The organism is Leptospira sp. WS58.C1 (assembly GCF_040833995.1).
Taxonomy (GTDB): domain Bacteria; phylum Spirochaetota; class Leptospiria; order Leptospirales; family Leptospiraceae; genus Leptospira_B; species Leptospira_B cinconiae.
In genome coordinates this window covers 173,015-372,960 of sequence record NZ_CP162138.1, presented here as the reverse complement: position 1 = coordinate 372,960, position 199,946 = coordinate 173,015, and the positions used below count along the sequence as shown (strand labels likewise).

The 199,946-nt window shown below is 39.6% G+C and carries 231 protein-coding genes and 3 pseudogenes (1 of these 234 cut by a window edge); 180 read left to right on the top strand and 54 right to left on the bottom strand.

What is annotated here, in order from left to right; translation table 11 throughout:
* Positions 1 to 218 precede the first annotated feature (218 nt).
* From AB3N61_RS19005 to AB3N61_RS18980, 6 genes are all read left to right on the top strand, one after another.
* Positions 219 to 1,628, top strand: coding sequence for a helix-turn-helix domain-containing protein (locus tag AB3N61_RS19005; RefSeq protein WP_367899255.1), 1,410 nt, complete (start codon positions 219 to 221; stop codon positions 1,626 to 1,628).
* A 4-nt stretch (positions 1,629 to 1,632) separates the two neighbouring features.
* The gene (locus tag AB3N61_RS19000) at positions 1,633 to 2,667 is read left to right on the top strand and encodes a hypothetical protein (protein WP_020770130.1); all 1,035 of its coding nucleotides are present in this window, start codon (positions 1,633 to 1,635) and stop codon (positions 2,665 to 2,667) included.
* Between the two features lie 95 nt (positions 2,668 to 2,762).
* On the top strand, positions 2,763 to 3,740 hold the full coding sequence (locus tag AB3N61_RS18995; protein WP_367899254.1) for a hypothetical protein: 978 nt from the start codon (positions 2,763 to 2,765) through the stop codon (positions 3,738 to 3,740).
* 5 nt (positions 3,741 to 3,745) lie between these two features.
* A complete protein-coding gene (locus AB3N61_RS18990) occupies positions 3,746 to 4,120 on the top strand; it encodes a phosphatidylinositol phospholipase (protein ID WP_036089777.1) in 375 nt (124 codons plus the stop codon).
* Between the two features lie 796 nt (positions 4,121 to 4,916).
* Positions 4,917 to 5,132 carry a hypothetical protein gene (locus tag AB3N61_RS18985; RefSeq protein ID WP_081603590.1) on the top strand — a complete coding sequence of 72 codons (216 nt, stop codon included), beginning with the start codon at positions 4,917 to 4,919 and terminating at the stop codon, positions 5,130 to 5,132.
* Between the two features lie 100 nt (positions 5,133 to 5,232).
* Positions 5,233 to 6,678 carry an MBOAT family O-acyltransferase gene (locus AB3N61_RS18980; RefSeq protein WP_367899253.1) on the top strand — a complete coding sequence of 482 codons (1,446 nt, stop codon included), beginning with the start codon at positions 5,233 to 5,235 and terminating at the stop codon, positions 6,676 to 6,678.
* Here the strand turns inward: AB3N61_RS18980 and AB3N61_RS18975 are convergent.
* Positions 6,663 to 8,060, bottom strand: a complete 1,398-nt coding sequence (locus tag AB3N61_RS18975) for a hypothetical protein (protein WP_020770099.1) — start codon at positions 8,058 to 8,060, stop codon at positions 6,663 to 6,665. The genes AB3N61_RS18980 and AB3N61_RS18975 overlap by 16 nt on opposite strands.
* 178 nt (positions 8,061 to 8,238) lie before the next feature.
* On the opposite strand from AB3N61_RS18975, the gene AB3N61_RS18970 reads away from it, so the two are divergent.
* From AB3N61_RS18970 to pyk, 4 genes are all read left to right on the top strand, one after another.
* Positions 8,239 to 9,783, top strand: a complete 1,545-nt coding sequence (locus tag AB3N61_RS18970; protein ID WP_367899252.1) for a hypothetical protein — start codon at positions 8,239 to 8,241, stop codon at positions 9,781 to 9,783.
* Between the two features lie 76 nt (positions 9,784 to 9,859).
* Positions 9,860 to 10,906, top strand: a complete 1,047-nt coding sequence (asd, locus tag AB3N61_RS18965; protein WP_367899251.1) for an aspartate-semialdehyde dehydrogenase — start codon at positions 9,860 to 9,862, stop codon at positions 10,904 to 10,906.
* A gap of 16 nt (positions 10,907 to 10,922) precedes the next feature.
* Positions 10,923 to 12,896, top strand: a complete 1,974-nt coding sequence (locus AB3N61_RS18960) for a hypothetical protein (protein WP_020770009.1) — start codon at positions 10,923 to 10,925, stop codon at positions 12,894 to 12,896.
* Between the two features lie 40 nt (positions 12,897 to 12,936).
* Positions 12,937 to 14,367: a pyruvate kinase gene (pyk, locus tag AB3N61_RS18955; protein ID WP_020769945.1), complete on the top strand. Its 1,431-nt coding sequence runs from the start codon at positions 12,937 to 12,939 to the stop codon at positions 14,365 to 14,367.
* A 19-nt stretch (positions 14,368 to 14,386) separates the two neighbouring features.
* Here the strand turns inward: pyk and AB3N61_RS18950 are convergent, their stop codons facing one another.
* From AB3N61_RS18950 to AB3N61_RS18940, 3 genes are read right to left on the bottom strand one after another with little or no spacing between them, the layout of a single operon-like run.
* Positions 14,387 to 14,659 (bottom strand): hypothetical protein, encoded by a 273-nt coding sequence (locus AB3N61_RS18950; protein ID WP_367899250.1) that lies wholly within the window; start codon positions 14,657 to 14,659, stop codon positions 14,387 to 14,389.
* Between the two features lie 22 nt (positions 14,660 to 14,681).
* The gene (locus AB3N61_RS18945) at positions 14,682 to 15,065 is read right to left on the bottom strand and encodes an LBF_4227 family protein (RefSeq protein WP_367899249.1); all 384 of its coding nucleotides are present in this window, start codon (positions 15,063 to 15,065) and stop codon (positions 14,682 to 14,684) included.
* Between the two features lie 15 nt (positions 15,066 to 15,080).
* Positions 15,081 to 15,359 (bottom strand): DUF883 family protein, encoded by a 279-nt coding sequence (locus tag AB3N61_RS18940; RefSeq protein ID WP_100769225.1) that lies wholly within the window; start codon positions 15,357 to 15,359, stop codon positions 15,081 to 15,083.
* A gap of 205 nt (positions 15,360 to 15,564) precedes the next feature.
* On the opposite strand from AB3N61_RS18940, the gene AB3N61_RS18935 reads away from it, so the two are divergent.
* Positions 15,565 to 15,978: a hypothetical protein gene (locus AB3N61_RS18935; protein WP_020769974.1), complete on the top strand. Its 414-nt coding sequence runs from the start codon at positions 15,565 to 15,567 to the stop codon at positions 15,976 to 15,978.
* A 13-nt stretch (positions 15,979 to 15,991) separates the two neighbouring features.
* Entirely contained in the window at positions 15,992 to 16,297 is a 306-nt protein-coding gene (locus tag AB3N61_RS18930) for a 4a-hydroxytetrahydrobiopterin dehydratase (protein ID WP_367899248.1), read from the top strand.
* Between the two features lie 34 nt (positions 16,298 to 16,331).
* Here the strand turns inward: AB3N61_RS18930 and AB3N61_RS18925 are convergent, their stop codons facing one another.
* Together AB3N61_RS18925 and AB3N61_RS18920 are read right to left on the bottom strand one after the other, a co-directional pair.
* Positions 16,332 to 16,880 (bottom strand): DUF1564 family protein, encoded by a 549-nt coding sequence (locus AB3N61_RS18925; RefSeq protein ID WP_367899247.1) that lies wholly within the window; start codon positions 16,878 to 16,880, stop codon positions 16,332 to 16,334.
* A gap of 157 nt (positions 16,881 to 17,037) precedes the next feature.
* Positions 17,038 to 17,763, bottom strand: coding sequence for a response regulator transcription factor (locus AB3N61_RS18920; protein WP_008588853.1), 726 nt, complete (start codon positions 17,761 to 17,763; stop codon positions 17,038 to 17,040).
* Between the two features lie 226 nt (positions 17,764 to 17,989).
* Between AB3N61_RS18920 and AB3N61_RS18915 the strand changes: the two genes are divergently transcribed.
* The 4 genes from AB3N61_RS18915 (at position 17,990) to AB3N61_RS18900 (ending at position 23,375) form a co-directional block, all read left to right on the top strand.
* Positions 17,990 to 18,430: a DUF4279 domain-containing protein gene (locus tag AB3N61_RS18915; RefSeq protein WP_020770002.1), complete on the top strand. Its 441-nt coding sequence runs from the start codon at positions 17,990 to 17,992 to the stop codon at positions 18,428 to 18,430.
* A 364-nt stretch (positions 18,431 to 18,794) separates the two neighbouring features.
* On the top strand, positions 18,795 to 19,739 hold the full coding sequence (epmA, locus tag AB3N61_RS18910) for an EF-P lysine aminoacylase EpmA (protein ID WP_367899246.1): 945 nt from the start codon (positions 18,795 to 18,797) through the stop codon (positions 19,737 to 19,739).
* A 193-nt stretch (positions 19,740 to 19,932) separates the two neighbouring features.
* Complete coding sequence (locus tag AB3N61_RS18905) at positions 19,933 to 20,925, top strand: OmpA family protein (protein ID WP_367899245.1); 993 nt, start codon at positions 19,933 to 19,935, stop codon at positions 20,923 to 20,925.
* A gap of 188 nt (positions 20,926 to 21,113) precedes the next feature.
* Entirely contained in the window at positions 21,114 to 23,375 is a 2,262-nt protein-coding gene (locus AB3N61_RS18900; protein ID WP_020770014.1) for an aconitate hydratase, read from the top strand.
* A 47-nt stretch (positions 23,376 to 23,422) separates the two neighbouring features.
* Here AB3N61_RS18900 and AB3N61_RS18895 read toward each other — a convergent pair whose 3' ends face one another.
* The gene (locus AB3N61_RS18895) at positions 23,423 to 24,109 is read right to left on the bottom strand and encodes a TetR/AcrR family transcriptional regulator (RefSeq protein WP_367899244.1); all 687 of its coding nucleotides are present in this window, start codon (positions 24,107 to 24,109) and stop codon (positions 23,423 to 23,425) included.
* Between the two features lie 250 nt (positions 24,110 to 24,359).
* Between AB3N61_RS18895 and AB3N61_RS18890 the strand changes: the two genes are divergently transcribed.
* Positions 24,360 to 26,000 (top strand): ArnT family glycosyltransferase, encoded by a 1,641-nt coding sequence (locus AB3N61_RS18890; protein ID WP_367899243.1) that lies wholly within the window; start codon positions 24,360 to 24,362, stop codon positions 25,998 to 26,000.
* A complete protein-coding gene (locus tag AB3N61_RS18885; RefSeq protein WP_367899242.1) occupies positions 25,997 to 26,347 on the top strand; it encodes a Cys-rich protein in 351 nt (116 codons plus the stop codon). Before AB3N61_RS18890 ends, AB3N61_RS18885 begins: the two co-directional genes overlap by 4 nt.
* Before the next feature lie 7 nt (positions 26,348 to 26,354).
* On the opposite strand, the gene AB3N61_RS18880 is transcribed toward AB3N61_RS18885, so the two are convergent.
* Complete coding sequence (locus tag AB3N61_RS18880) at positions 26,355 to 26,930, bottom strand: lytic transglycosylase domain-containing protein (protein ID WP_020769931.1); 576 nt, start codon at positions 26,928 to 26,930, stop codon at positions 26,355 to 26,357.
* A 163-nt stretch (positions 26,931 to 27,093) separates the two neighbouring features.
* On the opposite strand from AB3N61_RS18880, the gene AB3N61_RS18875 reads away from it, so the two are divergent.
* Complete coding sequence (locus AB3N61_RS18875) at positions 27,094 to 29,394, top strand: sensor histidine kinase (RefSeq protein ID WP_020769963.1); 2,301 nt, start codon at positions 27,094 to 27,096, stop codon at positions 29,392 to 29,394.
* The gene (locus AB3N61_RS18870; protein WP_367899241.1) at positions 29,391 to 30,065 is read left to right on the top strand and encodes an LIC_20245 family lipoprotein; all 675 of its coding nucleotides are present in this window, start codon (positions 29,391 to 29,393) and stop codon (positions 30,063 to 30,065) included. Before AB3N61_RS18875 ends, AB3N61_RS18870 begins: the two co-directional genes overlap by 4 nt.
* Positions 30,066 to 30,070: 5 nt before the next feature.
* Here the strand turns inward: AB3N61_RS18870 and AB3N61_RS18865 are convergent, their stop codons facing one another.
* Genes AB3N61_RS18865 through alr form a run of 4 tightly spaced genes read right to left on the bottom strand, consistent with a single transcriptional unit; the run spans position 30,071 to position 34,033 of the window.
* Complete coding sequence (locus tag AB3N61_RS18865) at positions 30,071 to 30,835, bottom strand: hypothetical protein (protein WP_020769955.1); 765 nt, start codon at positions 30,833 to 30,835, stop codon at positions 30,071 to 30,073.
* The gene (locus tag AB3N61_RS18860) at positions 30,832 to 31,731 is read right to left on the bottom strand and encodes a hypothetical protein (protein ID WP_367899240.1); all 900 of its coding nucleotides are present in this window, start codon (positions 31,729 to 31,731) and stop codon (positions 30,832 to 30,834) included. The genes AB3N61_RS18865 and AB3N61_RS18860 overlap by 4 nt, the downstream gene beginning before the upstream one ends.
* Positions 31,732 to 31,741: 10 nt before the next feature.
* Complete coding sequence (locus AB3N61_RS18855) at positions 31,742 to 32,881, bottom strand: 1-acyl-sn-glycerol-3-phosphate acyltransferase (RefSeq protein ID WP_020770012.1); 1,140 nt, start codon at positions 32,879 to 32,881, stop codon at positions 31,742 to 31,744.
* Positions 32,882 to 32,899: 18 nt separating this feature from the next.
* Positions 32,900 to 34,033, bottom strand: coding sequence for an alanine racemase (gene alr / locus AB3N61_RS18850; protein WP_367899239.1), 1,134 nt, complete (start codon positions 34,031 to 34,033; stop codon positions 32,900 to 32,902).
* A gap of 161 nt (positions 34,034 to 34,194) precedes the next feature.
* Here alr and AB3N61_RS18845 point away from each other — a divergent pair, with 161 nt between their 5' ends.
* Positions 34,195 to 34,683 carry a DUF2505 family protein gene (locus tag AB3N61_RS18845; RefSeq protein ID WP_020770141.1) on the top strand — a complete coding sequence of 163 codons (489 nt, stop codon included), beginning with the start codon at positions 34,195 to 34,197 and terminating at the stop codon, positions 34,681 to 34,683.
* Positions 34,684 to 34,810: 127 nt separating this feature from the next.
* Here the strand turns inward: AB3N61_RS18845 and AB3N61_RS18840 are convergent, their stop codons facing one another.
* Positions 34,811 to 35,227 carry a hypothetical protein gene (locus AB3N61_RS18840; RefSeq protein WP_367899238.1) on the bottom strand — a complete coding sequence of 139 codons (417 nt, stop codon included), beginning with the start codon at positions 35,225 to 35,227 and terminating at the stop codon, positions 34,811 to 34,813.
* Between the two features lie 231 nt (positions 35,228 to 35,458).
* Here AB3N61_RS18840 and speD point away from each other — a divergent pair, with 231 nt between their 5' ends.
* The 4 genes from speD to pyrF all read left to right on the top strand — a co-directional run bounded on the left by speD (position 35,459) and on the right by pyrF (position 38,490).
* Complete coding sequence (speD, locus tag AB3N61_RS18835) at positions 35,459 to 35,845, top strand: adenosylmethionine decarboxylase (protein ID WP_008596834.1); 387 nt, start codon at positions 35,459 to 35,461, stop codon at positions 35,843 to 35,845.
* 117 nt (positions 35,846 to 35,962) lie between these two features.
* Complete coding sequence (locus AB3N61_RS18830) at positions 35,963 to 36,829, top strand: S-adenosylmethionine decarboxylase (protein WP_367899237.1); 867 nt, start codon at positions 35,963 to 35,965, stop codon at positions 36,827 to 36,829.
* A gap of 9 nt (positions 36,830 to 36,838) precedes the next feature.
* Positions 36,839 to 37,681: a polyamine aminopropyltransferase gene (gene speE, locus AB3N61_RS18825; protein ID WP_020769997.1), complete on the top strand. Its 843-nt coding sequence runs from the start codon at positions 36,839 to 36,841 to the stop codon at positions 37,679 to 37,681.
* Entirely contained in the window at positions 37,681 to 38,490 is an 810-nt protein-coding gene (gene pyrF / locus AB3N61_RS18820; RefSeq protein ID WP_020769929.1) for an orotidine-5'-phosphate decarboxylase, read from the top strand. The genes speE and pyrF overlap by 1 nt, the downstream gene beginning before the upstream one ends.
* A 19-nt stretch (positions 38,491 to 38,509) precedes the next feature.
* On the opposite strand, the gene AB3N61_RS18815 is transcribed toward pyrF, so the two are convergent.
* Positions 38,510 to 39,766 (bottom strand): HAMP domain-containing protein, encoded by a 1,257-nt coding sequence (locus AB3N61_RS18815; RefSeq protein WP_367899236.1) that lies wholly within the window; start codon positions 39,764 to 39,766, stop codon positions 38,510 to 38,512.
* Positions 39,767 to 39,904: 138 nt separating this feature from the next.
* The gene (locus tag AB3N61_RS18810) at positions 39,905 to 40,711 is read right to left on the bottom strand and encodes a hypothetical protein (RefSeq protein WP_020770106.1); all 807 of its coding nucleotides are present in this window, start codon (positions 40,709 to 40,711) and stop codon (positions 39,905 to 39,907) included.
* 184 nt (positions 40,712 to 40,895) lie between these two features.
* Between AB3N61_RS18810 and AB3N61_RS18805 the strand changes: the two genes are divergently transcribed.
* The 7 genes from AB3N61_RS18805 (at position 40,896) to AB3N61_RS18775 (ending at position 47,311) form a co-directional block, all read left to right on the top strand.
* Positions 40,896 to 41,345: a YqaA family protein gene (locus tag AB3N61_RS18805; protein WP_367899235.1), complete on the top strand. Its 450-nt coding sequence runs from the start codon at positions 40,896 to 40,898 to the stop codon at positions 41,343 to 41,345.
* A 229-nt stretch (positions 41,346 to 41,574) separates the two neighbouring features.
* Positions 41,575 to 42,894, top strand: coding sequence for an NAD(P)/FAD-dependent oxidoreductase (locus AB3N61_RS18800; RefSeq protein ID WP_367899234.1), 1,320 nt, complete (start codon positions 41,575 to 41,577; stop codon positions 42,892 to 42,894).
* Complete coding sequence (locus tag AB3N61_RS18795) at positions 42,885 to 43,667, top strand: DUF1365 domain-containing protein (RefSeq protein ID WP_020770047.1); 783 nt, start codon at positions 42,885 to 42,887, stop codon at positions 43,665 to 43,667. Before AB3N61_RS18800 ends, AB3N61_RS18795 begins: the two co-directional genes overlap by 10 nt.
* Positions 43,654 to 44,952, top strand: coding sequence for a class I SAM-dependent methyltransferase (locus tag AB3N61_RS18790; protein WP_367899233.1), 1,299 nt, complete (start codon positions 43,654 to 43,656; stop codon positions 44,950 to 44,952). Before AB3N61_RS18795 ends, AB3N61_RS18790 begins: the two co-directional genes overlap by 14 nt.
* Positions 44,949 to 45,431, top strand: a complete 483-nt coding sequence (locus AB3N61_RS18785; protein WP_367899232.1) for a DUF2062 domain-containing protein — start codon at positions 44,949 to 44,951, stop codon at positions 45,429 to 45,431. Before AB3N61_RS18790 ends, AB3N61_RS18785 begins: the two co-directional genes overlap by 4 nt.
* A gap of 25 nt (positions 45,432 to 45,456) precedes the next feature.
* A complete protein-coding gene (locus AB3N61_RS18780) occupies positions 45,457 to 46,248 on the top strand; it encodes a DUF1295 domain-containing protein (RefSeq protein WP_020770087.1) in 792 nt (263 codons plus the stop codon).
* A 31-nt stretch (positions 46,249 to 46,279) separates the two neighbouring features.
* Positions 46,280 to 47,311, top strand: a complete 1,032-nt coding sequence (locus tag AB3N61_RS18775) for an SAM-dependent methyltransferase (protein WP_367899231.1) — start codon at positions 46,280 to 46,282, stop codon at positions 47,309 to 47,311.
* Between the two features lie 76 nt (positions 47,312 to 47,387).
* Here AB3N61_RS18775 and AB3N61_RS18770 read toward each other — a convergent pair whose 3' ends face one another.
* Positions 47,388 to 48,008: a TetR/AcrR family transcriptional regulator gene (locus AB3N61_RS18770; RefSeq protein WP_367899230.1), complete on the bottom strand. Its 621-nt coding sequence runs from the start codon at positions 48,006 to 48,008 to the stop codon at positions 47,388 to 47,390.
* Positions 48,009 to 48,092: 84 nt separating this feature from the next.
* Here AB3N61_RS18770 and AB3N61_RS18765 point away from each other — a divergent pair, with 84 nt between their 5' ends.
* Complete coding sequence (locus AB3N61_RS18765; protein WP_020770084.1) at positions 48,093 to 49,676, top strand: phytoene desaturase family protein; 1,584 nt, start codon at positions 48,093 to 48,095, stop codon at positions 49,674 to 49,676.
* A gap of 333 nt (positions 49,677 to 50,009) precedes the next feature.
* Here the strand turns inward: AB3N61_RS18765 and AB3N61_RS18760 are convergent, their stop codons facing one another.
* The 6 genes from AB3N61_RS18760 to AB3N61_RS18735 all read right to left on the bottom strand — a co-directional run bounded on the left by AB3N61_RS18760 (position 50,010) and on the right by AB3N61_RS18735 (position 54,306).
* Entirely contained in the window at positions 50,010 to 50,765 is a 756-nt protein-coding gene (locus tag AB3N61_RS18760) for a hypothetical protein (RefSeq protein WP_020770113.1), read from the bottom strand.
* A gap of 48 nt (positions 50,766 to 50,813) precedes the next feature.
* Positions 50,814 to 51,020, bottom strand: a complete 207-nt coding sequence (locus AB3N61_RS18755) for a hypothetical protein (protein ID WP_008589214.1) — start codon at positions 51,018 to 51,020, stop codon at positions 50,814 to 50,816.
* Positions 51,021 to 51,098: 78 nt separating this feature from the next.
* Positions 51,099 to 51,647 carry a hypothetical protein gene (locus AB3N61_RS18750; protein ID WP_020769953.1) on the bottom strand — a complete coding sequence of 183 codons (549 nt, stop codon included), beginning with the start codon at positions 51,645 to 51,647 and terminating at the stop codon, positions 51,099 to 51,101.
* Positions 51,631 to 52,740 (bottom strand): KamA family radical SAM protein, encoded by a 1,110-nt coding sequence (locus AB3N61_RS18745; RefSeq protein WP_020769981.1) that lies wholly within the window; start codon positions 52,738 to 52,740, stop codon positions 51,631 to 51,633. Before AB3N61_RS18745 ends, AB3N61_RS18750 begins: the two co-directional genes overlap by 17 nt.
* A 271-nt stretch (positions 52,741 to 53,011) precedes the next feature.
* Positions 53,012 to 53,332 (bottom strand): hypothetical protein, encoded by a 321-nt coding sequence (locus tag AB3N61_RS18740; protein WP_036089748.1) that lies wholly within the window; start codon positions 53,330 to 53,332, stop codon positions 53,012 to 53,014.
* 65 nt (positions 53,333 to 53,397) lie between these two features.
* The gene (locus tag AB3N61_RS18735) at positions 53,398 to 54,306 is read right to left on the bottom strand and encodes a phosphate ABC transporter substrate-binding protein (RefSeq protein WP_020770079.1); all 909 of its coding nucleotides are present in this window, start codon (positions 54,304 to 54,306) and stop codon (positions 53,398 to 53,400) included.
* 181 nt (positions 54,307 to 54,487) lie between these two features.
* On the opposite strand from AB3N61_RS18735, the gene efp reads away from it, so the two are divergent.
* The 4 genes from efp (at position 54,488) to AB3N61_RS18715 (ending at position 57,008) form a co-directional block, all read left to right on the top strand.
* Complete coding sequence (gene efp, locus AB3N61_RS18730; protein WP_008589168.1) at positions 54,488 to 55,054, top strand: elongation factor P; 567 nt, start codon at positions 54,488 to 54,490, stop codon at positions 55,052 to 55,054.
* A 93-nt stretch (positions 55,055 to 55,147) separates the two neighbouring features.
* Positions 55,148 to 55,681 carry a 1,2-dihydroxy-3-keto-5-methylthiopentene dioxygenase gene (locus AB3N61_RS18725; RefSeq protein WP_367899229.1) on the top strand — a complete coding sequence of 178 codons (534 nt, stop codon included), beginning with the start codon at positions 55,148 to 55,150 and terminating at the stop codon, positions 55,679 to 55,681.
* 3 nt (positions 55,682 to 55,684) lie between these two features.
* Positions 55,685 to 56,320, top strand: coding sequence for a methylthioribulose 1-phosphate dehydratase (mtnB, locus tag AB3N61_RS18720; protein WP_367899228.1), 636 nt, complete (start codon positions 55,685 to 55,687; stop codon positions 56,318 to 56,320).
* A 4-nt stretch (positions 56,321 to 56,324) separates the two neighbouring features.
* Entirely contained in the window at positions 56,325 to 57,008 is a 684-nt protein-coding gene (locus tag AB3N61_RS18715) for an SDR family NAD(P)-dependent oxidoreductase (protein ID WP_020770168.1), read from the top strand.
* Positions 57,009 to 57,090: 82 nt separating this feature from the next.
* On the opposite strand, the gene AB3N61_RS18710 is transcribed toward AB3N61_RS18715, so the two are convergent.
* The 4 genes from AB3N61_RS18710 to AB3N61_RS18695 all read right to left on the bottom strand — a co-directional run bounded on the left by AB3N61_RS18710 (position 57,091) and on the right by AB3N61_RS18695 (position 66,202).
* A complete protein-coding gene (locus tag AB3N61_RS18710; RefSeq protein ID WP_020770004.1) occupies positions 57,091 to 58,086 on the bottom strand; it encodes an HD domain-containing phosphohydrolase in 996 nt (331 codons plus the stop codon).
* A gap of 1 nt (position 58,087) precedes the next feature.
* Positions 58,088 to 61,075 carry an MHYT domain-containing protein gene (locus AB3N61_RS18705; RefSeq protein WP_367899227.1) on the bottom strand — a complete coding sequence of 996 codons (2,988 nt, stop codon included), beginning with the start codon at positions 61,073 to 61,075 and terminating at the stop codon, positions 58,088 to 58,090.
* Positions 61,076 to 61,081: 6 nt separating this feature from the next.
* Positions 61,082 to 63,601, bottom strand: coding sequence for a histidine kinase N-terminal 7TM domain-containing protein (locus AB3N61_RS18700; protein ID WP_367899226.1), 2,520 nt, complete (start codon positions 63,599 to 63,601; stop codon positions 61,082 to 61,084).
* A gap of 144 nt (positions 63,602 to 63,745) precedes the next feature.
* On the bottom strand, positions 63,746 to 66,202 hold the full coding sequence (locus AB3N61_RS18695; RefSeq protein WP_367899225.1) for an ATP-binding protein: 2,457 nt from the start codon (positions 66,200 to 66,202) through the stop codon (positions 63,746 to 63,748).
* 525 nt (positions 66,203 to 66,727) lie between these two features.
* Here AB3N61_RS18695 and AB3N61_RS18690 point away from each other — a divergent pair.
* The 7 genes from AB3N61_RS18690 (at position 66,728) to AB3N61_RS18660 (ending at position 73,909) form a co-directional block, all read left to right on the top strand.
* The gene (locus tag AB3N61_RS18690; protein ID WP_367899224.1) at positions 66,728 to 67,765 is read left to right on the top strand and encodes a tyrosine-type recombinase/integrase; all 1,038 of its coding nucleotides are present in this window, start codon (positions 66,728 to 66,730) and stop codon (positions 67,763 to 67,765) included.
* A 151-nt stretch (positions 67,766 to 67,916) separates the two neighbouring features.
* Positions 67,917 to 68,462 (top strand): hypothetical protein, encoded by a 546-nt coding sequence (locus tag AB3N61_RS18685; RefSeq protein ID WP_367899223.1) that lies wholly within the window; start codon positions 67,917 to 67,919, stop codon positions 68,460 to 68,462.
* Positions 68,463 to 69,382: 920 nt separating this feature from the next.
* A complete protein-coding gene (locus AB3N61_RS18680; protein WP_367899222.1) occupies positions 69,383 to 70,537 on the top strand; it encodes a hypothetical protein in 1,155 nt (384 codons plus the stop codon).
* A 460-nt stretch (positions 70,538 to 70,997) separates the two neighbouring features.
* Positions 70,998 to 71,315, top strand: a complete 318-nt coding sequence (locus AB3N61_RS18675; RefSeq protein ID WP_157186930.1) for a hypothetical protein — start codon at positions 70,998 to 71,000, stop codon at positions 71,313 to 71,315.
* Between the two features lie 785 nt (positions 71,316 to 72,100).
* Positions 72,101 to 73,087, top strand: a complete 987-nt coding sequence (locus tag AB3N61_RS18670) for a leucine-rich repeat domain-containing protein (protein ID WP_367899221.1) — start codon at positions 72,101 to 72,103, stop codon at positions 73,085 to 73,087.
* A gap of 314 nt (positions 73,088 to 73,401) precedes the next feature.
* Entirely contained in the window at positions 73,402 to 73,644 is a 243-nt protein-coding gene (locus AB3N61_RS18665; protein WP_036090277.1) for a CopG family transcriptional regulator, read from the top strand.
* Positions 73,634 to 73,909 (top strand): type II toxin-antitoxin system RelE family toxin, encoded by a 276-nt coding sequence (locus tag AB3N61_RS18660; protein ID WP_367899220.1) that lies wholly within the window; start codon positions 73,634 to 73,636, stop codon positions 73,907 to 73,909. Before AB3N61_RS18665 ends, AB3N61_RS18660 begins: the two co-directional genes overlap by 11 nt.
* Here AB3N61_RS18660 and AB3N61_RS18655 read toward each other — a convergent pair.
* Positions 73,900 to 74,031, bottom strand: a complete 132-nt coding sequence (locus tag AB3N61_RS18655) for a TraY domain-containing protein (RefSeq protein WP_367899219.1) — start codon at positions 74,029 to 74,031, stop codon at positions 73,900 to 73,902. The genes AB3N61_RS18660 and AB3N61_RS18655 overlap by 10 nt on opposite strands.
* A gap of 286 nt (positions 74,032 to 74,317) precedes the next feature.
* On the opposite strand from AB3N61_RS18655, the gene AB3N61_RS18650 reads away from it, so the two are divergent.
* From AB3N61_RS18650 to AB3N61_RS18620, 7 genes are all read left to right on the top strand, one after another.
* Complete coding sequence (locus tag AB3N61_RS18650; protein WP_020769423.1) at positions 74,318 to 75,382, top strand: hypothetical protein; 1,065 nt, start codon at positions 74,318 to 74,320, stop codon at positions 75,380 to 75,382.
* A gap of 263 nt (positions 75,383 to 75,645) precedes the next feature.
* On the top strand, positions 75,646 to 76,149 hold the full coding sequence (locus tag AB3N61_RS18645) for a hypothetical protein (protein WP_367899218.1): 504 nt from the start codon (positions 75,646 to 75,648) through the stop codon (positions 76,147 to 76,149).
* Positions 76,146 to 77,036, top strand: a complete 891-nt coding sequence (locus tag AB3N61_RS18640) for a Kiwa anti-phage protein KwaB-like domain-containing protein (protein ID WP_367899217.1) — start codon at positions 76,146 to 76,148, stop codon at positions 77,034 to 77,036. Before AB3N61_RS18645 ends, AB3N61_RS18640 begins: the two co-directional genes overlap by 4 nt.
* 148 nt (positions 77,037 to 77,184) lie before the next feature.
* Positions 77,185 to 77,595 (top strand): very short patch repair endonuclease, encoded by a 411-nt coding sequence (locus AB3N61_RS18635; RefSeq protein ID WP_367899216.1) that lies wholly within the window; start codon positions 77,185 to 77,187, stop codon positions 77,593 to 77,595.
* A 10-nt stretch (positions 77,596 to 77,605) separates the two neighbouring features.
* On the top strand, positions 77,606 to 78,649 hold the full coding sequence (locus tag AB3N61_RS18630) for a DNA cytosine methyltransferase (protein WP_367899215.1): 1,044 nt from the start codon (positions 77,606 to 77,608) through the stop codon (positions 78,647 to 78,649).
* The gene (locus tag AB3N61_RS18625; protein WP_367899214.1) at positions 78,639 to 80,432 is read left to right on the top strand and encodes a DNA double-strand break repair nuclease NurA; all 1,794 of its coding nucleotides are present in this window, start codon (positions 78,639 to 78,641) and stop codon (positions 80,430 to 80,432) included. Before AB3N61_RS18630 ends, AB3N61_RS18625 begins: the two co-directional genes overlap by 11 nt.
* Before the next feature lie 16 nt (positions 80,433 to 80,448).
* Complete coding sequence (locus tag AB3N61_RS18620; protein WP_367899213.1) at positions 80,449 to 82,155, top strand: helicase HerA domain-containing protein; 1,707 nt, start codon at positions 80,449 to 80,451, stop codon at positions 82,153 to 82,155.
* Positions 82,156 to 82,256: 101 nt separating this feature from the next.
* Here the strand turns inward: AB3N61_RS18620 and AB3N61_RS18615 are convergent, their stop codons facing one another.
* Entirely contained in the window at positions 82,257 to 82,646 is a 390-nt protein-coding gene (locus AB3N61_RS18615; protein WP_367899212.1) for a helix-turn-helix domain-containing protein, read from the bottom strand.
* A gap of 93 nt (positions 82,647 to 82,739) precedes the next feature.
* Here AB3N61_RS18615 and AB3N61_RS18610 point away from each other — a divergent pair, with 93 nt between their 5' ends.
* The 17 genes from AB3N61_RS18610 (at position 82,740) to AB3N61_RS18530 (ending at position 95,682) form a co-directional block, all read left to right on the top strand.
* Positions 82,740 to 83,153: an XRE family transcriptional regulator gene (locus AB3N61_RS18610; protein ID WP_367899211.1), complete on the top strand. Its 414-nt coding sequence runs from the start codon at positions 82,740 to 82,742 to the stop codon at positions 83,151 to 83,153.
* A 51-nt stretch (positions 83,154 to 83,204) separates the two neighbouring features.
* Entirely contained in the window at positions 83,205 to 83,489 is a 285-nt protein-coding gene (locus AB3N61_RS18605) for a hypothetical protein (protein WP_367899210.1), read from the top strand.
* Entirely contained in the window at positions 83,489 to 83,818 is a 330-nt protein-coding gene (locus AB3N61_RS18600) for a hypothetical protein (protein WP_367899209.1), read from the top strand. Before AB3N61_RS18605 ends, AB3N61_RS18600 begins: the two co-directional genes overlap by 1 nt.
* A 661-nt stretch (positions 83,819 to 84,479) precedes the next feature.
* Positions 84,480 to 85,565, top strand: coding sequence for a caspase family protein (locus AB3N61_RS18595; RefSeq protein WP_367899208.1), 1,086 nt, complete (start codon positions 84,480 to 84,482; stop codon positions 85,563 to 85,565).
* Between the two features lie 556 nt (positions 85,566 to 86,121).
* Positions 86,122 to 86,340: a hypothetical protein gene (locus tag AB3N61_RS18590; RefSeq protein ID WP_367899207.1), complete on the top strand. Its 219-nt coding sequence runs from the start codon at positions 86,122 to 86,124 to the stop codon at positions 86,338 to 86,340.
* 208 nt (positions 86,341 to 86,548) lie between these two features.
* Positions 86,549 to 87,280: a hypothetical protein gene (locus AB3N61_RS18585; protein ID WP_367899206.1), complete on the top strand. Its 732-nt coding sequence runs from the start codon at positions 86,549 to 86,551 to the stop codon at positions 87,278 to 87,280.
* A gap of 270 nt (positions 87,281 to 87,550) precedes the next feature.
* Positions 87,551 to 87,757 (top strand): AbrB/MazE/SpoVT family DNA-binding domain-containing protein, encoded by a 207-nt coding sequence (locus tag AB3N61_RS18580; protein WP_367899205.1) that lies wholly within the window; start codon positions 87,551 to 87,553, stop codon positions 87,755 to 87,757.
* Positions 87,754 to 88,128 (top strand): type II toxin-antitoxin system VapC family toxin, encoded by a 375-nt coding sequence (locus AB3N61_RS18575; protein ID WP_367899204.1) that lies wholly within the window; start codon positions 87,754 to 87,756, stop codon positions 88,126 to 88,128. Before AB3N61_RS18580 ends, AB3N61_RS18575 begins: the two co-directional genes overlap by 4 nt.
* 1,496 nt (positions 88,129 to 89,624) lie before the next feature.
* Entirely contained in the window at positions 89,625 to 90,365 is a 741-nt protein-coding gene (locus AB3N61_RS18570; RefSeq protein ID WP_336656452.1) for a hypothetical protein, read from the top strand.
* Between the two features lie 210 nt (positions 90,366 to 90,575).
* Positions 90,576 to 91,232 carry a hypothetical protein gene (locus AB3N61_RS18565; protein WP_367899203.1) on the top strand — a complete coding sequence of 219 codons (657 nt, stop codon included), beginning with the start codon at positions 90,576 to 90,578 and terminating at the stop codon, positions 91,230 to 91,232.
* Between the two features lie 236 nt (positions 91,233 to 91,468).
* Entirely contained in the window at positions 91,469 to 92,389 is a 921-nt protein-coding gene (locus tag AB3N61_RS18560; RefSeq protein WP_367899202.1) for a hypothetical protein, read from the top strand.
* Between the two features lie 248 nt (positions 92,390 to 92,637).
* Positions 92,638 to 92,868 (top strand): type II toxin-antitoxin system antitoxin VapB, encoded by a 231-nt coding sequence (gene vapB, locus AB3N61_RS18555; RefSeq protein ID WP_100758705.1) that lies wholly within the window; start codon positions 92,638 to 92,640, stop codon positions 92,866 to 92,868.
* Positions 92,868 to 93,266 carry a type II toxin-antitoxin system tRNA(fMet)-specific endonuclease VapC gene (vapC, locus tag AB3N61_RS18550; protein WP_367899201.1) on the top strand — a complete coding sequence of 133 codons (399 nt, stop codon included), beginning with the start codon at positions 92,868 to 92,870 and terminating at the stop codon, positions 93,264 to 93,266. The genes vapB (AB3N61_RS18555) and vapC (AB3N61_RS18550) overlap by 1 nt, the downstream gene beginning before the upstream one ends.
* Before the next feature lie 852 nt (positions 93,267 to 94,118).
* Positions 94,119 to 94,400 carry a type II toxin-antitoxin system RelE/ParE family toxin gene (locus tag AB3N61_RS18545; protein WP_367899200.1) on the top strand — a complete coding sequence of 94 codons (282 nt, stop codon included), beginning with the start codon at positions 94,119 to 94,121 and terminating at the stop codon, positions 94,398 to 94,400.
* Between the two features lie 10 nt (positions 94,401 to 94,410).
* Positions 94,411 to 94,752 carry a HigA family addiction module antitoxin gene (locus tag AB3N61_RS18540; RefSeq protein ID WP_367899199.1) on the top strand — a complete coding sequence of 114 codons (342 nt, stop codon included), beginning with the start codon at positions 94,411 to 94,413 and terminating at the stop codon, positions 94,750 to 94,752.
* Positions 94,753 to 95,050: 298 nt separating this feature from the next.
* On the top strand, positions 95,051 to 95,290 hold the full coding sequence (locus tag AB3N61_RS18535; RefSeq protein ID WP_020770165.1) for an AbrB/MazE/SpoVT family DNA-binding domain-containing protein: 240 nt from the start codon (positions 95,051 to 95,053) through the stop codon (positions 95,288 to 95,290).
* Positions 95,287 to 95,682, top strand: a complete 396-nt coding sequence (locus AB3N61_RS18530) for a type II toxin-antitoxin system death-on-curing family toxin (RefSeq protein WP_367899198.1) — start codon at positions 95,287 to 95,289, stop codon at positions 95,680 to 95,682. Before AB3N61_RS18535 ends, AB3N61_RS18530 begins: the two co-directional genes overlap by 4 nt.
* Before the next feature lie 191 nt (positions 95,683 to 95,873).
* Here the strand turns inward: AB3N61_RS18530 and AB3N61_RS18525 are convergent, their stop codons facing one another.
* The gene (locus tag AB3N61_RS18525) at positions 95,874 to 96,761 is read right to left on the bottom strand and encodes a tyrosine-type recombinase/integrase (RefSeq protein WP_367899197.1); all 888 of its coding nucleotides are present in this window, start codon (positions 96,759 to 96,761) and stop codon (positions 95,874 to 95,876) included.
* A 303-nt stretch (positions 96,762 to 97,064) separates the two neighbouring features.
* Here AB3N61_RS18525 and AB3N61_RS18520 point away from each other — a divergent pair, with 303 nt between their 5' ends.
* The 4 genes from AB3N61_RS18520 to AB3N61_RS18505 all read left to right on the top strand — a co-directional run bounded on the left by AB3N61_RS18520 (position 97,065) and on the right by AB3N61_RS18505 (position 98,550).
* A complete protein-coding gene (locus tag AB3N61_RS18520) occupies positions 97,065 to 97,313 on the top strand; it encodes a ChpI protein (RefSeq protein WP_257588341.1) in 249 nt (82 codons plus the stop codon).
* Positions 97,300 to 97,641: a type II toxin-antitoxin system PemK/MazF family toxin gene (locus AB3N61_RS18515; protein WP_100711840.1), complete on the top strand. Its 342-nt coding sequence runs from the start codon at positions 97,300 to 97,302 to the stop codon at positions 97,639 to 97,641. The genes AB3N61_RS18520 and AB3N61_RS18515 overlap by 14 nt, the downstream gene beginning before the upstream one ends.
* Positions 97,642 to 98,016: 375 nt before the next feature.
* Positions 98,017 to 98,193: a type II toxin-antitoxin system RelE/ParE family toxin gene (locus AB3N61_RS19030; protein ID WP_412758420.1), complete on the top strand. Its 177-nt coding sequence runs from the start codon at positions 98,017 to 98,019 to the stop codon at positions 98,191 to 98,193.
* A gap of 21 nt (positions 98,194 to 98,214) precedes the next feature.
* Positions 98,215 to 98,550, top strand: a complete 336-nt coding sequence (locus tag AB3N61_RS18505) for a HigA family addiction module antitoxin (protein WP_367899195.1) — start codon at positions 98,215 to 98,217, stop codon at positions 98,548 to 98,550.
* Between the two features lie 7 nt (positions 98,551 to 98,557).
* On the opposite strand, the gene AB3N61_RS18500 is transcribed toward AB3N61_RS18505, so the two are convergent.
* Positions 98,558 to 98,674, bottom strand: a complete 117-nt coding sequence (locus AB3N61_RS18500) for a TraY domain-containing protein (protein WP_367899194.1) — start codon at positions 98,672 to 98,674, stop codon at positions 98,558 to 98,560.
* 130 nt (positions 98,675 to 98,804) lie between these two features.
* Here AB3N61_RS18500 and AB3N61_RS18495 point away from each other — a divergent pair, with 130 nt between their 5' ends.
* The 28 genes and pseudogenes from AB3N61_RS18495 (at position 98,805) to AB3N61_RS18360 (ending at position 114,651) form a co-directional block, all read left to right on the top strand.
* Entirely contained in the window at positions 98,805 to 99,245 is a 441-nt protein-coding gene (locus AB3N61_RS18495; RefSeq protein WP_367899193.1) for a putative toxin-antitoxin system toxin component, PIN family, read from the top strand.
* Positions 99,235 to 99,498: a toxin-antitoxin system HicB family antitoxin gene (locus tag AB3N61_RS18490; protein ID WP_020770897.1), complete on the top strand. Its 264-nt coding sequence runs from the start codon at positions 99,235 to 99,237 to the stop codon at positions 99,496 to 99,498. Before AB3N61_RS18495 ends, AB3N61_RS18490 begins: the two co-directional genes overlap by 11 nt.
* 272 nt (positions 99,499 to 99,770) lie before the next feature.
* Positions 99,771 to 100,133 (top strand): hypothetical protein, encoded by a 363-nt coding sequence (locus tag AB3N61_RS18485; RefSeq protein ID WP_367899192.1) that lies wholly within the window; start codon positions 99,771 to 99,773, stop codon positions 100,131 to 100,133.
* 876 nt (positions 100,134 to 101,009) lie between these two features.
* The gene (locus tag AB3N61_RS18480; RefSeq protein ID WP_367899191.1) at positions 101,010 to 101,756 is read left to right on the top strand and encodes a hypothetical protein; all 747 of its coding nucleotides are present in this window, start codon (positions 101,010 to 101,012) and stop codon (positions 101,754 to 101,756) included.
* Positions 101,757 to 102,043: 287 nt separating this feature from the next.
* Positions 102,044 to 102,280, top strand: coding sequence for a DUF433 domain-containing protein (locus tag AB3N61_RS18475; RefSeq protein ID WP_336657201.1), 237 nt, complete (start codon positions 102,044 to 102,046; stop codon positions 102,278 to 102,280).
* A complete protein-coding gene (locus tag AB3N61_RS18470; RefSeq protein ID WP_336657202.1) occupies positions 102,277 to 102,633 on the top strand; it encodes a DUF5615 family PIN-like protein in 357 nt (118 codons plus the stop codon). The genes AB3N61_RS18475 and AB3N61_RS18470 overlap by 4 nt, the downstream gene beginning before the upstream one ends.
* A 269-nt stretch (positions 102,634 to 102,902) precedes the next feature.
* Complete coding sequence (locus AB3N61_RS18465) at positions 102,903 to 103,163, top strand: ribbon-helix-helix protein, CopG family (protein WP_367899190.1); 261 nt, start codon at positions 102,903 to 102,905, stop codon at positions 103,161 to 103,163.
* Entirely contained in the window at positions 103,141 to 103,557 is a 417-nt protein-coding gene (locus tag AB3N61_RS18460) for a type II toxin-antitoxin system VapC family toxin (RefSeq protein WP_367899189.1), read from the top strand. Before AB3N61_RS18465 ends, AB3N61_RS18460 begins: the two co-directional genes overlap by 23 nt.
* Positions 103,558 to 103,775: 218 nt before the next feature.
* Positions 103,776 to 104,117 (top strand): type II toxin-antitoxin system RelE/ParE family toxin, encoded by a 342-nt coding sequence (locus tag AB3N61_RS18455; protein ID WP_367899188.1) that lies wholly within the window; start codon positions 103,776 to 103,778, stop codon positions 104,115 to 104,117.
* Complete coding sequence (locus AB3N61_RS18450) at positions 104,107 to 104,406, top strand: helix-turn-helix domain-containing protein (protein WP_367899187.1); 300 nt, start codon at positions 104,107 to 104,109, stop codon at positions 104,404 to 104,406. The genes AB3N61_RS18455 and AB3N61_RS18450 overlap by 11 nt, the downstream gene beginning before the upstream one ends.
* 195 nt (positions 104,407 to 104,601) lie before the next feature.
* The gene (locus tag AB3N61_RS18445; protein WP_367899186.1) at positions 104,602 to 105,228 is read left to right on the top strand and encodes a hypothetical protein; all 627 of its coding nucleotides are present in this window, start codon (positions 104,602 to 104,604) and stop codon (positions 105,226 to 105,228) included.
* 501 nt (positions 105,229 to 105,729) lie between these two features.
* Positions 105,730 to 106,332: a DUF2716 domain-containing protein gene (locus AB3N61_RS18440; protein WP_367899185.1), complete on the top strand. Its 603-nt coding sequence runs from the start codon at positions 105,730 to 105,732 to the stop codon at positions 106,330 to 106,332.
* 288 nt (positions 106,333 to 106,620) lie between these two features.
* Positions 106,621 to 106,968, top strand: coding sequence for a hypothetical protein (locus AB3N61_RS18435; RefSeq protein WP_036090695.1), 348 nt, complete (start codon positions 106,621 to 106,623; stop codon positions 106,966 to 106,968).
* Positions 106,955 to 107,503 carry a hypothetical protein gene (locus tag AB3N61_RS18430; RefSeq protein WP_367899184.1) on the top strand — a complete coding sequence of 183 codons (549 nt, stop codon included), beginning with the start codon at positions 106,955 to 106,957 and terminating at the stop codon, positions 107,501 to 107,503. The genes AB3N61_RS18435 and AB3N61_RS18430 overlap by 14 nt, the downstream gene beginning before the upstream one ends.
* Before the next feature lie 345 nt (positions 107,504 to 107,848).
* Complete coding sequence (locus tag AB3N61_RS18425) at positions 107,849 to 108,013, top strand: type II toxin-antitoxin system HicA family toxin (protein WP_367899183.1); 165 nt, start codon at positions 107,849 to 107,851, stop codon at positions 108,011 to 108,013.
* A gap of 5 nt (positions 108,014 to 108,018) precedes the next feature.
* A complete protein-coding gene (locus tag AB3N61_RS18420; RefSeq protein WP_257588365.1) occupies positions 108,019 to 108,444 on the top strand; it encodes a type II toxin-antitoxin system HicB family antitoxin in 426 nt (141 codons plus the stop codon).
* 235 nt (positions 108,445 to 108,679) lie between these two features.
* Entirely contained in the window at positions 108,680 to 109,438 is a 759-nt protein-coding gene (locus tag AB3N61_RS18415) for a hypothetical protein (protein ID WP_367899182.1), read from the top strand.
* Positions 109,439 to 109,717: 279 nt separating this feature from the next.
* Positions 109,718 to 109,957 carry a DUF4160 domain-containing protein gene (locus AB3N61_RS18410; RefSeq protein ID WP_257588418.1) on the top strand — a complete coding sequence of 80 codons (240 nt, stop codon included), beginning with the start codon at positions 109,718 to 109,720 and terminating at the stop codon, positions 109,955 to 109,957.
* Between the two features lie 46 nt (positions 109,958 to 110,003).
* Positions 110,004 to 110,201 carry a DUF2442 domain-containing protein gene (locus AB3N61_RS18405; protein ID WP_367899181.1) on the top strand — a complete coding sequence of 66 codons (198 nt, stop codon included), beginning with the start codon at positions 110,004 to 110,006 and terminating at the stop codon, positions 110,199 to 110,201.
* Positions 110,202 to 110,478: 277 nt separating this feature from the next.
* The gene (gene vapB / locus AB3N61_RS18400; protein ID WP_367899180.1) at positions 110,479 to 110,709 is read left to right on the top strand and encodes a type II toxin-antitoxin system antitoxin VapB; all 231 of its coding nucleotides are present in this window, start codon (positions 110,479 to 110,481) and stop codon (positions 110,707 to 110,709) included.
* A complete protein-coding gene (gene vapC, locus AB3N61_RS18395; RefSeq protein WP_367899179.1) occupies positions 110,709 to 111,107 on the top strand; it encodes a type II toxin-antitoxin system tRNA(fMet)-specific endonuclease VapC in 399 nt (132 codons plus the stop codon). Before vapB (AB3N61_RS18400) ends, vapC (AB3N61_RS18395) begins: the two co-directional genes overlap by 1 nt.
* A 225-nt stretch (positions 111,108 to 111,332) precedes the next feature.
* Positions 111,333 to 111,497 (top strand): annotated as a pseudogene (locus AB3N61_RS18390) (SH3 domain-containing protein); the annotation flags it as partial.
* A 90-nt stretch (positions 111,498 to 111,587) separates the two neighbouring features.
* Positions 111,588 to 112,091: a hypothetical protein gene (locus AB3N61_RS18385; protein ID WP_367899178.1), complete on the top strand. Its 504-nt coding sequence runs from the start codon at positions 111,588 to 111,590 to the stop codon at positions 112,089 to 112,091.
* 316 nt (positions 112,092 to 112,407) lie between these two features.
* Positions 112,408 to 112,689, top strand: a complete 282-nt coding sequence (locus AB3N61_RS18380; RefSeq protein ID WP_257588474.1) for a BrnT family toxin — start codon at positions 112,408 to 112,410, stop codon at positions 112,687 to 112,689.
* The gene (locus AB3N61_RS18375) at positions 112,610 to 112,918 is read left to right on the top strand and encodes a CopG family transcriptional regulator (protein WP_367899177.1); all 309 of its coding nucleotides are present in this window, start codon (positions 112,610 to 112,612) and stop codon (positions 112,916 to 112,918) included. The genes AB3N61_RS18380 and AB3N61_RS18375 overlap by 80 nt, the downstream gene beginning before the upstream one ends.
* Before the next feature lie 243 nt (positions 112,919 to 113,161).
* Entirely contained in the window at positions 113,162 to 113,809 is a 648-nt protein-coding gene (locus AB3N61_RS18370; protein WP_367899176.1) for an alpha/beta hydrolase, read from the top strand.
* A gap of 264 nt (positions 113,810 to 114,073) precedes the next feature.
* Complete coding sequence (locus tag AB3N61_RS18365) at positions 114,074 to 114,280, top strand: AbrB/MazE/SpoVT family DNA-binding domain-containing protein (protein WP_257588311.1); 207 nt, start codon at positions 114,074 to 114,076, stop codon at positions 114,278 to 114,280.
* Positions 114,277 to 114,651, top strand: coding sequence for a type II toxin-antitoxin system VapC family toxin (locus AB3N61_RS18360; protein WP_257588312.1), 375 nt, complete (start codon positions 114,277 to 114,279; stop codon positions 114,649 to 114,651). The genes AB3N61_RS18365 and AB3N61_RS18360 overlap by 4 nt, the downstream gene beginning before the upstream one ends.
* Before the next feature lie 1,008 nt (positions 114,652 to 115,659).
* On the opposite strand, the gene AB3N61_RS18355 is transcribed toward AB3N61_RS18360, so the two are convergent.
* Together AB3N61_RS18355 and AB3N61_RS18350 are read right to left on the bottom strand one after the other, a co-directional pair.
* Positions 115,660 to 115,869, bottom strand: a complete 210-nt coding sequence (locus AB3N61_RS18355) for a CopG family antitoxin (RefSeq protein ID WP_135667829.1) — start codon at positions 115,867 to 115,869, stop codon at positions 115,660 to 115,662.
* Positions 115,866 to 116,156: a BrnT family toxin gene (locus AB3N61_RS18350; RefSeq protein WP_367899175.1), complete on the bottom strand. Its 291-nt coding sequence runs from the start codon at positions 116,154 to 116,156 to the stop codon at positions 115,866 to 115,868. Before AB3N61_RS18350 ends, AB3N61_RS18355 begins: the two co-directional genes overlap by 4 nt.
* A gap of 329 nt (positions 116,157 to 116,485) precedes the next feature.
* Here AB3N61_RS18350 and AB3N61_RS18345 point away from each other — a divergent pair, with 329 nt between their 5' ends.
* The 6 genes from AB3N61_RS18345 to AB3N61_RS18320 all read left to right on the top strand — a co-directional run bounded on the left by AB3N61_RS18345 (position 116,486) and on the right by AB3N61_RS18320 (position 121,287).
* Entirely contained in the window at positions 116,486 to 116,770 is a 285-nt protein-coding gene (locus AB3N61_RS18345; RefSeq protein WP_367899174.1) for a DUF3144 domain-containing protein, read from the top strand.
* Between the two features lie 31 nt (positions 116,771 to 116,801).
* A complete protein-coding gene (locus tag AB3N61_RS18340) occupies positions 116,802 to 117,077 on the top strand; it encodes a hypothetical protein (protein WP_367899173.1) in 276 nt (91 codons plus the stop codon).
* Positions 117,078 to 117,321: 244 nt separating this feature from the next.
* Positions 117,322 to 117,600 carry a type II toxin-antitoxin system RelE/ParE family toxin gene (locus AB3N61_RS18335; RefSeq protein WP_036090713.1) on the top strand — a complete coding sequence of 93 codons (279 nt, stop codon included), beginning with the start codon at positions 117,322 to 117,324 and terminating at the stop codon, positions 117,598 to 117,600.
* A 12-nt stretch (positions 117,601 to 117,612) separates the two neighbouring features.
* Entirely contained in the window at positions 117,613 to 117,900 is a 288-nt protein-coding gene (locus AB3N61_RS18330; protein ID WP_036090716.1) for a HigA family addiction module antitoxin, read from the top strand.
* A gap of 187 nt (positions 117,901 to 118,087) precedes the next feature.
* A complete protein-coding gene (locus AB3N61_RS18325; RefSeq protein WP_367899172.1) occupies positions 118,088 to 119,014 on the top strand; it encodes a hypothetical protein in 927 nt (308 codons plus the stop codon).
* A 179-nt stretch (positions 119,015 to 119,193) separates the two neighbouring features.
* Complete coding sequence (locus AB3N61_RS18320; RefSeq protein WP_367899171.1) at positions 119,194 to 121,287, top strand: reverse transcriptase domain-containing protein; 2,094 nt, start codon at positions 119,194 to 119,196, stop codon at positions 121,285 to 121,287.
* A gap of 158 nt (positions 121,288 to 121,445) precedes the next feature.
* On the opposite strand, the gene AB3N61_RS18315 is transcribed toward AB3N61_RS18320, so the two are convergent.
* Positions 121,446 to 122,300: a tyrosine-type recombinase/integrase gene (locus AB3N61_RS18315; protein ID WP_367899355.1), complete on the bottom strand. Its 855-nt coding sequence runs from the start codon at positions 122,298 to 122,300 to the stop codon at positions 121,446 to 121,448.
* Between the two features lie 341 nt (positions 122,301 to 122,641).
* On the opposite strand from AB3N61_RS18315, the gene AB3N61_RS18310 reads away from it, so the two are divergent.
* From AB3N61_RS18310 to AB3N61_RS18240, 15 genes are all read left to right on the top strand, one after another.
* The gene (locus AB3N61_RS18310; protein ID WP_081603616.1) at positions 122,642 to 122,923 is read left to right on the top strand and encodes a type II toxin-antitoxin system RelE/ParE family toxin; all 282 of its coding nucleotides are present in this window, start codon (positions 122,642 to 122,644) and stop codon (positions 122,921 to 122,923) included.
* Between the two features lie 12 nt (positions 122,924 to 122,935).
* Complete coding sequence (locus AB3N61_RS18305; RefSeq protein ID WP_016549172.1) at positions 122,936 to 123,241, top strand: HigA family addiction module antitoxin; 306 nt, start codon at positions 122,936 to 122,938, stop codon at positions 123,239 to 123,241.
* Between the two features lie 292 nt (positions 123,242 to 123,533).
* A complete protein-coding gene (locus AB3N61_RS18300; protein WP_036090695.1) occupies positions 123,534 to 123,881 on the top strand; it encodes a hypothetical protein in 348 nt (115 codons plus the stop codon).
* Entirely contained in the window at positions 123,868 to 124,299 is a 432-nt protein-coding gene (locus tag AB3N61_RS18295) for a hypothetical protein (protein WP_367899170.1), read from the top strand. Before AB3N61_RS18300 ends, AB3N61_RS18295 begins: the two co-directional genes overlap by 14 nt.
* A 343-nt stretch (positions 124,300 to 124,642) precedes the next feature.
* Positions 124,643 to 125,008, top strand: coding sequence for a type II toxin-antitoxin system RelE/ParE family toxin (locus AB3N61_RS18290; RefSeq protein ID WP_020769424.1), 366 nt, complete (start codon positions 124,643 to 124,645; stop codon positions 125,006 to 125,008).
* Positions 124,992 to 125,324, top strand: coding sequence for a helix-turn-helix domain-containing protein (locus tag AB3N61_RS18285; RefSeq protein ID WP_036089387.1), 333 nt, complete (start codon positions 124,992 to 124,994; stop codon positions 125,322 to 125,324). Before AB3N61_RS18290 ends, AB3N61_RS18285 begins: the two co-directional genes overlap by 17 nt.
* A 205-nt stretch (positions 125,325 to 125,529) precedes the next feature.
* On the top strand, positions 125,530 to 126,243 hold the full coding sequence (locus AB3N61_RS18280; protein WP_367899169.1) for a hypothetical protein: 714 nt from the start codon (positions 125,530 to 125,532) through the stop codon (positions 126,241 to 126,243).
* Between the two features lie 208 nt (positions 126,244 to 126,451).
* Positions 126,452 to 127,426, top strand: coding sequence for a hypothetical protein (locus AB3N61_RS18275; RefSeq protein WP_367899168.1), 975 nt, complete (start codon positions 126,452 to 126,454; stop codon positions 127,424 to 127,426).
* A gap of 354 nt (positions 127,427 to 127,780) precedes the next feature.
* Positions 127,781 to 128,092 carry a type II toxin-antitoxin system RelE/ParE family toxin gene (locus tag AB3N61_RS18270; protein ID WP_367899354.1) on the top strand — a complete coding sequence of 104 codons (312 nt, stop codon included), beginning with the start codon at positions 127,781 to 127,783 and terminating at the stop codon, positions 128,090 to 128,092.
* The gene (locus AB3N61_RS18265; protein WP_367899353.1) at positions 128,079 to 128,369 is read left to right on the top strand and encodes a helix-turn-helix transcriptional regulator; all 291 of its coding nucleotides are present in this window, start codon (positions 128,079 to 128,081) and stop codon (positions 128,367 to 128,369) included. Before AB3N61_RS18270 ends, AB3N61_RS18265 begins: the two co-directional genes overlap by 14 nt.
* A 229-nt stretch (positions 128,370 to 128,598) precedes the next feature.
* Positions 128,599 to 129,531 carry a DUF4238 domain-containing protein gene (locus AB3N61_RS18260; protein WP_367899167.1) on the top strand — a complete coding sequence of 311 codons (933 nt, stop codon included), beginning with the start codon at positions 128,599 to 128,601 and terminating at the stop codon, positions 129,529 to 129,531.
* Positions 129,532 to 130,103: 572 nt separating this feature from the next.
* On the top strand, positions 130,104 to 131,018 hold the full coding sequence (locus AB3N61_RS18255) for a hypothetical protein (RefSeq protein ID WP_020770543.1): 915 nt from the start codon (positions 130,104 to 130,106) through the stop codon (positions 131,016 to 131,018).
* Between the two features lie 172 nt (positions 131,019 to 131,190).
* Positions 131,191 to 132,306, top strand: coding sequence for a DUF4238 domain-containing protein (locus AB3N61_RS18250; RefSeq protein ID WP_367899166.1), 1,116 nt, complete (start codon positions 131,191 to 131,193; stop codon positions 132,304 to 132,306).
* Positions 132,307 to 132,613: 307 nt separating this feature from the next.
* A complete protein-coding gene (locus AB3N61_RS18245; protein WP_367899165.1) occupies positions 132,614 to 132,829 on the top strand; it encodes a DUF2191 domain-containing protein in 216 nt (71 codons plus the stop codon).
* A complete protein-coding gene (locus tag AB3N61_RS18240; protein ID WP_367899164.1) occupies positions 132,826 to 133,221 on the top strand; it encodes a PIN domain-containing protein in 396 nt (131 codons plus the stop codon). The genes AB3N61_RS18245 and AB3N61_RS18240 overlap by 4 nt, the downstream gene beginning before the upstream one ends.
* A gap of 171 nt (positions 133,222 to 133,392) precedes the next feature.
* Here AB3N61_RS18240 and AB3N61_RS18235 read toward each other — a convergent pair whose 3' ends face one another.
* Positions 133,393 to 134,259 carry a tyrosine-type recombinase/integrase gene (locus AB3N61_RS18235; protein ID WP_367899352.1) on the bottom strand — a complete coding sequence of 289 codons (867 nt, stop codon included), beginning with the start codon at positions 134,257 to 134,259 and terminating at the stop codon, positions 133,393 to 133,395.
* Between the two features lie 408 nt (positions 134,260 to 134,667).
* Between AB3N61_RS18235 and AB3N61_RS18230 the strand changes: the two genes are divergently transcribed.
* The 26 genes from AB3N61_RS18230 to AB3N61_RS18105 all read left to right on the top strand — a co-directional run bounded on the left by AB3N61_RS18230 (position 134,668) and on the right by AB3N61_RS18105 (position 148,175).
* Entirely contained in the window at positions 134,668 to 135,165 is a 498-nt protein-coding gene (locus tag AB3N61_RS18230; RefSeq protein ID WP_367899163.1) for a hypothetical protein, read from the top strand.
* Positions 135,166 to 136,199: 1,034 nt separating this feature from the next.
* Complete coding sequence (locus tag AB3N61_RS18225; RefSeq protein ID WP_367899162.1) at positions 136,200 to 136,364, top strand: hypothetical protein; 165 nt, start codon at positions 136,200 to 136,202, stop codon at positions 136,362 to 136,364.
* 17 nt (positions 136,365 to 136,381) lie between these two features.
* A complete protein-coding gene (locus AB3N61_RS18220; RefSeq protein WP_367899161.1) occupies positions 136,382 to 136,918 on the top strand; it encodes a GNAT family N-acetyltransferase in 537 nt (178 codons plus the stop codon).
* Between the two features lie 304 nt (positions 136,919 to 137,222).
* The gene (locus AB3N61_RS18215) at positions 137,223 to 137,504 is read left to right on the top strand and encodes a type II toxin-antitoxin system RelE/ParE family toxin (RefSeq protein ID WP_367899160.1); all 282 of its coding nucleotides are present in this window, start codon (positions 137,223 to 137,225) and stop codon (positions 137,502 to 137,504) included.
* A 13-nt stretch (positions 137,505 to 137,517) separates the two neighbouring features.
* Positions 137,518 to 137,820: a HigA family addiction module antitoxin gene (locus tag AB3N61_RS18210; RefSeq protein ID WP_100725302.1), complete on the top strand. Its 303-nt coding sequence runs from the start codon at positions 137,518 to 137,520 to the stop codon at positions 137,818 to 137,820.
* 263 nt (positions 137,821 to 138,083) lie between these two features.
* Positions 138,084 to 138,524 carry a putative toxin-antitoxin system toxin component, PIN family gene (locus AB3N61_RS18205; protein ID WP_367899159.1) on the top strand — a complete coding sequence of 147 codons (441 nt, stop codon included), beginning with the start codon at positions 138,084 to 138,086 and terminating at the stop codon, positions 138,522 to 138,524.
* Positions 138,514 to 138,777 carry a toxin-antitoxin system HicB family antitoxin gene (locus tag AB3N61_RS18200; RefSeq protein ID WP_020770897.1) on the top strand — a complete coding sequence of 88 codons (264 nt, stop codon included), beginning with the start codon at positions 138,514 to 138,516 and terminating at the stop codon, positions 138,775 to 138,777. Before AB3N61_RS18205 ends, AB3N61_RS18200 begins: the two co-directional genes overlap by 11 nt.
* Positions 138,778 to 139,115: 338 nt before the next feature.
* Positions 139,116 to 139,415, top strand: coding sequence for a BrnT family toxin (locus AB3N61_RS18195; RefSeq protein ID WP_367899158.1), 300 nt, complete (start codon positions 139,116 to 139,118; stop codon positions 139,413 to 139,415).
* A complete protein-coding gene (locus AB3N61_RS18190; protein WP_367899157.1) occupies positions 139,402 to 139,680 on the top strand; it encodes a BrnA antitoxin family protein in 279 nt (92 codons plus the stop codon). Before AB3N61_RS18195 ends, AB3N61_RS18190 begins: the two co-directional genes overlap by 14 nt.
* A gap of 289 nt (positions 139,681 to 139,969) precedes the next feature.
* Positions 139,970 to 140,212, top strand: a complete 243-nt coding sequence (locus AB3N61_RS18185; protein ID WP_036090277.1) for a CopG family transcriptional regulator — start codon at positions 139,970 to 139,972, stop codon at positions 140,210 to 140,212.
* Positions 140,202 to 140,477 (top strand): type II toxin-antitoxin system RelE family toxin, encoded by a 276-nt coding sequence (locus AB3N61_RS18180; RefSeq protein ID WP_257588477.1) that lies wholly within the window; start codon positions 140,202 to 140,204, stop codon positions 140,475 to 140,477. Before AB3N61_RS18185 ends, AB3N61_RS18180 begins: the two co-directional genes overlap by 11 nt.
* A gap of 179 nt (positions 140,478 to 140,656) precedes the next feature.
* Complete coding sequence (locus AB3N61_RS18175; RefSeq protein ID WP_367899156.1) at positions 140,657 to 141,193, top strand: hypothetical protein; 537 nt, start codon at positions 140,657 to 140,659, stop codon at positions 141,191 to 141,193.
* Between the two features lie 307 nt (positions 141,194 to 141,500).
* On the top strand, positions 141,501 to 141,689 hold the full coding sequence (locus AB3N61_RS18170; protein ID WP_367899155.1) for a hypothetical protein: 189 nt from the start codon (positions 141,501 to 141,503) through the stop codon (positions 141,687 to 141,689).
* Positions 141,674 to 141,961, top strand: coding sequence for a type II toxin-antitoxin system RelE/ParE family toxin (locus tag AB3N61_RS18165; RefSeq protein WP_036090677.1), 288 nt, complete (start codon positions 141,674 to 141,676; stop codon positions 141,959 to 141,961). Before AB3N61_RS18170 ends, AB3N61_RS18165 begins: the two co-directional genes overlap by 16 nt.
* A gap of 684 nt (positions 141,962 to 142,645) precedes the next feature.
* Complete coding sequence (locus AB3N61_RS18160) at positions 142,646 to 142,891, top strand: CopG family ribbon-helix-helix protein (protein ID WP_367899154.1); 246 nt, start codon at positions 142,646 to 142,648, stop codon at positions 142,889 to 142,891.
* Positions 142,891 to 143,316: a putative toxin-antitoxin system toxin component, PIN family gene (locus tag AB3N61_RS18155; protein WP_367899153.1), complete on the top strand. Its 426-nt coding sequence runs from the start codon at positions 142,891 to 142,893 to the stop codon at positions 143,314 to 143,316. Before AB3N61_RS18160 ends, AB3N61_RS18155 begins: the two co-directional genes overlap by 1 nt.
* Positions 143,317 to 143,537: 221 nt before the next feature.
* Positions 143,538 to 143,816: a type II toxin-antitoxin system RelE/ParE family toxin gene (locus tag AB3N61_RS18150; RefSeq protein ID WP_367899152.1), complete on the top strand. Its 279-nt coding sequence runs from the start codon at positions 143,538 to 143,540 to the stop codon at positions 143,814 to 143,816.
* Between the two features lie 12 nt (positions 143,817 to 143,828).
* The gene (locus AB3N61_RS18145; protein ID WP_036090716.1) at positions 143,829 to 144,116 is read left to right on the top strand and encodes a HigA family addiction module antitoxin; all 288 of its coding nucleotides are present in this window, start codon (positions 143,829 to 143,831) and stop codon (positions 144,114 to 144,116) included.
* 307 nt (positions 144,117 to 144,423) lie between these two features.
* Positions 144,424 to 144,615, top strand: coding sequence for a type II toxin-antitoxin system VapB family antitoxin (locus tag AB3N61_RS18140; RefSeq protein ID WP_036089903.1), 192 nt, complete (start codon positions 144,424 to 144,426; stop codon positions 144,613 to 144,615).
* Positions 144,612 to 144,998, top strand: a complete 387-nt coding sequence (locus tag AB3N61_RS18135) for a PIN domain-containing protein (protein ID WP_367899151.1) — start codon at positions 144,612 to 144,614, stop codon at positions 144,996 to 144,998. Before AB3N61_RS18140 ends, AB3N61_RS18135 begins: the two co-directional genes overlap by 4 nt.
* 678 nt (positions 144,999 to 145,676) lie before the next feature.
* The gene (locus AB3N61_RS18130) at positions 145,677 to 145,925 is read left to right on the top strand and encodes an AbrB/MazE/SpoVT family DNA-binding domain-containing protein (RefSeq protein ID WP_367899150.1); all 249 of its coding nucleotides are present in this window, start codon (positions 145,677 to 145,679) and stop codon (positions 145,923 to 145,925) included.
* Complete coding sequence (locus AB3N61_RS18125; RefSeq protein WP_367899149.1) at positions 145,919 to 146,242, top strand: type II toxin-antitoxin system PemK/MazF family toxin; 324 nt, start codon at positions 145,919 to 145,921, stop codon at positions 146,240 to 146,242. Before AB3N61_RS18130 ends, AB3N61_RS18125 begins: the two co-directional genes overlap by 7 nt.
* 280 nt (positions 146,243 to 146,522) lie before the next feature.
* The gene (locus tag AB3N61_RS18120; RefSeq protein WP_367899148.1) at positions 146,523 to 146,819 is read left to right on the top strand and encodes a BrnT family toxin; all 297 of its coding nucleotides are present in this window, start codon (positions 146,523 to 146,525) and stop codon (positions 146,817 to 146,819) included.
* 3 nt (positions 146,820 to 146,822) lie between these two features.
* The gene (locus AB3N61_RS18115) at positions 146,823 to 147,029 is read left to right on the top strand and encodes a toxin-antitoxin system, antitoxin component (protein ID WP_367899147.1); all 207 of its coding nucleotides are present in this window, start codon (positions 146,823 to 146,825) and stop codon (positions 147,027 to 147,029) included.
* Positions 147,030 to 147,204: 175 nt separating this feature from the next.
* Positions 147,205 to 147,735: a Crp/Fnr family transcriptional regulator gene (locus AB3N61_RS18110; RefSeq protein WP_367899146.1), complete on the top strand. Its 531-nt coding sequence runs from the start codon at positions 147,205 to 147,207 to the stop codon at positions 147,733 to 147,735.
* Between the two features lie 77 nt (positions 147,736 to 147,812).
* Positions 147,813 to 148,175 carry a DUF6713 family protein gene (locus tag AB3N61_RS18105; protein WP_367899145.1) on the top strand — a complete coding sequence of 121 codons (363 nt, stop codon included), beginning with the start codon at positions 147,813 to 147,815 and terminating at the stop codon, positions 148,173 to 148,175.
* Positions 148,176 to 148,438: 263 nt separating this feature from the next.
* Here AB3N61_RS18105 and AB3N61_RS18100 read toward each other — a convergent pair whose 3' ends face one another.
* Together AB3N61_RS18100 and AB3N61_RS18095 are read right to left on the bottom strand one after the other, a co-directional pair.
* Positions 148,439 to 148,642 (bottom strand): CopG family antitoxin, encoded by a 204-nt coding sequence (locus AB3N61_RS18100; protein ID WP_367899144.1) that lies wholly within the window; start codon positions 148,640 to 148,642, stop codon positions 148,439 to 148,441.
* A pseudogene (locus AB3N61_RS18095) lies at positions 148,639 to 148,929 on the bottom strand (BrnT family toxin). Before AB3N61_RS18095 ends, AB3N61_RS18100 begins: the two are co-directional and overlap by 4 nt.
* Before the next feature lie 243 nt (positions 148,930 to 149,172).
* Here AB3N61_RS18095 and AB3N61_RS18090 point away from each other — a divergent pair.
* Complete coding sequence (locus tag AB3N61_RS18090; RefSeq protein ID WP_157186871.1) at positions 149,173 to 150,009, top strand: hypothetical protein; 837 nt, start codon at positions 149,173 to 149,175, stop codon at positions 150,007 to 150,009.
* A 213-nt stretch (positions 150,010 to 150,222) separates the two neighbouring features.
* Here AB3N61_RS18090 and AB3N61_RS18085 read toward each other — a convergent pair whose 3' ends face one another.
* Positions 150,223 to 150,633 carry a type II toxin-antitoxin system VapC family toxin gene (locus tag AB3N61_RS18085; RefSeq protein ID WP_367899143.1) on the bottom strand — a complete coding sequence of 137 codons (411 nt, stop codon included), beginning with the start codon at positions 150,631 to 150,633 and terminating at the stop codon, positions 150,223 to 150,225.
* A complete protein-coding gene (locus tag AB3N61_RS18080; protein WP_336657181.1) occupies positions 150,630 to 150,872 on the bottom strand; it encodes an AbrB/MazE/SpoVT family DNA-binding domain-containing protein in 243 nt (80 codons plus the stop codon). The genes AB3N61_RS18085 and AB3N61_RS18080 overlap by 4 nt, the downstream gene beginning before the upstream one ends.
* A gap of 448 nt (positions 150,873 to 151,320) precedes the next feature.
* Between AB3N61_RS18080 and AB3N61_RS18070 the strand changes: the two genes are divergently transcribed.
* From AB3N61_RS18070 to AB3N61_RS18020, 11 genes are all read left to right on the top strand, one after another.
* Positions 151,321 to 151,431, top strand: a complete 111-nt coding sequence (locus AB3N61_RS18070; RefSeq protein ID WP_367899142.1) for a hypothetical protein — start codon at positions 151,321 to 151,323, stop codon at positions 151,429 to 151,431.
* Positions 151,412 to 151,678, top strand: coding sequence for a DUF2442 domain-containing protein (locus AB3N61_RS18065; protein WP_367899141.1), 267 nt, complete (start codon positions 151,412 to 151,414; stop codon positions 151,676 to 151,678). The genes AB3N61_RS18070 and AB3N61_RS18065 overlap by 20 nt, the downstream gene beginning before the upstream one ends.
* Positions 151,679 to 151,972: 294 nt before the next feature.
* Positions 151,973 to 152,212: an AbrB/MazE/SpoVT family DNA-binding domain-containing protein gene (locus AB3N61_RS18060; RefSeq protein WP_367899140.1), complete on the top strand. Its 240-nt coding sequence runs from the start codon at positions 151,973 to 151,975 to the stop codon at positions 152,210 to 152,212.
* The gene (locus AB3N61_RS18055) at positions 152,209 to 152,604 is read left to right on the top strand and encodes a type II toxin-antitoxin system death-on-curing family toxin (protein ID WP_367899139.1); all 396 of its coding nucleotides are present in this window, start codon (positions 152,209 to 152,211) and stop codon (positions 152,602 to 152,604) included. The genes AB3N61_RS18060 and AB3N61_RS18055 overlap by 4 nt, the downstream gene beginning before the upstream one ends.
* Before the next feature lie 189 nt (positions 152,605 to 152,793).
* On the top strand, positions 152,794 to 153,609 hold the full coding sequence (locus AB3N61_RS18050) for a helix-turn-helix domain-containing protein (protein ID WP_020770008.1): 816 nt from the start codon (positions 152,794 to 152,796) through the stop codon (positions 153,607 to 153,609).
* 61 nt (positions 153,610 to 153,670) lie between these two features.
* Positions 153,671 to 154,117, top strand: a complete 447-nt coding sequence (locus AB3N61_RS18045) for a VOC family protein (protein WP_020770081.1) — start codon at positions 153,671 to 153,673, stop codon at positions 154,115 to 154,117.
* Between the two features lie 199 nt (positions 154,118 to 154,316).
* Complete coding sequence (locus AB3N61_RS18040) at positions 154,317 to 154,670, top strand: hypothetical protein (protein WP_052005225.1); 354 nt, start codon at positions 154,317 to 154,319, stop codon at positions 154,668 to 154,670.
* 94 nt (positions 154,671 to 154,764) lie between these two features.
* Positions 154,765 to 155,145, top strand: coding sequence for a hypothetical protein (locus AB3N61_RS18035; RefSeq protein WP_367899138.1), 381 nt, complete (start codon positions 154,765 to 154,767; stop codon positions 155,143 to 155,145).
* 79 nt (positions 155,146 to 155,224) lie between these two features.
* Positions 155,225 to 155,821 carry a YiiX family permuted papain-like enzyme gene (locus AB3N61_RS18030; protein WP_412758422.1) on the top strand — a complete coding sequence of 199 codons (597 nt, stop codon included), beginning with the start codon at positions 155,225 to 155,227 and terminating at the stop codon, positions 155,819 to 155,821.
* Between the two features lie 417 nt (positions 155,822 to 156,238).
* Positions 156,239 to 156,541: an RNA recognition motif domain-containing protein gene (locus AB3N61_RS18025; protein WP_036089840.1), complete on the top strand. Its 303-nt coding sequence runs from the start codon at positions 156,239 to 156,241 to the stop codon at positions 156,539 to 156,541.
* A gap of 157 nt (positions 156,542 to 156,698) precedes the next feature.
* The gene (locus AB3N61_RS18020; RefSeq protein ID WP_020770005.1) at positions 156,699 to 156,860 is read left to right on the top strand and encodes a hypothetical protein; all 162 of its coding nucleotides are present in this window, start codon (positions 156,699 to 156,701) and stop codon (positions 156,858 to 156,860) included.
* A gap of 92 nt (positions 156,861 to 156,952) precedes the next feature.
* Here the strand turns inward: AB3N61_RS18020 and AB3N61_RS18015 are convergent.
* A pseudogene (locus tag AB3N61_RS18015) lies at positions 156,953 to 157,193 on the bottom strand (SRPBCC domain-containing protein); the annotation flags it as partial.
* Between the two features lie 114 nt (positions 157,194 to 157,307).
* Between AB3N61_RS18015 and AB3N61_RS18010 the strand changes: the two are divergent.
* From AB3N61_RS18010 to AB3N61_RS17985, 6 genes are all read left to right on the top strand, one after another.
* Positions 157,308 to 157,676, top strand: a complete 369-nt coding sequence (locus AB3N61_RS18010) for an MmcQ/YjbR family DNA-binding protein (protein ID WP_020770121.1) — start codon at positions 157,308 to 157,310, stop codon at positions 157,674 to 157,676.
* 68 nt (positions 157,677 to 157,744) lie between these two features.
* A complete protein-coding gene (locus tag AB3N61_RS18005) occupies positions 157,745 to 158,134 on the top strand; it encodes a DUF1801 domain-containing protein (RefSeq protein ID WP_020769921.1) in 390 nt (129 codons plus the stop codon).
* 69 nt (positions 158,135 to 158,203) lie between these two features.
* Entirely contained in the window at positions 158,204 to 158,620 is a 417-nt protein-coding gene (locus AB3N61_RS18000; protein WP_036089837.1) for a hypothetical protein, read from the top strand.
* Positions 158,621 to 158,671: 51 nt separating this feature from the next.
* Positions 158,672 to 159,058, top strand: coding sequence for an iron chaperone (locus AB3N61_RS17995; protein WP_367899137.1), 387 nt, complete (start codon positions 158,672 to 158,674; stop codon positions 159,056 to 159,058).
* A gap of 142 nt (positions 159,059 to 159,200) precedes the next feature.
* On the top strand, positions 159,201 to 159,605 hold the full coding sequence (locus tag AB3N61_RS17990) for a DoxX family protein (RefSeq protein ID WP_367899136.1): 405 nt from the start codon (positions 159,201 to 159,203) through the stop codon (positions 159,603 to 159,605).
* A gap of 250 nt (positions 159,606 to 159,855) precedes the next feature.
* Positions 159,856 to 160,359, top strand: a complete 504-nt coding sequence (locus AB3N61_RS17985; protein ID WP_367899135.1) for a hypothetical protein — start codon at positions 159,856 to 159,858, stop codon at positions 160,357 to 160,359.
* A gap of 3 nt (positions 160,360 to 160,362) precedes the next feature.
* Here the strand turns inward: AB3N61_RS17985 and AB3N61_RS17980 are convergent, their stop codons facing one another.
* A complete protein-coding gene (locus AB3N61_RS17980) occupies positions 160,363 to 160,593 on the bottom strand; it encodes a helix-turn-helix domain-containing protein (RefSeq protein ID WP_367899134.1) in 231 nt (76 codons plus the stop codon).
* Between the two features lie 196 nt (positions 160,594 to 160,789).
* Here AB3N61_RS17980 and AB3N61_RS17975 point away from each other — a divergent pair, with 196 nt between their 5' ends.
* Complete coding sequence (locus tag AB3N61_RS17975) at positions 160,790 to 162,343, top strand: NAD(P)/FAD-dependent oxidoreductase (protein ID WP_367899133.1); 1,554 nt, start codon at positions 160,790 to 160,792, stop codon at positions 162,341 to 162,343.
* A 99-nt stretch (positions 162,344 to 162,442) separates the two neighbouring features.
* Here the strand turns inward: AB3N61_RS17975 and AB3N61_RS17970 are convergent, their stop codons facing one another.
* The 8 genes from AB3N61_RS17970 to AB3N61_RS17935 form a co-directional block, all read right to left on the bottom strand.
* On the bottom strand, positions 162,443 to 163,162 hold the full coding sequence (locus AB3N61_RS17970; protein ID WP_367899132.1) for a hypothetical protein: 720 nt from the start codon (positions 163,160 to 163,162) through the stop codon (positions 162,443 to 162,445).
* Between the two features lie 53 nt (positions 163,163 to 163,215).
* The gene (locus tag AB3N61_RS17965) at positions 163,216 to 164,784 is read right to left on the bottom strand and encodes an FMN-binding glutamate synthase family protein (RefSeq protein ID WP_367899131.1); all 1,569 of its coding nucleotides are present in this window, start codon (positions 164,782 to 164,784) and stop codon (positions 163,216 to 163,218) included.
* A gap of 94 nt (positions 164,785 to 164,878) precedes the next feature.
* Entirely contained in the window at positions 164,879 to 165,676 is a 798-nt protein-coding gene (locus tag AB3N61_RS17960) for a UDP-2,3-diacylglucosamine diphosphatase (RefSeq protein WP_020769965.1), read from the bottom strand.
* Positions 165,677 to 165,790: 114 nt separating this feature from the next.
* The gene (locus AB3N61_RS17955) at positions 165,791 to 166,183 is read right to left on the bottom strand and encodes a DoxX family protein (RefSeq protein ID WP_367899130.1); all 393 of its coding nucleotides are present in this window, start codon (positions 166,181 to 166,183) and stop codon (positions 165,791 to 165,793) included.
* Positions 166,184 to 166,241: 58 nt separating this feature from the next.
* The gene (locus tag AB3N61_RS17950; protein ID WP_367899129.1) at positions 166,242 to 168,176 is read right to left on the bottom strand and encodes an AMP-dependent synthetase/ligase; all 1,935 of its coding nucleotides are present in this window, start codon (positions 168,174 to 168,176) and stop codon (positions 166,242 to 166,244) included.
* Positions 168,177 to 168,277: 101 nt separating this feature from the next.
* Positions 168,278 to 170,074 (bottom strand): diguanylate cyclase, encoded by a 1,797-nt coding sequence (locus AB3N61_RS17945; protein WP_367899128.1) that lies wholly within the window; start codon positions 170,072 to 170,074, stop codon positions 168,278 to 168,280.
* A 131-nt stretch (positions 170,075 to 170,205) separates the two neighbouring features.
* Positions 170,206 to 171,627 (bottom strand): polysaccharide deacetylase family protein, encoded by a 1,422-nt coding sequence (locus tag AB3N61_RS17940; protein ID WP_367899127.1) that lies wholly within the window; start codon positions 171,625 to 171,627, stop codon positions 170,206 to 170,208.
* Positions 171,628 to 171,810: 183 nt separating this feature from the next.
* Positions 171,811 to 172,323, bottom strand: a complete 513-nt coding sequence (locus AB3N61_RS17935) for an LB099 family protein (RefSeq protein ID WP_257587962.1) — start codon at positions 172,321 to 172,323, stop codon at positions 171,811 to 171,813.
* A 563-nt stretch (positions 172,324 to 172,886) separates the two neighbouring features.
* On the opposite strand from AB3N61_RS17935, the gene AB3N61_RS17930 reads away from it, so the two are divergent.
* The 4 genes from AB3N61_RS17930 (at position 172,887) to recD (ending at position 182,456) form a co-directional block, all read left to right on the top strand.
* Positions 172,887 to 173,213 carry a hypothetical protein gene (locus AB3N61_RS17930; protein ID WP_367899126.1) on the top strand — a complete coding sequence of 109 codons (327 nt, stop codon included), beginning with the start codon at positions 172,887 to 172,889 and terminating at the stop codon, positions 173,211 to 173,213.
* 339 nt (positions 173,214 to 173,552) lie between these two features.
* Positions 173,553 to 176,954, top strand: coding sequence for an exodeoxyribonuclease V subunit gamma (locus AB3N61_RS17925; RefSeq protein ID WP_367899125.1), 3,402 nt, complete (start codon positions 173,553 to 173,555; stop codon positions 176,952 to 176,954).
* Positions 176,941 to 180,600, top strand: a complete 3,660-nt coding sequence (locus AB3N61_RS17920; RefSeq protein WP_367899124.1) for a UvrD-helicase domain-containing protein — start codon at positions 176,941 to 176,943, stop codon at positions 180,598 to 180,600. Before AB3N61_RS17925 ends, AB3N61_RS17920 begins: the two co-directional genes overlap by 14 nt.
* Entirely contained in the window at positions 180,597 to 182,456 is a 1,860-nt protein-coding gene (gene recD, locus AB3N61_RS17915) for an exodeoxyribonuclease V subunit alpha (RefSeq protein WP_367899123.1), read from the top strand. The genes AB3N61_RS17920 and recD overlap by 4 nt, the downstream gene beginning before the upstream one ends.
* Positions 182,457 to 182,458: 2 nt before the next feature.
* Here the strand turns inward: recD and AB3N61_RS17910 are convergent, their stop codons facing one another.
* On the bottom strand, positions 182,459 to 185,299 hold the full coding sequence (locus AB3N61_RS17910; protein WP_020769990.1) for an adenylate/guanylate cyclase domain-containing protein: 2,841 nt from the start codon (positions 185,297 to 185,299) through the stop codon (positions 182,459 to 182,461).
* A 322-nt stretch (positions 185,300 to 185,621) separates the two neighbouring features.
* On the opposite strand from AB3N61_RS17910, the gene AB3N61_RS17905 reads away from it, so the two are divergent.
* On the top strand, positions 185,622 to 186,140 hold the full coding sequence (locus tag AB3N61_RS17905) for a hypothetical protein (protein ID WP_367899122.1): 519 nt from the start codon (positions 185,622 to 185,624) through the stop codon (positions 186,138 to 186,140).
* Between the two features lie 38 nt (positions 186,141 to 186,178).
* On the opposite strand, the gene AB3N61_RS17900 is transcribed toward AB3N61_RS17905, so the two are convergent.
* Positions 186,179 to 186,655 (bottom strand): STAS domain-containing protein, encoded by a 477-nt coding sequence (locus tag AB3N61_RS17900; RefSeq protein WP_020770167.1) that lies wholly within the window; start codon positions 186,653 to 186,655, stop codon positions 186,179 to 186,181.
* 106 nt (positions 186,656 to 186,761) lie between these two features.
* Here AB3N61_RS17900 and AB3N61_RS17895 point away from each other — a divergent pair, with 106 nt between their 5' ends.
* The 9 genes from AB3N61_RS17895 (at position 186,762) to AB3N61_RS17855 (ending at position 196,496) form a co-directional block, all read left to right on the top strand.
* Positions 186,762 to 188,648 (top strand): polysaccharide biosynthesis protein, encoded by a 1,887-nt coding sequence (locus AB3N61_RS17895; RefSeq protein ID WP_367899344.1) that lies wholly within the window; start codon positions 186,762 to 186,764, stop codon positions 188,646 to 188,648.
* Positions 188,641 to 189,120, top strand: a complete 480-nt coding sequence (locus AB3N61_RS17890; protein WP_367899343.1) for a ClpXP protease specificity-enhancing factor SspB — start codon at positions 188,641 to 188,643, stop codon at positions 189,118 to 189,120. The genes AB3N61_RS17895 and AB3N61_RS17890 overlap by 8 nt, the downstream gene beginning before the upstream one ends.
* A complete protein-coding gene (locus tag AB3N61_RS17885) occupies positions 189,117 to 190,724 on the top strand; it encodes an NCS2 family permease (protein ID WP_367899342.1) in 1,608 nt (535 codons plus the stop codon). Before AB3N61_RS17890 ends, AB3N61_RS17885 begins: the two co-directional genes overlap by 4 nt.
* 80 nt (positions 190,725 to 190,804) lie before the next feature.
* The gene (gene htpX / locus AB3N61_RS17880) at positions 190,805 to 191,716 is read left to right on the top strand and encodes a protease HtpX (RefSeq protein WP_020770124.1); all 912 of its coding nucleotides are present in this window, start codon (positions 190,805 to 190,807) and stop codon (positions 191,714 to 191,716) included.
* Between the two features lie 96 nt (positions 191,717 to 191,812).
* Positions 191,813 to 192,346: an adenine phosphoribosyltransferase gene (locus AB3N61_RS17875; protein WP_367899350.1), complete on the top strand. Its 534-nt coding sequence runs from the start codon at positions 191,813 to 191,815 to the stop codon at positions 192,344 to 192,346.
* A 7-nt stretch (positions 192,347 to 192,353) separates the two neighbouring features.
* A complete protein-coding gene (locus AB3N61_RS17870; RefSeq protein ID WP_367899341.1) occupies positions 192,354 to 193,814 on the top strand; it encodes a S1C family serine protease in 1,461 nt (486 codons plus the stop codon).
* 3 nt (positions 193,815 to 193,817) lie between these two features.
* On the top strand, positions 193,818 to 195,347 hold the full coding sequence (locus AB3N61_RS17865) for a S1C family serine protease (protein ID WP_020770056.1): 1,530 nt from the start codon (positions 193,818 to 193,820) through the stop codon (positions 195,345 to 195,347).
* A 294-nt stretch (positions 195,348 to 195,641) separates the two neighbouring features.
* A complete protein-coding gene (locus AB3N61_RS17860; protein WP_036089886.1) occupies positions 195,642 to 195,995 on the top strand; it encodes an LB_289 family protein in 354 nt (117 codons plus the stop codon).
* Positions 195,996 to 196,013: 18 nt separating this feature from the next.
* Positions 196,014 to 196,496, top strand: coding sequence for a DUF4269 domain-containing protein (locus AB3N61_RS17855; protein WP_367899340.1), 483 nt, complete (start codon positions 196,014 to 196,016; stop codon positions 196,494 to 196,496).
* A gap of 46 nt (positions 196,497 to 196,542) precedes the next feature.
* Here the strand turns inward: AB3N61_RS17855 and AB3N61_RS17850 are convergent, their stop codons facing one another.
* The 4 genes from AB3N61_RS17850 to AB3N61_RS17835 all read right to left on the bottom strand — a co-directional run.
* Positions 196,543 to 196,800 carry an RNA recognition motif domain-containing protein gene (locus AB3N61_RS17850; RefSeq protein WP_008589002.1) on the bottom strand — a complete coding sequence of 86 codons (258 nt, stop codon included), beginning with the start codon at positions 196,798 to 196,800 and terminating at the stop codon, positions 196,543 to 196,545.
* 309 nt (positions 196,801 to 197,109) lie between these two features.
* Complete coding sequence (locus tag AB3N61_RS17845) at positions 197,110 to 198,348, bottom strand: AZOBR_p60025 family cell surface glycopolymer formation protein (RefSeq protein ID WP_367899339.1); 1,239 nt, start codon at positions 198,346 to 198,348, stop codon at positions 197,110 to 197,112.
* A 1-nt stretch (position 198,349) separates the two neighbouring features.
* A complete protein-coding gene (locus AB3N61_RS17840) occupies positions 198,350 to 199,936 on the bottom strand; it encodes a hypothetical protein (RefSeq protein WP_367899338.1) in 1,587 nt (528 codons plus the stop codon).
* Positions 199,933 to 199,946: the 3' portion of a Fur family transcriptional regulator gene (locus AB3N61_RS17835; RefSeq protein ID WP_020770070.1), read on the bottom strand. 385 nt of this gene lie beyond the right edge of the window; only the last 14 of its 399 coding nucleotides appear in the window; its start codon lies beyond the right edge, outside the window; its stop codon occupies positions 199,933 to 199,935. The genes AB3N61_RS17840 and AB3N61_RS17835 overlap by 4 nt, the downstream gene beginning before the upstream one ends.

Genomic DNA, 199,946 nt, shown 5'->3' with positions numbered 1-199,946 from the left:
TCTGTTCCCTTGTATCTCAATTGTCGGATGTCCGACATCCCGTCCTTTACTTCTTCCTTTGGAAATCGAAAGAATATGGAGGGAATTTAAACAAAAATAAAAATTAAAAAGTCAACTTCGGGCCCGAAGCCAACGCTATATTTCCATATAAGAAGAAGGGGAGAAGCATTCAAACTAATTCTTAAATTTTCAAAAAAATGCAGAAAAATCGGATGCGAATGTCGGACGTCCGACATTCGAAAGAAAGTCCAGGTACATGGTTGACACCATGCTTAATTTTAAACATTTTCCCTTCTATGCTATCCGCTCCGGAAGAATTTATTTGGGGGAGTCCAGATCCTAAAGAACTTAGGATATTATTACCACTTGCCTTTCCGGAATGTTTAAGATTAATTGAAGGCAAGGCTGGGCTTGTCGCTCTGGTCTCAGAATCGGACCCTTCCTCCTTGGAGGAGGCAGCTTCCTGGGGGTACGGAGAAGAAGGATTTTTCTATCCCTTCCTAACAAAGGGATCCCAAATCCGCAGCCGTTTAGAGGACAGCAAAACTCCATTCTTTTTGCCTAGAACGAAAGAATTGGAATTATTCCGGGATGACTCTCTGGGATGCCTGCTGTCCCCAGTTTTACTGAATGGCAGAATGTTTGGATTCTTCCTAATGGAACTTCCAAACGAAGCAGAAGAAAAACAAATTTTACTCGTACATTTACTTTGCCAGAAGGTGGCTGGACTCTTCAAAAAAGACTCCGGACCTTCTTCTTTTTATAAAACTTTCGAGGACCTGGGCCCGGATCCTCTGGGGGAGTTACTTTTCCGATTGGGAAATGGAAAAGGATCCCAACTCGAAAAATTCAAAGAATCTCGGACTATCTGTATTTCCGGCCCTGCTTCTTCTGGAAAAAAAACCTTAGCAAAATGGATCCAAAAAAGGGAATTTCCCGGTCGGCCAATTTTGACGGTTTCGATCCTCCCGGAACAAGCATCGAAGTTGGAAAAGGCTCTGATCGATTGGGAAAAAATGGCCGAGTCTGGGACCCTAATTTTAGAAAATTCGGAGAATTATTCTTTGGCCCAGCAAAGAATCCTGTTCGAATATTCTCAGAGAAAGTCCGGAAAATCCCGTCTTATATTTTTAGAAAACTCAAACAAAAAATCAATAGAAGAGTTTTTATATTTTCGTTCTCTTTTGGCCGAAAATAGGTTAGAATTGCCCGCTTGGAAAGATTGGGCAAAATCGGATAAAATAGCTGCGGTTGGTCCAATTTTCCATGAGGTCTGTGAGCTGCATGGTCGCCCTGATTTGGCGCTCTCCGAAGAGGCAATCGTTTCTTTAGTGGAAGGAGTTTCCTGTCAAAGTTTAGAGGATCTCCGAAATGCGATCGAAGAAGCTGTTTTAAATTCCGGCTCGGGAGAGATCCGAAATTCCGATCTGAAAAAAGAAGGTTCGAAAGGGATTTCTCTTCCGGATCCGGAGGACTTGGATTTGCGAAAAGCTGTGGAAGCCGTGGAACGCCAAAAAATTCTTTTGGCGGATAAATTATTCGGCGGAAATCAAATACGAATGGCAAAGGCGCTTGGGATTTCCAGGGGATCTTTGCAATATAAATTAAAAAACCTGGGTTTGGGTTAAAATTTTGGAATTAGATTCCTTATACGAAGAAAGAAAAACTCCTGCCGGATTTTTAGTAAAAGTCCGCTTGGGAAAAATGACGTACGTAGTTTTTACCTCCCGGGGCCCTGAGGTCCCAAAAGGAGCCAAAAACCAGTCCATCGTAGTTCCGGTGCCGAGGATCGTATTTTTAGGGGAGGATTTTGACCTTTCCCATTTTAGGTTAGGGGAACTAAGTTTCGTAAACGTAAAGCAGGGAAAGCTTGTGATCCCATACCAACATTCCAGTTCCGGAAACGAGGTCCGAACTATCTTCCTGAATAGCGGAAGTGAATGTGATATTTTACCGGTAATCATCTACCATTACGAGAGGGTGGATAGTCTGCTCAAAGCTAGGGAAGAGGGTGTGGAAATGCACCACCTTGTTTTGGATGAGGAGTTCCCTCGCCAGGAATTGGTAGCGCTGAAAATCAGGTTTCCTTCCTTGAACATGCTCATCATCAAAAGAAAGGTGGCCCAAAAGATTGGGGCAGTAGGAGAGAAGCCGTCTCCCGGAAAAGAGGAACTGGAAAAAAGTCTGAGGGAAGAATCCAGCATAGTAGATTTCAACAAGGTCCGAGCTACGGATTTATTGGAGAAAGGAAACCTGAACATGCACTCCAAAAATCCGGTTTTTTTGGCCAGGATCCATCTCCGTAAAATGGAGTTGGAAAAAGTAAAACAATTACTTTTGGAATTTACACTAAAGGCGGAAGAAGTTGCATTCATTCGAACCTTCTTGGACGTGATGATCCGAAACGAAGATAATAAGGAAGAGCTAAAAGGCTGGGCACCTAAATTAAAAAATTTAGATGAAGGTTTTCGACTCGCCGGCTTAATTTTAGAAACTAGAGAAAAAGAATTCGAGGCAGAACTAGAAAAGGGTTTTTCCAAAGATATCGCGAGTATGGTTTATGCACTTTTGGAAAAAGAGCAGGACCGGGCTGAGAACAAAGAGCAAGAAATCGTACTTTGGGAATGGAAGCTCCGGGCCAAGAGACTGTTCCGAAAGACCGCTTAAATTCCTAGAAAAACGGTAAAAAAAGCTTCCATTTCCCTTAAAAATGGTTAAAAATGGGCTATACTGTCATGTTTTTTCGAATGAGACATAATTTTTTGGCACAGTTCTTGCTTATTGCTGCCCTGACTCTGGGCTCTAACTCTGCCTTTGCGGAAGAGGGTTCCGACTCAGAACTTTCTTCTCAAATTATTGTCGAGGCGGAAGAGTCCATTTCGGAAGAACTAAAATCCATCTACCAAGAAGAAGTGGATCAAGTGCTTGCCGAGGGAATTTCTTATTCGGAAGAAGAAAGATTATCCGACTTTCCGGATTTGGATTCTCTCCTTGCGGATGAAGTTGTTCCTACCAGAGTCGCAAAAATTTCCAAAGATCAAAAAGTGGAAAAGAGGAACCGTTCTGATTCCAAGTTTGGAATCCAGAATCGGAAATTTGCTTCTGAAATTTTTTCAAGGTCTTCGGTTTTTTCTCAAAACTGTTTACTTGGTCTAAATGCTGTATTGCTGAATTTGAAAATCGGGCAGGGGGCCCAACTGGAGTTCCTACCAGGCTCCGGACCCAAAGGGAAGTCTGGCACTCATGAGACCTCTTCCGATGCTGGGGTTACTTATGGGGAAGCCCTATCCGGATGCTCGGATGTAATTTCTGTTTATCTAAGCGGGAAAGACTCTCACCGCGGATCATTCTGCTTCGTTGAAAAGCAAAGAAATCTGTCTTTAGGGTCGGGAGTTCCTACCACTGGGGCTGACGATTTAGGCAAAGACGTAGAAAGTGCACTTGGGACCGGATGGAAGCAAGGATCCGGCAGAATAGGGGGCATGGTTTGGGCATCCGAGAAATTCGTCAAAAACCGGGTCTTCTCCTGGGTCGACCTCGGCAAAGAGCCGGAATTAGGGAAGGCTGTATCAGACGACTCTGGACTCCGGGTGGCAACTGGAAAGTCATCCGTTAATAAAGTAGGAACTCCCGTTACAGGCCAAGAGCTGCAGCCATCACTCGAAAAGGTATCAGTTAAGGCCGGACAAGGCTCACATAAATTTTCTTCTGGTCGTCCGACCCCAGAAATTCTAACTTAACAAATATGGCCGTGAAGATCAAACGAACCTCTTTTCAGAGGCTTTTGAATGCGATGAAGAAAGTTACTAGCGAGGTGAACGATCACGAAATTCTTCGCAGATTAGAAACTCTTATGGTCACTAGCAAAGAAGATCTCAATCAGGCCGTGGTCCGCTCTCTTTTAGAAAATCCTTTAGACTTCGATCCTAAATCTGTGCCTGAGCCTTATGCTCAGTATGTGAGACATTTCGTATATATGGTGAAACGAAATAAAAAAATGGGATTGGATGTGAACTTCGATGCAAGCGCAATCGATTCAAAAAAGGACAAGAAGAAGTTAACTGCTCCCAAAAAATCAGCCCCTGCCAAAAAACAGACGCCCGCTCGCAAAAGAGCCTAAATTTCAAAAAATTCCCTGTGTGTAGCACAGGAACAAAATGCAGTTTTCGCAAATGGGCAGAATCTGCTATTAAATGCCCATAAATGGGCAACTATATGCATAAATAGTCATTTATCGCCGAAAAGTCGACTTCAAGCGCCCGGATTAGGGCTTTTGTGCAAGTGCCTAATTATAAGCAAGAGGATTGGATAATTGTCCAGACCAACTCGATGCATTGTACCCGGGGCGCTCGGCGGGATTGTAGAAAAAGGGGCTCCCTTTCGAAGGTATGTGGCCTCCAAGCTAATGCTCTCTATTTCGTCATTAAAACCAAAAGATCCTTTCAGGCTGGCAGTAGTATAAGGCGTCAATTCGGCCATCCGGCTCAATCTTTGGATGTCCAAATATTGGCATTTAATTGTCTCAATTAGGTGCGATTCTGCCCGGAGAGTGGGGCAAAGAATCAATACGGAATAGTCGAGATGACTCCTTTTTGCTTTTCGAAAGAAGACTTCTGGCGGCTGCCTTGGTGTTTCGGAAAAATACTGCAATTTCATTGATTCTTTCCAAGGGGGCCCTAAGGAATCTTTCGGGCCAACTGTCCCTTTCTGGGCATCTAATCCAAAATCCTTATCATTCGTTGTTTCGTGTTCGTGTCTCTATAAAACAGCCCAGCATGGGGATCTCTCGCCCATCTTTAATGCCAATATATATGTCATTTAGTCATGTGTATCCGATTTACACCCCCATGAGGTTTTGACAGGCTCGAGAATTACTTTCTTCTTGCGAAAGGAGAAGGTTCGTAGATCCTCTTCCAATGGCCGAAGTAATCAAGTTGAGAGTAAAATGCCATGCCTGCTCAAATTTAATCGAAGGTTCCGCCAAATATGGTGGCGGTCACTATGTTCCAGAAGGAGTAGACTTCGAATTCGTGGCAATTGGAAAGGTAGAAACGCCTAAGGGCCGCCGAGTAAAGGCTGAGATCACTGCAAATTGTCCGAATTGTGGGGTTCGGTGCAAGTGGACAATTTAGAAAGCAGAATATTAAGCAGAAAACGGATTAAAATAAAACATAATAAAGATTATAAACAAGCAAAACTATAAAATCTTAAATATTGCTTAAAATTAGGTAAATGAATTTCGCCACCCCACTCTTTTTATTTTTCTTTCTGCTTATATTTGGGCTAAGATGGGTTTTGCCTAAGCTAAACGCTCTTCCGGAATGGATCCTGAAGTCTTTTTTGATAGCTGGGAGCTATTTTTTCTATATGTCTTGGAATCCCAAGTTTGGGCTCCTTCTTTTCGGGACAACGATCTTGGATTATTGGATCGGAAAAACAATGGATCAAAAAGAAGGTAGAGCGCGGGCGACCTTACTTACTTTTTCATTGGTTTTGAATCTAGGTGTTTTAGCTTTTTTTAAATATTTTATTTTCCTTATGGAGTCCGGAAATGCCGTATTATCGGCATTTGGGCTAAATTTAAGTCTTCCTGTATGGCGCATTGTGCTTCCCGTAGGGATCTCTTTTTACACGTTTCAGTCCTTGAGTTACACGATCGACGTGTTTAGAAGGGAAATTTTACCTGAAAAGAATTTTTGGAATTACGCACTCTTTCTCTCCTTCTTTCCCCAGTTAGTTGCGGGACCTATTGTCCCAGCCAAGACCTTTTTGCCTCAACTCAAGTCTTGGGTAGTATGGAAGGAACTCCCGCTGAGAGAAGGTCTCGTTTTGCTGTTGATGGGAGTATGGAAGAAGGTGGTGATCGCGGATCAACTTTCGATCTTACCGGATTCTTTTTATAGGACTCCTTCTGAATTTTCGAGTGCCTATGCATGGGCAGCAGTTTTCGCTTATTCTCTTCAGATTTATTGTGATTTTAGCGGATATACCGATATCGCTTTGGGGTGCGCTCTTCTTTTGGGCTTTAGGCTGACTGAAAATTTTAGGATGCCTTATCTTGCCTCCGGGTTTTCCGATTTTTGGAGAAGATGGCATATCTCTCTTTCTTCTTGGCTGCGAAATTATTTATACATTCCTTTGGGGGGAAATCGTAAAACCGAGCTAAGGACTTACGTGAATTTGTTTTTAACCATGCTTTTGGGTGGGCTCTGGCATGGAGCCAGCTGGAATTTTGTGGTTTGGGGCGGGGTTCACGGTTTATTCTTAGCCATGGAAAGAATGGGAAAAAAATTTTGGCCCGATTTTTTTTCCGCTACGAATGGACTTGGGATTTTAGGCAGATTTTCCTATAGGATCTTTGTGATCTTTTGTGTAGTTCTTTGTTGGGTATTTTTTAGATCTCCGAATTGGAAAACCACAGGGATCGTTTTCGAAAAACTTTTGGGGTTTTCAACCGGTGCGGATCCCTCGCTTTCTTCTTTGCGTATTTTAATTATCGCATTTTTTCTATTTTTCGCGGCCACCTGGGTCGGCAATCGAGACGAGAAAGACGGTAGTTTTCGTAACTTTTACGAAAATTTGCATCCGCTATTTTTCGGAGCCTTGGTAGGAGTTGGGCTTTTGTTTGCGGTCGTATTCTCTTCCGAGTCACAACCCTTTATTTACTTTGTTTTTTGAACCGGTCTTTGTAGAAAATCTCTGATCTTAGCGTTATCTTCGTAGACCCATATTTTTCCGCTCCCGGATTCACAATGTAAAACTCGCGTCGGTTCTCCGTAAAAGGACTTGATCCTGGATTCTCCTAGGCCATCCGGTAATATCGCAATCGGTCCTTCCGGCGGGAATAGGAACCATTCTTTGTTGGAGACCGAATAAGAGCCCTCAAGTGTGCTGAAATCTATCGGATAAGCGAGGACCCTTTTTTCGGAATATGCGAGGATCCTTCTTGCTTTGCGCGGTTCTGAAAGTACGAAAACAAATGAATCTTTTTCTTTCCATTCGTCTACGCAGACTGTTTCAGGTGGCCGGATAGATTCGCTCGGATCTCTGAACTGTGCTTCTCCTTCTCCAAATATTGCAAATACCCCGAGGCCGAATAAGAGTCCTAAAAAAGCGAAATTTCTAGAATGACTGAGATAGTTTTGGTTTTGAACGGAAGGTAAAATCCCAAATAGAACCGGGACCATCACAATTGCCGGGATGCTGTATTTAAGCGAATTTTCGCCGGAATAGAGCCCGAGTAAGGGGGGCAGAAGGCATAGGCTAAGTTGGAAATATCCTAAAAATCCGTAACTATGCCCTGATTCTTTTCCTTTTCTTAAACATAGGACCCCGCCCAGGATCGCAAATAAAAGAAAGACACCTGATAATTTTAAGCTCAGGATCGAGGCAAAAAAATCACTCCACCAGTGGGAGATCGACTCGAGTGTGGAAAGTTTTTTAGGTGAGTTGATGGCTAAAAATATTTTTATCAGAGAATGAAGTCCGAGTCCGATGAGCCCGGTTGCAAAAAATCGGATGGAGATGAGTGGGAAAGAAGTTCCCCAACGACCGTACCTTCTCGCCCATGAAAGTGCCGCCGGTAGATACAATTCCAAGATTAAGATCCTATCCGAAAGTGTAAGTATGGAAAGCAGTGGGAAAATGGAATATTTCGGTATCTTAACCTTCTCTCTTCTTAGATAAGGCCAGATCCAGAGCGTTGTGAGAAAGGCGCTTATATGTACGGATGGAAAATATAAAAAATACAATAATGGAAATTTTTCAGCGATCAATAATATGGAAGAAAGTGAGAGTAAGCTGAATACATAACTTTGGGGTCTGGGCATTTTCGGTTCCATTGCCCGGACGAATTTTCCTAATAGATATGCGAGTAGAGATGTTTGGAAGATCGCGTAAAATGTTAAGGTCCTGAAAACATTCTCCGTTATATAGCCGAATATAAAAACGATCGGTAGGTCCGGAAAAAAATAAGGTGTGGGGGCAAATGACCAGGTCCTTAAGGAGCCTCCGTCCCGAAGAACATCGATTAAAACGGAAGGAAGATACAGAGCTTCCATGTTCCAGAAAATTTCTTTAGGTGCGGTAAATAGGGAAAATATAAGTGAGACTAGGAAAATAATTATCGAAGTCCAGAGCCAAACCACTTGGGAATCCTGGCCAATGCCTCATCCTAGGTAAAGTAGAAAATGCAACAATTTCTGGACAAACAGGCAATTACTTTCAGTTTATGGAGCTGTGTTCCGTTCCAAGTTAACGATCTTATTTTCCGTTGCGATCTCCGTATTTTTTTTGGACTTCTTCTTGTTTCGATACACGTTTTGGCTCTTGCCTAACGAATCTTCTTGGGGCGCGGATTATTTTTATAATTTTTTACACGAGTTTAAAACTTTCGAAAAGATTTCGAAGCAGAAATTCCGCGTATTAGTAATAGGTTCCAGCGTTACGGGTTATTCCATTAATCCCAAGGATCTAGAGAAAGAGCTTCGTAAGATCACTGGGAAGGATTTGGACGTCGTCTTTTTATCTTACGCGGGTATGCCCCCTTTGGATGTGTACTTGATGAAGAACCAATTCCTAAGTTTATCTCCGGATCTTGTGGTGTATCCGGTAAACTTTGTGGATTGGAGATTGTATAGGACCTATGTTCTGGATCCGAAGAATGGTAAAAACGAAACTGCGGAAGAATCCAAGCTCATTCTGGATGCCTTGGATTTTAGGGATGCTCCTCAATCTAAGATCATTTTTCCTTGGGAAACGCTCGTGGAGTTTTGGGATTTGATCGGATTGGAGAAAAGTTCGGAATATCTAGCGGCTTCACTCTTCGGTTCGTATCGTTATAAGGAAATTTATTGGAAAATTTCTTCTTCTCTTTATGAGCATCGTTTTGGTAGGAACACCAGCTTTAGGGAATACAATGGTGTGGATATTCCGGAAAAAGTGACGTTCCGAGGATGGACCGGGAAAGTTTTTTCTTTCCAGCCGAAACCTTATATGGCTCGCAAAGGTTTTTATATCCAGGTAGTGGAAGAAGTCCTGAAGGACGGAAAGCTCATCCTGGACTTGGAAAATTCTTCTCATACCGTAAAACAAACCTTGGAGTTTACGAGTCCAGGTTGGAAAAAAATTCTTCTGGATCCTAGATTTTTGAATCAAGGGGAGAAGGAAAACTGGATCCGGGCGGAACTTTCCAATACTTGGATCCCATATTTTGCGGGAGCGGAGCATAAAGATTGGGCTCGGGATGTTCTCGGAATAAGGCTCCAACAGATTTTCGGGAAAGAAGATGATCTTTCGATTTTGGATAGAAAGCCGGTTCGAGAAGAAAGGTTGGAAGACCTACGCTTTCTAGGGATGTCCGATAAGCAATATGAGGAATATTTTTATTTTCGTCTTCTGACAGACCTAAAAAAAAGACCAGGATTACAGTACATTCAGGTGCTCGCGGACTCTAAGAAGAAGATCGCAAAGGAGAAGTTCCGTCCTATTCTTCATTTTCGTTATATGAAGAAGCTCATTTCTTTTTTCAAAGAGAAGGATTTGCCGTTTCTCTTAATAAACAATCCTGAAAACCCGGTAAGCCTTTCCTGGTATGGGAATTCGGAATGGTATAAAGAGCATTTGTCTTATCTGAAAGAAATCAGCGGAGGCGGGGACAATTTTGTGGATCTAAGCCGGACTCTGCCTTCGACTGATTTTTGGGACTTTCATCATCTTACGTATGCCGGAACTCAAAAGATGAATTCTAAGTATGCAGCGCTCATCGCTAAATTTGTCGAATGACAGTCCGGGGTCTCGGGAAAAAATAGAAAAAAACAATAATAGCGGGCTTTGAGTTCGCGAGCGGTCAATAAGTTCTATGAGCAAAATTAACGTAGCTGTTTTGGGAGCCACCGGCTCCGTCGGGCAAAGGTTTATCCAACTTTTGGAAAACCATCCTTATTTTCAGGTAACCCATCTATGCGCATCCGAGAATAGCGCAGGCAAAACATATGCGGAAGTCATGAAGAAGCGTTGGAAGATCTCGGGAGAGATCCCTAAATATGCTCGTGACATAATTATCACTTTGCCGGACCCAAAGATTACCCAAGGTGCTAAATTGGCTTTTTCCGGTTTGGACGCTTCTATCGCAGGAGAGGTGGAAACTTCTTTTGCCGAAGCCGGTATCCATATTATTTCCAATTCTAAAAATCATAGAATGGTCGAAAACGTTCCTCTTCTTTCTGCGGAAGTGAACGCGAACCATTTGGATGTACTCTCCAGCCAAAAAACTCCGGGAAAGATCGTGACTAACTCCAATTGTACGATCATGGGAGTCACCATCTCTCTTAAACCTCTCTACGAAAAATTCGGTATTGAGTCCGTTATGTTATTCTCCATGCAGGCTATCTCCGGAGCCGGTTATCCAGGAGTTCCTACCATGGATATTTTAGGAAACGTAGTCCCTTTTATCGGTGGAGAAGAAGATAAGGCGGAGATCGAACCTTTGAAATGTCTGGGAAAGACAGAAGGTGGAAAGATCGTACTCGCTGATTTTAAAATTTCCGCTCATTGCAATCGAGTCCCTGTTTTTGACGGGCATACGGTTTGTGTTTCCGTAAAATTCAAGAAGAAGCCGACAGAGTCCGAAATTTTAGAAGCCTGGTCTTCTTTTAAGGGTGAGCCTCAAGAATTAAAGTTGCCTCTCGCTCCGGATTTTCCGATTCTTTATCGTCAAGAAGAAGACAGACCCCAGCCTCGTTTGGACCTGGAAACAGGGAGAGGGATGACTACCGTAGTGGGAAGACTTAGACCTGATCCGATTTTAGATTGGAAATATGTTGTCCTAAGTCATAATACGGTCCGTGGGGCTGCCGGTGCCGCGATTTTAAACGCGGAATTGATGTATCGGAAAAACCTACTCTAGTCGAAGAGGATGACTCATGCTGGATCCCCAATCTCCGGAACTCAAGGTAGCGGATTATAACTCGGCTTTACAGTTAACCCAAGCGTTAGAGGCCAGAGGGGATTTCCAGTACAAGGGAATTCATAAATTAGTACTGATCATTGGCGATTGGACGGAAAAGTTTGTAGCGAATAAAATTCTTCCCAGTGCGGAACAGCTCGCAAGAGAACTGACCTTGGATAAGGAAAGGGTAAACGCTTATCTTAGAGAGATGAGTGCACGCCAAAATCCCCCTATCGTAAAAAAGATCTGCATGGTGGATTATAATCCTACCGGAGATTCATCCGACGGAAGGATCGCTTCTTTTCTAAGATTGATCACCGTTTTTGCTAGGCCTTCTCAAACGGATGCGGGTTCTAGCCATAGATACGTGGACGGAGTGAACCAAACTTCTTTCAGTTCCATCCAAAGGTGGGTAAAGGAGAAGAGGCAATTCCCAGGGAAGGAGAGCTTCCAGAAATGGATCTTTGATTGTATTGATAATAATAAATTAAGCGAGACCTATGCTTCTTCCGAGATAGGGAATCTGTTTCAGGATAATTTTGACGTTACTCCTGTTTTGAAACAAACCACGATCAATATTCATTTAAAGCCGGTACTCAAAAAGCTGGTGGATTCCCGAATTCTTTATTTTTTTAGAAACGAAAATGCTCTGAGTCCCGGGAACCGTTCCGTTTTTTATTATAATGTTCAGGACGAGATCATTGCGAGATTGGATGCTTATAAAAAATATCTGAACGAAAGGATCATTCCGGAATTACAAAGGATTGGTGTACTAGGCAATTTTTCCGAACATGATCTTCAGAATACTCGTTCTATTGCAGGACAAGTCCTTCCTTTTTTAAGCCCTGCTTACGGTGACCAAAAAACAGCAGTCGAAGAACTTCTTTCTCTCATCCATTTTGAAGAAGAGGAAAAGGAGAAAAAGGAGAAGGAAGAGAAAAAGGCCAAACTTTCCGAGTTACTCGACTATATTAAATCTGCAAATCGATTAGTGGATCTGAATTATCTTCGCTTCCGGGGGGAACCGATCGAAGAAGAAGTCAAAAATCTGATCATCAACCATGATATGATCTTGAACGCTGATTTTGCGGATAAGAAGGGGCTATATATATTTGTTCTTCATAAGGAATGTATCAGCGGGGCGGTCGAGACTGCTAAAAGGGTTTTTACTGCTACCGGGAACGATAGTGAGATCCGTGTTTTGGCAAAAATGAATATCCGGGACATGATGGAGTCCAAAGAGGCAAGTTCTCAATTTGAGAAGTTGGAATATTCTTCTCTTTTTAAATATCTTCCTTTTATCACCAGATTTTTCAGATCCCTTTTCGGGAATAATAATGTAGTTCATAGATTTGAAGCGGAAGAGATCAGAGCAAGGCTCGCTGCAGAGCAGAATAAAAAGATCCTGGAAGCGAGGACCAAGGTTGCCCAGGAAGAAAAGGTCAAGCTTGCCGAAAAAAGGGTAAAAGACAGAGAAGCTGCCGAGGCGACTGCAAAGGCGAGAGCTGTAGCCGTCGTTGCGAATTCCGAGTCGGGCGCTCCTGCAAGAAGTTCCGGATTGAGCTCGGAGCAAGAGGCAGAGATCAAACGAAACCTTTCCGCAGTTTTGGATGTTTTGGACCATGCTTGGAGTCAGGACGAACTTCCGGACAGGGAATATCTCTTACAAGCTTTAGGCGGAGATATGGACGAAAATACTCTGATCAACTTCCTGAAAAAGAATGCAAAAAAGGAAATCCATTCCTTTATGGTTAGAAATCAGGAAGAGCAGTATTCTTTTCCGATCCTTATTTCGAGAAGGTTCCTGAAAAAGAACGGAAAGGCCTTGCTGGATAAAGCGAAGAGGATCGTGGACGAGCAGAAAAATGCGGGCATGCCGGAACAGGAAAAGTTCGACTTTTATATTTCTTTAGAAGATTTTCTGAACAGAACCCTTCCTAAAATTTGAGCTCGGATCATTGGAGCAATTTTAATAAAACCGAATATACATGAAAAATGAATTAGTTAATTTCAGAAAAACTAAAATTATATGCACGATCGGCCCTGCAACGGCCGATAAAAAAATGATCCAATCCCTTGCGGAAGCGGGGATGAATATCGCCAGATTGAACATGTCCCACGGAAATCACGACTTTCATAGATCGGTTATCCGTGCCATTAAATCTTTGAATAAAGATGTATTAAAACATCCGATCGCTATTCTATTGGATACCCAAGGTCCTGAAATCCGTACGGGGGATTTGCAAGTAGATCATTTGGATCTGAAAGTGGGAGAATCTTTTACCTTCCATATTATCCCGGGAGAAGAGTCCGAAGAACAATCCGTTTTCGTAAATTATCGCGATATCGTAAAAGATCTGAAGATCGGAGACAGGGTCACCGTAGATAACGGTTTGATCAATCTTGTGGTGGAAGAGATCCAAGAAACAGCTCTCAAATGTAAAGTCGTAGATGGCGGTAAACTAGGCTCTCGTAAGCATATCAATCTTCCGGGGATCCGTGTAAATCTACCGTCGATCACTCAAAAGGACCAAAAGGACATTCTTTTCGGTCTGGAAGAAGATGTGGATTTTATTGCACTTTCATTCGTCCGTTCCGCGGAAGATATCCATCAACTCCGCAAGATTATCGAAGATAATAACGGTCATACGGACATTATCGCCAAGATAGAAGACCAAGAAGCAGTGAAAAACATGGTGGAAATCGTGGAAGCCGCAGATGGTGTGATGGTAGCAAGGGGGGATCTTGGAGTGGAACTTCCCATCGAGGAACTTCCCTTGATCCAACGTTCCATTATTCGAGAATGTGCGATCAAAGGTAAACGAGTGATCGTTGCAACTCACCTTCTCGAGTCCATGATCAATAATCCTTCTCCTACTCGAGCAGAAGTCACGGATGTTGCCAACGCAGTTTTTGAAGAAGCTGATGCAATTATGTTGTCTGGTGAAACCGCGGCAGGAAAATTTCCGGTCCGTTGTGTGGATATGCTGCATAAGATTTCGGAAAGAGTGGAGAAGGCGCCAGGGCTTGGGTACGTTTTGGAAAGAGTTCCTTCCAACAAGAAGGAAGAAATGGCCAAATCTGCGGCTATGCTTTCCGATTCCATCAAATCTCCTGCTATTATAGTGATTACCCGGAGAGGAACTACCGCTTTGAATGTGGCTTCCTTCCATCCTAGGTTCCCACTCATCTATGCTTTCACTAATATGACTACGGTTCGACGTAAACTTTGGTTAACTCGAAGTGTAATCCCTTACCGAATCGATTTTTCCAGTGACCCTGAAAAAACGATTAAACTGGCAATTGAGACCTTAAAGTCGAGCGGTCGAGTGAAGGATGGGGACCAAGTGGTGATCTTGTCGGATATTATTGCAGGTGCGGATAGGGTGGAGACGATCCAGATTAGAGAGGTGAAATAGAGTGGTAGGAACTCCAGACTTACTCTGAAGTATCCTCGACTTGTTGGTTTAGCAATTTTAGGACCCAATCTTGAAGCCCGAGACTTTGGAAGGCCTCGATTATCATTCCAGTATAACTAATGGAAGATTGTAATTTTTCGAAACTTAGTTGTACCTGTAATTTTTTGATCTGTAGATAGAGTCTGAGTTCTTCCTTGTTCATTTTGGAAGGGTCTTTCCAGGGAGTGTAATCTTCTCCGGAAAGGGGATTTAGGGAGAAGATTAGATTTTCTTTGGATTTTCGCTTACGCATACGGCGGGAGTTCCTTCACTCTTTACGCTCTAACTTTCCGGATAAGAGCGAAAATGCCTATTAGAGAGATGAAAAGACAAAGACCTCCAGTCCCTAAAGCTGCAGGTAACGGATCTCCTGCAAATTGTCTCTGCAAAAAGAGGAAAAAAGCAGCCAAAAAGAATAAAGCACTTAAACTTATAAAGAAAAGAGCGACCCTGAAGAATATATAGGCTTGGATGCCTAATACAATCTTTTCCGTTGCAATTTTTTTTGCGAGAAGAAGAAGAGTTTCGAAATATTCGGAGATCGAATTGATAAAAGCGAGAAGGTGTTCCTTCAATTCGAAACTTGAAAATGAAGTTCCTTCCTGCTTTTCACTTTTTTCGTAAGGAATTTCTTCCGAATCCTTTTTTTTAGCGGCCAATGGATAATGTCCGTACTATTTTCGTCGACCGATAAGCATACCAATGATCACGCCTATCCCGACTCCGACTCCTAGTCCGATCAAAGTTGCTTTCTGTGGGTTTTCTTTGATATAAGTTCCCGTTTGATCGATAATTTGTTTGGCCTTTTCGCTGGTTTCACCAGTAACTTGCTTTAACTTTTCCTTAAGATCAGATACATGTTCCAAGTATTCCTCCCGGGCCTTACCTGTGATTTGTTTGGCCTTATCTTTCAAAATTTGGAGTTCTTCGCTTAGATTATCACCTTTAGACATAAGAACGCCCTCCAGATACTTTTATGTTAGTATAGCTTATCAATTTCAAGAATTTTACATCTTGAATTCATACAATTGCAAAAATTAAGGACTTTAAATTTGACCGTAGGGATAAATAAGTCGATATATTAGGTCTAACCACCAAACGGATAGAAATTGAAGCGAAAACCATTCCGGTATATGCAAGGTAAAAGGTGGATGGCACATGAATTTTTTATCTAAAATAGCTAAGATAAGAAGAACACAAAGACAAAGAATATACAACAGAGCGTATCGTCAGGCACTGAAACACCTAAAACGAGAATTCAAGGCAGAGGCTGATCGTCACGCACAAGCTGAGAAAGAGTTAGAGAAATATTATCGTAAAGATGTGGACAGTGAGGCTAAAAAAACCCGCAAAAAAATTCAGGAGTTAGAGAATTACAAACTACTTCTGGAAAGGAAGGAAATGGAAATCGAGTCTAAACTCGCCTTTTTGAATGATCAACTGCATAAAATAGAAGAGTTAAAAGCCAGAATGGACGGAGCTGTCAATTTAATGGCACGTGCAGGATCTCTTTCAAATGGTGCAATCGATGATGCGGAGAAGATCAAGCAAGCCTTGAAAAAAGTCCTTTGATTCCGAGGTTTTTATGGGTAATTCTCCAATTTCGCTTTCGATAGAGCAAATTAGGAAGGAACTCCCCGCAACTTGGGAGATAGCAACCGGAGATATAGTTCCGAGAATTGTTAGAGTATATGATTTATCTCAATATCTTGACGGAATCAAAATCATAAAAGCGTTAGCAAATCTAGCTAACGAAATGGATCACCATCCGGAAATTTTCTTTTCCTATCGTTCCGTTAGAGTGGAACTATACACCCACACCTTGAAGGGATTGTCCAGCTTTGATTTGCAATTTGCGATCTCTGCTGAAAATCTTTTAAATAATTTTTAATTTAGAATAGAATTGTTAAATAATAACTTATGTTTTATGCAATTTTTGGCCCATGAGGATCTTTTCTCTTTACTCTAAAATCTGAATTTGCTGATTGATATTCTAAAATCCATAATTCTCGAAAGAAGATCTTTGAATTAAAATTTGCATGTATCGCGGCTTTTACTTGCCAAATGATTTTTTTTGGATTTGAAAAACCTTTCGATTTATATTCTTCCAGTAGTAACACAAATAAATAGCACATTGAAACTCCGTGACTAATGGCGAGACTTCGAAGTTGAGTCCAATCTTCCGGCCTTGGCCTGAAGTTGAACTTTACATATCCATTCTCTTTCGATCTTCCCCGAACGTTCTGATATTTGGTATATATGGATTCGGAATTAATACGTTTATTCGAATGAAAACATTTTTGCTGTCTTGCAAGTGTCTTTCTTAGCAAATTGCTAATCCCATGTTTACGAACATATTTCGATAAATATGGAGGAATTAGAAGCGTAGAGACTTTACGCTTTTTTTGAACTATATTTCCTAAAGAAATGTTCTGGGAAAAGGAACGGTGAAAAACAGGTTTTAATTTTTCCATAAAAAAGACTGGTCTCGAAATGGAAAGGATGAGCGAATTTTTTTGAAGGATTTATAATTTCTGAGAATGATGGAGATTGTTTTAGGAAGGAACTCCCTTTAATGAATCCGCTCTTAAAAGTTTTAGAGCGGATTCTCTACGATACGTGGGAAAAAATCTAATCGATTATTACAATCCCCTCATAGTTATCGGTAAATCTATAACCTATCCCCCATATTGTTTCTATCCATTCCGGTTGGGCAGAATTTTTCTCTAACTTAGAACGAATCCTTTTGATATGGGAATCGATCATTCTTTCAAATCCATCCCATTCCATTCCCCAAACAGCTTCTAAGATCATTTCTCGTGAGAAAACTTTGCCTGGAGAAGTTGCCATCAGCTGTAAAATATCAAATTCCTTTCGCGAAATATTGATCACTTGGTCTTTCAAGGTGACCCTTCGGCGCACTGGATCGATTTTCAGAGAACCTCTGATGATTTCTCCGCCGCTTCCGATATTTGGTTTAATTCCCGCTTTTTTATCCCACCTGCGGAAGAATACATCTACTCTGGTTTTTAATTCCCTTACCGAGAAAGGCTTGGTGATATAGTCATCAGCTCCCAACTCGAGCCCCATTATTCTATCGATTTCTTCATTTCGAGCGGTAACGATAAAAATTGGAGTATTTTCATCAGATCTTCGGACGGTTCGACATACATCCATCCCGTCGATGTCAGGCAAAGAAAGATCTAAAATCAAGAGGTCAGGGTGGTTTGCTTTATAGTATTTTAGCCCCTCTTCGCCAGAAGTTTGAATTGTTGTTCGGTAATGAGCAGAATCCAATGACTTTCGTATCAAATTCCCGATGTCCGGATCATCTTCAATTACCAGAATATTCTTCATAAGCGCCTCAGATGTATTGGATGTTAAATTTAACCTCATTACAACATATTATTCCCACCAAAATTGTAACATAGCAAAAAATGGGATTTTAAATGTATTGATTGGAAAACAAAAATTCGGAAAATGCTATATGTTTGGCGTTTTTGGACGTCCTGAGATTTGGCTTTAATGGCAATTCCAAAGAATTTCGATTTAACGATGTGAAAAGTCCGGTTTTGGGCAGTTTATGAAAATTAGTAATCCTTCTTTTCCACGAAGCTGGGCTCTTATTGCGGTTTCGGAGCCTGGATTGGATGTTCACGAAGTAACCAGAACTTTGGGAATCCGACCGGACTTGTCAGTGAATAGAGGAGTTCCTGCCATTTCCGGAAAATCGATCACCTCCTCACTATGGCAAATTCATTCGAAAAGAGATGCAAGTTCCCCATTGGAAGACCATATCCGAGAATTATTGGAAAGAATAGCTCCTCGTCGCAAGGAATTTCAAAGTTTTTGCGAAAAACATGCAGTCGTACTTTATTGTTCCGTTGAATTTAATAATGGTAGTTTGGAAGAAACGGCATTAAGTGCACGGACACTGTTACTTCTTGGAAATCTCGGATTGAAATTGACCTTTCACGCTTGGAATGTTCCTGAAAGAAGGAGAAGGTCAGAGGATCAGAATTAATTCTTCTAAAGAAAAAGTTTTAATGTATTTCCGAATCGGAGGTTTCGGTTTGGAAAGAATTAATACTCGGTTTTTTTCTCTCAGATCTAGAGCATATTTAATCAATTTTTCTATTACTGTAAATGGCAAGGTGTCGAATTTTGAAATTTCCAATTTTACATGTCGATTTGTTTCATAAAAAGCCATGGCTAAGACAGAATTCAACTCGTTCAATACTTGGTCGTTAACTTCAGCAACGAGTGGCTCAATCTCCACGGCTTTGGACTTTTTCCTTATTTCAAAGTAGCTGTATTTTCGGATATACTCCACAATCGGTTCCCTTTCTAAAGGATTAGTTTACTATTTTGAACAATCGTATTCAAAGATGAATCTGAACAGTTTAGAAATATTGTCATTTCGATCCAAATTTTTACATGCTACGAGAACTTTTTTTCATGAAAAAGGATTCCTTGAGATTGATACACCATCTTTAAAAAAAATCCCTGGAATGGAGCCTTATTTGGATCCATTTATGGTAGGATCTCCTTCTGGAGAGGAGAAAGGGTACTTAATTACCTCCCCGGAATATTCGCTCAAACAAGCTTTATCTTTAGGCGCGGAAAAGGTTTACGAAATCGCACATACGTTTCGGTCAGGGGAGAAGGGGAGTTCCTTCCATACCGCGGAGTTCCTGATGCTGGAATTCTACCAGACAAATATAGATTTACACCAAGCAATGGACCTTTTGGAAGAATTGATTCGGTGGGTAGCTTGCAAGTTGACCCTTCCCCTTCCGGAAAAACAATTCCAAAGAGAATCAGTGAAGGAACTCCTCTCCCAGAGGGCAGGAATACCTTGGGATAGAAACTCATTGGAGCGAAAAATAACCGAATTATCCCTTACGAATCTTTCTTTCGACGGCATGGAATATGAAGACTGTTTTTTTCTAATATTCTTAAACTTATTAGAGCCGAACTTCACTTCGGAATTTCAATTCATTTATGACTATCCTCCTGAAATGGCCGCTCTTTCCAGAATTGAAGATGGAGTAGCAAAAAGATTTGAATTGTATTTCGGAAAAATAGAATTAGCTAATGCGTTTTATGAACTTTTAGACCCGGTGGAACAGAGAACGCGTTTTGAAAAAGAGCAAGAACTGAGAAGAAAGTTGGGTAAGGAAGTTTTTCCTGTTCATGAGGGGTTCCTTCATGCATTGGAAAGAGGTATTCCGGAATGTTCCGGAATTTCGATCGGATTGGATCGTCTTTTAATGGTACTTTTGGGAAGGAACTCCCTCTCGGAAGTTAGCCCATATTGGCGAGAAATTTAAAAACACAGGATTTTATTCTTCTCCGACTTCATTTCGAATCAAGAAAGAGTCATAGACGGTTCGATAATGAATATAGGCCTCGCAAAACTTTTGTTGCACGGATTGTCTATCAAATTAACTTAAGATTCGATTTACCCGAAAAAGGGTTCGTCGACTGAAAAGATCCCAGGCCTATATAGTGTGGACGGAGAATATGACTAAGAAGCAGAATTATTACGTCACTATAAAAGGCAAAAAATATGATCGAGGCCTCATCGAATTAGCGGAGAAGGCTACCTCAGGTAAAAAAGACGGCCGGATCTCAATCGCGGATGCAAAGAAACTGCTTAATGCTGTAAAGGATAATAATACCTACACGGATATCGAAAAGAAAACGATGGAATATGTCCGTGAGAATTTTCAATTTACTACAAAAGCGGATGAATGGTTTCGCACAGAGATCCGCAAGTGGGCCGCAGAAAAATCTTCTCATACTAAATCCTCCCCTCAAGAAGAAGAATACACTTCTCATGATGAAGCGATTAGTCTCATGAGTTCTCAACACGCAGAAGCATCATACAGAGGATATATTCCGACTCCTTCGGCAGGCCAGGCAAAAAAGCAGAATCAAATTCCTGTTCTCGTCCTCTCTCTTCTTATTCTAGCAGGGTTTGGAATAGGAATCTATTTTGCATTCCGAAACAATGGAAAGAGATCTATTAGTCATACCGAAGAAATTAAAGAAAGTAAATCTAAGCAACCGGCTGAGAAGAAAGAGAGTCCTTCTTCGGAAAAGGGAAATATTTTTGGCTTCTTCTCTCAGAAACATGAACCTGTGGATCTTCCTGGGAAGGACGGGGAGCTTGTTTCTAAAATCCAATCTTCCCCGATCCTTTTCGATAAAAATGATATAAAGGTGCCTCAGTCACAGAGAAGGATCCTGGATTCCCTTACTCTTCTTCTTAAAAGAAATTCGGGAGTGAAGGTCGTGCTGATTGGACACGCTTCTTCCGAAGGAACCGAAGAGGTGAATTTGAAAGTTTCCCAGCTCAGAGCGGAAATGGTTAGGGATTATTTATTGGGCAATGGTTTGGAAACTTCTCGTTTCATTTTGGAAGCAAAAGGTTCTCAGATAGTTTCTTCTTCCGAAAGGAAGGGACAAAGTCCTGAAAAAAATAGACGAGTGGATATCCAAATCGTCAAGTGAAAGGGGAGTGATCTCCTTTTTCTGTTTTCTCTCAATCTTTGGTAGGAACTCCAGACACTTCTCCACATTCTCCGTCTAATCAAATAGTAAACGGATATTCCGTATTTTTAAAATTGTCCTTTTGGCGGAAAAATCCTATACAAGCACCCCGACCCTAAGAGACGATGAAACCATCATCGGAGATGACAATGGCATTTGATATAGATATGATTCGTGCCCGGTATGAAAAACTCGGGACCCTGGTTAAAAAAGCCAGAGAAGTGGTCGGCAGACCTCTCACTCTGACCGAAAAAATTCTTTACTCCCACCTCTGGGAAGGAACTCCCTCCTCCAATTTCGAGAGAGGAAAGTCTTACGTTGATTTTGCCCCGGACCGAGTCGCAATGCAGGACGCAACTGCGCAGATGGCCTTATTACAATTTATGTCAGCAGGTAGAAGTAAGGTAGCAGTTCCTTCCACTGTGCACTGTGACCACTTGATCACTGCGAAAATCGGTTCCTCCGAGGACTTAGCGACTGCCTCCACCGAAAACAAGGAAGTTTACGACTTTCTTTCTTCCGTTTCCAACAAGTATGGGATCGGATTCTGGAAACCGGGAGCTGGTATTATCCACCAAGTAGTATTAGAAAATTATGCATTCCCTGGGGGAATGATGATCGGCACCGACTCACATACGGTGAATGCCGGTGGATTGGGAATGGTTGCGATTGGGGTCGGGGGAGCGGACGCTTGTGACGTGATGGCTGGTCTTCCTTGGGAGCTCAAATGGCCTAAATTGATCGGAGTGAAACTGACCGGAAAACTCAACGGCTGGACTTCTGCAAAAGACGTTATCTTAAAGGTAGCGGGGATTCTCACCGTAAAAGGTGGAACAGGGGCAATTGTAGAATATTTCGGTGAAGGAGCTTCATCTCTTTCCTGTACCGGAAAAGGTACTATCTGTAATATGGGGGCGGAAATCGGAGCAACTACCTCCACTTTCGCTTATGACGAGTCCATGGAAAGATACCTTCGCTCTACCGCAAGAGCGGATATCGCGGATCTGGCGAACGGGGTGAAGGAACACCTCACCGCAGACCCGGAAGTATACACAAACCCTGACAAATTCTTCGACCAAGTGATCGAGATCAACCTTTCCGAGTTGGAGCCTCACTTGAACGGACCTTTCACTCCTGACTTGGCGACTCCGATTTCTAAAATGAAAGAAGAAGCTAAGAAAAACGGATGGCCTACTAAAGTAGAAGTTGGTCTGATCGGTTCCTGCACTAACTCTTCTTACGAGGACATCGCTCGCGCTGCTTCTCTTGCGAACCAGGCTGCGGAAAAATCCTTAAAGCCAAAGGCTGAGTTTACGATCACTCCCGGTTCCGAGCTCGTTCGTTTTACGATAGAAAGAGACGGGTATATTAAAATTTTCGAAAAGATCGGGGCAAAAGTTTTTGCAAACGCTTGTGGTCCTTGTATCGGAATGTGGTCCAGGGTAGGAGCGGAGAAGAAGGAGAAAAACACAATTGTTCACTCTTTTAACCGCAACTTCCAATCTAGGAACGATGGGAACCCGAACACTTTTGCATTCGTAGCTTCTCCAGAGCTTGTGACTGCACTTGCGATTGCTGGAGATCTTACTTTCGATCCGAACAACGACACTCTTACCAATGAAAAAGGGGAGAAGGTTAAATTAGATCCTCCGAACGGAGACGAACTTCCTAAAAAAGGATTCGATGTGAAAGATCCCGGTTACCAAGCACCTGCGGCCGACGGTTCTAACGTACAAGTGGTTGTGGATCCGAAATCAAATCGTCTACAATTACTTGCTCCTTTCATTAAATGGGAAGGTACGGATCTAAAAGGTTTGAACCTTCTCATCAAAGTAAAAGGAAAATGTACGACCGATCATATCTCTATGGCAGGTCCTTGGTTGAAATTCAGAGGACATTTGGATAATATTTCCAATAACCTTTTGATAGGAGCTACGAACATCTTCAACGAGAAGATCAATAGCGTGAAAAATCAACTGGACGGATCTTACGATGAAGTTCCCAAAGTACAACGCCAGTACAAAGCTAAAGGCATCGGCTCCATAGTGGTTGGAGACGAGAATTATGGAGAAGGTTCTTCCAGAGAACACGCTGCTATGGAGCCAAGATTCTTGGGAGTAAGAGCAGTGCTTGTAAAATCATTCGCTCGTATTCATGAGACAAACTTGAAAAAACAAGGAATGCTTGCTCTGACTTTTGCGGATAAGGCGGATTACGATAAGATCCAGGAAGACGATAAGATCGATATTATCGGACTTACCGATTTTAAAGAAGGAACTCCTCTGACTTTAGTTTTACATCATAAAGACGGAAGTAAGGATGAATTTAAAGTGAACCACACTTATAATGCACAGCAGATTGAATGGTTTAAGGCAGGAAGTGCTTTGAATTTGATCGGCGGCAAAAAGTAAAACTTTTCCGAAGAAAGCCGAGGCCTTTAATATTGGTCTCGGCTTTTTTATTTGGAGTCCGGTTTTAGGCCTTTCTGTAGGATCCTCACCATCTCTTTAATAGTGGCCTTGATTTCCGATTCCGGAATTTTATAAACTACCTGGGCCATAAATCCTAACGCAAAGGTCAAAGAAGAAATCCCGAATGCAACCGATTTCAGGTCCGCTTTAGGGTCGATCTCTCCCCCCTTCTTAAATTTTTCCAGCTCATGGATCATTTCAGGGAGAGCCTTGGTATAAATTTTAGTCTGGATAATCCTACTAACGTCCGGATCTAGGATGATCCTACTGACTGCAACTTTCATGAAGTCGGAATAATGTTTGAAATCGGAACATCTTTCCATGATGGACTCGACCAAGGCCTCATCCAAATGAAGTTCCGGCTTGGTTTCTACTTCTTTCTTTCCTGCGGTAGAATCGCCCAGGTCATCGGTTCGCGTTAGGATAGCTTCTAAAAGGCCTTTTTTTCCGCCGAAGTAACGCATGATAAGCGCCTCGTTTGCTCCCGCTGTCTTGGCGATATCCTTAGTGGTAGCTGCATCATAACCTTTTTTGGCAAAAACTTGTATCCCAGCTCTCATCAAAGCAGTCTCGGTTGCTTTTCGGTCCCTTTTTTTAGGGCCCTTATGAGAACCGTGTGCACCTGCCTTGGATGCTTTCGTTTTTTTGACCTTCTTTTTAGGGGTTCGAACCATCTAACTGCCTATATAGGATGTATCCCGACCTTTGACTAATCAGCCAAGCGCATTTTTACTTTTTAGATCAACTTTACTCTTGCTTGTTCCGTTTATTTTCGCAGTATGGCGATAAGTAAGTAAACGATTACATGTGGACTTATCGATCTGTTTCGATCTGAAACTTCGAAAAAAGGGAACTTTCTTCAAATTTATGGTTTGGAATTCGTTTTTTAAAAAAAGCTTAAATGAGGATAAATTATTTATTTTTTTGCTCATTTTGTTAAACGTATTCCTCCTCCTTCCCGGATCCGGTGGAAATACGATCTTGACCCAAGGTGACGAAGCGATGCATATCGCCACAATCCGAGAAAGTTTAACTTCTTCTTCCTATCTTTTCCCTAAATTTGAAGGTGTTTTAAATCTCTACAAACCGCCCGCGTTATTTTGGCTCGGAATTTTTTCGGACAGACTTTTGGGGGTCAGTTTTTTTGCGGAAAGATTTCCTTCTTTTCTACTTTTTTTCGGATCTTCCGTCCTAATTTACTTAGGAATTAGAAGGGCAGGTGGGAGTTCTAAACAAGCGTTCACAATTTCTGCAGCTTACACTCTAACCTTGGGAGTGTTCAAATTTTCCAGATTGGTGATGATGGAGTCCTTATTGACATTTTTCATCATTTTGGTCTCGATCACGATCTTAGAATTCAGACTTACTAAAAAACGAATCTGGTTATTTATGGGAGGCCTCTTCTCCGGAATTGCAATTTTGGTCAAAGGTCCCGTGTTCCAAGTTTATTCCGGAATTATTTTAGGTTCCTATTCCGTAATCGGAATTTTTCTGCTTCACCCAAATGGGGAATGGGCAGGTAAGAAAAGAATAGGGAAGGAACTCCTTTCTCATCTCATCTTCCATTTTTCTTCCTTGATCATTCCTGCAATTTGGATACTTGTCCTTCTTTCTTATTCGGAATTGGGGAAAGAATTCCTAACGATCTTTTTCTTCACGGAGAATCTCGGAAAATTTTCAGCTTCCACAGCTAACCAATCTGAGTGGATTATCCCGCTCGGATTCTTACTTTATAGTTTTCCTTTTAGTTTGGCCGTTTTTTCCGGATTCTCTTCTAAATTATTCCAAAAGCCGAAATCTGTAAGAGAAACGATCGGGAGTTCCTACCTCTGGGCAATTCTTACCGTCTGCTTGGTTCACCTGGCACCAAACCGTAAGGATTTTTATTACCTTCTTCCTTTGATCCCTTTGGCTTTTTTGGGAATCGGATTATTCTTCATTAGAAAAAAGGAATATCAATTCTCGAAAATATTGTTTCTGAATTTCTTTTTCTCGTGCGGGATCGGGGTTTTGATCCTGGTTGGCATGTGGGGTTTCGGGGTTCTATTGGGCCAAAGTATCTTGGCGGAATTTGTATTCACTGCATTTTTACTTTTGATTTTTGTATGGGGAAGAAGGGTTCGATCGCAAAGATTAGGAGTTCCTTCCATTGTTGTCCTGAATCTGGTGCTCGCAGCGGGCTTACTCTCTTATATCCAATTTTCTATTCTTCCCAGAGTGAACCTAAGCGAGGTGCCGGAAAAGGGACCTTTCACAAGCGCAAAACAGATCTGCATCGTTTCGGAAAATCCTTGGACAGCGCTTACTTTTAGGAACTCACTTCCAGGAGCCGATATCATCCATTCCGTTCCAGGTGCGGATCGAAATTGTGTGGATGGGAGGAGATTCCTAGTCTTTTTTCAGGAGCCGATCCGGATCCCTTCCGGATACCGACTTATTCAGACCCAAACTGTTTGGAAAAGAGATGTCACCCTGCAGGAACTCCTGGGCCCAAACCAAGGAAAAGAATTGATCTATTTTTATGAGCCTTCTTGGAATAAGAATTCCGAATCGGAGAGTCGATGAGCCCAATCTCTTTCAGAAAAATTTTCCCGTATCTTCCCATTTTTGTTTTGGGTCTGGCCGTGGGCACGTTTATCGCCTTTAAATATTCCAGAGGAACTGTGGTCCAGTCGGGAATGGAATGGGAAGGAAAGGAAATCTGCCTGGATTATTGCGATAATCTTGCGAAATGTACGAAAAAGGAATATCCCCAAACTTCGGAAGATCAATTGTATAAGGTGGAAAATGCCTGTTTAAGAGGTTGCAGAAAACATTTCGATAAAATGCAGGTATGTCTCCAGCCGGACAAAATGGTAAGTTGTTCCGAATTAACCTCCTGTCTGTTCGGAGAATTAAAAAAGTATTATTAAACCTTTTTTAATATTTCCCTTTCCAGAAACGATTCACTTTTTTTACGTAATCTTTCGTTTCCTTGTATGGAGGGATCCCTTCGTATTTTTGGACGGCACCTGGTCCGGCGTTATAAGCCGCAAGCGCCATATCCGTATTTCCGAACTTCTTCATCATATCCGCGAGAAACTTGGTCCCACCGGCAATATTTTCTTCCGGATCAAAAGGATTCTCCACTCCTAAAATGTCCGCCGTGCCAGGCATAAGTTGCATAAGACCGATCGCGCCTTTCGAAGAAACGGCATTCGGTCTAAAATTGGACTCCGCCTTGATCACAGACTTGACGAGATTCGGGTCCAGATGATTTTTATAGGATTCCCTTTCTATAATACTAGTTAGGTCCCTAGGAATTGGATCGTTCTCTTGGGAGAAAATTCCCTTCATTTTGGCGTCCAGTTCTTGGGAGAATTCTGACTCGATCTTCTTAGGTGTAGGATCTCCTTCCTGAGCAGGAGATCTTGGCTGAAATCTCTCGGTAATTCCCTGGATTTCTTCCATTCTGGAGACAATTCTACGATAAGATTCTAAATCATCTAACTTCATACAATCCTCAGGAGTTCCTACCTATGCCGAAATGGCTAATCTTCACGTCCTTATTATGTCTCTCGGAAGAAAACCAGGATCCGTTTAGTCTTTTTTGCAGCTTTTAGAAAGGAAATCCAAGGGTTTCTTGAAAAAACCCGCGGCCTAAGAACGATAGACGGGCGTGATAGAAATAGAGATAGTCACAACACCAAGGCTCACAGCATTTCCGGTATTTCTAGCTTTTAGTCGGGGATACTTTGAGGAAGAAGACGTACTCGTCAGAGTCCGTGCACTCAAAAGTTACGAAGCAGTTCTTGCTCACTTGAGAGAAGGCCGGGCAGAAGCCGGAGAAATTCCTTTCACGGCATGGATGGACCAACAACTACGAAAAACCTCTCCTCATTGGACTTTTTATCGAGGAGTCATTCTGTCTTGTTTGGTGCATGGATTTTATTCGGCATCTTACATGGAAGCGGAGTCCATCCGGGATTCCTATCATAGTTTTTTACCCATCTTACACCCTTATTCCTTGGATAGATTCGTAGCGGAGGAATTTTTTCGCTCCGAAAATTATCATCGCAGAAAACCGGTGCCTTATCTTACTACAAGGCCTACGTTACTCGCTCATGAGTTCATCCGTGCAGAGTGTTTGGGAGCTGCCGCTTCTCTCCAGGAGTATCCATTTTTTGGGGAGAAGGGTTACTGCCTCACAGTGGAGAACGAGATCCCTCCATATTATCTTCCTACGAATATGCTCGTATTTACCGGAAGATTTGCTTCTAAGTTTCCGGAGGAAGCAAATAGGGTTTCCAGGGCGATCAAAAAGGCAATGGAGGATCTTGCCAATCACGTAGCATACGAAGGGGATTCGTTTGTAGCGGATTGGGTAGGCCCTTGTCCTTGGAGACCAGGAGAGCTGGACGGGTTTTATAGAAGGCCCGTTCCGGAGCTTGGAAAAATTTTATCGGGAATGCCTTCCTTCGAAGATGTCCGGTTCGTGACGGAAATGTACGGAAAAACGTTTCCGGGTTTGGATGGAGGAAAGAAGGTCTTGGAAAATCTGGCCCATTCGGTTGCCGACAATCCTTTCCCTAAATTTCCATCTTCGATTACACAAACAAATTCGAAACTCTATCATAGTTATTATTCCAACGGGAAAACCAAATTAGGGAATTTTGTAAAAGATATTTCTCCTCTCAGAAGTCTGGTCTCCGAAATGAAAGAATTGGCTCTTTCTCTTTTTTTAGGAAGAAGAGAAGTTTCTTTGGACACACAACTGCCCAAAAGCCCGTACCTTTTTATACGTTCCACGGTGAACGCAATATTAGATTATTTGAATCAAGAGATCCGTGACATAGAGGAAAAGAACAAAAGGCTTTCCGAAGATAATTATCTTTTGGAAACTAGGCTGGATATAAGCGATCTAAAACGCCAAACCACCGAAGAAAGATACCGTTATATGTTCGAGTTTGCAACCGACGCGATGATCATCGTGAACGCGGACACTAGAATGATCGTGGATGCCAACAGAAGGTTCAGGGAAGTTTCCGGGTACCAAACCTCCGAGATTAAAAATATAAGGTTAGCAAGGGTCCTCCCGGATATTTTAGAACAAACGGAACTGAAATCTCCGGGAGGGAAGGACCAAAACATGACTTTCATTCCGGAAGCGGGTTTGATCCTAAAAGACGGGACAAAATTTTCGGTGGGACTTAGTGTGACCGGCTTCAGTGCGGAGACAAAAAGATTCTATCAGATCCAAGTAAACGATAACGCGTTAATTTTGGAATCCGAGAAGATCAAACACGAGTTCATATCCAATATATCTCATGAACTTAGATCTCCAATGACGAATATCCAAGGATATTTTGACCTTCTGTTCGCTGATGAACAACTTTCCTTGAACAAGGATCAGAAGGAAATGACGGATGTAATCCGTAAGAACGTAAGAAGGTTGAATTTCCTGATAGATAACCTTCTACAATTGGAAAAGAAGGACTCTCAAACTTCGGAAGAGATGTATGAGATATTTGATCCGTTGACTGTGATCGAAGAAGTATTATATATCAATTCTCCTTCCGCGTCCGAAAGCGGACTAACGGTTACTACTAATCTTTCGGAAGGTCTAAAACTAAAAGGAGTAAGATTCGAGTTTTCACAGATCATAACGAATTTTTTCGTGAATGCCATAAAATATACGGAAAAAGGCGGAATCGACGTCTCACTTAGAAAAATTTCGGATAAAAAAGTAGAGGTCCGATTTACTGACACCGGGATCGGTATAGATCCTAAATACAAGGAACTGATCTTTGAAAGATTTTTTCGAGTCCCGGACCAAAGAAACAGAACAGTGGGAGGCACCGGACTCGGGCTTTCCATCAGTCGTACATTGATCAATAAAATGGGGGGAGAAGTCATCTTAGAGCCGAACCAAAAAGGTGGCAGTATTTTTAAGGTGATTTTACCTTTGTATTCTGAATGAACCAAAAAAGAACGTATTTAATCCTATTTTTACTTACTGTTTCCTTGATCGGAATTTTTTATCTTCTATTTCCGGGAACTTCCACAAACGAAAATACAAATTACCAAGGTGGTCTCTCGGAGGAGACCTTGACTCAAAAAGAAAACTCCTTATTCGAAGGGGGGTCTTTCTTGGATTTTTCGGGACATGTAGAAGAGACTGTATCTGGACCTGTTGCGATCGTCGGGGAATCGGGCTCTAAACCTAGTAAAACAAAATCTTATCTGGAAAGTTTAAGTCCGGAAGAAAAGGCCAAATTATACGATCAACTTTACGAGAAGTTCAAACCTCTTACCGAAAAATTTCCGAACAATTCTCTCATTCCTAAAAAACTATCGGAAGAAGAATCCGCTAAAAAGAAAGAGAATGAAGACCGTTATTACAGGATCCAAAGGGAAATTTTAGAAAGAAAGGATGTCTCCAAGGAAGAAATGTCCTTCTACCTGAATACAAAACTAAAAAGATCCGACGATATGTTGGAGATCCTAAAATATGGAATGGAAAATTATCAAAAGTTAGTCGGCGAAAACCCTAAAAATGCCAATCTAGAATATGAGAAACTTCTAAAGGAAAGATTGGATGGACTTTCTAAAAGTAGGGAAGAAGTAATTTCCGCTCAAAAAGGGAACTAGAAGTCCTAAAGACCTTTACGTTTTCTTTTTGAAATTCTTTTCGTTTGAACGATTTTTGATTTTTTAGCGGCAGGTTTTTTGACCGAAGGTAGTTTCATTTTGTTCAAAGTATGGATTAAATGAACGAGTTCTTCCTGGTTCAAAACGGAAAGGATGGAAATTACCTTTTGAAAGCCCACCTGTTGTAAAAGACCGACTGCATTTTTAGTTCCTAATGCTTTCAACAAAGCGGGGATCTCCGAGATGGATCTTTTACGGATCCATTCGGCACATTCTTCCGGGGTTAAAGCCTTGGTTAAAGGAACAAAATCTTTTACCGGCAGAGCCTTGGTCAGTTCCAGGAAAGAATCTATACCGATAGAATTCAAATAATCGATCGCAGAATCCGGACCTATATGAGTTAAGATCTCTACGATCGTTTTAGAGCCTATCGTGTTATTGATCTTAGAAACATCTAAAGGAGAAATGGATTCCGCTAAAAATTGCAGGTCTTTCAGGCCGAGGTGTTTTACATAGTATACCAGATCGGAAGGTACCGTGTTTTGGATCAAATCCACTAAAATGGATTCCTGAATAGACTGTAAAAGGGTTACGATCTCTTTTTCACTCAGATGTTGGCTTAGGTATAAAAGCCTCTTATGATCCACCTTTTCCGAAATGGAAAATAACGCCTCATAACCTAGATTACGGAATAACTGAAAGGATTTCTGAGGCCCCAGTTTATCCAGGTATTCTAATGCGTTTTGGATGGTGGATATTACCTTCTTCATCCCAAAATATCCGAGAGCAGATCTAGAACTAAAGGAGAGAGTGATCTTTTCCTGTGGACCTTTCTGATATTAGATGCCGTATCTTCCGCGATCTTACTGATCCATAGATCCAATTCAGGTTCGGAAAGTCCTATAAACTCTTTCAAAGTTTCTTTTCTATAATGATTCAGTAATGTATCTCTACTTACCGAGTATAAATTTTCCAAGGCTCCGCGGACTTTTTCATCGCTTGCGATCGCTCGTCGGATCCGATCCGTTCCTGCACCGAATCTGGAAGTTTCCAATCGTCCTAGATCGTTAAAGCCCGTTTGGAAAAGGATTTTCAATGTGTTTCGGATCACTGCTTGGATCTCTTGGGTTCCGGAACCGATGGAAACAAAGTCCGCAATTCTTTCCGTAAACGTAGGTAATAGCGAAGATAAAAATTGAGAGATCTGTTTTTCCAGACCGGCGGCTTGGAATACACCATGTAAAGGATTTATCTTTTTATGAAATTCATTCAGGACTTTCTCCAATCCTTGGGAGAAGATCGCTTGGACTTCCGGCTGATTTAAGATTCCTAGGATCAGATTTTTAGAAGGCGCCGCTTGAGTTCCCGCGATAAATTCCACGATAGAATCCATGGATTCTTCCGATAGGAACTCATCCGCAGAAGTGTAGGGGAACGCTTTTTCTATTGGAAATTCTTCGGCTAAAACTTTTAACTTTTCTTCCGGCAGACGGACTAGCCCCAAAACGGAAGGAGAGATGGCAAGATCTTCCGGGAAAATTTCCTCTAAGCTGGATCTAAATAAAAAATGTAAACTTTTACGTATGCTAGTTTCCAAGGCTCCGGGTTTAGTGATCCAGTTCTCTACCCTAGTTTTACGGGAAACGAATATTTTCCAAAATGCCAAAAGTATCTCCTCAGGCGCCGATCGTGGACCAAACCGTATCTAGTTTAGGAATATGATACGTGAGTTGGTTTCTGTGATATAAGACCGGATTTTTTTTCTTTAAATTATGAAGATCTTTGGGGATCTGAAATAATTTTTCCAAGAAAACGATATCGTTTCCCTCTAGTCGGACGAAACCTCCTTTTTTAGCTTTCTCTAAAAAAGAATCGAATGCATGTTTCAACGCATCCGTTTTAAATTTTTCCGAGATATAAATTTCAGGATGAGCATTCCTGATCTTCTCCGCTAAGGATATAAGGAGAGAAAATAATTTTTCCTTACTTTCTTTCGCTTTGCCTTCGAATTTTAGGACCATATACGAAGCTAAATTTCCTGCAGTAATCGTATATCCGCTTCCTAATTTTTCTTTTACGATCCCGGAAACCTGGTCCGCATCCGCATTTTCCGGAATAGGAAATTGTTCTCCGTAGCCAATATGAAGTTCCGACTTTTTGGAGGAGAAATAATCGTAGGTCAAAGTGAAGGATGTAAAATTCAAATTTTTGAATTTAGATCTAAGAAAATATACTCCCTTTTTTATCTGGGCCATATACCCGTCTTGGTTAAAAACCCCTTCCGGAAATAGAAAAAGGTTTCTTCCTTCGGAGATCCGATCGGAAAGATAACTCCATTCCTGGTCTACCATATCTCTGAGCATTCCTTTTTTCAGGAGTTCCCTTGCATTATCTCTAAACGGTCTTTTGATCGGGACACAGCCGATATAATCCATATATTTAGGAATAAGCCCTGATTTATCTATTAGAAAAAAGAAAAGTTTAAGAAGTCCCTTCGGTTTGAACTCCTTCATTAAAAAATTTTTTCCCAAAATATCTTCTCTGGCTGGGATCGCAAATTTGATAGATGGATGAACATGAGGATAGACTGCCGCCAGAGCCGGGACATCCCCTTCCCAAACATGATTTGCCATAAGAATGGAAGGATAGGGAGCTTCTAAAATTTTATTAGGATTACTTGCAGGAAAATGTTCTTCAAAAGCATCAAAAAGGATCCCTCTTGCTTTGAATACGATCTTGATCATAAAACTGTAAGTTTTTGTAGTATATACGGGTTGAACTTGTTTTGCGGTTTCCTTTTCCATAATCGGATCCATACAGTTCCTCTTCTCTTTTTACTCTGTTATTTTTTTAGGGACCGACTCGCTGATCCGAGTGGTAACTTCGTAATTGATCGTATAAGTCCAGTTTGCATAATCGTCGGCGGAGATTTCTTCTTCCCCTTCTTTGCCTAAAATCGTAACCACGTCCCCAATCCGGGCCAGGGGGATATGTGTGATGTCCAACATGGTCATGTTCATACAGATCCTTCCAAGGATCTTCGCTCGTTTCCCTTTTACGAGCATGGCTCCATTATTGGAAAGTTTTCGATCCAATCCTTCGTAATAACCGACCGGCACGACTGCAATCCTCGTAGGGGCGCTTGTTTGGTATGTGGATCCGTAACCCACATAACTATCTTCCGGAACGGTTTTGATATGAACGATCCTGGTTTTCCAAGAAAGAACGGGAGTAAGATTAAAATTATTTTTGCCGCTTAGATGCAAAGAAAGTCTAGTCTGTAAACTAGGCCAGAGTCCGTAGAGGGAGATCCCTACACGTACCAGATCGTAATGTGCTTCCGGAAACAACATTGTAGACGCGGAAGCGCATGCATGTTTGACTAAATTTTTGAATCCGAATTTTTCCGCGAGAAGGATCGCTTCCGAAAAAGATTTCATCTGCTCTTTGGAGTATTTCTGCTCTAATACATCTTCCGTGCTTGCGAAATGGGTCGCGATCCCATCTACCTTCAGCCCTTCCGATTTGATCTCTGAAAGTGTTCTCTCCAAATCCGTACCTGAATAACCCAAGCGAGCCATTCCGGTATCCACCTTGAGATGGATCTGAGGAGAAGGTTTACAATTTGTTAAAATTCTTACTTCTTCGGTTCGAGATACGATGATCCAAAAATTCGGGTCCGAAACTTCGGAACTTCTTTCTGCAAGTCCCGGGATTTCTCCCATGATCAGGATCTTAAACTCGGGATATTTTGCGCGTAGAAGTTTTGCTTCTTCCAAAGAGTTTACACCGAAAAGATCCGCTCCGGCTTGGTAGGCAAGCTCTGCAGTTTCTAAAAGTCCGTGACCGTACGCATTTGATTTGATGACTGCAGTTAGTAAGGTTTTGGGGGAGAGAAGGGCGCGAAAATTTTTCAGGTTCGCTGAGATCGCCGCTCTGGAAAGTTCTATCCAAGTTCTGTCTTTCATTCTTTGAAATTAGCGCAAGATCTTCAGTCATGAGCCCCTTTTACGGCCAGCCTGTCATTCGGATTTTTCCTTTCAACCGGGAGGAAAAAAGGGTTTCCCGAGCGGGGAAATATGAACAAACTGCCCGGGAAACGGCTTAAACAAATCCTCAGGCACCACGGATGAAACAATATAAAGTAGTACAAACTTTCCCAGTTCCCCTCCAAGATCTACTCAGAGCGAGAGAAGATAGATACAAATATTTAGATAGATTCCCCGAATTAAAGAACGTGGAATTATTAGAGGAAAGAAAAGAGGGAAACAAAGTTTACCAAAAAAGAAAGGTAAAGTTAGCCGAATCCCTGCCAAAGGTGCTTGCTACACTTCTTTCCGATCCTTCTCTTTTGGAAGATTCCGTATTCGATCTTTCCACCAACACCCATGAATTTACGATCGCACCCCCAGGAAACGATTCCATCGTCACCATCAAGGGATTCTCCGTATACAAGGAGATTGGTCCGGGCGAATCCGAGAGAAGTTACGACGTAAAAGTAAACTCCGGAGTATTCTTAATGGGCTCCGTGATCGAAACTGTGATTGAAGAGATCCATAGACATTCGTTAGAGAAGGACAAGAACTCCATCTCCGAATTCCTGAAAAAGGGAGATTAAACGTTTAGAGAAAGACGTTTCGCGCAGAGAACACGGGAGCACACAGAGTGATTCATGTAGGACCAACCCCCTCAGTGAATTTTGTGGCCTCCGTGCGAACCGAAAAGAGTTTTGCCTCTTCTTAATATTACGGAATCGTTTCTAGATCCGATTTGCTGGGCAATCCAGGTTTGGTCAGCAAAAGCCCTTCTCCCAAATTGAAAACTCCCCAAGCTGGTTTAGATTCTTGGATTGCAGGCAGTATTTCCGAAAATCTATCGTCCAAGAGGATGGTTTCATAGTCGGGATCTTCTTCTTCCAATCGTAAGATAGTCCAACCTAAAGTATTTAATTCCTCTAGGAATGTGGTACTTACGCCACACTCGCCGCAAGAGTTAGGAGTTAAGATTAGTATAATCCCTTTTTTTCCATTCTTCTCCGCGTTAGAGATCGCTTCTTGTTTGGAATGAAAAACAAAAGAAGAAGTCTTTAAGAAACCGAACTTCTCCCTATTTGTATAAAGTAGCGTACCTAAAATAACCCAAAAAACCCCGAAAAAGCTCAAAAGGACCCATTTTTGAATTCGTGTATTTTTGATGATAATGCTCCTTGTGTGAATCTCCGACTAAGACTCGTCAGAAAATTCTAATGTAAAATCTTTCTAGGATCTTCCGATCTTAGAAAAAGCTGAACAGAAAAAATAAATATAAATTTACGTAGAGAGTTGACAAAAAAACATAGTCATACGCATGCTCGGTTACTAAACCAAAACCGGTTCGGAGGTGTCAGGCAGTAGATGAACGCATTGGGAAAGCACGTAATTGCAGAATTTTATGAGTGTGATTACGAGACCATCAACAATCACGAATTGGTAGAAGATATCATGTTGAAGGCAGTCGACCTCTCCGGCGCCACCACAGTTAAATCTGTTTTTCATAGATTTAGTCCGTTTGGTGTGAGCGGTGTGGTTGTCGTGAGCGAGTCCCATTTTGCCATACATACCTGGCCAGAATACGGTTATTGCGCTATCGACGTCTTCACTTGCGGAGACTTGATCGATAATCAGGCAGCTTTGGAATATCTCAAGGAACGCTTCGGCTCAAAGAGCATCTCCGTAGTGGAAATGAAGCGCGGTTTGTTGAAACTTGGCGTAGACCTACCTCACAAGCCAGTTGGGAAATAAGTATCTTCTCTCCGGCAGAGCCGGAAACACCCTAATTGATAAAGACGAGTTCCCCTCTCCGGGAGGAAGGGTCGACTTCACTTATTTTCAAACTTTTATGAGGAGAGGTATCAGAGAATGAGCCTAAAGATCCAAGACCAACTTAAAATTGTTAATCGTTTTTCTTATTTAAGAAACAGTATCGAAATCGCTACTACCGACAAGGGCGAAGCTTTCCTTTATACGAAGGAAACTATCTCTGCGGGAGAGGTTGTGGCAGTTTGGGGAGGAAAAGCAGTTCATAAGAATGAACTTGCAGGACTTTCCGGACTTTCTTCTCCGCATAGGGTTCATAAGGATTTCTATCTGGTTTCTCCATTGCATGATGACGGAATTGATTCCGTACATTATATTCGCCAGTCTGCGGATGCAAATTGCGGTTTTCAGGGAGATATCACCCTGGTTGCTCTTCGTGACATCGAAGCCGGCCAAGAGATTACGTATCATCCTGCGATGAAAAACCCTGAACTCGCATGGGCTCGCAACGAAGAGGCAGAAATTGTCCGTAAACGTTTCAACGGAAGTTTCCCTACTTATATCCAGTCCAAGATCGAATCGGATCCTGAATTGAAAGTGTATGAACCTTTCAAAGACGGAGCTTGGGGACTTCTAACTTCCATCGATCTGGAAAACTGTGATGCGGCTCTGATCCGTGACGCGGATGCAATCAAACAATATGTGATCGAACTCTGCGATCTGATCGAAATGAAACGTTTCGGCGAGACCCAAGTAGTTTACTTCGGAGAAGACGATCGTGTTGCCGGTTACTCTATGGTGCAGTTGATCGAGACTTCTTGTATCTCCGCTCACTTCGCAAACGATACCAATACTTCTTATATCGATATCTTCTCTTGTAAAGGATACGATCCTAAAGTTGCGGCTGAGTTTACTCGCAAATTTTTTAAAGGCGCCGCAATGCGTCTTACGGTAACAAACCGCTTCTAAGAGGTACTATTGGAACTTTGGCTGGACGAGACCCTCGAGTTACCCAACGGAAGGGCTCTCAAGATTAGAGTGAAGGAGTTCTTACATTCCCGTAAGACTCCTTTTCAAAAAATAGACGTATTCGAATCCCAAAGTTTCGGTCGTATGTTCACCTTGGACGGGGTGGTCATGATGACCGAAGCGGATGAGTTCGCGTATCATGAAATGATCGCTCACGTTCCTATGATGAGCCATCCGAATCCTGAAAAAGTTTTAGTGATCGGTGGTGGGGACGGAGGAACCGTTCGTGAGATCCTAAAACACCCTTCCGTAAAAGAAGTACATCTTTGCGAGATTGACAAGGGGGTCGTAGACGTTTGTTACGAGTATTTCCCTGAGATCGCAAATGCGATGAAAGACCCTCGAGTCAAACACGCATACGAAGACGGAGCAAAATACGTACAGGACTATAAGGAATATTTCGACGTGATCTGCGTGGATTCTTCCGATCCTGTCGGCCCTGCGGAAGTTCTATTTAAAAGACCTTTCTATGAGACGATGGCCGCTTCCTTGAAACAAGGAGGGATCTGTACCACTCAGGCGGAAAGTTTTTACTATCACGGAAAAGTAATTAAGGAATTATTTCAGTTCATTCCTCAGGTATTTGATCACTGTGGATATTACTTTACGGTGGTTCCTACGTATCCTTCCGGGATTATAGGTTTCACGTATTGCTCCAAAGGACCGGACCCTTATAAGGTAGAGCCGGATCCTAAAAGAGTTCCGAAAGGTTTAAAATATTACTCTGCCGAGATCCATAAGGCTGCGTTTACTCTTCCTCCATTCGCGCAAGAGTACATCGTAAGGAAATAATGGATTTTTATTCCAAATTCGTAAAAAGAAGGGAGAAGTTAAACTCCCTTCTTTGCGTTGGAATCGATCCTGACATCGCTAAACTTCCGCCATCCTTAGAAAAATTTCCGGACAAACTTTTCGTATTCTCCAGAGAGATTGTAGACGCTACCGCAGAATACGCAGTCGCATATAAACCGAATATCGCTTTCTTCGAAGCGTTCGGTTCCAAAGGGATCGAACAATTCGAAAAACTGATCTCTCATATCAAAACGAATTATCCCGAGATCCCGATCGTTGCGGATGCAAAACGGGGAGACTTGGATAATACCGCAAGACAGTATGCGAAGTTCTTTTTTAAAGAGCTGGGAGTGGACTCACTGACTCTTTCTCCTTATATGGGATCGGATACGATCAAACCGTTTATCGAGGACGAGTCCAAGATGGTGTTCTTACTTTGTTTAACTTCCAACCCGGATTCTGCGGAACTCCAACAAAAAACATTCTCCGAAACAGGTAGGACGCTTTACAGAGAAGTGGCTGCATTGAGCGAAAAATTTCCTGTTAAGAATGTGGGGTTGGTAGTGGGAGCGACTCATCCCAAGGAATTATTAGAAATTCGTAAAGCCCATCCGGATCGTATCTTTTTGATCCCAGGTTACGGTGCACAGGGAGCTTCTTTAGAGGAAGTGATCTCCGTTTGCGGAAAAAATTCTTTGGTCAATTCTTCCAGAAGTATCATATTTTCTTCTTCCGGCCCTGATTTTGCGGAAGGGGCCCGAAAAGCGGCAGCTTCCGTCACGGAGCAGATGCGAAAGCTCCTGGTTTAATATAAAGAAGATCGGAAGTTCAAGATATCTTTCGATCTGTTTGCAGATCTCTAAGTCCTTTACGGATCAAATAAGGAAGTGCGAGGACCAAAAAGAGGGAAGAAAAAATTAAGATCAAGGCAATGATCGAAACGATGGAATGGACCATTTTGCTATAGGATTCGTACGGATAGCCTATTTCGTAGATCCTTCCTTCCGAGTAAAATGTATACCAGATAATGTATACGGGTTTACTTTCCGGAAGTGATAATGATCTGTACATTCTTTTGGAGATATATTCCCCCTCGTTGTTTCGGGAAAGGTCCGATCGAGATGTGTTATTAGGATTCGAACTGGAAATTAAATATAACACATCCTTAGGCAGAATATTGCCTCTTCCTAATTTTATATTTTCTCTTAGGTTCTCTATTTCCGTTTTTCTCGCCTCGTCATAATGACTTTCGATCAGAACAAAACTGATCCGAGAAACCACACAAAATAAGATCAATACCGTAGCCAGAGAGACGCCCAGTATCTTGATCATAAAAGAAGAAGGTTCCGGAAAGTAATTCAAATACAGAACCGTATACAAGAAGAGTTGTAAACTTGTGGCAGAAGTCAATATCAGTTGGAAATTGGAAAAAGAAAGATAGCCCAATCCGTAAAAAGTATAAGTAAGGGAGAACAACGCGTGAACCGAGATCGCCAACCCGAAATTGCGGGACATTTGGACGGTTCTTTCCTTATTTAATTTCGAATCGGCATCGGGCCCAAGGGTAAGTTCATTTTTTACCTTTATGTTCTGCTTAAGGATCACTACTAAGATCCAAATAAATGTCAAAAAATGGATGGACCCCATCGGAGCTGTAGACTCCGGTTTTTGAAATTCGAACATTTGAATGCTGAAATTATAAGAAACTTCCGAATTGATGTTCTTCGATACATAGAACGAAAACCCGAACATCCCGGCTGCAAATATCGTTAATAATGCGAGCCTAGATTCTTTTGTACGATCTATTCCGAAAAAGGAATATATAAAATACAAAAGTACTAAGTTTGAGAAGGATGTATATAGAGCGATCAGGAAGCATGCCGGTTTAGATAAGGAAGGCAGAAAAAAAGAAGTTCGGACTAAAAATCCGAAATTTAAAAATAGTACGAAAAATAGATAAACTACCAAAACCCAGGCTTGTATAGTTTTACCTGTTAATTTCAGTAAAGAAACGATTAGAAAAACGGTAAAGATGGTCCCGGAAATATAGCCGATAGAATGATAGGAAAACTGGAAGATGTCCATACGAAGCAGGCTCTTATCGCTTGCTTCGTATTGTTTTTAGGTCGTTTGCCGAGGTAAAACGAAAAATTGCGTTATTTCCCCTTAAAAGATAAGAAGAATTTACTCCAGGCTTATTCTAAAGTATTTTTGAGATAGGTTCTAACGACTCTCTTCCGTGGATCTATCTTCTTCCGTCGTAGATGTCGTAGAAGGGGTTACCTCTTCTTTTTTAATCTCCTCCTGCTTAGGTGCTGGTTCTTCTTCTTTCTCTTTTTTGGGAGGAGTTTCCTTGTTGTCGGATGCGGAGCCCGATCCGAAATAATAACCGAATCCGAAAATTCCAGAACCTTCGCCGTAGATGTACTTTTCTCCTTGGAAATGACGGTTGATAGAAGCGCCCTCGATTTCTAAAAACACAAAGCTGCGTTCGAAGTTCATACGAACTCCTAGTTTACCGTAAGCTCTTAATGTGGATTGTTTTGCGCCCATATCTGCGATCCCTAGTCCCGCTCCGATATATGGATCGAATTTGGATCCAGGACGGAAATGGAATGTGGGTCCTAGATCTAAAAATGTTTTGGAGAAGGTAACCTTATCGATCATTGCCGCCGCAGCAAAATAATATCCGAAGTTTTCGAAGGACGGAGCGGAAAGAATCATCGCGGAAGCCATCTCCGTGGAACGGTCTTGGGGAACGAAATAACTAGCACGGTTGACTCCGAGTTCGAAACCCAAATTTCTGGGATTATATTCGATGCCCGCTCTGAAAGTTTCGGATCTGCCCGCAAGACCGTATTGATATTCTGCTTGTCCAGCTCCGACTCCTATCTTTGCAGTGAAAGGGGAGGTTTGAGTTCCCTCTCCAATTAGGGTAAAAGGTTCCGCAAATAAAGAGAATGGAAAAAGAGTAAAAAGGGAAACTAGAAGGTAGAATATTATCTTTTTATCGAGTTTTGTGGATCTCACGTATCGGGCTCCGGTCAAAAATGTAATGGATGAAGAACGTTATAGTATAAAAATCTATTTATTGTTTACTAGGTTAGGCGCTCTTATACCAAAATTGTCTTACTTTACATATCCGCTCCAAGGCTCGAAGGGGTCATTTGAAATTGGATTTGTACTGAAAAAAATATAGGCCCAGGAGTCTCCGTTGGAATTATCAAAATTTTTGTCGGAACTCCTACAGGCATACGCAGGCCCTGGGCTAAGCCTTGTTTCTTTCGGCGCCGCTACCTTGTTACCATTCAGTTCCGAGGCAGCGCTTATGGGGGCGATCTGGTCCGGATTTTCTCCATCCGAAGCGGTATTTTGGGCCTCGATCGGGAACTGTGCCGCCTGCGCATTCAACTATTCTCTGGGCTATTGGTTCGGAAAAAAAATAGAAGATAGGATTTCCAGATCGAAAACGTATGCCGGCTGGGCCGAAAGAATGTCCAGATGGGGATACTGGGCCTTGGGCTTTTCTTTTCTTCCATTTATAGGAGACCCGATCACTGTACTTTCCGGATTCTTTCGCCAGAAGTTTTGGATCTTTGCATTGGTAGTGTTTTCGCTTCGTATCTTAAGATATATTACTCTTGCTTATGGGTTCGGCTTGTAAGTTTAAGAAATACAAGAGCTTATAATATTCTTACTAGGTTTAAACAAACCGAATCTAAACGGATACGAATTTGTTTTTACTAAAATCAGGAATTTCCTTTTAATGGCGGAGTTTTGGAAAAAATTTTCCAAACCGTATTTGTAAAAACCGAGTCTATACAGAAACCTTCGGAATCTTTTCTCGAAAGGTTTTCTAATGAGATACGGAACAGTAAGGAAGAAGGAAGTTTTTGAAAAAGAATCCTCCCCTCAAAAAGAAATCTAAACAAATCCCCAAGAAGAAAAAGGAAAAGCTTGCCATTGTAGGTTCGGGTATTGCCGGAATGGGCTGTTCTTATTTTTTACGGGACCATTACGAAATTACGGTATTTGAAAAAGCCGACTATGTAGGAGGGCATACAAACACCGTATTCGTTCCGGAAGAACAAAAGAAGATCCCTATAGATACCGGATTTATAGTATTCAATCACGTTACCTATCCGAACTTAAAACGATTTTTCGAAGAGTTAAACGTTCCTACAAAAAAGACGAGTATGTCTTTCAGCGTCCAACATGTTCCTGATGATTTGGAATTTTGCGGTTCCGGATTAGGTGGCTTGTTCGCCCAAAGAAAGAATATATTCAATTTTCGATTTTTACGTTTGCTCTTAAATATCAATCGATTCAACCAGGAATCCCCTAGAATATTACAAGATCCTAAATATAAAGAGTATTCCTTACATAGATATATCCGAGAAGAAGGGTATCATCCTGATCTTTTGACATATTATCTTGTACCGATGAGTTCGGCGGTTTGGTCCACTCCGGAAGATTTGATGTTGGAATTTCCCGCCTATTCTTTAGTTCGCTTCTTCTTAAACCATGGATTTTTAGGGTTAAACACTCAACACCAATGGTACACTGTGGATGGAGGCTCGATTGAGTATGTAAAGAGGTTGATCACGCCAAATCGGGATCGATTTCATACTAACTCACCGGTCTTAGGCGTAGAAGTTACTCCGGCCGGAAAGGCCAAACTTACTTTCAAAGGAAAGAAGTCCGAAGTATTCGACAAGGTGATACTTGCCTGCCATGCAGACAGTTCCTTAAATATTTTAAAAAAGCCGTCAACTTTGCAGAAAGAATTATTATCTCAATTCGAATACCAGGAGAATATTGCAACCTTACATACGGATGATGCTGTGATGCCGAATACAAGGTCAGCCTGGTCTTCTTGGAATTATAGAATGGACCTGATCCAAGGACAGATACGTCCGCATACGATCTACTGGATGAACAGCTTACAAGGAGTTTCCAAAAAGAAGGATTACTTTCTTTCCATAGGAGACCCTGGGCTTCTGGATCCTAAAAAGGTCTTGAAAAGGATAAAATACGAACATCCTCTTTTTCACGTCGGATCCCTGAAAGCCCAAGAAAGATTATCCGAATTGAATCGTAAGGGACCGATCTATTTCTGCGGAAGTTATTTTAGATACGGATTCCATGAAGATGCCTTTTGGTCCGCGAAAGAATTATCGGAGACCCTGCTGGGAAGGAAGGTATGGAACTAAATTCCAAGATAGTCGAAGCCAGGGTTATGCACGATCGTAAGACCCCTAAACCGAATCGGTTTAATTATGGGATCTTTACGTTCCAATTGGACCTGGACGAACTTGATCGAGTAAACGATCGTTTATGGATGCTTGGAAATAATAAGTTTCGAGTATTTTCTTTTAAGGATAAGGACCATTTAAACTTCGGAAAAGAAGGGTTAAAAGAAAATTTTTTAGAGTACTTAAGACAAGAGGGAGTCAAAGAAAAGGTAGAAAAGGTAACGCTAATCACCAACCTAAGAGTATTCGGCTACGTCTTCAATCCGGTATCGTTTTATTTTGCCGAGGATAAGGACGGAAATCCACTCTGCGCCGTTGCTGAGGTTGGAAATACATTCGGAGAAATGAAGTTATACTTCCTTGGAAAAGGATCCTTTGATCAAAAAGGATTTAAAAAAAAAGAGGGGAAGTTCTTTTATGTGTCTCCGTTCGTCAGTTTGGACTCGGAGTTCGAATTTTATTTAAATCCGCCCCAAGGTGGAAAGATAAACTTAAGGATAGACGCTTTCGAAAAAGGAGAAAGGGTCATGGTGACAACTTATACCGGAAAGGTTTTGGATCTAACGGATCTAAATCTGATCCGAATGTTCCTAAAATATCCTTTCGTAACTATTAGGGTAATCGGACTCATTCACTGGCAGGCCTTACTTCTTTACCTAAAAAAACTACCTTTCATACGAAAGAACGAAGGGTTGGACAAACAAAGAGGTTTGCATCTTGGAAGGCGATAATATTGTAAAAGTAGAACCGTTACAGGAAACTTCAGGTTCCGAAACCGGAACTTTAAGTTTTTATGAAAAACTCTTTTTCTCCGCTTTGTCGGGAATGCAAAGAGGGTCTTTACGCATTCTTTTTCCGGACGGTGGACAAAGATATTTAGGAAATCCGAATTCTTCTGATCCTCCTGAGTTTCATCATGCGATCTTACAAGTGAAAGACAGAAAGTTTTTCAAAAAATTGGTATTGTACGGAGATATTGGTCTCGCAGAATCTTATATGGACGGTGATTGGGATACGGATGATATTCGTGCAATCATCTGTTGGTTTCTTTTAAATTTGGAAAGTACACCTTCTGTCAGCGGCTCTAATAAGAACTTTCTTCATCTTACCTTAATGAATTTGGGGAATCGACTCCTACATTTATTCCGAAAAAATTCCGTTCGAGGAAGTAAAAAGAATATTACGGAACATTACGATTTAGGGAACGATTTTTATAAGAAGTTCTTGGATCCTACAATGACTTATTCCTGCGCATATTTTTCCGATCCGGCAAGATCATTGCAGGAAGCACAGATTGCAAAGATAGAAAATTTATGTAAAAAACTAAAAATTAAACCCTCTGATCACCTTTTGGAGATTGGAACAGGTTGGGGGGCTTTCTCTACGTATGCCGCTAAAAACTACGGGTGCAAAGTAACTTCTTATACGATCTCGGAAGAACAATATAAATTTGCAAAAACAAAAATTTCCGAAATGGGTCTCGAAGATAAAATAGAAATCAGGCTCGAAGACTACAGGAAAGTGCAAGGATCTTATGACAAGATCGTAACTGTGGAAATGTTGGAAGCAGTGGGGCACGAATATTTCGAAGATTTCTTTGCCATGTGTAATCGGGTCCTGAAAAAAGACGGACTTATGGCTCACCAGATCATCACTTGCCCGGATTCAAGATATGAGTCTTTTAGAAAGGGCGTGGATTTTATCCAAAAACATATTTTCCCCGGTTCGCTCATACCTTCCATTGCAAGGATCAATCAGGCGATCAATAAAACTGGAGATATGTTCCTCCACGAAGTGGAAGATATAGGAAGATATTATGATCGTACTCTAATGTCATGGCAGAAGGGATTCGAAGAGAATCTTTCTGCGATCGCTAACATGGGTTATAACGAATCCTTTTTACGTAAATGGAGATATTATTTTTCGTATTGCGCCGCGGCATTCTATATGAGAAACATCAGCGTGGTGCAGGTAGTGTATACCAGGCCGAATAATCTCGGATTGAATACCCAGTGACAAAATTAGAAAACCAAGAATTGAAACCTTCTTTTTTGGCTAAGACAAAAACAAGGATCTTAGAAGAATTAAAAACCGGAACCAGCCCGGAAAAGATCGCGTTGTCTCTTGCTATAGGAGGAGCAATAGGTATTTTTCCTTTGATCGGGACTACTATGGCGTTATGTGCGTTCTTAGGTTTCATTCTAAGATTAAACCCGGTCTCGATCCAGATTGCGAATTATGCGATGTATCCATTTCAAGTTATTCTAATTGTCCCTTTTTTAAAAATAGGGGCTTATTTATCGGGTAAGGAATTGGATCTGGCTTGGGCTTATAAACTTGTAGAAGGGGACAGTTCCCAGGTTTTGGAAGGTCTTTCTCATTCCGCAGGATATGCGGTTTTGGGTTGGAGTTGTATGGTACCTATACCTGCAGGTATCTCGTATTTTCTATTATTGATCCTGGTCAGAAAAGCAAGCCGGATCGTTCGTAAGTAAGATCCATATATATCGGAGTATCCTAATGTACGAAAAAGCCGTATCCTTGATGTTCATTGCCTGGGTGGTCGTATTTTTTTTGATGAGCTTCCTTTGGTTGATCGGGAAGTTGATCAAAAACTACGCGATAGTAGACGTGGGATGGGGGCTTTGTATCTCCACGATTGCAATCATATATTTTCTATTAGGCGACGCTTATTCGGTTAGAAAGGCGATTTTTGCTTTTATGGCAACAGTTTGGGGTTGGAGACTTTCTTATTTTATATTTACCACAAGAGTTCTGACAGGCCATGAAGATGCAAGATATACCGAATTCAGAAAAGAATACGGAGACCAGGTGGATCGAAAGTTTTTTACGAACGTATTCCAATTCCAGGGAATCCTAGGGACGATCTTAAGCCTTCCTTTTTTATTTCCCGCGCTAAATCCTTCCATACAAACACATCCATTGGAATTGATCGGTCTATGTGTTTTTATAATAGGGCTTTGGGGGGAATCGGTAGCCGATTTTCAATTGGCGGAATTCAAATTGGATCCAGCGAATAAAGGAAAGGTTTGCGATGTTGGTCTTTGGAGATACAGTAGACATCCGAATTATTTTTTTGAATGGGTGATCTGGGTCTCTTTCGGTCTTGTTTCTCTCGCTTCGCCTTGGGGATGGATCGGTCTTATCTCCCCGTTAATCATGTTGATCCTTTTAACGAAGATCACAGGGATCCCTTTAAACGAGATCGGGCAAATAAGATCCAAAGGTAATCTTTACCTGGAATACAAATCCAAGACCAGCTCTTTCTTCCCTTGGTTCCGCAAAAAGTAGATTCACAATTTAGAATATAGGAAAATTGAATATGAGTCTGATCTATACTTTAATGGAAAGAGACGTTTTCCCGGACTGGTTGATCCGATTCAGGATACGTCAACTTTTGCGTCTAAGACTTCGTACGGAAGACAAGGGAAGTCTGGAGAAAAATCAAGAACATCTCATTCAATATGTGAATGCGCTAAAACAATCTCCTATCGCCGTAGATACGCAGGCTGCGAATGAGCAACATTATGAAGTGCCTGCCGCTTTTTTTAAGTTGGTGATGGGGAAATACATGAAGTACAGCTCCGGTTACTGGACTTCTCCCGATGTTGGAATAGATGAATCCGAAAGAACCATGTTGGATCTGACCTGCGAAAGAGCGGAAATCGAAAATGGGATGAACGTTTTGGACTTGGGTTGCGGTTGGGGATCTATTTCTCTTTATATAGCGGAGAAGTATCCGAAATCCAAAGTAACGGGAGTTTCCAATTCTAAAAGCCAGAAAAAGTACATAGATGCGGAAGCCAAAAAAAGAGGATTAAAGAATCTGAATATAATTACCGCTGACATGAACGTATTTAAAACAAGTCAGAAATTCGATAGGATCGTCTCCGTAGAAATGTTGGAGCATATGAAAAACTACGAAGCCCTATTTGAAAGGTTGGCAAATTTTCTAAAACCGAAAGGAAAATTTTTTGTACACATATTCACTCACAAAAAGTTCGCTTATTCTTTCGAAGTAGTGGATGATACGGATTGGATGGCTAAATATTTTTTTACGGGAGGGCAAATGCCTTCTCATGATCTCTTTTTATATTTCCAGAAAAATTTTCAGATCCGTAACCAATGGGTGGTAAACGGTAAAAATTATGCTCTTACTTCGGAAGCATGGCTCTCCAATATGTATAAGAATAAAGAAGAAGTCCTGAAAATTTTAGGGGAAACTTACGGTAAAGAACAGGCGGTGAAATGGTTTGTCTATTGGAAAACATTCTTTATGGCCTGTGCAGAACTTTGGAAATACAAAAACGGAGAAGAATGGATTGTTTCTCATTATCTTTTTGATAAGAGGTAGAATATCTTCCGTAATATAAAACTTTCGCTTTTGTACAAAAACAGTGTAATTCGTAGTCTTGCCGTTAAATTACGGATTACACTTTCAGTCCGGTATATAAGAATTGGATTAGATCCTTAGTGATCTTTCTTGCTTGTTTTATATCGATATTCCTGAACATCATCTGCTGTCCGGATAAAAGTACTGCGACTCCGTGAGCCATAGTCCAGGCGGAGGTGGCCGCTTTTTCCGTATTTCCTTCCGGGATCAAACCCGCCTTTTGACAATCCTTAATGATCTCTACAATAATCTGAAAGGTTTCGTCTTCTGTTTTGATCAAAGAATCGTATTTTAGGTGGCTTTCTATTTGATTTCCGTACATGATACGAAATAGATCAGGATTTTCTAATGCGAATTCCACATAAGAAACTCCCGATTCTCTGAATAGAAGTAAAGGTCTCTTTTTATATTTCCCTCTTAACCTCTTTTGTCGTTCGGCCAGTATTTTAAATCCTTCTTCCGCAATATCGGCATATAAGGATTCCAAGTCCGGATAATGTCTATAGGGAGCGGATTGGCTGACTCCGGCCAAGGTGGCAGCCTTTCTGAGGCTTAACGCCTTATAACCTTCTTCCTTTAAGATCTTTATAGAGGCGTCCAATAAGGCTCTTTTTAGGTCCCCATGGTGGTAGGAATTTTTTTCTTGGAGATTTTTCATGTTGACACGTATTACATTAAAGGGTCTAATTATACTTACTAATGTGTTCAGTGTTCACATTGAATGCGAATAAGAGGTTTGTCAATGAATATTGATCAAGTAGGCAGCGAATTCGATATTATATTTATAGGCTCCGGCATGGGAAGTTTATGTACCGCCAGTCTTTTGGCCCAATCGGCAGGGAAGAAGGTTCTGGTCCTGGAAAAACATTTTCAACCGGGAGGTTTTACTCATGAATTCCAGAGAAAACAAGGAAAGTACCATTGGGATGTGGGTATTCACTATGTAGGCGACATGCATGAAGGTGGGCTTTGCAGGAAGATCTCCGATAAGATCACTCGAGGGCAACTTGTTTGGAAAAGAATGCCGGAACCTTTTGAACGTTTGGTCTTTCCGTCTAGAAAATTCGATATTTATGGAGATCCGGAAAAGTTCAAATCGGATTTGATCAGTCAATTCCCTGAAGAATTAGAGGCCATCGAGAGATATTTCAAGGATATCAAAAGGACTTCGGGCCTTTTTGGAAAAGCGATCATGATGAGGCTTTCTCCTCCTCCACTAGATTCTCTTACAGGCTTGCTTGGAGAGGGGAATATAGTAACTCTCAAGGATTATTTCGATAAAAATTTCAAGAGTGAGGATTTGAAGGGAATTTTAGCAGCCCAATGGGGAGATTACGGTCTTCCTCCTTCTAAAGTTGCTTTTGCGATGCATGCAACGTTAGTGCAACATTATCTAAACGGAGGTTATTATCCTGTGGGAGGCGCCGGTAAAATTTTCGATTCTATAGAACCGATCCTTGAGGAAAAAGGAGGCGCAGTACTATCTTCCGTAGAAGCAAAGGAGATCTTGATCAAGGATGGAAAGGTAGTAGGTGTTAAGGCAAAAGCGTTGAGGGGAGAAGGCCATGAGCGGGACTTTTTTGCTCCGTTGGTGATCTCATGTGCAGGAGCCTATCCTACATATACAAAATTGATCCCGGATTCCGTTCCGATACCTTTCAGAAAGGAGCTAAAAGATTTTTATAATCGAGAAAGAATGACCACAAGTATTTGTCTCTATCTTGGTCTTTCCGAGAGTCCTGCAAAATTCGGATTTAAAGGTGAGAATTATTGGATTTTCTCTTCTCCGGACCATGATAAGAATTTTTCGGAAAGAAATGATTGGCTTTCGGAAAGTGGAGAGATACCGAACTTATATCTTTCTTTTCCGAGTTTAAAAAATCCGGAAGCGAAGTCTCATACGATGGATGTGATCACATTCACGGATTATTCCAATTTTGCGGATTGGAAAGACGAACCTTGGAAGAAGAGGGGAGAAGATTATAAAAACTTAAAAGAGAAAATTATAAATCGTATACTTTCCACCTTGGAGGTAAGATTCCCGGGCCTCACTAAATTGGTGGAATTTGCGGAACTTTCCACTCCGATCACGAACGAACACTTTACTTCTCATCCGGACGGAGCTATCTACGGTTTGGCCTGTGTGCCGGAAAGATACAAGAAGGAAAAATGTCCTTGGTTCGATGTGCGGACCCCGATCGAGGGTTTGTATTTGACCGGCGCGGACGCGGCTTCTCCCGGCATTGCAGGGGCAATGATGGGGGGCTTGGCCGCCGCGTTAGCGGTAACTGGAAATGCGGATATTCTGAGAGAATTAAGAAATTAGAAAATCCTAATGAAAAAAGTTCCTTGCTATACTACGAGCCTTCTTCTGTCTCTCATACTTTTATGTAGGTGTTAAAGGCTCGTAAAACGATTTCACGTTTACCGGAACTTTTTCCGGATGCGATCGTTATTGCGTTGGATGCAAACGATGTGGTGAAATTGCCGTTTCAATCTTTGCAAAAGAGGTAAACGATTTTTCAAAGAAAAATTTGTAGGAGGTCCTACACGCGCCCCTCAAAAATATGCATTGTGAAAATGCTTTTTTTGTGATATAGAAATTTTCGAAATTCCCACGAGCCTCTCCCCCCTCCCAAAGCAGGGTGGGGGCCGCCTTTCAATAATTCAGTTTTAAAATGCGGATCTCTTTTTCTTCGAAGCGGAGAGTTTCTTTGAGTTGGTTGAATCTTTCCACTGAGAAAGGAGACTCGGGAGAACGGAGTTCCTTTTTCAATTTTAGAACTTCTTCATATAGTTCAAGTAGCTCCAAAGTATTTCCCTTGGCTTCCTTAGAGTAAAGGGCGCGGAACATCGGCCCGATCCTAGAAGGAATATCCGAGTTTACGATCTCAGCAATTCCCAGATCTTCAATATACCGGAACATCCAGTTTTGGAGATAGACTGTTAGAAGTCTTTCCATCCGAACCACGTCTTCCTTCGTGTTGCGAGGTACGATCCCTTTATAGAATCTATAACGTTTTCTTAAATATTTGCCAGCGGTGTTTCCGTCGATAGGCTCGGATTTGAATTTGTCCCATTCTTCTTTAATTACCGGGAAGTATTCCGATCCAAAGTAAGGCTCACCCAATTCGCAGATATGGATGGCTCCCGGGTCGTAACTTTTCATTCTGGTGCGGAATCCGTCCCAGTCTGCTGCGAGTAAATTTACCTGTCCCTGGCTTTGGAGAGGTTCCATAGCTCTATTAATCTCTCGGATAAAATTTCCTTTGAGCTGATCGGAAGGATCTGCGAGCACAAGAAAATTGAAGTCGGATAATTCGTCTCCTTCTCCTCTTTGTCTGGACCCGAAAAATATAAGTTCGAATGGTTTTAGGGAGGAGACACTGGATAGATTTTCTTTAATACGTTCCATGACTTAAGATCGCTTTGGTCTCTACTCTAGGAATATAAGAAGATATTTCTATTCGAAAAACAAACGCATTCTGGAAAGATTTTCCAAAATGGCTTTGTAGGCCCGATCTCTATCTTCCGGATCTCCGAAGGGTAATGATTTTACATGGTTGAAGTCATGGTAGGTGATTTCTATGGAGTTTGCCGCCATGTTCTTTTTGATCGAGGAGATATAGTCTAGATTAATGACCTCGGTATCCCCCAATTTTAACCACATTTTATCTTATCCCCGGGATCTCTTCTCCCCGCCGGATAAAATACTTTCCGGATCGAAATCGGTCAAGAAAATACGCTCTTAAAACGCTTTTATTCCCCGACTTACGAATTCGTGGAATTCTTTTCCTAATTCCGCAGTGCCCAATCCCTTTTTGTTTTCCAACTGGGTTTCGAACACAAAAATGAAGGTCTCTTTCTGCCATTCCCATCGGACGTAACATTTTTCTGCCCCGGATCCTTTGGCACAACCTGAGAATACTGTGGCTCTGGAATTTTCTCCCATAGGGAAATATTGGAATTGTCTAGAATTGAATTTGGACTGGTCCGTTTCGGATACCAATTGTCTGAAATCGTTGGAATTATCTTCCGTGTAAGAGGAGGCCCGGAAACTTTCAAAACTGGAATTGCTGTCCGATATTTTACATTCGTAAAATAGACCCCGGGCGAATAATCTTCCGGAGTTGAGTAAAACGGAATGTCCTCCGGTATAATATACTACATCGTAATTGAGTCGAAGTGCCGACGGATTTTCAGGTGTGACTGAGCTTGGATTCTCTTGGTGGCTTTTACATACCTCTAGGGCCAGGGCGGATATGAGTAGAATTACAATTCTAGAAACCGATCTCATACAGATCTCCTTTATAATTTCGGAATACATAGGAAGAATTTTTGGTTTCTTCCAGATAGTTCGCAGGCAGAGGCACTTTTCCTCCTCCTCCCGTCAGATCCACCACATATAACGGAACGCTTAGTCCGCTGATACTTCCTCGGATCTGCTTCATGAGTTCCACACCTTCTTCTATTGGGACCCTAAAATGAGAAGACCCGAATACCTCGTCGCAATGATGCAGATAATAGGGTTTGATCCCTATTTTGGTCAGTCCGTAGAATAAATCCGTCAAAGCTCCTACGGAATTATTGATCCCCTTCAAAAGTACAGCCTGATTTAGGACTGTAACGGCACCTTCTTTCGCTAACATCCCGATCCGTTCCTTCACAAGTTCCGTAAGTTCCTTGGAATGGTTGAAATGAGTGACCAGATAGATCGGAAAATGTTTTTTTAAGACCTGGCAAAGCTCATGAGTAATCCTCATGGGAAGTGTAACAGGATACCTAGTATGGATCCGCACCTGGTTGATATGCGGGATGGATTTTAATTCGGAAAGTAGATAGTCCAGCTTGGAATCGGAAAGATTTAAAGGATCTCCCCCGGAAAGGATCACTTCTTTGATCTCAGTGTGTTCTCTAAAATAATGGATTGCGTCTTTCCAATCTTCTGTTCCCGGAGTTTCCGCAGACTGGGACACCTTTCTTTTTCTCGTACAGAACCTACAATAAACCGCGCATACATGAGAAAGATACCAAAGTGCACGATCCGGATAACGATGGGTCACTCCTTTGACCGGCATGTAGGATTCTTCCGCCAACGGATCTTTTCTATCCCAGGCTCTCGTATCTAACTCTTCCTTTCTTGGTATGACTTGTAATCGAATAGGGCAGTTCGGATCTTCCGGATCCGCGAGGCCAAGATAATAAGGAGTAGCGGAGAAGCTGAACACTTCGCCACAGGTTAGCAATGCTTCTTTTTCTTCCGAACTGATCCGGATATAGTTTTCTAACTCGGATGAATCTTTGATCCGATTTTGGATCTGCCATTTCCAATCCAACCATTCCGGACCGGAACCGGTCTTTTGTTTTTGATATGAGGAAACGAGTTCCAAGAAGCCCTCTTACTGATGGATTCTCATGCCGGCAATTATAGTCAACCGAGTATCCGTATAAAAAAGAAGGAAACCAAACATAGGTTTCCATTCGAGTTGTTTCTTTATATAACCTCAAGGAGAATGCCCATCGATTAAAGTTGGAGACTTAGGAGAAGGATGAGCCGGATTTCCCGTTTTCTATTTTTGCCGAAGCGGAATTTTGCCCGAAACCGCTATCTAGCTTTTTACGGGGAAAAGTCCTCCCGAGGACTTACAGAATGAAAACCGGTCAGACCGGAGGGGGAAGGAAAAGATAACGATAGGCTAGGGTGTGAAAGTAAAAATTGCGACCTGGATCGTTTGGCAGAAGACTGCTCTTTAATCCGCAGGCAGTTTGAGAGAATTTAGCGATAAGTCCGAAGACCGCATCGTCTGCGCCCGCGGAGAACAAGGAAGGAAGTCCTTGATCGTCGCCATCTCGGAAGGATTGGGTCCTTGATTTCTTTTGGAAGGAATAACTTTTGACCGTACTATAATCTCTGGACGCGACCTCACTAAAGAGGGCTACTACCATGAATAAGATTATAGGCAAAAGCCAAAGCCGCTTCATAACTACCTAAACTTAGACGGAACAAAACGGCTTTCGCAACCTTTTTTCGAGGGGAAAATCGGAATTTATTGTTTGGTAGCTTCCACTTCCACAGTACTTAAAGTACTTCGTAAATAGCCGCTTTTTAATACCAGAGCTTGCCCTTCTTCGGAAGTGATATAGGTAATGAACTCATCGATTTTTTTACCTCTATCGGATAGATAGAATAGATACAACCCTCTAGAGAGTTTATATTTTCTTTCGGAAACATTTTGGATCGTCGGCTCCACATAAGGATCCTTTCCTGTTTTCGAATAAAAAACCGCTTTCACTTTTCCTTTATTTTGGATCTGTGCGCTTCCCATCCCCATAAATCCGACTGCGGCTGCATCTTTTTCGATCAGATCCGCCATCTCATCGTTATCCGCCACCACCTTGGAATCGGTAGTGAACTCTTTCTTTTTGGAAGCTTGGTATTCTTTTTCTCCCAGGTCTTTTTGTCTTAAGATATGAGTTTCGAAATAAGCGGCAGTTCCGCTTTTATCATTTCGAAGGACCACATGGATCGGTCCGGGCTTTCCGCCTACTTGCGACCAATCTTTTATTTCTCCGGAGAATATTTTGGAGATCTGCTCTAAGGTAAATTTGGAAACGGGGTTTGCAGGGTTCACTACAACTGCGATCCCATCATAGCCGATCAATACATTCTCGAATCTTCCTTTTCTTTCGAATTGGGTCTGTTCTTCCGGAGTTAATGTTCTAGAAGAGGCAGCTATATCCGTTTTGGATTCGAATAATTTTTCTATCCCCTCGAAGGAACCTCCACCTTGGACGGTAACTTCTATCTTCGGATTCTTTTTAGCGTATCCGGCCGCTACCACGTTTAGCAAGGTATGCATGGTTTCGGAGCCGGTGATCAGTAAGGGTTCTTTTTTGCAATTGGTAACCGTTAACACGGTAAACAGAAGGAGTAAGAGCGTTAATTTTTGTTTCATCGAATCTTTGGTTCTCCGGAAATCTTTTCCAAAAGGGGATTCTCCTCTTGTAAGGGGAAAAGTCGAACCGAATTTTAGTCCTGAAATATTACAATTAACGAAGGTAGCCGGAGTACATCGCTTGACACCCGGCTTTCCTACAAGGATATAGAAAGAGCGTAATCTTTATTTTAGGTCGTTTATGAACTTAGGCATCACTGAAGTTAGAAAAGGAATGGTCCTCAAGGTAGAAGGAGAACTTTATTCCGTTGTAAAAAGCGAATTCGTGAATCCGGGAAAGGGATCCGCCTTTATCCGTACAAAATTAAAGAACCTGGTCCGTAACAGTTCCATTGAAAGGACCTTCAAGGCTGCGGAAAAATTAGAATCCGTAGAATTGGAAAAAAGACAGATGACTATCTGTTACTCCGAAGGTGATGATATCATCTTCATGGACACAAACGACTTCGAACAGATTCCTGTTTCTAAAGAATACTTGGAAGATATTCTTCCGTTCTTAAAGGAAGAGACGGCTATGGAAGTTTCCTTCTACGAAGGTAAACCGATCGGAGTGACTCCTCCGAACTTTGCGATCCTGGAAGTAACGTATGCGGAAGAAGGTCTAAAAGGTGATACCTCCGGAACCGCTCTGAAAAGAGTTACCGTAGAGACCGGGGGAGAGATCAACGTACCTATTTTTATCAAACAAGGAGATTCTATCCGGATCGACTTGAGAGATCTTACCTACGTGGAAAGGGTCAATAAATAAGGAACTTGAAAGCGGCCTTACATACAAACTAGGCCGTCACTGCCGCTTGAGGGTGCGGAGCAAAAAAAGGGAAACCACCTAAAGGAGGAACAAATGGCGACAATTATCCAAAAACCGGGACTTCCGGAAATCAAAGACAATTCCGAAGTAAAATCTTTTCTGAATAAGAGAGGGATCGAGTACGATCATTGGCCGGTTCCTACTAGTTCTTATTCTCTTACGGATAAATTGACTCTCGTGGACGATGAGAAGGAAACTCTTCTCAAAAATTTGGACAGTCGTTTCGAAACCTTAAAGGAAAAAGAAGGTTATCAATCCAGGGATCTGATCGTTCTTCATCCGCAAGTCCCAGGCCTGAACGAGATGTTGGCCAAATTCGATAAAGTGCATTATCATACCGACGACGAAGTTCGTTATATTGTGGACGGTTCCGGGATTTTCGGATTCTCACTTGCGGGTGAAAAGTTTTTAGTAAAGGTGGAGAAGGACGACTTCATCTCCGTTCCAAAGAATACGAACCATTGGTTCACTTTGGACGAGAACAAAAGAATTAAGGCGGTCCGTTATTTCCAAGACATGAGCGGCTGGGTCCCGAATTACGTAGAAGAAACTACGGCCCTAGTCTGAAAAATGTCCCAAAAAAAAATCCTGACCCGCCTCGCGGAGTCGGGGGTCCTGTATCATTCCAAAGGATGGATGCCCGGAACTGCGGGCAATCTTTCCATCAAGGACGAAAAAGATCCTAACGTATTCTGGGTAAGCGGAAGCGGTTTGGATAAGAACAAACTGACCCGAAAAGATTTTCTTCCGGTAGAGATCCAATCCGGAAAAGTACTAGAAGGTTGGAAAGGTCGAGAAGGTCTGAAACCTTCCGCGGAAACTTCCATACACAGAGCAGTTTATAAAGCATTTCCGGAAATGGGATGTTCTCTTCATGTCCATACACCGGAATCTAATCTGATCGAAATAGGAGTTTCCAAAGAGAATCCGATCGAGGAACTTCCGCTTCTTCCCTTAGAGATCATTAAGGCGTTCGGTATCTGGGATGAGGATCCGAACGTATCCGTCCCTGTCCTATACAATTATCCGAATGTGCAGGATATTTCCGATCATTTGGAGAAACATCTCATCGAGGCAAAACCTAGGGTCCCCTTCTGTATTATAGAAAAACACGGGATTACCGTTTGGGGAAAGGATCTGGTCCAGGCGAATCGGCATTTAGAAGCCGCCGATTTTTTATTAAAAGTGCGGGCGATGTCCAAGTAATAGTATGGGTTCCAAGAATATCCTGGTAGTCGGGGCCGGTTCCGGGATCGGCAGATCTTTATTAGAAAAATTGAATGCAAATCCCGAATATTTTCCGATCGGGATCTCCAGGAGAGGCAGGCCCTTGGAGGAAAGTTTCGAAAGAGGAAAGAATTATAACTGCAATCTTGCTGAGCCTGATCAAATACGAAAAATTTCCTCTTTTATTTCGGAGCGTTGGGAAGAGATCCATGCGATCTATTTCGCTTCCGGAGACGGTCTATTCTTAAAAATAGAAGATCTGGAATGGGAAGATCTTCAAAAACATCTGATCCTGAATTTAAGCGCACCTATTTTACTGACTTCTAAACTTCTACCTTTATTAAAGAAGGGATCTCTACTTTGTTATCTTTCTTCCACCGCTGGGAGGCAAGGATTCTCGGGGTCTTCTCCTTATTGTGCTTCTAAACACGGTATTGCCGGCTTTGCAAAAGCGATCCGGGAAGAAGTAAAAGATCGTGGGATAAGAGTGACTACCGTGTTTGCGGGAGCGATAGACACTCCGATCTGGGACGGCAGAGAAGGATTTAAAAGAGAAGATATGATCCCTGCTTCGGATGCTGCGATCTTTTTGGAAAGTTTGTATTCTCTTCCTGCAAGTTTTAATCAGGACGAGATCCTTTTTCTTCCGCCTAAGGGTGTGTTATAAGGGCCTGTCCCAAAAGGTCCAGTCTCATGAAGCCCGTGACTTGGTTGACCGATAGCTTATACTTTGGGACGGACTATAAATTTTAAGTTTCTGCCCAACGTTCTCTGATCTCCAAAAGTTCAGGCATCAGATTCAGAAATACCGGTACAAGACCCGGATCAAAATGGGACCCGGCTCCCTTTCGTATATGATTGACTGCGTCTTCTATACTCCAGGCTTTTTTATAAGGTCTTTCTGTTGTTAGTGCGTCGAATACGTCCGCAATCGTGACTATTCTCGCTTCCACCGGAATTGTATCTCCTTTGATCCCGTTCGGATAACCGCTCCCGTCCCATTTTTCGTGATGGTTCAAAGCGATACTTTTCGCCATTTGCAAAAGTATCGAATCATGGTCTCCGATGATCTCGGCTCCGATCGTGGGGTGGGTTTTCATGATTTCCCATTCTTCCGGATCAAGTTTACCAGGTTTTTGTAATATACTATCCGGAATACCTATCTTACCGATATCATGCATAGGAGAAGCATGTAATATTTTTTCGGCGGTATCTTCCGAATAACCCAAGGCCCTTGCTAAAGTTTGGGAATAATGGCTCATTCGGATCACATGAAGTCCGGTCTCATTGTCCTTGTATTCCGCGGCGAGGCCCAATCTTTGAATGATCTGAAGTCTTGTCTCTTTTAGTTCATCGTTCCGAACCAGGGAAAGATGAGTTTTTACTCTAGCTTTTACGATGGCGGGGCTTACGGGTTTCGTAATATAATCGACGGCCCCCGCTTCGAAACCGTCCGCCTCGTCTTCTTCTTCCGCCATTGCCGTTACGAATATCACCGGTATCCTGGAGGTAGAGAACTCATTCCTGAGTTTTTTACAGGTTTCATGTCCTGTCATTCCGGGCATCATCACGTCCAAAAGGATGAGATTCGGTCTTTCGGAGATCGCAAGCTCTAAAGCCTTGATCCCGTCTTTTGCGAAAAATAGTCTATAATCTTCTTGTAATATTTGTTTGAGTACTTGTAGGTTTGCCGCTTCGTCGTCTACGACTAAAATTTTCGGTCTGTCATCGAGTAGATGGCTCATTCTATTTTCCGAGATCCGTGTCCAATCCGAGTTGGGTGCTGAATTTTTTGAGAAGAGTATAAGCCTCTTCGAATTCGAATTGTTCTATTTTAGAACTAAAAAGTTTAAAATCGGAATTTTCCACTTTTGTTCGGATCAGGTCCGAAAATTCTTCCACATATTCTTCTTCGATCGAACCTCTTTGAAAGGAGTCGGATAATTCTTTGGCGAGAATCGAAGCTCTTTCCGGATCCCATTCCACTTCTCTTTCGTTAAGATAGATTTCCGGATCGGCAATTCTTTCCGAATAACCTAATACTCTTGCGATCTCGGCAATCATTTGGTCCATTTCCACCGGCTTAGAGACGAATCCGTCCATTCCGGCGGAACTTGCCGCACTTTTATCCTCCTCAAAAACACTTGCAGTCAATGCTAAAATAGGGGTTCTAGGAACATTCCCCTGGATCTCATGCATTCGGATAACCCTAGTTGCCTGATGACCGTCCAGTCCCGGCATCTGTACGTCCATTAAGACCAGATCAAAAGAACCGGTCGTGACTTTTTTTACCGCGTCTTCTCCGTTATACGACGATTCTACCTGATGTCCTAGGTTTTGCAGAAGAAGGCTTACGAGTTCCGTATTCTTTTCCACATCGTCGACGACTAGGATCTTTAAAGGAGGAAGTCTGATCCCTATTTGGATCTTGTTTTCCTGTTTATGTTTTCCTTCTTTTAAAGGGAGAAGAACATGGAAAGTACTACCTTTCCCTAAATTGCTCTCGACCCAAATTTTCCCACCCATCAATTCCGTTAGCTGCTTACAAATTGTGGTGCCGAGTCCCGTTCCGCCAAAACGTCTAGTGGTGGAAATATCCGCCTGCGTGAAGGGTTCGAAAATTTTATCCAATCGATCCGCTTGGATCCCGATCCCGGTATCTTGGACTGCAAAATGGAGTTTCCCTGCTTCTTTAGTCACTTTTAGACTGACTTTTCCTTTGTCCGTAAATTTGACGGCGTTACCGATCAGGTTCATCAGGATCTGTCTGATCCGCAAAGAATCTCCCTTATAAAATTCAGGTAGTTCCGGATCTTGGATAACTTCGAATTCCAGATTTTTCTTTCTGGCACTGATACCCAAAGTGGATTTTAATTCCGCGACTAATTTCACAAGGGAGAAGTCAATTTCTTCCAATTCCACCGCTCCTTTTTCCAACTTCGCGGTGTTTAAGATATCATTCAAAAGTCTTAATAAAGATTTCGCGGAACTTTTGACGGTTTCCAAATGGCTCCTATGATTTTTTTCCAATTCTTCCGAAAGAAGTACTTCCGTAAATCCGAGGATCGCGTTCATGGGAGTACGGATCTCATGGCTCATATTTGCCAAAAAAGAAGTTTTAGTGATCGCCGCAAGTTCGGCTTTTTCTTTTTCTTTACGTAACGCTTCTTCGATTCTTCTTCTTTCGGTAATATCTAGAATAACTCCGTCTATAAAGATCGCTTCTCCATTTCCACCGTAAGCTCCGCAACCGTTTTCCCAAAGCCATCGGATCTCACCGCTTTGGTGGAGGATCCTGTATTCTAAAGTGAAGGCCCTTTTGCCTGAAACTGCCGCATCGACTTCGAACTCCACTCTTTTTAGATCGTCCGGATGGATAATATCTTTGAAAGATCTTATCGAGTTTGCACTTACGAAATCCTGGACCGGATATCCCGTGATTGATTCGGAAGCGTCGCTCATAAATAACATCTTCCAATCGTTATTAGGAAGACATCTGTAAGTAATGCCGGGTATATTTTCGATCAAGGAACGCACCTGTTGTTCGCTTTGTTTTAATGCGTTTTCGATCATTTTTCTTTCGCTGATATCCGTTACAAAACCTACGAATAGATCTTCCCCTGCGAATTTGCCGTGTCCTATCGCTAAACGTACTGGAAAATCGGAGCCGTCTTTTCTGATCCCGATAACTTCTCTACTACTTCCTATAATTTTAGCGAAACCGGCACTCAACATTGTTTGGGAATTTTTGTCTCTGCCGTTATAGTACGGATCCGGCATTAACTCTCTAATGTTCTTCCCGATCACTTCTTTGTTTTTATAACCGAATATCAACTCGGCGGAACGGTTGAATTCCCGAATCTTACCTTGAGAGTCCATAGTGATCACACCATCCACCGCCGTAGTGATGATGGTCCTAAGTCTGGATTCGCTTACCCGGAGATTATTCACAAGATCCCTATATCTTAAGAACCAGTTGACTGCGAATGCAAAAAGAGTGAAAGCGATCGTGATCAAAGAAATTGCAAGAGCAAGGAAAGTGGAATCGGAAGCTTGTGAAGCCAGGTTAGTATCCGCTTCTCCTATGAATCTTGCAGCGGCCATACCCGTATAGTGCATTCCGGAAATAGCAGATCCCATGGTGCAGGCCGAAATAAAAGAAGGCCAGAAAGTCCGTAATTGTAAACTCTCCAAACCGAATCGTACCCAAAGAGAGAGTATCGCAAGAACTACGGCAACCACTATGGATAACGCGAAGAACCATGGGTCATAACGTAAGAACACGCTTGTCTGCATGGCAGCCATTCCGGTATAATGCATGGCCCCTATTCCGGAACCCACAAGTAAACCGCCTAATATTAATTCTGCGCCTGAAATTTTGGGTCTATTCACGAATGACAATGCGATTGCGGAAGCAAGAATACTTGGAGCGACGGACAAAATAGTCAGGCTTTTATCATATTGAACGGTCGTACATAATTCGAAGGAAAGCATTCCGATAAAATGCATGGACCAAACACCACAACCTAATGCCAGGCTAGCAGCGGACGAAATTAAATATTTGGTAATAGGCGGAGCGGATTCCGGGACTTTCTGTCCTACGATCTGAAGAGCGATATAAGAAGCCAATATCGCCATCAAAACGGAAAGGACAACTAACCAAGGATTGTACGTAGCCGTAAGAAGTTTAGCAGAAGTATTATAGATGAAAAAATTATCTAAAAATGCGATCACAAAAACTCAAACCTCGAAGGGAAGCCCCACATAAAATATAGTATTCCCGGGAGAAGAATCGAACCAGATCCTTCCCTTATGTTTTTCCACAATACGTTTTGCAATGTCCAAACCTAAACCGGAACCTTCACCCAAAGGTTTAGTTGTAAAGAATGCATCGAATACTTGGTCTTGCACTTCCGCCGGAATCCCGGGCCCCTTGTCTTGGATGGAAACGATTACCTCATTTTCTTGTAAATAGGCGCTGATCCCGATCGAACCTTTATACGACATTGCCTGGACGGAATTCATAATCAAGTTTGTCCATAGGTGCATTAGATCATCCGGAAAACCCAAAAATTCTGGGATCCCTTCCAGATTAGTCGAAACTTCGACACCGTGTTTAAACAAATTTTGGTATAATGTCAGTACGGTATCTATATTTTCTTTAAGTGAGAATTTTCTCTTCTTATGAGACGACTCGAAATGTGCGAAACTTCTAAGTGCATATACAATTTTTGCGGAACGATCCACTGCGGTCTTGATCGTATCCACACATTGTTCCGGTCCCAAAAGATTCAAAAAGAAGGGGAGAAGTTCCCTTGCATTCGGATTTTTTAATATACTCTCGAAATTTCTCCAAGAAGAAGCTACCCCGAAATCCACAAAAAATTCCGCAGTTTCTTCCGGAAAAAGGATGTCTGCGGATTTCATCTCCGTTTTGATCTCCGCAAGAACTCTTCTTCTTTCCAGGCCGATCAGTATTTCTTTGGAAGAAACACCGACTGAGATCAGTTCTTTATAGGAATTCCAATCATCATCGGATAAAGAGGAGAGAAGAGGAAGGATAGATCTTAATTCCGTTCTGATCTTTTCCAGATAGGAAAGTATATTAAAACCTGCCGCTTGGATGGCACCGATCGGATTATTGATCTCGTGCGCTATACCTGCGGCTAGCTGACCGAGATCCGCTAACTTAGACGCCTGGATCAATTTTGCCTGGGTTTTTTTCAGATTTTGTAGAACTTCTTCCAGATCGGATTTTTGGGATTCAATGATCGCTTTTTGAGCCAAGATCTCTTTATTCGCTCTTTGTAATGTATCGATCCTGAATTCCGCTTCCTCCAGGCCAGTAGCATCGGTTCCTGTGGAAATTACGTATTGCAAAAGACCGTACCGATCCCTGACTTCCTTATGCTCCCAAAGTGTCCTCCTGGATTTTCCGTCTTTGGTCCTTAGAAGTACGCTTGTATGTTTTGGGAATCTTTTCTTTGCAAAACGTTTCTCGAAAACCTTCGCGATCGAATTTCTTTCGTCCGCAAATAGTTCCGTTTCCCAAAAAACTTTTCCTTCCAACTCCATTAGGTCGAATCCTGTGATCTGCAAACAGGCTTTATTCAATAAAATTAATTTTCCGTCGCCGTCCAAGACCAAGAAAAGAATACTAGTTGAGTCCAAAATACTCTGTAGAATGTCCCTTCTTTCGGAAAGTTTTCTTTCCGAAATTGCCCTTTGTGTCACATCCCTAAGTACGACAATTTTAAATTGAGAACCTTCCGCTTTCTGAGAACGAACGGAAACATCGTAGTATTTTCCGTGGTTTGTTCTCCATTCCGTATTGGTTTTTCTGGAAATATGGCATTCTTCCACAAGAGTGTCCAAATCCGGAAGGAATTCGGAAAGTTTCTGATCTTGTCTTAATCTGGCCGTTCCGAGAAGGTTTAAAGCGGAAACATTACAATCCAGAAGGACCCCGGAGGAATTCATTACAAAAACCGCATCTTGTATATATTCAAAAACCTGATTTCTTGCCAAAGGGATCAGATTTAATATCCTAAAATAAAAAAGACCGTACATCCAGACAAGTAATGCGAAACCGGCCGCCAAAGGAAAAATATCCAACTTCGGATGGATAAACGGTACAAAACCACCGGCGGTCATTATTTGACTTCCGAATGGAAGGGAAATGCCGATCAGGAATACCAAACATCTTATTCTATGAAATGCTCTTTGTGACCAGACACCATATAATAAAATTATAATGCAAAGTAGGAATACGGAAAGGAAATTGACTACGTATATCTGCATCCAAGGACCGTATTCATAGATCAAGGCCAGCCATGGAGCAGAGTTATCGAATCTGAGAGAAGGGCGGATCCATTCTTCTTGTCCGAACCAGACTACAAGTTCAGTGCAGATTGGAATGATTGAAAAAAGAACGATACTGATCGGATGAATAAACCTACTTAAATTGGCAATTCTCAAACATAGGAACGGAAGAGAAACGATCAGAATGTCGGGGCCTATAAATTGAAAATTGTCCCAGAAAATGATACTTGCCGGTTTGGTGCTGACAATTTCCCAAAAATATCCGAAGCTATAAAGTGTGATTCCGAGACATACGAGAATGAATTCGGGCGCTCCGGAAGTTTGTCTATTTTTGAAACCTAAACGAAAAGTGAGAATGGAAAGAAAAAGACTAAATAGAGGAAGGATCGCGTAAGGAGTCCATTTGAACCAGGATAAAGTTTGGACTTCCGTTCCCATGAAAACTAATTTCGAACGCCGCTCCTTCGGCTCAAGGAGAAAGTTTCTAGGTTTAAAATATAAGACGTTTTCGCCGGATAGATTCCTATCTTTGAAAATGAAATTTATCTCTTAAGTAAAGAAATTATAGAGTGACGGGTTTTTTCAATTATGAAAACCGACCGCGGTCCCTGCTTTTTCTCCCAAGGTAAAGAAGAAGGAGGCGCCTTCTCCCGGTTTACCTTCTGCCCAGACCGAACCCTTGTATCTGGTGACTATCCTTTGTACGATGGCAAGTCCCACACCTGTACCTTCAAATTCATCCTGTCTATGTAACCTTTGAAAAACACCGAAAAGTCTGTTATAATATTTCATATCGAAACCGGCGCCGTTGTCTTTTACGAAAAATGTTTTCCCTTTTTCCGTATCTGTGACCCCGATCTCCACCTTAGGTTTTTCTTTTTTAGCCGAATATTTTACGGCGTTCGAGATCAGATTCTGGAACACGTAAGACATCATATCCCTATCGGTAGTCACTTTAGCAAGGGGATGGACAATAATTTCCGCGTTATGATCCGTTTGGTCCTTGATCTGGCTTGCAACGGTTTGAGCGACTTCCGTGAGATCGAAGGTGGAGTCTTTTAGTTCCTTTTTCCCTACTTTAGAGAATTCTAATAAGTTATCGATCAGATTTTCCATTCTTTTTGCGGATTCGATTAACACATTCAGGAATCGGATCCCTTCAACGTCCAAAACAGAACTATGATCTTCTAAGATCATTTGAGTATAACCTTGGATGGCCCTCAAAGGCGCTCTCAAATCGTGGGAAACAGAGTAGGAGAACGCTTCTAATTCCGCATTTGCAAATTCTAATTCGAAATTTTTCTGCTCCAAAGCCTCTAAATTTTTCTTTCTATCCTCTGCGATGGTCAGAAGTGACTTCATTCTTACCATCAATTCTTCCGGATGGAAAGGTTTACACAAGTATTCGTCCGCTTTGGCTTCCCAACCTTTTAACATGGCTTCTCTGTGAGTTAATGCGGTAAGTAATACTACGGTAGTTTTGGAAATTTTAGGATCTGCTTTGATCTCTTTGCAAAGTTGTAATCCGTCCATCTCAGGCATCATCACGTCGGAAAGGACCAGATCCGGTTCCCAGAAGTATACCAACTTAAGCCCTTCTTTTCCATTCTTAGCGGATTTCACCCGGTATAACGGAGAGAGAAGGGAATAAATATAATTGGAAAGATCCTCATTGTCCTCGCAGATTAAAACTTTCGGCTTATCGGAAAAGTTGTAATCTGCTGCATTAGAGATCTCTAAACTAGAATATTGAGGAGAATGGGAGAAAATTTTGGAAGAAGTTCCCTTCTCATCCGGTTCTACTTTTTGGGCAGGAATGGTTACCTTAAATTTGCTCCCTAATCCGAGTTTGCTGGAAACCTCCACAGAACCGCCCAAAAGTTCCGAAAAATCTTTTACCATTGCGAGACCGAGTCCTGTTCCGCCAAACCTTCTGGTGGTAGAACCTTCGGCTTGTTGGAATTTTTTAAAGATGATCCTCTGGTCCGCTTCCGAGATCCCAATTCCGGAATCCTGAACGGAGAGAAAAAGTTGATCTTCCGAATACGTTACGATAACGGAGATATTCCCGTCCTTTGGCGTGAATTTTAACGCGTTTGAAAGAAGGTTAAAGACGATCCTTTCGAAAAGATAACGATCGATCAAAACATTAAGATCTGAAGAAGGTATTTCATGGTGGATCCGAATATTCTTCTCCAAAGCGCTCGGCTCGAAATCTTTCAGAATGGCTTGGATCAGGTCGCCGATATTCGTGGATTCCAATTCCACCTTCATCTTCCCCGCCTCAAATTTAGAAAAATCTAATAAACTATTCACCATTTGAAGAAGTCGTACGGAATTGTTGTGAACCGTTTCTAACATTTGGATGTTATTGGGAGAAAGACCGGATCTTTTATCTAGAAGGATGGATTCCACGGGAGCTAGGATCAAACTGAGAGGGGTCCTAAGCTCGTGGGAAACGTTCGCAAAAAATTCGTTTTTGATCCTTTCGGTTTCTCTTAGGCTTTTGTTCGCGGATTGTAATTCCTGGGAACGTCGGATGATCTCCGTTTCCATCTCTTCTGTGCGGGAACGAAGAGCCTCGGTCATCTCCGATTGTTTTTCTCCTCTTTCTTTTAGGAGAACAAACTCGGTTACATCTTCCACCTTATGGATGATGCAATGTACCTTTCCTTTTTTGTCTAAGACCGGAATATTTAAAGGACTCCAATATTTAACGGTAAAACCCCCACCTTCTTCTTCCGGAAGTTGGATATCGTATTTTTGGACTGCCATGGTGTCCGGAGCTTTCGTTTCCAAAACGCGGAGGAGGGAGCTTCGAAGATTACTTACACCGGTTGCATCCGGATCGTCCGGATTATCCGGAAAAACTTCAAAGATTCCCCTGCCTAGAATTTTATCCCTTTCAGTCAGAGTTGCTTTGAGATAGGCGTTGCTTACTGCTATAATTTTGGACTCGGGAGAAAGTACCAAATACAAGCCTGGCACAGATTCGAAAAGAAGGCGAAAATCAGGGCTTAATGAGTCAGAACGATCCATCTGGTTTGCCTAATACAGGGATACAAATTGATCTAAGAATAAACGAACTCATTTCAAAATTAAAGAATACGAAGAAAATATAATATCTATTATCCGCAAAAGATCCATTAGAATCACTCCGTTTTTAAAGAACCGAATAACTTTTGTCAGTAAAGAATTATCCTTTGAGTAATGAGGTATTAGAGAAAAATTCCGAAATTCTCCATCAAAACAGTATAAGCGAATACAAAAATGAGGTAAGTAGCCTTGTAAAATTTTTTCTAATGTTAGCTTCAATTAATTTGTCCTAAAAAAGCGTATAACGGATATTTTTCAGGTAATATTCTGGAAAATTCGGAATTTGCTGGCAATAAGTCGAAATACGAATAAAAAAGGCAAAATTTCACCAGAAACGTCAAATGAGGGCTGACGATCTCCTTTCGAATGAATTTTTTTTGTTTCAGTGTGACTGAAGGGGCGGAGCTATATCTTATAATTAAAATAATTTACTATACAAATATTTAGTATATTTCTATCCTTTCCCCTATGCCCAAACGAATCAAAATTTGGAAACACTGGGAGAATGGAAAATGTTTCTCGGTAATTTCGTTTTCGTATGACACGGAGTTATATCAAAGAATAAGAAAGGTCCTGAATTCTCGTTGGGATAATGTTCAAAGAGTCTGGAAAATTCCATTTTCCGAATCGTTTCTCTCCGAATTTATTTCGGATTATGGGGAGAGAATTGATGCTGATCCTGAAATTATATTAATCCCCCTTAAAACGGAACTACTAAGAAGAAACTACAGTAGGAAAACTTTAAGATCCTATTTTTTTTACAACAGGGCTTTATTAAAGTCCTTAGGCAAAAACCCATATATAGTAACCGAATCTGATTTAAAATCTTATCTGGACAGGATTTTATATGAGAAGAACTTAGCTTCCAATTCAATTAAATCCATTCTACAATCTTTAAAGTTTTATTATAATATCGTAATTGGTAAGAAATATTTAAAAACTTATCCATATCCAAAACGGGAGAAGCGAATTCCAGAATCTTTATCGAGATCCGAAGTTGCTAGAATGATTGAATCTGCGTCGAACCTTAAACATCGCCTTCTTCTTCGGCTTTGCTATGGGGCAGGCCTTCGTGTGAGTGAACTTGTGAAATTAAGAGGAGATGACTTAGATTGGGAGCGAAAGTCAATTCGTATCCGTCAAGGGAAAGGGCAAAAGGACCGATTCACTCTTCTTCCCACTAGTTGCAAAAATGAATTGTTGAATATACTACATAAGCAAGGAATGAGGTCTTGGATTTTTAAAGGCCAAATCCCTAACCAAAATCTAAGTGTCCGAAGCGCGGAAAAAATTTTCACTATGGCGAAGGTAAAAGCAGGAATCACTAAAGATGTCTCGATCCATGATCTTCGACATGCATTTGCGATCCACCTTCTGGAATCCGGAACTTCCATCAAGCTAATCCAAAGATTACTTGGCCACGTTTCCGTCAAAACCACTGAAATTTATGCTCGCATTGTCGACCCTATGGTTTCTAAGATAAAAAGTCCGCTGGATGAATTATGATTTACGCACCTTCGCCAATGCTCCGTTTTTGTGCCAGATGGGCGAACTAGCAGAAAGTCAGAGTTAGGCGTAATTGATGCTAAAATGGTTTCTAAAAATAGGGAATTGTATATTAGCTGCCTTTATTATAATTGTTAGCAGAGAAACTTTAATGGATTACTATCAAATTAAAATCAATGGAAGAGATTTTAAAAAGTCATATTTAATCTATATAGTAAAGTTAAAACATAAAAAATCAGATTACTATTATGTTGGTCAGACTGGTGATAGAAACCATAAAACAGCAAGGCCTGCATTTCGTAGGCTTGCTGCGCATCTTAGCGATGTGGGTAAATCGACAGAAAATCAGATATACAGGCGTATTGCTCGGCAAATCTTAAAACTTGAATTCAATGATAATGAGAAATTTAGTAACGAGTTGAAAGAAAAAGTTTCACAATTTTTAACAGACTCAGAAATAAGCATGTTTGCTTTTCCGATAAAAGAATTTAATTCTCATGTCGAGGACTCAGTTCATGTTAATAATCGAAAATATGTTGAAGATATTGAGAAAGCGTTGATTAGAAAAGTAGTGGATGAATTTACTACTGCAAATGTATTAAATATCAAGCAAGAGAAAGCTATCGGGATTTCTGATTCGCTTGATATTGCAGATAAGATATATACTACCTTTATTGCAAAGAAAGAAGGGGTTTAACCCTGTCAAAAGCATCAACTACGCCTAACTTTCGGTGCTTCCGCAGCGCTGCGGGCTTGCTACGCAACCCTTGCTTGGCCTACGGCACATTTTGCTTTGTCACTTCGTTTGCATGCGCAAACTCGCGCCAAGTGCTTCGCACTCGCAAAACGTCGGAACACCTCGGTCGTTAGGCGAAAATCGATGCAAACCTAATTTAGAATGAAAAACAAAATTATAGGACGAAAATACAAAGAATTCATAACCCCCGAATATTATAGACTCGAAATAATAGATAAGGCGTACTATGTGTTTGTAATTGCCTTAATATACTCGGCCTTGGCCTTTTGCGCACTATATTCGCTGAGCGAACGGGGATATCTTGAAAGAGAGACTAGTCTCATATTATCATTAATTTGTTGGTTCTTAATATGTGTAGGATACTGGCCTATATTTAGAGAAAGATATATTCAAATGGATAAAAATTGCATTGTGATTTCGTCGGGCATCTCATACTCTCCTGATTTACGGACTATTGACTGGGAGGACGTTGTTGAATTGTATAAGATAAGAAGTTACCATCGCGGAAAAAATTCGTCTATTATGACTTTGGAAATGTATAAATTTATTTTTCGAGACAATTCATTTGCTGAAATTCCCTATTTTGATTCAGCAAATTTAGAGTCACAATTGGTTAAGTTTTCTACTATGAATAAGATTAAGATGCAAAAAAAGACGATAAAGCCATCGATCTTCGCCTAACTGTCGGTGCTTCCGCTTCGCTTCGAGATCGCTAACGCGACTCTCGCTCGGGCTACGCCACATTTTGCTTTGTCACTCGTCTTGCAGAGCAAGTCTCGCGCCAAGTCCTTACGGACTCGCAAAACGTCGGAACACCTTGGTCGTTAGACGACAATCCTAAAAATTACTCTAAACTTAAAATGATGGAAATACTAATTGCAATTTTCGCTAGTATTGTGGCGGCATATATTTATGATTTGATTAAACCTTTGCTTTTCCAAAAAAGCATAGAATCCTTGCAAGTTAAACCAGAACTCTCTGCTGAAGGTAGAGATCTAAAAAGTCGAATCAATCCATCAACAGAACAAGGAGTAATGAAATTTACAGTCGAAAATTATGATCGACTATTGAATTTCATTGATGAAGGCAAATTTAGCGAAGAATTGAATATAACTGCTGAGGAAGTTGTATTCTTTGAAGAAAAACAGAAAAAGGTATTAGAAAATCTCAATATAACCTTTAGAAAAAATTCTCCCCCTGCGAAAATATTTATCTTACGATTGGATGGTAAAAAAGCATTTGCTAATCCTATAAAATTCGAATTCGATGATGAAACTAATGAAAAGCTGAATAGGTTATCGATATCAAATATAAAACAGCATCATCCGTTTGTATTTAGAATAATTTCGAGTGGTAAAACTGTTAACTTAAATATAGTTCCAAAATACGATAGGCAATATTCAATTTATGATCTTAAGGAATGGTATTCATTTATTCTATGTCTGGGTTCTTCAAAAGAACTCAGACTCGACGAAAAGAGCAATTCAAAAAGTTTCATTCCCATTGATTTGAAATCTGGCTCATTCGCTGAATCAGATATGACTATGGGATGCGAGGCTAATCTAAAAGCCATAAAATATATAGAATTTCTCAAAACTAAAGGCATATTCAATAATATTCATAAATTACCGATTTTCATGAAATATAAAGATCTAGTAAAGATTTTCGAGCTAAATGAATTCTTTACTAACGGCTTTGTCGAAAAGAAACATGCTACACTAACGGCCGGACTTTTTAGAAAGCAAATATTCTTTTTGCTTAAGGAAAAGAAATGCTTACAGTCCATGATGTTTGCAGACGGAGATTATTTAGCTAAAGATACTATATTTGAATCGGCTAACCTCGAAATAAGAGGATTCCAAATTGAGTTGAAGAGATTTCAAATTAGAAATAGAATTTTATTATTATTTAAATCTCTTTTCTATTTTTATAGAAAGAGTTTTCAAGTTGAGTTTATTCCATTTGATGAAACCGCTAGTATGAGAATACGCTTTACACAAGTTAAGCAAGTCTGACATAGGATCGTCGTCTAACTTACGGTGCTTCCGCAGCGCTTCGGGCTTGCTGCGCAACCCTCGCTTGGCCTTCGGCACATTTTGCTTTGTCACTCGCCTTGCAAAGCAAGTCTCGCGCCAAGTGCTTGCGCACTCGCAAAACGTCGGAACACCTTGGTCGTTATGCGCAATGGCTCCGCAAAAATATAATACCACGATTCCTTTGCAGACGGTGCGTTCTTTTTCGGGTTTGCTATCGCCTGCGGACGGGCCATTCTGCTCGTCACTAGGATCAATCCGTTGTCTCCCGACCAGCTTTCAATGGCCCGAATATTCCTCGGAGCCGTGCTTACCCATCTGTCAGATAAACTTCAAGGAACTCTCAGCAATTCCTGTTTGCCTCGCGGATATCCAGTATCTCTGGCTTTTTGCGCCAACTCGAAATGGAGAGATCCTCACTCCGTTCGAAGCTCAGTGGCCTGTGATCGCAATTTCCCATTCCAATGTGAATCCTGTATCTCCAATTCGGACTCTTGCGGAAGCAAAAAAATTGCATTGGTATCCTCTAAGTCATGAGACCCGCTCCTCCGCATTCACCGAACCCACTTCCGGCTTAAAGTTGGGTGGTCACCCGACTTTTACTCAGTCCGATGATCCATGGACCGAAAATAATTCAGATCAAGTTCTTGAACTCGATTCCGCTTACTTCTCGCCACTCGAAGTCCTCGGAGACGCGGCGGTGCTGTATCTTTTCCGCGATCCCGAAGGGGAATTCTGGACACATACTGAGAGTTGCTAGGCTTGCGGAGCCACTGCGCATAACTATCGGTGCTTCCGCTACGCTTCGAGATTGCTTACGCAACTCTCGCTCGGGCTACGCCACATTTCGCTTTGTCACTCGTCTTGCAGAGCAAGTCTCGTGCCAAGTCCTTCGGACTCGCGAAACGTCGGAACACCTTGGTCGTTAGGCGCCATAAATCAAAATATGACCTTATAGAAAAGAGTTGGTGTTAAATTGAAGGAAGGTTATTCTAAATAGAGTCGTTTAGTTTTGGTTCTCTATTCCGCTGGGTTGGAATAAACTGAACTAATTGAATTCGTATGTAAATAAGAGAGTATTCGAATTAACTTATACTATGCAGTTACATTTTTATCTAGCCCGTCACATTTTGTCCCCTTTCATCTCAACGGTTCTTACGTTAGCTTTATATTCGATAATCATATTGCTAAGTTTCGGATTTACAATATATCTAATTATTTCCATATTTTCTAGAAAAAAATATTTTACCACTTGTCCAAGATGCAGTTTTACTTACTCACCTCGAGCTTATTCAGTAAGATTTTGCCCAAAATGTGGGATGGATCTGCGAATTAAGTAATGAACCATTAGTAAACATAATTTACGGCGCCTAACTTCCGGTGCCTCCGCGCCGCTCGGGGCTTGCTTCGCAACCCGCTCGCTTGGGCTTCGCCACATTTGCTTCCGTCACTTCGTTTGCAGAGCAAACTCGTGCCGTTGCAAACGTCGGAGCACCTCGGTCGTTATATGCAATTGCCCAAATTAAACTTAATTGAGATAATTAAATGAAACATCATTTTATAGATTTTCTAGATCGAAAGGGTGGATATTGGAAAATGGTTCCCAATAGGGATCGCTATCAATATGATATTACAAATATTCAAGAAGGAGATAGAAAGGTTTCAATAATCAAATATGGGAAAGAGAATAAAGATTGGAGAAAAGTCTTTTCATTTCCTAATATCGAAGAAGTAACGCTTCATGAGCCAGATAGCGAACAGTTGGAGTCACTTTGTAAGTTACAATCTTTAAAACGGTTACGAATTTCCTTTGTAAAGCTAAAAGATCTCAACTTCCTTTCCTCGGTTAAAAAATTAGAGGAGTTAGTTCTCGAATACACTTCTGGCTTTTCGGACTTATCGCCGCTTAGTGAACTTCAGAAATTAAGATCTTTGCACTTAGAAAATCTTCGACGAGTTTCGGATTTTTCCGGGCTCAATGGGTTGAAAAAGCTAAAATATTTATATATTGATGGAACATTGGATTGGTCACAACCAATAGATGATTTTGAATTTTTAGCAGAACTTCAGGATTTGGAAGTGTTGGCATTTGGACGTATACTAAATAAATTACCTTTCCCTTCGTTACTTCCGATTGTAAAATTAAGAAAATTAAAAAGGATTAAGATCCCGAGCAATATCTTAGATGTTAGAGAATTTGCATTTATCGAAGTATGCTTTCCGAAAGTAGAGGGTGCAATAAGATCACCTTTCTCTAAGATCGCTTATTCTGATATATTTCTTCCGAAGACTGATTTTAGAGCATCACTTTCCGACGATGATATTCGTAAATATCATCCGGAGGTTCAAATTGATTATAAAGGGAAAAGAAAAATCGCTGATCCCAACTCCGAATGGTTTGAATTTTTAGGTAAAAGCGCTGGGAGAGTTAAGTGTAATAATCCGTCGTCGGTTGAAAAATGTAATGAGTATGCTGCAAAATATGAATCTTTAAAAAAGGAAGCATTAGCCATTATCCAGAAAGCTCGATAGTGCTTCTCCACTTTCTTATATTCGGGCAACTGCATATAACTGTCGGTGCTTCCGCAGCGCTTCGAGCTTGCTTCGCAACTCTCGCTTGGCCTTCGGCACATTTTGCTTTGTCACTCGTCTTGCAGAGCAAGTCTCGTGCCAAGTGCTTCGCACTCGCAAAACGTCGGAACACCTTGGTCGTTAGGCGAAACGACCGCAAAATTCTTTTTTGAAAGCAGGATTATTTAGGGACTTCGCTTCAAAAATTTTGAAAAAGCAATTTGACATTCGAATTATAATGCTATATTTTGAATAAAAATGCAGGTCTAATGAGTATGTCTAAGACAATTACATTGCGTATTGAAGATCCGATCTACGATATATTTAAGAAAGCCGCCGAAGGCGAAAGGCGTACTATTTCGAACTTTGTTGAAAATGCTGCCATTCAGTATCTTACAAATGAGTTTTATGCCTCAGATGAAGAGATGGATGAAATTCTTTCAGATAAACAGCTTATTTCATCCTTGAAAAAGGGACTGAAAGAAGTAGCTCAAGGAAAATATAAAGTTGTCCGCTGAATATAAAATAGCGGAGACCGAACAATTTCAAAGTAAACTCAAAGATCGTCAGTTTTCTCATCTTCAGAAGAAATTAACAGATTACGTCTATCCAATTCTAAAAAAGAATCCATTCTTTGGACCGAATATCAAAAAGCTGAAAGGGGAGTTTGACGGTCTTTATAGATATCGTATTGGTAAGTATCGCTTGTTTTATTTGATTAAAGACAACGAGCTATTAGTAATCTTTGTAGATATAGATCAGAGAAAAGATAGCTACAAGTAGGGGCGGTCGCATCGCCTAACTTTCGGTGCTTCCGCGGCGCTTCGAGCTTGCTTCGCAACTCTCGCTTGGGCTTCGCCACATTTGCTTCTGTCACTTCGTTTGCATTGGCAAACTCGTGCCATTGCAAACGTCGGAACACCTTGGTCGTTAGACGACAATGCTATAAATAGGAGTGTAAGATGAAAAATAAATTAAGCGCTTTTTTGGATGATGAAACAGAGCTTATAATGTCTCGGTTAGGAATTCTTGGAAAATTTAGAAACAGAGAATTGAAATGTAAGTTTTGCAAGTCGGTCATTACTGAACAGAATTTACATTCAATTTTTCCCGAGTCAGGAGAGATTAAGTTAGTTTGCGATTCGTTAGAATGCATTGACCAGTTTCATAGACAATTGGAGAAAAAGAAGTATGGTTGACCTGATAATTCTATATTTAATTTTCAGTTCTTTCTCAACATTAAGTTTATTTATTATAATATATCAAATTGTTAAAAATCCAGATATAGTCGAAAAATGGGCTTCTCTAATATATAAGCTCTTCACACAAATTGGAATATTTGCTGGTTGGGCTAGGAAACGTTATATTCAACGCGATATTCAATCGAGAATTAATATTTTTGTTAGAAGAATTGTTGCTTCGATCCCGCAGATGGAATTTAAAAAATGTAGAATCGATTGGGTTGATTTGGATAAAATTGATAAGAAAACATTTTTAGAAAACGATCAAGTAATCATTAGATTAAGTAACAAAGCGGAAGACAATGAAAATTTTGTTCATGCCACGTATCACTTTGTGTCCACTTCATTGCTAATGAAAGCGAAAAGATACATTTCGCCATCGCAACGTGAGTCGCTAGACTTGTTTGTTACAGGTAAAATTATAGAGGAAGAGAAAATAGCCGTAAGAGATTACTACTTAGAAAATTATGCATTTCCAAACTTTTTAAAAGCTTCCGGTAAAATTAAAGAATATTATGAAAAATACCAAATTATTGAAGAGTTGGGGCATTTTTATACGATACTGCTGAATGAGTTGGACTTGATCGGCGGAAAAGTCTATGGGAAAGTTAAAGACGCTTCGCTAATAGTTGAAGTTGATCAATTAATTGAATTTCTCTTGGAGCTTGCTGACAAGAAAGTGGGTGAAGATAAAAATTTAAATTTTCAAAGACCTAATTCAAATTTAGCAGTCGTGATTGTTGGGAAAAATATAAAAGTCCATGAAACGCCAGAAGTTTACGAAAGGTACATTAACGGTAAAATTCTTCCGAACAACTTCAATAGCATTTATTTAGTAGGCTCATTTATTAATAAAAATCTAATTGAGCAATTGTCAGCTCGATGTTTGGGTTCTTACGAAATATTATTGAGAAAGAAGCATCCAGTAAAGCTAAAGTATAGAGATGGTAGTGATGAATATCATGATACCTATACGATGGTGCTAAGAAAACGAGGAAATGGTATCCATGGCTAATTGATAGCATCGTCGTCTAACTTTCGGTGCTTCCGCAGCGCTGCGGGCTTGCTTCGCAACCCTTGCTTGGGCTTCGCCACATTCGCGTCCGTCACTTCGTTTGCATGGGCAAACTCGTGCCGTTGCGAACGTCGGAACACCTTGGTCGTTATCTGCCATGCCGCGCCCCTCATTATAGCGCCTGCCGTCCGTGGCAGGCTTAATATAGCGTTTATTCTATATTTAAGAGTTGCCTTTTTACTATTAACTTGAATGCTAATTATATGTTAAGTTTATTTGCAAAAATAATTTTCGTTTTAACATCTTTAGCACCCGTATTAGTTTCTTTTGGAGTATCCCAGAAGATGTCTCCTTTTGAGAAGTTAACTTTGATTTCGTCCGCGGTCTTATTATTTTTCATAGCTTGGATTACGTTAGTTTACATTCAGGCAAACGGCGAAATTGAACCTATTAATATCGAGTCGTTAAAGAACGCAGATCAAGAGGTGCTTGCCTTTTTGGTTACATATTTGGTTCCTTTCCTTGCAAGCGTTGAATTTTCAAATGCGCTCATCATTTATTTAATAATTTTTGTCGCTATTTTTAATAGCAATTCATACCATTTCAACCCGCTTCTAGGAATAATTGGATATCACTTTTATCAAATTGAAACAAATACAAAAGTCTCTTATATATTGATTACCAAAAGAAAAATTAGAAATATGAAATCTATCAATAAAGTTGTCCATATTACGGATTACTTGGTTATGGATAAGGAAGAAAAATGACAAAGGCCATAACACAGTTTTATTGTTCTATTATTTTAGATGGACAATTGACTTATCGTCATGTGAGTTTAGATCAAAATTTACAAAGTGAACTTGGGCTTATCTTCGAAAAACAGATAAACGAATTCATGAATTATGACGAGGAATTTTTATACGATGGTCGTTACAAAGTAGATGCTAACGAAGTATTATATATAGATGATTTTACTTTGCCTCAGGAAATATCCGATGTAATGGGAGGCCAGATTAAAATTGACGATCTTACTGCTAATGATTTGGAATTGGGAAAAGTGAAATCCCTATTCGGTATTAAATTGATTAGTTCGAAAGAATCTGTGATTGGGTTTCAAGGGTTAACAGGAAATAATGTGATAAGCCGTGATCGGTTAAATATTCTTCTTTCCGGGCGGACTTTTCAGAAAATAAATACTCCGGGAATAACATTAAACGATTTTGTGTCTGCTGTTTATAAAAAAGGGAGATTCTATTTTAAATCTTTTGTCGTTGCTAAGAGATTTATAGATTTAGATAGTTATTTGAAGGAAGCTTCCGATGAAGAAATCAAAGATTTTTTGAAAACTAGCCCTATTAATCTAGAGGACCCTACTCACTTTGAAGAAATCAAAGACGAATGGATAAGAAAGAAAATCTATTTAATCCATACGAGTAATATATTTGATGCTGTTCCGATAAAAGACATGAAGAAAAGAGCAAAACAAATCAATCTCGTTTTAAAGACCAACCTTGTCGGTGGTAAAGAAAAAATTGAATTTCCATCTGATAAAAAATCGCTAAAAGATTTATTAAGATTTTTAGACGATGATATTCTTGATTCACTTTTGACTGGCAAAATATACGTGGCTAATTCAAAGCGTGTCTTTAAATGAAGAAAAATTGCAGGTATTTCTTTCTGAATGTAATAAGCTTCAATGTACATATACTAATTCTATTGCTCTTATCGAAACAGGTTTATCTTCCAGGTAGTGTTAATTTAAGTTTTGTTAGAAAGCAAATATGATAGCATAATGCATTGTAATGGCTGACATTTTTGACAATGAAACTCGATCTAGAGTTATGTCGAAGATCAGGGGAAAAGGAAATAAGACAACTGAGTTAGGCTTAATTGTACTTCTAAAGAAGAATCGGTTAAAAGGTTGGAGGCGTAATTCAAAACTTCCAGGTAGGCCAGATATTATTTTCCCTAAACAAAAAGTTGCGATTTTTGCTGACGGATGTTTTTGGCATGGTCACAATTGTAGGAACGTTATTCCAAAATCGAATATTATATTCTGGACACGAAAACTTTCGCAGAATAAAGCTAGAGATTTAAGGCAATCGAGAAAGCTTAGAATGAGAGGTTGGTCTGTTTTTCGAATTTGGGAATGTAAAATAAAGAAGGGCCAACTCCCTTCTAAATTAATACTTAAATTAAAAATCTTAAAGTAAAGTAAGAAGAATGAAGCGTATAGCTATTGATGTGTTTGGGGGATGCGGCGGCTTAAGCCAGGGGATTAAGAATGCTGGTTTTGAGGTTATTGCATCGATTGAAAAACTAGAATCTGCTAGAAAAGTTTACAAAATAAATCACCCTGAAGTGCTACTTTTTGAAGATATTCGAAAGATAAAGGGTGTTGATATATTAAGATCACTTAAAATTAAGAAAGGCGATTTAGACCTTCTTGCTGGCTGTCCTCCATGCCAAGGTTTTTCTTCAATGAGAACGAAGAATAGGAAAAACCCAGTAGAAGATGAAAGGAATGACTTAATTTTAGATTTCTTACGTTTGGCTAAGGATTTTGAACCAAAAACAATTTTAATTGAAAATGTTCCAGGCTTGTTGCTTGACCCACGTCTTGAAAAGGTTAAAAAAGAATTAAAAAGATTAGGCTATTATATATGCGACGGAGTCTTGAATGCCTCGCATTTTGGAGTACCTCAACGTCGTCGCCGAATGATTTTAATGGCCTCTAAGTTTGCTCCAATTGCACTTCCAGAACCCAAGCAAATAAACATAGTTACTGTTCGTAAAGCAATTGGTAAATTAAAGCCTCCAAAGTTATCAAAAAATCCGCTTCATAACTTATACGCGCAAATTTCACCAGAAGTAATGAAGAAAATCAAAAAAATTCCAAAGGACGGAGGTAGCCGAAGCCACTTAGCCTTAACTGACCAATTACCTTGTCATGCAAAATTGATTAAAAAAAATGTAACAGGCTTTAATGATGTGTATGGGAGATTGTCTTGGGACAAAGAAAGTTCAACCATAACTAGGTTTAGCACAAATCCTTCAAAGGGTAGATTTCTGCATCCGGTGCAAGATCGAGGATTAACTATTTATGAAGCTGCAATTTTACAAAGTTTCCCAAAGAGTTATAAATTTCCAATCGAACTTGGAATCATGAAACTTGCCTCAATGATCGGCGAGGCTTTACCTCCTCTCTTTGCAAAAGCTCAAGCTAGGCATTTACACCAGCATCTGATTAAACACAATGGAAAATAAAAACATTATTTGTTTAGATTGGAATAAGATCCTAAGTAATGCTAATTATCGTAAGATAATAGATAAAGGGGGCCTACCCTTAGGAAAGAAACTTGGATTTATCTCAACTGACTGCGAGTTTACTCTTTTTATCAAAGATAGCAAAGGTAAAATCGTCGAAACTGAAACCGAATCTATTCAACAAGCATCCGGAATATTTTTTATAAAAGGAAAAGAAATACTATCATCTCTCCTGGAATTACATACTATCGGATTTTTATATTTATTTATTGTCGGTTCAACGAATAAAGTCAGAGTAAATATCCATTGGGATCATCCCGGGCAAAGTAAATTTTCTAAAATAGAGGCTGAGGTCCCAACTTTTAGAGCTATCTCGTTCGGCCTCCCTCCAATTGAAACCGAATTAATCGATTCTCAAGAAATTATTGGTTTGTTGTCGGAGATATTTAAAGAAGAATCTCCAGACTTATATAAGCCATTTTCTGATACTTTCTTAAAGTCTCCGCATGTGCTAACTAATTTGTTTGGTCAAGTTTTATCTATTAGTAGTCGGGACCAAATTGACTTCATTTCAAACTTACGCTATATAGCTGATGAGCTAAGAAATTTACTTATTGAGGCTAATTTACTAAAAAAATCCAAAAAAGACCATAGGTCGACTTGGGATCAATTTTTTCAAAATGAAATTGCCTACTTAGATGGCGGGATGTCTCGGGTAAGCGGTCTTCCCTCAGTAGAACCAAATGCAGTAAGAGTTGGAGTATATTCCGTAAAACCAGGAGTTCGCGAACTTTCGGATCGAGAATCGTGGTACAACCAATCTTTTGTGGTTAGTGATGTCATGACGGAAAGATATAGGGACAATGACCCTTATAGTAAAGAGCCCGATGATAGAAGAGTCCGTGAAGCTGCTCGATACATATTAGAGTTGCTTATGGCTTTCTATTATCCAAAAATCCGTATCAATACAAAGTATTTATTCATTCATGGCCCCTTAGTTAATAGTTTTCAAATGTACGATGAAGGGGAACCACATTTTATTCCGGGTGTAAGTCCGGATATTTTAAGTAAATTCGGCATTAATAAATCGAATATACAAAATAGAGTCGATGATATTCCTAAAGAACAACTTTGGAACCAAGCAATTGCGGTCTATACATTTCTATGTTTGTCAATATTCGAATGTGATTCGAAAATTATAGGTGTAGTGGAAAGAACAGGGTCTTCCAGATTTACTCAAACCATATTAGCTAAATTAAGAAAAGAAGAATATTTAACTGATCGAACATATCGGAAATTTATTTCCAAAATTGAACGTTTCAGAATGCAAGATGAATATCTGTTCGGATGTATTTTAGATGAAGGAGAGTGGATCGAACCGACGGAATTTAGTAAGAATAAAGATAGTAGAGCAAGAAGTCATTGGAATTCAGTAGTCGATCAAATCCCGTCTCCATGGACGACAATGATCAAGACTTCCAGATTTAAGTTTCCTTTTCGTGTTGAAATGAACGTGGCTGCAAAACGTGACATCGAGGATATTGCAAAGCTACTTTATCATACCTCGCTGTTGCTTCCGAATTATGCGTTTCCAGTCGGGTTAGATATAGTTGATAAATATGTGAAAATACCAGATTGGCTTTCTAAAGGAATATCCACTTCGTTAAGTTCTCAGTTGTTGATGAAAGCAATGCGTACGGGAAATCCAAGATTAATTGAACAAACCAGACAGCGACTTTCACGGAATCCGCGGGATTTTTTCTTTAGACCAACTTCTCAATAATATAGGAATCATATTAATGAATAAACGAAAAAAGCAAAGTCATGGACCTCAAATTGGAACAGTTATTGGAAATACTTCTCCGCAAGAATATTCATTTTTGTTAAAAAGTTTCTCAGCAAAGTTAGGGGATATTGTAGTCCTAGAGATGGAAATACCGTCGGAGAAACAAACAACGGAAGCTTATCCAAGGGAATCAATATTAGTATGGGGGCGCATTGTTGAACTAGAGAGATTTAATCCGTTTCTTCCGACAGAATCCGCAAAAGAACTGTCGGAGGAAGGGATCGATTTACTGGATACTGTTCTTTCCTATTCACAGGACCAAATACAAGGTCAAGTATTGGTTCTTGGCTCGACGCCAGTTGATAATTTGACGGATCTTGTTCCTTTAAATTATCCAATTGAGCCAGGCAGTATTGTCGAACTCCCTCCTGCATCTAAAATTAAGCAAATACTTAATGGTAAGGAAGCATCTGCTAGAATGAAAATTGGCTCTTTGATAGGGAGAAGAGATGTAAATGTCGAGTTGCTTACAAATGTTCTTGTTAGTAGGCATATGGCGATTTTGGCTATGACCGGGGGCGGAAAAACTGTCGCCTCAAGACAGGTTATAAGCGAACTACTGAAAATAAATTACCCTTTATTAATATTAGACCCGCATGGAGATTATCTCGGTTTTTGGGACAAAAGAGATAAATTTCCTGATGCAGAAATTAAGTTGTATTTCCCTGACATTAAAGTAAATGAACAAAATAGAGATATAGTTAGTTATTTGATAAGTAGGATGACTCGCGGTTATTCTGAAGCACAGCTAGAAAAATATGAAGATGTTTTAGAAAGTGTAAAAATAAACGAAAAGGACAATGAGAAAGGCATTCCAATCGCTGATTTTATTAATAGAGTAATTAGAGTAGTTGAATCTCGCATGAACGAAAATGGAGATAATAACAAGATGCAGAACCGTACTCTATCAGTTGTTAAAAGAAATTTAAAGAACGTACTTCATCATATGGAGGCCATGAATACGTCTAACATGCAGTTGCGAAAAAGACTTAGTGAATACCCGTTTGAGGCAATGCCGGATCCTCAGAGTGAGCCAGAACAATTCATAAGACCAGGTCGAGCAAGCATTCTATATCTTGGTGGATATGATCACCTTACACAATCGACAATTGTTTCAATTATTCTCAAGTCTCTTTTCGATGTTAGAGCTTCAATGAGCAATAAGATTCCTCCTTTCTTCTGTATTGTTGAAGAAGCCCATAATTTTATTCCATCAAAAGGAGAAGGGCAGGCTGAGACGCCATCAGTCGAAATAATTCGAAAAATCATCACAGAGGGACGAAAATTTGGATGCGGTTTACTACTTGTTAGTCAGCGCCCAAGTAGGTTAGATGAGACAACATTATCACAATGTAATACATTTTTAATATTTAGGTTAGTGAATCCTAAGGATCAAACCTTTATAAAAAGCGTGATGGAAAATCTAACTTCTTCAGATGCTAAGTTGATCCCAGGATTTGGCCCGGGGCAAGGAATTATTAGCGGGCAGTCTGTTAGATTCCCTCTCGTAATTAAAGTAGATTTCGATGAAGACCTTAAACCTAAAACGATAGGTGATGAAGATTTTGTTGAATTGGTCAAGAAATGGGACAGTTCCCCTGGAGCAGAAAAGATCAGACGGAGTGAAATTATTGAAAAAGGATTGGACGATCTTCCTTAAATTGTTGAATGCTTGTCCTGGTTCTTCGAACCGGTCCACCCGAACGCTTCGCGATCGGGCCGCAGAAACCCCCCGTTCTTAGCCAGTCCTAATCGCCCTCGTTAAAACTGCTTCGCAGATTTTACTCGGGCCTTCTCACTTTGCTCTACAAGATCACTTCTTATAAAAGACGCATAAAAATAAATAGTAGGTTTATCATAGAGCCGATATAAGACTAAGAACTCATCTATAAACAAACGCCTGAATCCTAATTCTATTTTTGAAACATGACTTGGACTTCTTTTTAATTTTTCTGCTACTTCGGCTTGAGTAAGTCCCGCTTCCTTTCTGGCATTCCTTAATGCTTCGCAGAAGTATTTCTTTTCCTTTTCCGAGACTTTCCATTCTGGAAGAACACATGCAAGTAGGAGGACATCTGCATTTGCCTCTTCTGGCGCAATGGAACGCCTTTGAATAGATCTTTTTCTGCTTTTCGGATAAGGAGATGCCATGAAAACTAATTCTGTGCCCGGGTATCGGTAAATACATTAATACACTATGAGTGAATTAATGTCAATATAAAATAAATTATTAGTGTATTTTTAATGACTTCAAAGAAAACTGAAAAACTAATCGGAAAGAAGGTGCAAACAGTTTTAGAAGATCATGGCGAAAGTCAAAAAGAGGCTGCTCCCGGGCTAAATATCTCTCCCGCTGGGTTGAACAATATTATCCAAGGTAGGGTGGAATCGCTTTCTCAAGCGTTTCTCACTACTTTTAAGGAAAGATACAAGGTAAACCTCGATTGGCTTTTAGATGATTCCAAACCTATCAAACCTGTTCAGTATTCTTCCGCCGATGAAGGACAGGTTTTTCAGATGGATGAGGATAAAACTCTATTTAGTAAGATCAAAAGTACGAAAGGCTTAAAGGAAATCGTAAAAACGCTTTTGCAAATTTCTCCTGACCAGCGGAAGATCATCGCTGATGTAGCCTCTGAATTTGCCAAAAAGAAGTAATCATTCAATTCTTAAATCAAATCTCTATAAAAAGAGTACGAGGTAAGTTCTATGATCAAGTTTAATGGAGAACCTATACTTGGAAAAAATTTTGAGTTTACGATTCAAAGACATAGGGACGGAAATAGATTTTCTAAACATACTATTATCGCAAAACTGAATAATCGAATAGTATATAAGAAAACCTTTGAATGCCCTGACCCACCTTGCTATGACGTGATTCCACTTGATAGAAAATTTGGGCCGGGAAGATTAGAAATATCATACTCGAATACCGGTGCAGATATTTCAGAATCATTTACCTTTCTGGTAAGAAGTGATTTTTTGTATTCATAATGGAAAAGGAAGTCATTGCTGCAATAATTACAGCCACGGGTACTTTATCTTCTGCATTAGTTGTTGGGATAGCAGGGGCATTAATAAGTAAAAAGTACTCTAAAGAAAGAGATAAGCAAGATAAAGAAAGCCAATGGCGTTCTCACGCTCTTGAATTAACTAAACTTGACTTACAAAGAAAATTATCAGGAAAAGATAAAAAGGAAAGTCTGCGTCCGAGCATTTTGGATTTTCTAGCAAATTATAGAAACCTTATGGAACTGGATCACTTAACGCCGCCCGAACTTTATCAAAAAATAAAAGATAAAAGGATAAATAAAAAGAAGTAAGTTCTGTTGGCATTTCCTAACCGGCTTCGCCTTCCATGGCTACGCCGATTAGACATTTGGGGCGCGGCACAGCAGATAACTAAAAATTGTCGCGGCGCTTCGGGATCGCTTCGCGACCCTTGCTTGGGCTACGCCAAATTCCGCTTTGTCACTCGTCTTGCAAAGCAAGCCTCGCGCCAAGTCCTTCGGACGCGCGGAACTTCGACAATTACTGGTCGTTATCCGAACATTTCAGCCAAAAATTATTTTTTGTTTGTTTTTCAATTAAAGGTTTTTGTAATATAGGTTCGAGTGCTTGGATGCTTGCTAATTAATTAGCTGCTATTTCTTAATAGCCGTCGTACTCTTTGAGGTGCATCTTGCGATTCTGGCTTTGTTGGTTTTTGAGGATAGCGTTGAGGGCGGACAGAGTTTTTTAACTGAATTCTTCTGCTTCGAAGCGTGCGAAATTTTTAGGAATAGTGGCTGAAACGTCGGATAACTTTCGGTGCTTCCGCAGCGCTTCGAGCTTGCTTCGCAACTCTCGCTTGGGCTTCGCCACATTTGCGTCTGTCACTCGTCTTGCAGAGCAAGCCTCGCGCCATTGCAAACGTCGGAACACCTTGGTCGTTATGCGCCATACTTAGAATTTTCTTTATTAAGCCGTAACTATTCAAATTTTATGAAAGATAGAGTTACTATATTTTTAATTGGAGTCGAGGAGTATATCAATTTGCCATCGCTTCAAGGACCCAAGAAAGATGTTGATAAGCTTTACAAACTTTTGGTTGAAAATGAAGAAACGAAACTATATCCGGATAGTAAAGTAAAAAGAATAATTAATCCAAATTCAAGTGAATTAAGGAGTCATTTATCACAATATGCATTTGGCCGCACTGCTGATAATGACATACTTGTGTTGTATTTCTCAGGTCATGGGGTTCCTCTCGGCAATAATGATTATGGTCTTTGTTTAAAGGAGACAAACATTATCGAGGAAAAGTCGACAGCGATTCCTTTAGATTTACTGAGATTCAGCGATATAGTGGAAACATTGTCGCTCGTTGCTGTGGATCCAGTCTTTATTTTAGATTCGTGTTATAGTGGTCAAGCTGGGGATCAAATTAATAGGTCTTTAACTGAGCTAAAAAAGAATATCCAGAGAGAAGTCGCTAGTTCCTATGCATTATTGTGTTCGTCGAGAAAGTATGAGACAACGCCTGATGGCAAACATGGTGGACCTTTTTGTGAACTTTTGGTTTCTGTTGCAAGTGCAGTCGGGAATAATGCGAAACTTAAGAGGAAAGAAGAATTATCATTGAAGGATCTTTTTGCAGAAATCCGCAAAGAGGCTGAAAGATGGACAGATATTAAACCATTACTATTTATAGGTGATACGTTGCCGGATTTTAGTATTGTTCGTAATGCTTTCTTTCAACCGCGAGAAGAAACGATGCAAAAAAGTCACCGGGATGTTTTGCTTTCTCTATGGAATGAAGGAAATCCAACTTCGAAATCTGTTGATGAACTGTTTTTACTTGGACGTTCTGTTTATACAACTTATTCAAAATTAAGTTATAAGCCGGCTTGGGCTTTAATAGAAAAACCTGGTAAAGGTTTACCAATTAAACTTACAGAAAGGGGAATTTCATTTATGAAAGGAGATATAAAGATTCCATTAGCTATTCGAAGAAAGCCAGAAAGTGAAATTTGGGAACCTATTGATAATATAGAAGAAATAAATTTAACGGCATTACTGCAATTATAATAAGCACGGCGCATAACTTTCGCCTCAGCCGCAGCGCTGCGGGATCGCTAAAAGCGACCCTTGCTTGGCCTACGGCACATTTGCTTCTGTCACTTCGTTTGCAAAGCAAACTCGTGCCATTGCAAACGTCGGCTAGGCTTGGTCGTTATGCGTCATATTGAAAAAATATTTATAATAAGCAAACTAGTGAGAATATTAATCCTAAGTGCTTTTTTCTTCGCTTCTTGTTTCCCGATGTCTAAAACCATTGGTTATATAGAATTATCTGAAACAAAACCTTTTAACCAGCAAGCAGATGTCAAAGAATTTAAGTATTGTGGTCGGTATCCGACCATTATTGGTGATTCTTTGGAAGAATTGAAAAAATCTACAGGTAAAACAAGGATCGAAAATCTAGAAATTATGTATAGCAATAAGTTTCTGCCGCCGTGTGTATTAATATACTATGTCGAAAAGGAAAAAAGATTAATTGATTAGGCTATCTATTATAATTCTCGTTTCCTTAATTTCAAATTGTGGAACTACTAGTAGCTGGGGCTACTATAAGGTTATAGATATGAACCCGAGTAGTGTAAGTGATAAAGATATATTCGTCTTTGGTAGGCATTGTCCATTTTTCAATTCCGAACAGCATCCTTTGATGAATCTCGCGATCGCAGAAGCTTTGAGGCATGCGCCCGGAAAAAAAGGACTTAAGAATGCGAAATTTACTGACGAATTTTACTTTTTTATGAGATGTATTTCAGTCACTGGTTATGCTACTGCAGGTGACTAAAAGTATCAATACGACGCATAACTATCGGTGCTTCCGCGGCGCTTCGAGCTTGCTTCGCAACTCTCGCTTGGCCTTCGGCACATTTTGCTTTGTCACTCGTCTTGCAGTGGCAAGTCTCGTGCCAAGTCCTTCGGACTCGCAAAACGTCGGAACACCTTGGTCGTTAGGCGCAATCATTGGCAAATTATTTCGTTCATTACAATTTTAGATGAAAAAGATAGAGCTAAATCTGAATAAAATAGATTTTGTTATCTATGAGTTTGAGGAAGGAAGAAGCATAGAAGAATTTTTGAGGGAGCGTAAACCAGAATTTTTCGATGAAAGAATAAGTATTCCGGGTTTCGTTGATGATGAGTCTGAATATACGAAATTTTATCAAAGAGATTCTAAAGTTTCACCAAAAGTAAAAGAAGATGCAGCTGTATGGGCTTTGGGTAAAGTCCTCGCAACGGAAGTTATAGGAGATACTAACCCAAAAATAGGTGAAGCTATACAAATAAATCCTTTTGGACAGGATCCAACAAATGGTAAAGGTGATTGGGCTTTTAGGTCGCATTCATCTATTCCAGATCGTGAAAAGGAGACTGTAGATATCGATCGTCTTTTGTTTGTCAAAAAAGATAAACAGGTCGTTAGTTTGCACCTTTGCCAAGTCTATTCTCCGCAATCTGCAAATGCCGATTTGAAAGGAAAACTAAAGGATAAGAATAGGCAATTGCCTTTAATCAATCATATGATGGGCAAGACGGCAAATATAGAAATATTGTATCTTTTGGATGATTCACTTTATAGCGATGTTCCAAAAGTGATAGAAGCATCTTCCGAATTTATAAAGAAATACAGTAAAGAAATACGACCAAACTCATATATTAATATTATTGTTTGGTCAGAAAATTCAGTAAAAGTATATAGAGCCAAGTTAATCCCGAAAGGGTATTAACATTTTCTTATCGGCCAATGACTCCGCCTAACTGTCGGTGCTTCCGCAGCGCTGCGGGATCGCTACGCGACCCTTGCTTGGCCTACGGCACATTTCGCTTTGTCACTCGTCTTGCGGGGCAAGCCTCGCGCCAAGTGCTTGCGCACTCGCGAAACGTCGGAACACCTTGGTCGTTAGGCGCAATATGGGCTAAAATTTTGCGTTGGTAAAAATACTAAAGCGTAAAGAAATATCGATAGACAATATGTCTTACGATGTTAGTATCGATATATGAGCAAAGTTGTTATTTCGCCTAAATTTCAAGTAGTTATTCCTAAGGAGATACGTGAAAAAACAGGAATCAAAGTGGGTAGTCACTTAGAGGTAATCTCTTATGGAAATAGAATAGAATTAATTCCAATTGAACCGATTAAGAAGCTAAAAGGCTTCCTTAATGGAATGGACACTAAAATTGAAAGAGATAAGGACCGTCTTTGAATATAGTAGATTCTTCAGGTTGGCTTGAGTATTTTGCTGGTACAAAACGTTCTGATTTATTTTCAGAAGCAATTGAAAAGACAGATAAACTCCTTGTTCCTACTATATCGTTGTATGAAGTGTTTAAGAAAATCTATATAGAAAGAGATGAAGACAGTGCTTTGAGAGTTATTGCTCATATGCAACAAGGAGCTGTAATAGATTTAGATGCTTCCATTTCAATATTCGCCGCAAAATTAAGTAAGGATCATAAAATACCGATGGCTGATAGTATTATTTTAGCAACAGCTCGTAAGTATAATGCAATATTATGGACTCAAGACGAAGATTTTATTGGTTTAGATGGTGTTAAATATTTCCCGAAAAAGTAGTTCAGGATTACTTCCGATTAAGTAGCCCATACTGCGCCTAACTTTCGGTGCTTCCGCAGCGCTGCGGGCTTGCTGCGCAACCCTTGCTTGGGCTTCGCCACATTCGCTTCCGTCACTTCGTTTGCAAAGCAAACTCGTGCCGTTGCGAACGTCGGAACACCTTGGTCGTTAGGCGGACATCCGATAACTTCTTTCTTTTTATTTAGGGTTAAATATCTTTTAGATAGAGCCGTAGTAAATTTTTCTCAGGTTTATCCGCTCCTTTGATGCTCTGTTGCCGAGATTTGAGTTTCATCCAGTTAATGTGATTGCAGTAAAAGTTTTTAACTGTTGCCGTATTCGGAGCGGGGATTTGCCATCTGAAAACAGAATTCTACAGTAACGGCAATTTGCCGAATTTGCAAAATGCAATTATTGGATGCACCGTGTTTGGATCGGACGTCGCCTAACTTCCGGTGCCTCCGTTGCGCTTCGGGCTCACTTCGTGACCCTCGCTCCAGGCTTCGCCACATTTGCTTCTGTCACTTCGTTTGCAGAGCAAACTCGTGCCATCGCAAACGTCGGAGCACCTTGGTCGTTATGCGCAATAATGTAGCTTTGCAAATGCAAATTATACTTAAAATCAGATTCTTAGTTTAAATAGAACCAATATAGAGAGAAGAGATAAGGTTATGTTAATAATTATAAAAAGAATACTAAAGAATAAATATTTTTACCAAGGTATTATTTTATTTGCAGTTACAGAAGTGGCTTTTTTATTTCCTCTTTTTGTTCCCCATGTCCTTTCCATACTTTTTATTGCTATAAGTATAATATTATCTATTCACATTTGTACAAAATTAGTGTATACGCTCACTTTGCCAAATTTTCCTGAAAAAACTGTTAGCTATAAGTACTTTTCTTTTGTATTTATAGCTGGCTGGCTTACATATTTATGTTTGGAAGTTCTAATTCTGTTAATTAACGGATCTTACAATTTAGGGAAGTATACGCTATTTGTGTTAAGCTTTGTTGTGATGTTACTTTTTTTGTGTATTCTGATACCTTTTATTGCTGCTAGGAGTTTTAACAATCTAGCTAAATATGCAAAAGCACTATTGTTAGACCCTGAGATTAATAAGTATTTTTTGACTTCCGTCTTATTCCTGGAGGGTCATCATCTATTTACATTAGGTAGTGGAGACGTTATGTTCTTCGTTTTTAAATTAATATATTTTCTCATAAATTTACTTTCAGCGGTGATGCTTCTCGTTGTTGTAGAGAGGCTTCAGAAAACCATTTCTAATATGGGCCATTCAATGTAGAACGACATTACTGCGCATAACTGTCGCCTCAGCCGCAGCGCTTCGGGCTCGCTACGCGACCCTTGCTTGGCCTACGGCACATTTCGCTTTGTCACTCGTCTTGCTAAGCAAGCCTCGCGCCAAGTCCTTCGGACTCGCGAAACGTCGGCTAGGCTTGGTCGTTATGCGAAATGCGATTAAAATTTTCACTATATGAAGAATACAAGAATCGTAACTATCTGCTTAATTTTTTTAGCAGGGTTCCTTTTATTTTGTAAAGTAGGCAAAAGTAAAAATAGCGTTGGAAAACCACTTCCGGTCTTAGTATTGATTGAAGAACAGGGGTTTAGTTCGGATATTATGCCAACTAACCCAAAATTTATTTTGTATGATGATGGAAGCATAATATATACAAAAAGAAATAATGAGTATCAATTTTCCAAGATTAACGAAAATATATATAAAGATCTTCTTCCTAGGGATTCTTTTAAATCATTAAAAGAATATTATGATGCTTCATATACAACCGATTTGGGATTAACTTCAATAAAGTATTTAGAAGATGGAAATACTCATTTTGTTGACGTTTATGCTAATTTGCAATTTGAGGAAGATAGGAAGCGAGTTCCAAAGGACTTTCTGCTTACTTACGATAAGATACTTAAACAATCCGAAAACGATGGGAATCCATGGATACCGACTTCAATAGAAATTAGATTCCTTGATACTAGCAGAATTCCTAAGAATCTAATAAAATGGCCGACAAAGATCCCTTTCGTTGTAAAAGATAAAATAGATGGTACGCAGGTTATATACGTGGAAGGAAAGAACTGTTCAGAGTTTATAGAATTTGTCCGGAAGTTTGATAAAGGACAAGTAATTTCATTTTACGGTAATACTTTAAGTTTGCATTATCGGTATATTTTTCCGTATGAAGAAATGTGGATGAAATAATCGCACATCGCATAACTTTCGGTGCTTCCGCAGCGCTGCGGGCTTGCTGCGCAACCCTTGCTTGGGCTTCGCCACATTCGCTTCCGTCACTTCGTTTGCAAAGCAAACTCGTGCCGTTGCGAACGTCGGAACACCTTGGTCGTTATACGCCATGATTTAAAACATATACAAAATATAAATATTCCCAAGCCACTTAGAAAGTATATGATAATGCCTGCGGACAAAGAGTATAGAGATACTAAGCTTATAATAAAAGGAAAGACTGTTTTAAAAAGTCCTTTTTTAGAATTTGCAAACTGGCTAAGTATTGAGTACGGGGTTAATGTTTTGAATATTGTATATGATAAAGTTATTCCTGATAATCGACCTCGGTTGCAAATTATTCTGAAAAAAAGAAACGAATTGTTGTCATTTCAAGAAAAAGATTCAATTAATTTCGATAGAATGAAGCAGAAAAAGATAACAGAGAAATTTGTAGAGTTAGTTAAATCTAAAAATATTAATCAATTTGATACAAACTCAATATTTTCAGTATTTTCAGCTTTCGATTCTATAGCATTAATTGAAGCGAATGAAAATATCTCAAATTGGCAAATTGAGGAATTAATTTCAAATTATTCGAAATTAGAGATATGGAAAATTGAGCGTTCATTTGGAGCAGCAGTTTGCTTTTTTTATAAAAATCAACAATTAGAGAATGCTATAAACAAAGGCAAAACAGATTTGATTTCATCGTCGTATTTTAACTTATTGAAACGGTTTGATGAATTTTCATTGATCGAAAGGGATTTGTTTACCCTTTCCTTCGATTCAAAGGAAAACTTCGACAGAAATTATAATGGGAATTGGTTTAATTACTGGAGATGATTTATCAATAGTAAATCACGGCGTATAACTTTCGCCTCAGCCGCAGCGCTGCGGGATCGCTAAAGCGACCCTTGCTTGGCCTACGGCACATTTCGCTTTGTCACTCGTCTTGCATGGCAAGCCTCGTGCCAAGTGCTTACGCACTCGCGAAACGTCGGCTAGGCTTGGTCGTTATGCGTCATTTTTAAAAAATCATGAACAATAAAATTTCTTTTAAATTCAACTTAGGATCTGAGATGATCTACAAAAAAAACAATGGATTATTCATGAATCCTGACAAAATTTATGAAACTCCAGATTATGTAGTTCAACTGTTTCAGAATATGACTTTTGTAAATGCAAAATTTCTTAAAAAAGTATACGATTTATATAGTAAAGAAAACCCAGAAATAGAATCTCCAGGTTCAATGTCTGTTTTTTCATCCATACGAATTGAACACAAGTTAGAAGATACAAGCGAATTCGAAACAAATAAACTAGACGAAGGAAATGTTACTATAATAAGAAAAAACAATCCTTGGGAAACTTATCTCAAAAAATCAGTAAACATATATAACGATTTTTGCAAAAACATGGTCTCAAAGAGTTACCTGGCTTTTTCCTATAAACATATAACTCTTGATTATTCGCTAAATAATAATCTAGTCAATTATTTCGACTATTTGATGCTTGAGGGAAAAACATATGATAACTTAGAGTTTGAAATAATTGAAGATGGCCCAAATCCGAAAATATATTCATCCATAATCGAGTTCGAAGAATTAGCAGAGGCATTTAATAAAGAAAACAAAGTTAGCCCTCATTATGAATATATATTACTTTCATATAAATTCTATATAAATAATCAAATAAGAAATGCTATCATCGAACTAGACTTAGCTATAGACATCTTTATAAAAAAAGCATTACTTAAAAAACTCAAAACGAACCTTCCGAATTCGACAAACTCCTATATTGAGAATATGCTAGATAAAATGAGTGTAGGTGACTCAATTAAATTTTTTAATCTAACTGAAGGTAACAGCGAATATGATGCTTTTAATCATATTCATAACTTGAGGAATACGATAATTCATAGAAAACAAAAAAAAGTTTCGGAAAATGATATTAACGAATATAGAAAATCTATCAAACTACTCTTATCCCTTAAAAATTAAAAACGACGCATAACTATCGGCTCAGCCGCAGCGCTGCGGGATCGCTAAAGCGACCCTTGCTTGGCCTACGGCACATTTCGCTTTGTCACTCGTCTTGCAGGGCAAGCCTCGCGCCAAGTCCTTACGGACTCGCGAAACGTCGGCTAGCCTTGGCCGTTAGACGTAATGGCTAAAATCTGATTTCGTAAGAAAATTTAGTATTGACTTGTGATATATCATGGTATATATCTGAATTTAGGTCAAATACGATGCAAACTGCAAAACTATTTATAAATGGAAGAAGTCAGGCAGTAAGATTGCCAAAGGAATTTCAATTCAAAGGTGACGATGTTTTCATTCAAAAGGTTGGTGAAGCGGTCATTTTGGTACCGAAGAATAAAGCATGGAATGTATTTCTCGATGGTTTGAATAGCTTCAGCGATGATTTCTTGAAAGAAGGAAGGGAAACGCTCTCCGAATCTGAAAGAGAAAGTCTTTAATGTATCTTCTTGATACGAATATTTGTATTTTTCTCATTAAAAAGAAAAACCAAATGGTGTTAGATAAATTAAAGAAAAATCTGAATAAAGGTTTGTTCATTTCTTCGCTAACACTTGCTGAATTAGAATTTGGAATAGAAAATAGTGAACACAAAGAGAAAAATAGAGTTTCTCTAATCGAATTTATATCTATATTTGATATTCTTCCTTTCGAGCAATCTGATGCACAAGCATTTGGACTCATTAAAGCAGATCTAAAAAAATCAGGAAATTTAATTGGTTCAATTGATACACTATTAGCAGCGCAAGCTTTATCACGTGATTTTATTTTTGTAACAAACAACACTAAAGAATTTAATAGAGTAAAGAATCTAAAAATCGAAGATTGGTCTCTATAAGACGCCACTACGTCTAACTGTCGGCTCTGACGCGGCGCTGCGGGATTGCTACGCAACCCTTGCTTGGCCTTCGGCACATTTCGCTTTGTCACTCGTCTTGCAGGGCAAGTCTCGCGCCAAGTCCTGTCGGACTCGCGAAACGTCGTCAAGCCTTGGTCGTTATGCGAAAGTGACCAAGCAAACTTTTTTTATGAAAATATCAAAAAGCACAAAATTCTATATTGCTTCTATTTTTATCGGATTATTCTATATTCCTGTTTCTTGGCTAAGTTTTGAGTTAGTAGATTCAGGGTTTGGGAAAAAACCTATAGATAGTTTCTTTACATTGTTTAAAAGTGTTTTTGGTTTTCTTTGTTTGTATTTGGCGATATATTTTTTATTTAAGATTGATTTAGAAAATAAAAACGCAATCAAAATAAACTATGTGAAAATGCCTCAGTTTATTCGTTCAGTCGCATCTTTGATGCTGATCTTTCTTTCATTATATCCTTTTTATTTTTGGTTCTCAATGCTAATTCATTGAACCTCAAAATTTCTGTTTTAAAATTTGCAATGGACCATCTTTAATAAATTGGTCACCATCGCATAACTTGCGGTGCCTCCGCTCCGCTCAAGGCTGCTTCGCACCTTTCGCTCGGGCTTCGCCACATTCGCTTCCGTCACTTCGTTTGCATGCGCAAACTCGTGCCGTTGCGAACGTCGGAGCACCTTGGTCGTTAGGCGCCATAAACTTGGCGACATTTCTTAGTTTTACATCCGGACATCCGTGTCCGGGATTAATGAGCCTATCTTTTATCGATTTTCAACAAAAAAGCATTTGACAATACTACTCAATATGGTAAGTATTGATTAGTGATAAGGTCTTTTAAAGACAAAGAGACGCAGGAAATTTGGGAAGGTCATTTTTCAAAGAAATATCCACCGGATATTCAGAAGAAAGCACAAATGAAGCTTGGCATGATCAACAACGTTGTAGATGTGATGGAACTCCGAGTTCCACCTGGAAATCGGCTTCATAAATTGTCTGGAGATAGGGAAGGGCAGTATTCTATTTCAATTAATTCACAATGGCGAATTTGTTTTAATTTTGAAAGTAATCATGCCTTCGATGTTGAAATAGCAGATTATCATTAGGAGAAGTAAAATGGTAAGTAAAAAACTATTGAATGTTCACCCTGGTGAGATTTTGCAGGAAGAATTCTTAGAACCAATGGGAATTTCCGGTTATAGATTATCTAAAGAAACTGGCATTCCTGAGTCGAAGATTTCAGATATTATTCATGGAAAGAGAAATATAACCGCTAGTATTTCAATAAAACTCGGTAAGTTCTTTGATTTAAATCCACACTTTTGGATTGGCCTTCAGAACGATTATGATATTCGGGAAGAGCAGCATAAATTAGCAAAAGTCCTTAAAAGTATGAAATCATATAAGGATTTTTATAAAGACCAAGATAGTAAGAAAGTGACGCCGTCCTTGGCTTAATCTTTTAGTTGCAGCGGCCAGTTTACGGCTGCCTAACTATCGGCTTGGCGTTCCGCTTCGGGCTCACTTCGTGCCCCTCGCTCCAGGCTTCGCCACATTTCGCTTTGTCACTCGCCTTGCTAAGCAAGTCTCGCGCCAAGTGCTTGCGCACTCGCGAAACGTCGCCAACCCTTGGTCGTTAGCCGAACATCGAGCACAACATTTGTTCTTTTTCAAAAAGCTTCTATTTCAGTTACTTTTTAGGTCTTTTAAAAAATAAAATACTTGCAATTAATACAGTTATTACTATTGTTATAACGTGGATGCTTCATCAGTAAAAAAGACAACAATTCGGGCAATAGGGAATTCCGCTGGGGCTACAATTCCTAAAGTACTTCTGGAAAAGTATAATTTCCATGAAGGGGATACTGTCTTTCTTTTGGAAACTGAAGCAGGCATTCTTTTGTCTCCATACGATCCTGATTTTGAAGAGGCCATGGACATTTACCAGGAAGGGTCTAAAAAATACCGTAATGCTTTAAGAGAACTGGCTAAATGAAGAAAGAGCCTAGATGGTTAAATAAGAAAATCGTCGAAGCAATTCATTTGGATCAAGTTAAACAGCATGGTGGATCTCAGGGGATCCGAGACCAAGGGCTTCTGGAATCAGCTCTTGATCGCCCAAAGAATAAATGGGCATATGACTCCTTCTCAAGTATTTTTGATTTAGCTGCTTCATTATGCATAGCGATAGCCAAGAATCATCCATTCATTGATGGGAATAAACGTGTCGCTTACATGACAACGTACGTATTTCTCGGATTGAATGGGTATAGCATAGAAGTGCCAGAAGAAGAAGTTGTATCGATTATGCTTCGAGTTGCAGATGGAAGCATAGATGAAATCAATTTATCAACTTGGTTAAAAGATAGTTCAAATCCTCGTAAGTAGGTGCTCGACGTCGGCTAACTTTCGGTGCCTCCGCGCCGCTCGGGGCTTGCTTCGCAACCCGCTCGCTTGGGCTTCGCCACATTTCGCTTTGTCACTCGCCTTGCAGGGCAAGCCTCGTGCCAAGTGCTTGCGCACTCGCGAAACGTCGGAGCACCTTGGTCGTTAGTCGCCATAGCTGCTTGGATTTTATTTTACACGGCAAAATCGAAGGATCTTTGGTTTTGATTTCCAAAGGATCCGAAATGTTTCAGATTTATTGACTCCAGTGGGCTAGCTGTTTTTAGGTATGTACTTGAATCTGCATGTAAATAGATTAAAGTGCTAGAGAAAAAGCTGTGCCCAAGAAGCTTTTGAATATAGACTAAATTGCTTCCCATTTCCATGAGATGAGTAGCGAATGAATGCCTAAATGTATGAACTTGAACTTTCTTTTTTATCCCGGCTCTTTTGGCAATTCTTTGAAATGTCGCTTGTAAACATCTCATACTAATGTGTGAATTCTTATTTTTAAATCCATAGAAAAGGATTTCTTTAGGTTGATAGGTCATCATATAATTTTTCACTAAAGTGGCGGCTTGATCGGATAAAATTGTATATCTTTGTTTTCTTGTTTTTGATTTTGAGATAAAGATTGTTTTTCTTTCAAAATCTATATCTGCTATTCTTAGATTTGTTAATTCACTTCCTCTAATTCCGGAAGAATACAGTAGGGAAAATATAGTTCGCTCTTGTAGTGACCTACATTCAGAAAGAAATAATTCTACTTCAGATTTATTCATGACAATAGGTGCCTTTCTTACTTCCCTAGGTAAGGAAATTGCCTTAGTCATATATGTTTTATTCTCAATTTTATAAAAGAGTTTGATTGCGCTGTAGAGAATACGTAAATACGCTGTTGAAGCTTTATTTTCTTTCATCTTGATAAAGAAATCATAGACCTGTTTAGGCTTTAACTTTAAAGGTGATATCATATATTCTTTTGCTAGACGAGTCATGCAATCAGTATATAATTCGATTGTGTTTTCACTATATCCTCTTAGTCTCATGTCTAAAATCATTTTGTCTTTTAATGCACCCATAGTGCCAAGAATTAGAAAGGTCTTAAAATTACTAGAAGAAAGCAGCTACAGCGACTAACTGCCGGCTTGGCGTTGCGCTTCGGGACGCTTTCGCGCCCTTGCTCCAGGCTTCGCCACATTTCGCTTTGTCACTCGTCTTGCGTAGCAAGCCTCGCGCCAAGTCCTTCGGACTCGCGAAACGTCGCCAACCCTTGGTCGTTATACGCAATGCCCTATAATCTTTCTTTTTAAAAGAGACTAATTTCTTTAAAAATAGGTAGAATTTTTAATTGACTTAGGTATAACCTGGGTTATACCATTTGTATGAAGACTGCTGTTTCAATTCCTGATGATTTATTCAAAACTGCAGAGAAGACCGCGAAAAGATTAGGGATTCCTAGAAGTCAGCTTTTTGCCAAGGCATTAGAAGAATTTATTCAATTACATAGTAAAGAATCCGTCACGGAGAGATTAAATAAAATCTATCTCAATGAGAAGGGCAGTTTGGAAGAAAATATTTCTAATTTATCTGTCGAATCTCTTCGTAAGAGTTTAAAGAATGATTCGTGGTGAGATTTGGTGGGTGGATTTAGGAATTCCATTTGGTAGTGAGCCAGGCTTTAAACGTCCAGTTTTAATTGTACAAGATGATTCTTTTAATGAGAGTAATATTAATACAGTAATTGTTGTATCAATTACATCGAATTTAAATTTAGCTGAAGCTCCGGGTAATGTACTATTATCAAAGAAAGATTCCAATCTTTCAAAAGAGTCAGTTGTAAATGTATCTCAGATAGTAACTTTAGATAGGGAAAGATTTCTTGATAAAGTTGGTAAATTGAAATCAAGCAAGATGGCTGATGTTGAAGAAGGATTAAAGTTAGTTATAGGCCTCAATTAACGGGCACTGCGTATAACTTCCGGTGCCTCCGCGCCGCTCGGGGCTTGCTTCGCAACCCGCTCGCTTGGGCTTCGCCACATTTGCGTCCGTCACTGCACTTGCGTGCGCAAGTTCGTGCCGTTGCAAACGTCGGAGCACCTCGGTCGTTAGGCGCCATAAACCTTGCAGACTATTTAATACATCCCGGACGTCCATGTCCGGGGTTTCTGAGAGCACTTTCATTGATTATTTGTATTGACAATACTTACAATATATGTAAGTATTGGTAAATTGATCAAAAGTTTCGAAAACAAAGACACGGAAAAAGTCTGGAAAGGCTTATTTGTTAAATCGATTCCAAATCAGATTTCGGAAATAGCTCTTAGGAAATTGAGGATGATCAACAACTCTCAAAGTGTTGAAAATCTAAAATCGCCCCCAGGTAATAAATTAGAGTTACTTTCAGGAAATAGAAAAGGGCAGTATAGTATAAGAATAAACGATCAATGGCGAATCTGTTTTCGATGGCATGAACAAGATGCCTATGACGTTGAAATTGTTGATTATCATTAATTGGATTGTTTGTGTTTGTTTATGAAGAAATGGATTAAAAACCCGCATCCGGGAGATATATTAAATGAAGAGTTCCTTAGGCCTTTAGGTTTAAGTGCGTATCAACTTTATAAGGATACTGGAATTCCACAATCTCGGCTAAGTGAAATCATGCATGGCAAACGAAGCATTTCCGCTAATTATGCTTTAAAATTGGGTAAATATTTTGATCTTCCACCTCAATTTTGGTTAGGATTGCAGAATGATTATGATCTTTTAGAGGCTGAGAGAAAGATTCATAGTCAATTATCTAAAATTAAGAAATACACAGCTAAAAATAATTCAGCGAAGAAAGTTAAAACGCCATCCGTGGCTTAATTTTCATTTAAACCCAAGGTTTACAGCGCCTAACTTTCGGTGCTTCCGCAGCGCTTCGAGCTTGCTTCGCAACTCTCGCTTGGGCTTCGCCACATTTGCTTCTGTCACTTCGTTTGCAGGGCAAACTCGTGCCATCGCAAACGTCGGAACACCTTGGTCGTTAGCCGGACATGCCCCAATTGAATCTTAAGTAACTAAAAAGACAAAAATAAACAATTGACATTTTGATAGCATATATGCTATCATTTATATGATTGAAAATTGTCTTAGATACTAATGTTTTATACCAAGCCTTACGGGCTGAATCAGGAGCTTCTCGGGCAATTTTAAAATTAATCTTTGATCAGAAGATCAAGCTTAGTGTATCAACTCCTGTATTTAAAGAATACGAAGAAGTGTTGAAAAGAGATACTTCTAAAAAGGATTTGGGAATCAAAGATAAGGATATTAAGAAAATTCTAAGTTTTATTGCATATGTAGGTTTTGCTCAGACGATTTATTATTCATTTCGCCCGAATTTGCGAGATGAGGATGATAATCACTTTGTCGAACTTGCTATTGCCTCGAATGCGGATTACTTAGTAACAAGCAATATTAAAGATTATCTAGTTGGTAGTAATTTAAAATTTGAAGATTTGAAAGTTGTTACACCATCTGAATTTATGAAGTTATGGAGGGAAAAGAATGAAGACTAAAGCAAGTGTTTTAACGATCCGGATTCCCTCTGAGCTAAAGCATAAAATTGAAAGAGTAGCGGAAGAACAGGGTGTATCAATAAATCAATTAGCTTTATATGCTTTTACGAAAGAAATTCAAGACATGGAGACTTCTCAATATTTTGAAAAATATTATAAAGGTAAAAGTAAGAAGCAAATTTTCTCTGACTTCCGTGAAGTTCTTTCTACGATAAAAAGCAAGGGATCCGTTCCGGACTGGGACAAATTATAATCTTTATCAAGTAATTGGGGCACGGTCGGCTAACTATCGCCTCAGCCGCTACGCTTCGGGCTTGCTTCGCAACCCTCGCTCCGGCCTTGCGGCACATTCGCTTCCGTCACTGCACTTGCTTACGCAAGTTCGCGCCTTCGCGAACGTCGGCTAGGCTTGGCCGTTATGCGACATGCAATAAAATAAATAGTGTAATCGGGAATTCAATATTAAATTATATCCTCTCACTATTAAGGATTAATTTAGAGAGATTTGAAAGATAATAATTTTACATGAAAATATACATACTATTCCTCAGCTTAATAGCTCTTATTAATTGTGACGGATTTATACGTGGGAATCAAAGAGTGTTTATAAAGGAAGGAGCAAATACTTATAAGGCATATTCTGGAATATGTATTGTTAGACTTTATTTTGCATCCAATTATGATAAAGGTAAAGAGTATTTAAAGGAAGAAACAGTATTAGCAGTCGATGGTTATATTTCGTACTCGTTTACAGTACCTCCAGTAAGAGAAAGGTATAAAGCTGAAATAAAATGCAAATCCGATAAGATTATATCGGTTACAGATTATAGTATTCCGGATGAGCCTGAGACGAACGTTGATCGAACATTGATTATTGGAAATAAGTAATAATCTTTTCTTTTGTTTCATTGCACGTCGCATAACTGTCGGTGCTTCCGCAGCGCTGCGGGCTTGCTACGCAACCCTTGCTTGGGCTTCGCCACATTCGCGTCCGTCACTTCGTTTGCATGGGCAAACTCGTGCCGTTGCGAACGTCGGAACACCTTGGTCGTTAGCCGAAAGTCCGATTCAATATTTTTCTTATGAAAATTACAAGATTTTCTTTATACCTATTAATCTTTAGTTTAATTCATTGTTTGTTAAACCCATTCTTTCTTTGCACTGGGGAAAGGTGTCCTGATAATTCTGTTAACCCGCTCTGGACTATAATAATTGATAGCCAGCCTGCAATAAAATTAAAGGCACCATCAGATCAAGGAACTTTATCGGTTGTTATTCAATCGAATAAACAAATAGATATCCCTCCTCTCGAGACTTCTGGTTTTATTCCGATTTATTATCAACCTGGACTATATTCAATTACTAGCTCCGATCAGGGAATTTTACTAAATGACATTAATTTTGATTTTAAGAGTAATTTGAAAGATGGGATATTTCTTAGAGAAGATTTGAATTTATTTAATACTGAACCTAAGTGCTATTTATTAGATGGAGAGCATGGTACTAGTAGTGAGATCCCTTGTTATTAAAACGTAGTAAAATTTTGATTAGAATTGATTGAGTAATCGGACCTTCGGCTAACTATCGGTGCTTCCGCAGCGCTTCGAGCTTGCTTCGCAACTCTCGCTTGGGCTTCGCCACATTTTGCATTGTCACTGCGCTTGCATGGCAAGCTCGTGCCAAACGCAAAACGTCGGAACACCTTGGTCGTTAGACGAAACGGCTAATATATCAATGATACTCGATTGCGAAACTTATGATAAAATGTTTGAAACGCTATCATATATTTCAAACAAGCCAAGAGGAAATATCGAATCTTGGTTTTTAGAATCCAAATCAAAATTTGATGAATTTGATTTTCTTAAAGCTCCAGTTCCTTTTGACGTAGAGTTGGTAAATCAATATCAAAACTATTTCCCCGAAAGTAAAAAATGGAGAGAATTATTTACACACATTGCATGGTTCCATGGAACTCGCTGTAATGATCAAAATTTATTTGAGGAAGGGCTCTTACCTCTCGGAAGAAGGATAAATACTATCTGGGATTATTTATATTCTATAGTAAAGTCAGATGTCTCCGAAGAAGAATGGAATATTTTCAAGAATCATATGTCTGGTACTTATGCCAAGCTTTATCATTCAAAAATTTCAGACCCAAAATATTGGGGACCATATGCCATGTTAATCAAAGATATATTCTTTGTATCAGAGTCTGTTGGAAATCATAATTACTTGCAGATCCCGGAAATAGTTGAAGATATAATATTTTGTTTTAGCAATTTCAGGCCAAATGTTGATTTAAAAAATAGATATAAAGCATCTACAACACCATGCATCGTGAAATTTATTGCACCTATTGACGAAATAGATTATCTAAACCCGTTGTTAAATTATTTATATACTGAATTCCATAATGCAGAACATACACTTGATTCAAATACTTGTTATGATGGGAAGGGGAGAGCAATTATGTCCGAAGCCATTATATCAGTTGAATACATAGGTAGATAGAAAGCCGCTTCGTCTAACTTTCGCCTCAGCCGCTGCGCTTCGGGCTTGCTACGCAACCCTCGCTCCGGCCTGCGGCACATTCGCTTCCGTCACTGTACTTGCTTACGCAAGTTCGTGCCGTTGCGAACGTCGGCTAGGCTTGGTCGTTATGCGTCAGTTTTTTGAAGCGACTTGCATTAATTTGCCAAGAAAACTTTATTTTCTTTGTTAACGAACTCCGGAAAAATCGCTGAACATTACAAACGATTAGTGTTTGACAATCATCTACAAATGCTTATATTGAGTTTGTGAGCTCAAATTTATTAAATCGGATTACTCTCAACCCCGAAGTGTGCCATGGAAAGCCTACTATTAGAAACCAAAGGTATACTGTTGAGCTGATACTTGATCTTTTATCTTCCGGAATGAGTGAAGATGAGATTATTGCTGATTACCCATCTATAGAAAAAGACGATATCTTAGCTTGCCTCGAATATGCTTCGAATTTAGTAAAAGTTAAATCAATATATAAAGCTTCTGCATGAAGTTCTTTATTGATGCTCAACTTCCATATAGCTTAGTTAATCTATTCAAAGAAAAGAATTTTGAAGTATTTCATACTGAGCATCTTCCGTTAGGGAATAAAACGTCTGATTCAGATATAATTTCCTATTGCGATTCAAATGGTTTAATTTTAATCACGAAGGATTCAGATTTCTTAGATTCTTATCTTATAAGAAAGAAACCCCGTAAACTATTGATAGTGACTACAGGAAATATAAAGAATAAAGAGCTATTTTTGCTATTTAATCAATTCTTATCGAAAATTGCAGAAGAGTTCGATGATAGTGATTGGTTAGAATTATCTAACGAAGGTTTAATAGTTCATCAGGATTAATATGTTAAAGAGTCGCTTCAAAAAACCGCTTCGGCCCTTCGGGCACGCATAACTTTCGGTGCCTCCGCGCCGCTCGGGGCTCACTTCGTGACCCGCTCGCTTGGGCTTCGCCACATTTGCTTCTGTCACTTCGTTTGCATTAGCAAACTCGTGCCATCGCAAACGTCGGAGCACCTTGGTCGTTATACGCAAGGCTGGCAAAATCAGCTTTTTAAGAATAATCATATAAAATTCTTGCATGTAATACTAAAGTGTGATACATTGCATTTGTGATCAGTTTAAGAATACCGCCAGATTTAGAGAGAAAGTTGGACTCCTTCGCGAAATCTAAAGGAAAAAGTCGTTCCGAGATCGTAAAAGAATCGATTCTTGAATATATAAAGAATCATAGTTCTAACAAATCTCCTTTTGAGTTAGGTGAAGATCTATTCGGTAAATATTCAGCTAATAATCAGAAATTAGCTCAGAATAGAAAGAGTGTCTTAAATAAAGCATTAAAGGATAAGAATGAAGAACGTCGCACTCGTTGATTCTGGTCCAATTATAGCATTATTCAATTCTTCAGATGATTATCATAAGCCAATCTTTAAATTTCTAAAAGGCTTTAGAGGTTCCTTATTTACCACCTGGCCAGTGATAACTGAGGTAATTTATTTGCTTTCGTTTTCAATAGATGCTCAATCAGACTTTTTAGAATGGATAGAACGAGGGAGTCTGCAGATTTTAGATATAACATTGGATGATCTGAAATATATCAAAAGCCGGATGCAAAAATATTCTGATTTACCGATGGATCTGGCAGATGCATCTTTAATGTGTATTGCAGAGAGAGAAGGAATCTATAATATTATCAGCATAGATTCCGACTTTTCTATTTATAAGACTCTCAAAGGTAAATATCTAATAAACTTATATAAGAATTAGGCCAGCCCAGCGTATAACTTTCGGTGCCTCCGCTCCGCTCGGGGATCGCTTCGCGACCCACTCGCTCGGGCTACGCCACATTTGCTTCCGTCACTTCGTTTGCAAAGCAAACTCGTGCCGTTGCAAACGTCGGAGCACCTTGGTCGTTATACGAAATGGCTGGAAATTGCCTTTTTACAAGAATTGACAAAATATATCAAATATGATATATTGACATTGTGAAGTTCAAAGTCCAGCTTTTGGAACCCGCAGAAGATTTCTTATTAAAACTGGAGAATAAACTAAAAGCGAAGGCATTCCGAACAATTGAATTGTTAGCAGAATTTGGACCTGAACTTCGAGAACCCTTTTCTAAAAAGATTCAAGGCTACGCAGGCTTGTTCGAATTAAGAATCAAACAAGGTTCTAATATTTGTAGATTATTCTACTTTTTTGAGAAGGGCAGAGTTGTCATAATAACTTCTGGTTTTGTTAAGAAAGATCAAAAGACCGATAAAGATGAATTAACAAAAGCTTTCAAATTAATGAAAACTTATAAGGGAGATGGGCATGAAACTTAAAACTAAAGACTTTGATTTGCTTCTAAATAAAGAACTGAAGAACAAAGATTTTAAGAAAGAGTATGATGCTCTTTCCAATGAATTCACTCTTGCTAAAGAAATTATTAAACTTCGTAAGAAACGAAATTTAACTCAAAAAGATTTAGCGAAAAAAATAGGGACTTCTCAGCCAGCAATTGCAAGAATTGAGTCTGGAAATTATAGAAACTTATCCCTATCTTTTATTAATCGTCTAGCTAAAGCCTTAGATGCAGAGCCTGTTATTCATTTAAAAAGTAAAGGCGCTTAGTTTAAACAGCCACTTCGTATAACTTTCGGTGCTTCCGCAGCGCTGCGGGCTTGCTGCGCAACCCTTGCTTGGGCTACGCCACATTTCGCTTTGTCACTCGCCTTGCAAAGCAAGTCTCGTGCCAAGTGCTTACGCACTCGCGAAACGTCGGAACACCTCGGTCGTTAGGCGTAATGCCTTAAAAATTATTTTAATATGATTGATTCATTTTTGTTCTTTATGACTCATTTTTCTTTATTTTTCACTCCCCAGTGCTCAATACAGGAATCGCCTTCTCAGATATATGCGCTATGTAAAAATTCATCCGTAGAATATGGGATCACTATAGATAAGGAAAACTACGGTAATTATTATTATGGAGAGTGGAATAATAATAGTCCCTCTGGCTTTGGAGTCTTTACAGATATGGTTTTGGAGGAATCTGATCAATATTGTGGCCTAAGAAGACATCTGGTTTCAAAGGATGGTTCAACAGAATTTGAAGATAATGTATTTTTGTCTTTGGATGAGAAGAACATTGGTTGTGATCGAGCAAATTGTTCTGATGGATTCCACATATATTATGATGAAATTTCATCATTGTCGATCGGCGAATATAGAAGCGGTAGCATGCAAGGATTTGTTATTAAAACTGGGATGTTTGGAAATCCTTATATAGGTTTTGTCGCTAACGATTCATTTCATGGTGAAGGAATATATTTTTCTATTGAGGATCAATCAATTACTCATGGAGTATGGAATTCTTATGAATTAATCAAAGTTATTAAATCGATTGATTTAAAAGAATATTTGTCAAAGAAGCCAATATGTAAGACCAAATGATAATTTTAAATTTTTCTTTAAAATCATTTGAAAGTTGGTTTATAAGGCACTACGCCTAACTTTCGCCTCAGCCGCTGCGCTTCGAGCTGCTTCGCACTCTCGCTCCGGCCTGCGGCACATTCGCTTCCATCACTGCACTTGCTTGCGCAAGTTCGTGCTGTCGCGAACGTCGGCTAGGCTTGGTCGTTAGGCGCACATCCGATAAATATTTTCTTTTTTATTTTAGGGTTAAATATTTCTTAAGAGTCTTAGTAAATCTTCCTTAGGGTTAGTCCGCTCCTTTGATGTTCTGGTGCCGTGATTTAAGTTTCATCCTGATAATTAGATTGCAGAAAAGGTTTATAACTGGTGCCGTATTCGGAGCGGGGAATTGGCATCTGAAAGCAGCATTCTACAGTAATGTCAATTTACTGAATTAGCGAAATGCAACTAATTGAATGCACCGTGTTTCGATCGGACGCCGCCTAACTTCCGGTGCCTCCGTTGCGCTTCGGGCTCGCTATGCGACCCTCGCTCCAGGCTTCGCCACATTTGCTTCTGTCACTTCGTTTGCATTGGCAAACTCGTGCCATCGCAAACGTCGGAGCACCTCGGTCGTTAGGCGTAATTCATCATAAAAATTTATTTAAAATGGAAAATTGGATTCCCTTAACTGAGGATGAGTATGAAGAGGCATGGCATCTCTTTGAGTCAAAATATCAATTTAAGCCTAGTATCTATGAAAAAGATTGGCCAAGCATACAGGTATTAAATGAAGATTATCTATCTTACTATTTAACAAGTACATGGGACGAAACCGAAGAATTTGATCGTATCTGTTCGATTGTTTTTAAAAATATAACAAGCTCCGATGAATATCTTTATGTTTTAGACTGGAACCATGAATGCTTCATGTTTTGCCCTCATCTTCCGAATGGGTCTGTCGAATGGGTTATTCCATTTTATCCTGATGGAGATTATTATATTTTCTTTCCGAAAGACATGAGATGGTGCTATTTCGGACATCCGTGGGAGAGATCAGTTACTTTAATTGGCATTGATTTGATTAACGAATTTAAAAAGAATAAACCAAGTATTTTTGGTAAAATTCTTAGAAAGAGATGATGAACTACGCCTAACTTTCGGTGCTTCCGCAGCGCTGCGGGCTTGCTGCGCAACCCTTGCTTGGGCTGCGCCACATTTCGCTTTGTCACTCGCCTTGCAGGGCAAGTCTCGTGCCAAGTGCTTACGCACTCGCGAAACGTCGGAACACCTTGGTCGTTAGCCGGACATTCCAGCCTTGAATCTTTTTGTATTTGAATACTGATAATGGAAAATGATATGGACTAAATATTAGTCCATATAAACTAAAAAGTAGTTGATTGATATAAGTTCTTATTTAAAACTCTCTTCATGGATATATTGGAAGGAGTTTTCGGCAATAAAACCGCCGGTAGGGTACTATTGCACATATTTCATTATTCAGAAATTCATGCTGCTGCGATAGCAACGGATTATAATGTTGCTGTAACTCCTATTAAGAATCAACTTCTTCGCTTTGAAGAATCTGGTATACTGACTTCAAAAATAGTAGGTAAGGCTCGAGTATATTTATTTAATTCCAAATCTGTATTTGTTAAACCCATTAAGGAAATACTAGGTATAGTATATAATACCATGCCTATATTCGAAAGAGAAAAACTCTTTTCTACAAGACGAAGACCAAGGCGAAAGGGCAAGCCAGTGTATGCAAAGTCCTAATTGGTCGACAGTAACGGAAAGTGAATTATGGGAATATATAGCTTGGCATTTATCTGCAAATGGAGTCGATTCAGTATTGGTAGGCGGGGCAGTAGTTTCAGTATATTCGGATGGGATTTATAAATCCGGCGACTTAGACATTGTTTATACGAGTTATAATTCTTCTATTTGGGAAACAATCCAAAGGGTAATGACGAATCTTGGTTTTAAGAAAGTTACCAGACACTTTATACATCCGGAATGTGATCATTTATTTATAGAATATGCTTCACCGCCGTTATCTATTGGAGAAGATTACCAGATTATTCCTGATGTTAAAAGAGTTTCAGGTAAAATGATCAAAATACTTTCTCCAACTGATTGTATAAAAGATCGCTTAGCATCTTACATTTATTTTAATGCGCGTGAATGTTTAGAACAGGCTATTTTAGTAGCCAAAAGACAATCATTCAATCTAAAAGAAATTAAAAGATGGTGTGACTCTGAGGGTGGTAAAGCAAAATCTGCCTTTGAAGAATTTAAAAATCTTCTATAAAGAAAATTTGTTAAGAATACAATTAAGGTGAGGCTGGAACGTCGGCTAACTTTCGCCTCAGCCGCAGCGCTGCGGGATCGCTAAAGCGACCCTTGCTTGGCCTACGGCACATTTCGCTTTGTCACTCGTCTTGCAGAGCAAGCCTCGCGCCAAGTGCTACGCACTCGCGAAACGTCGGCTAGGCTTGGTCGTTATCCGAAAATTGAGCCCCAAATTTTATCTAAAAATAGTCGGCCTTCCGTGGCCGACTTTAAGGGTTAATTTTTATAATATTTATTACTAGTAAATATTGACATACCAACTATAATTGGTATATTGAGTTATATGCCATTAAGCGGCAAGGATATGCTCAAACTGTATGAAAAGGAAGGCTGGGAAGTCCTAAGACAAAAAGGTAGTCATGTGATGGTTGGGAAAGGAATAGATCGTGAAACGATTCCAATGCATAAAGAATTAAAAAAGGGCCTTGAAGCAGCTTTATTGAAACATTTGCGTGAAAGCAAGGAGTAGAATCAATGCATTATCATTTTCGTATACATACAGATAAAACCGGATACTGGGCAGAATGCATAGAATTAAAAGGATGCATGACTCAGGCAGACTCTAAAGAAGAATTGAATGCCAATATTCATGAGGCATTAAATCTATATTTGAATGATAATGAAGATTCAAAGTCGATATTTCCTTTACCGAGAAAGAAAATATCGGGTAGAAATATAGTCTTAGCCGCTGTGGATCCTAAGATAGCTTTCTCTCAGATATTAAGAATGACAAGACTCAAACGAGGTTTAAGCCAGAAACAAGCAGCTTCACTTATTGGAATGAAGAACTTATATAGTTATCAACGGCTGGAATCGCCTAAGAGTGCAAATCCTGCACTTTCTACTATTGCTCGTATCAAACAAGTCTTTCCAGAGTTAGAGCTGGACCAGGTTGTATAGCTTTCAAAAAACGCCATCCATGGCTTAAGGTTAATCGTTGGGGCTCAACTTCGGATAACTTTCGCCTCAGCCGCTACGCTTCGGGATCGCTAAAGCGACCCTTGCTTGGCCTACGGCACATTTCGCTTTGTCACTCGTCTTGCAAGGCAAGCCTCGCGCCAAGTGCTTGCGCACTCGCGAAACGTCGGCTAGGCTTGGCCGTTAGTCGCCATAATCTAAAAATACTCGAATAAGAATGTTTGAAATTAAAAAACTTTCTCCAGATCCTTGGGAGAATCAAATTATCACATATTATTTTAATAAACTTATTGAGAAAGGTGAGTTGTCTGAGACAACTGAGATTTTCAAAATAGACGAGTCGGGAAACTTGACCCCTGACTTTTATTCGGTTGGTTGTAATGGGTTATTTGAGATTAAGAAAGTAACTGAAAATGAAGAGGACATGGCAAAAGTCTCTTCTTCCTTTAAGGCATTAGATATACTTAGTGAAGATTTAAATCAAAGAAATCCATTAGCGGGAAGTAATGTAACTGCTCATATTCAGATATTAGATAATTTGGTCCTCAAATCGAGAGGAAAAGAATATGTTCAATTATGCAATGCAATAATTGAATCGTTAGAAAGAAGAGAATCATTCGGTAAAACAGCTCATAATTTCTTTAGGATTGAATATATCGAATCTGAAAATTACTTATCTAGTTTATGGTTTCGACATGGCGGAACGGTAAGATTTGTTGATCCATGGAATTTGAAAATTCCACTCCAAAAAATTATTGATAAGGCAAATCAACAGCTAAAGTATAAGCAGTTTCCAGAGACTACGAAGTATAAAAGAAATCTATTATTAGGTCATTATTATACTTTTACGAATGATCCAAATGATATAAAAAGATTGGTAGAACTGTTAAAGACTGAACAACCTGAAATCTTTACTAATATTGATAGAATATATGTTTTGTCTAGAGATTATTTCGAATTTATAGACATACAATAGATTACGGCGACTAACTTCCGCCTCAGCCGCTGCGCTTCGAGCTGCTTCGCACTCTCGCTCCGGCCTTGCGGCACATTCGCTTTCGTCACTGCACTTGCTTACGCAAGTTCGTGCCGTCGCGAACGTCGGCTAGGCTTGGTCGTTAGGCGAAAAACCCGGTGAAAATTTTTCAGTTAGCTTAAATTTTAAAATCGATGTATTCTTCGAGATTTACATCTAGATTAATGGATGAACAAATAGCAATTGACATACAAATGTTTAGTTTAATTGTAGGTTTGAATGCCTACAATACTCAAGATATTTGGTTATAGATTTCATTTTTATTCGAATGAAGGTTCAGAACCTCCTCATATTCATTGTAGAAAAGGGAATTCTGAGTGCAAATTTTGGTTAGATAGTATAATGTTATCTGATAACAAAGGCTTCAAAGCTCACGAAGTTCGCGAAATAGAGAAACTCGTATTTGAATATAGAGACCAATTCTTAAAGGCTTATAATGAGTTCCATAATCAAAGATAATATTCATTCAAATGTACCTGCGACTAAAGTCTGGACGGAAAGTCGCATGGTCTATATTGAACTCTCTGATGGTCGAGTAATAGGTTTTCCTGCCGATCGATTTAAACTTTTGAAAGTCGCAACAGAATCAGAACTTAAAGAAGTGAATTTAGAGTTGGATGGGTATGCCTTGAGATGGGAAAACCTTGATGAAGATTTAACAGTTCAAGGAATTCTTGAAGGTCGTTTTCAGCTCCCTTTGTAAATATACCAAAATTCTATTAATAGTACCGGGTTCATCGCCTAACTTTCGGTGCTTCCGCTTCGCTTCGAGCTTGCTACGCAACTCTCGCTCGGGCTACGCCACATTTTGCTTTGTCACTCGTCTTGCGCGTGGCAAGCCTCGCGCCAAGTGCTGCGCACGCGCAAAACGTCGGAACACCTTGGTCGTTAGACGTAATGGCTAAAATTCGATTTTAAAAGAAAATTTAGAATTGACTTGTGATATATCATGGTATATACTTGTATTTAGGGCAATTTCGATGCAAACTGCAAAATTATTTATAAATGGAAGAAGCCAAGCAGTCAGGTTACCGAAGGAATTTCAATTTAAAGGTGACGATGTTTTTATTCAAAAGGTTGGTGAGGCGGTTATCTTAGTTCCGAAGAATAAAGCATGGAATGTATTTCTTGAAGGTCTGAATAGCTTTAGTGAAGATTTCTTAAAAGAGGGCAGGGGAACGCTTTCTGAATCTGAAAGAGAAAGTCTTTAATGTATCTTCTTGATACCAATATTTGTATTTTTCTAATCAAAAAGAAAAACCAAAAGATTCTAGAAAAATTAAAGAAAAATTTGAATAAAGGTCTATTTATTTCTTCATTAACACTTGCTGAGTTAGAATTTGGAATAGAAAACAGCGATTATAAAGAGAAAAATCGAGTTTCCTTAATAGAATTTCTTTCTATATTTGATATTCTTCCTTTTGAACAATCAGATGCGCAAACCTTTGGAATTATTAAAGCGGATCTAAAAAGATCAGGCAATTTGATTGGCTCTATTGATACTCTATTAGCTGCGCAAGCTTTATCACGCGATCTTGTTTTCATAACAAATAACACTAGAGAATTTAATAGAGTGAAGAATCTAAAAATCGAAGATTGGTCTTTATAATACGCCACTACGTCTAACTTTCGCCTCAGCCGCAGCGCTGCGGGATCGCTAAAGCGACCCTTGCTTGGCCTTCGGCACATTTCGCTTTGTCACTCGTCTTGCAGAGCAAGCCTCGCGCCAAGTGCTACGCGCTCGCGAAACGTCGGCTAGGCTTGGTCGTTAGACGAAAGTTGCGCAAAATTTAATTATGAAAATAAAGATTCCAATTTTAGTTCATTTGTTTATATTTCCGCTTTTTTATTAGCTGAAGAAGTTGTTATTATCGGAAATAAGGTTAATGTTCGGGAAAATCCGAATAAGAATTCAAAAATAATCAATTCTGTTCTCATCGGTGAAACTTTTACAATTTTAGATGAAAGTGGCTCTTTTGAACTTATTAATGCTCGAAAAGCAAAATGGTATAAAATTAGTAATCCTTCCTTTGTAGGTTGGATCTTTGGTGGATATACATCAAAATATACTGAACTTAATGTAAAAGAATTGGCAGCGATTGGAAGGGGAGTGGCAAAAAGGAATCCTAACTTTGCAAAAGAATTATCAATAAAAATCCTTTCTAATCCTAATATTCAATTAGAATATGGGCCAGACTCTATCATGTCTTATGGTGAGGCAAAAATAATTGAGAGAATTGCAGATTGTTACCTAGCTGGGTTTAAAGACTTCGAAGTATCTAGTAAGGAAACTCTGATCAGCAATATTGCCAATGCTGTAAAGGCTAAAGACGCTAAACTCTTATCTACTTTTGGAAATTGTAGTATGAGTGCAGCTATTTGTAATTCAGGTGTATTTCTTGATATGACTAACTCAGCCCTTTCAAACGTGATTCTTGAAAAAATAAGCACCCATAAATTAAAACTTATAACTAAATCGTCGAACTTGCAATATTTAACCGGAGATAAGAGTTTGCAGTTTGAGATTAGTAAAACTGAATCTGGTGAATGGACTTGGATCGGAGCATGCCTTTCTGCAAATATCTTTAATTGATTTTAAGCAAATAGGCGCAACCTTCGTCTAACTATCGGTGCCTCCGCGCCGCTCGGGGCTTGCTATCGCAACCCGCTCGCTTGGGCTGCGCCACATTTGCTTCTGTCACTTCGTTTGCATGAGCAAACTCGTGCCATCGCAAACGTCGGAGCACCTCGGTCGTTAGGCGAACAGCTCTGCATGACATTCTTTTCAAGTCTTGCGGGCATCCTTGCCCGCTTTCACTCGCTTAATCTTTTGTTATAGAAATGCGCATATTAGTATGTATAATTATATGTATTGACAAGGATTTCTCCCTTAGTTAATCTATGCATAGATGGAGTTTGAATGGGATCCTGTAAAGAATGAGGAAAATTTGCGGAAACATGGAATTGATTTCTTTGAAGCGCAAAGAGCATTCTTGGATCCAAATAGAGTTATTACTTTAGATGTTACCCATTCTTCTGACTCTGAAAAGAGATATTATTGCTTTGGTCTAATTGATTCGCATGTATCAACGGTAAGATTTACTGTGAGAAATGGTAAAATCCGAATCTTTGGGGCTGGCTATTGGAGGCAAGGTAAGAAAGTTTATGAAAAAGAAAATAAAATACACTGATGCACCGGCATCTATATCGTCTTCAATTAAATCTTCCAAGGTAGTTGAGGATTTTCTGCCCCCTCCGAGTAAACTGGTTTTGAAAGAAGATAGTTCCAGGATAACGATAGTCTTAAGTAAAAAGAGTATATCGTTCTTTAAAGAGGAATCTAAGAGATCTGGTGTGCCTTATCAGACTATGATTAAAAGAGTCCTGGATTTATATACAGAGCATTATACTCATAAATAGTTAGCTGGTAACGCCATCCGTGGCTTAATTTTGCTTTATTAGTTTGCAGAGCCGCCGCCTAACTTTCGGTGCCTCCGCGCCGCTCGGGGCTTACTTCGTAACCCACTCGCTTGGGCTTCGCCACATTTGCTTCTGTCACTGCGCTTGCTATACGCAAGCTCGTGCCATTGCAAACGTCGGAGCACCTCGGTCGTTAAGCGCCAGTTGCGTAATATTAAATAGTAATCCAAGAAATAGAAAATTGTGGAAAATATATATCTGATCAGCGGCTTAGGAGCTGATGAAAGAGTTTTTCGGAATATAGACTTCAATGGAGAAAATCCAAAGTATATTCACTGGATCGATCCTAATGTAAATGAATCTCTTGAAAGCTATTCGAATAGACTTTTAAGTCAGATAGAATCTCAAAATGCACTGATTTTGATTGGCGTGTCGTTTGGTGGAATAATTGCGAGTGAAATTGCCAAACATATTTCTGCAAAGAAAATCATTATCATTTCTAGTATCAAAGATCGTTCGGAAAAGCCTTTAATTTATCGCATTATTAATTTTCTGAGATTAATAAACCTAATTCCGTCCTTTTTGTTAAAAATCTATACTCCAATTCTTGCTTATTTCTTAGGGATTTCATCTTTAGAAGATAAAAAATTATTAAAAAGTTTTCTTTCAAAAACGGACGGAAGTTTCATAAAATGGGCTCTAAAGTCTATATTAAAATGGAATAATGAAATGCATCCTTCCAATCTGTATCATATCCATGGAACCAAGGATATGTTATTTCCTTCCCGCTTGATAGGGCAGGCGATATTGATAGCTGATGGAGGTCATTTTATGATTCTTAATAGAGCAAAGGAAATATCTCTAAAAATAAGAGAGATATTAAAAGTTTAGTAAGATAACGCAACCAGCGCTTAACTTTCGGTGCTTCCGCTGCGCTTCGAGCTCGCTAACGCGACTCTCGCTCGGGCTACGCCACATTTCGCTTTGTCACTCGTCTTGCAGGGCAAGTCTCGCGCCAAGTCCTTACGGACTCGCGAAACGTCGGAACACCTTGGTCGTTAGGCGTAATATGGGCTAAAATTTTGTATTGGTAAAAATACTAAAGTGTAAAGAAATATCGATAGACAATTTGTCTTACGATATTATTATCGATATATGAGCAAAGTTATTATTTCGCCTAAATTTCAAGTGGTTATTCCTAAGGAGATACGTGAAAAAACAGGAATCAAAGTCGGTAGTCACTTAGAGGTAATCTCTTACGGCAATAGAATAGAATTAATTCCGATTGAGCCAATTAAGAAGCTTAAAGGCTTTCTCAGTGGGATGGACACTAAAATCGAAAGAGATAAGGACCGTCTTTGAATATTGTAGATTCTTCAGGTTGGCTTGAGTACTTTGCTGGCACAAAACGTTCTGATTTATTTTCAGAAGCAATTGAAAAGACGGACAAACTCCTTATTCCTACTATATCGTTGTATGAAGTGTTTAAGAAAATCTATATAGAAAGAGATGAAGACAGTGCTTTGAGAGTTATTGCTCATATGCAACAAGGAACTGTAATAGATTTAGATGCTTCCATTTCAATATATGCTGCGAAATTAAGTAAGGATCATAAAATACCGATGGCTGATAGTATTATTTTAGCAACAGCTCGTAAGTATAATGCAATATTATGGACACAAGACGAAGATTTTATTGGTCTAGATGGGGTTAAATATTTCCCGAAAAAGTAGTTCAGGGTTACTTCCGGTTAAGTAGCCCATACTACGCCTAACTTTCGGCTTGGCGTTACGCTTCGGGTTCACTTCGTGACCCTCGCTCCAGGCTACGCCACATTTCGCTTTGTCACTCGCCTTGCAGGGCAAGTCTCGCGCCAAGTGCTAACGCACTCGCGAAACGTCGCCAACCCTTGGTCGTTAGGCGCAATTATTGATAAAATCTTCTCTAATAAATTATGAAAATATATCGAAATAAATTCTATAATTTGTATAGGATACTCCAACCGTTTGTTATCATTGCTGCGATTGCGGTAATTCTTTTAGTAAAAGGAATTATTTATCTTCACCCGGTAGTAGGAGTTTCTGCTTTTCTATTTGTTGGTTTCTATATTTTTAATCCTACATTTAACTCTGCTCCATTTCATAAAGTTCAGATTCGTAATGGGGAACTTGAGATTTATGATAAGATGTTAAAAATATATATTAAGCTTCCCTCATTACAGAGGGTAAATATAAATGAAATTACAGATATATTTTGGTCATCATACGATTTAAAATCGTCTATCCGGACCACTCGATTTAAGTTTAATAAAAATAGTTCCTGGTACGACTATATAATTAGTAAAAATCCCCGAATAGTTAGATACCTTGTATTTCGTGTCAAAAATGAAAAGAATGCATATATGCGATATTTTGAATCTCTATCCTTGGTGGATCAGATTGAAATTTTAGAAACGATTTCTAAGACTAATCCAAATATTAAATATAGGCTTAGTCCATTTGAACAAAAACTATATAACATCAATAACTGCGCCTAACTTTCGGTGCTTCCGCAGCGCTGCGGGCTTGCTACGCAACCCTTGCTTGGCCTACGGCACATTTCGCTTTGTCACTCGTCTTGCTGGGCAAGTCTCGTGCCAAGTGCTTACGCACTCGCGAAACGTCGGAACACCTCGGTCGTTAGGCGCCATAACGCTTGAAACGAATGCCGGACATCCTTGTCCGGCTTGATTTGATAAATTTCTATTTCCAGGAAAGATCGATTTTTTTGTGTTTCGAAGCACACTCAGCTAAATATAAATTAATTAAATTTTGATAAGGAATGCCTGTTTTATCAGACAAGGCTTTGAAATAACCTATTGTATCAACATCAACTCTGATGGTAATAGGCTTTTTCAGTTTCTTCAAATAAGGGTTTTTCTTTGATTTTGAAAAATCATATTCTTTTCTCATAAAAATGCCTCGTATTGTTTAGATTCAGACTTTGTAGCTTTTCTTGCAGAGATAATTCTTATCACATCTTTAGATGATCTATAGCAGTGTGAAACCATAAGTAAATTAAGCTTGTTACTAAATCCAAGAATGATAAATCTTTCTTCCTTTTCAGAATGATCGGGATCGTGAATAATCCTAGCATTTTCGTCATAGAAAACTGTTTTGGCTTCTTCGAAAGAAATGCCATGTTTTCTTTTATTAGAAGAGTTTTTTACAGAATCCCATTCAAAGTCGATTGACGACATACGTATACAAGCAATATACTATACATATATCTATAGTCAATAGTAATTTTAAGGAAAATTGAAAGTAGGGGATTTGTAGAGCGCCATCCGTGGCGCACCAGCGCGTTACGGACGCCTAACTATCGCCTCAGCCGCAGCGCTGCGGGATCGCTTAAGCGACCCTTGCTTGGCCTACGGCACATTTCGCTTTGTCACTCGTCTTGCAGAGCAAGCCTCGCGCCAAGTCCTTACGGACTCGCGAAACGTCGGCTAGGCTTGGCCGTTAGGCGTAATGGTCAAAAAATCTGATTTGAGTTTGTAATTAGAAGGAGATCTTAAAAAACATAAAAATGAGTGAAATCGATCCCGAATTCTTTAAAAGAGCAGATGAACATATAGGATTAGCAAATGAGCAGATAAAGAATGGTATAGGGCAAGGGAAGGTGAGCGCTTCTTTTCTATATTCTGCTTCTCGGTTTAACGCCTGGGTTGCTGCATGTGCTGCTAAGGATGAAAAAGATCTTCTGGAAGATAAAGAAGAGATATTAAAATACTTCGTCGAAGAATACCAAAAAATGCTAACGGAGAATATAGACGATTACATAAATAATTTTAATAAATATATGAAAGATTGATTCTACAATCTATTTTCTAAAATAAAAAGTTATGTCAAACTGCTCAGTATTAAATAGACTGATTATTGCCTTAAAAGAATTTGATAAAAATGATCATCCAATAGCTCCTCTTTTGAAATTATTTGATTTATCGATTGGGGCGATTGAAAATATACCATATTCAGAAATAGACGAACATGGGTATAGATTTCGTTTTGATTTGGAGCATCAGCATTATTTAATGTCTGAAGGATTTGAAACGAAACTCGATGATATTATTCAAAAAACTATTATTTGGTTAGAATTTCTCCTGGAAAAATATCCCTGAGAGATTTGACCACTACGCCTAACTTTCGGTGCTTCCGCTCCGCTTCGAGCTTGCTTACGCAACTCTCGCTCGGGCTACGCCACATTTCGCTTTGTCACTCGTCTTGCTGGGCAAGCCTCGTGCCAAGTGCTTGCGCACTCGCGAAACGTCGGAACACCTTGGTCGTTAGACGGACAGTTTGGCTAAATTCAATTTTTAAAGGAAAAAGCTTGACATTGTAACCTTATGGGTTACGGTTTTTATATTGATTATTTCCTTTAGACACAAAGGCCTTGAACAGTTTTTTGAAACTGGCAGTAAGAAAGGAATACAAGCAGATCATTCGAATAAACTAGCTAGGATTTTAGATAGGTTAGATTCTTCGACATCACCTAAAGATATGGATTTACCGGCGTATCGCTTGCATCCTCTGAAGGGTCGTGAAAAGGGTAGGTGGTCAGTCTGGGTAAATGGGAATTGGCGTGTCACCTTTGAATTTGAAGGTGAAAACGCGATAGTAGTCGATTATGAAGATTATCATTAGAGGCGTGGCTTTATGAATAAAAGAAAACCTACTCATCCCGGAGAAATTTTGCTAGAAGATATAATCAAACCCTTAGGATTAACTATAACTGAGGCTGCAAAAGATTTAGGAATATCTCGCAAGACACTATCAGAAATAGTGAATTGTAAAAGTCCAGTTACTCCAGAAATGGCAGTAAGAATAGCGATTGCAACGAACACGTCTGCTGAGAGTTGGTTAAGCATGCAGACAAAGTTAGATCTCTGGACTGCGATGCAAGAAAGACCTAAGAATATAATAAAGTTTCCAATTTCTGCGTAATAGAGCCAAACCGTCGTCTAACTTTCGCCTCAGCCGCAGCGGGATCGCTAAAGCGCCCCTTGCTTGGCCTACGGCACATTTCGCTTTGTCACTCGTCTTGCATGGCAAGCCTCGTGCCAAGTGCTTGCGCACTCGCGAAACGTCGGCTAGGCTTGGTCGTTAGGCGTAATTAGCGAAAATATTCAGTATGACTAAAATTCAAAAGGAAGGTACTTATTATTCTCTTGCTGCTTTATTATTTTTGTTTATATCTTTTTGCAAAGAAAATAGGCAGATAGAGATAAATATTACGAAACCAGAAGGCCTGCCAAAATTTGCTCGCCAAATCACTGGGTTTGGCGATTGGATTTATTTAGACAATGAAACTGGATACTTTATTAGATGGGATGATGTAGGAACACCAATAGTTGAGGTTTTTCTAGTTGAAAATCTTACAAAAAGAATCATTAAATCGTATACTGGTCTTGGGTCTGAAGTAAGACAAATATTGACCTATAGTTTGCTTAATAAAAAAGAAATTCCCGAGGATGTATATGCCTTGTCATTGAGCGAGGACCCTTATTTTAGAAAGAGGCAGGATACAGAAATAAGCTTTTCTACAAAAATTTCTATGGACCCTACGATCATGACTCAAATATTTCCTAGAACTTATTTTGGTGTTACGATGTGGAATTCTGGTCCAAATTATGTATTCAACAATGGAAAAAAATTTTCTATTGCATGTAGCCGCAGAATAGGAGAGACATTGCCTCCAAAAGTTGAAGGTTGTGGAGTAAAAAAATATCTTCATACAAATGGAAGAATTGAAGAAATAAGATATCTTAAATCTTGTGATCATGAGTGTTCAACGATAGTCTATGCATTAAAACCTGGTTACTACAGAATAAATACACCTTCAGAGGTAAATTTACGCAAATACCCTCATGATAATTCTGTTGCACTGGATCGTCTTACTAAGCATCACATAATAGAAATACTTGCGAATCCAATTGAAATAGAATCAATTACTCACGCTCAATTTCTATGGATCCGTGTAAAAGTCAATTCTACCATTGGGTATTTGAAAAAGTCAGAAATAAACAATAGGCCAGTCAACTATTCCGAGATTCGCTAACTACGCCTAACTTTCGCCTCAGCCGCAGCGCGGCAGGATCGCTATGCGACCCTTGCTTGGCCTACGGCACATTTCGCTTTGTCACTCGTCTTGCTAAGCAAGCCTCGCGCCAAGTGCTTGCGCACTCGCGAAACGTCGGCTAGGCTTGGTCGTTATACGCCATTACTCATCAAATACGAATGGAATTTAGTAAATTAATTTCTAAAGGTAATTTGTTTTTAGCATGGAAACGTATAAAAGCAGGTGATAATAGTGAGTATAAAAAATATTTTAGAAACATATATTATGCGTACGAAGTTTCTATCGACAAGAATATAAGTCATTTACATGAAATTTTGAAAGGAGGTGCATATTCGCCTCAATATCCAACGCGGATTTTTATGCCTAAACCTTCCGGGTTGCAAAGGCCAATCACCCTGTTGCAGATAGAAGATCAAATTGTATTACAAGCAATTGCAAACTTATATATAAATAAACTGCATAGAAGAAGAAAGAAACTACAAGAAAAATCTATATTCAGTAATATTTTTGATAACGATACAGAAAGTGAATTTGTAATTAAGAAATGGAAGTATAGTTATCCAAAGTTCAAAGATGAAGTCTATCGCCTCTTTGAAAGCAATTATAAGTGGGTAGCAAAATTTGATTTATCTGCCTTTTATGATACTATTTCTCATGAGCTTCTGCTAAGGATTCTTAACCCTACCAAAGAATATGAAAGCAGAACTGAAATATTGAAATGGTTAAATACGTGGAGTTCAGTTGCAAAATCTTCGGCAATTGGGCATGGGATACCTCAAGGTCCAATTGCTTCGAACATTCTTGCAGACTTATTTATGCTTCCGGTAGATGAAATCTTATCGGAAAAATATTCTTATCTCCGTTATGTAGATGATATTCGTATCTTAGGAGAATCTGAAAAGGAAGTAAGAAAGGCTATAATTGAATTAGAAATTTTATGCAGAAATAGGGGTTTGATTCCACAAGGCAATAAATATTCAATTTTTCTAGCGAAGAATAAGGAACAAGCATTAGGTGCGCTTCCGAGTATTTCAGAGTCGATAGACGAAATAAATGTTTTTACGAAGAAAGAAAAAATTGTTAAATATTTTTATCAGTCTGTATCAGAAAATAAGAAGGAGGTAGTTGATAAGACTAGATTTAAATATATTCTTTTCAGAGGTGTTGCTGATTCTAAAATACTAAGTATAGTATTAAAATTGATGCCAAAATATCCAGAGCATATAGATGCTATTTCTGCGTATTTAAGGTTATACACAAAATCCAAAAGAATTTTTAAAGCTTGCCTTGAGAACTTGGGAAACACTCCGTACGGCTACGTCGCAGGTGAAATGTGGCATCTACTTTCCATTTTTGCTACTATTGATGAAAAAAGAAATCTTTTAAGAACAGCAATTGCTTCTTTAAAAATTGAAAATGACTTTAATTATCGATGGGGCTTGTTGCATTTTATAGTTTCTTGCGATCATGCTGGTCTAGGAAATTATTCAAATTTCCTGATTTATCAAAAAGATCCTCTACATCAGGCCTTATTAGCTTATTACGTTCCGAAAAGATATTATAACTCAAGCAAGCTTATTAAATATATCTTTAAAAGAAACTCCTTTGAAGCTATGATTGTGTTCGCTGATTATTTATCGAGTAGCGATGTCGAATTATCTAAAATAGTCACAGATCTTTCAAAACTTCCGGTTCAGGTTGTAAATACTTTTCAAAGCTTCGGCATAATACCTAGTTCGGATACGACAGCAGACCCTATTGGAATAGTTCTTTCCGAAAGGTATAAAGTAAAAAAATATTCGAATTGGAAATCTGTATTTGGAAAGGAGTATTCTCATGCAATGTACTTTCTAAAAACTGCTGACTCAAATTACCATAGTGGTAGAACTCATTGGCTGCAGCATCAGAATTCATTTAATCAGATTCTTTTTTATGTATTTCAAGAATATCTTCAGAATAATTCACTACCAGGTATAGTCCGATTAAACGGGGGAGATGGCAAGTTACTTGCTTTTGGGAATTTAGTTCAAAAAGATAATCAATTTGATAAGAATTATCCGAAGGTATCTATAGCTTTCAGGAATTGCAATGATAGAAGAAATAAATTGCCTGCCTCGCATCCGTATGAAATTAAAGGTGGGCAGCGTACTTCTCATCTAAGAAAGGGAGAGCAAGAAGGCATACGTAAAGAATTGTCGGTCGCTTATTCTAAAATCATTGAATTTTTTGAATCGATGAGTAACGGCGTATAACTATCGGTGCTTCCGCTACGCTTCGAGCTTGCTTCGCAACTCTCGCTCGGGCTACGCCACATTTTGCTACTGTCACTTCGTTTGCAGAGCAAACTCGCGCCAGCGCAAAACGTCGGAACACCTTGGTCGTTAGTCGCCATAGCTGCTACAATAATATTCTATATAGCGAAATCGAATGATCTTTGCTGTTGATTTCCAAAGGATCCAATATGTTTTAAGCTAATTGACTCCAAGGGACTTATTGTCTTTAAAAAAGTACTAGAATCTGCATGTAAATAAAGCAGAGTGCTAGACAAGAAGGTATGTCCAAGTAACTTTTGGATATAAATCAGATTATTCCCAGTTTCCATAAGATGAGTAGCAAACGAATGCCTAAAAGTATGAACTTGGACCTTCTTTGTTATCCCGGCTCTTTTGACAATTCTTTGGAATGAAGCTTGCAGCCAACGCATACTGACATGTGAACTTTTATCTCTAAAGCCGTAGAAAAGAAAATCCTTCGGTTGATATGTTATAATATAGTTCTTCAAAAGGTTAGCCGCTTGATCTGATAAAATAGTATATCGTTGTTTTCTAGTCTTTGATTTGGAGATAAAGATTGTCTTTCTTTCGAAGTCGATGTCTGGGATTTTCAGATTAATTAATTCACTTCCTCTAATTCCAGAGGAATATAGTATTGAAAATACAGTTCGTTCTTGGAGTGATCTGCATTCTGAAAGGAATAATTTCACTTCAGATTTATTCATGACGGCGGGTATTCGTTGCACTCTTTTTGGCAGATGAATTGATTTTGTCATATATGATTTATTTTCAATTTTATAGAAAAGAGTAACAGCACTGTAAAAAATTCGTAGATAAGACTCTGAGGCTCTATTTTCTTTTAGTTTAATAAAGAAGTCATAAACTTGTTTTGGTCTCAATTTTAGAGGCGATATCATATATTCTTTTGTTAGACGAGTCATACAATCTGTATATGATTCGATTGTGCTTTCACTGTATCCTCTTAGTCTCATGTCTAAAATCATTTTGTCTTTTAATGCACCCATAGTGCCAAGAATTGAAAAGCTTTTAAAATTACTAGAAGAAAGCAGCTACGGCGACTAACTTTCGGTGCTTCCGCAGCGCTGCGGGCTTGCTACGCAACCCTTGCTTGGCCTACGGCACATTTCGCTTTGTCACTCGTCTTGCAGAGCAAGTCTCGTGCCAAGTCCTTACGGACTCGCGAAACGTCGGAACACCTTGGTCGTTATACGCCATGCTTAAAATTGATTCTGTCTAGGGAAATTTTTAAAATATCCTTCGAATTCTTGATAATGGCGCTTGACACCAGTGGTGCGTAGCGCTATTATGAGCCGTGATTCTTTCTTTTTCGGATAAAGAATGTGAAACTATATGGCTAGGTAAGTTTTCAAAGAAATTTCCGAAGGACATACAAAGAACAGCTAGACGGAAACTTATACATTTAGATAGCGCGAAAACTTTAGAGGATTTAAAAATTCCACCTGGTAACAGATTGCATGCATTATCTGGAGATAGGCGAGGGCAACATAGCATTTCTATAAATATGCAGTATAGGATCTGCTTCATTTGGGAAAATGGCAATGTTACTAATGTCGAGATAGTGGACTATCATTAGGCGGTAGCAATTATGAATAAAGAATTAATGAATATTCACCCTGGTGAAATCTTAATAGAAGATTTTCTGAAACCAATGGAAATTACAGCTTATAAATTAGCTCAGGCTACTCATATTGATCAAAAACGTATAAGTGAAATAATTCATGGTCGTCGTTCTATTACTGCTGATACTGCGCTAAGATTTTCTCGTTTTTTTGGAAATTCGCCCGAATTCTGGCTATCAATACAAGCTCATTATGATTTAGAAATTAAACAGTATGAGCTTAAAAATGAATTAAAAACGATCAAAAAGTTTCAAGAACTTCAAGCCAGCTAATCAAGCACAGCGACTAACTGTCGGTGCTTCCGCTCCGCTTCGAGCTTGCTTACGCAACTCTCGCTCGGGCTACGCCACATTTCGCTTTGTCACTCGTCTTGCTGGGCAAGCCTCGTGCCAAGTGCTTGCGCACTCGCGAAACGTCGGAACACCTTGGTCGTTAGCCGGACATTCCAGCCTTGAATCTTTTTGTATTTGAATACTGATAATGGAAAATGATATGGACTAAATATTAGTCCATATAAACTAAAAAGTAGTTGATTGATATAAGTTCTTATTTAAAACTCTCTTCATGGATATATTGGAAGGAGTTTTCGGCAATAAAACCGCCGGTAGGGTACTATTGCACATATTTCATTATTCAGAAATTCATGCTGCTGCGATAGCAACGGATTATAATGTTGCTGTAACTCCTATTAAGAATCAACTTCTTCGCTTTGAAGAATCTGGTATACTGACTTCAAAAATAGTAGGTAAGGCTCGAGTATATTTATTTAATTCCAAATCTGTATTTGTTAAACCCATTAAGGAAATACTAGGTATAGTATATAATACCATGCCTATATTCGAAAGAGAAAAACTCTTTTCTACAAGACGAAGACCAAGGCGAAAGGGCAAGCCAGTGTATGCAAAGTCCTAATTGGTCGACAGTAACGGAAAGTGAATTATGGGAATATATAGCTTGGCATTTATCTGCAAATGGAGTCGATTCAGTATTGGTAGGCGGGGCAGTAGTTTCAGTATATTCGGATGGGATTTATAAATCCGGCGACTTAGACATTGTTTATACGAGTTATAATTCTTCTATTGGAGAAGATTACCAGATTATTCCTGATGTTAAAAGAGTTTCAGGTAAAATGATCAAAATACTTTCTCCAACTGATTGTATAAAAGATCGCTTAGCATCTTACATTTATTTTAATGCGCGTGAATGTTTAGAACAGGCTATTTTAGTAGCCAAAAGACAATCATTCAATCTAAAAGAAATTAAAAGATGGTGTGACTCTGAGGGTGGTAAAGCAAAATCTGCCTTTGAAGAATTTAAAAATCTTCTATAAAGAAAATTTGTTAAGAATACAATTAAGGTGAGGCTGGAACGTCGGCTAACTTTCGGTGCCTCCGCGCCGCTCGGGGCTTACTTCGTGACCCACTCGCTTGGGCTTCGCCACATTTGCTTCTGTCACTTCGTTTGCATGAGCAAACTCGTGCCATCGCAAACGTCGGAGCACCTTGGTCGTTAAACGCCATTTTTGCTACTCTTCCGTTTTCAATTTCGCCGCGTCCATGCGGCGAGGAGTGAGATTAGGTCTGTTTAAAATTGAATTAGAGTTTCAATTTTGCATTTTTTCGATAAAAAGTTAAGATTTGACAATACCCTACTCAGTAGGGATTCTGTCTAAATTGAAAAGACTGTTTGTACATTTACCTGATTTCGATCATTTTTGGACAAGAGCCGGTCTGGGAGATCATGAACTTAAAGATTTCCAAAACCACCTTTTAGAATATCCGAAGCAAGGTGTAGTAATTCCTGGTTCAAACGGCATACGAAAGATTCGTTGGAAGAAGAAAGGAACAGGTAAAAGCGGTGGAATTAGAGTCTTCTATATTGATTTTGAAGAATTTGAAATAATCTTTTTGATAACGCTTTTAGAAAAGAATGACAAAGAGAACCTTTCGAAATCTGAGTTAACGATTTTATATAATTTGATAGCACGTTTGAAAGAGATATTGAAATCGGGAAAGCATTCATATGGAAAAAGAAAATAGTAAATTATTTAATAGCTTAGCAAAAGGTCTTAATGAAGCTATAGAGTATTCTGAAGGTAAAAAAGTTTCTGGAATTAGAGAACATCAAGTTTCTATAGAGAAGTTACCTCAATTTAAAGCTAGAGAAATTAAAAATATTAGAACAAAACTTCATCTTACTCAAAATCTATTTGCACAAGCTATAGGAGTTTCTGTAAAAACAGTAGAAGCATGGGAGTCGGGGAGGAATATACCTCAAGGTCCAGCTCAACGAATGCTCTTTATTCTTAAAAATAATTCAAAAGCTCTTAGTTTGCTGGGGATTAAGAATAGTTAAAGTGACGCCATCCTTGGCTTAATGCGCAGTTATATATCGCAAAAACAGCGTTTAACTTTCGGTGCTTCCGCAGCGCTTCGAGCTTGCTTCGCAACTCTCGCTTGGGCTTCGCCACATTTTGCTTTGTCACTCGCCTTGCATGGCAAGTCTCGTGCCAAGTGCTTCGCACTCGCAAAACGTCGGAACACCTTGGTCGTTATGCGCAATGGCTGATACTTTGCCTATAGAAGGGAATATAGAATCGAACATTATGAGAATACTAACTATAAAATTTACATTACTATTATTATCTTTGCTGAATTCGTGTGCATTCTCGACTATAAAAGTTAATAAAGAAAATTTTGAATTAATCCAAAAGGAAAATGCAATCTCGTTGTACTATCAAACGGGAACAATGTTTCGTGTTATCACACCTTCATACGGATTTGGCCCAATTGGCAGTCTTGTTGGACATTTCGAAGGTGCTCCAATAGAGGAGAGAATCTCTAAGAAATTTAGAGCAGACATTGGTGAGCCAGCAGTATTATTCAAGAATTCGTTTTTACGCAGAAATTTTCCATTTATCACGGATAAAAATGTCCATGAAGGGGGGCAAGCAGATCAAAGTAGCTATAGTACTAACAGTCGAATTTATGGCACGTTCAGGATACTTTCTATTGTGTTTTCATTTTCCCCAAAGATATTCTCTCCGGATACAGGCGGATATAAATTTTCCTATCGTGGAATATTTACATTAACTGATAGTAAAACACAAGAAATGTTATATAGAAGTGCATGCTATTATAATTCATCTGAGAATCAACACACAATTGATGACTATTTGGCCGAGAATTCGAGTTTATTAAAAAGCTTATTTACAAATTCTTTAGAGGCCTGCGTAGATGAAATTTTGGGAAAGAAAGCCCATAATTTTGACTAATAAAGGCAGCCACTACGCATAACTGTCGCCTCAGCCGCAGCGCTGCGGGATCGCTATGCGACCCTTGCTTGGCCTACGGCACATTTCGCTTTGTCACTCGTCTTGCAAAGCAAGCCTCGCGCCAAGTGCTTGCGCACTCGCGAAACGTCGGCTAGGCTTGGTCGTTAGTCGCAATAAGCACAAACATGTTGATGCGAAAATTAATATTATGAAGTTTGATCAATTAAAAGATATTCCATTTTTCGATCATAGACAGATAAACTCACATCGTGTGATTCCGAGTCTGTTTTTTTATGAATCAGGAAGTTGGCATTCTTGGATTTCGACCCAAGATGGACTTCTGAAAATTAAAGCAATTCCTGGTGAAGGAACGTATTTTTCGAAATTGCCTGAACATGAGGATGATATATACCTTGAGTTTTTTAATTTTCTGGGACAGCGTGTGTTGAGGAAGGAAATTCTATACCCTGTTAATGGAATACGTAACGATATAATGAATATTTGCGCGTCCCTACGTAAATTATCACTGTTATATGAATTTTCTAACAATAAATCGTTTGAAGTTTCGAGAATGGTGATAACAGAGCTCGAATATCTAATAGGCGTATGTAGAAGTATTTTTGATTTATTACAGGAAATTATAGCTGCATTATGGAAAACGGTTGTCCTAACGGATGAGTCGGTTGTAAAGAAGAACCTACATAAAAGTTTTCGCAAAATGGTTATTGAAAATGAGCAAATTCTTGAACAAGCTGTGATTAAAGATCGCTTTGCTATTCCAGAAGCATTAGCACAGTTTTATTGTGAATATGCTGAATTTTTTCAAATTTTAAGAAAATTTCGTGATAATATAGCTCATCATGGGTCTTCGTTAGATTATATTTTTCTTACTAGAAGAGGGTTTGCCGTTAAAGACACTGCTAAACCATTTAGCTTATTTAACGTATGGAATGAAGAACATAAATTGCCAAACTCATTAGCTTCTCTTCGTGTCCCTGTGGCTTATATGATTCGCAAAACTCTTGGAGCTTGTGAAGATTTTGCCCTATCAATTCAAAAGTTTATACGTTTTCCAGATGAATTAGCTCCTGATTATAAATTATTCTTTAAAATGTCGTATAGCTCAGAACTATTAAACCTCGATCGAATTATTCAAAATTCACTATGGTTTGATGAACTCTAACGAAGAATTAAAGCGCTTACTGCGACTAACTTTCGGTGCCTCCGCGCCGCTCGGGGCTCACTTCGTGACCCGCTCGCTTGGGCTTCGCCACATTTGCTTCTGTCACTTCGTTTGCAGGGCAAACTCGTGCCATCGCAAACGTCGGAGCACCTCGGTCGTTATCCGAACATTTTCAAGCCACTTTGAATGGGCTGCGTAGCGGGCCTCCATGCCCGCGAATTACTGATTAGATTTGGGAATTGACATTACACCGTATATGATGTAATATGACTTGTGAGCCAGAAATGGACTGTTGTATATTATGAGGATGAAGAGGGGAACTGCCCAACTTCAGAATTTATTGATAGTCGATCTATGAACAATCAGGCTAAAATCATGGCCTTGATTGATCAATTAGAGCAGCACGGTCCGAATTTACCTAGACCGTATGCTGACTTTCTAACTGACGGCATACATGAATTAAGACTGAAACTTTCAGGAGACCAAGTTAGATTCTTATATTTTTTTACATTTAGGCATTACATTATAATTACTCATGCATTTATAAAGAATGTTCAGAAAGTTCCGATTCGGGAGATTAATAGAGCAATAAGTTGTCGAGAAGACTTCCTCTCTCGATTTACTGAAGAGAAGTTAAGAAGGAGATTAAATGATGAAGAGTTTTAAATCGCATTTAAAAAGTAAACTGAACAATGTTAAGTTCTCAGAAGCATTTGATCAAGAGAAACAATTGTTATCACTAGCTTTAAAGATTCAGGAATATAGAAATAAGAAGGGTTTAAGTCAGGCAGATTTAGCGAAAAGGGCTCATGTTACCCAGCAACAGGTTAGTAGATTAGAAACCGGTATTAATACGAATGTTAGTACGTTCCTAAAGATCTGCCATGCATTAGATTTGGATTTATCATTAAATACAATTAAAGGTCGAAAAGTTTCGGCATGAAATGGTCTTCATATTTTACGTCCTGTAAAATATGAAGCTTTCCCGATGCGGCTTGAAAACGTCGGATAACTTCCGGTGCCTCCGCGCCGCTCGGGGCTCACTTCGTGACCCACTCGCTTGGGCTTCGCCACATTTGCTTCTGTCACTTCGTTTGCAGAGCAAACTCGTGCCGTTGCGAACGTCGGAGCACCTCGGTCGTTATGCGTAATCGTATTAAATTAATTTTGCAATGACTGAACCGCAACACATAGTAAGATATCAGCATTATGTTTCACGATTCTATTTGAGGAGATTCGCAAATAGTGAAGGTGTAATTGAAGCATACAATCTTTTAGACAAAAGAATGGAAAAAGCGAAAGGACCAAAGGGAATTTGTTCTGAATACTTTTTTTATGCTTTAGAAACTGGTAGCGAGGATGATGTTAGCCAAGTCGTAGAGTTAGCATTCAAGGTGCTCGAGGATTACATTTCGAATAATCTTGATGAAATCGTGACAAAGCTTCTTATTTCAGATAAGCTTACTGATGATAAAAAGCAAGTGCTATCTTTGTTGATTAGTATGCTCCATTTTCGAGGACCGCAAATGAGAAACTTTACGCAAAGATTGTATAAATCAATGTTAGTAAATACATTTGGTAGATTGGTCGAAAGAAAGGGAATGGCTGAAGTTCAAAGGGAAATTGGAGAATTATCAGGGATTACTCTGCCAGAGATGAAAGATGAGGAGAAGGAAAAACTTTCTGAACAAATTTTATCTTTAGAAGTAAATAATAAGCCTCATTTAGAACTTTTTGAAGATATTCCTATCTTCGCAAATTTCTTCCAGGCGCAAAACTGGAAGATCTATGTTTCTCGATCTGAAGCAAAATTCATTACTTCTGATCAACCTGTTGTCTTACAGGATCCCGAAAATTGGCCTCCAGCCTTTGGGGTTCCGTTATTGGCAAAATCTTGTTTCTTTACTCTGACTCCAGAAATATTGATAACAACTAATTATTCTTTGTCGGGAGAGAATGGAAAAACTGAAATAGAAGTAATTGAAAGTGGCAATGAAGAACAGGTTTTTCAATTTAATCTCAAAATAGCTTCCGGCAGTAAGAAGTGCATCTTTTCTGTTCGTAAGGGAGAATTGAATACTGTAGCTACTTCCCTCGAGGTATAAATACGACTACGCATAACTGTCGCCTCAGCCGCAGCGCTGCGGGATCGCTAAAGCGACCCTTGCTTGGCCTACGGCACATTTCGCTTTGTCACTCGTCTTGCTAAGCAAGCCTCGCGCCAAGTGCTTGCGCACTCGCGAAACGTCGGCTAGGCTTGGTCGTTATCCGAACATTTCAGCCAAAATTATTATTTTGTTTGTTTTTCAATTCGAGGTTTTCGTAATATAGGTTAAGCGCTTGGGAGCTTGGTAAATAATTAGCTGCTATTTTTAATAGCCGCCTACGCTTGAAGTGCATTGTGCTATTCTTGCGTTTGTTGGTTTTTGAGGATAGCGTAGAGTGGCGGACAGAGTTTTTCCAACTGAATTTTTTTGCTTCGGAGCATTTGAAATTTCTAGGAATAGTGGCTGAAACGTCGGATAACTATCGCCTCAGCCGCAGCGCTTCGGGATCGCTACGCGACCCTTGCTTGGCCTACGGCACATTTCGCTTTGTCACTCGTCTTGCATGGCAAGCCTCGCGCCAAGTGCTTACGCACTCGCGAAACGTCGGCTAGGCTCGGTCGTTAAACGCCATGATGATTAAATTCTCTATGAAAAACATAATAGCTTTTTGTCTGCTCATCTTTTTAAGTTCAAATTGCTTTTTTACAAAAGTTTATCCGAGAAGGGAATCTATCTCGTCTTCGGAAATAATTGAAGTAAAAGATTCAACGGAGATTAAGGATTTTTATTTATTAACCTACTATATCGAAGAATATAACCTTAAACTAAAAATCGATGCTTTTAAAGGTAAACGAGATTTGGTGGAAGAAAAGGCTCGTGAGATTTTTAGGACATTTTATGGGGTAAAATGGAAAAGCGCAAAAGAATCTGGCCTTAGCCAATTTGATAAGGCAGGAGGTGGAGAAAACGCAGCAGGTTATGCAATACTCTTTATTACTGCCACTGCCATAATCCTTACTATCGATTTGGCTACCTTACCAATAAGAATGTATCCAATCGAACAAGAGCGGATTATTAATCGAATAATTTATGAAAAAGAAAGCAAATTAGAGGATATCAATCTTAAGGGATATAAGCTAAAAATCTTCAATAAAGATTTCAGAAAGGTATTTTCTTTAAAAAAACCCAGTTTATCAATCAACTTTGCCGATCTCAATATATCTATAGAGACATTAAACAATACGCAATATATACTATTTGATTCAAAAGGAAAAGAAGTCTCAACAGGTTTTATTGTTTTCACGGAAGAATATTTAGAGAGCCAAAATTTAAGAAAAATTGCTATTAATAATTCTGAAAGTAATCTTCTTAAGTATTGCCGGATGGAATACAAAAATTCATTAAATAAATCTTTGTTTGCTAGTGTTTCTGAGACTTCTAAGATTGAAGCACTATGTAAAGATGAAGTGAATTCTGATGCAAAAGAGATTAATAAGTTCTGTAGATGCTATAAAACTCTACTAAAACATCATCACGGCGTTTAACTTTCGCCTCAGCCGCAGCGCTGCGGGCTTGCTGCGCAACCCTTGCTTGGGCTACGGCACATTTCGCTTTGTCACTCGTCTTGCATGGCAAGCCTCGTGCCAAGTGCTTGCGCACTCGCGAAACGTCGGCTAGGCTTGGTCGTTAGGCGTCATTTTTGGCTAAATTCTCTCCATGCCTGAATATAAAAAAGCTCATTTCGTTCCGGTAAGTTATCTGAAGTTGTTTTCAGGAAATCAGGTTACGTTTCATTCATATAATGTTGATCGCAATGTTTTCATGGCGAATATTGCTGTAGCCAACCAATGTCAAAAAGATTATTTATATGGAAAAGAAAAGGAAATCGAAGAATTATTGGGTAAACAAGAAGAATCATTTGTTCGCCTATTGAAGGCAATAAATCAGGACCCTAGTAAGTCCTCGATATTGTCTGATGATAATGTCTTCCTCCAAATCATTACAATGCTAAATCTTCAATATACTCGAACTTTAGATAATATTCGTAATCAAAGTGTATTGAAAAATGAATTCAGGAAGATTAAAGAAAAGCGAATTAAAAACCATGATGACGCAATTAGTGATGCTCCTATTCAGCTGCATTCCTTAAAAGCTCTTATGGATGGTATCGAATGCGCGGTTCTTGCTTTAGATTTGAAATTAACTATAATACAAAATGATTCTGATACAAAGTTTATAACGAGTGATGCCCCAGTAATTATATATAATCTTTTGTTTGAAAAATATTTGGAAAAACGTGCTTTTGGAATAGCAAGCAAAGGTCTCTTAGTTTTCTATCCGATTTCTCCGAATGTCCTCATTATGCTTTATGATCCAAATATTTACTTGTTAGAAGCGGGAAATGAAATAGTTGAAAAGATTACTACAGATGATGTCGAATTTCTCAACGGGTTACAGGTAGCGAATTGTTCAAATAATGTTTATTTTAGAGATGAATCTGAAAAGCTCAAAGTCGGCGAAATTGTTAAAAGGTTTAGCAAGAATAGGGTAATAAAAGCGAAAGTTGAGGAGATAATAACTCCAGGTAGTACTCCTGAAAAAGGTAGTTCCAAAATTAAAACTGTGTTGGAAAAACCTTATGTTGACCTCGATCTTTCGTTTCTTCGAATTCTCGAAAATAAAGTTAAAGAGTACATAGGCGACTTTCCTCCTGAGAATCCAGAAGAAATAACGCAAACGCTAGTTAGAAACCAAGAGCTGTTAGATTATCAAAATAAAAAACAGAAAGTTCAGCTCTTAATGTCATTGCTTAAAGAAACTAGCCTTGAATAGGCCAAAAACAACGCCTAACTTTCGGTGCTTCCGCAGCGCTGCGGGATTGCTTACGCAACCCTTGCTTGGGCTACGCCACATTGGCTTCAGTCACGCCTTTTGCTTCCGCAAAAGATCGCGCCTGTCCCTAACGCCTCTTCGAGGCTCAGGGTCGCCAACGTCGTCAAGCCTTGGTCGTTAGCCGAACATGCTTGCCCAAAATTTTGATCCATATGGAAATTTAGTAATAGGGAAGTGAGGATCCATTATTTTGAGAATTTCCCATTAAAAGCTTGAAAATACGAATTTATATCGTATATTGTATCGTATGAAAGTGACTGCGATATTGCCAGATGATCTAATTGCTGAGGTTCAAAAGTATTCCGGAGGTAAAAACATAACTGATTCCCTCCAGAAAGCTCTCTCAGAGTGGTTAAAACAGACCAAAATAAGGAATCTGAATGCTAAGCTACATAAATCTCCACTTTCGTTCCAGGAAGGCTTTTCTGGGGAAAATATCCGTAATCTGAACCGTAACAGATGATTCTTGTAGATACGTCTGTTTGGATCGAATTCTTCCGGGGAAATGACCCTTATTTCAGTGAATTAAAGGATCTTATTGAATCATCAGAAGTGATAGTTCATGAAGTTGTCTTTGGTGAATTGCTCCAAGGATGTAAAAATAAGAACGAAGTATCTTTTATCTTAGAATATTGGGAAAATCTAAATACCTTAACTTCAGAGGGTAGTTTTTTATCAGCAGGTAAGCTTTCATTTGAAAACAAGCATATTGATAAAGGCATAGGATTAATTGATTCAGTTCTTATTAATGAAGTTAGAAGTAAGAAACTTCAACTTTGGACATTAGATAAAAAGATTCTCAAAGTATTAGATAAGAAAGAAATTTATTCGGGTCGAGGCAAGCACGTCGGCTAACTTTCGCCTCAGCCGCAGCGCTGCGGGATCGCTAAAGCGACCCTTGCTTGGCCTACGGCACATTTCGCTTTGTCACTCGTCTTGCAGAGCAAGCCTCGCGCCAAGTGCTACGCACACGCGAAACGTCGGCAAGGCTTGGTCGTTAGTCGCCATAGCTGCTACAATAATATTCTATATAGCGAAATCGAATGATCTTTGCTGTTGATTTCCAAAGGATCCAATATGTTTTAAGCTAATTGACTCCAAGGGACTTATTGTCTTTAAAAAAGTACTAGAATCTGCATGTAAATAAAGCAGAGTGCTAGACAAGAAGGTATGTCCAAGTAACTTTTGGATATAAATCAGATTATTCCCAGTTTCCATAAGATGAGTAGCAAACGAATGCCTAAAAGTATGAACTTGGACCTTCTTTGTTATCCCGGCTCTTTTGACAATTCTTTGGAATGAAGCTTGCAGCCAACGCATACTGACATGTGAACTTTTATCTCTAAAGCCGTAGAAAAGAAAATCCTTCGGTTGATATGTTATAATATAGTTCTTCAAAAGGTTAGCCGCTTGATCTGATAAAATAGTATATCGTTGTTTTCTAGTCTTTGATTTGGAGATAAAGATTGTCTTTCTTTCGAAGTCGATGTCTGGGATTTTCAGATTAATTAATTCACTTCCTCTAATTCCAGAGGAATATAGTATTGAAAATACAGTTCGTTCTTGGAGTGATCTGCATTCTGAAAGGAATAATTTCACTTCAGATTTATTCATGACGGCGGGTATTCGTTGCACTCTTTTTGGCAGATGAATTGATTTTGTCATATATGATTTATTTTCAATTTTATAGAAAAGAGTAACAGCACTGTAAAAAATTCGTAGATAAGACTCTGAGGCTTTGTTTTCTTTTAGTTTAATAAAGAAGTCATAAACTTGTTTTGGTCTCAATTTTAGAGGCGATATCATATATTCTTTTGTTAGACGAGTCATACAATCTGTATATGATTCGATTGTGCTTTCACTGTATCCTCTTAGTCTCATGTCTAAAATCATTTTGTCTTTTAATGCACCCATAGTGCCAAGAATTGAAAAGCTTTTAAAATTACTAGAAGAAAGCAGCTACGGCGACTAACTAACGCCTCAGCCGCAGCGCTGCGGGATCGCTACGCGACCCTTGCTTGGCCTACGGCACATTTCGCTTTGTCACTCGTCTTGCAAGGCAAGCCTCGCGCCAAGTCCTTACGGACTCGCGAAACGTCGGCTAGGCTTGGCCGTTAGGCGAAAGCTCAATAAATTACCGTTGAAGTGTAGTTCATGCGAGCAAAACCATATTTCTACGTACTTTTTATTCTAAAATAGTGAAGAAGTGAATGAGTTTTACTATTGAGATATAAATTTCAATTCTTGTATAATCTAATACTTAGAATTAAGTCAGTGTAACTAAGGGTGGAAACGAAATTCATGAAAAACATAGTTGGACTATTTATAATATTTCTATTTGGATGCCAAACATATTATGAAAGAGATAATGTAGCGCTAAAAGTTAAAAATATTCAAACGAATAATCTTCCCGTGATAGTAAATGTAAGCTCAAATCCACCAAATTCTGCTGGGGGAGTAGACTTTGGGGTAATTTGGAAAAACGTTTCATTTAAGACCATTAAATATATTTCTTTTTCTGCCGTGCCATATAATTCAGTAGGAGATACTCAATCCTGTTCAATTCGAAAGTATTCGCTATTTAATGGTCAACATCCAGGCCCTTTCCCGCCCGGATACACATCCCCAGAAGGTCATGGATGGACTAGCCATTGGAGAGATGCGTGGTATAATTCTTCAATTACGTGCGTAAAGCTTCAGAAGGTTGAAGTAATATTTATGGATAATTCAAAGGTTACAATTTCTGATATAGCAAAAATTACCGATCCTAATCAAGAGGTTTGCCCGCCCGTTTATTAATTGAGCCTTCGCCTAACTTGCGCCTCAGCCGCAGCGCTACGGGATCGCTAAAGCGACCCTCGCTTGGCCTACGGCACATTTCGCTTTGTCACTCGTCTTGCAGGGCAAGCCTCGCGCCAAGTGCTACGCACTCGCGAAACGTCGGCTAGGCTTGGTCGTTAGCCGAAAGTCCGATTCAATATTTTTCTTATGAAAATTACAAGATTTTCTTTATACCTATTAATCTTTAGTTTAATTCATTGTTTGTTAAACCCATTCTTTCTTTGCACTGGGGAAAGGTGTCCTGATAATTCTGTTAACCCGCTCTGGACTATAATAATTGATAGCCAGCCTGCAATAAAATTAAAGGCACCATCAGATCAAGGAACTTTATCGGTTGTTATTCAATCGAATAAACAAATAGATATCCCTCCTCTCGAGACTTCTGGTTTTATTCCGATTTATTATCAACCTGGACTATATTCAATTACTAGCTCCGATCAGGGAATTTTACTAAATGACATTAATTTTGATTTTAAGAGTAATTTGAAAGATGGGATATTTCTTAGAGAAGATTTGAATTTATTTAATACTGAACCTAAGTGCTATTTATTAGATGGAGAGCATGGTACTAGTAGTGAGATCCCTTGTTATTAAAACGTAGTAAAATTTTGATTAGAATTGATTGAGAAATCGGACCTTCGGCTAACTGTCGCCTCAGCCGCAGCGCTGCGGGATCGCTAAAGCGACCCTTGCTTGGCCTACGGCACATTTCGCTTTGTCACTCGTCTTGCAGAGCAAGTCTCGCGCCAAGTCCTTCGGACTCGCGAAACGTCGGCTAGGCTTGGTCGTTAGACGCAATGCTCTAAAATCGGTTTTAGTGATAAAATTCTTAGTATTTAATTGAGAGACAGTCTCAATATGCTAAACATATGTCGGTTGCTAACTGTCTAAGTTAACAGCTTGAATTTTTATAAATGTTATAAAAATTTGTATTTCGTTGAATTAATTCTCGTTTTTACCGAGTTTAAATTAAGAGATTAAATGTAATCGCTATGGCAGCCACTAGTATTGAAAAAATCCCCCCTCTAAAAGGCGACCGAGCAAAAGATTTTGTTCAAAAAGCTGATACAACAGCTTCACGTGAAGTTGTTGTTTCCGATCAGCAAAAGAAGATTTACCAAGCGTTTGTTCAAAAGAATAAACCGACCGGTAAATAAACAGCATTCAAACAATAATGGAGTTACCCTCTTACGAGGATTATTATCTTAAATCGATCTTTGATACGGATCTTGAAAAGTTCCAGTGTGATTCAAGGTTAGAATCATATTTTAAGGAAGATGCTAAAGATACCGAAACCGAGTTAATTGCTAAAACTTATTTTTTACATAAACAATCAGCGGCTAATCCATTAGTTGGTTTTTCTATTAGCAATAACGCAATTAATGCTAACATTGATTTAGATATGGGTATTGTTCACAAAGCTCGTTATAAAACTTATCCTGCCGTTTTAATTGGAAGGTTTGCAACTCATAAAGATTATTTGGGGCAGGGATATGGTTTACTCGCTCTCGATCTTATTAAGAACTGGTTTATTACGAATAATAAAACGGGCTGTCGCTTTATAGTTGTGGACTCTCGAAAAGATGCATTAGATTTTTATGCGAAGGCAGGCTTTGAGGAATACCCAGAAGAGTCGCCTAACGTAAATAATAAATTTCTTTATTTCGATTTAAAAGCTTATCAAGAACAAATGAGACGGCTCTTTCATTAAATAAAAGAGCACTGCGTCTAACTTTCGGTGCTTCCGCAGCGCTTCGAGCTCGCTAACGCGACTCTCGCTCGGGCTACGCCACATTTTGCTTTGTCACTCGTCTTGCAGTGGCAAGTCTCGTGCCAAGTGCTTCGCACTCGCAAAACGTCGGAACACCTTGGTCGTTATACGAAATTGGGCAAAAAGGCTTCTTTTAAAAGTAGAAAAGGAATCTATAGAATTCTCCCACTTTCCTGGTAATTTTCGAAACATATGAAAATATATCCGATTGACAGATATATCTGTATTGCGAATATATAGATAAATGATCAAATCTTTTGGAGATAAAGAGACTGAAAAGATCTTCCACCAAGAATTTTCAAAGAAAATACCTCCGGAAATACAAAGTAGGGTATTAATCAAACTTCTTATCTTGGAAAATGCTGAAAAAGAAGAAGACTTAAAAAGCCCTCCAGCTAATAGATTTGAACATTTAAAAGGTAACTTAAAGAATTATTGTTCTATTAGGATAAATGACCAGTGGAGAATTACATTCAAATTCTCTGAAGGAAATTGTTTTGATGTCTCTATAGTTGATTATCATTGAGAGAGGGCTTATTATGAAAACAAAAAGAATTCCTACACCAACAGTCTCTCAAATTCTTAGAGAGGAGTTTTTGGATCCGTTAGAGGTAACACCATATAGACTCGCAAAAGAGCTACATGTTTCAACCTCTACAGTATTAGAGATCCTGCATGATAAGCGTAAAATCACAGTAGATATGTCTTTGAGATTAGCTAAGTTTTTTGGAATGTCCGATAAGTTTTGGATAAATCTTCAAAATGATTTAGAAATAAGGAAACAGAAAGAAAAGCTAAAGCTCAAATTAGATAGTATTCAAACGCTACAAAGAACGGGCTGAGTTCATTGCCCAACTTCGTATAACTTTCGGTGCTTCCGCAGCGCTGCGGGATTGCTTACGCAACCCTTGCTTGGGCTACGCCACATTTTGCTTTGTCACTTCGTTTGCAGAGCAAACTCGTGCCAACCCGGCTATTGCCGGGTCGCAAAACGTCGGAACACCTTGGTCGTTAGCCGGACATGCCCCAATTAAATCTTAAGTAACTAAAAAGACAAAAATAAACAATTGACATATTGACAGTATATATGCTATCATTTGTATGATTGAAAATTGTCTTAGATACTAATGTTTTATACCAAGCCTTACGGGCTGAATCAGGAGCTTCTCGGGCAATTTTAAAATTAATCTTTGATCAGAAGATCAAGCTTAGTGTATCAACTCCAGTATTTAAAGAATACGAAGAAGTGTTGAAAAGAGATACTTCTAAAAAGGATTTGGGAATCAAAGATAAGGATATTAAGAAAATTTTAAGTTTTATTGCATATGTAGGTTTTGCTCAGACGATTTATTATTCATTTCGCCCGAATTTGCGAGATGAGGATGATAATCACTTTGTCGAACTTGCTATTGCATCGAATGCGGATTACTTAGTAACAAGCAATATTAAAGATTATTTAGTTGGTAGTAATTTAAAATTAGAAGATTTGAAAATTGTTACACCATCTGAATTTATGAAGATATGGAGGGAAAAGAATGAAGACTAAAGCAAGTGTTTTAACGATTCGGATCCCCTCTGAACTAAAACATAAAATTGAAAGAGTAGCGGAAGAACAGGGTGTATCAATAAATCAATTAGCTTTATATGCTTTTACGAAAGAAATTCAAGACATGGAGACTTCTCAATATTTTGAAAAATATTATAAAGGTAAAAGTAAGAAGCAAATTTTCTCTGACTTTCGTGAAGTTCTTTCTACGATAAAAAGCAAAGGATCCGTTCCGGACTGGGACAAATTATAATCTTTATCAAGTAATTGGGGCACGTCGGCTAACTTACGCCTCAGCCGCAGCGCTGCGGGATCGCTAAAGCGACCCTTGCTTGGCCTACGGCACATTTCGCTTTGTCACTCGTCTTGCAGAGCAAGCCTCGCGCCAAGTGCTACGCACTCGCGAAACGTCGGCTAGGCTTGGTCGTTATGCGTAATAGTGGCAAGAATTGATTATAAATACGAAGTGTAGTGAGATTGGATCTTTTAACTGAGGTTATAATTAACTATCAAAAAGCCATTAATGATCATCCAAATGCGATAATTTTTGCTTGAAATCTTAGACCATTTGTATATTTTAAAAATATACAAATGGAATTTCCCGATTTTAGCCAAATTACCGGTTTTGATTGGGATGCTGGAAATATAGAAAAGAATTGGAAAAAACATAAAGTAAAGCCGGGCGAGATTGAAGAAATTTTCTTTAATGATCCCTTAGTTGTAGTGCCAGACAATTATCATTCAGGAAAAGAAGAGCGATATATCGTCTTAGGAATTACTAACGCAGGTAGAAAGTTATTTGCTGTAATAACGATCCGAGGTGATAAGATTAGGCCTATTTCAGTTCGAGATATGACTCCAAGGGAAAGAAAGATTTATGAAAGTTCGTAAGAAAATTCCCCATCTAAAATCTGAAAGTTCAGAAATAGAATTTTGGTCAAAGAATGACTCTGCTGATTACATCGATTATTCTAAAGCCAAAAGGGTTTCGTTCCCGAATTTAAAACCAACTACCAAAATGATTTCATTGCGATTGCCGGAGTCTTTAATTGATAGGTTAAAGGTAATGGCGAATAAAAAAGATATTCCATATCAATCACTTATCAAACTTCTTCTTTCTGACAAAGTAGAAGAGGAACTAAAGAAGATCGGATAGTAATTCCAGCCACTACTACGCATAACTTCCGGTGCCTCCGCGCCGCTCGGGGCTTGCTTCGCAACCCGCTCGCTTGGGCTTACGCCACATTTGCTTCCGTCACTGCGCTTGCATGGCAAGCTCGTGCCGTTGCAAACGTCGGAGCACCTCGGTCGTTAGGCGAAACGACCGCAAAATTCTTTTTTGAAAGCAGGATTATTTAGGGACTTCGCTTCAAAAATTTTGAAAAAGCAATTTGACATTTGAATTATAATGCTATTTTTTGAATAAAAATGCAGGTCTAATGAGTATGTCTAAGACAATTACATTGCGTATTGAAGATCCGATCTACGATATATTTAAGAAAGCCGCCGAAGGCGAAAGGCGTACTATTTCGAACTTTGTTGAAAATGCTGCCATTCAGTATCTTACAAATGAGTTTTATGCCTCAGATGAAGAGATGGATGAAATTCTTTCAGATAAACAGCTCATTTCATCCTTGAAAAAGGGACTGAAAGAAGTAGCTCAAGGAAAATATAAAGTTGTCCGCTGAATATAAAATAGCGGAGACCGAACAATTTCAAAGTAAACTCAAAGATCGTCAGTTTTCTCATCTTCAGAAGAAATTAACAGATTACGTCTATCCAATCCTAAAAAAGAATCCATTCTTTGGACCGAATATCAAAAAGCTGAAAGGGGAGTTTGACGGTCTTTATAGATATCGTATTGGTAAGTATCGTTTGTTCTATTTGATTAAAGATAACGAACTATTAGTAATATTTGTTGATGTAGATCAAAGAAAAGATAGCTACAAGTAGGGGCGGTCGCATCGCCTAACTTTCACCTCAGCCGCTGCGCTTCGGGCTTGCTACGCAACCCTCGCTCCGGCCTACGGCACATTCGCTTCCATCACTGCACTTGCTTATGCAAGTTCGTGCCATCGCAAACGTCGGAGCACCTCGGTCGTTAGTCGAAATAAGCTCGAGCATTATATTGAATGAGAAAAACTATCTATATATTACTTTTCGCTCTTATCTCTTGCAAAGAGAATGTATCCGGGAATCATATAATCAAGTCTTATGAATCAATCACTGGAAACGAGCTATCAGAGCTTTTAGGAATTAAAATAAAGGCTGAAAATTCAGAGAAATATTCAGGGTATCTTTCATTCAAATTTACGAACGGGGTCTTTATTAAAGACGGTCAATTTTCATTTATTAGTAAAATTCACAAAAAATATTCTGAAGATTTATTTGAAAATGAAATTAAGTATGAAGGGAAATATTTGAATGATTCATTAGATGGTGTTATCCGGGAAGAGTTCTATCTTAATGATAATGTAGATATTTATGCAAAATACTTAGTTTTGTTAAGTTTTAATAATGGAGTTTGTAAATCAGGACAATTCAATGGGCAGATAGGCTATCGAATGCCTAAAGCTTATATAAAGACTTTCCCGGTTTGTAATTTCTTAAAAGTAAGAGAAATGGCATGGGAACAATGGGGTAGAGAAAGTAATTTTTCTGCCGATTAAGAGCTTACTTCGACTAACTTTCGCCTCTGCCGCAGCGCTTCGGAATGCTTCGCATCCTCGCTTGGCCTGACGGCAAATCCAGCTTTCTGTCACTGCGATTGCATGCGCAATCTCGCGCCAGAGCTGGACTTCGGCAAGGCTTGGTCGTTAAGCGAAAGTGCCAAAAAATAATTCTGCTTATAAGAAATAGTTAAAAGAAACTAAGATAGTAAAATAGATCTGAAATTTGATTAAGTTCGTCTTTAATGATTAATAAGCTGTTCAAATTTTATTTGACAACAATAGATTAAAGGCTCAAATATCAATCATGCCTTCAACAAAACAACAGGCTCTTGATCTTATCGAGAATTTGCCAGATGATTCATCATTTGATGATATTATGGAAGAACTTTTTTTCTCAAAGAAAGTTCAGGAGGGTTTATCTGATTTAGATAGTAATAAAACAATTTCGCATAAACAAGTTTTAGAAGAAATAACTAAATGGCGAAAGAGATAATTTGGTCTCTCAGAGCCAAGTCAGATTTGCAAGATATTTATGACTATATTGCTAAAGATTCTGAAGTTTATGCATTAAACGTTGTAAATAAAATAATAGATGTCGTAGAGAATATACCAGGTTTTCCATTGATGGGCAGGGTTGTTCCTGAATTCAATATTGAAAATCTACGAGAACGGCTTTCCGGAAATTATCGGATAGTCTATAGAATTAGTAATTCTCAAAATATTGAAATCGTTACTATTCATCATTCAGCAAGATTGTTAAAATAATTAACTTTCAATATTTTGGCACCTTCGCCTAACTTTCGGTGCTTCCGCAGCGCTGCGGGCTTGCTTCGCAACCCTAGCTTGGGCTTCGCCACATTCGCGTCCGTCACTTCGTTTGCATGGGCAAACTCGTGCCGTTGCGAACGTCGGAACACCTTGGTCGTTAGACGCCATATCGCGATTTTGGTTTTTTTATTTTACTAAGTGTTAATCATCTCGAAAAACAAGAGGGGAATTAGTTTTTAGGTCAGGCCGCTTTTCCCCCTTTTTCTTACCTTATATCGTGCCCTGAAAAAATGGTTATTACTTTGAAGTTTCTATCGAATCACTTGAAACTTTTGATATTAAAAGAGGCGAAACGGGTTCGCTACCTTCTATTGTAAGTACAGATTACTCTGTAATTGACTTTTACTGTATTTGAAGATTTTACAGAGTAGGATTTGGTGCAGTGTGTTTGGGGCGATACGGCAGCCTAACTTTCGGTGCCTCCGCGCCGCTCGGGGCTTGCTTCGCAACCCGCTCGCTTGGCCTTCGGCACATTTGCTTCTGTCACTGCACTTGCTTGCGCAAGTTCGTGCCATCGCAAACGTCGGAGCACCTCGGTCGTTAGTCGCAAGACACCCTAAAATTGGTTTTTAAACGAATATTTGATTTGACGGATATACAAAGATTGTATATGCTAAAATCATGAATCAAACTGTCAATATTTCATTCGAACAAGGTCTCTTAAAGGAAATAGATAAAATAGCTAAAAGAGAACGTAGGTCTCGATCTGAATTAATTAGAGAAGCCGCGCGTGCATATATTGAAAAGAAATCTAAATGGGAAAAAATTTTCGCAATTGGTTCAGCTATTTCTAAAGCTTCGAATTTGACAGAAAGTTCTCTTATCGATGAAATAAAACTTATCAGGAAGCAAAAGAAAACTTCCTAATGCATAAGGTTTTATTAGATACCAATGTTTATATATCTGCAATACTGTTTGGTGGGAAACCCAGGCTTATCTTAGAAGAACTCATTTCAGGCAAAGTAATAGGTTATATTTCTGATTCTATACTTAAAGAGATAGAATTGACCTTGAAGAAACCAAAATTCAAATTAACTGAAGAATTTATTTCAGTTATCTTATCTGAGATTGAACAAATTACTGAAAAAACTACAAATATTTCCTTATCAGATTACTCAGGACTTAGAGATCGGGACGATTACCATATACTGGAAAGTTCTCTTTCTGCGAAAGTTGATTATTTGATAACGGGTGATCAAGATTTACTTGTCTTAGGTAATTTAAAATCTCTCAAGATTGTTTCTCCGGAACAATATTTAAATATAGATAGCGAAGGGGCGTCCAGCGACTAACTTTCGCCTCAGCCGCAGCGCTGCGGGATCGCTAACGCGACCCTTGCTTGGCCTACGGCACATTTCGCTTTGTCACTCGTCTTGCATTGCAAGTCTCGCGCCAAGTGCTTCGCACACGCGAAACGTCGGCTAGGCTTGGCCGTTAGACGGACAGTTTGGCTAAATTCAATTTTTAAGGGAAAAAGCTTGACATTGTAACCTTATGGGTTACGGTTTTTATATTGATTATTTCCTTTAGACACAAAGGCCTTGAACAGTTTTTTGAAACTGGCAGTAAGAAAGGAATACAAGCAGATCATTCAAATAAACTAGCTAGGATTTTAGATAGGTTAGATTCTTCCACATCACCTAAAGATATGGATTTACTAGCGTATCGCTTGCATCCTCTGAAGGGTCGTGAAAAGGGTAGGTGGTCAGTCTGGGTAAATGGGAATTGGCGTGTCACCTTTGAATTTGAAGGTGAAAACGCGATAGTAGTCGATTATGAAGATTATCATTAGAGGCGTGGCTTTATGAATAAAAGAAAACCTACTCATCCCGGAGAAATTTTGCTAGAAGATATAATCAAACCCTTAGGATTAACTATAACTGAGGCTGCAAAAGATTTAGGAATATCTCGCAAGACACTATCAGAAATAGTGAATTGTAAAAGTCCAGTTACTCCAGAAATGGCAGTAAGAATAGCGATTGCAACGAACACGTCTGCTGAGAGTTGGTTAAGCATGCAGACAAAGTTAGATCTCTGGACTGCGATGCAAGAACGACCTAAGAATATAATAAAGTTTCCAATTTCTGCGTAATAGAGCCAAACCGTCGTCTAACTTTCGGTGCTTCCGCAGCGCTGCGGGCTTGCTGCGCAACCCTTGCTTGGGCTGCGCCACATTTTGCTTTGTCACTTCATTTGCAGAGCAAACTCGTGCCAACCCGGCTATGGCCGGGGTGCAAAACGTCGGAACACCTCGGTCGTTATGCGTAATGGCAAAAAGCCGTAATATAAAACTAAGTTCATTCTTGAGGAAAGTAGTAATTTGGCGGTTCAATAGAATCAAATGCCAGCAATGAAATAAGATTTGACAATGCATATAAATTAATCATTTTATGCATATTATGAGAACTACCGTAGATATTCCTGAAGAATTGTTTTTAGAAGCAATGAGGTTGACTCATTTGAAAACTAAGACAGATGTAATTAAAGAAGGGCTTGCTTCTTTAATTAGAAGAGAAAAGTTAAAAGATCTTAAAAAGTATAAAGGATCTGTTAATCTCGAAATTAATTTAGATAATTTACGGAAGCGATGAATCGTATTCTGTTGGATTCATCAGTTTGGATCGAATATTTCAGGAATAGTAATTCATCAATTTCGGCAGAAGTGGACGAGTTGATTGATAGAGAGAATATTTACACTAATGATCTCATATTAGCAGAATTAATTCCTTTTCTTAAATTACGAAAACAATCAAAGATAATTACTTCCTTAGAGGCTATTGAACGATTTCCATTAGAAATTGATTGGGAACAAATAATTGAATATCAAATTTCGAATCTTAGAAATGGGATAAATAAAGTTGGAATTCCAGATTTGATAATTGCTCAGAATGTGATCCAAAATAAGGCAATGCTTTTTACGTTGGACAAACATTTTAAGCTAATGAGTAAGAACATCAAACTAAAAGTTTACTAAAATAGCCACTACGCATAACTTCCGGTGCCTCCGCGCCGCTCGGGGCTTACTTCGTAACCCACTCGCTTGGGCTTCGCCACATTCACTTCCGTCACTTCGTTTGCAGAGCAAACTCGTGCCGTCGTGAACGTCGGAGCACCTCGGTCGTTAGGCGCACATCCGATAAATATTTTCTTTTTTATTTTAGGGTTAAATATTTTTTAAGAATCTTAGTAAATCTTTCTTATGGTTAGTCCGCTCCTTTGATGTTCTGGTGCCGTGATTTAAGTTTCATCCTAATAATTAGATTGCAGGTTAAGTAATGAGCTGATGCAGTATTCGGAGCGGGGATTTGGCATCTGAAAGCAGCATTCTACAGTAACATCAATTTACTGAATTAGCAAAATGCAAATAATTGAATGCACTGTGTTTCGATCGGACGCCGCCTAACTTTCGGTGCCTCCGCGCCGCTCGGGGCTTGCTTCGCAACCCGCTCGCTTGGGCTTCGCCACATTTGCTTCTGTCACTTCGTTTGCATTGGCAAGTTCGTGCCATCGCAAACGTCGGAGCACCTTGGTCGTTATACGCCAGTTTTTAAAAGCTTTCTTTAGTAGAAAATAAAGGGCACGCAGCTTTAATAGTCTGTTTAAAAGTTGAATTTCTGTTGACAGAATTGTTCGTAATTACATAGTAATTACCATGAGAGCTTCTGTAGTCAAAATAGGCAATTCAAAAGGTATTAGAATACCTAAGGCAGTTCTGGAAGAATGCCATATTGAAGAAGAAGTGGACTTACTTATAGATAAGAATAAAATCATTATAGTTCCTCTAAAAGCCAAACCCAGAGATGGTTGGGAAAAGCAGTTTAAAGCAATGCCTGAAAGAAAAGAAGACAAATTGATTATTCCAGATTCTATAGATTTATCCACTAAGGATTGGGAATGGTAGTTTCTCAATACGAAGTTTATTTGATCAATTTAGACCCGACTATTGGACATGAAATAAGAAAATCAAGACCCTGTGTTATAGTATCACCGAATGAGATGAATAAGTTCATTAGTACGGTTATTATTGCACCGATGACTACCAAATCTCATTCATATCCAACGAGAATTGAGTTAACATTTCAAAGCAAGAAGGGTTGGATAGTTTTAGATCAAATTCGAACAGTTGATAAGGTTCGTTTGGTTAAAAAGCTCGGTAAGATTGAATCAAAAACTGTTACCAAAGTTAAACAAGTTATCCAAGAAATGTTGGTAGACTAAAACTTTCTCTGAAAGTTAAAAACCGGCGTATAACTTCCGGTGCCTCCGCGCCGCTCGGGGCTCACTTCGTGACCCTCTCGCTTGGGCTTCGCCACATTTGCTTCTGTCACTACATTTGCAGAGCAAACTCGTGCCAACCCGGCTATGGCCGGGGTGCAAAACGTCGGAACACCTCGGTCGTTATACGCAATAGCTTAAGAATCTTCAGGTTTGAAAAAGAAAATACAAGTGAAGATTATTCTGATTTACCAAGCATTTATCTAAAATATTTCTTAACTAAATGCTCTTCGAATGGGATGACAAAAAGAACTCTTCAAATCTTAAGAAGCATCAAATATCATTTGAACAAGCCTCTCAAGTTTTTCTAGATAAAGATGCGATCTATATTCTGGATGAAAATCATTCTGAAAATGAAGAAAGATGGCTTGTGCTCGGGAAAGCTGAAAATTTTACTATAATCGTGGTTGTTTTTGTAGACAAATCCAATAAAAATGAAGAGAAATTAAGAATAATTTCGGCGAGAAAAGCTGACAAATTGGAAGAAAAAGAATATTTCCAAAGAATAGGCAAAGACTAAGAAATGAAAAAACATTATGACTTCTCTAAAGGTAAAAAAGGGATCTTTTTTATAAAAGATAAGAGAGATATACATCTTCCGATATACCTCGATGAAGATATTGAAGAATATTTTTCCAAAATTGCTTCTTCTAAGGGCAAAGATATAAATTCGATCATTAACAAAGTTCTTAAGAAAGAACTCGAACTTCAGAAAGAACTTTCCATTTAATTATTAAGCTACGGCGTATAACTTTCAGTGCCTCCGCGCCGCTTGGGGCTTGCTTCGCAACCCGCTCGCTTGGGCTTCGCCACATTCACTTCCGTCACTTCGTTTGCATGAGCAAACTCGTGCCGTCGTGAACGTCGGAGCATCTCGGTCGTTAGCCGTCATGATTTAATATTTTATGAAAAAAGAAAACATTGAAATTTTATTAAAAGATAATGGAGAAGTTTTAAATCTAAAGCCAAAAAGTAAAATAATAAAGCCAGATGAATTTAATAAGAACTTCTTCTTTATAAAATCTGGAATTTTATATCAATATTATATAGTTAAAGGGAAAAAGCATGTTTTCAGGTTAATTGAACCCAATGACTTTTGCGAATCGATCACTATCTTACGAGGTGATAAAAACAATTTTGAATACATTGAGACTATTACGGAAGTATCACTCATTAAATTTGATTATAACAAGCTTATCAAGATTATGAATAACAATCTGGAATTATCAAATTTCTTTCGTGAAATTCTTGAAGATTTTTTATATTTCCAAGAAATTAGAATTCAAAAATTCTTATCCTTAAGTCCTATGGAGCGTTACCAAGATTTTGTAAGAGAAAATTATGAGAAATTTGGGAAATTCTCTGACAATATCATTGCGTCTTATTTAGGAATGACTAAAGAATCCTTAAGCCGCTTTCGAAATAGAAAAAGTTGATTTGAATCAACTGCATTCGCCTTTTTTATAATTGTCCGTCTCCTAACGCCATTTCTTTTATACGGAAGGTAATTTAAATGGAAAATATTTATTTTTGTATCGCTATCTCTTTCCTATTTATTCACGAGCTTGATGCTATAAAAGCAAAAGAATGGAAGCTCTTTATCATTCTTCGAGACTTAAAAGAAGAACAAGCATATTCAATTTGGCTTGCTATGCATTTACCAGTCTTTCTATTTCCTTTATTAATTTTATCAAATTTTATGGATCCATACACTATATTAATTTATAAAATCGGGTTAGATATCTTCCTTATTTTTCATTTGTTTTTACATTTCCTATTTCGGAATCATAAAGAATATCAATTTAAGTCTTTGCAATCGAATCTCTATATTGCTTTCACAGCTATATTTGCTATATTTGATCTAACTTTCACTTAAATCACGACGGCTAACTGCGTCGCTCCGCTACGCACCGGGGAGGATTTTCTACCACCTCCGAATAAACTTGTTTTGAAAGAAGATAATTCTAGAGTAACGATAGTCTTGAGTAAAAAGAGTATTTCGTTCTTTAAAGAGGAATCTAAGAGATCTGGTGTGTCTTATCAGACTATGATTAAAAGGGTTCTTGATTTATATACAGAGCATTATGCTCACAAATAATCAATAACGCCCTCCGTGGCTTGATTTTTAGATCTTCATTTTCAGGAAAGATCGATTTTTTTGTGTTTCGAAGCACATTCGGCTAAATACAGATTGATTAGATTTTGATAAGGAATACCTGTTTTATCGGATAGGCTTTTGAAGTATCCTATTGTATCAACGTCCACTCTGATTGTAATAGGCTTTTTCAATTTCTTTAAGTAAGGGTTTTTCTTTGATTTTGAAAAATCGTATTCTTTTCTCATAAAAATGCCTCGTATTGTTTAGATTCAGATTTTGTAGCTTTTCTTGCGGAAATAATTCTAATTACGTCTTTAGATGATCTGTAACAATGTGAAACCATAAGTAAATTGAGTTTCTGACTAAGTCCGAGAATGATGAATCTTTCTTCTTTATTAGAATGATCTGGATCATTAATAATCCTAGCATTTTCATCATAGAAGACTGTTTAAGCTTCTTCAAAAGAAATGCCATGTTTTCTTTTATTAGAAGAATTTTTTGTAGAATCCCATTCAAAGTCGATTGACGACATATGTATAATAGCAATATACTATACATATATTTGCAGTCAACGCCAATTTTAGTGAAAATTAAAGGGTAGGGAATTCGTAGAGCGCCGTCCGTGGCGCATTGAAGCGTTACGGCTGCCTAACTTTCGGTGCCTCCGCGCCGCTCGGGGCTCACTTCGTGACCCGCTCGCTTGGGCTATGCCACATTTGCTTCTGTCACTTCGTTTGCATGAGCAAACTCGTGCCGTTGCAAACGTCGGATAGGCTTGGTCGTTAGACGACATTGTAATAACTTTATTCAAGAAAATATACAACTGGAAAATATGATGTCTAAAGATTTGTTAAAACTTATAAATTCTTTAAAAGATTGGTCATCAGCCCTTTTGCTTCCAATAGCTGTCTTTTTAGTCGGACAGAATTATAACGAGAGAGAGCTTTCTGTCTCACAGTCGACTTTAATTGCTACATACTTACCATATTTGAAAGATGATAAAACTCGAAAGATGGCTATCTCTGGCTTAGCAGTTGGTTTAAAAGATAAGCCTGGAACGATGGATCAGTTAATTTCTTTATTAAATAGTCTTCCAGAGGGTCCTCAGCGTGCTGACATACGTCGTTTGATAGCACTTGTACAGGGCAAAAGGGTTTCGCCAGGTCTCAGCACAAGTGAAACTTTTAATGGCTATTGTCCCGAAGGCACATGTGATGTCGGATTTTATAATGATCAACCAGGGTTTGCTATTTATAATATAGCGATTGGAGAGCAAAGAATACGTGGAGCAACACTAAATATAGTAGGTTGCAAAAATGACGATTATCCGATCACTCTTAGAGTGAGTACTAATAATATAAAATTATTCGAGGAAAAATTAACCATTCCAAAGGGAACAGCTTTGAAGCCATGGTTAAATGCGGGTGTACCTCCTCGAAATAGTGGTCACGAATTTATCAATTGTTCCCCACAATCTTTTAAAATCACCGATACTTCTGCTTTGAATGCTTTACATGAAGGAGATAATACTTTGAAATTTGAGATTATAGGTCACCCAAGTAAAACATGGGTGGTTTTTCTAAGTTCATCGCTTGAAGTATCTGTTAACTAGTTTACTTTACGACTACAACGTCGTCTAACTTTCGGTGCCTTCGCGCCGCTCGGGGCTCACTTCGTGACCCTCTCGCTTGGGCTTCGCCACATTCGCTTCCGTCACTTCGTTTGCAGAGCAAACTCGTGCCGTCGTGAACGTCGGAGCACCTCGGTCGTTAGTTGCCATTCTGGCTTTGACTATTACTTGAATTGGAAAAACAAAAAATAGCGATCAGATATGATGGGGATCCAGATTTAACTTTTTTAAAGATTTACTGAATTCCTGGTCAAAAGTCACTATTTTGGCTTCCAATGTTTTGCTTGCAGCAGCTAAAACCGCATCACCATAGTCTTTAATATTTTTAGGCCATAAGGATAATATAGTTTCTGGAAAATAAGCTGGCTGGAAGGAAACTCCTGGATTTGCGATAAGATCCTGTATAATTTGATTAATATCTTTTTGCTCAACTGAATAAATGCTTTTGAAAACGAAAACAATTTCGGAAATATTATGAGAGGTCAGTATGACTTCATATTCTAATCGAGAGATTCTTTCCCAAAAAGAAACCATTTTCTCATGCTGTTCTTGGTTTCTTTTATTTAAAAATGAAATGTAACAATTAGTATCTAAAATGAGTTTCATTTAGAATATCTTTTAGCTCTTTCTTCCCAAGCTTTCTTAATATCCGATTTAATATCAGTAGACCCTTTGTTGAGGAAGCCTTTATATTTTAGAAAGGGCTTATTGGCAGATTCTATATGAATCCCTTGTTCATCAATCGACCACTCGATTACATCTTCCATGGACAGTTTCAGGGAGTCTCGGATTTCTTTGGGAATGGTGATTTGGTATTTTGAAGTTATTTTAGACCTAAGCTTCATGTCCTTACAATAATATAAAAAGTAAGGAATTGTCAAGATAAAAAGCCAGAACGGCAACTAACTAACGCCTCAGCCGCAGCGCTGCGGGATCGCTACGCAACCCGCTCGCTTGGGCTACGGCACATTTGCTTCTGTCACTTCGCTTGCAGTGCAAACTCGCGCCATCGCAAACGTCGGAGCACCTCGGTCGTTAGGCGACATGAAGCGTCCAATATTTTCCTTTATCAAACAATTTAGGAAAGCTCCAATTTACTAAACATATAAATAGTTTCTTTCTTGCTCAAAAATTATATAATATGCAGATTGGCTGAATGCCTAAGGTTTTCGAAAGAAATGGATTTAAATTCTTCTTTTTTGCAAATGAGGGAAATCCGAGAGAACCCAGTTCACATTCCATGTAAGAAAGGGAGAGAAATTAGCTAAATTCTGGTTAAAGCCAAATGTTTTATTGGATGATAATTACGGATTCAGTTCAAAAGAGTTAAATTGGATTGAAGAAGAGATTGAAAAGAATTTAGATATAATTCAAGGTAAATGGAATGATTTCTTCGGTATCTGAAGCAAAGGCCCAAAAGATTTGGTTTGATGAAGATAATCTTTGGTTATCTCTATATGATGGCAGAACTCTATCAGTACCTCTCGCATACTTTCCTAGATTAAGAAAAGCTAGTAAAGAGCAACTTCAAAAGTATGAAATTAGCGGGGGAGGGATAGGGCTTCATTGGGATGATATCGATGAAGATATTAGTGTCCCTGGCTTACTTCTCGGTAATGGTGATCTTACCCAGCACAATAAGATCGCATAAATTCCTCTTATCCAGTCGCTTCACGATCGGCTAACTTTCGAGTTGGCGTTACGCTTCGGGCTCACTTCGTGACCCTCGCTCCAGGCTCCGCCACATTTCGCTTTGTCACTCGTCTTGCAGGGCAAGCCTCGCGCCAAGTGCTGCGCACTCGCAAAACGTCGGCTAGGCTTGGTCGTTAGCCGAACATCGAGCGCAACTTTTTTTCTTTTTCAAAAAGCTTCTATTTCGGCTACTTTTTAGGTCTTTAAAAGATAAAATACTTGCAATTAAGGCAGTTATTACTATTGTTATAACATGGATGCTTCATCAGTAAAAAAGACAACAATTCGGGCAATAGGGAATTCCGCTGGAGCTACAATTCCTAAAGTACTTCTGGAAAAGTATAATTTCCATGAAGGGGATACAGTTTTTCTTTTGGAAACTGAAGCAGGCATTCTTTTATCTCCATACGATCCTGATTTTGAAGGGGCTATGGACATTTACCAAGAAGGCTCTAAAAAATACCGTAATGCTTTAAGAGAATTGGCTAAATGAAGAAAGAGCCTAGATGGTTAAATAAGAAAATCGTCGAAGCAATTCATTTAGATCAAGTTAAACAGCATGGTGGATCTCAGGGGATCCGAGACCAAGGACTTTTGGAATCGGCTCTTGATCGCCCAAAGAATAAATGGGCATATGATTCATCCTCTAGTATTTTTGATTTCGCTGCTTCATTATGCATAGGAATAGCCAAGAATCATCCGTTCATTGATGGGAATAAACGTGTCGCTTACATGACAACGTACGTATTTCTCGGATTGAATGGGTATAGTGTAGAAGTGCCAGAAGAAGAAGTCGTATCGATTATGCTTCGAGTTGCAGAAGGAAGCATAGATGAAATCAATTTATCAACTTGGTTAAAAGATAGTTCAAATCCTCGTAAGTAGGTGCTCGACGTCGGCTAACTTTCGCCTCAGCCGCAGCGCTTCGGGCTGCTTCGCACCCTCGCTTGGCCTACGGCACATTTCGCTTTGTCACTCATCTTGCGTGGCAAGCCTCGTGCCAAGTGCTTGCGCACTCGCGAAACGTCGTCAACCCTTGGTCGTTAGTCGTCATCTGCTTAAAGAAATAATTGTATGGAATACAAAACTTTTCTTCCTCACAGGGATCTGGAATTATTTATAAATTGCTATTGGACTTTAATAGTCCCAGCATCTATAGAAACAACGAAACAGCGTATTATTCCTGATGGATTAATTGAAATGGCTTTTATACTTGGCGATGACATCAAAAGATATACTAGTGCAGATGAATTTATTATCCAGCCTCGAGCTTTGGTATTGGGACAAACTATGGAGGAATTTTACATTGAACCTACAGGTTATGTTAATACTTTCTCTATTCGCTTTTATCCTTATGGATTCGCCCATCTAGTAAAAACAGAATTAAATAGATTGACGGATAAAGAAACTCCACTTGCTAATTTATTCCCAAAAAATGATGCAGATGAGTTGGAAAATTTGATTATAAATGCAAGAGATACTAAACATAGAATTGAGATTATTGAGAGTTTTCTCAGATCATATATAAGCAAACCATTAGTTTATGATGATTTAGTAAAAAATACTATCGATGAAATTATACTTAGTCTTGGTAGTAAGCCAATCAAAGCCATCATTGAAGATAAAGTTTCATTAAGAAGGAAACTAGAAAGAAAATTCCTTAAATACGTTGGTGTAAGTCCAAAACAATTGGGTAGATTAATAAGATTTCAAGCAGCTCTGAAATTAGTCTTAAGTGAAGATCCAGAATCATTCACAAGCATAGCTCATCAGTTTGATTATCATGATCAATCTCATTTTATCAAAGACTTTAAAGATTTTACTGGTCTTAATCCGAAAGAATTCTTAAATAATGAACATATGAAACTTTCTTCAATTTTTTATAAATAAATTATATTTTTTGTCGCAATTTTACAATTCCTGAAAAGCAAATTGGGTTAAGATTTGATTCATGAAAAAAATGATCACAAATTTAATTGCTGCAATTTTGGCTTTGAGTCTATTGCAATGCGTCAATAAGCAGAATAAAATGAACAGTTATATCAGTATTTTTGAGATACCAGCAAAAGATCTCAAAAAGGCTATAACTTTTTATGAGTCCATTTTGGATATTAAAATAGAAAAAATGGAATTACAAGGAATAAAAATGGGTGTTTTGCCCTATGAAAATCAACAAGTTACAGGTTTAATTGTTGAAGCACAAGGTTATGAGCCTTCCACTAATGGCATAACCGTATACCTAAATGCCGGAGAAGATCTTCAGATCATTCTAGATAAAATTGTTAAGAATGGAGGGAAAATTCTAATCCCCAAAACTCCTCATGCAGATGGAAATGGTTTTTTTGCGATTTTTATTGACAGTGAAGGAAATAAAATGGGGCTGAATTCTGAAAAGTAATTAAATTAGTTTCGCAGACGACGACTAACTTTCGCTCCAAGCGCCGCCATATTTCGCGTGGTCGTTAGCTATCATTGACTAATCACTAAATTTTAGTAGAAAGAATGAAGGTCAATAGCAATATTATACATTCATTCCTGCTTATAATTTTGTAGAAGTCTAAGATGTTCTTAGACGATATGCGGAAATATCAACTTCGATGATACGGTTTCATTATCTAACAATATGGGTGGCAGATATAGGTAAATCGAAAGAATTATTTGAGATTTTGGGATTAAAATTTAATCTCGAAAAACATGGCTCGGGACCGGACCATTACAGTTGCTTGGTTGATAACTTCGTTTTTGAACTATATCCTTGGAAAAAGGAATCCGCTGTTGATTATCGGACAATAAGAATTGGATTAACTGTTCCAAATTTGCGTTCAATTCTGGACAAATTAGAATTCTTTTGTAAAATGAATGAGCTAAAAATCAAACAATTAGATGCTCCATTTCGAGTGGAAATGAAAGACTTCGAAGAAAGAACGATTGAGCTTATTGAGGGACATTAAGAAATTTGGGCTACCTTCAAACCAACTTCGACTAACTTTCTCTTCGGTCGTTAGGCGAAATGAAGCGCGAAAATTTTGCAAATAGGAAGGAATAATGTTTAAAAGCATAACTGATTTTTCTTACCAACGCAATTGGAAAGAGGCTCTTATTTTCTATATAGTATGGTTATTAATCATAGTAATATCCTCTGGATTAATTTCTGGTATAGGGATAGGATTACTAAGTATCGTAGGGCTAAAGTTTTTACCAGACGAGAGCTTTCAATTAGGGGCAAGGATCGGGAACTTAGTTGCTGTAGTAGGCTGTCTTTTTATATCCTTTATTACTCTGAAGAAGAAAAACCTTCATACTCATATAGGTTTTATATTAGTTGGCCTACTTGCGGGTCTTTTAGCGGTTTTTATAGGTGGATTTGGAGGGTTAATTCCGTGTTCATATTTAAGCACGTTACCCATCAATAACGAAAGTGCCTAAGTTTAGTTTCCCAATCGCAGAAAATTCGCCTAACTTCCAATTAAAGAAAAAATTGAATAAGATAGTTTTCCTAATTTTAATCCTTTTTGCATCTTTCTGGAATTTGAAAGCTGAGCAGATTAAATCTTCTGATTTGATGGAAGGGGATATTATATTCCACGAATCAAACTCTGAACAAGCTAAAGCAATTAAAGCGGCGACTAAATCAAGATATACCCATGTAGGAATCATTTTTAAATATGATAATGACTATAAGGTTCTTGAAGCCGTTGAACCTGTAAGAATTACTCCTTTGTCTTCTTTCATTAAAAGAGGTCGGAAAAATCACTTTGTTATCAAGCGTCTTAAAGATCGCGAAAAAGTATTAACAAATATTACAATACAAGGAATGAAAGAGTACGGAGATTCTCTGTTAGGCAGACATTATGATATTTATTTTGGCTGGCAAGATGATCGTATTTATTGTACTGAATTGATCTGGAAATTGTACGATAAATTTACCGGTAAGAAATTAGGTGATTTAAAGACTTTGAAAGATTTTGATCTATCATCATCAAATGTACAGTATTTAATGAAAAAGAGATATGGGAATAATATTCCTTACTCCGAACCTGTAATTTCTCCCGCTGATATGTTTAATTCGGCGGAGTTGATTACTGTAATCAGTTATAATTAGGCAAATATGTCTAACGTAAACCCCTGGCGCACGCTTCCGGCTCTTCGTATTCTTTCTCCACCGTTTCGTGAATGTGTAGCGTTTGGCCCAAGACTTGCCCGCGTGCAAGTTTGATTGGAAAAGTGCATAATCTGCATTACACGCGATTAGATCTGCGCTTGAAGTGATAATCGCGCCTCATATTTTCCTATGCCCTATACAGCTTCGTGAGAAGGTATGAGCCTCAAATTCGTCCGAAAATGGTGGTTTTATAACTCTTTTCTAAATGTAAAAATGTGCTTGCAATGAATTACGTTCACGATATTTCTAGTAAGTAAGTTCTTTACTCGTTCTGTTTTTAATCACAAAGCCCGTAATGATCGAAATTAATTATCATACGGATTGTTTATTCAAATCTGTGTGGAACGAGGATAACTCATGTCATCTAAATTGTTTGTAGGCGGCCTAAGCTGGTCAACTACTGATCAAACCTTACGCCAAGTATTTGAAGTTCATGGCGCCATTCAAGAAGCCAATGTAGTAGTTGATCGCGAAACCGGTAAGTCTCGAGGATTCGGTTTTGTTACCTTTTCTGATCAAGATTCCGCTCAAACAGCTGTCGCAGAGCTCAACGGGAAAGATATAGACGGACGTAATATTGTGGTTTCCGTTGCGGAAGAAAGATCAAGGTCTGATCGCAACAAGAATAACAATAGAAAGCCTAGTCGCAATCGTTGGTAATCGTTTAAACAGCGTACCAACCCTGTATGCCGCCAGCCCAAATTTGGTTTTGGGTCTGGTGGTATCAAATCGATATTCGTTATTCGCTTCATACTTTCTGCTTTAAATCTTTATGTACTGAGAGCGATAAATATGATTTTAATAAGTAGGAATTTATATGGCCAAAAAAGGGAATTTATCGTTTATGAAACGGCAGCGAGAAATAAAAAAAAAGGAAATTAGGCAGGAAAAACTAGAAAGAAGAAAAATAAGAAATGAAGAAAAGAAGAATGTTACGCCGGAAGAGGAAGCACCCACTCCAACTGAAAAAGAACAATAACTTCAACGTACATTAAATATTTCGCATACCTTTCACCTCGCTATCTTACATCGGCGTCTCCTACTCCTACCGATATCCTATTTCTCTAATTTTTTCTGATTAACGATAGTATCGTAAATTGCTTCAAATTCAAAGTCGAAACTTACATCCTTAAGCCCTCATTCTTTCGCTGTATTTCCCGCCAGGTCTCATATCGTTTTTTGCCCTGGGACATTGCCAATCATCAGTTGCAAAATTCCATTTGATAATATGTAGCGGATTGGTGTAGTAGTCCCAGACTTTCTTAACATCTGCCGCAATCGTAGATTGAATAGTGATTTGAGTTGAATCCATTTCAAGGGATGCAGCGGGTTTTATTGTTTATAGGGAAGCATTTTCAGCCCCAATTATGATGGCTGAATAAAAAAAATAAGAATCGAACCTCGGTTTTACATAAGAGTTCACCCTATGATTTCCTTAGACAAAGTAAGAAAGCTTGCATTAGCTCTCCCTGGAACAAATGAAGAACCCCATTTTGAAAAAATTTCGTTTAGAGTTAATAAAAAAATTTTCGCAACGGTGGATCAGGAAAATAAAAAGATCGTTCTTAAATTTGATCTGAACGATCAGGACTTCTTCTCATTAGCCTCTAAAGGCTCCGTCTATCCCATAGAAAATAAATGGGGGCAACAGGGCTGGACTTGCGTTGAAATGAAGTCCACAGATTTGGCTTTATTCGAAGATATGTTAGTCGTTTCGTATTGTGGTGTTGCTCCAAAACGACTTGTAGAAGCTGTTAGACAAAATCTAAAGCCCCGTAAAAAGACTTTAAATTAACTGCACAGGCTTTATAAAAGTGGGTCCGAACTAAATAGCTGGGAATTTTTTTACAAACAACACATCGTATGAATAAAGAAGTCCAAAAATATAATCATTCTCAAACCAAAGTTGAAAAAGAGATTTGTGATATTCTTTCCCAAGAAATTAATCTTCATCTTCCTAAAGCGGAAAATAAAATTTGGCATGCTCATCCGGTTTGGTTCTTGGATGGGAATCCGATCGTAGGTTATAGTAAACTTAAAAATTGTATTCGATTGCTCTTTTGGAGCGGGCAATCCTTCGATGAAGAAGGTTTGGCTCCCGAAGGAAGTTTTAAAGCGGCGGAAATCCGATATACGAGTCCCGATCAAATAAACAAAAAAGACTTAAAACGATGGGTGAATAAAGCAAAAAAAATCCAGTGGGACTATAAGAATATAGTAAAACGAAAAGGGGTTTTAGAAAGATTAAAATAATTTTACACTTGCATTGTTTTTGCAGATCTCTTTAATCATTTATTTTTTGAATGAGTGGGGCATTAAATTATGAATCCGTATGTTAAAAATACTTTAGCAGTCATTATAGGGTTCCTCATTGGAAGTGTTGTGAATATGGCAATTATTACGGTCAGTGGGTATATAATTCCTCCTCCGGAGGGAGCAGATGTGACGACCATGGAAGGTTTAAAGGTATCTATTCATTTATTCCAACCTAAACATTTTATTTTTCCTTTTTTAGCTCATGCCCTTGGAACGTTTGTCGGAGCGTTAGCCGCCGCATTGATTGCGACAAATCATAAACTTAAGTTCGCTTTGGGGATCGGTACCCTATTTTTTGCAGGCGGTATTGCAAATATTCTAATGCTTCCTTCTCCCGCTTGGTTTACGATCGTAGATCTGGTCGGGGCTTATCTTCCGACAAGTTATTTTGCGGGAATATTGATCATTAAAAAAGTAAATTAGATCTTTCCTTGTAGCTGATCTTCTTCGGTCTAAAGGACTCCGGACGTATCTATGGATAAGATAAAAAACACATTCCAATCGATTGACGAATACATTAAAACTTTCCCGGAAGAGGTCCAGGCCATTCTTCAGGAACTCCGAAAAACGATTCGAGAGACGGCTCCGGACGCTAACGAGAAGATCAGTTACCAAATCCCAACTTTCTATCTGAACGGGAATCTTGTACATTTTGCAGCTTATAAAAATCATATCGGCTTTTATCCGGGAGCGAGCGGGATCGCTAAATTTAAGAAAGAGATCGATAAATACAAAAATGCAAAAGGTTCCGTTCAATTCCCGATCGATCAACCTTTACCTTTTGATCTGGTACGCAAGATCGTAAAATTCAGGGTGGGAGAATTTAAGAAGAAGGTCCCTAAAAAAACAAAAAAGAAATGAATCCCGTCGGGGTCTACTCAAGTCGTCGTCTTAGCGACAAACATCCGATTGGCGAAAAATCGCATTCAAAATCCTTGTAATAGTTCTTGAATTTTTCTCCGGAAGATCACAGAATTGCCCTCTCATTTGGAGGAAATATAGAATGGGATCTGAAAACGTTTCGAAAGGTCAGCTTTGGACCGGTCGAGTACTCAGTGGATTAGTTATACTTTTTCTGCTTTTTGACGGAGTAATAAAATTTTTCTTAGACAAATTGTCGCCTGAAGCTCAGGCAGAAGGAGCCAAGTTAGGTTACCCACCTGAAGTAATGCCTTACATAGGAACGATCCTGATTATTATCACTTTGTTATACGCTTTTCCTAGGACAGCAGTTTTAGGAGCGACTTTACTCACCGGTTACTTAGGCGGAGCCGTTGCTACTCATGTTCGGGTTTTAAACCCTTTGGGTTCCCATATTTTATTTCCAATCTATATGGGGATCATTCTATGGGCAGGAATTTATCTCAGATTTCCGAAACTAAGAGAACTGACCCCTTGGCAGAAATAAATTGAAAATTCACGATGCAGATGATTTTCCTAAGGAAACATTTGTATCGTGACTGTTCTTGCGATTTTCAGGGTATATTGATTAGTTCTGTTTTTCTTTTCAATTTGTGAAAGAATGTCGGAAAGAAGATCGGGGAAATTTGAAATATAGATCCTTCATACTCTGTTTTATATTCTTTTGTTTCAGTTGCGGCGCTACCATTCAAGTCGTTCAAGATCCTTTTCGAGACGTTATAATTGTCAAAATGGATATGGACCATGAAGCGAAAATAGACAATCCGAACAAAAGTGTTTATTCTTACGGTGGTCAATACGCAAAAGAAATTAAGAACGGAGTGATTTCTCAGATCACTCTGATTATCCGGCTTCAAGGTTCGGAAAATCTTGCCGCCTTGGGACCTGAAGCTTATATCAAAGTAGATCGCAAATCGACAAAACTTCTTTTAGCTGATTTGTATTATTCCGCCAATCAGGTAACCGTTCGTACTCAAGTCCCTGCAACTATGGCGCCTGGGATCGGCTTTGGATACGGTTATGGAACTGTTCCTACTGCCACTCGGACTTCAACCTTAACTTCTAATATTCTTTCCGGTAAATTGACTTTTACTAAGGAAATCGAAAATGATATTCTTTCCGCAAAATCGCTTCAGTTCAGATTGTACAGTACGAACGACGCGATCGACCTATTTGTCTCGGATTCCCAGCTGGAAAACATCCAAAAGTTTATAAAGAATAGGGGAGAAGTTTTAAAATAAGTCCTATTTTGGAGAGAACGCGGAGAAAAAATATGCCGCAGGTTTATCATACAATTGATAGAGCCTTAAAAATACCTCAACTTCTAAAGAAGTAATTCCTAATTCCACTTTAGAAATGAAACTCTGACTTTTCCCGATCTTTCGAGCTACTTCTGATTGAGTCAATCCTGCTTCGATCCTTGCCTGTTTCAGGGACTGTAAGAATTTTTTCTTTTGTCGGTCCGTAACTTTCAAGGATTTGCCTGGTATATCAAATTAGCGATAAATCTAGGATTTTTGCGAATCTAATTTTGATCATCCCACGGAATCTTCATTTTCGTTTTAACTTCCTTCCGATTTATTCCAAACCTTCCTTAAAATTCCTTGCCTCCTTTTTCCTTTCTTTTTTAACTCCACTAGATACAAATCCTAAAACTTTTGGTCCTGAACTATGACCCAAGAATTAGAACTTAGGCTTTTGCCTGAGATCGCAGAACAATCGAATCGTCTTAAAGAATATATTTCCAAATCCAAAAAGATCTCTTTGTCGAATATAACACATATCGAGGTCTTAAATCATTCCATTGATGCCAGACAAAAAACGGTCTTTGTAAATCTCAAAGTCCGAGTTTATATCAACGAAGAATTTATTTCCGAGCAGATACGTCTGCCTGACTATCCGGATGTCAAAAATTCCAAAGAAGTGATCGTCATCGGCTCGGGACCTGCCGGTCTATTCGCCGCTTTGGAACTGATCCAATCCGGTTTGAGACCGATCGTTCTGGAAAGAGGAAAGGACGTTAAATCAAGACCAAAGGACCTTCAGAATATCAATGCACATCATATTGTGGATGAGGATTCCAATTATTGTTTCGGAGAAGGCGGAGCAGGTACTTATTCGGACGGTAAACTTTATACAAGGTCCAAAAAAAGAGGGAATGTACGTCGTATTCTGGAACTTCTCGTAGGTTTTGGAGCAAATCCTAATATTCTAATAGAGGCTCATCCTCATATAGGAACGAACAAACTTCCTAGTATTGTCCGTAAAATAAGAGAAACCATCCAGGAAAGAGGTGGGGAAGTCCATTTTAATCAAAGAGTAACCGATCTGATTTTAGAAGGAAATTCCGTTAAGGGAGTAGTCACTAAGAGCGGGGATCGTTTTCTTTCCGATAAGGTGATCTTAGCTACGGGACATTCAGCTAGGGATATATTCGAATTACTATATCAGAAAGGAATAGAGATCCATTTAAAGCCGCTCGCAATAGGTGTAAGGGTAGAACATAAACAATCCTTAATAGATTCCATCCAATATAGTTGCGATGACAGAGGGCCTTTTCTTCCCCCTTCTCCTTATAGTATCGTAAAACAGATCCAGGGTAGGGGAGTTTATTCTTTTTGTATGTGCCCTGGTGGAGTGATCGCTGCCTGTGCCACAAAACCGGGAGAAGTAGTGACTAACGGATGGTCTTCTTCCAGAAGGGCAAGGCCGACTGCAAATTCGGGGATCGTAGTGGAACTCCGACAAGAGGATTTTCTACCTTTCCAGAAATACGGTCCCCTGGCTGCGATGGAATTTCAAAAGGAGATTGAACAAAAAGCTTGGATCGCTGGCGGAAAAAGCCAAACAGCTCCGGCAACCAGACTTGCGGATTTTGTAGACGGAAAAATTTCTTCCGATCTTCCGAAAACTTCTTATCCGCCAGGGATTATCTCTGCGGATCTTTCTTCCGTTCTTCCTAAATTCATAATGAAATCTTTGCAAAACGGATTTAAGGAATTTAATAAGTCGATGAAAGGATATCTGACCAACGAAGCTGTAGTACATGCTCCTGAAACCAGGACTTCCTCACCGGTTAGTATTCCCAGAGATCCGAAAACTCTAGAACATATTCGTATCAAAGGTTTGTATCCTTGCGGAGAAGGAGCCGGATATGCCGGTGGGATCGTGTCCGCAGCCATGGATGGAATTAGATGTGCCCAAGCATGTGCACTTAATGTTTAGAATATTATGGCTTAGAAAAAGAATTAGTTCCAAAAATTCACGAACCATGAAAAAGATCCAATTGAACTCTTGCCATTAATTATCCTTTTTGAATATACTTCAGTCTTTATAACCCTTTTCTCTACGGGCTTCTTCCAATTTTCGGATTACGTCTTCCGCTTCCTGTATTTTCTCCCTTTCTTCTTCCGGTGTCATTGTTTCCGGTTGGGTAGGGAGGGTGAGATTGTCCATTTGTGTATCGTCCTTTAAGAAAAAGATCCCGTAAGAGATGAGTCCGATGATCAATCCGGAAATAATACTGATCCTTTTGCCGGCTTCTAACCCGTAAAACAGAGTTAGAATGATCAGGAAGGAGAAATACATAAAGAAAACCAAATATACGATGGATCCGAAAATTCCGGTAAAACCGAAGAAGATCAATAACCCCAAGATCAAAAAGGAATGAGAAAGTTTGGAACTTAATTCTAATCCTCTATGGATATCGAATGAATAAGAAAGAATTTTTGAAATTATCCAAATGATCCCGGTTCCAACGGCTAGATAGATTATTGTAAATAGTAGCGCATAAAGGGTGCCGAAAAATAAATCAGGCAAGATCACTCTGGTGAGCATATTCGGAATGGAGCCGCCTAAAAACACGTATTGCAGACCTAAGGCTCTAAAAGAAAGATGTGCGAAAAAATAACCGATTAGTATAGGAATGGAAGTTTTGAAAAAAAGGATCTTATATCCCGGGAAAGAGTCTTTTTTTTGAAGTTCTTCTCTAGGAGAACGAAGAAAACTCCAGAAATTTTGAACAAAAGATGAGATTAGTTTCATTCGGATCCCGCAAATATTTACAGGGACCCGACCTAATGCAAGCGAATTAAAAACTAACCCAATGCGGTGATGTTGCTCGTATAATCCATCATAGTCGTGAATTTTACAGGAGCTCTTTCATATTCCAAAACCTCGGTTAAGGTCCTGAATCTATTTTGACCTGCTCCGATCTCTATATCGTTCCCTGTGAATTGAAGTGGATGTTCATATCCGCAGGCATGAGCGACGGATAATAATTCCTTTCTAAACCCTTTTATATAGTTTGCTGCCCTTTTTGCTTTTAATTCGACATCCAAACCTGCTTGTAACCATTTACTTTGTGTGGCTACACCGGCCGGGCAATGTCCCGTGTGGCATTTTTGGGCTTGGATACAACCGACAGACATCATTGCTTCCCGTGCTACGTGGATTAGATCACAGCCCATAGCGAATGCGACGATAGCTCTGTCGGGAAAACCCAATTTACCGCTTCCGATCCAGACAATTCTGTCGGCGATCTCGTACTTTTGAAAAATCTTATATACTCTAGCAAATCCCACCTTAAAAGGAAGAGAAACGTGATCGGTAAAGGTTAACGGCGCTGCTCCTGTTCCTCCTTCTCCTCCGTCGATCGTAATGAAATCGGGGCCTTGGCCTGTCTCTTTCATCCGACTCGCAAGTTCCTCCCAAAATTTAGATTCCCCCACTGCACTTTTGATCCCTACCGGAAGTCCGGAAGAGGATGCTAATTTTTCTATAAATTCGATCAGGCTTTTTGTATCGTCAAACTCCGTATGTGCGTTAGGCGATATACAATCCTGTCCGGGTTTGATCCCTCTGATCTCGGCGATCTCTTTTGTGACCTTTGCTCCAGGTAAGATTCCACCCTTCCCGGGTTTTGCCCCTTGCGAAAGTTTAATCTCTATTGCTCTAACATTCGGATTGGCATCTAAACGTTTTAGGAACTGATCTAAGGAAAATTTACCTTTTTCGTCCCTGGCTCCGAAATATCCCGTACCCAATTGCCAAACAACATCTGCTCCGAAACTATGATATGGAGAAAGTCCGCCTTCTCCGGTATTATGATAACAACGTGCAATCTTTGCACCTTTATTCAATGAGGAAACCGCTCTCTCCCCCAAAGAACCGTAAGACATAGCGGAGATATTCACAATGGATGCGGGCCTATATAGTTTCTTTCTATTCCGGAATTCTCCCATTACTTTAAGAGAAGGGATCATGGAGCTATCACCTTCTATAAATTTAGCTTTGCTGTCGGCGAAGGGGAAGGCTGCATGTTTGATGATCGGATAACCTGCATCGTATAATAATTCGGTAGTCCCGAAACCGAAATTATTATTCTGCATTTTAGACGTGGCGTAAACCCAGGATCTTTCCGCCCTGTTAAAAGGCATTTCTTCCTTGTCGTTTGCCACCCAGTATTGTCTAAGTTCCGGTCCTATTTTTTCGAATAGATATCTGATATGACCTACTATGGGGAAGTTATGTTTGATCGTATGTTTTTTCTGAAAAATATCATGGATAAAAACGCTGAATAAAAAAAGAAAAACGACTCCCGACCAAAAAAGCCAAGCGTGTTCATCTATCAAGTTTAGATATTCTGTAATTAGTTCTTCGGACATGCGCCGAAGTATAGCCGACAGGCAAGAAATTGCAAATTAGTTTTTATCGATCTGGATGATGAGTCTTGTGTCGATCGGTAAGATCGGAAAACTATCAAACATTTAAGACGAATTCTTTCTTAAATTCTTTTCTGGCCGTCATCCGAATTCCGGAAAATTTTTTACCATCTTGGATCACGAAACTATTACTCTTTACCCAATCCCCGGTATTGATAATATTCATTTTAGGGATACATAAAAAGTCGTGGGTATGACCGGAGATTAGGACCTTCTTATCTTGGTGGGTAAGTTTCGAAAGTTTTTGATAATAATGTAATGTCTCTTCTACTGTGCTTGGGTCTTGCCTGTTCAAATGTTTATGGTAGAAGTTTTCGGAAAATTTGAACATAGCGGGAAATGCGGATGCGAATACGTGAAGTATCCTTAAGACAAGAATGGAGCCCATCCAAGTAAATTTATTGTACTGACCTTGATGTCCATGGATCGCGATCAGAGTTTCGTTTTCCGCCTTCTCGCAGATAATCCAACCTCTTTCCATTAGATAATGTTCAACTTTAGGGGTCAGCCTCATCAGATAGGAAGTGGTATCGTGATTCCCAATTATATAATATTTTTTCCCGTTACCGGAAGCGAGCCTATCTAAACGTTCAAAAAGTTTGTTAAATCTTTTTTTTCCTTTTACTCTTTGTAACCTTCTATCAGCGCTGAAAAACCAATTTTCGATAATATCGCCTACCAGGTATAGATTATCGAACCTTACTCCCTTTTTGTTCAAATGATCCAACAGTTGGAATAATTCTTTATGTTTATGGGATTTGATCTTTTTATTCAGAAGATAATGGATATCGGAAATGAAAAACGCGTCGTAAAGTCTTCCTCTTCGAAATTTCATTTAGCGAAATGATACCTTACTTCCATAAGACGAAATCCTGTAGGATTGTCAACGGATTCGGGACTTAGATCGAGTCCCGAAAAATTTTCCGAGATGAAAAAACGGTTACATTTTCTAGGTGGGAGGTCTATGATCCCATTCCAGATTGAGAATGATGGTGCAGGAAAGAAGTACGCTGACCGCCATTGCAAATAACAATCCTCCATCATCGTCCACTACTATTCCTAAAAATAAAATATGCGATAATACCGCACCGATCATGAGTCCGAAACCTACTAGGGCTCCCACAAATCTGGAAGCGGGAAAGAGCAAAAGTGCTGCTACAATAAATTCTACGGAGCCTGTTCCGATCCTTCCCCAAGGTTCTATTCCCAAGGTGGAAAAGATATGCACGGATTCATCCTGTCCTGTGAATTTAAAAAATAAGGTCTGCAAAAATACAAGAGCCGAAAAAACGGAAAGTATCGTGGACAATCGATCCTTAACTGTTTGAGTCAAAGCCGGCATAAAATCTCCTTTATCTTGGATTCGATCTTATCTCGGATTCGTTACGCCGAACTCGGATTTATCTGAATAATTCGTCTATTTGGTTCTTATATTTATCCGAGACGACGTTCCTCTTCACCTTCATAGTCACGGTCAATTCGTCTCCAGGTTCGAATTTTTTAGGAAGAAGGTAAAAATTGGATACTTTTTCGAAATTTTTAAAGCCGTTTTTAGAGGAAACTCTCTCTTTAATCTCTTTTTTGAATAATTCTCTCACGTCCGGATCGGAATTCGGGTCGGAAATCTCCTGTAATAATCTGGACTTCCAGTCTCGTAATTGTTTATCCAATACTTCCCAGTCCGGAACCAAAAGAGCGCTTAACGTTTTTTGGTCATGTCCCACCACCATTGCCTGCAGGATCAACTCGCTCTGAGTAAGAGCGAACTCGATCGGCTCAGGTTCTAAATTTTCTCCGCCTAAAAGAACGATTGTATCCTTGGCCCTTCCTGCGTATTTTAATTCTCCTTGAGATGTCCAAAGAAGAAGGTCCCCTGAATTCAACCATCCGTCCTTCATGGTCTCTGCAGTTTTTTCAGGATCCAAATAATATCCCTGCATGATATGGCCGCCCTTATGCCAGGCAATCCCTTTCACCCCCGGTTCGTGTATTTCTTCTCCCTTCTCATCTAGAATCTTTATTTCCACTCCGGGGATACATTTTCCCAAGGTGCCTACGGTGATCCTACCCAGTCGTCTTCTGGTGGAAGCTCCGCTGGTTTCCGTCATTCCGTATCCTTCTAAGATCGGAATTCCGATCGAATTAAAAAATCTGTCTATATATTCCGGGAGCGCTCCCGCTCCGGAGATCGCAAATTTCAATTTTCCACCGAGGCTTTTTCGTATTTTAGAAAATAACAATTGAGCCAGTATATTCGGAACGAACCATAAAAATGTACCGAATAGTCCGCTCATTCTGTGAAAAAGTTCTCCGAAAAAAGACCTTGGTTTTAAAGAAAACTCCAAACCCAGAAACCTACTTTTATACTTATAATAAGAATTCGCTATGGATTGGAAAGTTTTGAAGATAAATTTTGCGACAGGAGAAGCGTCCTTGAGTTTGTCTTGGACCTTATTGTAAAAACTTTCCCATACTCTAGGCACGGAAAGTAGGAAGGTAGGTTTTATATCCTGAAGATCCTGACCCAAACTCGAAATCGAAGTAAATGCCTCCGATGCTCCTGCTCGTATGCAAGCCGTTTCGATCAATCTTTCCGCGATATGCCAGGGAGGAAGATAAGCCATAGTCCTATCTTCGGGAGTGATACGAACGTCATCCAAGGCCAAAGACATGTTTACGTTAAACACAATGTTCCGATGGGACAGCATAACTCCCTTCGGGCGACCGGTGGTCCCGGAAGTATAAACGATCGTTGCCAGATCCGATTCTTGGATGGATTCTCCTCTATAATGAAATTCTAATTCTCCTTTTTCTTGGATCCATCTGTCCCCCAAAGAGACTAGATCATCCAAATGTAAAAGTTTGAATGGAAATCTTTGCTCGGAATGATGAGAAGATTCGAATAGTATGACCGTCTTCAGATAAGGGAATGACGTAAAAGAAGAGCCAAGTTTGCGGACTACTCCCATATTCCCGGCAAAACAAATTTCTGCTTTGGAATGGTTAAGTATATAGATTAGATCCTCAAGTGTGGAATCGGTTCCTCTAGGTACATCCACACTTCCGATATTCGTGATTCCCATACTCGCCCAAATCCAGCGATGCCCGGAATCGGCGATCAAACCCACATTCTCTCCTTTTTTCACCCCGATAGAAACCAGACCCAAACCGATCCTAGTTACTATATCACCTAGCTCTTTAAAACTTACCGATTTATAGGTTTTACCGTCCGGTTTAAAGAATTGAGCAGGATGTTCTTTAAAAGCCTCCGTAGAAGACCTTAAAGTCCAATATAATGTCTGAGAGTTGAGAAAGGGGAGTTTGAGAGGTTCCATGCGGGGACCGATTTTAATCCCGACTGGGCCGAGGGTCCAGGAAAAATTAAATTTTCATGATTTTCCGGTATACCTTTCTCGAACGATTGTTTCGGAAAGGGTCAATGACGTATATGATTTCGACCGAATGCCTTGGAATCGTATAGGTTTTTATCGGCTAATCCTAATAATTCTTGGTAAGAATGGATATCACGATCCGTATTACTGGAAACACCTATGGAAACAGTGACCCTAGTAAAAGTACTTTCCGAATGAGGTATCCCCATATCCTCCACCGTCTGTAACATGTTCAGGGCGACTACGATCGCCCCTTCTACGGGAGTATCCGGAAGAATGACAGAAAATTCTTCTCCTCCATATCTTGCGATCATATCGGAAGAACGATTCAGACATTCTTTTAAAGCTTGGGCCACTTGGCAGAGCACCTGGTCTCCTTTTAAATGACCGTAGGTATCGTTATACGCTTTGAAGAAGTCCACATCTATCATTAAAAGGGAAAGTGGTCTTTCCGTTCGGACGGAACGGTTCCATTCTCTTTCCAATTCCTGATCAAAAAATCTCCGATTGGCCACACCCGTTAAAGGATCCATTAGAGAAAGTTCAAATAGTTTATCCGCTCTTTCTTTGTACTCTTCTTTTTCCTTTTGAAAAGTATTGATCCGGTCCACGAGTCCCAAGGAAAGAAGAATAACGTTACTCAAAACGCCGATCTTCAACATTCCGGAAGCGATCTCCTCCGAATCAAAAAGCCCCAGTCGATTCAGTGAGAATACGAATACTCCCAACAAACTGAAGACCCATGCGCTTAGGAAGATCCTCGCTTTTCTATCCTTTCGAACGCTCCGGACCAGAGAAACGATCATTAGCACTAGGATTTCCAAAATAGGAAGGATCGCCGTAAAAGGCATCAGGTATCTTAAAGGTACAAATACGGGTAGAATAGCGATAATGGACCATATAATCGTGAGTCCCCGGATGAATATATGTAGGATCGGATAAGTATCCCTGGTCTGCAGATACTCTTCCGCAAATAGGCCCAAAAAGATCATCGCGATACATGTGGCCATGATAAAGGAAGAATTTACGAATTTAGGGGAATTTGGGACCAAGAACCAAAAGCCGTATCCGGAGCTCATAACCAAAAAGTAGGTTACCGCAAAAATTAGAATTACGTAATATATATAAGTCTTTTCCCGGATACCTAGGAACAAAAAGAAGTTATAGAATATCATCACTCCCAAGGCGCCAAAATAAATACCGTTTATAAGTAAAGAAGACCTGGAAGAATGATCCAGATTGGACTTTGTAACTAGGTGAAGCGGAAGAGTGAGGGATCCTTCCGTCTTAACTCGGATGTATACTTCTATCTTCCCCTTATCTTCCAAGGTTAAGGGAAATACAAAATATCTCTCTGCGATTGGTCTTTCCTTGAAGGGAAGCATATCCCCGGTGCGGAATTCACCTTCTCTCCCTTTAGAATCTTTCCAATATACATCCACATAATCTATATGAGGATATTCTAAGGTTAGAAAACGTTCCTCCGAAAGAGCCTCTTCGGTTTCTACGGAAAACTTGAGCCAATAAGGAGAGGAATCATAGCCGAAGTTCGGCATCCTATCCGTATTTTTTTTGAATTCCACTTCGGAATCGGGAGCGGAAATATCCTCCCAGGTAAGAGTTCCTTCCAAGTCTTTGACATAAGAGATCTCTTCTCTGAGAGGGATTTTACCGGAAGAATGAGAATCTAAACGAAGAACAGGACCCTTTTCTCCGGCAGGATCTGCAAGTAGAGAATAGGGGAGGGTAAGAACAAGTAATACCACCCATAAAACAAGAGGAAGGCGATTCCGGATCCTGGATGTTGCGATTCTTTCGAATGTCTCGGAATCTTTTGGCATACCGAAAATATTCTTACCTACCTAGAGATGTCAAAAAACTTTCATAGAAACGATACGATTTTGACGGTTCTTCCAGATAAAATATAACTTTAGAGCTTCCGGAAACCTAAAAATTTATCCGAAAGTAACCTTTAGTCGGGGTCTTTTTTAAACTCTTTTCTATTTACGAATAAAAATTGAGTTTCACTTCTCTTACCGGATAGGGTTTTACCAATGACCGTCATCGCAGGATAAGTGGTCTTTTTGAATTCAGGAATTCTAATGATATATTCCGTATTCGTTTTTCTTTGAATGATACCTTCTTTCCCGCTGATTTTGATCGCCACCGACTTAGGGTCTAAACCTTCCACTATTACAGGAAAACTATCTCCCGGTTTGACCCAAGAACCGTCAGGAACTCCGAGTTGGATCTTAACGGGTGGAGATGCGCTTAAGATCGAATTGAATCTGGATTGAGACATTCCCCAAGTTACCAAGGATCTGTGAATGGTATAAGCGTACGTGCCAGGAACATTCTTCCCGGGATTAACCGTGAATGCCATTCTGTAACCTGCAGCCTTAGCTTCTTCTATCACTCTTACGTCGAATAATCCGAATGGATAGGCAAGATCTTGAATTTTTCTACCTGTTTTCGCTTCCAGAGTTGTTTTGGAATCTTTGAGTTGGCTTCTGATTTCCGCTCTAGACATTGCAGGCAATTTAGGATGGTAGACTGTATGAGAACCTAAATCGAGAACTCCACTGTCCAGAGCCTCTTTTAATTGGGCCCAGCTAAGATAAAATTTATATCTAGGATTAGAGATCACGGTCGGATAAATAAAAACGGAGGCTCTCATTCCGTATTTTTTTAATAGCGGGACTAGAACATCTCTATGGGTTAAGGATCCGTCATCAAATGTTAAAAGAACAGGACGAGCAGGAAAATCGGAACCTGCTTTTCCTTGCTGGTATTGGTAGAATTGGTCCAAGCTGATCGTTTGGTAACCTAAAGCCTTGAGAAACTTAAACTGCTCCTCTAAAAGGCTAGGATCTAGATTGTATCCGCCCATTGGATCTTGGTTTCCAACCAAGTGATGATAACAAAGAACAGGGATCCCTTTTCCATGGCCCAGTTCCGCATTAATATTTTGGGTATTCGTATCGTATTGCGTTTTAGGAGGAAGTTCCGAAACTCCAGGAAGGGAATTTTCGTACTTTTTAGAAGCGGTTTCCTTCTCTTTAATCTCCTGTTTTTCCTTTTTAGAGACCTTATTTTTCCCTTTTTTCCTGCGTTGGACTCGCTTAGGTTTTTGGGAAGAGGCATCCACGGAAGCTACGGACTCTTCTTTTTCTTTTTTAATCTTCGTTTCCACTTTAGGGGAAGGCGATGACGTTTCTTCCGATCTAGGAATTTCTCTTTTAGGAGAAGAAGGTTTTGGGTCTTCTTCCTGTTGGTTCGTTTTGGATTTACTGTCGGAACTTAAAAATTCACGGACGGGCCCTGCAGAAAGTATCGAAGAAGTGAAGATCGCTAGAAAGAGTAGAATGGAAAAACGGATGATTTTTTTGTACATTGGAATGGATCAGTTCCAAGATTCTCTCCGGCGGATGACGCGCAACATTTTACCAAAACCGGAAGTAAGGTAAAAGCCTATAAAATAAGGAAGAGATTCGTCTTGAGAAGGGAATTTTAGGAGATTCTCTCCTGAAATTTATTGACAAAGCCCGCCTTTCGGAAAGATCGGCGGGCTAGAATATTATTTTTTCCCTTTTTCTTTGATCAAACGTTTCAGTACGGACTCTGAATGACCGCTGAGTTTGATCACCGCAGCTTTACTAGGTTTTTTCTTTTCCAGTTCTAACAGAATGGAAGAAAAACGGAACTTTCTCCGAATATGGTTCACAGCCGGGATGGATGTTTTAAAAATCCTAGCCAGCTCATGATCCGCATTTCCTTCTTGGTTCAGGTCGTAAAATTTAGAAAGTTTAGCCTCGTCCCAAACGATCTTATCGTCCGTCTTATAGTAGTTATGGTATTCTAGACGACGGCTGTTTCTTTCGTAAGAACCTTTGTTTCTTTTTTCTCTCCAAAAAGGATGCCTATTCCTTGCATATTTTATGTCATCTATTGAATAACCTGATTTATTTAACCATTCTGTGGTAATACTGGACTTCTTTGGTCCTTCTAGTTTTGATTTAATGGAAAATTCAATGTACTGCTCTGGCGTTTTCGCAGAGAGAAGTTTCTTTTTTTCCTTTTCGTAATCCATGTCCTTGCCTTGCGATTTCTAGTGCACCGTCAGGTGTTATTTTATTTGTAAGTCGGTGGATAGTGTTCCTTACCTGGATCAATACCGAAACTCTTTTTCAAATTGCGGTAGGAAAAAACAAAAAGCTCCTTCGCCTGTTCCGGGCAATGCCGAAGAGAATCGCAAAACCTCCTTTAAAGTATACTAAACAAATCTGTGACTCAAATGCTCTTCCAAAGTTTGTCCCTCGAAGGACGACAGGAAGCAGTTAGTCGGACCTCAGCCTCATACAGAAATATCAAATGTTAGAAAGTTTGTGCACGATCCATTATTATTAATCGAAGTATGGAACAACTACGTTTTTCTGTCTCAGTTCCGACGAATAATAACGTGTTTCTTCCTTTCTTGTTTCTAACATGTATTAGACTTCGGTTTTTCGTTTTAGAAGTAATTCTATCTTTCCTAAAAAAAGAAACCGGCAAAAATGACTGAGGTCTTAATAGAGGTTAGTCGCCATGTTATTCAGAATTTCAAATAAAGGCGGAATTAGAGTAGTTACGGCTTATTTATGCCTTTTTTTCTCAATGAACATCTCCGTTATTGCTCATGAAGAAGGAGCGCCTCACTCACATACGAACCAATGTCGCGAAGACAAAGAAAAATATTGTAAGGAAATTCCCAAAGGAGATATTCTTTCTTGTTTGAAAAAGAATGAGGAAAACCTTTCGGAAGAATGTAGAGAATTGTTACAGGAAGTCAGGAATAAGGCAAGAATGAGAATGGAGGCTTGTAAAGAAGAGAAGGAAAAATATTGCTCCGATCGAGGAACAGCGGTTATCCGCTGTCTCCAAGAGAATAAAAATGTTTTAGGAGAAAAATGTAAGTCCACATTATTCTCCGCTTCCAAGTAGGAAGTCGCCAATCCAAACTCGCTTCTTACGGGACTGTATACAAAAGATCCCCTTAGGTATAGTTGGCAACGTTTCGTGAGACCCAAGTTAGGCGAAGTTCGCCAAGACGTCGAAGTTACTACAAAATCCGGAACATTTTTCAGGGCAACCTGTGTGCTTTCTCGGGAACCGTTTTCCTATAAGAGGCCCACTTCCCTAACTTCCGATAATCAACATTATGTCGCATTAGATAAAATCCTTTGGATTGGCGATTTATACGCCTGTAAGAGCTCCCCTCTCGGACCAAAACTTTGTTTTACCGGTCCGTAAATGCAGGATTTCTGGTAGAACCGATCTAAGATGAGCATACGCGTCCATAGTTCCGACGATCTTTCGGATTTGTCCGAAAGATTATCTAACTCCTTGAGAGATGAGATCTCGAGGCAGGATGGATTATATTCTCCTACAGTGATCATTCCGAATAAGAGTATGGAGACCTGGTTGAATCTGGATCTAGTCCAAAGATTCGACGTAGTATTCAATATCAGATTTTTGTTCTTGGAAAAGTTTTTGGAGGAATTGCTTCTTGAAAAATTTTCTCCCGAGATCGATCCGAAATCCAGGCCCTTCCTTCAAGGAGAATCCAGAAAATTCCAGATCTATGAGACTTTATTAGGAGATCCGGTATTTTTACAAAAGTATCCCGTCGTCAAAAATTACCTTTTGCCTTCCGGGAGAAAAACTCCCGACCCGGTCCGTCTTTTGGATCTGTCAGGACGTTTAGCGAAATATTTTAAGGATTACGAACTAAATAGACAGGACTGGATCCGCAACTGGTTGGGAGAAAAATATTCACTATTAAGATTGCCGGGAGAAGATATCTGGGAAGAGGTCGCAACCCAGTCTGAAATTTTTTTCTTTCAGAAAGAACTTTATTCTTATCTAACGAACTCTGATCCAACCAAAGAAACTTTAATCCAATACTCCATGCGTAATCTGGCCTCGGAGCCCAAGACCAAAAAACATTCCGCGAAGAATGTATATCTATTCGCATTGTCCCAACTTTCGAGTACATACATTTCTATTTTTCAAAACCTACTCCCCGAAATTCATTTGGAAGTTTTTCAATTTGGAATGCCTGATGGAGAACCTGTTACGGGAACGCAAAGAAATCAAATCTGTAGAAACTGGGCAAACTCATTCCGTTCCTTAAAAAAATCCTGGGAAATCTCAGGTGCGGAATTTTTACATTCTACTAAAAAAGAAAAACAAACAAAGACGGTCCTATCCGAATTCAAAGAATATCTTGGACGGTCGGAATATAAGGCGACTTCCAGACTTCTACCTGACGAGAGTTTACAAATTTTAGAAGCCCCCGGAAAGGTTCGAGAAGTAGAGGCTGTTTTCCATCATATTCTCTCCGTCTTATCCGAATCCAAAGAAACAAAATTAACCGATTTTGGGATATTCTGCTCCGACCTTTCCGAATATAGGGCTGCTATTGAGTTCGTATTCGAAGGCGGAATACAAGCAAAACTTGTGGAGAAGTCCGGCAGTCAGATAAAGACTCTACCGTATAGTATAAGAGATGTTCTAGCCTCGGAAACAAGCGCCTATATCAGCGGGATACTCTCCTTATTTACGCTTCTTTCCAAAGAACGATCCAGGGCGGACATGTTCAAACTACTAAGGAACCCTTGTTTTCAATCGAAATGGGAAGTGGAAGCTCCTTTAGTGGAAGAATGGGCAAAACTTTCCGAAGATTTGGAATTATACCAAGACGATTCTTTGGCAGATGAAGAGCCGCTTGCATTCTCTTTTAGAAAAGGTTTTTTACGATTAGCAGCCGGGAATATATTATCCGCCGAAGAAGAGGAAAATTTTCCCGTCTCCCCTTTCGATCCGGGATCAGGCTCTTCCGTACCAATATGGATCGGGATTTGGAAACGTGTATCCTTCTTATTGGAAGGATTTTCCTCATTGGTTTCGGATCCGAAAGTTTCCGGAGAAAAAATTTTGGATTCTCTATCCGATTTGTTGAGAGAACTATTTTCTTCACCTTCTTCCGATCCGATAGAAATGGAGTTAGAAAAGAAAATTACAGATTCATTATATGATTTGAGATCCGTGCGTTGGGATCCAAAAAATCGCAGGGATAGACTGAAATTTTTAGAGGCATTTTTTAAACAAACCGGAGGAGAGATCCAGGTCCGTAAAGGACAATACTTAACCGGGGGAATAACGGTTTCTTCACTTCAACCGATGCGTCCCATCCCCTTCCGACATGTATACATTTTGGGATTGGGAGAAGGTTTGTTTCCCGGAACGGACGATACTTCCGCATTTAATCTCAGACATTTAGCTCCTCGAGAAGGAGATATAAATGTTAGAGGTCTCAATCAGTCTTTATTATATGAAACCGTGCTTTCGGCAAAACAAAGTCTGGTGTTGTCCTTTGTGGCGGAAGATATCACAAAAGACGAAAGTATTGCTCCTTCTTCTTCATTACTTTTGTTAGAGCAAGCTTTAAAGGAAAATATATTAGCTCCCGAAACTTCCGTTAGGATCAAGATTCCTTTAAACAAACATAGCAGAGAATATTTTATCCAAAAAGAAAATCCATCGGCAAAATTTGCGGAGAAGTTCCGTAAAAGTTTCGATCTATCTTCTTCCCTGCTCTATGGAAAAGAAGAAGATAAACAATATTATCGAAAAACGGTACTCTGGGATTTTCAGTCCGGTCCTTCCGCAAAAAAAGAAATACTAAATCCGGAGACGATCGATTGGAATGATCTTGTCCGGTTTGCAAAATCGCCGCTTTCCTTTCATTTGCAGAGAAGGTTCGGATTGTATGCTGAGGAAATTTCAGAATCCGAGACTGCGACAGAAGAACCGTTCCGAATTTCGGATAACTTTAAATTTATGAAAGAGTTATGGTCTTATTCCATGAAGAAGACCGAAAAAGAGATCCAAAATTCTTTAGGCGGACTTTTTTCTATATGGAAAAAAAGAGGTCATATACCGAGAGGAATTTATGGGGATGCGGAATTTTTAACAAAATCGGAAAAGGTCACGAAAATTTCAGAAGCCGTTTCTGAAATACTTTCCGGTGCGGAAATTTTATCCGGATTTACCTTCGGAGAATCTCCTAAAAAAGGAAAGTTACTCTCTTTACCTCTCGTTCCATTGCAAATTTCGAATGAATCGAAAACCGCGATCACCGGTTTAAAAGAAGATGTTTTCTTAAAAAAGGAAGCCGACGGTAGCTCTACTCTTGTTCTTGTGTACCCGAACTCTAAGAAAAAATTTAAGAACCTGATCGAACCGTTTTTGATCCAATCATTGTTCGATCAGACCCCGTCTCAAAACACTCCTAGGTCGGTAATTACAATTTTCGGATATGGAGACAAACCAACGATCCTGAATATGAACAGAGAAGGAGGAGAACCGTATCGTAAAAAATTTCTTTTAGATCTTGTCCAAGAATTTTTCGAACGATCCGTCTCCTTAGTCTCTCCCGGGATCTGGGAAGATTTTCCGGATAGAAAGGAAATCGATCCGAGCGACAAAAAAAAATTGGATCAACTCTCTACAGAATATAAAATTTGGGCCCAAGAATCCGTTCAGTATGATCCAAAAATTTATTTGGATGAGATCATCCGACTTCTGCCCTACCCTCAAAATTATATTAGCGAAAAGGATTTTTACCTCTGCTTAAAACTGTATCTGCCATTAGAGAAGGTATTTTATGCAGAAAAGTAAACTAGAACCGATAGCAAGTTCTTTCGCGGACCAAATCGATATTACAAAGAACGGTTTTATCGGCGCATCTGCCGGAACGGGAAAAACGCATACAATCGTATTTCTTGTACTGAAAATACTAAAAGATTCCTTTAAAACTTCTTTAAGTTCCGAAAAACCTCCGTTCGGAATCGAATCTATATTAGTACTTACTTATACGGATAAGGCAGCGTCGGAACTCAAAGGTAGAATACGCGCCGAATTAAAAAATACGATCCAAAGATTAGAAAAAATAGAATCTCCAAGCGACGAAGAATCCAAAGAGCTGGATTATTTTTTGAACCAGGCGTCTCGTTTGGATCAAGCTTATATTTCCACCATTCATGGGTTTGCTCATAAAATCTCAAAGGAATATTCTCTGGAATCCGGCAGCTCCGAAAATTCCGAACTAATCGAAGAATTTTCCGTCGTATCCAAGGCATTGTATAGAAGGATGCGTGCGGAGTTCGGTGGAAAATATCCTAAGGAACTTCTCCCCTTCATACTTTCACAAGCGAATCGTTTTTATAATGACGGATTTCAGGGAACTACTTGGGAAAATTTTGTATCCGGTCTCGCGGTAAAAAAAGTTTCTTCTCCCGAATCGATCCAACTTCTTCCCCGCCCCCAGGAATTTCCGCAGATCGCTTCTATTAAGAATGTATTTTTGGAAATCCAATCTATTCTTCCTAAATTTTTAGAATTTCAGGATTCCCTTAAAAAAAAGATCAATACAAATAAATACAAGGCGCTTGCAAGCCGCCAAACCGAATTTCAAGATTCTCTAAACAAGCTCGTCGATTCCTCCGAACCATTTTCACCATTTCCGTTCACACTTGCTCTCAAAAAGATCTTGGATCTGAAAAGAGGAGAAAGTTCCGGAATAGAATCCGTTCTTCTTTCCGACGAGGAATTAAAAACTGCAACTTCTGAACCCGGATATCTTTCTTATACGATAGAAAGAGAAAAAATCAGAAAACTTTCCTCAAGCTTAAGTTCGTTAGAATCTTCTCTTTCTTCTTTCCTTGTTTCTCTCGCGGAAGATTTAGCGGAAGATTCCGTAAAGATCAAAGAAGAGGATAATTCGATCACATACGGTGATATGATCCTGGGGTTATCCGATTCATTGGAGAAAAATCCTGAATTAGTAGCAGAGCTGAAAAAAAGGTTTCGTTTTGGGATCATAGACGAATTCCAAGATACGGATCCGGATCAATATAATATTTTTAGAATATTATTCCTGGAAAGATCTTCCAATGCCGAAACGGAAGGAAAACTTTTCCTTATCGGAGATGCAAAACAATCCATTTACGGTTTCAGAGGGGCGGACTTAGGCACTTATTTGGCGGCAAAAAGAGAATTTGATTCCGGTGGAAAATTTGCGGCTTCTTCTATCGTCTATCCGGAATTGGACACAAATCGTAGATCCTTACCCGAGCTGATCTCTTCTTATAATTCACTTTTCGGAAGTGTAAAGGGAGAATGGTTTCCCATCGAAGAAACGGGATTTTTACCCATAGAATATGTGCATGTAAAGTCGCCGGAAAATCCGGGAAAGGCCATTTTATATTCCGATACAAGTAATCGTGCAGCTTTAAACGTGTTCTCACTTTCTAAAGAGAGCAACGCGGATCGATTAAAAGACCAATACTCCAAATTTATAGCGGAGGAAATTATTCATCTGGTGTCCGAAAAGTCGGAGATCTATATTAAAAAAGAGGGATATTCTTCTCCCGAAAAACTGAGTTGGTCGGACATTTCGATTTTGGTACGGGGAGAGAACGATTTAGAATTTTTAAAAAGACAATTTAAGGTTAGAGGGATCCCGTATACCTATTCCAAACAAACCGGATTATTCGGATCTCCGGAAGCGATACGAGTGAGGGAGATCCTCCAATGTTTAAATGAAGAAGGAAGTAGGGATTCATTTTACAAATTGTTAATATCGGATCTATTCTGCGTATCTCCTGAAAATCTACAAAATTACGAGGAATATCCGATAGAGTCCGGAGAAAAGAGGCTTCTGGAAACGTGGAGAAAATTCTCACGTAAAAAAGATTTCCCTGGTTTATTCGGTTCTATCTTAACGGAAAGTAAATTAGCTTCTCCCCTTCCGCAGGAAGCTAGACAGGATTGGGAAAGAAAAATCACGAACTTCAAACAGATATTCTTCTTCTTAACCGAAAAAGCATCCAAGTCGGATCAGACCTTAGGAGAGCTTATCACTTATTTGGAATCCAAAATGGTATCCAAAGAGGACGAAAAAGATTATTTAGAAAAAGATTCGGAAGAAGACAGGGTCAAAATTTCCACAATCCATTCCTGTAAAGGGTTAGAATTTCCGATCGTATTTTTATTCGGAGGATTTTCCGGTTGGGGTGCTCAAAGGAAAAAATTTTCGGAATATAGGGAAGGCGAAAAACGTATTATAGATCTGGAAAACAATAAGGAGGAAGAAGCCGTTTATACTACGGTCAATGAGGACAAAAGATTGTATTATGTGGCTCTTACTCGGGCAATGTACAAATTTTATTTTCCATTACTCGCAGAACCCGATACGAAACGTCCTTTGGAATTATTCCGAAAATCCTTTCAAGCTGCAGTATCCGAATTTCCGGAAGATTCTTCCGTTGCGAGATTTTGGGAGAATGAAGAGGGTAAATACGAACAGGAATGGATCCGAAACCATAAAACGATTTCCGGTTTAACACCCGATCGAATAAAAGAAGAAGGTCCAGAGATCTTACGCTCCGTCGAAATTTGGCCGGACAAAGCTGAAAAAAGAAAAGTTATCCTAGAAAGTTATTCATCTTTGGACTCGTTTTTTACTTCAGAGGGGTTAGGATTCCAGGTTTCCGAAACAAAACCGTTTAAAACGGATGAAACGCCGGATGAATCAAGAGAAGAAGAACTCCCCTCTTCCAATAAAATGGGGAATTTGCTCCATCAACTTTTGGAAACGGAAGATTTCAGTATTTATCAAAATGTAATATCTCCAAAACAAATCCCGGAAAATATCTTAAGATCATATAAAAATATTCTAAAGTCTTACGGTTACGGTGATAACCCCGAACAATTGGATTTATTTGCAAAAAAGATCTCGGAATTATTTTGGAATACTCTCAAAACCCCATTATCACATTCGAAAAAAAATATCTCACTTTGTGAAATTTCTCCTTTAGAAAGAAAACATGAGGTGGATTTCTTTTTAAAAATCCCGGGACAAACCGGGAATGGCGACTTATTAAAGGGAACCTTGGATCTAATATTTCGTTCGGAAGGAAAATATTGGATCTTAGATTGGAAGTCCAATCGACTCTCTTCGAATTTCGGAGAAGATCCTTATTCGGAAAACTATCTAAGGGAAAAAATACAGGAATCTTACTCTTTGCAGTTGGCGATCTATTCGGTCGTTCTGGATGATTGGTTGAGATTCAAGTATGGAACAAAATACGATCCCAAACTTTTAGGAGGGATGTATTTTGTATTTTTACGAGGAACGGATCCGAACCGATTGGGACGAGGGATCTTTTATCAGGATCTTGATCCTGAATTCGTAAAAATTTCAAAAGAGAAGATAAAAGAGACCCTGGATTTGAAAAATAAAATTTCGGCGGAAAAAGAATGAAAGAAGAATCCCTCGAAACAATTTTAGACCGAGAATACGCTAGTTTTCTCACCAAGGAATTTTCCGCATTTGCAAAAGGAATTCCATACGAGGTTTTATTCGCATGGAATCTTTCCCTTGTCCAAGCCGCCAAGATCGGCAATCTCACCGTACCTTTTTCCGAAAAAGTTCCTATCTCCGATCTATTATTCAAAAAACGAGATAATCTATTATATTTTACTAAAATATACCGCCAGCTAACTTCGGTGGAGGAAGGTTTTAAAAACCTACTTAAGACCGGTCCCACAACAAAACCTGAAAAAATCCAGGAAGTTTTAGAAGAACTTACCGTTTCTAATCCTCTTTCCATTAAAAGAGGCGGTAAAGAGTACATTCTTTGCGGAGAAGGCGAGCAAAAAGAGGCCTTAGAAAAAGCCCTTAAATTTCCGTTTTTTGTTCTTACAGGCGGGCCAGGCACCGGAAAAACCACAGTGGTGGCTAATGTGATCCGTGGGCTTTTACGTTTAGGCTATGATCTAAAGCAGATCGGACTTGCGGCTCCAACGGGAAGGGCCGCTCAAAGATTAAAAGAATCCTTGGAAAATACGATCTCGAATTTACGCACAAAAAACAGGTTGGATGATTCCATCTCCGAGATCCCCACTTCCACTTTACATAGACTTTTAGAATACAATCCTAGAAAAAGAAATTATAAATACGGAATAAATTTCCCTCTCCCCTATCGAGTCATCATCTTGGACGAGGTATCCATGGTGGATCTCCATATGATGTATAGATTGATGGAAGCCTTATCTTTCGGTTCCGAAAATTTTAGATTTATACTTTTAGGGGACCCGAACCAATTGCCAAGCGTAGAAGCAGGCGCGGTATTATCCGACTTAGTTAAATCCTTAAAAAGAATAAATTCTGAAAATCTAATAGAACTTAAAATAAGCCACAGGCAGGAAGAAGAATTTTCTTCTATTTCCAAAGCGGCAGAACTTTGTGTAAGGGAAAATATTTCTCTATCCGAATTCCAAGAAAATCTTCCGAAAACATCGCATCTAGATACTATCTTTTTTAATTCCGCACACGGTTTTTATCAAACCCGATTGGATTATAAGAAGAGCCTGCCCAAGAAGGGGCAGCCTCTTGAAGCCCGTGACCAAACACTTGCAGGGAACCAAAATTTTGGAACGGGCTATAAAAAAGAATGGAAGGAATTTTTAAAAAGAACCGCGGAAGAAAAGATACTGCCTATATTTTCTAAACTACCCGATCCGAATTCTCCTCAGGAATTAAAAGAGTATTTGAATAAGGATCTAAATCGATTTAAGATACTAACTATTCTTAGAAACGGGATTTTTGGAAGCGATTACATCAATAAAGAATTAGCGGAAATGATTCTTCATCATAAAAAGGGAAAGTTAGTCCAGATTGGGACCAAAACGTATTTTTCGGGACTTCCGATCCTCATCACAAAAAACGATCGAGTGAGAGGAGTTTATAATGGGGATACCGGATTGGTTTTAGAAGTCCAAACTCCGAACGGTGGAATTGAACTCAGGGCATTATTCTATATAGAAGGAGAGATCAGGGACTTTGCTTTAGACACCCTTCCTCCTCACGAACCTGCATTTGCGATCACTGTACATAAATCCCAGGGTTCCGAATATGATTCCGTTTTTATCATTTATCCACCGGATCCTTCCGACATAGATACCGACGAAGTTTCCCTAGAACTATTCAAAAAAGAGATCTTATATACTGCGATCACCCGGGCAAAACGATCCGCGTTTTTGATTTCGGAAGAAAAACTTTTAGAATATTCTCTCCGAAACCGTTTCGAAAGATTGACCGGTTTTAAACTAGAGTAAGATCATTTATGATCTCTCGTATACACCCCGTCCCAAGAAGCAGGCGGTGGGGTTTTTTTGTACTCATTACATCTTTCTACGAGTAAATGGACCGCTTTATCATCCTTACCTTTTGCTTTTTCGGATTCTTTAAACTTCTTAATGGCAGCATCCCATTTACGGTCCAAATATAACGTTAAACCTTCTTCGTATAAGCCGACGATTTCTTTTTTGGCGGAAGCGACACCTTTCAATTCTGAGATTGCTTCGTAAAGGATCACAGGGTCGTTCTTCCCTTTCACCCGGACTAAATCTAGTTTTCTTGTAAAAATAGAATCCTTAATTTCAGAATGGACTGAATCCGAAACCAAGATGGAAACTCCGTAATCTTTACCTGCAGCTTCCAAACGGGCGGCGAGGTTTACCGTGTCTCCCATCATTGTATAAGATGCGAGTGCATCCGTTCCCATAAATCCAACTTTAGCAAGCCCGGTATTCAGACCGATACGGATCTGCATATCTCTTGCATCCGGAATATATTTTTGGGCTTTCTTCCATCCGGCTCGTAACTCTTCCAGTTTTTCCAACATTTTGATGGAAGCGCGGGTCGCTTTTAAACAATGACCTTCCACATCCACCGGTGCGTTAAAAATCCCCACGATCGCATCCCCGATGTACTTATCCAAAACTCCGTCATGGTCCTTTAGGATCAATGTCATAGCGGAGAGATATTCGTTTAGAAGTTCCGACAATTCCACGGAACTTAACTTTTCGCTAATATTAGAAAATCCTGCTACATCGGAGAAGAATGCGGTCACTCTTTTTTCGGTACCTCTTTTGAGGGCGGCTAGATCTTTCATCGCCTCACCGATCACCACAGGGTCGATCATACTTCCGAGGATACCCTTGATCTTCTCTCTTTCTCGAAGACCGGTCACCATTTGATTGAGTGCGACGGAAAGATTTCCGAATTCATCGCTTCCGCCCTGCTCGAATTCGACGTTCAAATCTCCTCTACCTACTTGTTCCGCATTTCGAATGAGACGTTTGATCTTTGTGACCACAAAACCTGAGATAAACACCGCTAAGAAAATGGAAAACCCGCAGATCCCCAATGCGGAAAGTACTGCTCTATCCCTATTGCGGCGAATGGATTCCAAACCTTCCGTTCTATCCACTACAGTCCGGATCACTCCCGAAAAATTGGAGGCCAGCACAACCGTAGGAAGATCGTCGGAAACTTCTGAAATTAAAGGTGTAACGTCCAATTTCCAAAGGATTTGTTCTGCTTCCGTTCTACTATTCCCTATAATCCCATCCGGAAAGAGCGCTTTTAATTTTGCGGTCGGGGTTTCACTTTCTCCCGAATAGATCCATTCCCTGACGGCGTTCCAACGTTTTTGGAAAATTTCTTTTCCTTCTTCCGATTGCACCGATTTAGCGTAGTCGGAACCGTCCGGTCTGAATCTGAGTAAGATCTGATCCTCTAAAGCCGAGTCTCTGATAGAACCGAAGGACTCTACTTCAAGTTCCTCTTCTTCTTTTGGAGGATTGTTTCGCAGATATGTGGCGTATAATAAATTTCTTTTTCGAACCAAGGCAGCATATTGAGCATACTGTTTCTTAAATTCTTTATCTTTGAATGGAGGGATCGGAGGTTTTTTTTCCTTCAATTCCTTCAGCCTGGTTTCTAAGACAGGAGGTATTTTAGAAAGTTCTGATAGAATTTCCTGTTCTTCCTTTAAATAATTATTCCAAGGTCCTAGGGTGGCTCTTCTGGACTCTAATAATTTGGCTCTTTCCGTAGATGCAGGATTTCTAAAATGAGGAGAATATAAGGCCTGCAATTCCAAACCATTCTGCTGGAAAGACGTAGGACGGATCTCTCCTAATACTCCTGCACCTTCCAGAAGTGAATTGAGCGCCGACTTTAAACCGTCTTCCAAATTCTCTTCCATAGGGGCTTGGTTGAGAGAAGATTCTGAATCGAAAATTTTAGTATCTAATGTTGGCTCGGACGCTTCTCCCGTAATAATTCCTGAAACTGGAAATGTTTGGATCCTAAACCTACCGGTGTCCAATCCCAATTCTTTAATTTTTCTCTTTTTAGATTCTGCAAGAATGCTCACAATCTTCTCATCCAGTTCGGATCTGAGTTTTCTTGCCAGAAGTGATTTTTTGCGAAGTTCTTCTTCCGCAGCTGAGATCTCCGTTAGATCCGGTTTTTCCTGATTTTCTTTTAACTCGCCTAAACGTTTTCGAACAAGTCCCGCTTCTCTATCGGCAAAGACGAATTTTTTTGCCATACCTTGCAAGCGGGCAAATTCCTTATCGCTGACGACTTCTTCTCCACCATGCTGAAGCTGAATACGGATGTTTTTTTCCAGGATTTGGATCTCATCTTTAGAAAGATAAGCGGAATAGTACGTGTCCAAAGTTTTACGGACCCTATTCTTTCCTAAAGCTCCGAACAAACTGGTCTTGATCCCGAAAAAGGAGACCTTGTTTTCCTGGACTACGGTCTTAGTTGTTTTATATTTTTTTAATGCTTCCGTTTGTTTACTGACCCGGTCCCGGAATTCCTCGATCCGGATCAAACTTTGGGAAATATTATCCAATTCCAAAACGAGAGAAGAAATATACTTTCTGGAAATGGCGGCTTCCCTATCATAACTTTCCGTGAGGATCTCTGTTTGTTGCCTCACATAAATGAAGGAAAGAATGAGAATCGTTAGAACGATCAGACTTCCGGTAAACCAAGCGAGTTTTGCCCGAATTCCGGAATAAAATAGTCTCGGAAGAACTAGAGTAAGATCTAGGATTTTTTGTCCGAAACCCCGTTTGTCAGAAGTCTGTGTACCCATATAATAGTAACAGCGCCAGTCGGATTTTTTTCTGGCAAGTCTATAAAAAAATGAATCCGCAAACCGGCCCAACCCTTTCGAATAATATAATTTGAAACGAGGGTTCGATCGACCCAAAATTACGTTGACAGGAAATAAGATAGGTCAATAAGATTTCAACTCCTAACCCAGTCCCCAAGGTTGGAAAATTATTTCCTAAATTCGCCATCGATAGAAAGATTAGAAAATGAAAAATAATCTTTTGTAGGCTATATATTTTCGCTTCTAATCGACCTGGAAAATAACGTATCGACCCACTTCGAATGATCAAGAGTACAAACTAATGTTTAAAATCATAATATCACTCTTCACATTTTTTTTACTGTTCAATTGCGGTGATAAGCCAAACCCCGTCACCGGCACGGCGGAAGAATCCTCCCCTAATTATGAAAGTTTATTATTAAAAAACTCCGGTGATTCGTTCCGTAAGGTTTTAAGCAAAAAATCAATCCTAGTCTTTATCCCGGACCTGACGATCATTCTTTCCGGAAAAAAAACATATTTGGATTATTCTCTGAACCCGGACGGAAAAATCTCTAAACCCTTCCCTTCTTCTCCGTGCGGTATTGAAGTGGAAGGTACTTGGCAAATAACGGAAGATAAAATTTCCCTGGACGGATATTGGAAAATCCCCGAAAAAACTTGTGAAACCGATTTTCTGAACGATCGACCTCATTCCGGTATACGCAAAAAAATCTCGCACCAGCTTATCGAATTTTTCGAAAGTAAAAAAGGTTCAAATGAACTTTCAGTAAAGATCAAGGATATTGGGATCGGAAAAGCAACGGTTATCGATCCTTAAATTTTAGAATGATCATATTGTGCAAAAAGAAATCCAACTTAGAATAACTTCTCGTAACTAGCCGTTCTATAGTCTGCAGTCAGATAGAAAGTATGCGAACAGGAAGGGCAACGATAGTTTCCTTTACCCTGCACTCTCAGGATCTGGAGACAAGCGGGACAAGCCGTAGTGCTCTCGTTAGGTTCGAAACTCGGTACCGAATTTTGGCCGGAAACTAGATATTGTTTTGCTTCTTCTCTTGTTTTGAAATACGGGATTTTTTCTCGAAGTCCCAGACGATTCCAATCGCCCATAAGACTTTCCGACAATCCGCAGGCTGCATATCGGGAATTCAAATGAGCCAGAGAAGAGTTTTTGAGAGAAAGTAAACCGTTCTCGTCCCAGACTTGGAGGTCTCTGGCGTCCAAAAGAATTTTATGAGGCTCACTTCGAAATAAAGGATCCGTTTTTTCTCGGAAAGTGTTTCCGAGTAAGGAATCCAGTTTGCCTTGTAAATTGACGATCAATTCTTTCACTAGAATAAAAGCCCTTTAAAGTTTCGATTCAGATCGGGTTTTTAAGCAACTCAAAAAACGTTAAAAAGATTGGACTTTTCCTCACCAGCGACATTTTTTTTACTTAATGGGTCAATGGAATCGTCGAAGCCTTCTTTTCCCTTTGGATTTAAGCTTCATCATCCTCTCCTATTTTTTAGCCCACCTGATCCGTTTTGAATCTACCGTATTTTTACAAGAGCCGAACGACTTTTATATTCCTCTACTCATCGTAGTAGTTTGTCGTTCTCTAGTATTTTTATTTTCGAATATATACAGATCGATTTGGGCCTACGCTTCCATTCACGACTTAGTTGAAATCATCAAGACCACTGTACTTTCCTCTCTCATCTCGAATACCGCACTTTTATTCTACAACGGATTCGAACATCTTTCCAGAATGATCCCTGTTATAGATACACTTCTTCTTCTGGGGTTTTTGTGTATTCGCAGCCTTTCTTGGAGACTGGTGAGAGATCAGTACATTCTGCGTAAAAAACAAGGGGATGGAATTCCTACATTAATCCTAGGCGCCGGAAAAACGGGAGCTACACTTCTCACTGAATTAAGAAGGCATAATGATCTAAATCTGCTTCCCCTAGGACTTTTGGATGACGATGAATCCAAAATAGGAGCTCATATCCAAGGTGTGCCGGTACTTGGAAAAATCGATCAGGCGGAGTTTTTGATCCGTTCTCTGGAAATCAAAAAAGTTCTCATCGCATTCAGTAATCCCGATGGGAAACAGATCGGTAAACTGATCAAAAGTTTCGAATCGGAGAATGTGGATTTTAAGATCCTTCCCTCTTTGGGTTCTCTATTTTTTGATCCGCCCAAAGTACAACAATTAAGAGAGATTCGGGTGGAAGACGTACTCGGTCGTCCGGTTGTAGACCTAGAAATAGAGTCCATCCGCTCCTATATCGCAGGTAAAACCGTGCTAATCACGGGAGCCGGCGGTTCCATCGGTAGCGAATTATGCAGACAGGTTGCGGTATTTCATCCTGCAAAAATGATCCTACTGGATTCCGCAGAAACTCCTCTCTACGAAATAGACTACGAACTCAGAAAAGTTTTTAAAGACAGCGGGATACAATTCAGGGCGGTAATCGCAGATATTAAGAATCCGCTGAGAATAGGCTCCGTTTTCGAATCGGATCGGCCTCAAGTCGTTTTCCATTCCGCAGCTTACAAACATGTGCCCATGATGGAGATCAATCCGTCCGAAGCGGTTTTAAATAATGTACTCGGGACTAAGAATTTAGCTGATATTTCTAGACATTACGGCACCGAACGTTTTGTTTTGATTTCCACGGACAAAGCGGTCAATCCGGTAAACATAATGGGCGCTTCCAAAAGAGTTGCCGAGTTATATCTGCAAGCGATTTCCCCGGGAACAAAAACCAAATTTATTACCGTGAGGTTCGGTAACGTGTTAGGTTCCAGCGGTTCGGTCATTCCTAGATTTAGAGAACAGATCAGCAATGGTGGTCCGGTGACGGTGACCCATCCTGATATTATCCGCTATTTTATGACAATACCGGAAGCGACACAATTGGTCTTACAAGCCGCAGCTATGGGGGAGAAGGAAGAAATTTTTCTTCTAGAAATGGGAGAACCGATCCGCATCCTCAATCTTGCGGAAGATATGATCCGACTTTCGGGTTTCAGGCCATATACGGATATTCCGATCGTGTTCACCGGTTTAAGACCTGGCGAAAAACTCTTCGAAGAACTGCTGTTAGACCTAGAAGGGATCAAAAAAACACATCATCCTAAAATCAGGATTGCAGCCCCTTTAGAGGAAGGAGATCCTAGCAGCTTCCAGGCCAGATTTAACGCGTTACTAGAAGCGGCGAAATCGGACCGAGAAGAGGAAATTTTCTCTTCTTTTAAAGCGTTAGTTCCTGAGTATAAAATACACAAAGAATATATCAGCGAGGAGACCTCGCGTAAGTTGAAAAACGATGGATAGTCCGAATTTAGAAGATATACAGACACTTCGAGAATTCAAAAAACAACTCTTTTCACTGTATTGGGAGAGGTTCGGCACCTTCTACGTACACGTAATGCCTCACCCCGATCTAAAGATCGGAAAAAGAGGACTCGTAGGAGAAGAGCCTGAATCAGGGATTATCCTAGTCATAGGCCCTCGCGCCGCAAGAGATATCAAAATAGAAGAAGAATGGGTGTATGCAGAACTACAGTTCGGCTATACCTGGGAAGAAGTCTTCCTGCCTTGGGACGGAATTTTCAGATTTTTTGATAAGTCCCAACAAACAGTCACCCAGATGAGAATTTATTTGGGGAAACCGGATCTCCCTCCTAAAAAAGAGGAAACAACTTCGGCGGAAACCAAGGAAGAAGTTTCCGATCTAGGATCCGGATCTTCCAAACGAAAAGATAATGTAATCCAAGTAGACTTCGGGAGTAAAACAAAAAAATGAGCAAATACAAATGGTTTGTTGCCGGGGACCTGGATGGATTCTTCGGCCTAATGATCGATAACCTGATCCAAATTTTGGTTCTGGTAGCTTTGTGTATCGGTTTTTGTGGAATGCCTCAGGATTTCGTATTCAGAGTAGTCATCCCAGGAGCCGCAATCTCTCTACTCGTCGGAAATCTTTTTTATGCTTGGCAGGCAAGACAACTTGCACTTAAGGAAAACAGAAGCGATGTCACTGCATTACCGTACGGGATCAACACCGTTTCTTTGTTCGCATTCGTCTTTTTTGTAATGTTCCCCGTATACCAAAAGACGAATAGTTATAAGGCGGCTTGGTCCATCGGACTTCTTGCAAGCTTTGTATCCGGGTTAATCGAATTTTTCGGAGCATTTATTGCGGAGAAGATCCGAAAGGCTACTCCTAGAGCCGCACTTCTTTCTGCACTCGCAGGTATCGCGCTTACATTTATCTCCATGGACTTTTTGGTCCGCACATTCTTAAATCCACTCATTGCATTTGTTCCGTTTGGAATTATTCTTTTGCAATATTTTGGAAGAGTGGTATTCCCGTTCAAGATCCCAGGCGGACTCATCTCTGTCATCGTCGGGACCGTGCTTGCTTGGTATCTTCCCCATTTCACCGGAAAACAAATGATGGACGGTGCAGCATTACGTTCTTCTATCGATTTCGGATTTAATTTCCCGGTATGGAGCGGTGGAAATCTATTCGAAGCCTGGAGTCAGATCGGAATCAGAGAATATCTTTCAGTAATTCTTCCCATGGGAATTTTTAACGTAATCGGTTCCTTGCAGAATATAGAATCCGCAGAAGCTGCAGGAGATAAATTTAACACCAGAAATTCTCTTATGATGAACGGTGTTGGAACAATTGTTGGTTCCTTATTCGGATCTCCTTTCCCCACTACAATTTATATCGGCCACCCGGGATGGAAGTCACTCGGAGCGAGATCCGGTTACTCCAGTTTGAACGGGATCTTCATGACCCTAATCGCGTTCTTTGGACTAGTCAGTTTTGTATGCGCTCTTATCCCTGTGGAAGCGGGTATGGCAATCGTACTTTGGATCGGGATCGTGATCGGTGCACAAGCATTCGAAGCGACTCCTACTAGACATGCACCTGCGGTTGTGATCGGACTTCTTCCTGCTCTGGCGGGTTGGGGAGTATTGATGATCCAAAGTGCATTCAATTATGCAGCCCCAATTCTTGCAAAAGCTATAGAAGGAACTGAAGCTGCCTCCAAAACCCAAAATATCTGGCTTTCCACAGTGCCTCTAGATCAGCCTATTTTTCCGTATTCTCTTGGTGGACTTTTGAGTTTATCCCAAGGATTTTTACTTTCTTCCATGGTTTGGGCTGCGATCGCAACATTTGTGATTGATAGAGATTTTAAGAAGGCAATCATCGCTTGTTTAATCGGTGCATTTCTTGCCGGAACAGGGTTTATACATTCTTATTCCTTGGCTGGAAACGCAATTTTGAACTCTTTTCAGCTGAATCTGGGTCCATTTGTTTGGGCATATTTATTACTTGCGGGACTTTTTCTTTTAGCTTCTTTCTTAAAGAAGGAACCTAGAGCGGTCTAATCAATACCGGAATTTAGAAGACCGGCAGGCACGGAACTACCGAGGCCTGGAAAACTTCTAAAAAGGAGAACTGTTCGCCTATGGCGCTTTTTCGCAGATTTGGATTATTCGCATTAACGAATATCGCGGTAATCTTCACGATCGGATTAATACTCAGGCTTACCGGGCTGGATGTATATTTAGCTAAGTCCGGAGTACCGTACGCTACTACCCTTCTATTCGCTGCAATATGGGGTATGGGAGGCGCATTCATTTCCTTGCTGCTTTCCAAGTTTATGGTAAAGGCTTCCATGGGAGTCCAAATAGTCGATCCCAGAAATGCAACCGGATGGCAAAGAGATCTTTTAACTAGAGTGCAGAGATTGGCTTCAGCTGCAGGACTTCCAATGCCGGAAGTCGGATATTACGAATCTCCCGAGATCAACGCATTCGCTACGGGACCTAGCAGGAACAGCGCATTAGTCGCGGTTTCCACCGGACTTCTGAACGGAATGGATAGTGAAGAACTGGACGGAGTTTTAGGACACGAACTTTCTCACGTAGCCAACGGAGACATGGTAACCATGACCTTGGTGCAGGGAGTGATCAACTCGTTCGTGATCTTCTTCTCTTGGATCGTAAGTAAAGTGATCGTTTCTCAATTGAGTCGTAATGATGAAAGAGGATCCGGTGGTGGATTCTTTATGGAGTTCATGATCAGACAACTTTTGATGGTGGTTTTCGGACTTTTAGGTTCTATCGTAGTCGCTTATGTTTCCAGAGCGAGAGAATACAGAGCCGACGCCGGTGGAGCAAAATTGGCGGGAAGATCCAGCATGATCGCTGCCTTGGAAAGACTAAAAGTCGCTTTCACAAGAGATCCGATCGATCAAAGGGGAGAAACAATAGCTGCCCTAAAAATTTCCAACAGAGCCGGGGGACTTGCATCCTTATTTGCAACCCACCCTCCTCTAGAAGAAAGAATCGCTGCTCTAAGAGCAAAAGCATACTAAACCAAATTCGCGGCCTTCTTTTCCGAAGGCCGCTCATTCCCATTGAAAAAAGAATTGTTTGTTCCTTTCCGGAAAATGGAATTGGACTTCGAGCCTATGTCCATAGTTAAAAGCAAAATTCGCACGATCCCGGATTATCCCCGCAAAGGAATCCTATTCAGAGACATCACTTCCCTATTATTAGATCCGGAAGGTTTAGCTCTTACCATAGGAACTTTCGTGGACCGGTACGCAAGCAAAGGAATCACTAAAGTAGCCGGAATCGAAGCCAGAGGATTTATTATAGGTGCACCTCTTGCATTCCAACTTGGTGTAGGATTCATTCCGATCCGTAAAAAAGGAAAACTTCCTTCCGAAACTGTTTCCCAAGAATACGATCTCGAATACGGAAAAGATATAATCGAAATACATAAGGATTCCGTAGTTCCCGGAGACAGGATACTGATCATGGACGACCTAATTGCGACTGGAGGGACGATGATCGCCGCAGTTCAATTATTACAAAAATTAGGTGCAGAAGTGCCTGAAGCGGGAGTCATCATCGATCTTCCGGATCTAGGCGGGGCTACAAAATTAAACAAAGATCTAGGTGTTAACGTATTCTCCATCTGCGAATTCGAAGGACATTAAGTATCTCATGCGGATCCTGAAATCTGGTCTTATCGTACTAGTATTCTACCTTCATTTTCCTCTTTTCTCGGAAGAAAAAAGCGATTTCGATCATGTGCGAAAAGCAGTCGTGCAGATCAAAGTATATTCCCAAGCCTTCAGTGCATTTACTCCCTGGGCCACGGACGGGGTCCGAGCAAGTTCAGGCACAGGATTTCTGATCGGAAACAAAAGAATATTAACAAACGCTCATGTGATCTCGAACGCAAAGTACGTTCAGGTCCAAAGATACAATCAGACGGAATGGTACAGGGTTAAAATTCTACATGTAGCCCATGACTGCGACTTGGCACTTTTAGAGGCGGAAGACCCGGAATTTTATAAAGATTCGACCGAGCTCAGCTTAGGAGAAATTCCAGAACTCAACTCTTCTCTCATCGTCGTTGGATATCCCATTGGGGGGAATAAGGTCTCCGTAACCAGAGGGATCGTTTCCAGAAAAGAACAATCCAAATACGAACATTCTTCCGTAGACAGTCATTTAGTTTTGCAAGTGGATGCGGCGATCAATCCTGGAAATTCAGGCGGACCTGCCATCCAAAATAATAAGGTGGTAGGAGTTGCCTTCCAAGTTGCGACCAAAGGGGAAAATATAGGCTATCTCATCCCCACTAAAGTGATCCGTCATTTTCTAAAAGATATAGAAGACGGAAAATACGACGGTTATGTGGAACTTGGCATCGGAACATTCAATTCTTTTAATATTTCTCTCCGCAAAGCGAAAGGGATCCCCGAAGGTTTAGAAGGGGTATTCGTGACCAGAATTCTTCCGAACGGATCTGCGGACGGATATTTGAAAGAAGGAGATTATCTTACCGAGATAGACGGTCTTGCCATCGGAAGGAACGGGACCATTACTTTAGATAAAGACGCTCGTGTGGATTTTACGGAAACGGTAGACGATAAGTATTCCGGAGAACCGATCCGATTCAAAGTATTCCGTAACGGAAAACTGATCGATGTGGAATTTAAGGCCAAAAGAATGCCTGATTTCGATTTTATGAGAAACAGGTACGATACACCTTTCGATTATTCCATGATCGGCGGATTATTATTCCAAGAAATGTCCAGAGACCTATTGGGTGCTTGGAGTAGGAGTGGAAATACCTCCGGCGGAAGTCAGTTCTTATATAGATACGATTATTTTATAGAAGATGGGATCGGCAGAACCAAAAAAGCGGACGTGGTCTTGTACAGAAAATTGGCCCACCCGGTGAATTCTTCCTCCGATTATTTTCTAAATCTGGTTCTGGAATCGGTCAACGAGGAACCGATTAACAGCCTTGCGGACCTGAAAAAGATTATCGCGGGGTCCAAGTCCAAATTTTTAAAATTAAAATTTTTGAATATAGATCTACCGCTGATCTTGGATCGGGAGGAAACGCAAAAGGCGGATTCCCAGATCAGAAGCACCTACGGTTTGGAGTAATACGTGAGATCCAAGATCCTTCTCCTCATTATCGGCATTTTTGTTTTTAGTTCCGGACTTGCCGCGAAAAAGCCGAAAGTTTCTCCGAAGGCCGCCGCTCCAAACGGGATCGCCTCTCAGGCAAAAGCGGAAGAAGAATACAAAAAAAGTATCGTCCAGGTAAAGATCTCCTACCAAGAACCTGATTATTTTAACCCGTGGAAAAAGAAAAATCCAAAGGTAAGAAGAGGTGTAGGGATCGTCGTTCCCGGAGAAAAGATCTTATTGCCTGCACATCTACTCACCCATTCCACATTGATAGAGGTGAAAAAACATTCTTCTTATGCGGAGACAAAGGCGATTATTGCAAGGCAAGACTCCGAATCCGATCTGGCATTATTAAAAATAGAAGAAGAGAATTTTTTCAAAGATCTGATCCCGTTCGAATTCCACAAAGAGATTGATTATCCTAGACAGGTTTCCATCTACCAATTGGATAATTCAGGTTCCATTCAATCCGCTTCCGGCGCGTTGATTAGTATGGATCTGGACCAATATCCGCAAGGAATGGTGGAACTGCCTGTTTTGGACGTGAACTCCACCGAAACATTGAACGGAAACGGAGAAGTTCTATTAGAAAAAGGGAAAGTAAGCGGGATACTTTTCGATTTTTCGGGGGATAAGAACTCAGGCCGAGCGATCCCTTCTTTTTTGATCAGCAAATTTTTGGGAGAATTCGGTAAGACCGAGATCCCTTTTAAAGGTTTTCGTTATAGGCCGATTATGGATAAGGCCACCAAAGATTATTATTCCCTTAAAACAAAAGACCAGGGGATTTTGGTAGCGGAGATACTGCCTGATAGTTCCGCAGATGGAATATTAAAGATCGGTGATGTGATCCTGGAATTCGGCGGCAAAAAGATAGATTCCAAAGGATATTTTCAACATCCGAAATACGGCAAACAAGTCCTCTCTTATATCGCCCATTTAGGAGACGAGTTCGGCTACCAAATCGGGAAAAAAGTCCCTGTTAAAATTATTCGATCCGGCAAAGAAGAAGAAGTCCAACTCACTTTAAAAGTATTCCCCTATTCCTCGATCCGTATCCCTCATAGAAATTTAGGGTCCAAGTCGGAATACTATTTCGATGGCGGCTTCTTGTTTGTGGAACTTTCGGAAGGATATCTTCTAGAATGGGGAAAAGATTGGAGATCGAAGGTAGATCGTAAACTTCTATACATATTCGATTATCATAAGTTTTCTACGGGGGACAAAAAAGAGGGTAAATTTGTATTACTTTCCCAGGTGATCCCGGACGAATCCAACCAAGGTTATCACGAAGTTTCAGGAAGACTAGTGGATCAAGTGAATGGCAAAGCTGTTCAATCGATTGAAGACATTTCCAACGAAGTAAAGTCCTCGAAGTCAAGGTACGTTACGATTCGATTGGATGATGGAACAGACATTGTTTTGGATAAGGAAAGTATAGCCTCTGCGAACCAAAGGATCCAAAAAGAATATAGGATCCCCAAATCCTCCATGGGTCCTCGTTAGTCGGTTAGAGCATCCTACTTTTTCAAAAACGGTTGTACGAAAAAGGCCGAAAACATCCGTTCTTTGGAAAGAATTTTCCTTTTATGCCGGTCTAATTTTATAGGAATGAAAGTTTGGACTGATTCTACGGAATTTTCCTCCCTTTAAAAGGGAACTTTTGCAAATCAAATCCAATCTTCCGCCAGATCGGCAGCTTACATGGGTTTTTCTAATCAGTTTTCAAAGGGTTTTTTCTTTGCCCCTGAGCTGAATTCGAAATTATGGCAGGTAGAGCCGATAAGAGAGGGTTCTTTTATGAAACGAACCGAATTGGAGAGACGAGAAAGAGATCTCCGCAAAGCACAAAAAAAACAAGAGGCCCTAGATAAACGCGGAGGCGGAAACGGAGTCGGCGATTTTATCGATCAACTTTCCGGATTATTCCGTTACGACGCTACAGAGATCTTTAATACAAAGGACGATATCAATATTCTGGAAGTTTTGGAAGAGATGCAAGTGATCCTTCCCCAGAAGAAATGGGACGATGTCCTCAAAAAAGCGATTAAGAAAACAGGCGTTGTAGAAAAAGAAAGAGCCTATAAAGAGCTCGTGGAACTTCTAAACGTAGAAGAAGAAAACGAGGACGCAGAGGAAGAAGTAGGCGTTTAATCGCCTACTTTTGTCCGGATGACAAACCGATTTTCGGATTGTGCTTCACTTCTAAAAGACCATCACATTCTGCAAACCCTTTCCGAATTCTCTCCAGAATTCGTAGGTTCCATTCCGATCGGAGTGGATCTTCCTGATTCCGATATAGATATTATTTGCGAGTTAAAACCTTCTCTGCTGAAAGTTTTAGAGTCTTTTTCTTCTTATCCGAATTTTCAACTTTCGGAAAGAGTTCTGGCTAATGTCCCCTCTCTCATTTGTAGATTCCGATTGGGATCAGAAAAAGTAGAAATTGTGGCGCAACGCTTTCCTCCCAAAAAACAGATTGCGTATCTGCATATGATTATTGAAGAGAAGATCCTGAAAGAAAAGGGAGAGACTTTTAGATTGTCCGTTATGGAAAAAAAGAAAGCCGGAAAAAGTACCGAAGCGGCATTTGCGGAACTTTTGGGCCTGGAAGGAGATCCATACACTTCCCTTTTGGGATATGAGAAAAAGTAAAATGGATAGGAAAACTCGGGGAAGTCACCCTCCCCGAGAATAGATCTTAATGTCTTCTTGGTTTGTTGAAAGTCTGTGGTTTTGCGATATCGATATTCAAAGTTCTACCTTTGAACTCGGTTCCGTTTAGACTGTTCTTCGCGTTTTCGGCTTGCTCCTCGCTAGCCATTTCCACGAATCCGAATCCTTTACCTTCAATTACTTTCGCATAAGCTACTTCTCCGTAGTTGGAGAACAGGTCACTGATTTCCTGCTGGCGAACTGAGTAATTAAGATTTCCTACAAAAAGTTTGCGATTCTGCATGCTTTCCTCGAACAAAAAATTTAGGCAGCTTCCGACTCGCAAACGGGAGACCAATTCGCCAACAATAAAGACATAACACTCTTTAAGAACAGCGGGATTGATTTGAACGACGGCAAAATCGCGGATAGCAGGGTTTCTAAGAGAAGCAAAGCTCGGATTTCACCGATCTGATTACAATGACACGTGCGGATTTCTGAACAGCGGACCTACAATAAGACCATTCTAATTCTTTTATAAGAAGAATCAAGTCTAAGAAAATTTTTGTAGAGACTCACCGCAAAAAAAACAATCGCAGGGATAGGAGCCTAATTACCAGACCAAGTGACGTAGGGGTTTGGAAACGAATGCCAATTTTATTAAAAACGAAACTAGAATAATGCCGGTTAGAGCCCAATAGATTCCGCTCGGAAGGCTATCATCTTCTTTTTCCCAAAAAATTAATAACGGAAGGCTGAATGTAAACATTCTGGAAACGTTTTCGTAAGTGGCCCAGTAAAGAATATAACCTCCGGCATACGCGGTTAATAAAAGAATTCCAAAACCTAACCTAAATTCCAGTCCTTTCTTCCAATCGCCTCTGAATAACAGGTAGGTCCCGGATACGAGCAGAAGTACCAATGGAATTCTGGAGAATTTTTTAATCAGTAGGATAAAATTCCTATCTCCTGAAAGGAGAGCCTGTCGGAGTTCCCCAAAATATCCTATAAGCCCGCCGAACGGATCAAAGAAATGGCTTAAACTTCCCGGGGTCCATTCCGGGAATTGGGTCCTAAGATAGAGACTCCAGGCCCCAGGTAAAATCAAAGAGGAAGCCACCCAGATACTTTTTTTGAATTCCTTTTGGAATAATGTGGCAAGTCCCAATGGGAAAAACAAAAAGACAGCCTGTTCTTTCGTAAGAATGGCAAGACCGGCGAGTAAAGAGAAGGTTATAAATCTTTTTTTGATAAAAGACCAATACGCTAGAACGCTCAGTCCCATCATTACCGTGTCTGATACGAGTAAAATATAACTTCCTAAGGCGAACGGCGAGAGTAGATAGAATGCGCTTACATATTTTTTGGAGTCCGGCAGTAAGTCTCGGATCGCAAGATAAGAAAGATAGAAAATCCCCAGATTCAGTATATACATCCCTAAGATGGTCCCATACATTCCGAACCAGCCGAATGGAGAGACTAATAGCGGATAACCTATTCTAGGAGCCCTAAAACTGGTCTCAAAACCTTTAGGCCAATCCAGGCTAAAGCCGGATAACATTCTAGAATAATAATAAAAGATCTGTCCGTCGTAGCCTGCGCCTAAGTTCCCCTCCTCACCTAAGAATACGATCGCGCCCGGAGGAGTTTGCTCTTTATTTTGATCCGCAAATTCTTTCCCAAAATTTATCTGAGAACTCGGACTCCAAGAATATTTTTTCCACACAGAAATCGAGGAGAAGGAATACAAAACGAGAAAAACGACGGTAATTAGTTTAGGATTTTGTAAAACCGCAGTGTATTCCGCTTTTAGTTTTTCATTCGGCAAAAATTTAGATAAGAATTCGGACATTCTACTTTTCCGTTAATGTTTCCAAGATCCAATCAGCATACAAATCTGAGGATTTTTCGGAAGCTTGGTAGGTCAAATGGTGAGGATCTAGAAAGGATCTTTTGTCCGTAAAATCGGATACCGCATTTTTGAATTTATACTTATCTGTTCCTAAATTTTCCAAATAAGAAATATATCCCTTGTACCAAGGGCTGGATTCATATACTTCTCTTTCAAAAGGATTTTCCGGAGAATTTACGAGAATCACACGGATACCTTGTGTCTCCAGATATACGATCGCATTTTTTAAATACTCCAATTCGGACCAAGTAAAAAATTTCGGAGAGGATGCCAATTTGATCTTCGCCATTCTAAGGGTGACTAACCTGGACATTTTGGAACTTTCTCCCTTATACCCGTAGATCCTTTCGGTATAATCCTTGGAATAAGTTTGATCATCCATTTTAGAGATCCTAGTATCGTCTATACCGGGAATTCGAATATAAGAGATATGTTTTCGGATCTTATTTCTGCAGAAGTTCTGAGAAAGTCGGATCCCGTAAATTTCTTCGGTTCCGAAAATCCTGGAGTCGACTTGTAAAGAGGAGATTTTTTTATCGGAAGCAATTCTTAATTTGATCCTATCCGACTTTTCCGGAACATCAAACCTAATCGTATGCCAACCGGACTTCGGAAAAGTTTTATCGAATAATATCGGTTTACTTTCCCCCCAAATCCTAAGAGTGGTTCCTTTCTCTTGGAAGAATACACTCTCTTCAAAGACTCCGTTTTTTATTTCGCAATCGATCGAAAATTCCGGTTTGGCCCATCCTCTTAGATATATCCCTTCTTCCGGAATGATCCCAGTATAATAATGATAGGATCTCCCACTTCTAAGGTGGTTTTCGATCCATGCGTCCATAGGATCGTATAAGAAACTTCTATACCGGACCACTAAAAACAGGGATCTAGAAAGAAGAGATAAAAAGGCGGATTTGCCGATATTCAGGATATTCTGATACTTCTCCCTTAAATATTGAGCAGGATAGATCATCCTGTTCTGATGTCTTGTTTTTGCGGAAACATCGTTTAAGGTATTTTCGGAATATTCCAAATTTTGAAAGTCGATGATGGACTTTTCCTGATAAATCAGATTTTGTTTGTATTGGGCAAGTCTAGCTTCGCTTTCTTTTTCCGATAATAGAAAATCCAATTGTAGATCGGCAGGATTTAAAACGAAAAACACAAGTTTGGGTTTTTTGGAGACTATATCTTCCTTATAAAAATAGAGATCGGAAGGTGTTAAAGCGGGGTGGGAATAGAACTCCGTGCGGATGGATGAACTTTTAAGTTTTTCATTCATTCTTTCCGGAAGTGAAGAATAAAGAGCCACACTGCTCCCTACGATCAGGGCTCCTTTTTCATTTTCGGAAAATTGGATCCTTCTTCTTTTTTCTAAGAAGTTGAACCAAGGAGAGGTATCCCACTCCAACTCATTCGGAAATCCGAAAAGTAGATTATCCAATACGATCCGATCGATTAAGGAAAATAAGGCGATAAATAGAATGCTTAAATAGAATATTTTAAATTTTAGTTTTTTTGGATTCATTTTGTCGAGT

Excerpts from the sequence above, each read along its gene's own strand:
- AB3N61_RS17925 (WP_367899125.1), top strand. The coding sequence starts at position 173,553 with ATGAGCATACGCGTCCATAGTTCCGACGATCTTTCGGATTTGTCCGAA.
- recD (WP_367899123.1), top strand. The coding sequence starts at position 180,597 with ATGAAAGAAGAATCCCTCGAAACAATTTTAGACCGAGAATACGCTAGT.
- speD (WP_008596834.1), top strand. The coding sequence starts at position 35,459 with ATGAACGCATTGGGAAAGCACGTAATTGCAGAATTTTATGAGTGTGAT.
- AB3N61_RS19030 (WP_412758420.1), top strand. The coding sequence starts at position 98,017 with ATGATCAACAACTCTCAAAGTGTTGAAAATCTAAAATCGCCCCCAGGT.
- AB3N61_RS18420 (WP_257588365.1), top strand. The coding sequence starts at position 108,019 with ATGCATTATCATTTTCGTATACATACAGATAAAACCGGATACTGGGCA.
- AB3N61_RS18050 (WP_020770008.1), top strand. The coding sequence starts at position 152,794 with ATGGAATACAAAACTTTTCTTCCTCACAGGGATCTGGAATTATTTATA.
- AB3N61_RS18085 (WP_367899143.1), bottom strand. The coding sequence starts at position 150,633 with ATGAAACTCATTTTAGATACTAATTGTTACATTTCATTTTTAAATAAA.
- AB3N61_RS18470 (WP_336657202.1), top strand. The coding sequence starts at position 102,277 with ATGAAGTTCTTTATTGATGCTCAACTTCCATATAGCTTAGTTAATCTA.
- AB3N61_RS18670 (WP_367899221.1), top strand. The coding sequence starts at position 72,101 with ATGAAACATCATTTTATAGATTTTCTAGATCGAAAGGGTGGATATTGG.
- AB3N61_RS18595 (WP_367899208.1), top strand. The coding sequence starts at position 84,480 with ATGAAAGATAGAGTTACTATATTTTTAATTGGAGTCGAGGAGTATATC.
- AB3N61_RS18645 (WP_367899218.1), top strand. The coding sequence starts at position 75,646 with ATGTTAAGTTTATTTGCAAAAATAATTTTCGTTTTAACATCTTTAGCA.
- AB3N61_RS18630 (WP_367899215.1), top strand. The coding sequence starts at position 77,606 with ATGAAGCGTATAGCTATTGATGTGTTTGGGGGATGCGGCGGCTTAAGC.
- AB3N61_RS18560 (WP_367899202.1), top strand. The coding sequence starts at position 91,469 with ATGATCTACAAAAAAAACAATGGATTATTCATGAATCCTGACAAAATT.
- AB3N61_RS18110 (WP_367899146.1), top strand. The coding sequence starts at position 147,205 with ATGAAAAAAGAAAACATTGAAATTTTATTAAAAGATAATGGAGAAGTT.
- AB3N61_RS18265 (WP_367899353.1), top strand. The coding sequence starts at position 128,079 with ATGAAGAGTTTTAAATCGCATTTAAAAAGTAAACTGAACAATGTTAAG.
- AB3N61_RS18450 (WP_367899187.1), top strand. The coding sequence starts at position 104,107 with ATGAAACTTAAAACTAAAGACTTTGATTTGCTTCTAAATAAAGAACTG.
- AB3N61_RS18870 (WP_367899241.1), top strand. The coding sequence starts at position 29,391 with ATGAACCAAAAAAGAACGTATTTAATCCTATTTTTACTTACTGTTTCC.
- AB3N61_RS17990 (WP_367899136.1), top strand. The coding sequence starts at position 159,201 with ATGGGATCTGAAAACGTTTCGAAAGGTCAGCTTTGGACCGGTCGAGTA.
- AB3N61_RS17860 (WP_036089886.1), top strand. The coding sequence starts at position 195,642 with ATGAAACGAACCGAATTGGAGAGACGAGAAAGAGATCTCCGCAAAGCA.
- AB3N61_RS18695 (WP_367899225.1), bottom strand. The coding sequence starts at position 66,202 with ATGGATCGTTCTGACTCATTAAGCCCTGATTTTCGCCTTCTTTTCGAA.
- AB3N61_RS18160 (WP_367899154.1), top strand. The coding sequence starts at position 142,646 with ATGAATCAAACTGTCAATATTTCATTCGAACAAGGTCTCTTAAAGGAA.
- AB3N61_RS18115 (WP_367899147.1), top strand. The coding sequence starts at position 146,823 with ATGAAAAAACATTATGACTTCTCTAAAGGTAAAAAAGGGATCTTTTTT.
- AB3N61_RS18305 (WP_016549172.1), top strand. The coding sequence starts at position 122,936 with ATGAATAAAGAATTAATGAATATTCACCCTGGTGAAATCTTAATAGAA.
- AB3N61_RS17960 (WP_020769965.1), bottom strand. The coding sequence starts at position 165,676 with ATGAAATTTCGAAGAGGAAGACTTTACGACGCGTTTTTCATTTCCGAT.
- AB3N61_RS18865 (WP_020769955.1), bottom strand. The coding sequence starts at position 30,835 with ATGAAGAAGGTAATATCCACCATCCAAAACGCATTAGAATACCTGGAT.
- AB3N61_RS18750 (WP_020769953.1), bottom strand. The coding sequence starts at position 51,647 with ATGAGATCGGTTTCTAGAATTGTAATTCTACTCATATCCGCCCTGGCC.
- AB3N61_RS18935 (WP_020769974.1), top strand. The coding sequence starts at position 15,565 with ATGAATTTTTTATCTAAAATAGCTAAGATAAGAAGAACACAAAGACAA.
- AB3N61_RS17995 (WP_367899137.1), top strand. The coding sequence starts at position 158,672 with ATGGATAAGATAAAAAACACATTCCAATCGATTGACGAATACATTAAA.
- AB3N61_RS18700 (WP_367899226.1), bottom strand. The coding sequence starts at position 63,601 with ATGGGAACGGAAGTCCAAACTTTATCCTGGTTCAAATGGACTCCTTAC.
- AB3N61_RS18930 (WP_367899248.1), top strand. The coding sequence starts at position 15,992 with ATGGGTAATTCTCCAATTTCGCTTTCGATAGAGCAAATTAGGAAGGAA.
- AB3N61_RS18565 (WP_367899203.1), top strand. The coding sequence starts at position 90,576 with ATGCCTGCGGACAAAGAGTATAGAGATACTAAGCTTATAATAAAAGGA.
- AB3N61_RS18140 (WP_036089903.1), top strand. The coding sequence starts at position 144,424 with ATGAGAACTACCGTAGATATTCCTGAAGAATTGTTTTTAGAAGCAATG.
- AB3N61_RS18655 (WP_367899219.1), bottom strand. The coding sequence starts at position 74,031 with ATGGCACGAGTTTGCCAATGCAAACGAAGTGACAGAAGCAAATGTGGC.
- AB3N61_RS18915 (WP_020770002.1), top strand. The coding sequence starts at position 17,990 with ATGAAAATTAGTAATCCTTCTTTTCCACGAAGCTGGGCTCTTATTGCG.
- AB3N61_RS18710 (WP_020770004.1), bottom strand. The coding sequence starts at position 58,086 with ATGAGCCATCTACTCGATGACAGACCGAAAATTTTAGTCGTAGACGAC.
- AB3N61_RS18280 (WP_367899169.1), top strand. The coding sequence starts at position 125,530 with ATGGCTGATACTTTGCCTATAGAAGGGAATATAGAATCGAACATTATG.
- AB3N61_RS18610 (WP_367899211.1), top strand. The coding sequence starts at position 82,740 with ATGACTTCAAAGAAAACTGAAAAACTAATCGGAAAGAAGGTGCAAACA.
- AB3N61_RS18525 (WP_367899197.1), bottom strand. The coding sequence starts at position 96,761 with ATGGGTGCATTAAAAGACAAAATGATTTTAGACATGAGACTAAGAGGA.
- AB3N61_RS18010 (WP_020770121.1), top strand. The coding sequence starts at position 157,308 with ATGATTTCCTTAGACAAAGTAAGAAAGCTTGCATTAGCTCTCCCTGGA.
- AB3N61_RS18520 (WP_257588341.1), top strand. The coding sequence starts at position 97,065 with ATGAAGACTGCTGTTTCAATTCCTGATGATTTATTCAAAACTGCAGAG.
- AB3N61_RS18120 (WP_367899148.1), top strand. The coding sequence starts at position 146,523 with ATGCTCTTCGAATGGGATGACAAAAAGAACTCTTCAAATCTTAAGAAG.
- AB3N61_RS18220 (WP_367899161.1), top strand. The coding sequence starts at position 136,382 with ATGGAGTTACCCTCTTACGAGGATTATTATCTTAAATCGATCTTTGAT.
- AB3N61_RS18540 (WP_367899199.1), top strand. The coding sequence starts at position 94,411 with ATGGTAAGTAAAAAACTATTGAATGTTCACCCTGGTGAGATTTTGCAG.
- AB3N61_RS18580 (WP_367899205.1), top strand. The coding sequence starts at position 87,551 with ATGAGCAAAGTTGTTATTTCGCCTAAATTTCAAGTAGTTATTCCTAAG.
- AB3N61_RS17845 (WP_367899339.1), bottom strand. The coding sequence starts at position 198,348 with ATGTCCGAATTCTTATCTAAATTTTTGCCGAATGAAAAACTAAAAGCG.
- AB3N61_RS17890 (WP_367899343.1), top strand. The coding sequence starts at position 188,641 with ATGGATAGTCCGAATTTAGAAGATATACAGACACTTCGAGAATTCAAA.
- AB3N61_RS18100 (WP_367899144.1), bottom strand. The coding sequence starts at position 148,642 with ATGAGAAAAGAATACGATTTTTCAAAATCAAAGAAAAACCCTTACTTA.
- AB3N61_RS18460 (WP_367899189.1), top strand. The coding sequence starts at position 103,141 with ATGAAGAACGTCGCACTCGTTGATTCTGGTCCAATTATAGCATTATTC.
- AB3N61_RS18845 (WP_020770141.1), top strand. The coding sequence starts at position 34,195 with ATGAAACAATATAAAGTAGTACAAACTTTCCCAGTTCCCCTCCAAGAT.
- AB3N61_RS18240 (WP_367899164.1), top strand. The coding sequence starts at position 132,826 with ATGATTCTTGTAGATACGTCTGTTTGGATCGAATTCTTCCGGGGAAAT.
- AB3N61_RS18505 (WP_367899195.1), top strand. The coding sequence starts at position 98,215 with ATGAAGAAATGGATTAAAAACCCGCATCCGGGAGATATATTAAATGAA.
- AB3N61_RS17930 (WP_367899126.1), top strand. The coding sequence starts at position 172,887 with ATGAACATCTCCGTTATTGCTCATGAAGAAGGAGCGCCTCACTCACAT.
- AB3N61_RS18080 (WP_336657181.1), bottom strand. The coding sequence starts at position 150,872 with ATGAAGCTTAGGTCTAAAATAACTTCAAAATACCAAATCACCATTCCC.
- AB3N61_RS18755 (WP_008589214.1), bottom strand. The coding sequence starts at position 51,020 with ATGTGGTTAAAATTGGGGGATACCGAGGTCATTAATCTAGACTATATC.
- AB3N61_RS18040 (WP_052005225.1), top strand. The coding sequence starts at position 154,317 with ATGATACGGTTTCATTATCTAACAATATGGGTGGCAGATATAGGTAAA.
- AB3N61_RS18065 (WP_367899141.1), top strand. The coding sequence starts at position 151,412 with ATGATTTCTTCGGTATCTGAAGCAAAGGCCCAAAAGATTTGGTTTGAT.
- AB3N61_RS18715 (WP_020770168.1), top strand. The coding sequence starts at position 56,325 with ATGGGTTCCAAGAATATCCTGGTAGTCGGGGCCGGTTCCGGGATCGGC.
- AB3N61_RS18780 (WP_020770087.1), top strand. The coding sequence starts at position 45,457 with ATGTACGAAAAAGCCGTATCCTTGATGTTCATTGCCTGGGTGGTCGTA.
- AB3N61_RS18225 (WP_367899162.1), top strand. The coding sequence starts at position 136,200 with ATGGCAGCCACTAGTATTGAAAAAATCCCCCCTCTAAAAGGCGACCGA.
- AB3N61_RS18200 (WP_020770897.1), top strand. The coding sequence starts at position 138,514 with ATGAAGACTAAAGCAAGTGTTTTAACGATTCGGATCCCCTCTGAACTA.
- AB3N61_RS17985 (WP_367899135.1), top strand. The coding sequence starts at position 159,856 with ATGGACCATGAAGCGAAAATAGACAATCCGAACAAAAGTGTTTATTCT.
- AB3N61_RS18615 (WP_367899212.1), bottom strand. The coding sequence starts at position 82,646 with ATGGCATCTCCTTATCCGAAAAGCAGAAAAAGATCTATTCAAAGGCGT.
- AB3N61_RS18375 (WP_367899177.1), top strand. The coding sequence starts at position 112,610 with ATGGTAAAATCCGAATCTTTGGGGCTGGCTATTGGAGGCAAGGTAAGA.
- AB3N61_RS18600 (WP_367899209.1), top strand. The coding sequence starts at position 83,489 with ATGGAAAAGGAAGTCATTGCTGCAATAATTACAGCCACGGGTACTTTA.
- AB3N61_RS18215 (WP_367899160.1), top strand. The coding sequence starts at position 137,223 with ATGATCAAATCTTTTGGAGATAAAGAGACTGAAAAGATCTTCCACCAA.
- AB3N61_RS18405 (WP_367899181.1), top strand. The coding sequence starts at position 110,004 with ATGGTCTATATTGAACTCTCTGATGGTCGAGTAATAGGTTTTCCTGCC.
- AB3N61_RS17875 (WP_367899350.1), top strand. The coding sequence starts at position 191,813 with ATGTCCATAGTTAAAAGCAAAATTCGCACGATCCCGGATTATCCCCGC.
- AB3N61_RS18380 (WP_257588474.1), top strand. The coding sequence starts at position 112,408 with ATGGAGTTTGAATGGGATCCTGTAAAGAATGAGGAAAATTTGCGGAAA.
- AB3N61_RS18315 (WP_367899355.1), bottom strand. The coding sequence starts at position 122,300 with ATGAGACTAAGAGGATACAGTGAAAGCACAATCGAATCATATACAGAT.
- AB3N61_RS18680 (WP_367899222.1), top strand. The coding sequence starts at position 69,383 with ATGATGGAAATACTAATTGCAATTTTCGCTAGTATTGTGGCGGCATAT.
- AB3N61_RS17885 (WP_367899342.1), top strand. The coding sequence starts at position 189,117 with ATGAGCAAATACAAATGGTTTGTTGCCGGGGACCTGGATGGATTCTTC.
- AB3N61_RS17935 (WP_257587962.1), bottom strand. The coding sequence starts at position 172,323 with ATGGATTACGAAAAGGAAAAAAAGAAACTTCTCTCTGCGAAAACGCCA.
- AB3N61_RS18815 (WP_367899236.1), bottom strand. The coding sequence starts at position 39,766 with ATGGACATCTTCCAGTTTTCCTATCATTCTATCGGCTATATTTCCGGG.
- AB3N61_RS18320 (WP_367899171.1), top strand. The coding sequence starts at position 119,194 with ATGGAATTTAGTAAATTAATTTCTAAAGGTAATTTGTTTTTAGCATGG.
- AB3N61_RS18235 (WP_367899352.1), bottom strand. The coding sequence starts at position 134,259 with ATGATTTTAGACATGAGACTAAGAGGATACAGTGAAAGCACAATCGAA.
- vapC (WP_367899179.1), top strand. The coding sequence starts at position 110,709 with ATGTATCTTCTTGATACCAATATTTGTATTTTTCTAATCAAAAAGAAA.
- pyk (WP_020769945.1), top strand. The coding sequence starts at position 12,937 with ATGAAAAATGAATTAGTTAATTTCAGAAAAACTAAAATTATATGCACG.
- AB3N61_RS18020 (WP_020770005.1), top strand. The coding sequence starts at position 156,699 with ATGGCCAAAAAAGGGAATTTATCGTTTATGAAACGGCAGCGAGAAATA.
- AB3N61_RS18345 (WP_367899174.1), top strand. The coding sequence starts at position 116,486 with ATGAGTGAAATCGATCCCGAATTCTTTAAAAGAGCAGATGAACATATA.
- AB3N61_RS18275 (WP_367899168.1), top strand. The coding sequence starts at position 126,452 with ATGAAGTTTGATCAATTAAAAGATATTCCATTTTTCGATCATAGACAG.
- AB3N61_RS17940 (WP_367899127.1), bottom strand. The coding sequence starts at position 171,627 with ATGTACAAAAAAATCATCCGTTTTTCCATTCTACTCTTTCTAGCGATC.
- AB3N61_RS17855 (WP_367899340.1), top strand. The coding sequence starts at position 196,014 with ATGACAAACCGATTTTCGGATTGTGCTTCACTTCTAAAAGACCATCAC.
- AB3N61_RS17920 (WP_367899124.1), top strand. The coding sequence starts at position 176,941 with ATGCAGAAAAGTAAACTAGAACCGATAGCAAGTTCTTTCGCGGACCAA.
- AB3N61_RS18515 (WP_100711840.1), top strand. The coding sequence starts at position 97,300 with ATGATTCGTGGTGAGATTTGGTGGGTGGATTTAGGAATTCCATTTGGT.
- AB3N61_RS18175 (WP_367899156.1), top strand. The coding sequence starts at position 140,657 with ATGAGAAAAACTATCTATATATTACTTTTCGCTCTTATCTCTTGCAAA.
- AB3N61_RS18775 (WP_367899231.1), top strand. The coding sequence starts at position 46,280 with ATGAGTCTGATCTATACTTTAATGGAAAGAGACGTTTTCCCGGACTGG.
- AB3N61_RS18640 (WP_367899217.1), top strand. The coding sequence starts at position 76,146 with ATGACAAAGGCCATAACACAGTTTTATTGTTCTATTATTTTAGATGGA.
- AB3N61_RS18145 (WP_036090716.1), top strand. The coding sequence starts at position 143,829 with ATGAATAAAAGAAAACCTACTCATCCCGGAGAAATTTTGCTAGAAGAT.
- AB3N61_RS18895 (WP_367899244.1), bottom strand. The coding sequence starts at position 24,109 with ATGGTTCGAACCCCTAAAAAGAAGGTCAAAAAAACGAAAGCATCCAAG.
- alr (WP_367899239.1), bottom strand. The coding sequence starts at position 34,033 with ATGAAAGACAGAACTTGGATAGAACTTTCCAGAGCGGCGATCTCAGCG.
- AB3N61_RS18830 (WP_367899237.1), top strand. The coding sequence starts at position 35,963 with ATGAGCCTAAAGATCCAAGACCAACTTAAAATTGTTAATCGTTTTTCT.
- AB3N61_RS18490 (WP_020770897.1), top strand. The coding sequence starts at position 99,235 with ATGAAGACTAAAGCAAGTGTTTTAACGATCCGGATTCCCTCTGAGCTA.
- AB3N61_RS18060 (WP_367899140.1), top strand. The coding sequence starts at position 151,973 with ATGGATGCTTCATCAGTAAAAAAGACAACAATTCGGGCAATAGGGAAT.
- AB3N61_RS18905 (WP_367899245.1), top strand. The coding sequence starts at position 19,933 with ATGACTAAGAAGCAGAATTATTACGTCACTATAAAAGGCAAAAAATAT.
- AB3N61_RS18415 (WP_367899182.1), top strand. The coding sequence starts at position 108,680 with ATGTTTGAAATTAAAAAACTTTCTCCAGATCCTTGGGAGAATCAAATT.
- AB3N61_RS18650 (WP_020769423.1), top strand. The coding sequence starts at position 74,318 with ATGGTTGACCTGATAATTCTATATTTAATTTTCAGTTCTTTCTCAACA.
- AB3N61_RS18960 (WP_020770009.1), top strand. The coding sequence starts at position 10,923 with ATGCTGGATCCCCAATCTCCGGAACTCAAGGTAGCGGATTATAACTCG.
- AB3N61_RS17910 (WP_020769990.1), bottom strand. The coding sequence starts at position 185,299 with ATGGGTACACAGACTTCTGACAAACGGGGTTTCGGACAAAAAATCCTA.
- AB3N61_RS17975 (WP_367899133.1), top strand. The coding sequence starts at position 160,790 with ATGACCCAAGAATTAGAACTTAGGCTTTTGCCTGAGATCGCAGAACAA.
- AB3N61_RS18330 (WP_036090716.1), top strand. The coding sequence starts at position 117,613 with ATGAATAAAAGAAAACCTACTCATCCCGGAGAAATTTTGCTAGAAGAT.
- AB3N61_RS17950 (WP_367899129.1), bottom strand. The coding sequence starts at position 168,176 with ATGGAACCTCTCAAACTCCCCTTTCTCAACTCTCAGACATTATATTGG.
- AB3N61_RS17840 (WP_367899338.1), bottom strand. The coding sequence starts at position 199,936 with ATGAATCCAAAAAAACTAAAATTTAAAATATTCTATTTAAGCATTCTA.
- vapB (WP_367899180.1), top strand. The coding sequence starts at position 110,479 with ATGCAAACTGCAAAATTATTTATAAATGGAAGAAGCCAAGCAGTCAGG.
- AB3N61_RS17945 (WP_367899128.1), bottom strand. The coding sequence starts at position 170,074 with ATGCCAAAAGATTCCGAGACATTCGAAAGAATCGCAACATCCAGGATC.
- AB3N61_RS18285 (WP_036089387.1), top strand. The coding sequence starts at position 124,992 with ATGGAAAAAGAAAATAGTAAATTATTTAATAGCTTAGCAAAAGGTCTT.
- AB3N61_RS18210 (WP_100725302.1), top strand. The coding sequence starts at position 137,518 with ATGAAAACAAAAAGAATTCCTACACCAACAGTCTCTCAAATTCTTAGA.
- AB3N61_RS18045 (WP_020770081.1), top strand. The coding sequence starts at position 153,671 with ATGAAAAAAATGATCACAAATTTAATTGCTGCAATTTTGGCTTTGAGT.
- AB3N61_RS18585 (WP_367899206.1), top strand. The coding sequence starts at position 86,549 with ATGAAAAAGATAGAGCTAAATCTGAATAAAATAGATTTTGTTATCTAT.
- AB3N61_RS18530 (WP_367899198.1), top strand. The coding sequence starts at position 95,287 with ATGAAGAAAGAGCCTAGATGGTTAAATAAGAAAATCGTCGAAGCAATT.
- AB3N61_RS18735 (WP_020770079.1), bottom strand. The coding sequence starts at position 54,306 with ATGAAACAAAAATTAACGCTCTTACTCCTTCTGTTTACCGTGTTAACG.
- AB3N61_RS18170 (WP_367899155.1), top strand. The coding sequence starts at position 141,501 with ATGCCTTCAACAAAACAACAGGCTCTTGATCTTATCGAGAATTTGCCA.
- AB3N61_RS18975 (WP_020770099.1), bottom strand. The coding sequence starts at position 8,060 with ATGGAAGCTCTGTATCTTCCTTCCGTTTTAATCGATGTTCTTCGGGAC.
- AB3N61_RS18480 (WP_367899191.1), top strand. The coding sequence starts at position 101,010 with ATGTTTGAAACGCTATCATATATTTCAAACAAGCCAAGAGGAAATATC.
- AB3N61_RS18230 (WP_367899163.1), top strand. The coding sequence starts at position 134,668 with ATGAAAAACATAGTTGGACTATTTATAATATTTCTATTTGGATGCCAA.
- epmA (WP_367899246.1), top strand. The coding sequence starts at position 18,795 with ATGAATCTGAACAGTTTAGAAATATTGTCATTTCGATCCAAATTTTTA.
- AB3N61_RS18440 (WP_367899185.1), top strand. The coding sequence starts at position 105,730 with ATGCGACCCTCGCTCCAGGCTTCGCCACATTTGCTTCTGTCACTTCGT.
- AB3N61_RS18430 (WP_367899184.1), top strand. The coding sequence starts at position 106,955 with ATGCAAAGTCCTAATTGGTCGACAGTAACGGAAAGTGAATTATGGGAA.
- efp (WP_008589168.1), top strand. The coding sequence starts at position 54,488 with ATGAACTTAGGCATCACTGAAGTTAGAAAAGGAATGGTCCTCAAGGTA.
- AB3N61_RS17850 (WP_008589002.1), bottom strand. The coding sequence starts at position 196,800 with ATGCAGAATCGCAAACTTTTTGTAGGAAATCTTAATTACTCAGTTCGC.
- mtnB (WP_367899228.1), top strand. The coding sequence starts at position 55,685 with ATGTCCCAAAAAAAAATCCTGACCCGCCTCGCGGAGTCGGGGGTCCTG.
- AB3N61_RS18000 (WP_036089837.1), top strand. The coding sequence starts at position 158,204 with ATGAATCCGTATGTTAAAAATACTTTAGCAGTCATTATAGGGTTCCTC.
- AB3N61_RS17870 (WP_367899341.1), top strand. The coding sequence starts at position 192,354 with ATGCGGATCCTGAAATCTGGTCTTATCGTACTAGTATTCTACCTTCAT.
- AB3N61_RS18990 (WP_036089777.1), top strand. The coding sequence starts at position 3,746 with ATGGCCGTGAAGATCAAACGAACCTCTTTTCAGAGGCTTTTGAATGCG.
- AB3N61_RS17955 (WP_367899130.1), bottom strand. The coding sequence starts at position 166,183 with ATGCCGGCTTTGACTCAAACAGTTAAGGATCGATTGTCCACGATACTT.
- AB3N61_RS18885 (WP_367899242.1), top strand. The coding sequence starts at position 25,997 with ATGAGCCCAATCTCTTTCAGAAAAATTTTCCCGTATCTTCCCATTTTT.
- AB3N61_RS18940 (WP_100769225.1), bottom strand. The coding sequence starts at position 15,359 with ATGTCTAAAGGTGATAATCTAAGCGAAGAACTCCAAATTTTGAAAGAT.
- AB3N61_RS18035 (WP_367899138.1), top strand. The coding sequence starts at position 154,765 with ATGTTTAAAAGCATAACTGATTTTTCTTACCAACGCAATTGGAAAGAG.
- AB3N61_RS18925 (WP_367899247.1), bottom strand. The coding sequence starts at position 16,880 with ATGGAAAAATTAAAACCTGTTTTTCACCGTTCCTTTTCCCAGAACATT.
- asd (WP_367899251.1), top strand. The coding sequence starts at position 9,860 with ATGAGCAAAATTAACGTAGCTGTTTTGGGAGCCACCGGCTCCGTCGGG.
- vapB (WP_100758705.1), top strand. The coding sequence starts at position 92,638 with ATGCAAACTGCAAAACTATTTATAAATGGAAGAAGTCAGGCAGTAAGA.
- AB3N61_RS19005 (WP_367899255.1), top strand. The coding sequence starts at position 219 with ATGTCGGACGTCCGACATTCGAAAGAAAGTCCAGGTACATGGTTGACA.
- AB3N61_RS18765 (WP_020770084.1), top strand. The coding sequence starts at position 48,093 with ATGAATATTGATCAAGTAGGCAGCGAATTCGATATTATATTTATAGGC.
- AB3N61_RS18950 (WP_367899250.1), bottom strand. The coding sequence starts at position 14,659 with ATGCGTAAGCGAAAATCCAAAGAAAATCTAATCTTCTCCCTAAATCCC.
- AB3N61_RS18295 (WP_367899170.1), top strand. The coding sequence starts at position 123,868 with ATGCAAAGTCCTAATTGGTCGACAGTAACGGAAAGTGAATTATGGGAA.
- AB3N61_RS18920 (WP_008588853.1), bottom strand. The coding sequence starts at position 17,763 with ATGAAGAATATTCTGGTAATTGAAGATGATCCGGACATCGGGAATTTG.
- AB3N61_RS18770 (WP_367899230.1), bottom strand. The coding sequence starts at position 48,008 with ATGAAAAATCTCCAAGAAAAAAATTCCTACCACCATGGGGACCTAAAA.
- AB3N61_RS18685 (WP_367899223.1), top strand. The coding sequence starts at position 67,917 with ATGGATTACTATCAAATTAAAATCAATGGAAGAGATTTTAAAAAGTCA.
- AB3N61_RS18690 (WP_367899224.1), top strand. The coding sequence starts at position 66,728 with ATGCCCAAACGAATCAAAATTTGGAAACACTGGGAGAATGGAAAATGT.
- htpX (WP_020770124.1), top strand. The coding sequence starts at position 190,805 with ATGGCGCTTTTTCGCAGATTTGGATTATTCGCATTAACGAATATCGCG.
- AB3N61_RS18300 (WP_036090695.1), top strand. The coding sequence starts at position 123,534 with ATGGATATATTGGAAGGAGTTTTCGGCAATAAAACCGCCGGTAGGGTA.
- AB3N61_RS18570 (WP_336656452.1), top strand. The coding sequence starts at position 89,625 with ATGAAGAATACAAGAATCGTAACTATCTGCTTAATTTTTTTAGCAGGG.
- AB3N61_RS18985 (WP_081603590.1), top strand. The coding sequence starts at position 4,917 with ATGGCCGAAGTAATCAAGTTGAGAGTAAAATGCCATGCCTGCTCAAAT.
- AB3N61_RS18325 (WP_367899172.1), top strand. The coding sequence starts at position 118,088 with ATGACTAAAATTCAAAAGGAAGGTACTTATTATTCTCTTGCTGCTTTA.
- AB3N61_RS18665 (WP_036090277.1), top strand. The coding sequence starts at position 73,402 with ATGTCTAAGACAATTACATTGCGTATTGAAGATCCGATCTACGATATA.
- AB3N61_RS18350 (WP_367899175.1), bottom strand. The coding sequence starts at position 116,156 with ATGTCGTCAATCGACTTTGAATGGGATTCTGTAAAAAACTCTTCTAAT.
- AB3N61_RS18340 (WP_367899173.1), top strand. The coding sequence starts at position 116,802 with ATGTCAAACTGCTCAGTATTAAATAGACTGATTATTGCCTTAAAAGAA.
- AB3N61_RS18155 (WP_367899153.1), top strand. The coding sequence starts at position 142,891 with ATGCATAAGGTTTTATTAGATACCAATGTTTATATATCTGCAATACTG.
- AB3N61_RS18625 (WP_367899214.1), top strand. The coding sequence starts at position 78,639 with ATGGAAAATAAAAACATTATTTGTTTAGATTGGAATAAGATCCTAAGT.
- AB3N61_RS18190 (WP_367899157.1), top strand. The coding sequence starts at position 139,402 with ATGAAAGTTCGTAAGAAAATTCCCCATCTAAAATCTGAAAGTTCAGAA.
- AB3N61_RS18250 (WP_367899166.1), top strand. The coding sequence starts at position 131,191 with ATGCCTGAATATAAAAAAGCTCATTTCGTTCCGGTAAGTTATCTGAAG.
- AB3N61_RS18105 (WP_367899145.1), top strand. The coding sequence starts at position 147,813 with ATGGAAAATATTTATTTTTGTATCGCTATCTCTTTCCTATTTATTCAC.
- AB3N61_RS18260 (WP_367899167.1), top strand. The coding sequence starts at position 128,599 with ATGACTGAACCGCAACACATAGTAAGATATCAGCATTATGTTTCACGA.
- AB3N61_RS18485 (WP_367899192.1), top strand. The coding sequence starts at position 99,771 with ATGAAAATATACATACTATTCCTCAGCTTAATAGCTCTTATTAATTGT.
- AB3N61_RS17905 (WP_367899122.1), top strand. The coding sequence starts at position 185,622 with ATGTTTAAAATCATAATATCACTCTTCACATTTTTTTTACTGTTCAAT.
- AB3N61_RS18410 (WP_257588418.1), top strand. The coding sequence starts at position 109,718 with ATGCCTACAATACTCAAGATATTTGGTTATAGATTTCATTTTTATTCG.
- AB3N61_RS18365 (WP_257588311.1), top strand. The coding sequence starts at position 114,074 with ATGAGCAAAGTTATTATTTCGCCTAAATTTCAAGTGGTTATTCCTAAG.
- AB3N61_RS18605 (WP_367899210.1), top strand. The coding sequence starts at position 83,205 with ATGATCAAGTTTAATGGAGAACCTATACTTGGAAAAAATTTTGAGTTT.
- AB3N61_RS18130 (WP_367899150.1), top strand. The coding sequence starts at position 145,677 with ATGAGAGCTTCTGTAGTCAAAATAGGCAATTCAAAAGGTATTAGAATA.
- AB3N61_RS18590 (WP_367899207.1), top strand. The coding sequence starts at position 86,122 with ATGAACCCGAGTAGTGTAAGTGATAAAGATATATTCGTCTTTGGTAGG.
- AB3N61_RS18880 (WP_020769931.1), bottom strand. The coding sequence starts at position 26,930 with ATGAAGTTAGATGATTTAGAATCTTATCGTAGAATTGTCTCCAGAATG.
- AB3N61_RS17965 (WP_367899131.1), bottom strand. The coding sequence starts at position 164,784 with ATGTCCGAAGAACTAATTACAGAATATCTAAACTTGATAGATGAACAC.
- AB3N61_RS18025 (WP_036089840.1), top strand. The coding sequence starts at position 156,239 with ATGTCATCTAAATTGTTTGTAGGCGGCCTAAGCTGGTCAACTACTGAT.
- AB3N61_RS18255 (WP_020770543.1), top strand. The coding sequence starts at position 130,104 with ATGATGATTAAATTCTCTATGAAAAACATAATAGCTTTTTGTCTGCTC.
- AB3N61_RS18635 (WP_367899216.1), top strand. The coding sequence starts at position 77,185 with ATGGCTGACATTTTTGACAATGAAACTCGATCTAGAGTTATGTCGAAG.
- AB3N61_RS18740 (WP_036089748.1), bottom strand. The coding sequence starts at position 53,332 with ATGAAGCGGCTTTGGCTTTTGCCTATAATCTTATTCATGGTAGTAGCC.
- AB3N61_RS18760 (WP_020770113.1), bottom strand. The coding sequence starts at position 50,765 with ATGGAACGTATTAAAGAAAATCTATCCAGTGTCTCCTCCCTAAAACCA.
- AB3N61_RS18005 (WP_020769921.1), top strand. The coding sequence starts at position 157,745 with ATGAATAAAGAAGTCCAAAAATATAATCATTCTCAAACCAAAGTTGAA.
- AB3N61_RS18195 (WP_367899158.1), top strand. The coding sequence starts at position 139,116 with ATGGAATTTCCCGATTTTAGCCAAATTACCGGTTTTGATTGGGATGCT.
- AB3N61_RS18185 (WP_036090277.1), top strand. The coding sequence starts at position 139,970 with ATGTCTAAGACAATTACATTGCGTATTGAAGATCCGATCTACGATATA.
- AB3N61_RS18725 (WP_367899229.1), top strand. The coding sequence starts at position 55,148 with ATGGCGACAATTATCCAAAAACCGGGACTTCCGGAAATCAAAGACAAT.
- AB3N61_RS18435 (WP_036090695.1), top strand. The coding sequence starts at position 106,621 with ATGGATATATTGGAAGGAGTTTTCGGCAATAAAACCGCCGGTAGGGTA.
- AB3N61_RS18425 (WP_367899183.1), top strand. The coding sequence starts at position 107,849 with ATGCTCAAACTGTATGAAAAGGAAGGCTGGGAAGTCCTAAGACAAAAA.
- AB3N61_RS17970 (WP_367899132.1), bottom strand. The coding sequence starts at position 163,162 with ATGAAACTAATCTCATCTTTTGTTCAAAATTTCTGGAGTTTTCTTCGT.
- AB3N61_RS18355 (WP_135667829.1), bottom strand. The coding sequence starts at position 115,869 with ATGAGAAAAGAATATGATTTTTCAAAATCAAAGAAAAACCCTTATTTG.
- AB3N61_RS18620 (WP_367899213.1), top strand. The coding sequence starts at position 80,449 with ATGAATAAACGAAAAAAGCAAAGTCATGGACCTCAAATTGGAACAGTT.
- AB3N61_RS18135 (WP_367899151.1), top strand. The coding sequence starts at position 144,612 with ATGAATCGTATTCTGTTGGATTCATCAGTTTGGATCGAATATTTCAGG.
- AB3N61_RS18245 (WP_367899165.1), top strand. The coding sequence starts at position 132,614 with ATGAAAGTGACTGCGATATTGCCAGATGATCTAATTGCTGAGGTTCAA.
- vapC (WP_367899201.1), top strand. The coding sequence starts at position 92,868 with ATGTATCTTCTTGATACGAATATTTGTATTTTTCTCATTAAAAAGAAA.
- AB3N61_RS18125 (WP_367899149.1), top strand. The coding sequence starts at position 145,919 with ATGGTAGTTTCTCAATACGAAGTTTATTTGATCAATTTAGACCCGACT.
- AB3N61_RS18270 (WP_367899354.1), top strand. The coding sequence starts at position 127,781 with ATGAACAATCAGGCTAAAATCATGGCCTTGATTGATCAATTAGAGCAG.
- AB3N61_RS18165 (WP_036090677.1), top strand. The coding sequence starts at position 141,674 with ATGGCGAAAGAGATAATTTGGTCTCTCAGAGCCAAGTCAGATTTGCAA.
- AB3N61_RS18055 (WP_367899139.1), top strand. The coding sequence starts at position 152,209 with ATGAAGAAAGAGCCTAGATGGTTAAATAAGAAAATCGTCGAAGCAATT.
- AB3N61_RS18855 (WP_020770012.1), bottom strand. The coding sequence starts at position 32,881 with ATGGATCCGATTATGGAAAAGGAAACCGCAAAACAAGTTCAACCCGTA.
- pyrF (WP_020769929.1), top strand. The coding sequence starts at position 37,681 with ATGGATTTTTATTCCAAATTCGTAAAAAGAAGGGAGAAGTTAAACTCC.
- AB3N61_RS18445 (WP_367899186.1), top strand. The coding sequence starts at position 104,602 with ATGATTGATTCATTTTTGTTCTTTATGACTCATTTTTCTTTATTTTTC.
- AB3N61_RS18795 (WP_020770047.1), top strand. The coding sequence starts at position 42,885 with ATGGAACTAAATTCCAAGATAGTCGAAGCCAGGGTTATGCACGATCGT.
- AB3N61_RS18900 (WP_020770014.1), top strand. The coding sequence starts at position 21,114 with ATGGCATTTGATATAGATATGATTCGTGCCCGGTATGAAAAACTCGGG.
- AB3N61_RS17895 (WP_367899344.1), top strand. The coding sequence starts at position 186,762 with ATGGGTCAATGGAATCGTCGAAGCCTTCTTTTCCCTTTGGATTTAAGC.
- AB3N61_RS18980 (WP_367899253.1), top strand. The coding sequence starts at position 5,233 with ATGAATTTCGCCACCCCACTCTTTTTATTTTTCTTTCTGCTTATATTT.